Origin of the sequence: Enterobacter sp. AG326 (assembly GCF_004362415.1) — a bacterium.
Classification (GTDB): Bacteria; Pseudomonadota; Gammaproteobacteria; order Enterobacterales; family Enterobacteriaceae; genus Enterobacter; species Enterobacter asburiae.
This window is the reverse complement of the sequence record NZ_SNXG01000007.1, coordinates 1-179,562: the sequence shown is the minus strand read 5'-3', so window position 1 is coordinate 179,562 and position 179,562 is coordinate 1. Positions and strand designations below refer to the sequence as shown.

The window sequence follows — 179,562 nt, the reverse complement described above, 5'->3', positions numbered from 1 at the left end:
TGATAGGTCGGGTGTGTAAGCGCAGCGATGCGTTGAGCTAACCGATACTAATGAACCGTGAGGCTTAACCTTACAACGCCGAAGCTGTTTCGGCGGACGAGAGACAGACAATCAAATTTCAGCTTTGATACAGATTTAACAGAATTTGCCTGGCGGCTTTAGCGCGGTGGTCCCACCTGACCCCATGCCGAACTCAGAAGTGAAACGCCGTAGCGCCGATGGTAGTGTGGGGTCTCCCCATGTGAGAGTAGGGAACTGCCAGGCATCAAATAGAAGAACCCCGTACCGTAAGGTGCGGGGTTTTTTGCTTTGCGCGTCAGAAATCATGCCGAGTGGCTTTGTAGGCCCGGTAAGCGCAGCGCCACCGGGTAAGTCAAACCGCCCCATCCTCTCCTTGAAACTTTCTCACCTTCTGCTTGCAGACTCGACATTCAAACCATTTCTGGGTATCGTTAGCTGTCTGGATGTCTAAACGTTTATACGTATGCTGTGAGGATATAAAGTTATGCCGATTCGGGTGCAGGACGAGCTACCAGCCGTCAATTTCTTGCGTGAAGAAAACGTCTTCGTGATGACGGCTTCGCGTGCGACAGGTCAGGAAATTCGCCCGCTGAAGGTGCTTATTCTCAATCTGATGCCAAAAAAGATCGAAACAGAAAACCAGTTCCTGCGTCTTCTGTCTAACTCCCCGCTGCAGGTTGATATTCAGCTGCTGCGAATCGATGCTCGTGAGTCACGCAACACGCCTTCTGAGCATCTGAACAACTTCTACTGTAACTTCGATGACATTCAGGGTGAAAACTTCGACGGACTGATTGTGACCGGCGCGCCGCTTGGCCTGGTTGAATTTAACGATGTCGCCTACTGGCCGCAGATCAAACAGGTGCTAGAGTGGGCAAAAGATCACGTTACGTCCACATTGTTTGTCTGTTGGGCGGTACAAGCCGCGCTGAATATTCTTTATGGCATCCCCAAGCAAACCCGCACTGAAAAGCTCTCCGGCGTATACGAACACCACATTCTTCACCCACATGCGTTGCTGACGCGTGGTTTCGATGACTCCTTCCTGGCCCCGCATTCGCGCTACGCCGATTTCCCGGCCCAGTTGATTCGTGATTACACCGATCTGGAGATCCTGGCCGAAACGGAAGACGGGGATGCTTACCTGTTTGCCAGCAAGGATAAACGCATTGCTTTTGTGACCGGGCATCCTGAGTACGATCCGCATACCCTCGCGTCAGAGTATTTCCGCGATGTCGAAGCGGGTCTTAATCCGGATGTACCGTACAACTATTTCCCGAAAGACGATCCGCAGAACAAACCGAGAGCAACCTGGCGCAGCCACGGGAATTTGCTTTTCACTAACTGGCTCAACTATTACGTCTACCAGATCACGCCATACGATCTGCGCCACATGAATCCGACGCTGGAGTAATCTTCTGCACTAAACGATCCTAAAGCGTTTCAGCTATTCAAATTAGGCACCTTCGGGTGCCTTTTTTATTTCCGAAATGTCACTCACCGTTCGATCCAACTTTAATCTCAATGAAATCAATCAATTAATTACAATTAATAATTAAAATGGAAATTGTTTTTGATTTTAGAAAAAATATAGATAGTCTTAATTCTGCTGAGCGAAAACTACCCAACGATCTTTCGTTCGCATCGGGGGCGTGATTTTGGATCTTTGATGAGGAGCAGAGTAATGACTCAACAGGCAACGACGGTCGATGAACTGGCCTTTACCCAGCCGTATGGCGAGCAAGAACAGCAGGTTTTGACGGCGGAAGCGATAGAATTTCTGACTGAACTGGTGACTCGCTTTACGCCGCAGCGTAATAAGCTGCTGGCGGCACGCATTCATCAGCAGCAGGAAATTGACGATGGCAAGTTGCCTGGCTTCATTTCGGAAACCGCTTCCATTCGCCGTGGCGAGTGGAAAATCCGCGGCATCCCTGAAGATTTACAGGATCGTCGCGTTGAGATCACCGGTCCGGTAGAGCGCAAAATGGTGATCAACGCCATGAACGCCAACGTTAAAGTCTTTATGGCCGATTTTGAAGACTCACTGGCGCCGGACTGGCGTAAGGTCATCGAGGGGCAGATCAACCTGCGCGACGCCGTGAACGGCACCATCAGCTATACCAACGAAGCCGGCAAAATTTACCAGCTCAAACCGAACCCGGCGGTGCTGATCTGTCGCGTACGCGGCCTGCACCTGCCTGAAAAACATGTCACCTGGCGTGGGGAAGCCATTCCGGGCAGCCTGTTTGATTTCGCGCTCTATTTCTTCCACAACTACAAGAACCTGCTGGCAAAAGGCAGCGGCCCTTATTTCTATCTGCCAAAAACGCAGGCCTGGCAGGAAGCGGCCTGGTGGAGCGAAGTGTTCAGCTACGCGGAAGATCGTTTCAACCTGCCGCGCGGTACCATCAAGGCCACGCTGCTGATTGAAACGCTGCCAGCCGTGTTCCAGATGAATGAAATTCTGCACGCCCTGCGCGACCACATTGTCGGCCTGAACTGCGGACGCTGGGACTATATTTTCAGCTACATCAAAACCCTGAAAAACTACCCCGATCGCGTGCTGCCGGATCGCCAGGTCGTGACCATGGATAAACCGTTCCTGAGCGCCTACTCGCGTCTGCTGATCAAAACCTGCCACAAGCGCGGCGCCTTTGCGATGGGTGGCATGGCGGCATTTATCCCGAGCAAAGACGCAGAGCGCAACAATCAGGTGCTCAACAAGGTGAAAGCCGATAAAGAGCTTGAAGCCCGTAACGGTCACGACGGCACGTGGATTGCCCATCCCGGCCTGGCCGATACGGCAATGGAGGTCTTTAACCACGTTCTCGGCGACAACAAAAACCAGCTGTTTGTCACGCGCGAAGACGATGCCCCAACGGCTGAAGAACAGCTGCTGGCACCGTGCGCGGGCGAGCGAACGGAAGAGGGCATGCGTGCCAATATCCGCGTCGCGGTCCAGTACATCGAAGCGTGGATCTCCGGCAACGGCTGCGTACCTATCTACGGCCTGATGGAAGATGCCGCGACGGCGGAGATCTCACGTACCTCCATCTGGCAGTGGATCCACCATCAAAAAACGCTCAGCAACGGCAAACCCGTGACCAAATCTCTGTTCCGCCAGATGCTGGCAGAAGAGATGCGGGTGATCCAGGACGAGCTGGGCGAACACCGCTTCAGCAGCGGACGTTTTGACGACGCTGCGCGCCTGATGGAGCAAATCACCACATCAGATGACTTAATCGACTTCCTGACCCTGCCGGGCTACCGCTTCCTGGCGTAACTCACCACATAACAATATGGAGCATCTGCACATGAAAACCCGTACCCAACAAATCGAAGAGTTGAAGAAAGAGTGGACACAGCCTCGCTGGGAAGGCATCCGCCGTCCTTACAGCGCGGAAGAAGTGGTGAAATTACGCGGCTCGGTCAACCCGGAATGCACGCTGGCACAGAACGGTGCGGCGAAAATGTGGAAGCTGCTGCACGGCGGCTCTAAAAAAGGCTACATCAATAGCCTCGGCGCGCTGACCGGCGGTCAGGCGCTGCAGCAGGCGAAGGCCGGTATTGAAGCTATCTACCTCTCCGGCTGGCAGGTTGCGGCGGACGCAAACCTGGCGTCCAGCATGTATCCGGATCAGTCGCTCTATCCGGCTAACTCCGTGCCGTCGGTGGTGGATCGGATCAACAACACCTTCCGCCGTGCGGATCAGATCCAGTGGGCTGCCGGTATCGAACCTGGCGATCCGCGCTTTACTGACTACTTCCTGCCGATCGTCGCGGATGCGGAAGCGGGCTTCGGCGGCGTGCTGAACGCCTTCGAGCTGATGAAATCGATGATTGAGGCCGGTGCAGCGGCCGTTCACTTCGAAGACCAGCTGGCGTCAGTGAAAAAATGCGGACACATGGGCGGTAAGGTGCTCGTTCCGACTCAGGAAGCGATTCAGAAGCTGGTTGCCGCGCGTCTGGCTGCTGACGTGCTCGGCGTGCCGACGCTGGTCATTGCCCGTACCGATGCGGACGCGGCGGACCTGATTACCTCTGACTGCGACCCGTACGACAGCGAGTTCATCACCGGCGAGCGCACCAGCGAAGGTTTCTACCGTACCCATGCCGGCATTGAACAGGCGATCAGCCGCGGCCTGGCGTACGCGCCTTACGCGGACCTGGTCTGGTGTGAAACCTCCACGCCGGATCTGGCGCTGGCAAAACGCTTTGCCGACGCCATCCACGCGAAATACCCGGGCAAGCTGCTGGCCTACAACTGCTCGCCGTCATTCAACTGGCAGAAAAAGCTGGATGACAAAACGATCGCCAGCTTCCAGCAGCAGCTGTCCGATATGGGCTACAAATACCAGTTCATTACCCTGGCAGGCATCCACAGCATGTGGTTCAACATGTTCGACCTGGCGCACGCCTACGCGCAGGGTGAGGGCATGAAGCACTACGTTGAGAAGGTGCAGCAGCCGGAGTTTGCGGCGGGCAAAGACGGCTACACCTTCGTGTCTCACCAGCAGGAGGTGGGAACCGGCTACTTTGACAATGTGACCACGATTATTCAGGGCGGTACCTCCTCCGTCACCGCCTTAACGGGTTCAACGGAAGAAGCACAGTTCTAATCTTTTCCCCCTCTCCCCTCTCGGGGAGAGGGTTGGGGGTGAGGGGGAATATATGTCGCGTGGCCTGGAATTGCTGATTGCCCAAACTATTTTGCAGGGCTTCGATGCCCAGTATGGTCGTTTTCTTGAAGTGACATCCGGCGCGCAGCAGCGCTTCGAACATGCAGACTGGCATGCGGTTCAGCAGGCCATGAAGCAGCGTATCCATCTCTACGATCACCACGTGGGTCTGGTGGTGGAGCAGCTGCGCTGTATTACCGACGGTAAAAGTCCCGACGCGGATTTTTTACTGCGCGTGAAGGAGCACTACACCCATTTGTTACCCGACTACCCGCGCTTCGAGATTGCGGAGAGCTTTTTCAACTCCGTCTATTGCCGGTTATTTGACCACCGCTCACTATCTCCTGAGCGGTTATTTATCTTCAGCTCCCAGCCCGAGCGACGCTTTCGAACCATTCCCCGTCCGCTGGCGAAAGATTTCTTTCCCGATCGCGGATGGGAAAAGCTCCTGCACCGCGTGCTAACGGATCTGCCGCTGCGCCTGCCCTGGGAGAATAAAACCCGGGATATCGACTATATTCACACCCATCTCAACGAAACCTTCGGCGCGGAGGTGCTTAGCCATAGCCATTTGCAGGTGGCTAACGAGCTTTTCTACCGCAATAAAGCCGCCTGGCTGGTCGGCAAACTGGTTACGCCGACCGCCATTGTGCCGTTTCTGCTGCCCATTCACCGTACCGACGACGGGGAACTGTTTGTCGATACCTGCCTGACCACCGGCGCCGAGGCCAGCATCGTGTTTGGTTTCGCCCGCTCCTATTTCATGGTGTACGCCCCGCTGCCTGCCGCCCTGGTGGAGTGGCTGCGCGAGATCCTGCCGGGCAAAACCACCGCCGAGCTGTATATGGCCATTGGCTGTCAGAAGCACGCCAAGACGGAAAGCTACCGGGAGTACCTGCGCTATGTCACGACGGCCGACGAGCAGTTTATCGAAGCGCCAGGCATTCGCGGTATGGTGATGCTGGTGTTTACGCTGCCGGGTTTCGACCGGGTCTTTAAGGTGATTAAAGACAGATTCGCGCCGCAGAAAGAGATGACCGCCGCGCACGTTCGCGCCTGCTATCAGCTGGTCAAAGAGCACGATCGCGTCGGGCGCATGGCGGATACCCAGGAATTCGAAAACTTTGTGCTGGATAAACAGCAGATCGACCCGGCGCTCATGGCGCTGTTAATGCAGGAAGCGCCCGCAAAAATCACCGATCTGGGTGATAAAATCGTGATTAGCCATCTCTACATCGAGCGCCGCATGGTGCCGCTGAATATCTGGCTTGAGCAGTCTGAAGGCCAGGCGCTGCGGGATGCCATTGAAGAATACGGCAACGCGATTCGCCAGCTTGCCGCCGCCAATATTTTTCCGGGCGACATGCTGTTTAAAAACTTCGGCGTCACCCGTCACGGGCGGGTGGTGTTCTACGATTACGACGAAATTTGCTACATGACCGAAGTGAATTTCCGCGATATACCACAGCCCCGCTACCCGGAAGATGAGCTTTCCGGCGAGCCGTGGTACAGCGTCTCGCCGGGCGATGTGTTTCCGGAGGAGTTTCGCCACTGGCTGTGTGCCGACCCGCGCATCGGGCCGCTATTCGAAGAGATGCATGAGGATCTGTTCCGCGCCAGCTACTGGCGCGGACTGCAAACGCGGATCAAAAATGGGCATGTCGAAGATGTGTACGCTTACCGCCGCAAGCAGAGGTTTTGCATTAGGTTTGCACCCTCTCCCTGTGGGAGAGGGCCGGGGTGAGGGCATCAGGCCGCACTCAATCTCAACGAATCCCACCGTACGCCAGCGTCACCTCTTTCGCCGCCTTAATCACCAGCGCACCCAGTTCCGTCACGCGGTCATCGGTCATCCGCGAAATCGGACCGGAGATGGAGATCGCGGCAAACGGCTCGCGGTGCTCGTCAAAAATGCAGGCCGCGAGGCAGCGCAGGCCCAGGGCATGTTCTTCATCATCAAACGAATAGCCGCGCTTGCGGGTCAGGGCCAGATCTTCTTTCAGATGCACGGGCGACACCAGCGTGGCGTGGGTATAAGCGTGCAGCCCTTTACGGTGCAGCAGCCCCGTTACCTGCTCCTCGCTCAGCTGTGAGAGAAACGCTTTCCCCGCCCCGGAGGCGTGCATCGGCAGTTTGCCGCCAATCGGTGCGGACATACGCATCAGCTGCGTACACTGCACCTGGTCGATGATAATCGCCTGGTGGTCGCTCTGGTCCAGCACCGCCAGGTTTACGGTCTCGCCGGACTCCTCCATCAGCTTGCGCAGAATCGGGTGCACAATCGCCAGCAGGTTGCGGCTCTGCAGGAAGCTGCTGCCGACGATAAACGCATGCGCGCCCACCGCCCAGTGCCCCAGCTCGCCGACCTGGCGGACAAAGCCCAGCTGCTGCATGGTGGTTAGCAGGCGGTGCGTCGTGGAGTTCGGCAGTCCAGCCTGCTGGGCCAGCTCCGTCAGGGCCACGCTGCCGTGCGACTCGGCTATCCACTCCAGCAGCTTCAGACCGCGCGTGAGCGATTGAACCTGTCCGCCCTGTTGTGCGGCGGCGGTGGTGGCAGCAGGCTTTCTGCCGCGTTTAGCGGGAACGGTCGCGACCATGACGATCTCCTTTTTCTGTATCGTGGAAATCATTTTCGTTTTATTTGGTGAATTTGCAACCGTTATCCTGACTGATCGGAGGAGTGATGGTGAACATGTCTCATGTTACCGCTGTGCGCCTTTTCCACCCTGCGAGATTGTGCCAGTATGGAACGCAGCCTTTTGGCCTTGTTGAGCGTTGTCGGGAGCAAGTGTGAGCAGCAAAGTAGAGCAACTGCGTGCGCAGTTAAATGAACGAATTCTGGTGCTGGACGGCGGCATGGGCACCATGATCCAGGGGTATCGTCTGAGTGAAGACGATTTCCGCGGCGAACGCTTTGCCGACTGGCCCTGCGACCTGAAAGGGAACAACGACCTGCTGGTGCTCAGCAAACCGTCAGTCATTAAGGATATCCACAACGCCTACTTCGAAGCGGGTGCGGATATCGTTGAGACCAACACCTTTAACTCGACAACCATCGCCATGGCGGATTACCAGATGGAATCCCTGTCGGCAGAAATTAACCTGGAAGCTGCGAAGCTGGCGCGCGCCTGCGCCGACGAGTGGACGGCTCGCACGCCGGACAAGCCTCGCTACGTTGCCGGGGTGCTTGGCCCGACGAACCGCACCGCGTCGATTTCACCGGACGTCAACGACCCGGCGTTTCGTAATATCACCTTCGATCAGCTGGTTGCGGCCTACCGTGAATCGACCAGAGCGCTGGTGGAAGGCGGTTCCGATCTGATCCTTATTGAAACCGTATTCGACACCCTCAACGCCAAAGCCGCGATTTACGCGGTGAAAGAGGAGTTTGAGGCGCTGGGCGTTGACCTGCCGATCATGATTTCCGGCACCATCACCGACGCCTCCGGCCGTACCCTGTCCGGTCAGACAACCGAAGCGTTTTATAACTCCCTGCGTCACGCCGAAGCGCTCTCCTTTGGCCTGAACTGCGCGCTGGGGCCGGATGAACTGCGCCAGTACGTGCAGGAGCTTTCCCGTATCGCGGAATGTTACGTCACCGCCCACCCGAACGCCGGTCTGCCGAACGCGTTCGGTGAATACGATCTCGATGCCGACACCATGGCGGCGCAAATCCGCGAGTGGGCCGAGTCTGGATTCCTGAACATCGTCGGCGGCTGCTGCGGCACCACGCCGGAGCACATCGCTGCTATGAGCAACGCCGTGGCCGGACTGCCGCCGCGCAAGCTGCCCGAGCTTCCGGTTGCCTGTCGCCTTTCCGGTCTTGAGCCGTTGACCATCGGCGACGACAGCCTGTTTGTGAACGTGGGTGAGCGTACTAACGTCACCGGTTCCGCAAAGTTCAAGCGCCTGATCAAAGAAGAGAAATACAGCGAAGCGCTGGACGTTGCCCGCCAGCAGGTGGAAAGCGGCGCGCAGATTATCGATATCAACATGGACGAGGGGATGCTCGACGCCGAAGCGGCGATGGTGCGTTTCCTCAACCTGATCGCCGGCGAGCCGGACATCGCCCGCGTGCCGATCATGATCGACTCCTCCAAGTGGGAGGTCATCGAAAAAGGGCTGAAGTGCATCCAGGGTAAAGGCATCGTCAACTCTATCTCGATGAAAGAGGGCGTTGATATCTTTATCCACCACGCGAAGATGGTCCGCCGCTACGGTGCCGCCGTGGTGGTCATGGCCTTCGACGAGGTGGGTCAGGCCGATACCCGCGAGCGCAAAATTGAGATATGCCGCCGCGCGTACAAGATTTTGACCGAAGAGGTGGGCTTCCCGCCGGAAGACATTATCTTTGACCCGAATATCTTCGCCGTCGCGACCGGGATTGAAGAGCACAATAACTACGCCCAGGACTTTATCGGCGCATGTGAAGACATCAAGCGCGAGCTGCCGCACGCGCTGATCTCCGGCGGCGTGTCGAACGTGTCGTTCTCGTTCCGCGGCAACGACCCGGTGCGCGAAGCGATCCACGCCGTGTTCCTCTACTACGCCATCCGCAACGGCATGGACATGGGGATCGTTAACGCCGGCCAGCTGGCGATTTACGACGATCTCCCTGCCGAGCTGCGCGACGCCGTCGAGGACGTGATCCTTAACCGCCGCGACGACGCCACCGAGCGCATGCTGGACCTGGCGGAGAAATACCGCGGCAGCAAATCGGATGAGGCGGCAAACGTTCAGCAGGCCGAGTGGCGTTCCTGGGACGTGAAAAAGCGTCTGGAATACTCGCTGGTCAAAGGCATCACCGAATTTATCGAGCTCGATACCGAAGAGGCGCGCCAGCAGGCAGCCCGCCCGATTGAGGTGATCGAAGGCCCGCTGATGGACGGCATGAACGTGGTCGGCGATCTTTTCGGCGAGGGTAAAATGTTCCTGCCGCAGGTGGTGAAATCCGCCCGCGTGATGAAGCAGGCGGTGGCGTATCTGGAACCCTACATCGAAGCCAGCAAAGAGAAAGGCTCCAGCAACGGCAAGATGGTTATCGCCACCGTTAAGGGAGACGTGCACGACATCGGCAAGAACATCGTTGGCGTAGTGCTGCAGTGTAATAACTACGAAATTATCGACCTTGGCGTGATGGTCCCGGCGGACAAAATCCTCAAGACCGCGCGCGAGGTGAATGCCGACCTGATTGGCCTCTCCGGCCTGATTACGCCGTCGCTGGACGAAATGGTCAACGTGGCAAAAGAGATGGAGCGACAGGGCTTCACCATTCCGCTATTGATTGGCGGGGCGACCACCTCGAAAGCGCACACGGCGGTGAAAATCGAGCAGAACTACAGCGGCCCGACGGTTTACGTGCAAAACGCCTCGCGCACCGTGGGCGTGGTCTCCGCGCTGCTCTCCGACACCCAGCGCGACGATTTTGTGGCGCGCACCCGCAAAGAGTACGAAACCGTTCGCATCCAGCACGGCCGTAAGAAGCCGCGCACCCCGCCAGTTTCGCTTCAGGCGGCGCGCGACAACGATCTGGCTTTCGACTGGTTCAGCTACACGCCGCCGGTGGCGCACCGTCTGGGCGTGCAGGACGTGACGGCCAGCATCGAGACGCTGCGCAACTACATTGACTGGACGCCGTTCTTTATGACCTGGTCGCTGGCGGGCAAATATCCGCGCATCCTGGAAGATGAGGTGGTCGGCGAGGAGGCGAAGCGCCTGTTTAAAGACGCCAACGACATGCTCGACACGCTGAGCGCAGAGAAAACCCTCAACCCGCGCGGCGTGGTGGGCCTGTTCCCGGCGAACCGCGTGGGCGACGACATCGAAATCTACCGCGATGAAACCCGCACCCACGTGCTGGCGGTCAGCCGCCATCTGCGCCAGCAAACGGAGAAAGTGGGCTTTGCCAACTACTGCCTGGCCGATTTCGTCGCGCCGAAGCTGAGTGGTAAAGCCGACTATATCGGCGCCTTTGCGGTAACCGGCGGTCTCGAAGAAGACGCGCTGGCGGACGCGTTCGAAGCGCAGCACGATGATTACAATAAAATCATGGTGAAAGCGATTGCCGACCGCCTGGCGGAAGCTTTCGCCGAGTATCTGCACGAGCGCGTGCGCAAGGTGCACTGGGGCTACGCGGCGAATGAAAACCTCAGCAATGAGGATCTGATCCGCGAAAACTACCAGGGGATTCGCCCGGCGCCGGGCTATCCGGCCTGTCCGGAACACACCGAAAAAGGCACCATCTGGAAGCTGCTGGATGTGGAAGCCCATACCGGAATGAAGCTCACCGAGTCGTTCGCCATGTGGCCAGGCGCGTCAGTTTCCGGTTGGTACTTCAGCCATCCGGACAGCAAGTACTTTGCCGTGGCGCAGCTGCAGCGGGATCAGATTGAAGATTACGCCCTGCGCAAAGGGATGAGCGTGTCTGAAGTGGAGCGCTGGCTGGCGCCAAATCTCGGCTACGACGCCGACTAAAATCACTTTTCCTTACAACAAACAGGGCGCTCATTGGGCGCCCTGTCTCTTTCTTACGTTTAAACCCTTATACTGAACCTATGGAAAACGAATAACGATAAGGAGGAAAAACTTCCGTGCTGACGTTGTTACACCTGCTCTCTGCAGTCGCACTGCTCGTATGGGGCACCCATATCGTCCGTACCGGCGTGATGCGCGTATTTGGCGCGCGCTTACGTACCGTTCTCAGCAGCAGCGTTGAGAAGAAGCCGCTCGCCTTCTGCGCGGGCATTGGCGTAACGGCACTGGTTCAGAGCAGTAACGCCACGACCCTGCTTGTCACCTCCTTTGTGGCGCAGGATCTGGTCGCGCTCGCCCCGGCGCTGGTGATTGTGCTGGGTGCGGATGTAGGTACCGCGCTGATGGCGCGTATCCTGACCTTCGATCTCTCCTGGCTGTCGCCGCTGCTGATTTTTATCGGCGTTATCTTCTTCCTTGGCCGCAAGCAGACGCGCGCCGGACAGCTCGGGCGCGTAGGGATAGGCCTGGGGCTGATCCTGTTGGCGCTGGAGCTGATTGTGCAGGCGGTCACCCCAATCACCGAGGCCAACGGCGTGCAGGTCATCTTTGCCTCCCTGACCGGGGACATCATGCTTGACGCCCTCATTGGCGCGGTGTTTGCCATCGTCAGCTACTCCAGCCTGGCGGCGGTTCTTCTGACGGCGACCTTAACCGCCACAGGGGCGATCTCCTTCCCGGTGGCGCTGTGTCTGGTGATCGGGGCCAACCTTGGCTCCGGCCTGCTGGCGATGCTCAACAACAGCGCGGCCAACGCCGCCGCCCGCCGCGTGGCTCTCGGCAGCCTGCTGTTTAAGCTGGTGGGCAGCCTGATTATTCTGCCGTTCGTTCACCCGCTGGCGAACCTGATGGACAATCTCCCGCTGCCGAAGGCGGAGCTGGTGATCTACTTCCACGTGTTCTACAACCTGGTGCGCTGCCTGGCAATGGTGCCTTTTGCCGCGCCGATGGCCCGCTTCTGCGAACGCCTCATTCAGGACGAGCCGGAGCTGGATGCGCGCCTGAAGCCGAAGCACCTGGATACCTCCGCGCTGGATACCCCGGCGCTGGCGCTGGCGAATGCCGCGCGCGAGACGCTGCGCATGGGCGACGCAATGGAAACCATGCTCGAAGGCCTGCAAAAGGTGATGCACGGCGAGCCGCGTGAAGAGAAAGAACTGCGCAGACTGGCGGACGATATCAACGTGCTCTATACCGCCATTAAGCTTTACCTGGCGCGTATGCCGCAGGACGAGCTGGCGGAAGAGGAGTCCCGCCGCTGGGCGGAAATTATCGAGATGTCGCTTAACCTTGAGCAGGCCTCGGATATCGTTGAGCGTATGGGCAGCGAGATCGCCGACAAATCCCTTGCCGCGCGTCGTGCATTTTCAGGTGAAGGCCTGAAGGAGCTGGAAGCGCTGCACGAACAGCTGGTCAGCAACCTCAAGCTGGCGATGCTGGTCTTCTTCTCCAGCGACGTGCCGAGCGCGCGCCGCCTGCGTCGCAACAAGCATCGTTTCCGCATTCTGAACCGCCGCTACTCGCACGCCCACGTTGAGCGTCTGCACCAGCAGAACGTGCAGAGCATCGAGACCAGCTCCCTGCATCTGGGGCTGCTGGGGGATATGAAGCGTCTCAACTCGTTGTTCTGCGCGGTAGCGTACAGCGTGATGGAACAGCCGGATGAAGACGACGAGCGGGATGAGTATTAATCTCTGAAAGCGCCTCGCAAAACCGTTTTGCGGGGCGTGACACCTTATAAAGCGCAATTTACTCTTCAGACCTTACATTTTGAAGGGAATAGAAAATGCTCGTTTATTACGCTACACTTCGCCAATTCATGCGCATTCCGATGGGGGTTCTCATGCGCGCTACTCATGGCATCAAAAAATCAGTCAATGTGTCGTTAGCACCAGAAATCCTTGAAGAGGCGCGTCGGCTTAAACTTAATCTCTCTGCTGTACTCACGGCTGCGCTGCAGGAGCAGTTTCGAGCGCATCAGCGCGCAGAGTGGTTAGCAGAAAATAAAGCTTCTATTGAGGCCATTAACCAGTGGGTTGATGAAAACGGCTCCTTTAGTGATTCTCAGAGATCGTTCTGATGGAACAATATTTTGCTTATGAGAATGAGGGTAAGGGGAAAACTGCCTATCCCTGGCTAATCAATATGCAGCATCCCTTGGCCAATGTGATGAAGCATGTCCTGGTCGCACCAGCAGTTGAGCTTAGCCATCTGGGAGGCATTCAGCCGCCTGCGAAAGTGTGCCCTGTCGTTGAGATAGCGGGTAAGCCCTGCGTGGTCATGATGCACATGATGGCTGGCATATCGCCAAAAGAGTTAGGTGAGCGTGTTGCCGATCTTACGCAAAACCGGGCTTCATTGCGGGATGCACTCGATTTTTTGATCAACGGCTACTAACACTTTTTTGTCAGCCGCAAGGTAAGGTATATTTCGCCCTTCACAGGAGAAACTATGCTGCCAACTCAATCAACCCGATTAAACAAATACATTAGCGAGAGCGGGATCTGCTCACGTCGCGAGGCTGACCGTTACATTGAACAGGGTAACGTGTTTCTTAACGGCAAACGCGCCACCATCGGCGACCAGGTGGTCCCTGGCGATGTGGTTAAAGTGAATGGTCAGGTCATCGAACCGCGTGATGCTGAAGACCTGGTGTTTATCGCGTTGAACAAACCGGTTGGGATTGTCAGCACCACGGAAGACGGTGAGCGGGACAACATCGTTGATTTCGTGAACCACAGCAGCCGTATCTTCCCGATTGGCCGTCTGGATAAAGACTCACAGGGGCTGATTTTCCTCACCAACCACGGCGATCTGGTCAACAAAATTCTGCGTGCCGGTAATGACCACGAGAAAGAGTACATTGTGACGGTGAATAAGCCGGTCACGGACGAATTTATTCGCGGCATGGGCGCCGGGGTGCCGATCCTCGGTACCGTCACGAAAAAGTGTAAGGTGAAGAAAGAAGCGCCGTTCGCGTTCCGCATTACGCTGGTTCAGGGCCTGAACCGCCAAATCCGCCGTATGTGCGAGCACTTCGGTTATGAAGTGACGAAGCTGGAACGCACGCGCATCATGAACGTCAGCCTGTCCGGTATCCCGCTGGGCGAGTGGCGCGATTTAACGGATGACGAGCTGATTGAACTCTTCAAGCTTATCGAGAATTCCTCGTCCGAAGCGAAGCCGAAGGCCAAAGCAAAACCGAAAACTCAGGCGATTAAGCGCCCGGTGGTGAAGGCGCCGCAGGCGGAAGATAAGGGGCGAGGCAAGCCGGGTAATGGAAAACGCTTTACCCAGCCGGGGCGCAAAAAGAAAGGGCGCTGATTAGCGCCTTCCACGGGTAGACGTTGTGGCGGACCAGGAAAAGGTCGCCTCTGCATCCGGTTTATAAGCCTGCTCTTTTTTCAGCTTGCGGGCTTTTTTCGCCGCGGCGTCACGCTGCGCCATCAGCTTATCGATGTACTCTTTTTTCACCTGATTGGTTTCGGCGTTCGTCAGCGTGCGGCCATGGGCGATACGGGCGCGGTCGAGAAGCGTTTTCAGTTCGCGCTGCTCGGCTTCCGTCATGTCTTTCTGGGTCAAACGTGGTGTAGCCATTGCTGAAGCCTCCTGATAGAGAGGCTTCAGTGTAAAGCAAGCCGCGTAAATTAACCCTGCTTCACCGCATCTTTTTTCGTTTGTTCATCAATCGGTTTGCCGGACCAGTAGCCCGCCAGCAGCGAGCCGGAGAGGTTATGCCAGACGGAGAACAGCGCGCCAGGCAGTGCCGCCAGCGGGGAGAAGTAAATTTTACCGAGCGCCGCCGCCAGGCCGGAGTTCTGCATGCCTACCTCGATTGCCAGCGTGCGGCAGGTAGATTCGTCAAAACCGAACAGCTTCCCGCCCCAGTAGCCGCCCAGCAGGCCAATAGTGTTATGCAGCACCACGGCGATGATCACCACAAAGCCCACGGAGGCAATGTGCGATGCGGAACCCGCCACCACGGCGCTAATGATCGCCAGAATGCAGACCATCGAAAACGCGGGCAGGTACGGCTCAACGGCCTTCACCACGCGCGGGAAAAGATGGTGAATGACCAGCCCCAGCGCAATCGGGATCACCACAATCTGCAGAATGCTGAGCAGCATGCCCATCACGTCCACCTGAATATGCGCGTCCACGTACAGGCGGGTTAACAGCGGCGTGGCAACGACGCCAACCAGCGTGGAAACGGACGAGATCGTGACGGAGAGCGCCACGTCGCCTTTCGCCAGGTAGATCATGACGTTGGACGCCGTGCCGCTGGCCACGCTGCCTACCAGTACCATCCCGGCGGAGAGATCGGGCGGCATCTTAAAGGCCATCGCCAGCAGCCACGCCGCAAGCGGCATGACCAGGTAGTGCAGGAAGATCCCCGCTGCGACGGGCGCAGGGCGAGACAGCACGCGTTTAAAGTCGTCGATTTTCAGATGCACGCCCATACCGAACATGATCAGCATCAGCAGCGTGGCGACCCACGGACCAATGCCCGTGAAAGTGGCGGGGGTGTAATACGCGAGTACGGAGAGCAGCAGCGCCCATAACGGGAACAGCCGCGTAACGGCGGATAACATAGTGGATTCCTTGCAGTATTGTCGTGTTGTTTAGTTATGAAAAAGCCGGGTCTGTGCCCGGCTTATAGGTATTGTTTATCGTGCTAACGAATTTTATTCAAACAAATTCTGATGAAGTTTCTGCACGACCTGCTCAGCCTGATCGGCAGGCACCAGGAAGCAGAGGTTGTAGCTGGATGCGCCGTAGCAGATCATGCGGATGCTGAACGGGTCGAGCACGCCGAACACCTCTTTACCCACGCCGCAGGCGCGCGACAGCTTGTTGCCAATGATGGCAACCAGCGCCAGATCTTCTTCCACTTCCACGCGGCACAGCTCAGAAAGCTCAATCAGCAGAGACTGCGTCAGCAGCGTGTCGCCGGTGGAGGTAGAGCCGGTGGTGTCCAGCGTCAGCGCAATGCTCACTTCAGAGGTGGTGATCAGATCCACCGAGATATTGTGGCGCGCCAGAATGCCAAACACTTCCGCCAGGAATCCGCGGGAATGCAGCATATTGTGGCTGTGGAGCGTCACCAGCGTCTGGCGACGGCGCAGGGCCAGGGCGCGGAACAGCGGTGGGTTTTCGGTTTTCTTGCAGACCAGCGTCCCGCCCGCTTTCGGATCTTTGCTGGAACCCACGAAGACCGGAATATCGCTGCGTACGGCCGGCAGCAGCGTTGCCGGGTGCAGCACTTTCGCGCCGAAGGTGGCCATTTCCGCGGCTTCTTCAAAGGCGATCACATCAATACGTTTAGCCGCAGAAACGACGCGCGGGTCGGTGGTGTAAATGCCCGGAACGTCCGTCCAGATATCCACGCGCGTTGCATGCAGGGCTTCGCCCAACAGCGCGGCGGTGTAGTCGCTGCCGCCACGGCCAAGCGTGGTGGTGCGGCCTTTCGCTTCACTGCCGATAAAGCCCTGGGTAATCACGATACCGTCTGCCAGGCGTGGTGCCAGCTGCTGATTGGTCAGCTCCGCCAGCGCCTCAACGTCCGGCTCGGCACGCCCAAAGCGATCGCTGGTACGCATCACTTTACGCACGTCAAACCACTGCGCCTGAATGTTACGCTCGCGCATGATTTCCACAAACAGCAGGGTGGACATCAGTTCGCCGTGGCTGACCAGCTCGTCGGTCAGGGCGGTGGAGGTGGCCAGAGAGGCCGCTTCTGCCAGGGTGGTGATATTTTCCAGCAGACGTTCCACTTCCTCGCGGATAACGTTCGGGTTCTGCAGACGCTCAAGAATGTCGAACTGAATTTTGCGCAGTGCATCTAGCTTCACGAAACGTTCTGTCGCTTCCAGTCCTTCAGACAGAGAAACCAGCAGGTTCGTCACGCCGGCGGATGCTGAGAGCACCACCAGACGGGTATTCGGATCGGCCAGCACCACATCGGCGCTGCGGTTCATGGCATCGTAATCGGCCACACTGGTGCCGCCAAATTTGGCGACCACAAAACTCGTCATAACAACCTCGTGTCAGGGAATGAATAAGCGACCTTGGCACAAGAGTGAAACGAAAACAGGTGCAGGCGCAAAATACGGCCCTATAAATAAAATGCGGGGGAGGTCCTGTCAATGCTGGGATTATGCGGATTTTTTATGGGGGGGTACCCCTGAGAAACAGGACTTATAACAGGGCCATATTTTATGCTCCATTTTAGCCTGTTTTGGGCGACATTTCGCCGCCCCGGGAGGGCACTTCAGCAGCTATACTTTTCGGGTCTTTTCACCTGTGTTTGATGCAGGCCAGGGCAATGGCATAAAAACCATCACAATTTTTATTTGCAGGCGCTACAATCGACCGCAGTCACAATTCTCAAATCAGAAGAGTATTGCTAATGAAAAACATCAACCCAACGCAGACCGCTGCCTGGCAGGCACTCCAGAAACATTTTGATGAAATGAAAGACGTCACCATCGCGGATCTGTTCGCGAAAGATGCCGATCGTTTCGCTAAGTTCTCCGCGACCTTCGACGACCTGATGCTGGTGGATTTCTCCAAAAACCGCATTACCGAAGAGACGCTGGCAAAACTGCAGGATCTGGCAAAAGAAACCGAGCTTGCCGACGCCATCAAATCCATGTTCTCCGGTGAGAAAATTAACCGTACCGAAGACCGTGCCGTGCTTCACGTGGCCCTGCGTAACCGTAGCAATACGCCAATCATCGTTGACGGCAAAGACGTCATGCCGGAAGTGAACGCGGTGCTGGAAAAGATGAAAGCCTTCTCCGAAGCGATCATCTCCGGTAGCTGGAAAGGCTACACCGGCAAAGCGATCACCGACGTGGTTAACATCGGTATCGGCGGCTCTGACCTCGGTCCGTTCATGGTGACCGAAGCGCTGCGCCCGTACAAAAACCACCTCAATATGCACTTTGTGTCTAACGTCGATGGTACCCACATCGCCGAAGTGCTGAAGAACGTGAACCCGGAAACCACCCTGTTCCTGGTTGCCTCCAAAACCTTCACCACTCAGGAAACCATGACCAACGCCCACAGCGCGCGCGACTGGTTCCTGAAAACCGCGGGCGACAACAAGCACGTGGCGAAACACTTCGCGGCGCTGTCTACCAACGGTAAAGCCGTCAGCGAGTTCGGCATTGATACCGCGAACATGTTCGAGTTCTGGGACTGGGTTGGCGGCCGCTACTCCCTGTGGTCTGCGATCGGTCTGTCCATCATCCTGTCCGTGGGCTTCGACAACTTCGTTGAGCTGCTCTCCGGCGCGCACGCGATGGATAAACACTTCTCCACTACCGCACCAGAGAAAAACCTGCCGGTGCTGCTGGCGCTGATCGGTATCTGGTACAACAACTTCTTCGGCGCTGAAACCGAAGCGATCCTGCCTTACGACCAGTACATGCACCGCTTCGCAGCCTACTTCCAGCAGGGCAATATGGAATCCAACGGTAAATACGTTGACCGTAACGGCAACGCGGTGGATTACCAGACTGGCCCAATCATCTGGGGCGAGCCGGGCACCAACGGTCAGCATGCCTTCTACCAGCTGATCCACCAGGGCACCAAAATGGTACCGTGCGATTTCATCGCCCCGGCTATCACCCATAACCCGCTGTCCGATCACCATCCGAAGCTGCTGTCGAACTTCTTTGCGCAGACCGAAGCGCTGGCGTTCGGTAAATCCCGCGAAGTGGTTGAGCAGGAATACCGTGACCAGGGTAAAGATCCTGCAACTCTGGACCACGTTGTGCCGTTCAAAGTGTTCGAAGGCAACCGCCCAACCAACTCCATCCTGCTGCGCGAAATCACGCCGTTCAGCCTGGGCGCGCTGATTGCCCTGTACGAGCACAAGATCTTCACGCAGGGCGCCATCCTGAACATCTTCACCTTTGACCAGTGGGGCGTTGAACTGGGCAAACAGCTGGCAAACCGTATTCTGCCAGAGCTGGGTGATGATAAAGCGATTGCCAGCCATGACAGCTCCACAAATGGTTTGATCAACCGTTATAAAGCGTGGCGTGCGTAATTAAAACGTCATGAAAACGTGCCGGCTTAATGCCGGCATTTTTTTATCAGATAATTCCTGATGTCTGTTAGTTAACTCAAATTCTGAATCTGAGTTTAATCCGAAAAAGACGCTTAACCCGTTAATTGCTGCGGTTTATTTTAAGAAAATACGTAGTGGTCCATTAATATCATTATATTATAACTCATTGATTTGTATGAATTATATATTTATGTTATTTGTCTTTCATTTCCACTTTAACCATTAATCCGAAAACTCCATCCCTATTTCCCCTTACGGCAAACCCACGGCACTAGTTGTGTATACTCGATTCCGCCTGAAATTCTTTTCGGGCAAATCTCCATTCATTCATTGAAGGGAAATTGTTATGAAGAAAGTACTGTATGGCATTTTTGCCATATCTGCGCTTGCGGCGACATCTGTCTATGCAGCTCCGGTTCAGGTCGGGGAAGCGGCAGGTTCGGCTGCGACGTCTGCGTCTGCGGGTAGTTCTACCGCAGCCAGCGCCAGCACCGTAAGTTCAGCCGTGGGTGTCGCGCTGGCGGCAACCGGTGGCGGTGATGGCTCCAATACCGGAACCACGACCACCACGACAACCAGCACCCAGTAATAGCGGGTGTTTTAATCATAACCACACTTCGGTGTGGTTATTTCGCCCCTTCGGAGAAGAGTCGTGAAGCGACCTGCAATCATTCTGATTTGCCTGCTGCTGCAGGCGTGCTCGGCCACCACTAAAGGGCTGGGAAACTCACTGTGGGAAAGCATGTTCGGTACACCGGGCGTACATCTGACCGATGACGAACTTCAAAACATGCCCTATGCCAGTCAGTACATGCAGCTAAACGATGGCCCGCAGCTGTTTGTGGTGCTCGCTTTCGATGAAAACGGGCAGCAGAAATGGGTGACGCAGGATCAGGCCACCATCGTGACGCAGCATGGCCGTATCGTGAAAACCCTGTTGGGCGGCGACAACCTGCTGGAAGTGAATAATATCGCTGCCGATCCGCTGATCGAGCCGAACCAGATCGTCGACGGCGCAAGCTGGACGCGCACGATGGGCTGGACCGAACATAAGCAGGTGCGTTACGCCACGGCACGCTCGACCTTCCGCTGGGACGGCACGGACAGCGTGAAAGTCGGCAGCGACGAAACCCATGTTCGCGTGCTGGATGAAGAAGTCACCACCGACCAGGCCACCTGGCACAACCGCTTCTGGATCGACGAGGAAGGGCAGATCCGCCAGTCCCTGCAGTATCTCGGTGCCGGATTCTTCCCGGTGAAAACCACCCTGATCAAGGCGGCGAAATCATGAAAACGCTCATCCACGTTTCGCTTCTCGCCAGCCTTGCCGCGCCGCTGGCATGGTCCGCAGGGACGGTAAATGTCTACACGCCGGACAGTGAAAAACCCAAAACCTTAACCCACGCCGAGCATCTGATCGATCTCGTCGGACAGCCAAGGCTCGCCAACAGCTGGTGGCCGGGGGCTGTGATCGCTGAACGGCAGAAGACCGCTGAAGCGGAACAACAGCACAAGGCGCTCCTTGCCAGGCTGACGGGGTTAGCGGAGCAGGAAGATGGCGACGACGCGGCGGCCATTAACAGCGTACGCCAGCAGCTGCAGGCGCTGAAGGTGACGGGCCGTCAGAAAGTGAATCTTGATCCCGATGAAGTGCGCGTCACGGAAAAGGGCAACCCCACGCTTGAAGGGGAGTATACGCTCTGGCTGCCGGTGAAGCCGACGACGGTGACCGTGATGGGGCTTATCAGCAGCCCGGGTAAAAAGCCCTTCACGCCCGGTCGTGACGTGGCGAGCTACCTCGACGAGCAGAGCCTGCTGAGCGGTGCCGATAACAGCTACGCCTGGGTGGTTTACCCTGACGGGCACACACAAAAAGCCCCCGCCGCTTACTGGAATAAACGGCATATCGAACCTATGCCGGGCAGCATCATTTTTGTCGGTTTTGCCGACCATTTCTGGACGAAGGCGTATGACGGGCTTAACGCCGATATCCTTCACTCCCTGATTCAGCGGATACCGGAATAATGAAAAAAACCTATCTCTACAGCATGCTGGCGCTCTGCGTGAGTGCCGCCTGCCATGCAGAAACGTATCCGGCACCCATTGGCCCGTCTCAGTCAGACTTCGGCGGCGTCGGTTTACTGCAAACGCCCACCGCGCGTATGGCGCGCGAAGGGGAAATTAGCCTTAACTACCGTGATAACGACCAGTATCGCTACTACTCCGCCTCGGTACAGCTATTCCCGTGGCTTGAAACCACGCTGCGCTATACCGACGTGCGTACGAAACAATACAGCAGCGTTGAGGCGTTCTCCGGCGATCAGACCTACAAAGATAAAGCCTTCGACGTCAAGCTGCGCCTGTGGGAAGAGAGCTACTGGATGCCGCAGGTGTCCGTGGGGGCCAAAGATATCGGTGGTACCGGTCTGTTTGATGCGGAATACATCGTGGCCAGCAAAGCCTGGGGCCCGTTCGACTTCTCGCTCGGCCTGGGATGGGGCTATCTCGGCACCAGCGGTAACGTGAAAAACCCGTTTTGCTCCTACAGCGACAAATACTGCTATCGCGATAACAGCTACAAAAAAGCCGGTTCCATCAACGGGGATCAGATGTTCCACGGCCCGGCATCGCTGTTTGGCGGCGTAGAGTATCAAACGCCCTGGCAGCCATTACGCCTGAAGCTGGAATATGAAGGAAATGACTACTCGCACGACTTCGCCGGGAAGATTGAGCAGAAGAGCAAGTTTAACGTCGGCGCCATTTATCGCGTCACCGACTGGGCCGACGTTAACCTCAGCTACGAGCGCGGCAATACGGTGATGTTTGGCTTCACGCTGCGCACCAACTTTAACGACATGCGGCCGCACTACAATGATAACGCGCGCCCTGCATACCGGCCGGAGCCGCAGGATGCGATTCTGCAGCACTCCGTGGTGGCAAACCAGCTGACGCTGTTGAAATACAATGCCGGTCTGGCGGATCCGAAGATTCAGACCAAGGGCGACACGCTTTACGTCACCGGCGAGCAGGTGAAATACCGCGACTCGCGCGAAGGGATCGAACGCGCCAACCGGATCGTCATGAACGATCTGCCGGAGGGGATCCGCACGATCCGCGTGACGGAGAACCGTCTCAACCTGCCGCAGGTCACAACCGAAACGGACGTTGCCAGCCTCCAGCGCCATCTGGAAGGCGAGCCGCTCGGGCATGAAACCGAGCTGGTGCAAAAACGCATTGAGCCCGTGGTGCCAGACACCACCGAGCAGGGCTGGTATATCGATAAATCGCGCTTCGATTTCCATATCGATCCGGTGCTGAACCAGTCCGTCGGCGGGCCTGAAAACTTCTACATGTATCAGCTGGGCGTGATGGCGACAGCGGATCTGTGGGTCACCGACCACCTGCTGACCACCGGCAGCCTGTTCGGCAACATCGCTAACAACTACGACAAATTCAACTACACCAACCCGCCAAAAGACTCGACGCTGCCGCGCGTGCGTACCCGCGTGCGTGAATACGTGCAGAACGATGCCTACGTGAATAACCTGCAGGCCAACTACTTCCAGTACTTCGGCAACGGCTTCTACGGCCAGGTGTACGGCGGGTATCTGGAAACCATGTACGGCGGCGCGGGGGCGGAAGTGCTTTATCGTCCTGTCGACAGCAACTGGGCGTTCGGGGTGGATGCCAACTACGTCAAGCAGCGTGACTGGCGCAGCGCGCAGGACATGATGAAGTTCACCGACTACAGCGTCAAAACGGGCCATCTGACCGCCTACTGGACGCCGTCGTTTGCCCCTGACGTGCTGGTGAAAGCCAGCGTCGGCCAGTATCTGGCGGGCGATAAGGGCGGTACGCTGGATATCTCTAAACACTTCGACAGCGGCGTCGTGGTGGGCGGCTACGCCACCATCACCAACGTCTCGCCGGACGAATACGGGGAAGGGGACTTCACCAAAGGGGTCTACGTGTCGATTCCGCTGGATCTGTTCTCGTCAGGCCCAACCCGCAGCCGTGCGGCAGTGGGCTGGACGCCGCTGACGCGTGACGGGGGTCAGCAGCTTGGACGTAAGTTCCAGCTGTATGACATGACGAGCGATAAGAACATTAACTTCCGCTGATGCTTCACGCCGGGCGGCATTGCGTTTGCCCGGCCTGCTATTTTGTAGGCCCGGTAAGCGCAGCGCCACCGGGCGAATCACAAGCGGCGCAGTAGCCTCGCCGGGTTCCCGGCATAGACACCTTTCTCGACGATCGATTTTGTTACCACGCTCCCTGCACCAATCACCGCACCGTCGCAGATGGATACCGCCAGAATGGTCGCTCCACTGCCTATCGAAACATCATTCCCCACGGTAATATGGCCCCAGCTCTCTCGGTCGGCGTTCGGTTTCCCCTCCCGAAACATATCGTTGGCAAACATCACGCCATGGCCAACAAAGCAACGCTTACCAATAGTGACATACTCGCAGATGAAGGTGTGCGACTGGATTTTGCAGTCGTCACCGATGCGCGTATTGCCCTGGATTTCAACAAACGGGCCGACGAATACGCCGTTGCCCAGCACACAGTCGTAAAGGTTAGCAGGTTCATATACGATCACATTGTCGCCACAGGTCACGTTGCGAACCCCGGTTTGTTTACGCTCCATCGGTTTTCTTCCTACATAAAACATAATTAAAAAATATAGATCCCCGTCACATTTTTGCGTTATACAGGAACCTCGCCCTGGAGAATGAGGTGCTGTATGACATCCCTGACTCGCCCGCGCGTTGAGTTTATCTCAACTATCCTCCAGACCGTGCTGAACCTCGGTCTGTTGAGCCTTGGCCTGATACTGGTCGTCTTTCTCGGCAAAGAGACGGTGCATCTGGCGGATGTACTGTTCGCTCCTGAACAAACCAGCAAATATGCGCTGGTGGAAGGCCTGGTGGTCTACTTTCTCTACTTTGAATTTATTGCCCTGATTGTGAAGTACTTTCAGTCCGGCTTTCACTTCCCGCTGCGTTATTTTGTCTACATTGGGATCACCGCGATTGTGCGGCTGATCATCGTCGATCATAAATCTCCGCTCGACGTACTGATCTACTCGGCGGCGATCCTGCTGCTGGTGATCACCCTCTGGCTGTGCAACTCGAAGCGGCTGAAACGCGAATAAAAAAATGGCGGCCCGGAGGCCGCCTAACAACAGTCACAAGTTGGGTCAATACAATACGTCTAAAGTTGAGGGTTGCAGTGGCATAACAAAATGAAACTTAACCTTTCACACCGCCCGCCGTCAGGCCGTTGACCAGCCAGCGCTGAGCCAGCAGGAACACCACGGTAATCGGGATGGCAGAAAGTACGGCCGCCGCGGCAAAGTCGCCCCACAGGTAGTTTTGCGGGTTGAGGTATTGCTGCATACCCACGGCCAGGGTGTAGCTGTTCACATCACGCAGTAACAGTGAGGCAACCGGTACTTCGGTGATCGCAGCGATAAACGACAGAATAAACACCACCGCCAGGATAGGCACCGACAGCGGCAGCAGCACCAGGCGGAACGCCTGCCACGGGGTTGCGCCATCCAGCGCAGCCGCTTCTTCCAGCGAGCCGTCGATGGTTTCGAAATAGCCTTTAATGGTCCATACATGCAGTGCGATACCGCCAAGATAGGCGAAGATCACGCCGCCGTGGGTGTTCAGACCGATAAAGGGTACGTACTGGCCCAGACGGTCAAACAAGGCATATAACGCCACCAGCGACAGCACGGCCGGGAACATCTGGAAAATCAGCATCCCTTTCAGGAGCGTCGCTTTGCCCGGGAAACGCATACGGGCGAAGGCGTAGGCACAGGTGGTGGAAAGTGCCACGATACCAATGGCGGTAATGCCTGCAATTTTCACCGAGTTCCACAGCCACAGCAGCACCGGGAACGGCGGCGGCGTGACGCGGCCATCCGCATGTTCCACGCTGAAGCCCAGCGCGAGCTTCCAGTGTTCCCAGGAGATTTCGTCCGGGATCAGGCTCCCGGTGGCGAAGTTGCCCGAACGCAGGGAGATGGCGATAACCATCAGCAGCGGGAACATGATCGCCGCGATGAAAATCAGCAGGCCTAAGTGCGTCGCCAGGAGGCGCAGTTTCTGAGATTTGGGTTGTACCATTGCCATGATCGATGCCCTCCTTAGTCGAATTTCATACGTGTGGCTTTCAGGTTCACAATCGCCAGAGCGCCTACCAGCAGGAAGATCAGGGTGGCAATCGCCGCCGCCAGACCGAAGTCCTGACCGCCGCCGCCTTCGAAGGCGATACGGTAGGTGTAGCTCACGAGCAGGTCGGTATAGCCTGCTGGCGTCGTGGTGCCAAGGCGGTCCGGGCCGCCGTTGGTCAACAGCTGAATCAGCACGAAGTTGTTAAAGTTAAAGGCGAAGCTGGCAATCATCAGCGGCGTCAGCGGCTTAATGAGCAGCGGCAGCGTAATTTTAAAGAAGTTCTGGAACGGGCCCGCGCCGTCCATCGCCGAGGCTTCATACAGATCGTCCGGGATAGCCTTCAGCAGCCCCATGCACAGGATCATCATGTACGGATAACCGAGCCAGGTGTTCACGATGATAATCATCGAGCGGGCGGTGGTCGGGTCGCTGAACCAAGCCGGTTTGATACCGAACAGGGCGCTCAGCATCATGTTGATTTCACCGAAGCTCTGGTTAAACAGCCCTTTGAAAATCAGAATCGAGATAAACGACGGTACGGCATACGGCAGGATCAGCAGCACGCGGTAAATCGCTTTGCCTTTCAGGGATTCCCACTGGACCAGACAGGCCAGCACCATGCCCACGGCCACGGTCAGGATCACCGTCAGCACCGAGAAGACCACCGTCCAGACGAAGATGGCGAAGAACGGTTTCTGAATGCCTTCGTCGGTAAACACGCGGGTAAAGTTGTCCCAGCCGATGGTGACGGTATAGCCCGGGCTGAGCTTGTCATCACCCCATTTGCCGTCGGCAGTAATGGACTGATAGAAACCAATGTCGTTATTCGGACGATATTTCACGCCGCTCTGGTTGTTGGTCAGCGTGCCGTCGTTCGCCAGAGTGTACAGCGGCTGCGTGCCGGAGAACTGGCGCAGCGAGCTCATGGTCACTTTGCTTTCGTCTGGCAGCACGGCGGTGAGCTGGGTCAGCGCCTGACGGTTCTGGGTAATAACGCGCAGGTTGGCACGTTCACCTTCCGGCAGGGCCTGTGCCTCTTTTAAGGCCAGCTTCTGCTCGCCGCCAAATTTGAACGCGTCGGAGACATAGTATTTGCTGCTTGCTTCGTCAGTAAGCGCTAACTTCCACTCGTTACCGGCAGGATACAGGCCGAAGTTAAAGGTCTTGCCTGCCTGATAGGAGCGATCCATCAGAACCTGCTGCGCGCGCTCCTGCGCAAGCTGGTTGGTGCTGCTGTAGTTGGTAAACGCAATGGCGATGGTACAAATCAGCGGGAACAGGACAAACAGCCCCATCCCGGCCACGCCCGGGTAGACATAGCGCCAGGCGTAGGCTTTACGATTAGCGAAAATATACAGGCCAGCAGAGCTTAAAATCAGCGTCATGATGGCGAACAGATATTCCCCTTGTACGTACATTAAAACAACAAGGTAACCCACCAGCAGACACAGCAGACCTATCGCTGACCACTTCAGCGCGTCGCTTTGCCACCAGCGTTTCTTTTTAATGACATCCATGGGGTTTTTCCTCTACAACGTTTGATCTTTTCTCCCTCTCCTGGGGGAGAGGGCCGGGGTGAGGACGTGCGGATAGCGCCAACCCTCACCCTAACCCTCTCCCAAAGGGAGAGGGGACTACGTCATTACTTAGTAATACGACCCTGAGCATCTTTCAGCGCGGCATCGACAGTCTGACGACCGCTTGCAGCGTTGATGACCGCGGTACGCGTGGCGTACCAGAACGCGGCCATTTGTGGGATGTTCGGCATGATTTCGCCTTTCTGGGCGTTATCCATGGTGGCCGCGATACGTGGGTCTTTCGCCAGCTGATCCTGGAAAGATTTCAGCGCGACGGCGCCCAGCGGTTTGTCCTTGTTCACTTCATCCAGACCCTGATCGGTCAGCAGGTAGTTTTCCAGGAACTCTTTCGCCAGCTCTTTGTTCGGGCTGGCGGCGTTGATGCCCGCGCTCAGCACGCCAACGAACGGTTTAGACGGCTTGCCTTTGAAGGTTGGCAGCAGCGTCACGCCGTAGTTGATTTTGCTCTTGTCGATGTTGGTCCAGGCCCACGGACCGTTGATGGTCATCGCGGTTTCGCCTTTGTTGAACGCCGCTTCCGCGATGGAGTAGTCGGTATCCGCGTTCATGTGTTTGTTCTTGATCAGATCCACCAGGAAGGTCAGACCCGCTTTCGCGCCAGCGTTGTCCACGCCCACGTCTTTCACGTCATATTTGCCGTTTTCAAACTTGAACGCGTAACCGCCGTCGGCAGCAATCAGCGGCCAGGTGAAGTACGGCTCTTGCAGGTTGAACATCAGGGCGGATTTACCTTTCGCCTTCAGCTCTTTATCCAGTTTCGGGATCTCTTCCCAGGTTTTAGGTGGGTTCGGTACCAGGTCTTTGTTGTAAATCAGAGACAGGGCTTCAACCGCGATAGGGTAAGCGATCAGCTTGCCGTTATAGCGAACGGCGTCCCAGGTGAACGGGAACAGCTTGTCCTGGAAAGCTTTGTCTGGCGTCACTTCTGCCAGCAGGCCAGACTGCGCGTAACCCCCGAAACGGTCATGCGCCCAGAAGATGATGTCCGGGCCGTCGCCGGTTGCTGCAACCTGCGGGAACTTCTCTTCCAGCTTGTCCGGGTGTTCTACGGTAACTTTGATGCCGGTATCTTTTTCGAATTTTTTGCCCACTTCGGCCAGGCCGTTATAGCCCTTGTCGCCGTTAATCCAGATAACCAGCTTGCCTTCTTCAATTTTGGCGAGCGCTGGAGCGGAAACCATCATTGCTGCAAGGGCGGACAATGCGAAAACGCGTGCGCCAGTCTTGATATTCATATCTGCCATCCTTTTTGGTGATGTGCTCGTGGATACATAAGGTGGTTCAACGTGACTCAGTCTCCTTATTTGACATCCTCTTTCCATCCTCCCAACCCCTACGCCCCACCCCCCGTTTGTGTGATCTCCGTTGCATAAATTTAAGTTATGAGTGCTGGCGCACATAAAAACCCACCGAATTTTGCAGGCGGCTTCACGAATTTTGCCTCAGCCCTCCCGCGGCGGTCGCAGAGCCTGCTCCCTCATCCTCCCGCCTCCTCCCCCATAAAAAAGGCGGGGGGTGGAGGATTCGGGAAAGTAATGGATACCCCATAGTGAACTTATCTTGAATGTTTCTGTCGGTGACAGGTTGTAACGAAGGGAGAAGGGCATGGCGAGCGTACAGCTGCGTAATGTAACGAAAGCCTGGGGTGACGTTGTGGTGTCGAAAGACATCAATCTGGACATCAACGAAGGCGAATTCGTGGTGTTTGTTGGCCCATCAGGCTGTGGTAAATCTACTCTGCTGCGTATGATTGCCGGTCTTGAAACCATCACCAGCGGCGATCTGCTGATTGGTGATACCCGAATGAACGACATCCCGCCCGCCGAACGTGGCGTCGGTATGGTGTTCCAGTCTTATGCACTCTATCCACACCTTTCCGTTGCCGAAAACATGTCCTTTGGCCTGAAGCTGGCCGGCGCGAAGAAAGAAGTCATTAACCAGCGCGTGACGCAGGTGGCGGAAGTGTTACAGCTGGCCCACCTGCTGGAGCGTAAACCCAAAGCGCTTTCCGGTGGTCAGCGTCAGCGTGTGGCGATTGGCCGTACGCTGGTGGCCGAACCGCGCGTGTTCCTGCTCGATGAACCTCTCTCTAACCTGGATGCCGCCCTGCGCGTCCAGATGCGTATTGAAATCTCCCGTCTGCACAAGCGTCTTGGCCGCACGATGATTTACGTCACCCACGATCAGGTGGAAGCGATGACCCTCGCCGACAAAATCGTGGTGCTGGATGCCGGCCGCGTGGCGCAGGTGGGTAAACCGCTGGAGCTGTACCACTACCCGGCAGACCGCTTTGTTGCGGGCTTTATTGGCTCGCCAAAGATGAACTTCCTGCCCGTCAAAGTGACCGCGACAGCCATTGAACAGGTACAGGTGGAGCTGCCAAACCGCCAGCAGGTCTGGCTGCCGGTCGACAGCGCCAACGTACAGGTCGGGGCAAACATGTCCCTCGGTATTCGTCCTGAGCACCTGCTGCCGAGCCACATCGCTGATGTAACTCTGGAAGGTGACGTTCAGGTCGTCGAACAGCTTGGTCACGAAACACAGATTCATATCCAGATCCCCGCCATCCGTCAGAACCTGGTCTACCGCCAGAATGACGTGGTGTTGGTAGAAGAGGGTGCCACATTCGCTATCGGCTTGCCGCCAGAGCGTTGCCATCTGTTCCGTGAGGATGGCACTGCATGTCGTCGGCTGCACAAAGAGCCAGGCGTTTAAGCAATCCCAAAAGAAGACACGAAACCGACAGGTGAAGTGTTCAAAGAAAAGCAATGATCTCAGGAGATAGAATGATGATTACTCTGCGCAAACAAGTCCCTCTGGCAATCGCCATTGCGGCAGGCATCCTGTCTGCCCAGGCAGGCGCCGTGGACTTTAAAGGTTATGCTCGTTCCGGCATTGGCTGGACCGGGAGTGGCGGTGAGCAGCAATGCTTCCAGGCAACAGGTGCTCAAAGTAAATACCGTCTCGGTAACGAATGTGAGACCTATGCTGAACTGAAGCTGGGCCAGGAAGTGTGGAAAGAGGGCGATAAGAGCTTCTACTTCGACACCAACGTCGCGTATTCCGTTTCTCAGCAGAACGACTGGGAATCCACCAGCCCGGCCTTCCGTGAAGCTAACGTGCAGGGTAAAAACCTCATTGAAGCACTGCCAGGTTCCACCATCTGGGCCGGTAAGCGCTTCTATCAGCGTCATGACGTTCACATGATCGACTTCTACTACTGGGATATTTCAGGTCCTGGTGCGGGTATCGAAAACATCGACCTGGGCTTCGGTAAGCTCTCTCTGGCCGCAACCCGTTCTTCTGAAGCGGGCGGCTCAGCGACCTTCGCGGATCGTGACGCGCTGGGTAACCGTATTTATGACAACCTGGTACCGAACGATGTCTTCGACGTCCGTTTAGCACAGATGCAGGTCAACGAAGGCGGTACGCTGGAGTTCGGTGTTGATTATGGTCACACCAATATTCCTGATGATTACTACCTGCAGCCTGGCGCGTCTAAAGACGGCTGGATGTTCACTGCTGAACATACCCAGAGCATGCTGAAGGGCTTTAACAAATTTGTGCTGCAGTACGCAACTGACTCTATGACCTCCAACGGCAAGGGTCGTGCGGAAGGCGGTAGCATCAACAACAACGGTGACATGTGGCGTGTTCTGGACCACGGTGCGATCTCTCTGGGCGACTCCTGGGATCTGATGTACGTGGGTATGTACCAGGACATCAACCTGGATAACAACAACGGCACCAAATGGTGGACTGTCGGTGTTCGTCCTATGTACAAATGGACGCCAATCATGAGCACCCTGCTGGAAGTGGGCTACGACAACGTCAAGTCTCAGAAAACTGACGACACGAACAGCCAGTACAAAATTACCCTGGCACAGCAATGGCAGGCTGGCGACAGCATCTGGTCCCGTCCGGCTATCCGCGTCTTCGCAACCTACGCGAAATGGGATGAGAAATGGGGCTACGCGAACGGCGACTCCGGTGCAGGCTATGACTCTGGTATTGCTTACAGCGACACGTCCGCAAAAACCTTCAGCCGCGGCGACTCTGATGAGTGGACCTTCGGTGCCCAGATGGAAATCTGGTGGTAATTCGTTAGACCTGACGTAATGACCTAAAAAGAGGGGCGCAAGCCCCTCTATCCTTAGGGTGCTGCGCGCTATTGCCTGGCCACCGCAGTGCTCACGCTATCAGAGGTAATAACAATGAAAATGAAGAAAAGTCTCGTCGCGCTGTGCCTCTCTGCGGGGCTGATGGCCTGTGTTCCGGCGGTCTCCTTTGCGGACGTGAATTTCGTGCCACAAAATACCAGCGCTGCGCCGGCTATCCCGGCGGCGGCCCTCCAGCAGCTGACATGGACGCCAGTTGATCAATCCAAAACCCAGTCGACACAGCTTTCTACGGGCGGCCAGCAGCTGAACGTGCCGGGTATCACCGGGCCGGTTGCCGCCTACAGCGTGCCGGCTAACATTGGTGAGCTAACCCTGACGCTGACCAGCGAAGTGAACAAGCAAACCAGCGTTTTTGCACCGAACGTTCTGATTCTGGATCAGAATCTGACGCCGTCTGCTTTCTTCCCAAGCGAGTACTTTAGTTATCAGGAGCCTGGCGTCATGAGCGCCGACCGTCTGGAAGGCAAAATGCGCCTGACGCCAGCGTTGGGACAGCAGAAGATTTATGTTCTGGTTTTCACGACTGAAAAAGATCTACAGCAGACCACTAAGCTTATCGATCCGGCAAAAGCCTACGCCAAAGGAACGGGTAACTCTGTTCCGGATATCCCCGATCCGTTAGCGCGCCACGTCACCGACGGCCTGCTTAAACTGAAAGTCTCAACGAACAATGCGTCCAGCGTGCTGGTCGGCCCGCTGTTTGGCTCCTCCGGCACCGGCCCTGTCACTGTAGGTAACACTGCTGCTCCTGCCTATACCGCGCCAGCTGCTACGGCAGCCGCACCGGTGGCGACCGCCGCGCCAGCCCCGGCGAAGAAAGCCGAGCCGGTACTGAACGACACCGAAGAGTACTTCAACAACGCCATTAAGCAGGCGGTGAAGCGCGGCGATGTCGATAAAGCGCTAAAACTGCTTGATGAAGCCGAACGTTTAGGTTCAACCACTGCCCGTTCCACCTTTATCAGCAGTGTAAAAGGCAAGGGGTAACCGTTTCCCCACAGTGCTGATTTGTTAGTAGTTTGGTGCGCCTGAGTGGGCGCACTTTTTTTCGTAGCCGCCAGGCTGTTGCGCCCATGTTGCGATCGTGATCGTTAAATAACGTTTGGCCCCCCTCAATCCGTGTTTCTGCGATACAATGCCATTACGTTATGTATCGGAGAGTCTGGCATGTCACACCCTGCGCTAACGCAACTGCGTGCGCTGCGCTATTTCGACCAAATACCTGCGCTTGATCCGCAGCAACTGGACTGGCTGTTGCTGGAAGATTCCATGACGAAACGTTTTGAGCAACAGGGTAAAACGGTCACGGTGACCCTGATTCAGGAAGGGTTTGTCTCTGGCGATGAGATCGCCAGCGAGCTACCGCTGCTGCCGCAAGAGCCACGTTACTGGCTGCGCGAAATTTTACTCTGTGCTGACGGTGAGCCGTGGCTTGCCGGGCGGACGGTGGTGCCCGAGTCCACCCTTTCCGGGCCAGAACTGGCGCTGCAGCGTCTGGGGAAAACGCCGCTGGGGCGTTACCTTTTCACCTCGTCTGAGCTTACCCGGGATTTTATTGAGATTGGTCGTGATGCCGAACTCTGGGGGCGTCGTTCCCGCCTTCGCCTGAGCGGCAAGCCGTTAATTCTGACGGAGCTTTTTTTACCGGCATCACCGTTGTACTAAGAGGAAGAAAAAATGGAGTGGAGCCTGACGCAGAATAAGCTGTTGGCGTATCACCGCTTAATGCGTACCGATAAACCCATTGGCGCGTTACTGCTATTGTGGCCGACCCTGTGGGCGCTGTGGCTCGCCACGCCGGGCGTGCCGCCGCTGTGGATCCTGGCCGTGTTCGTTGCCGGCGTCTGGCTGATGCGCGCGGCGGGCTGCGTGGTGAATGACTATGCCGATCGTAAATTCGACGGTCATGTTAAGCGTACTGCTGGTCGTCCGTTACCCAGCGGGCAGGTCACCGGGAAAGAAGCCCGCGTGCTGTTCATTGTTCTGGTGCTGCTCTCTTTCCTGCTGGTGTTAACCCTCAACACCATGACCATTCTGCTTTCCGTTGCGGCGCTGGCGTTGGCCTGGGTGTATCCGTTTATGAAGCGCTATACCCACCTGCCTCAGGTGGTGCTGGGCGCGGCGTTTGGCTGGTCGATTCCGATGGCGTTTGCGGCGGTTAGTGAGTCCTTACCGCTCAGCTGCTGGCTGATGTTCCTGGCGAACATTCTCTGGGCCGTGGCGTATGACACGCAATACGCGATGGTAGATCGCGACGATGACCTGAAGATTGGCATCAAATCCACCGCCATCCTCTTTGGTCGTCAGGACAAGCTGATTATCGGTATCCTGCAGGTCGCGGTACTGGCGCTTATGGTCGCGATCGGTCGCCTGAACGGGCTGAACTGGGAGTTTTACTGGTCAGTACTGGTGGCGGGACTGCTGTTTGCGTACCAGCAAAAGCTGATTGCTAAGCGTGAGCGCGACGCATGCTTTAAAGCGTTTATGAACAACAACTACGTCGGTCTGGTGCTGTTTTTAGGCCTGGCGATGAGCTATTTCGTATAAAAAAAGCCGGGTGGCGGCTTCGCCTTACCCGGCCTACGATTTAGCAAGATATTGAGGCCCGGTAAGCGTTAGCGCCACCGGGCTTTTTTATCGGCGACGCAGCAGCCGGAGCGCGTTCGCCGTCACCAGCACCGTTGCCCCGGTATCCGCCAGCACCGCCAGCCACAGTCCGGTCATGCCGAGCAGGGTCGTCACGAGGAAAATCCCTTTCAGACCGAGCGCGATACCGATGTTCTGACGGATATTGGCCCGCGTCGCCCGCGCCAGGCTAATCATCTGCGCCAGCCCGGTCAGGCGGTTGTGCGTCAATGCCGCGTCGGCCGTTTCCAGCGCCACGTCGGTCCCGCTGCCCATCGCAATACCAATGGTGGACGCTTTCATCGCCGGGGCGTCGTTAATCCCGTCACCGACCATTGCCAGCGGCCCGCGAGCGTTCAGTTCCGTCACGGCGCTGACCTTATCCGCAGGCAACAATCCGGCTTTAAACTCCAGCCCCAGCTCACCGGCAATCGCTGCCGCCGCGCGAGGGTTATCACCGGTGAGAATAACGCCCTGTACGCCCAGCTTGTGCAGCGCCGCCACGGCTTCTTTTGCGTCATCGCGCAGGGTATCGCGCAGCGCCAGCATCCCTTTCGCGACGCCGTCCTGCAGGACGGTCACGACGGTTTGTCCGGTCTGTTCTAACGCCTCAACCTCTGGACTGGAAGACTTGCCTGCCGCGACAATCAGCACCTTTTTACCGTCAACGGTGGCCTCAATCCCTGACCCGACCAGCGCCCGCTGGGCGGTTGCCGGAGGGATGTTCAGCCCGCGCGACTGCGCTTCTCGCACAATCGCCTGCGCCAGCGGGTGAGTGGACCCCTGTTCAACGGCGGCGGCCAGCGTAAGCAGCTCATCTTCACTGGTTTCCTGCGGATATACGCCGGTCACCTGCGGCTTGCCGACGGTTAACGTACCGGTTTTATCGAAGGCGATATGCTGAACCTGGCTCAGCTGTTCCAGCGCCGCGCCGCCCTTAATCAGCGCGCCGCGACGTGCCGCTGCCGCCAGACCTGAGGTAATCGCCGCCGGGGTGGAAATCACCAGCGCGCACGGGCAGCCAATCAGCAGCAGCGTCAGCCCTTTATAAATCCAGCCCTCCCACGGCGCGCCAAAGAACAGCGGCGGGACGACGGTGACCAGCAGGGCAACCAGCATGATGGCAGGGGTATAAATACGGCTGAAGCGATCGATAAAGCGTTCGACCGGCGCGCGGCGCTCCTCTGCCTCTTCAATCAGCTTCAGGATACGGTCGATGGCGCTGTCGCCCGGCTCGGAAAGCACGGTGAGCTGCACCAGACGGTCGACGCTGGTGGCACCAGCAGGCACTTTTTCACCCGCGGCACGCTCTACCGGAATGGATTCCCCGGTCAGGGCGCTTTCATCAAAGCTCGCGGTGGTGGTAAGCAGCGCGCCGTCTGCGGGCAGACGGCCCCCTGCTGCCACTTCAATCACGTCTCCCGGGCGCAGCGTAGTGATGGCGACCGTTTCACGCGTGCCGTTTATCACGCGAGTGGCGGTTTCCGGCTTCAGCGCCATCAGCGCGCTGACCCCTTTACGCGCCCGGCTCGCCGCCCAGCCCTCAAGGCGTTCGCCGATTAAGAACAGCAGCAGCACCATCGCCGCTTCCGCCGTCGCGCCAATGAACAGCGCGCCGATTGCCGCCACGCTCATCAGCGTTTCGATGGCAAACCAGCTGCCGCTTTTCATCAGGCGCAGCGCCTGACGGGCAATCGGGAACAGGCCGACCAGCGTGGTGGCGATAAACGCCAGATTGCCGAACGGATGGTTAATCTGCTCCAGACCCCAGCTCAGGGCCATCATGATGATGAGGGTAATGAGCGGCAGGTTTTCTTTCAGTGAGGAGGCTTTTTCAACGGGCGCCGTTTCGCTGCGCAGGGTATAGCCCGCCTTGCTGACGGCGGCTTCAACCTGTTTGCTGACGTCGTTATCGGCGCTGACCAGCAGCTTTTCGGTGGCAAACAGCACCTGAACGTGGCTCACGCCCGGCACCTGCTTGACGGCGTTTTCCACCTTGCGGGCGCAGGCCGCGCAGTCCATGCCGTTGACGACCCAGCTGAAGCGGTTCCCGCTTTCAGGAAGGGGTTGAGTTGGCGTTTCGCACGCGCCTTCGCAGCAGCAGTCGTCTTTCGACGGAGCCGGGCTGAGCTTAAGTGCCGAGAATTGAGGTACTTTTTTAGGTATTTCTGGAGTCGACATGGCAGTCTCCGGCAATGATAATTTTCTCATTAACCGCAGCATACACTCTGGAGTCGACTCCAGAGTCAAGCGCTATTTAGATATACAGCGAACGCACAATCAGGAAATGCCCGGCAAAGTAACACGCGGAGGCAATCGCGTTATCCGCCCGGAAGCGGCGGCGATAGTGGCTGCCCAGCCAGACGACATTCCCGATCAGCAGCAGCGCGGCACCGAAGAACGCGGACATCGCCGGAGCGGTCGGACGGAAGAACCACAGCTCGCCCGCCAGCCACACCATCACCAGCGTCATGGCGATAAAGGTACAGACCGGCAAACGCATCTCTTCCAGACGCGACCAGATCACCGCAATCAGCAGCGCGCCAATCACCAGCAGCACCAGCGGCAGCGGCCAGAAGAAGGAGAGCGTCATCTGGCTGGCAAAGTAGATGGTATAGAGCAGATGCGACAGGAAGAACGCCCCAACGGCGTACAGCAGGCGCTGGCGCGGGAGCAGGGTTAAGGCATCGCCAATCAGGGATGCACACAGCCCGGCGAGCACCAGATAGCTGACGGCGTTGAACATCGGCGCTTGCCATGCCAGCAGCAGCAGGAGCAACAGCGTGACCGGTTTAAACAACCAGCGCTGCCAGGTGGGACCGCGATACGACGCATCGACATAAAGCCATGCGGAAAAACAGACAGCGATAAATGACCAAAGCATATTAACTCCCTGTATCTGTTAAGTCTGAATAATCAGTTTCTGATCCAGTGTAGTGACGCGGGCGGGCGTTTGGCAATGGCGGGGGAGGCAAGGTATCCTGAATTCCGCAAAATCTGATGGGATTGTCGAATGAGCAAGATGCCGCTTTTTTTCATTATCGTGGTGGCGATTATCGTCATTGCCGCCTCGTTCCGTTTCGTGCAGCAGCGCCGCGAGAAGGCGGATAACGATGCCGCGCCGCTGATGCAAAAGCGCGTGGAGGTGACCAACAAACGCGAGAAACCGCTCAACGACCGCCGCTCGCGCCAGCAGCAGGTGACACCTGCGGGCACAGCAATGCGCTATGAAGCGAGCTTTAGGCCGGAAACGGGCGGCCTGGAGATGACCTTCCGCCTGGAGGCGCAGCAGTACCATCAGCTGACGGTGGGGGAGAAAGGGACGTTGAGCTACAAAGGGACGCGGTTTGAGGGGTTCAGGACGGAATAATGCACGAACGGTCCCCTCTCCCTGTGGGAGAGGGTGAGGGCATCAGGCCGCCCCTTACTTCTTCACCTGCGCCTTAAACTTTTTCATCCACACCAGCAGTTCAAACACGCCGAAAATAAACACGCGCAGCTGCTGCCAGCCCGTCATCTGTGGGCCGTCTTTCGGCAGGCCGTTTTTCAGCATCACCATCTGCAGGGCGTGCATAAACGACGTGAAAATCAGCGCCACGTTAACGAAAATGTTCATCGGGCGCGGGAACGGGTGCACAAGATTTAAAATCAAAAATGCCCAGACGCCCAGCATCAGCAAACGTCCCAGGTTAATCAGTACCGGCATCGGAGCCTCCTTGTGCCTGACGGTGATAAAGACGGTAAGCGACCTGGCCGGCGACCTTTTCGCGGTGCAGATCCCAGTGAGTGGGAACCGGCGGCAGACCGTTTTCCACTTCGCTTTCAACGTAAATTAGCGCGTCATCCGCCAGCCAGCCGTTTTGCTCCAGCAGGGATAACGTCTCTTCCAGCAGCCCCTTGCGGAACGGCGGATCGACAAACACCACGTTATGCGGCGTGCCTTGCTGCGCAAGAAAACTCAGCGTGTTGGTGTTCACGACTTTGGCGTTGCTCGCCTTCAGCGTCGCCAGATTTTGCTGCAGCGTCTGCGCAACGCCGCGCTCCATCTCCAGCAGCGTGGCGCTGGCGGCATAGCGCGACAGCGCTTCAAGCCCGAGCGCGCCGCTTCCGGCGAAGCAGTCCAGGCAGTGGGCGTCTACCATTGACGGGGCCAGCCAGTTAAACAGCGTCTCGCGCACGCGATCGGTAGTAGGGCGTAAACCGGGGCTGTCCGGCACCGGTAATTTCCGGCCTCGCCACTGACCGCCGATAATACGAATTTGACCGGCCGGGGCGCGGTTGGGTTTCTTCATCTCAGGAAAGCTCTGTTAACAATTGGCCTGCGATTGCGGGCGGTGATGTCAATTAAGTAAAGTGTTAGACTATTTCATCATTTTTTTAGCTTCCATGTATATAGCGCCGCGAGGAGTGTAGTCGCAGATGGCAAAACAAAAAAAACGTGGCTTCTTTTCCTGGCTGGGCTTCGGTGAAAAAGAGCAAGAAACAGAACAGAAAACCGAAGAGCAACAAGCCGTTGAAGAGCAGTCACAGCCTGAAACGCCTGTAGAAACCGCCGCGGTTGTCGAAGCGGAAGAAACGGCGCACAGCAAAGAAGAGATTGAATCCTTTGCAGAAGAGGTGGTTGAGGTCACTGAACAGGTTCAGGAGAGCGAGAAGCCAGAACCGGTTGTCATCGACGCCGTTGCCGAAGCGCCGCAGGCCGTAATCGAGCACGAAGAGCTGCCGCTGCCGGAAGAGGTGAAAGCCGAAGAGGTGTCTGCCGAAGAGTGGCAGGCCGAAGCGGAAACAGTTGAAATCGTTGAGGCGGTGGAAGAAGAAGCGGCACTCGAGCCAGAGCTGACCGACGAAGAGCTGGAAGCCCAGGCGCTGGCGGCGGAAGCCGCGGAAGAGGCGGTCATCGTCGTGCCGGTGGAAGAACAGCCGGAAGAAGAGATCGTTCAGGAGCAGGAAAAACCGACCAAAGAAGGTTTCTTCGCGCGCCTGAAGCGCAGCCTGCTCAAAACCAAAGAAAACTTAGGATCCGGATTTATCAGTCTGTTCCGCGGCAAGAAGATCGACGACGATCTCTTTGAAGAGCTGGAAGAACAGCTGCTGATTGCGGACGTCGGCGTGGAAACCACCCGTAAGATCATCGCCAATCTGACCGAAGGGGCGAGCCGCAAACAGCTGCGCGACGCCGAAGCGCTGTACGGTCTGCTGAAAGACGAGATGGGTGAAATTCTCGCAAAAGTTGACGAACCGCTTAATATTGAAGGCAAAACGCCATTTGTTATTCTGATGGTTGGTGTGAACGGCGTGGGTAAAACCACCACCATCGGCAAGCTGGCGCGTCAGTTCGAGCAGCAGGGCAAATCGGTGATGCTGGCGGCGGGCGATACCTTCCGTGCGGCGGCGGTTGAGCAGCTGCAGGTTTGGGGCCAGCGCAACAACATTCCGGTGATTGCCCAGCATACCGGCGCTGACTCCGCGTCCGTGATCTTCGATGCCATCCAGGCGGCGAAGGCGCGCAACGTGGACGTGCTGATTGCCGATACCGCAGGGCGTTTGCAGAACAAATCGCACCTGATGGAAGAGTTGAAGAAAATCGTCCGCGTCATGAAGAAGCTGGACGAAGACGCGCCGCATGAAATTATGCTGACCATTGATGCCAGCACCGGACAGAACGCCATCAGCCAGGCGAAGCTGTTCAATGAAGCGGTAGGACTGACGGGGATCGCGCTGACCAAGCTGGACGGCACCGCGAAAGGCGGGGTGATCTTCTCCGTGGCCGATCAGTTCGGCATTCCTATCCGCTACATCGGTGTGGGCGAGCGTATTGAGGATTTGCGTCCGTTTAAGGCGGACGACTTTATTGAGGCATTATTTGCCCGAGAGGACTAACAATGATTCGCTTTGAACACGTCAGCAAGGCCTATCTCGGTGGGAGACAAGCGCTGCAGGGGGTGACATTCCACCTGCAGCCGGGCGAGATGGCATTCCTGACCGGCCATTCCGGCGCGGGGAAAAGTACCCTGCTCAAGCTTATCTGTGGGATCGAGCGGCCAAGCGCCGGGAAAATCTTTTTCGGCGGCCATGAGATCAGCCGCCTGAAAAACCGCGAAGTGCCGTTCCTGCGTCGTCAGATCGGCATGATTTTCCAGGATCACCACCTGCTGATGGATCGCACCGTTTTCGATAACGTGGCCATTCCGCTGATTATTGCCGGCGCCAGCTATGACGATATCCGCCGTCGCGTTTCTGCGGCGCTGGATAAGGTCGGGCTGCTGGACAAAGCGAAGAACTTCCCGATCCAGCTGTCCGGCGGTGAGCAGCAGCGCGTGGGCATCGCCCGTGCGGTGGTGAACAAGCCTGCCGTACTGCTGGCGGATGAACCAACCGGTAACCTGGACGATGCCCTGTCCGAAGGGATTTTGCGTCTGTTTGAGGAATTCAACCGCGTAGGGGTCACGGTATTGATGGCGACGCACGACATCGGGCTCATTTCCCGTCGTTCGTACCGCATGCTGACCCTGAGCGACGGGCATTTGCACGGAGGCCACGGTGAACAAGCGTGATGCAATGAACCAGATTCGGCAGTTCGGGAACCGGTTTGATCGTTTCCGTAAGCCGCAGGGCGGTGGTGACGGCAATCGTAATGCGCCGAAGCGCCAGAAGGCCGCGCCAAAACCGGCCTCCCGTAAAACCAACGTGTTTAACGAGCAGGTGCGCTACGCCTTCCACGGCGCGCTGCAGGACCTGAAAAGCAAACCGCTGGCGACGTTCCTGACGGTGATGGTGATCGCCATCTCCCTGACGCTGCCAAGCGTCTGCTACATGGTCTATAAAAACGTCAACCAGGCGGCTTCACAGTATTATCCGTCGCCGCAGATCACGGTCTATATGGATAAAGCGCTCGACGATAACGCCGCGGCGCAGGTGGTTGGGCAAATCCAGGCCGAGCAGGGCGTGGAGAAGGTCAACTATCTCTCACGTGAAGACGCGCTGGGCGAGTTCCGTAACTGGTCTGGCTTTGGCGGCGCGCTGGATATGCTCGAAGAAAACCCGCTGCCCGCCGTGGCGGTGGTGATCCCGAAGCTGGATTTCCAGGGGACCGATTCGCTTAACACCCTGCGCGATCGCATCACGCGCATTAAGGGCATTGATGAAGTGCGCATGGACGACAGCTGGTTTGCGCGCCTTGCTGCCTTGACCGGGCTGGTAGGACGCGTCGCGGCGATGATTGGCGTGCTGATGGTGGCGGCGGTCTTCCTCGTCATCGGTAACAGCGTGCGCCTGAGCATTTTCGCCCGTCGCGATACCATCAACGTGCAGAAACTGATTGGTGCGACGGATGGCTTCATCCTCCGACCGTTCCTTTACGGCGGCGCATTGCTCGGTTTTTCCGGCGCATTTCTTTCACTGATATTGTCAGAAATTTTGGTGATGCGGCTTTCTTCTGCCGTGACTGAAGTGGCGCAGGTTTTTGGAACGAAGTTTGATATCAGTGGCTTAGGGTTCGATGAGTGTCTGTTACTGCTGCTGGTTTGCTCGATGATTGGGTGGGTGGCTGCCTGGCTGGCAACCGTTCAACATTTACGTCACTTTACTCCCGACTAATAAAAGCGTGATATAATCTTTCCCTGCACCGAGATGTTCGCTCTGCAGGGAAAGCGTCCCTGTTGTCGCTCCCCCTGTTATCATTTCCATGTCACATTTTGTGCGTAATTTATTCACCGTTGCACCTGGAACTTGTGGATAAAATCACTGTCTGATAAAAGAGTGAATGCTAATCTCGTTGCTCAAACGCTTTGGCATGGTTGTTGCCTGACGGGGACGACCTGGACCAGAAGAAACATTGAGAGGAATGAATGACCAAAGAAATGCAAACTTTAGCTTTAGCCCCTGTTGGTAACCTGGAATCTTATATCCGGGCTGCGAACACCTGGCCGATGTTAACGGCCGAGGAAGAAAAGGAGCTTGCTGAAAAGCTGCATTACCAGGGCGATCTGGAAGCAGCTAAGACGCTGATCCTGTCTCACCTGCGCTTTGTTGTTCACGTTGCTCGTAACTATGCGGGCTATGGCCTGCCGCAGGCGGACTTGATTCAGGAAGGTAACATCGGCCTGATGAAGGCTGTGCGTCGCTTTAACCCGGAAGTGGGTGTGCGACTGGTCTCCTTCGCCGTGCACTGGATCAAAGCAGAAATTCATGAATACGTGCTGCGCAACTGGCGTATCGTGAAAGTCGCCACGACAAAAGCGCAGCGTAAACTGTTCTTCAACCTGCGTAAAGCCAAGCAGCGTCTGGGCTGGTTCAATCAGGATGAAGTGGAAATGGTGGCGCGCGAGCTGGGCGTAACCAGCAAAGACGTGCGTGAGATGGAATCCCGTATGGCCGCGCAGGACATGACCTTTGATATGTCCTCCGACGACGACGCATCTGACAGCCAGCCGATGGCGCCGGTTCTGTATCTGCAGGATAAAACCTCTAACTTTGCTGATGGCATCGAAGAGGATAACTGGGAAGATCAGGCTGCGAACAAGCTGACCCATGCGATGGAAGGCCTCGACGAGCGTAGCCAGGATATTATCCGCGCCCGCTGGCTGGACGAAGACAACAAGTCCACGCTGCAGGAGCTGGCCGACCGCTACGGCGTTTCTGCGGAACGTGTCCGTCAGCTTGAAAAGAACGCCATGAAAAAACTTCGCGCCGCTATCGAAGCGTAATTTTCGCGAAGTACACCGAGACCCCTGGATGAAAGTCCGGGGGTTTTGTTTTTTTAGCGCCCGCTCTGGCGAATTCCCTCCCCCTGGCAAACACTTACTGATGCGCTAAGCAGGCGACTTACTCAGGGGGACAGGGTGAAAAATAACGAACTGAACGACCGGCGTTTACAGGCGACGCCGCGCGGCATCGGCGTGATGTGTAACTTCTATGCCGATAAAGCTGAAAACGCCACCGTGTGGGACGTGGAAGGCAACGAGTACATCGACTTCGCCGCCGGGATCGCGGTGCTGAATACTGGCCATCGCCATCCAAAAGTCATTTCCGCCATTGAAAAACAGCTCCACGCGTTTACCCATACGGCGTACCAGATTGTGCCGTACGAAGGCTATGTGGCGCTTGCCGAGCGCATCAACCAGCGCGTGCCCGTTGACGGTCCCGCCAAGACAGCCTTCTTCTCTACGGGGGCAGAGGCGGTCGAAAACGCGGTCAAAATTGCCCGGGCGTACACCAAACGTCCTGGCCTTATCACCTTTGGCGGCGCGTTCCACGGCCGCACCTTTATGACCATGGCGCTGACCGGCAAAGTTGCGCCGTACAAGATCGGCTTTGGCCCATTCCCCGGTTCGGTGTATCACGCGCAGTATCCGAATGAACTGCACGGCGTTAGCACGGCGGAAGCGTTGAAAAGCCTGGAACGAATCTTTAAAGCGGATATCGCTCCCGATCAGGTCGCGGCCATTATTCTCGAACCGGTTCAGGGCGAGGGCGGTTTCAACATTGCGCCAGCTGATTTTATGCAGGCGCTGCGCGCCCTGTGCGACACCCACGGTATTTTGCTGATTGCCGACGAGGTGCAAAGCGGCTTTGCCCGTACCGGCAAGCTGTTCTCGATGGAACATCACTGCGTGAAGCCCGATCTGATCACCATGGCGAAAAGCCTGGCGGGCGGAATGCCGCTTTCTGCGGTTTCTGGCCGTGCGGAGGTGATGGACGCACCCGCGCCTGGCGGGCTGGGCGGTACCTACGCCGGAAACCCGCTGGCGATTGCGGCGGCGCATGCCGTGCTCGACGTGATTGATGAAGAGGATCTCTGCACGCGCTCGGCGCATCTTGGCCATCACCTGGTGGAAGTGCTGAACAAGGCGAAGGAACACTGCCCGTATATCGCTGACATTCGCGCGCAGGGCTCGATGGTGGCGGTGGAGTTTAACGACCCGCAAACGGGTCAGCCTTCGCCGGAATTTACCCGCCAGGTGCAGGAGCGCGCGTTGCAGGAAGGGCTGCTCCTTCTGAGCTGCGGCGTCTATGGCAACGTCATTCGCTTCCTCTATCCGCTGACTATCCCTGAAGCGCAGTTCCGTAAAGCGCTGGACATTATCTCCGCGTCGCTGACACGTTAAAGCCACATGCCCGGCGAAAATCCCTGCCGGGCTTATCATATATTCATTTCAAATTAGCTATTCCAAAATCATAAAAATCGGGTATGTTTTAGCAGAGTATGCTGAAAAAGCGCGGACAGCACACCTATAACTGACATAAAGCGCTGTACAACAACATCACAACAATCGTAATAACCATAATAATGGGGAATCTCAGGATGAACATGAAGGGTAAAGCGTTACTGGCAGGATGTATCGCGTTGGCATTCAGCACCATGGCACAGGCAGACATCAAGGTGGCTGTGGTTGGCGCAATGTCCGGTCCGGTAGCACAGTACGGCGACCAGGAATTTACCGGCGCTGAGCAGGCGGTTGCAGACATTAATGCTAAGGGCGGTATCAAAGGCGAAAAACTGCAGATCGTAAAATATGATGATGCCTGTGACCCGAAACAAGCGGTCGCGGTCGCGAACAAAGTGGTGAACGACGGGATCAAATACGTTATCGGTCACCTGTGCTCCTCCTCTACCCAGCCGGCGTCTGACATCTACGAAGACGAAGGTATTCTGATGATTACCCCGGCAGCGACCGCACCGGAGCTGACCGCGCGCGGCTACAAGCTGACCCTGCGCACCACCGGCCTGGACTCTGACCAGGGCCCAACCGCGGCGAAATACATCGTTGAAAAAGTGAAGCCGAAGCGCATTGCTATCGTTCATGATAAGCAGCAGTACGGTGAAGGTCTGGCGCGTTCAGTGCAGGACAACCTCAAGAAAGCGAATGCTGACGTGGTGTTCTTCGACGGGATCACCGCCGGTGAGAAAGACTTCTCCACCCTGGTAGCGCGTCTGAAGAAAGAGAATATTGATTTCGTTTACTACGGTGGCTACCACCCGGAAATGGGCCAGATCCTGCGCCAGGCGCGCGCTGCGGGCCTGAAAACCCAGTTTATGGGCCCGGAAGGCGTGGCGAACGTTTCCCTGTCTAACATTGCGGGTGAATCAGCCGAAGGCCTGCTGGTGACCAAACCGAAGAACTACGACCAGGTCCCTGCGAACAAACCTATCGTGGATGCCATCAAGGCGAAGAAACAGGATCCAAGCGGCGCGTTCGTCTGGACCACCTACGCGGCGCTGCAGTCGCTGCAGGCGGGCCTGAACCAGTCAGCCGATCCGGCTGAGATTGCCACCTGGCTGAAAGCGAATACCGTCGAGACCGTCATGGGACCACTCTCCTGGGACGCGAAGGGCGACCTGAAGGGCTTCGAGTTCGGCGTGTTTGACTGGCATGCGAACGGCACGGCGACCGACGCCAAATAATTTTCCCGTCGCCTTTCGCGCCGCAGGTGCGTTGGCTGCGTTATTCAACCCCGGTCACTTACTTATGTAAGCTCCCGGGGATTTCATAACTTGCCGCCTTCCTGCAACACGAAATGCTTGGGAAAATGCGGCAGATAATGTAGGCCGGGTAAGGCGCAGCCGCCACCCGGCTTTCTTTTAGCGCTTCTCCCACCCGCTCCCCTGCGCCGTAAACCCTAACGCCTGCATAAACGCCGCCATCACGCCGCGGTCTTCCACGCCCACGTCAGCCATCCACCATGAGGTCACGCTCGGGTTTTCGCGGATCACTTCTTCAATTAAATACTGTCCCACACCGCGACGACGGGTGACGTCACGCACGCGCAGCGAGTCCAGCGCCCCTTCTGTACCGCTCAGGGTTACGCGAACCGCAGCCAGCAGGCGCTCGTTAAAACGCGCGGCATAAATGCGGTGGGTCTCATCAACGCGCAGCGACGAAGGGGAATATTCCGGCCAGATCTTGCCCAGGTCGATATGATCCTGGTCGCTAAAGGTCACCAGACGCACGATAGTCAGTTTCATTAGCTACTTGTCCAAATCAGATTGAGTAGGGGCAGTGTACTCAATTTATTCACTCAGCGGCTTCCTCTTTTTATTCTCATTAACCAGGTGATTAGTTTTTTGGCAACGCGATGGGCAGTTTGAAAACACATGGATCGAAAAATAAGCAGAATTTTAACCTGAACGGTAGTGATTTATTCGGCGCTTTGTACCGTTATTTTATGCTGCAAACTGCACTTTTATTTGTTTATCTCTGCCTGATTTCAGAATATTATCTTTGCTTAATCGCCTGAAAAATAGAGATTTTAGTCTGGTTTTTGACAAAAACCTGCGCTAAACCATTAAAGGTACTGGTAAAAATAGCGTTGTTCATTAAAAGTACAGAATGCTTTTTAACCATAATAAAACAAAATATAAACACGACATCACGAATGGGGATTCAGAGATGAAAAGGAACGCGAAGACGTTAATCGCGGGGATGGTCGCACTGTCGATCTCGCATGCCGCTATGGCAGACGACATTAAGGTTGCGGTAGTGGGGGCGATGTCCGGCCCTGTTGCCCAGTGGGGTGACATGGAGTTCAACGGCGCGCGCCAGGCCATCAAAGACATCAACGCCAAGGGCGGCATCAAAGGCGACAAGCTGGTGGGCGTGGAATATGACGATGCCTGCGATCCTAAACAGGCCGTCGCGGTCGCCAACAAAATCGTCAACGACGGTATCCAGTATGTGATCGGCCACCTGTGCTCATCCTCCACGCAGCCGGCGTCTGATATCTACGAAGACGAAGGCATTCTGATGATCACCCCAGGCGCAACGAATCCTGAGCTGACCCAGCGCGGCTATCAGCACATCATGCGTACCGCCGGTCTGGACTCCTCGCAGGGTCCCACCGCCGCCAAATACATCCTCGACACCGTTAAGCCACAGCGCATTGCCATTATTCATGACAAACAGCAGTACGGCGAAGGCCTGGCGCGCTCCGTGCAGGACGGCCTGAAAAAAGGCGGCGCGAACATCGTCTTCTTCGACGGCATTACCGCCGGTGAGAAAGACTTCTCCGCGCTGATTGCCCGTCTGCAAAAAGAGAACATCGACTTCGTTTACTACGGCGGCTACTACCCGGAAATGGGCCAGATGCTGCGTCAGGCGCGCGCCACCGGTCTGAAAACCCAGTTTATGGGGCCAGAGGGCGTGGGCAATGCCTCCCTGTCAAACATCGCGGGGGATTCTGCCGAAGGCATGCTGGTGACGATGCCAAAACGCTATGACCAGGATCCGGCCAACAAGGCTATCGTGGATGCGCTCAAGGCGCAGAAGAAAGATCCGAGTGGTCCGTACGTCTGGATCACCTACGCGGCCGTACAGTCTCTGGCCACCGCGCTGGATCGCTCCGGCAGCAAAGAGCCGCTGGATCTGGTGAAAGATTTAAAAGCGCACGGGGCGAATACCGTGATTGGGCCGCTGAACTGGGATGAGAAAGGCGATCTGAAGGGATTTGAGTTTGGTGTCTTTAAGTGGCACGCCGACGGTTCATCCTCGGCCGCCAAATAATTATCCCACCGCCCGGCATGACGGGCGGGTATAAAAAGGTTTGCATATGTCCGAGCAGTTTCTCTATTTCCTGCAGCAGATGTTTAACGGCGTTACGCTGGGAAGCACCTACGCGCTGATCGCCATCGGCTATACGATGGTTTACGGCATTATCGGCATGATCAACTTCGCCCACGGCGAGGTATACATGATCGGTAGCTACGTCTCCTTTATGATTATCGCCGCCCTGATGATGATGGGCATCGACAGCAGCTGGCTGCTGGTCGCCGCCGGGTTTGTCGGCGCGATTGTGATAGCCAGCGCCTACGGCTGGAGCATTGAGCGCGTGGCCTACCGGCCGGTGCGCAGCTCCAAGCGTCTGATTGCGCTGATTTCCGCGATCGGGATGTCGATCTTCCTGCAAAACTACGTCAGCCTGACCGAAGGTTCGCGCGACGTGGCGCTGCCAAGCCTGTTTAACGGCCAGTGGATTGTGGGGGCCAGCGAAAACTTCGCGGCCTCTATCACCACTATGCAGCTGGTTATCTGGGTGGTGACATTTATTGCGATGCTCGCCCTGACGCTGTTCATCCGCTACTCGCGTATGGGACGCGCCTGCCGCGCCTGCGCGGAAGACCTGAAGATGGCGAGTCTTCTCGGCATCAACACCGACCGCGTAATTGCCTTGACCTTCGTGATTGGCGCCGCGATGGCTGCCGTCGCAGGTGTCCTGCTCGGCCAGTTCTACGGCGTGATCAACCCGTACATCGGCTTTATGGCCGGGATGAAAGCCTTCACCGCGGCGGTTCTGGGCGGTATCGGCAGTATTCCGGGCGCGATGATCGGTGGCCTGATCCTGGGCGTGGCGGAAGCGCTCTCCTCGGCGTACCTGAGCACGGAGTATAAAGACGTGGTGTCGTTTGCCCTGCTGATTCTGGTTCTGCTGGTGATGCCTACCGGTATTCTGGGCCGTCCGGAGGTAGAGAAAGTATGAAACCGATGCATTTTGCAATGGCGCTGCTCTCTGCCGCCATGTTCTTCGTGCTGGCCAGCGTCTTTATGGGCGTCCAGCTTGAGCTGAATGGCACCAAACTGGTTGTTGATACCGCAGCTGACATCCGCTGGCAGTGGGTATTTATCGGTACGGCCGTGGTGTTCCTGTTCCAGCTGCTGCGTCCGCTGTTCCAGAAAACGCTGAAAAACGTCTCCGGGCCGAAATTCGTCCTGCCGGCAATCGACGGTTCTACCGTTAAGCAGAAGCTGTTCCTCGTGGCGCTGCTGGTGGCCGCCGTGGCGTGGCCGTTTGTGGTGTCTCGCGGCACCGTGGATATCGCCACTCTGACCATGATCTACGTGATTCTCGGCCTCGGTCTGAACGTGGTCGTGGGGCTTTCGGGCCTGCTGGTGCTGGGCTACGGCGGCTTCTACGCCATCGGCGCCTATACCTTCGCGCTGCTGAACCACTATTACGGTCTCGGCTTCTGGACCTGCCTGCCGCTGGCGGGGCTGGTCTCTGCCGCTGCAGGCTTCCTGCTTGGCTTCCCGGTGCTGCGCCTGCGCGGCGATTACCTGGCGATTGTGACCTTAGGCTTCGGCGAAATCGTCCGTATCCTGCTGCTCAACAACACCGAAGTGACCGGCGGCCCGAACGGCATCAGCCAGATCCCGAAACCGACCTTCTTCGGCCTGGAATTCAGCCGTACCGCCCGCGAAGGCGGCTGGGATACCTTCAGCAACTTCTTCGGCGTGAAGTATGACCCGTCCGACCGCGTGATCTGGCTCTATCTGGTGGCGCTGCTGCTGGTGGTGATTACCCTGTTCGTGATCAACCGTCTGCTGCGCATGCCGCTGGGCCGCGCGTGGGAAGCGCTGCGTGAAGATGAGATCGCCTGCCGCTCCCTGGGCCTGAACCCGACCCGCATCAAGCTGACCGCGTTCACCATCAGCGCCGCGTTTGCTGGTTTCGCCGGAACGCTGTTTGCCGCTCGTCAGGGCTTCGTTAGCCCGGAATCGTTCACCTTTGCCGAATCCGCCTTTGTGCTGGCAATTGTGGTGCTCGGTGGGATGGGCTCGCAGTTTGCGGTTATCCTCGCGGCCATCCTGCTGGTGGTCTCGCGCGAGCTGATGCGCGACTTTAACGAATACAGCATGCTGATGCTGGGTGGTTTGATGGTGCTGATGATGATCTGGCGTCCGCAGGGTCTGCTGCCGATGACCCGTCCACAGCTGAAGCTGAAGAACGGGCAAGCGAAAGGAGAGCAGGCATGAGTCAGCCATTATTATCCGTTAACGGCCTGATGATGCGTTTTGGCGGCCTGCTGGCGGTCAACAACGTGAATCTGGATCTGCACAAGAAAGAGATTGTCTCCCTGATTGGCCCGAACGGCGCGGGGAAAACCACGGTCTTTAACTGCCTGACCGGCTTCTACAAGCCGACGGGCGGCACCATCATGCTGCGCGACCATCATCTGGAAGGGCTGCCGGGTCAGCAGATTGCCCGCATGGGCGTGGTGCGCACCTTCCAGCATGTGCGTCTGTTCCGCGAGATGACGGTGATTGAGAACCTGCTGGTGGCACAGCATCAGCAGCTGAAAACCGGGCTGTTCTCCGGCCTGCTGAAAACACCGGCCTTCCGCCGCGCGCAGGATGAAGCGCTTGATCGCGCCGCCACCTGGCTCGACCGAATTGGTCTGCTGCAGCACGCCAACCGTCAGGCAAGTAACCTGGCCTACGGCGATCAGCGTCGCCTGGAGATTGTGCGCTGCATGGTGACGCAGCCGGAAATCCTGATGCTCGACGAACCGGCGGCAGGGCTCAACCCGAAAGAGACCAAAGAGCTGGACGAGCTGATTGCCGAGCTGCGCGACCATCACGACACCACCATCCTGCTGATTGAGCACGACATGAAGCTGGTGATGGGCATTTCGGACCGTATCTACGTGGTAAACCAGGGCACGCCGCTGGCAAACGGCACGCCGGAAGAGATCCGCAACAACCCGGACGTGATCCGCGCATACCTGGGTGAGGCATAAGATGGAAAAAGCGATGTTAACGTTCGACAAGGTCAATGCGCACTACGGCAAGATCCAGGCGCTGCACGACGTCAGCCTGCATATCAATCAGGGGGAAATCGTCACCCTGATTGGCGCCAACGGCGCGGGCAAAACCACGCTGCTCGGCACCCTGTGCGGCGACCCGCGCGCCACCAGCGGGCGGATTGTGTTCGATGGTAAAGACATTACCGACTGGCAGACGGCCAGAATCATGCGCGAGGCGGTGGCGATTGTTCCGGAAGGGCGCCGCGTCTTCTCCCGCATGACGGTGGAAGAGAACCTGGCAATGGGCGGGTTCTTCGCCCACCGCGATGAATACCAGACCCGCATCAAGTGGGTGTACGAGCTTTTCCCGCGCCTGTGGGAGCGCCGCATCCAGCGTGCGGGCACCATGTCCGGCGGTGAGCAGCAGATGCTGGCGATAGGCCGCGCGCTGATGAGCCAGCCGCGCCTGCTGCTGCTGGACGAGCCGTCGCTCGGTCTGGCGCCGATCATCATTCAGCAGATTTTCGACACTATTGAGCAGCTACGCAAAGAGGGGATGACCATCTTCCTCGTCGAGCAGAACGCCAACCAGGCGCTGAAGCTCGCCGACCGCGGCTACGTGCTGGAGAACGGGCGGGTGGTGCTGGAGGATACCGGCGACGCGCTGCTGGCGAATGAAGCGGTGCGGAGCGCGTATCTGGGCGGATAGGTAAGAGCAAAAAGGCAACGCAAGTTGCCTTTTCTAGTGTTTTCTCCCTCTCCCTGTGGGAGAGGGTTGGGGTGAGGGCACCAGACGGCACCCAAACCACCCCCCAGCCCCCTTTCACACAACCATCATCCCCCTGACGCCTGGCTGTCACTTATCTGTAAACAAACAGTTATTTTTCTGTAATTCGAGCATGTCATGTTACCTCGCGAGCATAAAACGCGTGATATCGCGCATCCGGCACAATAAGAGAGATGACAATGACATCGTTACGACACACAGCTTTGGGTCTGGCACTGGGTCTGGCTTTTGCGACGAACGCAATGGCTGTGACCACCATTCCGTTCTGGCATTCCATGGAAGGGGAGTTGGGTAAAGAAGTTGACTCCCTGGCGCAGCGTTTCAACGACACCCATCCGGATTACAAAATTGTGCCGGTGTACAAAGGCAACTACGAGCAGAGCCTGAGCGCGGGCATCGCCGCCTTCCGTACCGGCAACGCGCCGGCCCTGTTACAGGTTTATGAAGTGGGTACCGCCACCATGATGGCCTCTAAAGCCATCAAACCGGTCTATGAAGTGTTCAAAGAAGCGGGCATCAACTTCGATGAGTCGCAGTTCGTGCCGACCGTAGCGGGTTACTACACCGATTCCAAAACCGGCCATCTGCTGTCCCAGCCGTTTAACAGCTCCACGCCGGTGCTCTACTACAACAAAGACGCCTTCAAAAAAGCCGGTTTAGACCCGGAGCAGCCGCCAAAAACCTGGCAGGACCTGGCGGAGTACACCGCGAAGCTGAAAGCGGCGGGGATGAAGTGCGGCTACGCCAGCGGCTGGCAGGGCTGGATCCAGATTGAAAACTTCAGCGCCTGGCACGGCCTGCCGGTGGCGACCAAAAACAACGGCTTCGACGGCACCGATGCGGTACTGGAGTTCAACAAGCCGGAGCAGGTGAAGCACATCGCGCTGCTTGCCGATCTGAACAAGAAGGGCGACTTCAGCTACTTCGGGCGTAAAGACGAATCCACCGAGAAGTTCTACAACGGCGACTGCGCCATTACCACCGCCTCGTCCGGCTCGCTGGCGGATATCCGTCACTACGCCAAATTCAACTACGGCGTGGGCATGATGCCGTACGACGCTGATGTGAAGGGCGCGCCGCAGAACGCCATTATCGGCGGGGCGAGCCTGTGGGTGATGCAGGGTAAAGACAAGGGCACCTACAAAGGCGTAGCCGAGTTCCTCGACTTCCTGGCGAAGCCGGAAAACGCTGCCGAATGGCACCAGAAGACCGGCTACCTGCCGATCACCAAAGCCGCGTACGATCTGACCCGCGAGCAGGGCTTCTACAGCAAGAACCCGGGCGCGGACATCGCGACGCGTCAGATGCTGAACAAGCCGCCGTTGCCGTTCACCAAGGGCCTGCGTCTGGGCAACATGCCGCAGATCCGCACCATCGTGGATGAAGAGCTGGAAAGCGTGTGGACCGGTAAGAAAACGCCACAGCAGGCGCTGGACTCTGCGGTAGAGCGCGGGAATCAGCTGCTGCGCCGCTTTGAGCAGTCGACCAAATCGTAAGTCAAACCTGCCCCTCACCCTAACCCTCTCCCCATAGGGGAGAGGGGACTGCGCGGAGCCGTCTTTTCTCCCTCGCCCCTTTGGGGAGAGGGCCGGGGTGAGGGGTGAATACCTACAGAGCAAACCTATGTCATCATCCCGTCCGGTGTTCCGTTCCCGCTGGCTGCCCTATCTTCTGGTCGCGCCGCAGCTGGTCATCACCGTTATCTTCTTTATCTGGCCTGCGGGCGAAGCGCTTTGGTACTCGGTACAAAGCGTCGACCCGTTCGGGCTCTCCAGCCAGTTTGTTGGCCTGGACAACTTTACCGCGCTGTTCCATGACAGCTACTACCTGGACTCCTTCTGGACGACGATGAAGTTCAGCGCGCTGGTGACCGTCAGCGGTCTGGTTGCCTCGCTGTTTTTCGCCGCGCTGGTGGACTACGTGGTGCGCGGCAGCCGTATTTATCAGACCCTGATGCTGCTGCCTTACGCCGTGGCTCCCGCCGTCGCCGCCGTGCTGTGGATCTTCCTGTTTAACCCGGGGCGCGGATTGATTACCCACTTCCTGGCCGAACTGGGCTACGACTGGAACCATGCCCAGAACAGCGGTCAGGCGATGTTCCTGGTGGTGTTCGCCTCGGTGTGGAAGCAGATCAGCTACAACTTCCTGTTCTTCTTTGCCGCGCTGCAGTCCATTCCGCGCTCGCTGGTGGAAGCCGCGGCAATTGACGGCGCAGGGCCCATTCGTCGTTTCTTCAGGCTGTCGCTGCCGCTGATCGCCCCGGTGAGTTTCTTCCTGCTGGTGGTTAACCTCGTGTACGCCTTCTTCGACACCTTCCCGGTGATCGACGCGGCGACCGCAGGCGGCCCGGTGCAGGCGACCACGACGCTTATCTATAAGATCTATCGCGAAGGCTTCGCCGGTCTGGATCTCTCGGCCTCTGCCGCGCAGTCCGTCGTGCTGATGTTCCTCGTCATCATCCTCACGGTGGTGCAGTTCCGCTATGTCGAAAGTAAGGTGCGCTACCAATGATTGAGAACCGTCGCGGGCTGACGATTTTCAGCCATACCATGCTGATTTTAGGGATTATCGTCATCCTCTTCCCGCTGTACGTGGCGTTTGTTGCCGCCACGCTGGACACCAAAGCGGTGTTCGACACGCCGATGACGCTGATCCCAGGCACACATCTTTTCGAGAACATGAAGACCATCTGGACCCAGGGCGTGGGTGCCAACAGCGCGCCGTTCTGGCTGATGATGCTCAACAGCTTCATCATGGCGTTTGGCATTACGGTCGGCAAAATTACGGTGTCGATGCTTTCTGCCTTCGCCATCGTCTGGTTCCGCTTTCCGCTGCGTAACCTCTTCTTCTGGATGATTTTTATCACCCTGATGCTGCCGGTGGAAGTACGTATCTTCCCGACGGTGGAGGTGATCGCCAACCTGAAGATGCTCGACAGCTATGCGGGCTTAACCCTGCCGCTGATGGCCTCGGCGACCGCCACCTTCCTGTTCCGCCAGTTCTTTATGACTCTGCCGGACGAGCTGATTGAAGCGGCGCGCATCGACGGTGCGTCGCCGATGCGCTTCTTCCGCGACATCGTGCTGCCGCTGTCGAAAACCAACCTTGCGGCGCTGTTTGTGATCACCTTTATCTACGGCTGGAACCAGTACCTGTGGCCGCTGCTGATTATTCAGGACGTCAACCTCGGCACCGCCGTGGCGGGTATCAAAGGCATGATCGCCACCGGCGAAGGCACCACCCTCTGGAACCAGGTGATGGCGGCGATGCTGCTCACCCTTATCCCACCCGTAGTCATTGTTTTAGCCATGCAGCGTGCGTTTGTCCGCGGCCTGGTCGATAGCGAGAAATAAGATGGCAGGTTTAAAACTTCAGGCAGTAACCAAAAGCTGGGACGGCAAAACCCAGGTGATTCAGCCGCTGACGCTCGACGTGGCGGACGGGGAATTTATCGTGATGGTTGGCCCGTCCGGCTGCGGCAAATCCACCCTGCTGCGCATGGTGGCGGGGCTGGAGCGCGTGACCTCCGGGGATATCTGGATTGACCGCCAGCGCGTCACCGAGATGGAGCCGAAAGACAGAGGCATTGCGATGGTGTTCCAGAACTACGCCCTCTATCCGCACATGAGCGTGGAAGAGAACATGGCCTGGGGGCTGAAAATCCGCGGCATGGGCAAAGGCCATATCGACGAGCGGGTGAAGGAGGCGGCGCGCATTCTCGAGCTGGACGGCCTGCTGAAGCGCCGCCCGCGCGAGCTTTCCGGCGGCCAGCGCCAGCGCGTGGCGATGGGGCGCGCCATCGTGCGCGATCCGGCGGTATTCCTGTTCGACGAGCCGCTGTCTAACCTCGACGCCAAACTGCGCGTACAGATGCGTCTTGAGCTGCAGCAGCTGCACCGTCGTCTGAAAACCACCTCTCTGTACGTGACCCACGATCAGGTCGAAGCCATGACCCTCGCCCAGCGCGTAATGGTGATGAACAAAGGCATCGCCGAGCAGATTGGCACCCCGGTGGAAGTGTACGAGAAACCGGCCACCCGCTTTGTGGCGAGCTTTATCGGCAGCCCGGCAATGAACCTGCTCGAAGGGCGTATCAGCAGCGCGGGCACGCATTTTGAGCTGGAAAGCGGGATGGCGTTGCCGATCAACTGGTACTATCGTGGCTACGCCGGGCGTAAGATGACGCTCGGTATCCGCCCGGAGCATATCGTTTTAACCTCTCAGGCGGACGGCGGCGTGCCGCTGGTGATGGACACGCTGGAGATGTTGGGTGCAGATAACCTGGCGCACGGGCGCTGGGGCGAACAAAAAATGGTGGTGCGCCTGGCGCATCAGGAGCGTCCGAAAGCAGGCAGCACGCTGTGGCTGCACCTGCCGGAAAACCATCTGCACCTGTTTGACGGTGAAACAGGACAACGAGTATGAGCAACTGGCCTTATCCCCACGTCGTCGCCCACCGGGGCGGCGGTAAGCTGGCGCCGGAGAACACCCTGGCGGCAATTGACGTCGGCGCGCGCTACGGTCACACGATGATCGAGTTCGACGCCAAGCTGTCGAAAGACGGCGAAATTTTCCTGCTGCATGACGATAATCTCGAACGCACCAGCAACGGCTGGGGCGTGGCGGGTGAACTGCCGTGGCGCGATCTGCTGAAGGTGGACGCAGGAAGCTGGTACAGCGGCGAATTCAAAGGCGAACCGCTGCCGCTGCTGGCGGAAGTGGCCGATCGCTGTCGCCAGCACGGCATGATGGCCAATATCGAAATCAAACCGACCACCGGCACCGGGCCGCTGACGGGCAAAGTCATTGCCCTGGCCGCGCGCGAGCTGTGGGAAGGGATGACCGCGCCGCTGCTGTCATCATTTGAAATCGATGCGTTGGAGGCCGCACAGGCGGCCGTACCGGAGCTACCGCGCGGGCTGCTGCTTGACGAGTGGCGCGAGGACTGGCGCGAGCTGACGGGACGCTTAGCGTGCGTCTCTATCCATCTCAACCACAGGCTGCTGGATGAGGCGCGGGTGAAGATGCTGAAGGACGCGGGTCTGCATATTCTGGTCTACACGGTTAACAAACCCCAGCGCGCAGCCGAACTGCTGCGCTGGGGCGTGGACAGCATCTGTACCGATGCAATCGACCTGATCGGCCCGAACTTTAGTTCTGCGGATTAAGCATACTGCCATTCGACTGCGGCGGCAGCATGTGCTGCTGTCCGCTGCCTGACGACGTCATTCCCCCTAACATCCCGCCGTTTTTATTCGGCAGCGGCTGCTCGCGCATCTGCCCCTGCTGCACGCGCTGGGTGTTGGCGTTCATCTGATTTTGCAGGCTTTGCTGCTGCATCTGGGTCTGCGTTTTAAGCTGCTGGTTAAGCATCCCTTTCTGCTGCTGTTGCTGGCTCATCATCTCCGTCTGCATGCGCTGCTGGCTCGGGATAACGTAACCCTGCTGGTTCGGGTTGTTCATGGTGTTAAGCGGCTGTGCGAGCGCGGCAAACGGGATCAGCGCCGTAAGAATCAATAAGCGTTTCATTGTCATTTCCTCCTTTTGAGGTCTCTCTTAAGTTTACCCTGATTTCACCATGACGATGATTTTTTAGGAGTTGTGAACCAGGCTTAAGCGGGGAATATGGACCCTATCACCTGGAGAACAATAATGATGAAACCAACGTTTTTGCGCTGGGTCGCCATCGCCGCGCTGATGGCAGGCGGTACATTTAGCGTGGCGGCCAACCCGCCAGCGGCGCCTCCGGTCTCTTACGGCGTGGAGGAAGATGTTTTTCATCCCGTGCGGGCAACCCATGGCATGGTGGCGTCAGTGGATGCGCTGGCAACAAAAGTGGGCGTCGATATTCTCAGGCAGGGCGGTAACGCGGTGGATGCAGCGGTCGCCGTCGGCTATGCGCTGGCGGTAACGCATCCGCAGGCGGGGAACCTGGGCGGCGGCGGCTTTATGATGCTGCGCACCAAAGACGGCAAAACGACGGCCATCGACTTCCGCGAGATGGCGCCTTCCCAGGCGTCCCGCGATATGTTCCTCGACGACCAGGGTAACCCTGACAGCAAAAAATCCCTGACCTCGCATCTCGCCACCGGCACGCCGGGCACCGTTGCGGGCTTCTCGCTGGCGCTGGTGAAATACGGCACGATGCCGCTGAACAAGGTGGTGCAGCCAGCCATCAAGCTGGCGCGCGACGGCTTTGTGGTAAACGATGCGCTGGCGGACGACCTCAAGACCTACGGCAGCGAAGTCATTCCGAATCACGAAAACAGCAAGGCCATCTTCTGGAAAGACGGTGAGCCGCTGAAGAAGGGCGACAGGCTGGTGCAGAAGAACCTCGCCAAAAGCCTGGAGCTGATTGCGGAGCACGGTCCGGACGCCTTCTACAAAGGGGCAATTGCCGACCAGATTGCCGAAGAGATGAAGAAGAACGGCGGGCTCATCACCAAAGCGGATCTGGCGGAATACAAGGCGGTGGAGCGCGAGCCGATTAGCGGCACCTATCGCGGATACGAGGTCTTCTCCATGCCGCCGCCGTCCTCCGGTGGGATCCACATCGTGCAGATCCTCAATATTCTTGAAAACTTCGACATGCACAAGTTCGGCTTCGGCAGCGCGGACGCCATGCAGGTGATGGCGGAAGCGGAAAAACGCGCCTACGCCGACCGGTCGGAATATCTCGGCGATCCGGACTTCGTGAAGGTGCCGTGGCAGGCGCTGACCAACAAGGCGTATGCCAAATCCATTGCCGATCAGATCGACATCAACAAGGCCAAACCGTCGAGCGAGATCCGTCCCGGCAAGCTGGCGCCGTACGAAAGCAACCAGACCACTCACTTCTCGGTGGTGGATAAAGACGGTAACGCGGTGGCGGTGACGTACACGCTCAACACCACCTTCGGCACCGGGATTGTGGCGGGCAACAGCGGCATTCTGCTGAACAACGAGATGGATGACTTCTCTGCCAAACCGGGCGTGCCGAACGTCTACGGGCTGGTGGGCGGCGATGCGAATGCGGTAGGGCCGAAGAAACGTCCGCTGTCGTCTATGTCGCCCACCATTGTCGTGAAAGACGGGAAAACCTGGCTGGTAACCGGCAGCCCTGGCGGCAGCCGTATTATCACTACCGTGCTGCAGATGGTGGTGAACAGCATCGACTTTGGCATGAACGTCGCCGAAGCGACCAACGCTCCGCGTTTCCACCACCAGTGGCTGCCGGACGAGCTGCGCGTGGAGAAGGGCTTTAGCCCGGACACCATTAAGCTGCTTGAACAGCGCGGGCAGAAGGTGGCGGTGAAGGAGGCGATGGGTAGCACCCAGAGTATTATGGTCGGGCCGGACGGGGCGCTGTTTGGCGCGTCGGACCCGCGGTCGGTGGATGATTTATCGGCGGGGTATTAATGGTTTGCCGGGTGGCGGCTTCGCCTTACCCGGTCTACGTTTTTCATTCCCTCTCCCTGTGGGAGAGGGTTAGGGTGAGGGCAACAAACTACTTCATTCGCGCCATATAATACGCATCTACATACTCGCCGTTGCGCAGGGCATAGCGTTTGCCGGTGCCTTCAATTTCGAACCCGTGTTTTTTGTACACCGCAATTGCCGGTTCGTTATCGACAAATACCGTCAGCTCAATGCGGTCAACGCGCAGCCAGTTATCGCACATATCAATCATGGTGCGCATAAGAGCGCTGGCAACGCCCCGGTTTTGCCACTGCGCGCCGACACAAATCCCAAAATCAGCCACATGGCTGCGGCGCGGGCGTTGCGCGACGACGATGCACAGATGGCCAGCTACATGACCGTTTATGCAGGCGACGAGCTGCTTGATGCCGGGCTGGTCGGATAGCCGTTCTTGCCACATTTGCTCAGAGGGATGAGGAACCTGTAGCGTGTTGTGGTACACCTCTGGCTGGGCGTGGATCTGACGAATGGCGTCATAATCTTTCGGTTCCGCATGGCGTATCACTATCTCACTCATTCCTTATTCCTCAGTCAGTTAAACGTCCCTTTCAACATCAATGACTTTAAAATTTGAGTCAACCGCTATTTTTTGCAAAAAGTATTGGACAAGTGCGAATGAGAATGATTATTATTGCTCTGCATTCAGGAAGACCGCTACGGGAACCTGAAAGCACGACATTGCTCACATTGCTTCCAGTATTACTTTAGCCAGCTTTTAGCTGGCTTTTTTTTTGTTATGGTTAGACTCAGTAACCTTCCAAAAGGACTGAGCCATGACACTACATTGCGCATTTATTGGATTTGGTAAAAGTACGACCCGCTACCACCTGCCGTATGTTCTCAACCGTAAAGACAGCTGGCACGTCGCGCACATCTTCCGCCGCCGCGCGAAGCCGGAAGAGCAATCCCCGCAGTATTCCCATATCCATTTCACCAGCGATCTTGATGAAGTACTTAACGACCCGCAGGTCAAACTGGTTGTCGTCTGCACCCACGCCGACAGCCATTTTGACTATGCGAAACGCGCGCTGGAAGCGGGCAAAAACGTGCTGGTGGAAAAACCGTTCACCCCGACCATCGCCGAAGCAAAAGAGCTGTTCGCGCTGGCGAAAAGCAAAGGCCTGACCGTTACGCCGTATCAGAACCGTCGCTTTGACAGCTGCTTCCTGACGGCGAAAAAGGCGATTGAAAGCGGCAGGCTGGGCGACATTGTGGAAATTGAAAGCCACTTCGATTACTACCGTCCGGTAGCGGAAACCCAACCCGGCCTGCCGCAGGACGGCTCGTTCTATGGCCTGGGCGTGCATACCATGGACCAGATCATCTCCCTGTTTGGCCGACCGGATCATGTCGCATACGACATCCGCAGCCTGCGTAATAAAGCCAACCCGGACGACACTTTTGAAGCGCAGCTGTTCTACGGCGACCTGAAAGCCATCGTCAAAACCAGCCATCTGGTGAAAATCGACTATCCGAAATTTATCGTTCACGGCACCCGCGGCTCGTTCATCAAGTACGGCATCGACCAGCAGGAGACCAGCCTGAAGGCCAACATCATGCCAGGTGAGCCGGGCTTTGCGGCGGATGATTCCTTGGGCGTGCTGGAGTACGTAAACGATGAGGGCGTGACGGTCAGGGAAGAGTTGAAGCCGGAAACCGGTGACTATGGCCGCGTCTACGATGCGCTGTATGAAACTCTCACAAACGGCGCGCCGAATTACGTCAAGGAAACTGACGTTCTGACCAACCTGGAAATCCTCGAACGGGCCTTCGAGCAGGCTTCTCCTGCCACGGTAACCCTCGCGAAATAAGCAAAAACGGCTCCTCTGCGCTTGTTCATAATTTTTGAACAGAGGAGTCAATTTTCACCCTCTATGATCCCAGGCGGTTTGCGTCCACACTTACTCCATCGAAACGAACTGAGGGTGAAAACAATGATCTACTTACGCAAAGCAAACGAACGTGGTCACGCGAATCATGGCTGGCTGGACTCATGGCATTCATTCTCGTTTGCCGACTACTACGACCCAAACTTCATGGGCTTCTCCGCGCTGCGCGTGATTAACGACGACGTGATTGATGCAGGCCAGGGCTTCGGTACCCACCCGCACAAAGACATGGAAATCCTGACCTATGTGCTGGAAGGGGCGGTTGAGCACCAGGACAGCATGGGCAACAAAGAGCAGGTTCCGGCGGGCGAGTTCCAGATTATGAGCGCGGGTACCGGGGTGCGTCACTCCGAGTACAACCCGAGCAAAACGGAAAAACTGCACCTGTATCAAATCTGGATCATTCCAGAAGAGACCGGCATCACGCCGCGCTACGAGCAGCGCCGCTTCGACGCAAAACAGGGCAAACAGCTGGTGCTGTCCCCGGATGCGCGTGAAGGTTCCCTGAAGGTGCATCAGGATATGGAGCTGTACCGCTGGGCGCTGGCGAAAGACGAACAGTCTGTCCATCAGATTGCCGCCAACCGCCGCGTCTGGATCCAGGTGGTGAAAGGAGAAGTGTCCATCAACGGCACCAAAGCGACAACCGCCGATGGCCTGGCCGTCTGGGATGAGCAGGCGCTCTCCGTGCATGCCGACAGCGAAAGTGAAATTCTGCTGTTTGACCTGCCGCCGGTGTAATAAATCATAAATAAATGCCCATCCTTCCCTTTGACAGGGGAAGGATGGGCTTTGTCCGTGATAAACTGAGCAAATCTCTCACTTCAAGATTTCTCAGGACGATGAAAAAGAAACGCCCCGTACTTCAGGATGTCGCCGATCGCGTCGGTGTGACCAAAATGACGGTCAGCCGTTTTTTACGTAACCCGGAGCAGGTTTCCGTGGCGTTACGTGGCAAGATTGCCGCTGCCCTTGATGAACTGGGTTATATCCCCAACCGCGCGCCCGATATTCTCTCCAATGCGACCAGCCGTGCGGTGGGCGTCCTGCTTCCTTCCCTGACCAACCAGGTTTTCGCCGAAGTTTTGCGCGGCATTGAAAGCGTCACTGATGCTTTTGGCTATCAGACCATGCTCGCCCACTACGGGTACAAGCCGGAGCTGGAAGAAGAACGTCTTGAATCGATGCTTTCCTGGAACATCGACGGCCTGATTTTAACCGAACGTACCCACACTGCCCGCACGCTCAAAATGATCGAAGTGGCCGGTATCCCGGTGGTGGAGCTGATGGACAGCCAGTCGCCGTGCCTCGATATCGCCGTGGGGTTCGATAACTTCGAAGCGGCGCGCCAGATGACGGCGGCCATCATTGCCCGTGGGCATCGTCATATCGCCTATCTGGGTGCGCGTCTTGATGAACGTACTATCATCAAACAGAAGGGATACGAGCAGGCGATGCTCGACGCGAACTTAACCCCCTACAGCGTGATGGTGGAGCAGTCCTCTTCCTATACGTCGGGTATTGAGCTGATGCGTCAGGCACGACGCGAGTATCCGCAACTGGACGGTATTTTCTGCACCAACGATGACCTTGCGGTCGGCGCGGCGTTTGAGTGCCAGCGTCTGGGGCTCAAGATCCCGGATGATATGGCAATTGCCGGTTTCCACGGCCACGACATCGGCCAGGTGATGGAGCCGCGTCTGGCGAGCGTCCTGACCCCGCGTGAACGTATGGGCCGCATTGGCGCAGAACGCCTGCTGGCGCGCATTCGTGGCGAGACGGTTACCCCAAAAATGTTAGATTTAGGTTTCACCTTGTCACCGGGTGGATCTATTTGAACTGACAAATTTGAAGTAGCTCACACTTATTCACTTCGCGCACGTTTGGATATTGCTTCTCTTTTGCCCCGGCAGGACAATGTTACCGATAACTGTTACCCGTAACAATTGACTGAGGGACACCCTTTGAGCACGACTAATCACGATCACCACGTCTACGTCCTGATGGGCGTTTCCGGTAGCGGGAAATCAGCCGTAGCCAGCGAAGTGGCGCATCAACTCCAGGCTGCGTTCCTTGATGGCGACTTCCTCCATCCGCGCAGCAACATCATGAAAATGGCCTCCGGCGAGCCGCTGAACGACGACGACCGCAAACCGTGGTTGCAGGCGCTGAATGACGCCGCGTTCGCTATGCAGCGTACCAACAAAGTCTCCCTGATCGTCTGCTCTGCGCTGAAAAAAACCTACCGCGACCTGCTGCGCGACGGTAACCCGAACCTCTCTTTTATCTATCTGAAAGGGGATTTCGAGGTGATTGAAAGCCGTCTGAAGGCGCGTAAAGGTCACTTCTTCAAAACTCAGATGCTGGTGACGCAGTTCGAAGCGCTGCAGGAGCCGGGTGAAGACGAGAAAGACGTCTTAGTGGTTGATATCGATCAGTCACTGGAGGGTGTTGTTGCCAGCACCATCGAGGTCATTAATAAAAGGCAGTAAGTTTTGAGTACATTAACGCTAGTTTTGACAGCAGTGGGTTCCGTATTGCTGCTGCTGTTTTTAGTGATGAAGGCGCGTATGCACGCTTTTGTTGCTTTGATGGTGGTTTCTATTGGTGCAGGTCTCTTTTCCGGTATGCCGCTCGACAAGATCGCCGCGACGATGGAAAAAGGGATGGGGGGCACGCTGGGCTTCCTGGCGATTGTGGTCGCCCTTGGCGCGATGTTTGGCAAGATTTTGCACGAGACGGGCGCGGTCGACCAGATTGCCGTCAAGATGCTGAAATCCTTTGGCCACAGCCGCGCGCACTACGCGATTGGCCTGGCTGGCCTGATTTGCGCGCTGCCGCTGTTCTTCGAAGTGGCCGTTGTGCTGCTGATAAGCGTCGCGTTCTCCATGGCGCGCCATACCGGCACTAACCTCGTGAAGCTGGTTATTCCGCTGTTTGCGGGCGTAGCGGCGGCCGCAGCGTTTCTGCTGCCGGGGCCTGCGCCGATGCTGCTGGCGTCTCAGATGCACGCTGACTTTGGCTGGATGATCCTGATTGGCCTGTGCGCGGCAATCCCGGGGATGATTATTGCCGGTCCGCTGTGGGGCAACTTCATCAGTCGTTACGTTGAGCTGCATATTCCGGACGACATCACCGAGCCGCACCTGGGCGAGGGCAAAATGCCGTCCTTCGGCTTCAGCCTGTCGCTGATCCTGCTCCCGCTGGTTCTCGTGGGTCTGAAAACCATCGCCGCGCGCTTTGTGCCGGTGGGCTCCAGCGCCTACGAATGGTTCGAGTTCATCGGCCACCCGTTCACGGCGATTCTGGTGGCCTGTCTGGTGGCGATTTACGGCCTGGCGATGCGGCAGGGAATGCCAAAAGACCGGGTGATGGAGATCTGCGGTGCCGCGCTGCAGCCCGCGGGTATTATCCTGCTGGTGATCGGCGCCGGTGGCGTGTTCAAGCAGGTGCTGGTGGATTCCGGCGTGGGCCCGGCTCTGGGCGAAGCGCTGACCGGGATGGGCCTGCCGATTGCGGTCACCTGCTTCGTACTGGCTGCGGCGGTGCGTATCATCCAGGGTTCCGCAACCGTGGCGTGCTTAACCGCCGTGGGTCTGGTGATGCCGGTGATTGAACAGCTGAACTACTCCGGTGCGCAGATGGCCGCGCTGTCTATCTGTATCGCGGGCGGTTCGATTGTGGTCTCTCACGTTAACGACGCGGGCTTCTGGCTGTTCGGGAAATTTACCGGCGCTACCGAAGCGCAAACCCTTAAAACCTGGACGCTGATGGAAACCATCCTCGGCACGACGGGTGCGATTGTCGGGATGATAGCCTTTACGTTGCTGAGCTGAATGCGGTGATTTAACAAGGCTCAAAAATAAGGCCCGGTAGCGTTAGCGCTTACCGGGCCTTTATATTATGCAGAACGCCAGGCCGGGTCAGGTGAAGCCACCACCCGGCTTTTTCACATCACTCGCCCTGCGTCGCGCTCTCAATCGTCAAACGCACATCCGAGGTGATCAGTTCTGCCAGCATCTGGTACACCTTCAGCGTCTCTTCCGGCTCGGCATCGCCCGTATCGCTGATGTAGCCTTCGTCACGCAGCGTCAGGACCAGAGAGCTGAAGACCGCTTTGTCGAAGAACTCCGGGGCGTTAATGCCGTGCAGAACGGACAGGCGCTGTGCCAGCGTCCGGCTCTCTTTCTCCAGCGTACCGCGGTTAATAGACGGGTTCGCACTCAGCAGCCAGAACGTAATGGCGTAGCGCTGCAGCGTTTCGCGCGCGCCGGCCGCCAGCAGTTGCAGGGTACGGGAACGCGACGGATTGATGTGCAGCTCGTCGTTTGAAACGGCGATCAGCCCCTGACGACGCAGCTCTTCCGTCAGTTTGTCCAGTTCGCCCGCCAGCTCATCCTTGCTCCAGCGCAGGAACAGTTCCGCTTTCAGCATCGGATAGAGCGTCTCAACGTGACGCAATAGCTCCTGACGCGAAATACTGCGGTGCTGGGTGATGATAGCCGCCATGAGCGACGGCAGCATCAGCATATGGGTGATATTGTTGCGGTAGTAGGTCATCAGCACTGCCTGCTCGCGCGGCAGAATGATGATGTCGCCGATCGTGTCCTTTTCGACTTCAAACTTGTTCATCTGCAGCGCGTGATCGATAAGCTCACTGGCGGTAGCAGAAGGCACGGTTGAATCAACGGAATACGGCACGTTGCGCATCATGTCCAGATAGCAATCCAGCTGCTCCGTGAGCTGTTCGCGGGTCAGCGAGCGCTGACGCGAAGCCAGAAGCGCCGTACAGCACAGGTTCATGGCGTTAGCCGCACCGGCGTTGTTAATGCGCACCATCAGCTCGGACGCGATGCCGTTGACCGTTGGCGTCAGCCAGGCCGGACGAATCGCTTCGATAGGATCGATGGACTCACGCCACTCGGGAACGTGATGGTTCAGATACGTCATCAGCGGCATCGGTTCGCCGAAGTTCACGTAGCCCTGACCGAGATTGCGTAGCTTGCTCAAGCCGCGCAGCATCTGCGGCAGGCTCTCTTTCTCTTTGGTCGCACCGCGCAGTTCTTTGGCGTACGTGCCCACTTCCATCACGTGCTCATAGCCAATGTAGATTGGCACCAGCGTGATTGGACGGGTTCCTCCGCGCAGCATCGCCTGAATGGTCATCGACAGCGTGCCGGTCTTCGGATCGAGCAGACGTCCGGTACGGGAACGACCGCCCTCCACGAAGTACTCAACGGAATAGCCGCGGCTGAACAGCTCGCCCAGATATTCGCGGAACACGGTGGAGTAGAGCTTGTTGCCCTTGAAGGTGCGACGGATAAAGAACGCGCCCAGACGGCGGAAAATCGGACCTGCTGGCCAGAAATTCAGGTTGATACCGGCAGCAATGTGCGGCGGTACCAGCCCCTGGTGATAGAGCACGTAGGAAAGAAGCAGGTAGTCCATGTGGCTGCGGTGGCAGGGAACATAGACAATCTCATGGCCATCGTGCGCCAGCTGGCGTACGCGCTCGGCGTTATGAACGTTGATGCCCTGGTAGAGACGGTTCCAGGTAAAGCCGAGAATACGATCGGACAGGCGAATCATCTCGTAAGAGAAGTTCGCTGCAATCTCTTCCATCAGCGCAATGGCGTTCTGCTGGGCTTTCTCATGCGATATTTTCTTGCTGCGCGCTTCGTCTTCAACGGCGCGAGCAATCGCTTTGGAGGCCAACAGCTTGCTGAACAGATCCTGACGCGCCGGGAGACGCGGCCCTACGGCAGCCAGGCGCTGGCGGGCGAAGTGCATACGCGCCACGCGCGCCAGTTTTTGCGCGATGATCTTGTCGGTACCGTGCTCGTCCGCCATTCGACGCAGCGAAACGGAAGGGGAGAAACGCACAAAGCTGTCGCGTCCCAGCCAGGAGACCGCGAAGAACTTCTGGATGCCGTTAAGCATGCGCAGCGGCGGATTCTCTTCACCTTTTTCACGGCCCGGACGACGACCAAACATCACCGATACCGGCACCATCTGTACATCCAGATCGGGGTTGCTGCGGTGCAGGTCGAGATAGTCGTGGAACAGCTTGATGGACTCTTCTTTTGGCGTGTAGTAGGTAAACACGCGCGGTCCACCGTGAATGAACACGTAGCGCGGCAGCAGCGTACCGTCAACTTCAAGCGGTTCAAGCGGGTCAGGTAAGTCATGCGCCAGACACTGGGCGCGAAGCGTCAGTAAGTCTGCCTTCGAGTTATAAGGCAAAACGTACATAATAGGACGCGAGGTATCGAGCCCCAATTCCAGCGCGGGTTCTGCTGGGATAGACTTGCTTTTTACCAGGATGCTTAATGGTAAATTAAGTAATTTGTAGTAAATTCGTGGCCAGCCGGACATAAACGATGTAAAGCCTCTGGTTAATAATGCAATTGCGGCGCAAGGATAACAGAAAGCGCGCAAAATTTCTGTTGTTACCCGTCATACTTCAGGCTGTAGCGAAACGCGCTACAGTTCCTGTTACTGACGCTTTTTTTCATAAAAGGTTCTTTTAATGGCCAATAATACCACTGGGTTAACGCGTATCATCAAAGCCGCCGGCTATTCATGGAAAGGTTTCCGTGCCGCGTGGATCAACGAAGCTGCCTTTCGCCAGGAGGGCGTCGCCGCAATCATCGCGGTGATCATCGCCTGTTTCCTTGATGTTGATGCAATTACCCGCGTACTTCTTATCGGTTCCGTACTTCTGGTGATGATAGTGGAAATTCTTAATAGCGCTATTGAGGCCGTTGTTGATCGCATTGGTTCAGATTTCCACGAGCTTTCTGGCCGCGCAAAAGACATGGGCTCTGCTGCCGTGTTGCTGGCGATTATCACTGCCGTTATCACCTGGGTCACGCTGCTTTGGTCACATTTCCGATGAGCCTCGAGGAATAATTAAGTCCCTGGTTTTTTGTGCAGTTTTTGGTTCCAAAATCGCCTTTGACTGTATATACTCACAGCATAACTGTATATACACCCAGGGGGCGGAATGAAAGCGTTAACGACCAGGCAGCAAGAGGTGTTTGATCTCATCCGGGATCATATCGGCCAGACGGGTATGCCACCCACGCGTGCGGAAATCGCGCAGCGTCTGGGCTTCCGTTCTCCGAATGCTGCTGAAGAACACCTGAAAGCGCTGGCGCGTAAAGGCGTGATTGAGATTGTTTCAGGCGCGTCACGCGGTATCCGCCTGCTGGTGGAAGAAGAGACGGGCATTCCGCTGATAGGCCGTGTTGCTGCTGGTGAGCCTTTACTGGCACAGCAGCATATTGAAGGCCACTACCAGGTCGATCCTGGCATGTTCAAACCGAGCGCTGATTTCCTGCTGCGCGTCAGCGGTATGTCGATGAAAGACATCGGTATTCTTGACGGCGATCTGCTTGCGGTGCACAAAACGCAGGATGTGCGTAACGGTCAGGTGGTTGTCGCGCGCATTGATGATGAAGTCACCGTCAAGCGTCTGAAAAAACAGGGGAACACCGTTCAGCTACTGCCTGAAAACAACGAGTTCTCCCCGATTGTGGTCGATCTCCGCGAACACAACTTCTCTATCGAAGGACTGGCGGTTGGGGTCATTCGCAACGGCGAATGGCTGTAACCTCTTCCTGACAGGCTATGGCGCCGCTGTAGCCTGCTTCATTCTCGACTCCCGGTATTTTTCATGTCACTGCTGACGGCATCCGATAAGGCATTGTGGCGTCTTGCTCTGCCGATGATTTTCTCCAATATTACCGTGCCCTTGCTGGGTCTGGTCGATACTGCCGTTATTGGTCACCTTGATTCGCCTGTTTATCTTGGCGGCGTGGCGATTGGCGCGACGGCAACCAGCTTCCTGTTTATGCTGCTGCTCTTTTTGCGCATGAGCACCACCGGGCTCACGGCCCAGGCTTATGGTGCAAAAGATCCGCTGCGTCTGGCGCGCGCGCTGGTCCAGCCGCTGATCCTTGCGCTCGGTGCGGGGGCGTTAATCGTTTTATTTCGTACGCCCCTGATCGACCTTGCGCTCCATGTTGTCGGCGGCAGCGAGGCGGTACTGGCTCAGGCGCGACGTTTCCTTGAAATCCGCTGGCTCAGCGCGCCCGCCTCGCTGGCAAACCTGGTTCTGCTGGGGTGGCTACTGGGCGTTCAGTACGCCCGTGCGCCAGTGATTTTGCTGGTGGTAGGCAACCTTCTTAACATTGTGCTGGATGTCTGGCTGGTAATGGGCCTGCATATGAACGTGCAGGGCGCGGCGCTGGCGACGGCGATTGCCGAGTACGGAACCTTTATTATTGGCCTGTGGATGGTCTGGCGCGTGCTGGCGATGCGCGGCATCTCCCTGGCGCTGCTCAAAACCGCATGGTGCGGCAATATCCGTAGGCTGCTGGCGCTCAATCGTGACATCATGCTGCGCTCGCTGCTGCTTCAGCTCTGCTTCGGCGCGCTGACGGTTTTCGGGGCGCGACTGGGGCCAGAAATCGTCGCGGTCAACGCGGTATTGATGACGTTACTGACCTTTACCGCCTACGCGCTGGACGGTTTTGCCTATGCGGTAGAAGCGCATTCCGGGCAGGCGTACGGCGCGCGCGAAAGCGGGCAGCTGCGGGACGTCTGGCGGGCAGCCTGCCGCCAGTCTGGGCTGGTGGCGCTGGCGTTCGGCCTGGTTTACGCCTGCTTTGGTGAGCAAATCGTCGCATTGCTTACGTCTATCCCTGCGCTGCGCGAGCTGGCGAGTCACTATCTCATCTGGCAAGTCATCTTACCGGTGGTCGGCGTCTGGTGTTATCTGCTGGACGGCATGTTTATTGGTGCGACTCGCGGAGCGGAAATGCGCAACAGCATGGCGGTCGCGGCGGCCGGGTTTGGTCTGACGCTGCTGACGCTTCCCTGGCTGGGTAATCACGGTTTGTGGCTGGCCCTGGCCGTTTTCCTCTCGCTGAGAGGGATATCGCTGGCTTTTATCTGGCACCGCCACTGGCAAAACGATACCTGGTTCCCTTCACGTCACGATATATCGTGACGGTTAAAGATTCCGAATATGAAATCAACTGCCGAATCCTTAACTACAATAATTATCACGTCCAGCAGAAAAGAACGTAACGGACGTTACGACCCGACGCTTAACTAAGAGGACACGATGATGAATAAAGACGAAATCGGCGGCAACTGGAAGCAGTTCAAAGGTAAAGCGAAAGAACAGTGGGGTAAGCTGACTGATGACGATATGACCGTCATTGAAGGTAAACGCGATCAGCTTGTCGGTAAAATTCAGGAACGTTACGGCTACGCGAAAGACCAGGCGGAAAAAGAAGTAGGCGACTGGGAAAAACACAACGACTACCGCTGGTAACCGGGCTATACCCGCAAGTACAAGGAAGTACACCCTGAGGGCGGCCATGAGCCGCCTTTTCTTTTGCCGTTAACGCGGTTTTTTCTTCACAAGAATAGAGTGGTCGTGCTGACACGCGTCCTGATGACGGCAGGCTTCCACTTCCACGCAGGCAGAGCACAGCCCGTGCGCTTCAATCACGTTATGACGCAGGGCAAAACCCATTTTCGCTGCCAGCGTATGCATAATATCTTCCACGCCCTCCGCGGCTTCTTCTTTCACCACGCCGCAGCGGTCACAGATAAACATCGCCGATGTGTGGGTGGGCTGATCGAACAGATGGCACAACACATAGCTGTTTGTGGACTCAACTTTGTGCACGAATCCTTGTTCCAGCAGGAAATCCAGGGCGCGATACACGGTCGGAGGTTTCGCCTGCGGCTCGCTTTCGCGGAGCAGGTCCAGCAGATCGTAGGCGCTGATGGCACCCTGCTGCAGGCTCATCAGACGTAAGACTTCAAGGCGCTGCGGAGTCAGGCGCACATTGCGTTGCGCACACAGCTTTTCGGCCTGCGCTAACAGCTCTTTTGTGGACTTATCCATTTAGCACCCCGAATGTTATAGGACGGAAAACCCTCACTTTATCATGTTCTGGTAAAAACGCCGAGATCCGCCAGTCTGTGCTATACCTGACCCATTGCAAAACGGGAAATAAACAATGAAAAAACCTGACTGTATTCGGCACTGGCGCGACGTTGAAGGCGCGGATGATTCGACCTATCCAGATAGCGATGAGCGTTTTTCTATCGGCGCCCCGTTGGCTCGCAAGCTTGGGCTCGGGCGCATTGGTATTCATCATGAGCGTTTACCGCCCGGGCGCAGAACGTCCTATCCGCATGCGGAAAGCGATGAAGAAGAGTTCATTTACGTGCTCGAAGGTCATCCAGAAGCGTGGGTTAATGGCTATTTATGGAAACTTGAACCGGGCGACAGCGTGGGGTTTCCTGCCGGAACCGGTATCTGCCACACCTTTATCAACAACACGGACGAAGAGGTGCGGTTACTGGTCGTTGGCGAGGCCAATAAGAAGCACAACCGCATCTACTATCCGCTCAACCCCGTGTATGCCGCTACCCGTGAGGATCGCTGGGTAGACCACCCGCCCCAGTTTTTTGGGCCGCATGATGGGGAACCTGGGAAAAAATAATTTCCTCTTCTATAAATATTGAGGGCCGTCACAAAATACAACAGGCCGTAAGGGAGTTTTACTTAGGGATAGAAATAGCGGGTCTTTTACTACTTATTCACAGCAATAGTTCGTTCCTGTTTGGGTGATAACAGACAGGGGTTATTTCATAACAGACTATAACGGGCATACTGTGAAAAAAAATTTTAAATTTTCGGTGGTTAGTATCGCTGTTTCCTTGTTTATGGCAAATCAGGCGGGAGCAGCCAATACCTGGACAGAATCACGGAGTGACGCAATGGGTGGTACCGGCGTTGCGGCTGGGAGCTATGGTAGCGGGGCGTTAATCAACCCCGCGTTGCTGGCAAAGGCAAAACCGGACGATGATGTGACGGTCATTTTGCCGTCCGTTGGGGTACAGGTGACGGATGAGGACAATCTTCAGGACGAGATAGATACCATCAACGACAAAATCAATCACTATAAAGATGTGGTTGACGACCTCACCCCAAGAGACATTATCACCAATCCGTTAGGTTCCATTAATCAGTTCCAGGGCGCGGCCAAAGATCTGGCCGATGAGCTGGACTATCTCAAGGGTAAAACCGCACGCGCGACGGCAGGTGCAGGGCTTGCCGTGAGTATCCCTAACGATGTGCTTTCCGTGGCCTTTATGGCGAAAGGCTATGCCCATGGCCGGGTGAGCTCGTCTATCGATCAGCAAGATATTGATTATCTGCGCGGTATTCAACAAAGCAAAGTGGTGGCTGCCGGTGTTGCCCTGGACGCTGCGCTGAACGGCACGGATCAGATCACTAAAAATCTCAACTCAACGGCGTCTGGCCGGGCAGCGATTGTGTCCGACTATGGTGTTGCCGTTGCCCGTCAGTTTGACCTCGGCGGCGTCCCGGTTTCCGTAGGGGTTACGCCAAAGCTGCAAAAAACCTGGGTCTATAACTACACCACGTCAATCTACGATTACGACAGTAACAAGTGGAACGACAGCCGCTACCGCACGGACGACACGGGCTTTAACGTCGATGCCGGTATTGCGGCTGATTTCGGCGAACACTGGACCGTTGGCGTGAGCGGCCAAAACCTGATGTCGCGCGATATCGACACCAAAGATATCCGTATCCGCAACGGCCGTACGGGAGAAGTGGTGAGCTATAAAGACACCTATCAGATCCGTCCGCTGGTGACCGCCGGCGCCGCCTGGCACAACGACCTGGTGACGCTGACCGCCGATGGCGATCTGACGGAAACCAAAGGCTTCAAGAGCGAAGATACGTCGCAGTACGTGGGCGTCGGTGCCGAGGTTACGCCGCTCAGCTGGCTGGCGGTACGTGCGGGTTATCGCGCGGACGTGAAGGGTAACGACAGCAATGTCTTTACCGGCGGTGTCGGCTTCGCGCCGTTCAGTACCGTTCATGTTGACCTGATGGGCCTGTACGGCGAGGACGAAACCTGGGGCGCCGGGGCTCAGCTGAGCATGACGTTCTAAAGTCCACCGGAGGCGCTGCGCCTCCGGCTTTTCTTTGTGCTATAGTAGCGCCCCTTTTCCACCAGATGCTTAAAACTTCGCCATGTCGTCAGAATTACAGACCGCTTTCCCTGCACACCGTTTCTCCATTGCGCCGATGCTCGATAGGACGGATAGTTCAGTAAAATAGGTGGGTTTTGTGTGTCACGGGGTTCTATTGGGAACCTGTTGTCGTAACTTTTCTATTCATATCTATTCATTGAGCATCATTTGCCCAGGTATTAAATTGACCGGATATGCCCACAGGTATTAAAATTACTTAAAACAACTGCGGTTGTTAGGTTTTAAAGTCACATTTGATGAAGGATAACTTGATGCTAACTATTAGATTCGATTCAGAAAAGGCTTTAGAGGCCATTCTGTACGTCGCCTCTAAAGCACCAATTCCTGACATCTACCATGTTGGTAAGATTTTGTATTATGCGGACCGGTTCCATCTGGAGGCGTTTGGTCGTCTCATCACTGGCGATCAGTATAACGCCATGAAAGATGGCCCGGTCGCCAGTAATACATACGACATCATTAAGATCGCCAGAGGTGACGGCCGCTACATTCCAAACGGATGTGATACTGACTCAGTACGTAAGGCATTCTGTATCGCAGGTATGAATGTGGTTCCTCGTCGTCAACCAGATGTAGATTTTCTGAGTGAGTCCGATTTAGAGTGTATCGACAAGTCAATCGAGATGCTCGGTGAAATGTCTTTCGAAGATATCAAAAACATGAGCCATGATGCTGCATGGGAATCTGCTGATAGAAATGGTGAGATGCCACTTGAATCCATCATCGGCCAGCTTCAAAATAGCGAAATGATTTTGGATTATCTTCATAACGGATATTGATACTTATGCTGGGTGATAGCTTTCCTCCTGAATTTATGGCTAGTTTTAGTCGAGAAAGAGGCATATCACCTGGCGATGTTTTGTATCTTCACTGCGAGTTTACTACCCCTCCCAAAGTGAAGTTTATGGTAGTGGTTTGCTGTGAGCCTCTTCTAGTTCTCTTGATAAACTCTGAAGTTAACCCATTCATCCAGAAAAATGCGTCATTGATGGCGTGTCAGGTTGCTGTTAACCAAAAAGATCATGATTTCCTTGACTGGGATTCCTTTGTGAATTGCATTCAGGCGCACGCAGCGTTCGATCTGGAAGTTATAAAAGAGCAAATATCCACAGATTATGGTGGGATTTTGAAGGGGCGAATTACTGACTCTTGCATGCAACAGGTTCGAAATGCAGTTAATGCTTCTAAAACTATGGTTACGCGTCACAAAAAAGCGATCCTATCTGCGCTTCAGGAATATGAATAAACCCGCTTTCGGCGGGTTTGTTATCTTTTCCATTTTAACTATTTTTCGGTTTATCTGTTCTAACTCTCTCCCACTCAACTCGTCCTTCTTCCCTTCTCTTGTCGATATACTCAGCAAGATCCTGAATATTGATACAGCGCTTTGCTTTCTGAGAGGTTCCTACGCGATAGGTTGGGATAGGCAACAGACACGCATTGGCTTTTGCCTCTGCTGTCGCCGGGCTCATGCCGAAATACTTCTGACATACCACTGAAAGTTCAATGTTTGGGGTGTTGAACTCAGCCATAAGAAAAAAAAGAGTATTCATGGATTCTCCATAGCCCGGCTGCACCCGGGCGTTTAGGTTATTCTTCAGTGCTGGTGGGCAGCAGGCGCTGCCAAATTGCTGACACATATTTTGCCTGGTGGCGGGCATCGGCTAGTGCATTGTGGGCTACGCCATCAAATGGCATATTGCGCTTGGGGTCGAAACCAACCTGTTTGCCAAGAAGCACCATGGTGCGTACGTCGCTGTCGTTCCAGAATTGCCACGGGCATGTATGGCCGGCGCGTTCGTAGGCTGAACGCAAAATCACGTTGTCGAAATTGGCACCATTGCCCCAGACTTTCAGGTTGCGCGGGTTGTCGGAGTTACGGCTGATAAACGAGCTCAACTCGGAGAGAGCAAAGGTAATGCTTCTCGTATCGTCGGTACAAATAGCAGCGCGAGCCTCCGCTGATTGCTTCAGCCACCACAGGATCGTGTCACCGTCAGGGGTAGCACCCTGATCCATGGCGCTGGCTAAGTTGACGGGCACATAGAACTCGGCGCCCAGCTCACCGCTTTTCGGGTCGAAAAACACAGCGCCGATCGCGACAATTGGCGCAGCAGGCTTATTGCCCATGGTTTCGAGGTCTATCATAAGGTGGTTCATTACATGTGCTCCAAATCTGATGGTTTAAAAGAATGCCAGTAACCCTCTTCACGGGTCTCTGTTCTGGTCTTGCCGCAGCCATTACACCCATAGTGGAAAATAATAGTTGGCTGCAGCCCGTTAAGGGATTGATATGGGTGAAGCTCTTTCTTGAACAAAACCCATTTGTGAAGCCTGAAAAGGCAGCGAATCTTCATCTACTTCCCCTCCACTTGGCCGCCAGCAGACGGATTGATGTCGCAGGGTAGAGGTAAACTGGCACCTCGTGCTTGAGCTTTGGATCACATCCAATGACTACTGCTGAAATAGACCACATCCAGTTATTTTCATCGTGATCGTTATCATGCATGTGTTCGGCGCATCTTTTAGTAACAAAACCAAATGGTTCCTGCTCCATGACAGCCAGTAACGCACGGGCCATCATTTCAGCCTCTTCAGCAGGAAGCACAACATTGTGCCCCGTGCTGTATTTGGCGCGCCATGATGCGATTGTCTGAAGGCGTTCTTTGTTAAGTTCGCTGGTGGTCATCACTCTTCTTCCTCTGGCAAGACCAGGATGGTGTCGTCCGGCACAGTGATGGTGAGCTGGACACTGTAACCACGCTCATGCATGGCGTAAGTGACGGGCCACGCTGGCAGCGGCGTATCTTCGGCAACCTGACTGATGCCGATGCTCCACAGCCCGGAGTCGAGGTAATAACCGACAACCTGCATTTCACCCTCGGCGGATTTGATGTGATAGATGCCTGGAGAGTTGTAGCAACCAATCTCCTCGCGGATCGCACCTCCGCATTCCAGCAGATCATCGCTGGCACCGTAGAAATGGAGGTGTTTAACTTTAATTTGTTCGTTCATTGCGATTTATCCCCGCGTAAAATTTCGTTCTCTGCCATAAGGGTGACGCGCTGATCCAGAGCTTCACTTAGGGCAACAAAGGTCACATCCAGTCTGGTGGCGACTTCACGCATTAACTGTGCCTCTGCTGGTGGAAGGTCTGACGCTGCTATGTGTGCCGCTGTGACCAATTCTTTTACTTTCATATGTTGTTGCATGCGCGCAGCTCCATCAGTTCGTTAAAGCGGGTCATGAACAGTCCGTAAGCCTGACCAGGGCGAAGAGGAATGACCTGGATAATATCGCTGGTGGGGATTCCTTTGAGGCACGGCCATTCGGTGCCGTCGTCAATCTCCAGATCGCGGCGTTCGGTCGCTAACATTGTGAGGTCTGCATACTTCACAACAGGCGACATTTCTGCCGGTAATCCAAAGACAGTACGAATCAGACCATCAACGCGGGCTTCAATACGGCGATAATCAGGAAGCAGGGCTTTAAGCGGTGCCGGTACATCCTGGCAATACGCTTCAGCTGCATCATGCATCAGGGCTTCAAATGCAAACTCAGGCGGTACAATTTGGCTCGCTAAGACAGAATGCTGGGCAACGCTGTAGAACTCTGGAAGATGGCCAGCAAAGCGACAAATGTTGGATAGAGCGTTTGCGATATCTTCAATATCAACGTCGGCGGCAGTTGGGTTAATGAAATTAAACTTTTTGCCGGAAAGTGTTTGTATATAACTCATAATCGAATCTTCTCCATTTTTTGCAGCTGCACCTGCGGCGATTTTTGGTTGTACGAATCCCTCGCCGGATGGCGATATTTAAAGGAATTACGCTTCACTAATAACCCCGTTGCCGGGGTTATTAAGGCTGAGCAATTACGCTTTAAAGTTACCGATGAAGGTTTCAACTGTGTCGCCGTCGAATTTCTCGATCAGCAGATCACGGAACTCATTGGCAATAGCTTCTTCCTGCGCTTCAAGCTGGACAATGCGCAGAACAAAACATGGTTCATCGTTTGTCAGTAAGCTGTTACGCAGGCTGAAACGGCGTTCACCAAGACCTTCATACGGTACGCATTTAAATTCAAACGCCACTGGCATAACGTCTTTGCTACTGGCTTCAACACTCTGCATGAGGGATTTTTTACCGCTGAAATCACCGTCTTCGTGATCCTGCTGCGTTGCCTGCTGGATAGTGATACGACGGACCGCCTGAGCAGCCTGGGAAATTTGCATGGCTCCGCCTTCCGCATCGAACGCCAAAAGGTAATCGCTCCAGTCTTCCAGCCATTCAGCGATCTGCTTCTGTTTCAGTCGCTGACCGTTGATCTGCAGAAGTGCACGGAACGGAGCGGTTTGTTTCAGGCTGATCGAAGCAATGTTGTCCGCATGACCAGGATTATCCAGCGTGCCGATATTGAAGATGGAACGGGCGGTCATATTGTCAGCATCGATAAAACAGCGAGCTTTCTCGGTTGCGCTGGCGTATCCCTTTGAGTAACGGACAAAGTCTTCAATGCTGGTTGTGCCCATGGCACCACGGAAGCGGAAGCGCTCCAAAGAGAAGCGCTCAAGGCTTTCGACATTTGTGCCGTCCGGAAGCAATGCAGTCGGGCAAGCCAGACCATGGATATCATTCAGATGATAGCCGGACAAAACCAGGTCTTTGACCTGCTGAAAGGTACCGCTGTCTAACTGAGGCATAAAAAATCCTTATTAACAAATGATTGAAGTGGTTACAGTGAATTGGTCGAGGCGGTTCACTGAGCCGCTTTAAGCTTTCCGTCAGTGCCACCGTTGATGCTGAACAGCTGACCCTGATCCTCCTGGAGGATGGTTAGCTTGCCGCCTTTATTGACCCACATCGGTGTTTCGGTGGTGTCTTCTTCGGAGGCTTTACCGCGCGGGGTCGGGGTGCTGTAGTTCAGCTTGTGCTTGATCTTGACGCGCTTCTCTTCAACGGAATTACCCATACGCTCAAAATCAAAGGTGAGGACTACTTTGCCTTTATTGCCGTTGTTCAGAACGCCGAGAGCGGTGGTGTTGAGCGCCGCTGCGATTTTGTTCATGAACACTCCGGCATCCAGCTCGCCCAGAAAGTCGGGCACTACGGTCATGCGGTCATTACTCATGGTTTTACCCTCATGAAAGGCGGCTGCAACCGCCAGTGAAACTACTCCATACACAACAGAGAAGGACACCTGCGCGATTATCATGGGTAGACAGGCCACTTTCCTCGCGCCCGGGTGGATTGGGTTATGAGCCCGTCACCCGGTAATGCCCTTGTCTGTTGTGTAAAAAGGGCAGTACCAGGGACTTCTAAGGTTGGTTCTGGTACCGCCAAGACTACACACAGCAATTCATATGTTGTGGCGGTGGTGCCTCCACCTGCCGGCCCGGCCAAAACCAGCGACGCTACACCTTAAGAAACGTATTCATTTCAAAGTTGAAATAAACTTATTGGCCTCGTCACGTGCGCAGAGCCGCATTACCACAACTGGAAGCGCACTCCGCCTCTTTGCTTACCTGTCATCCACAACCGATAGTTGATGGAGTGCGCTTTCATGTTGTGCGCCTGTCTTTTCACCACTTCAGGCTCGGTGGTACTCTGGTCGCTCTCACACAGCCAGAAGGAAACTTTCATGCGCGGAGTCGTCGTACATCATGAGCACCGCATTGGTTACATCGTTATCCGTGACCAAATCGGAGAATTCACGGTCGCTGAGCTGCTCGGTGGGTATGACGTCGAGAAGGGGCACGTCATATCCGGTGAACTCCACAATCTCGGTGGCGAAACTTTCACTAACGAGACTGAGGAAGAAGAAATTGAAGTGTTTGTTCAGGGCTACGGCATGTCTGAACAGCAATCAATTCTCATGATCCGAGGCACTCGTTAATCCACCGACGAAAAAGAGCACAGTGCTTTAACGTCGCGTTGCAGTATTCAACGGAGATCACCTGGCCTTGTATTAATTGAGGCTTAATCTCTTCGTTGATCTGCAACCCTCGTTTGGCTGCCAGCTCCAGACGCGCAATCTTTTCGAAAAGCGCTTCTAACTTCTTATCCATCGGACTTCTCCAGTACGGTATGCTTCACGCCTAAGTGTCTTCGGGCGGGGTGCTAAGGGGGGTGATTAGCCCTGATCCCTAACACTCCTGCTGGTATTCGGTATTCCTGGCTTGGGTATCGCCACCAGCTATAGGAATTTGACTACGAGTTGCGGTTAATCAGGCCGCGCCTCTGTTACCCCTCCCGAAGACACCTTCCAGCGAATCATCCCGGTCTTCATCTGCCCCGGGCGGCTACTTCGTGGGCATCCTGCCTGTTCGCTGTTTCTTGTTGGTACATTATGTACCTCAAGGGTACATTGTCAAGTATAAAAAAACCTGCCGAGGCAGGTTCATTAGGAAACCATTAAGGTTTTGTTCTGTATCTTCTTGGTTTTCCGGAAAATATAACGGTCCCTATTATTGAGCAGTTACCATTGATTTTGACGTAAGGCTCTGGCCAGTTCGGATTTAGAGCCTTAAGAAACTTTTGACCCCCATCTTCAATCAGACGCTTGAAAGTTGTCTCTCCCGACTCATGCATCAAAGCGATCACGTCGTCGCCATGAACGGCTGCAACTTCTGGATCAACAAAAATCATATCGCCTGGCCGATATTCAGAGATCATCGAATCGCCGATAACCCTGAGAATATATGTCATCGGGCCACAAGGAACAGGGCAAGGATAAGTTTCAGTACTATTCAAATCTACCTCAGCATAGCCAACTTCGGTCCATGCTCCTGCCTGCACCCAGGATATAACCGGAACCATAGTAATATTTCTATTAGTGTCGGAAACATCAGGATTTTTTGCAACATTAGTAGTTTGATGTTCCTTATCTAGCCATCCTTGCGGGAGATCGAAACATTTCTCGATATGCCGTGCCATTGCGTCACCAATATTTTTGGTAGCACCTTCTCCCATAAACCTACTCGTTTGGGTCGGTTCGCGATCAATCATGTTGGCGAAGTACGAATTTCCACCAACACCATCCCGCAATTTTCTAGCGTTTAAGCGCCGTATCTCTTGGATAGTTTTCATTCTGAAATTACACAACTTGTACCGTAAAGGTACAAGTACCTTGCTGGTTCATTTTATTCGTGTAATATGTACACAGGAGGTACATATTATGAAAGAGTATTGGGACTCTTTAACTAAAGAGCAGCAGTGCAAGTTGGCAGGTAGTGTTGGTTCTACTCCCGGCTACCTGCGTTTGGTGTTCAACGGGTACAAAAAAGCGGGTTTCTCATTGGCTAAGAAGTTGGAGTCAGCCACTGCTCGGGCTATCACCAAATCCGATCTTCGGCCGGATATTTATCCGAAACAGTAACAGGGTATTCCTGTTTTAGTACCACAGGAGTAAGGGGTTAACCGTGGGTATAGAACCTGAATGGAAAGTAGATAAGCAACCGTCCTGGCTGGTAGCCGCTATCAAAAAGACCATCACTGAGCTTCCTGGTGGATATGGCGAAGCGGCGGAATGGCTGGGAGTCACTGAAAACGCATTGTTCAATCGTCTGCGTACTGAAGGGGATCAAATTTTCCCACTTGGGTGGGCGATGGTGCTGCAGAGTGCTGGTGGATCGAACCATATCGCTGACGCAGTAGCACGGCATTCGCACGGTGTATTCGTGCCGCTGGCAGAAGTGGAAGAGATTGATAACGGTGATATTCACCAGCGGTTAATGGAATCCATTGAGTGGATCGGCAAGCACTCGCATTACATCCGTAAAGCGACGGCAGACGGCATCATCGATGCGACAGAACGAGCACAGATAGAGGAGAACAGTTACCAGGTTATGACGAAATGGCAAGAGCATTTGACGCTGCTTTTCCGTGTGTTTTGCGCACCAGAAAAGAGTGACGCCCGCGAGTGTGCAGCTCCGGGCGTCGTGGCAGATAAATCTATGTGTATGGAGAAATCCGCATGAGCAATTTAACAGCAATTCCTCGTTTACCGCAACTTCGGTCGTTTCCGCTCCCGGACGCGCCGTTGTTCAGGTATGAGCGAATGGTAGCAGGGCGCTGGGTTGCATGTAACCACAGTCGCGCGGCTCTCATTGTGGGGGTATTCAACCGGAGGGCTGCGGCATGGTACGGCAAATGAACCAAACAGGCGCGCCGGCGTCACTACCAGTTTTTAGCTCCAGCCCTATGACCATGGGAAGCCGTGAGATCGCCAGGCTGACAGAAAAGCGTCACTCAGATGTGATTCGCGACATTGAACGAATGTTTGAACAACTGGGAGAGGATGTAAGAGGGTATGCGCAAAACTTCGTACACCCCCAAAATGGACAAACTTACCGCGAGTATCGCTTAGACCGCGAGCATACCGAATGCCTCGTTGCAGGTTATAGCGCTCCTTTGCGTATGAAGATCATCCGTCGCCTGCGTGAGCTTGAGGGTGGGGCACCGTCAGTTCCTCAGACCCTGCCTGAAGCTCTCCGCCTGGCTGCTGATATGGCTGAACAAAATGCGCAGCTGGCGCATAAGGTACAGCAGGACGCGCCGAAGGTAGCTTTCGTCGAACACTATGTTGAAGCCGGTGGTGCCAAAAGCCTGCGCGAAACAGCGAAAATCCTGAACATGCCTGAAAAGGCAATGATCGACGCTCTCCTGCGAGACAAGGTGCTGTTCCGCCAGTCCGGCAATCTCCTGCCACATGCACTTCGCCAGCGCGAAGGACTATTCACTGTCAAAACGGGCACTTCTGACTTCGGCCATGCCTACACCCAGACACGTGTCACACCTCGTGGTGTTGAGTGGATCGCTCAGCGCTACGCCTCAGAGCTGATGGGAGGGTGATATGAGCAACAATCATCAAATTCTCGATCGGCTTTACCGCGATCACCACGGCATCATCGTCAACGTTATCAGATACGAGCCAGACAGCCAGCGCGTAATCTACCGCCGCCCTGGTTATGAGTGGGAGTGCGCGGCACCGTTGCTGATCTTCCGTTCCCGATTCAGGAGGATCGACAAGTGAGTGTGAAATTATCCTCCTACGTCTGGGATGGTTGTGCTGCCGCAGGAATGAAGCTGTCCAGCGTGGTTATTATGGCGCGCCTGGCTGATTTCAGCAGCGATGAGGGGGTGTGCTGGCCATCTATAGCGACAATTGCCCGCCAGATTGGAGCAGGGGAAAGTACTGTCAGGACGGCGATAGCGAAGCTTGAGAAAGAAGGCTGGCTAACACGCAAACAGCGTCGCCAGGGAAACCGCAATGCCTCGAACGTCTATCAACTGAATGTCGTGAAACTTCAGGCTGCTGCTCTTTCTCACCTGTCAGAATCTGACACCTCAAATTCTGACGCATCAGATTCTGACCCATCAAAATTTGAGGCGTCAAAATCCGGTAATCAGGGCGGGTTTGACCCGTCAGAATCTGGCGGGGATCCGTCAGTAAAATCAACTACTGATCCATCAGATAAAAAACCTTCTTGTCCGGTTGCGCCGCAACCCGACCCTGAGGTTGTGATCACCGATAACGCCATTCTGGTGTTAACCCACTTAAACCAGGTCAGTGGCTCTCGGTACCAGAAATCAAAGACCTCTCTGGAGAATATCCGAGCCCGGCTGCGGGAGGGGTATACCGTCAGTGACCTGAAGCTGGTTATTGACCTGAAGCATGAGCACTGGAACGGCAACGACGAGCAGTACCAGTACATGCGCCCTGAAACGCTGTTTGGCCCGAAAAAGTTTGAAGGCTACCTGCAAAGCGGGATCCGCTGGGACAAGAAAGGCCGCCCTCCGCGTGAAAGCTGGGGTGAGAAGAAACATGATCCGATGAAATTTGGTGGGCCGGACAAAGCCATACCTACTGGCTTCAGGGGAGCGAAACAATGAGCCTGAATACTGATAACAAATATTGCCGTGCATTGGCTGAACTCCGCGCAAAACCAGCGCACGAATTGAAAGAGGTTGGGGATCAGTGGCGTACACCAGATCTACTGTTTTGGGGCATCAATTCGATATTTGGCCCGTTGGTTCTGGATCTGTTCGCAGACGACAGCAATGCAAAATGCCCTGCTTGGTATACCGCCGAAGATAACGCGCTAACGCAGGATTGGTCTGAGCGTCTGGCAGAACTCGGTGGCGCCGCGTTTGCTAACCCGCCTTACAGCCGCTCTCAGTACCACGAAAAGCAGGCGATCACCGGGATGACCCACATCATGAATCACACGATGGCGATGCGTGATAAAGGTGGTCGTTACATATACCTCGTGAAGTCAGCAACAAGCGAAACATGGTGGCCGGAAGATGCCGATCACATCATGTTTATTCGTGGTCGTATTGGGTTTGATCTTCCTGTTTGGTTTGTTCCCGCTGACGAGAAACAACAGCCCACCAGCGCTTTTTTTGCCGGGGCTATCGCAGTCTTCGACAAAACGTGGCGCGGTGAAAGCTTCAGCTATATCAATCGCACCGAACTGGAAGAAAAAGGGCGGGCTGCATTGTCATTGGCTCAATTCGCCGCGGCAAAAATGGCCCTGCCGACATTGCCGGAAAAGGTGATGACTGCTCCAATTGAAACGCCTGAGGTTGAGTCGCGCATCTGGCCGCTTGAAGTTGGCCTGGTATTTAATCAGGTTGAAGGCGCAGATTCTCTGGAGTTAAACCAGCAGAACAAGCTTAAAGCGAACATCAATCAGCTCTGGCTTGAGCGTATGCCCACCAGCGAAATAATCACTGTCGCTGGTGGTCTGGTCAATAGCATGCAGGGGGCCGTCAATGCGTGAAATTATCGTTGATAACTTTGCTGGCGGCGGCGGTGCGAGTACCGGAATTGAGCTGGCGATCGGGCGTAGCGTGGATATCGCTATCAACCACGACGAAAACGCTATTGCGATGCATAAAACAAATCATCCGGACACGCTGCATTATTGCGAGTCAGTGTTTGACGTTGATCCAATCGCAGCCACCAGCGGTAAACCTGTCGGCCTGGCTTGGTTTAGCCCTGACTGCCGCCACTTCTCCAAAGCGAAGGGCGCGAAGCCGGTTAAGAAAGAAATTCGCGGGCTGGCGTGGATAGTCCTGCGCTGGGCGATGGCAGTTCGTCCCCGCGTCATGATGCTGGAGAACGTCGAAGAATTTAAGACATGGGGCCCGCTGCTGGATGAAGAATTACGCCCGGATCCTGAGCGTGCAGGTGAAACATTCGAGGCATTTGTCGGCATGCTGTCGACGGGGATCGCGGCGAATCACCCAGCACTGGCTGAGGTTTGTGAATTTCTTGCCATTGATCCGCACGGCCAGCAGGCGCAACAGCTGATCGCCGGGCTTGGCTATGAGGTCGATTATCGTGAGCTGCGCGCTTGTGACTACGGCGCGCCGACGATCAGAAAGCGTTTCTTCATGGTCATGCGCTGTGACGGCCGCCAGATTCATTGGCCTGATGCGACCCATGGTGATCCGAAATCACTGGAGGTAGAGAGCGGCAAGCTGGCGCCATGGCGAACTGCTGCGGAGTGCATTGACTGGAATATCCCGGCTCTGTCCATCTTTGACCGCAAAAAGCCATTGGCGGAAAATACGCTCAAACGCATCGCGCGTGGTATTGAGCGGTTTGTGCTGAACAATCCGACTCCGTTTATTGTGAAGTGCAATCACACCAGCAGTCGCACGGCATATGACTGTTTTCGTGGGCAGGATATTGATAGTCCGCTGCAGACTATTACCAAGACCCACGGATACGCTGTCGTTACCCCGTTTATTGCCGGTAATGGTGGTAGCGAATATCAGGCGAAACCTCGGGCGATAAATAAGCCAGCCCACACCGTGTTGAAAGAATCTCGCGCCTGCCTGGTGGCACCGATGATAGCCCGTCAGTTTGGGAACAGTACCGGACACGGTGCTGATGAACCCAATGGAACGGTAACCGCTAGCGGCGGTGGAAAGTCGCAGCTGGTGACAACCTTTCTGGCGAAGCACTTCGGCGGTAATTATGCGGGGCCAGGTGCCGCTATGGATGCACCAGCGCATACCGTAACGACCACTGATCACCATGCTGTTGTGACCTCGCATCTGGTTCACCTGCGTGGTACCTGCAAAGACGGTCGGAAAGTGGATCAGCCCATGCCTACAGTTACCGCCGGCGGCCAACATATCGGAGAGGTTCGCGCCTTTCTGATGAAGTACTACGGCAATGAAAAAAGCGGCGTATCACTGGATGAACCACTGGGTACTGTCACAACCAATGATCGTTTTGGGCTGGTAACGGTTGATGGTGCCGACTACCAGATTGTCGATATCGGCATGAGAATGTTACAGCCACATGAGCTTTATCGGGCTCAGGGATTCCCGGCAGGCTACATCATCGATCAGGATTATCGCGGCAAACGCTATGCAAAAGACAAGCAGGTTGCCCGTTGCGGTAATGCAGTACCTCCGCCTTTTGCTGAGGCGCTGGTGCGGGCAAATCTTCCTGAAATTTGCTCAGAGCAACAGCGGGAGGTGGCGTGAAGGCGTTACTCAAGCCGGACATCGCCCGCGGTCTGGGCGTTGTCTTACTGAAGCCAGGTAGTGAGCTGATGAGCCTCTTTCACCAGGGGCGTATTCTGATCGAGCCAGAGCCAAAATCAATGTCACACCTGCCTTCGGGCAGGGTGCCAGATGCGCGACAACCTCTGGCAGAAGATAAATCCCTCGAGTCTTTTTTTACTGATGAGCGCGTTATTAAAGCTGCTGGTGGCCCGGCGGCGCAGGAGGCGTGGCTATTGCACAGGTTTAAGCATTGCCAGTGGCCACACTCCGATTATCACCATGATGAACTGGTCACAATGCCGTATCAGCCTGGCGCGATTCTGCTGTGTTGGCATTGTGATAATGAGTTGCGGGATCAGTCTACAGAACGGCTGTCGGCACTGGCGCGTAAGAACGTCGTTGAGTGGGTTGTTGATTCGATATTGATGTCGCTACGGGCTGGTAAAGATCGTGAGCTGTCTATTGCAGAACTGTGCTGGTGGGCCGTGTATGCCGGCGTAGCAGATGCAATTCCGGAAGGTCTTGCCGCCAGAGCACTTAAGCTACCGTATGAGCCATTTCCTACCGTCTACAAAGAAAGCAGCATTATTGCCGCAGACAACAGGCCAACCGTTGCCCTGCAGGGGAGGCTCAAAACTGCAGGGGCATTTAAAAGATGCAGGCTGGAAGCAAAACAGCAGGAACAGCAGCCGCAGATATTAGCGCTGCGCGCGGATCCAGAGTCGCCTGAATCTTTTATGCTCCGGCCAAAGCGTCGGCGCTGGACCTGTGAGGACTACACCCGGTGGGTTAAAGCTCAGCCCTGCTCTGGTTGCAGAAGACCTGCTGACGATCCCCACCACATAATCGGGAATGGAATGGGCGGTACCGCCACCAAGGCCCACGATCTCTTCGTGTTCCCTCTGTGCAGAGAGTGTCACGACGAGCTTCATGCCGATGTAGCGGCGTTCGAGAAGAAGCACGGCACGCAGCTGGAGCTGCTGTTCCGTTTTCTGGATTGGGTGCTGGCAGTCGGCGTAATAGTAAATAAGTAAGTGTATGGAGTTGAGAATGACACCGCAGCAACGTCGTAAGTATCTTAATGCCTTTACCACAGTGGCGAACGCCACTCATAAGCGCTATCTGGGCAAGTCCGTATTGCTTACAGGCATCCAGGCTGGTTGGATCAAATCACTCCTTTGTGTATGGGGTGATGGGGTGCGTGGAGATACTGCACCATGTAAACCAACAGGGCATTCGTGCTGGAATGTCATCCGTGGCAAAAACTGGTCCGACAAAGCTCTTGAACGTTTCACTGCCGCGCTGAATCAGGCGAGAGAAGAGGGTTATCGTGGAGAGCAGGCTATGAAACGTGCCCGCTCAATTCTTTGGCCTGAACCGCAAGCCAGTTTAGTCGATGAGGCTATGAGCGCTGATGATGTCGAATTTGTAGAGGAGGCTGTGCTGCAGGCGTTCGAGTTGGCCGATCCCGTTTACTTGGTTGGATGCCAGTATTACACCACCCGCAAAAAAATGTCAGATATCTCCAGAGAGCTGCAGCGTTTAGCTCCATGGTTGACAGACAGAGAGGCCAGAGAGCGTGTGCGTTGGTGTCTTGAGATATTCCGGGCAAAGGTCTTTCTTTCTGTGCGCCGGGGCCTGGAGAAAGTTTCATAATGCCGCTAATTTTAGCAATTAGTGCTATTTTCCTTGTTAAACGTTGAAAACGCGTCAAGAAATTAGATAATCCATTCATGCTTGGCAGAGCTGCGCCGCGATGGCAGCGAGTCTAAGCGACAATTTGATTATAACGAGAGCCCCGCCAGTCGGGGCTTTTGCTTTCCGGCGATACGACAGGGGTATTCGCGAAGGTGCATAGCACCAGTACCCCTGTCATATGGTCGGTTGTCATAAGACCTTATTGTTGCAAGGGTAGTTTCGCTTAGGTATCATCGCGCTCCCGGCCCTTTAGCTCAGCGGTTAGAGCGTGCGACTCATAATCGCCCGGTCGTTGGTTCAAACCCAACAAGGGCCACCAAACCGCCATTAGCTCATCGGGAAGAGCAAGCAACCTCGCTGTTGTTTTTGTACGGGGTTCGAGGCCTCGATGGCGGACCAAGCGCTGTTAGCTCAGCAGGATAGAGCAATTGCCTTCTAAGCAATCGGTCACTGGTTCGACTCCAGTACAGCGTGCCATGCGGGCATCGTATAATGGCTATTACCTCAGCCTTCCAAGCTGATGATGCGGGTTCGATTCCCGCTGCCCGCTCCAGTTAAAGTTTTTCGGTCTGCGATGATGGGTTACCCGGAGTGACTGAAAAGCTCCCCATTTTGAATGGGCGCTGCTTTTTGCAAAATTGCTGTGTAAAAATACTGACCTTTGGGTTCAGCGCTCATCCAAAAGCATCTCGTCAAAATCCAATTAACCTCGGGTGGTTTGTTGGATGAGGTGCCTCTAATTCAAATAGCCTCGCTTCGGTGGGGCTTTTCATTTCTAAGGCTGCCATCTGGTGGCCTTTTTTGTTTCCTCCACACAGCACCCGCACACAGCGAGGTGAGAGACGATGAAAATGAACGATTCAGGGAACATCTTCACGCAGTTCTTCGCGTGGGTAGCAGCTCTTGCGTCTGCCATTGGATTTACCACTCAGGACCTGGTGTTCATGTTCTTTGGCGCAGCCGGCCTGCTTATATCGTTAGCCTCTTACCTAAGTGGGCGGGTGGATGCCCACCGCAGGCGGAGAGAGGACGAGAAGCGCACAAAAATGGTCAATGACTACCTGAAAGGCGTTGGTGACAAACCCCTTCACGAACGTCCTGCAGCTGCAAGCGTGGTCGTTGAGGCATTACAAAAGGAAGGTGAGTGATGGGAACCAGAGCAAAATTGAGTGCTGCTGTTCTGGGGCTGGTACTCGCTGGTGCGCCGGCATCCGTCATTCTCGATCAGTTTCTGAATGAGAAAGAGGGTAACAGCCTCACGGCGTATAAAGATGGCGGTGGTATCTGGACTATTTGCCGCGGCGCCACAATGGTTGATGGTAAACCGGTTGTGCAGGGCATGAAATTGACACAGGAAACGTGCAATCAGGTGAACGCCATCGAACGCAATAAGGCTCTGGCATGGGTTAACCGTAATATTACGGTACCGCTTACCGAACCGCAGAAAGCCGGGATCGCATCTTTCTGCCCGTACAACATCGGACCGGGGAAATGTTTCCCTTCTACTTTCTATAAGCGCATTAATGCTGGTGACCGGAAAGGGGCCTGTGAAGCTATCCGCTGGTGGATTAAAGACGGCGGCCGTGATTGCCGACTAACCAAAGGCCAGAAGAATGGCTGCTATGGGCAGGTCGAGCGGCGCGATCAAGAAAGTGCGCTGGCGTGCTGGGGGCTGGACCAATGAAAATTAATGCAGGTCTTATCGGCGTTGTCGTTATTGCTGGCCTTTCGGTCGCTCTCGTTAAGAGTTGCTCAAACGCCAGTGGCCTACAGAGCGATAATGACGTTCTGCGAAGTGACAACTCTTTGCAGGGGCAGGTGATCGCCACCCAGGCATTCAACTTTAATCGATTCAATCAGGTCGCAGAACAAGCCAATAGGCTTAACTCCCTGATCGACACCAGTACCGAAGAAACTGTAATCGAATACCGGGAGATTCTCCGCCGTGAAAAAACCTGTGATCTGCCTATTCCTGATGACATTGCTGGTGGGCTGCTCGAATACGCGCACCGTTTACGTTCCAGCGCAATGCACGCCGATACCGGCAGACCTGACGCAGCCGATGATCGTACCGCTGCCACCAGCTCAATAACGTACTGCCAGGCTGTGCTCTGGATTAAGCCGCTGCTGGCCGTTATTGAAAAGGGCAACAACAATTTCGCTGGGATTCGTCAAATCGAACAAGAGCGAAGATGAGAATTATCCCCGCTAGGGAATATTCATTCGAGATTGATTCTCATTTGAAAAGGTACTCCTGGCGATTCTGAACACCGAGGGGGCGCGGACACGCGGAAAACGGCTAGTTTTTTGCATTTTATGGGTTTCATCATCATCCGTTTAACCTCTTGATATTTCAGTCCTGAGCATTTGCAGGATGTCGAAATGACTATTTTTTGTTCATCATCATGGATAACGAACTGAAAAATTTCCGGCTGAATATCACTCAGCTGGCAGCCATTACCGATCTGCACCGCCAGACGGTCTCAGGCAAGCTGGCAAATGTGCAACCCGCACCTGGCAGCAATCCGAAACTCAAGCTTTATACCGTCACCGATATTTTGCGGAAGCTGCTGACAAGCACCACACCGTCCGAGCTGGTGGATGTCGACAAAATGCTTCCCCCGGATCGTAAAGCCTGGTTTCAGTCGGAGCGTGAACGGCTCAAGTTTCAGCAGGAAACAGGGGAACTTATCCCCGCGTCAGAAGTGACCAGAGAATTTTCCTCCATGGCAAAAGCGATGGTTCAGGTGCTGGAGACGTTACCCGACATTCTTGAACGAGATTGTGCAATGACGCCCTCTGCGGTTGTCAGGGTGCAGCAGGTTATTGACGATCTGCGCGATCAGATAGCCCTCAAAGTTGAGCAGGCCGACTCACCAGAACAGGAGGATATGCCAGAAGAGGAGTAAATCATGCGACAGGCCACGGCAGCGGAAGTCAGGCGTAACGCTTCCGCCATTCTCAGAGCCCCGCGCCGTATGCCTGTGGCTGAGGCGGTTCAAAAATTTATGCGCGTACCTATGGGAGCTGGTAACTCGGTACCTTGGGACCCTGCTGTCGCTCCCTATGTGATCGAGCCGATGAACTGCCTCGCGATGCGTGAATACGATGCGGTGGTGTTTGTTGGTCCGGCACGAACGGGGAAAACGATCGGCCTGGTGGATGGCTGGGTGGTCTACAACATTGTCTGTGACCCGTCCGATATGCTTGTCGTTCAGATGACCGAAGAGAAAGCCCGGGAACACTCAAAAAAGCGATTGGCGCGAACCTTCCGTGTCAGTCCTGAGGTGGCAAAACGCCTGAGCCCGTTGCGAAACGACAACAACGTGCATGATCGTACCTTTCTGGCGGGGAACTATCTCAAGATTGGCTGGCCTTCCATTAACATCATGTCCTCGTCAGATTTCAAATGTGTGGCGCTCACGGACTATGACCGCTTCCCTGAGGATATCGACGGCGAGGGTGACGGTTTTACCCTGGCTTCCAAACGTACCACGACCTTTATGTCCGCCGGGATGACGCTGGTGGAGTGTTCGCCAGGCCGGGACATTCGCGACAGTAAATGGCGCCGTAAATCTCCCCATGAAGCGCCGCCAACGACTGGTGCACTTTCTCTGTACAACCGTGGTGATCGCCGTCGGTGGTACTGGCCGTGCCCGCACTGTGGTGAATATTTTCAGCCGGCGATGGAGGCGATGACCGGCTACCGCGATGAGCCTGATCCGGTGAAAGCCAGCGAGTCGGCCCATCTGCTTTGCCCGCACTGCAGCAGCGTTATCACCGCAGATAAAAAGCGCGAGCTTAATGGGGTGGGCGTCTGGTTGCGTGAAGGTCAGAGTATTGACCGTGACGGCAATATTTCCGGGGAGCCACGCCGTTCGCGCATTGCGTCGTTCTGGATGGAAGGACCCGCAGCCGCGTATCAGACCTGGGCGCAGCTGGTGTACAAGCTGCTGACAGCTGAGCAGGAGTATGAGGCCACCGGCAGCGAAGAAACCCTCAAGGCGGTAATCAATACCGACTGGGGGCTACCGTATCTGCCGCGTTCGGCCAGCGAACAACGCCGCGCCGATGTGCTGATGCTGCGTGCGGAGGATTACGGTAAACGCCTGGTTCCGCCAAAAGTACGTTTCCTGCTGGCGGCAGTCGACGTTCAGGGCGGCAAAAAGCGGCGTTTCGTCGTGCAGATTATCGGTTATGGCGAAAACGGTGAGCGCTGGCTGGTGGATCGCTACAACATCCGCCAGTCGCTGCGCTGCAATGAGCATGGCGAGGCGGAGCCGATTCACCCCGGTGCGTATCCGGAGGACTGGCAGCTGCTGGTCTCCGATGTGCTGGAAAAAACGTATGCCCTTCAGTCTGATCCGACGCGGCGTATGTCGGTGCTGGCGATGGCCGTCGACAGCGGCGGTGAAGAAGGCGTAACGGACAACGCCTATAAATTCTGGCGACAGTGCCGCCGCGATGGCCTGGGTAAACGTGTTTACCTGGTCAAGGGCGACAGCACAAAGCGCCAGAAAATCATCACTAAAACCCATCCAAATAATACCGAACGCAGCGACCGTCGCGCCGATGCGCGCGGTGAGGTGCCGGTGTATCTGCTGCAGACCGACCTGCTCAAGGATCAGCTCAGCAATAACCTTGATCGTGAGACTCCCGGAGCAGGCTATATCCATTTTCCCGACTGGCTGGGGGAGTGGTTCTACGAGGAACTGACCTACGAAGAGCGCGGCGTGGATGGCAAATGGCGTAAGCCAGGCAAGGGCGCCAACGAAGCCTTTGACCTGTTCTGCTATGCCCACGCCGTCGCGGTTCTGCGCGGCTACGAAAAAATTCGCGACTGGGAAAAACCTCCTGCATGGGCTGAGCCGCAGGATCTCAACCCAAATATTCATGAAGGGGAACGCCCCCGGGAGATAACCGTGAAAAAAACAAAACCTGTTCAGTCGACTGTCCAGGCTGAACCTGAAAAGGGCGCCGGACTGTCCGGCAGCTGGCTGGGATCTTCCGGTAAGGGGGGCTGGCTGTGACGAAAGACGACATCTGGAGAACGCTGCTGATGGTGCGTCAGGCCTACCAGGATTCGCTGGACGGCAAGAGTATCTCCTTTACCGGCGTAAATGGTCGCGCCATTACCAACCACGACCCGAAAGCGCTGCGCGACGAGCTTGAATACTGGGAGCGTCGCTGGCGGGCGGTCAACAGCCGTGGTGGTTCGTACAAACTCGCTAACTTTCTGTAAGGCGTTCTATGGGCATTCTTGAAAGAACACTGGGGGCTATTTCCCCCGGGTGGGCAGCGGCGCGCGCACGGGACAGACTCCGGCTTAATGCGTATGAAGCGGCCAACCCGTCACGGCTGCACAAGGCCAAAAAGCAAAGCCAGTCTGCGGACACCTCGGTATTTGCAGCAGGCCAGTCCCTGCGGGAACAGGCCCGCTGGCTCGATGAAAACCATGACCTCGTGATCGGCCTGTTCGACAAAATGGAAGACCGGGTAATTGGCGCCCACGGCATCCATGTTGAGCCTCAGCCACTCGATCTGGAGGGTAATCTCCATTCCGATTTTGCCGGGCAGCTTTCGGCACTCTGGGCGGAATGGTCCGTGCGTCCGGAAGTGACCGGCATGTTTACCCGCCCGGAAGCCGAGCGCCTGCTGTTGCGTTCTGCGCTGCGTGACGGGGAAGTGTTCACGCAGCTGGTCAGGGGGAATGTGCCGGGCCTGCAGCATGCCACCTCCGTACCGTTCTCGCTGGAAATGCTGGAGGCGGATTTTGTGCCGTTCAACCTGAACAGCACCGCCGGCCAGCAGGTTCGCCAGGGCATCATCGTGAACGACTGGGGCCGCCCTGTCGGGTACCGGGTTTACAAATACCACCCGGCGAACATGACGCGGTTCAGCGCCGAACTCAAAACCGTCTCAGCTGACAACATGCTTCACCTGGCGCAACGCAAGCGACTGCACCAGTTGCGGGGTATCAGCCTGATCCACGGGGTCATTACCCGTCTGTCAGACATTAAGGATTATGAAGAGAGCGAGCGCGTGGCCGCCCGTATTGCCGCTGCGCTTGGGTTCTATATCAAGCGTGGCGATGCGCAGTCCCTTGGCGATGAAAGTGAGTTTTCAGCGCCCGGTGGTCAGCGTCACTACGATATCGCGCCGGGCATGATTTATGACGAACTCCGGCCCGGCGAAGACCTGGGCATGGTTGAGTCAAACCGCCCGAATGTTCATCTCTACGAATTCCGGAACGGGCAGATGCGAGCTGTGGCCGCCGGTACGCGCGGCAGCTATTCCAGCATTGCCCGGGACTATAACGGTACCTACAGCTCCCAGCGTCAGGAGCTGGTGGAGAGCTTCGAAGGGTACAACGTCCTGCAACAGTGGTTTGTCGGCCAGCACAGCCGGCCTGTTTACCGTGCATGGCTGGCGATGGCGTTGCTGAGCGGCGTTGAAGTCCCGCCGGATGTGGATCCGAATTCTCTCTATAACGCGCTTTATCTCGGGCCGGTGATGCCGTGGATTGATCCGGGCAAGGAGGCGAACGCCTGGAAAGCCATTGTGCGTGGCGGTGCCGGTACTGAAGCGGAATGGGCGCGGGCCAGGGGGAAAAATCCTCAGGAGGTTAAGCGCCAGCGACTGCGTGAAACTGAATTTAACCGTAAACACGGGCTGGTGTTTGATTCCGACGCCGCCAATGACAAAGGAGCGATGCCAGATGCAACGGCAAAACCAGACGATAAACGGCGTGAGCCGGACGATGATGATTAACCCCTGCGCCAGCCTGGCGGGTGTCGATGCGGCAAACGGCCAGTGCTGGTACGAAATCCGCGCGCTGGCTGCCGGACGGGTCGAAATTTTCCTTTATGACGTGATCGGCGGCTGGGGTATCACTGCCCAGCAGTTCGTCGCCGACTGTAAAGAGGCGGGGGTGTTTGAGGCCAGCGCGGTGGATTTGCATATCCACAGCCCCGGCGGCGATGTCATGCAGGGTTTTGCCATCTACAACACCCTGTCGCGGCTGAAAGCGAAGGTGGATATCTGGGTGGACGGCGTGGCGGCCAGCATGGCCTCGATGATTGTCTGCCTGCCCGGCGCCACGGTGCACATGCCGGAAAACGCCTGGATTATGGTCCACAAACCGTGGGGCGGTATCGCCGGGGATTCTGACGACATGCGCGATTACGCCGCCTGGCTTGATCGTAACGAAGCCCTGATGCTCAGCGCTTACATGAACAAAACCGGACTGGGGCAGGAAGAGCTGGAAGCGATGCTGAAAGCGGAGACCTGGCTTAACGGTGCCGAGGCGGTGGAAAAAGGTTTCGCCGACACGCTTGAACCTGAACTGCAGGCCGCGGCCTGTGTGAATGAAAATAAACTGAAGGATTACCAGAACATGCCAGAACAGATTAAATCCCTTTTTGCGCCGCGTGCCGAAGCCCCGGTGAATCAGCCACAGCAACCTGCGCCGGTACAGCAGCCCTCGCCGGTACAGGCAAACCTTAACCCGCCAGCACCACAACAGCCCGCGCCGCAGATGACAAACATAGATATCACCGCGCTGGCCCGGCAGCTGCAGCAGCAGATGCAGACGGCGAACGCGGAGCGCGTGAATTCCGTCTCAGCCGTGTTTGAGGCGTTCCCGGCTTTCGCGACGCTGAAGGCGGAATGTCTTGCCGACTTCACCTGCAACGCCGAAAAGGCCCGCGACAAACTGCTGCAGGCGCTGGCGGCGGGTACCACCCCGAGCGCCGGTCCGGGGGCCATTCACCTTTATGCCGGTAACGGCAATCTGGTCGGTGATTCCATTCGCTCTGCGGTAATGACCCGCGCGGGCTATGCGCAGGCCGAGAAGGATAACGCTTACAACGGTTACACCCTGCGCGAACTGGCGCGCGCCTCCCTGGTCGATCGCGGCATCGGTATCTCCGGCGCTGGCACGGCACAGGCGATGGTCGGGCTGGCGTTCACCCACAGCAGCAGCGATTTCGGCAATATCCTGATGGATGTGGCGCACAAGGCGGCGCTGATGGGCTGGGATGAGGCTACAGAGTCGTTCGAACAGTGGACCCGCAAGGGCACGCTGACCGATTTCAAAACCGCGCACCGCGTCGGCCTGGAATCACTGGCATCGCTTCGCAAGGTCCGCGCCGGGGCGGAATATAAATATGTCACCATCAAGGATCGCGGTGAGCCAATTGCCCTGGCGACCTACGGCGAACTTTTCAGCATTGACCGCCATACCATCATCAACGATGACCTGGACATGCTGACCCGTATCCCGCAGGCAATGGGGCTTGCTGCGCGTGCCACCGTGGGCGATCTGGTGTGGGCTGTTTTGACCAGCAACCCGAAAATGTCGGACGGTAAGCCGCTGTTCCACGCTGACCACGGCAACCTGGTCTCCGCCGACCTGAGTATCGAAGGCCTGGATACGGCGCGTAAGGCGATGTTGCTGCAAAAATCGGGCGATCGCCGTCTGAATATTCGCCCGGCCTACATGCTGACGCCAGTGGCTATCGAGTCCCGGGCTAACCAGCTGATCAAGTCTGCAAGCGTACCAGGCGCAGATGCGAACAGCGGTATCGTGAACCCGATCCAGAACTTTGTGACGGTGGCTTCTGAGGCCCGCCTGGACGACAGCAGCCCGACGGATTACTACCTGACCGCTGCACAGGGACGCGACACTATCGAAGTGGCCTATCTCGACGGCATCGACACCCCATATCTGGAGCAGCAGCAGGGCTTCACCGTTGACGGTGCCGCGTTCAAGGTGCGTATCGATGCAGGTGTGGCACCGCTTGACTGGCGCGGCATGGTTAAAGTCACCAAAAAATAACGACCTTCATCTGACGGTTTTTTATTACGGAGCGGCGCGTGCTGCTCCTTTTTTGTCTGGAGAGAAAAATGGCGAAAAATTATCAGCAGGACGGCAGCACCCTTGATTTTCAGAATACCGGTGCAACCGATATTCATTCGGGTGACGCCGTGCTTTCAGGGGCGCTGGTTGGCGTCGCTCACGATGACATCCCGGCAGGGCTGTGGGGCGTGCTGCACACCACGGGCGTGTTCGTTCTGCCAAAGGCAGCGGAAGCGGTCACTCTCGGCCAGAAGCTGTATCTGGCTGACGGTAAGCTGACAGCAGAAGCGGGGGAGGCGGCAGCACCGAACCCTCTTGCGGGCACGGCCTGGGCAGACTCGGCGGCTGATGTCGGAACTGTTCCGGTCCGGCTTGGCTACTGATGAACCGCTTTCGTCAACGCCTGTTAAAAGCGGATGCCCGGATTTCCCGGGCATTTGCCGAAGAGGTGCCTGCCGTCCTGTCTGTCGACGCTGAGTTGCGTCCTGTTACCGTGATTTTCGAGACGCCTGATGCCCCGGTTGATGTGCCCGGCGGGGGGCAAATTCAGGATCGCTCTCCGGCATTCAGCGCGATGACCGCCGATATCGCGGGGCTTGAGAAGCATCACGGCGTTGAGATCAACGGCACGGCTTATCGTGTGACGCACGTCGGGGCTGATGAAGATGGCCGCACCCGCGTCACGCTGGCGTATGGCGCACCGGGTAAGGTGCAGCCGGATATCAATAAGTGGAGCTGACATGGCGCGTGAGTCCAGACTGCGACGGGATTTGCCTGTCGATATCGATGTGGATGCCATCTGGCGGATAGCGGAGCACATCGGTGCCACCCATAAACAGTTTCGGGCGGCGTACTCTCGCGCCCTGAAACGTACCGCCGCCACCTTGCGTAAAAAAGCGATGGCAGACCTGAAAGACGGGCTGGCGCCACGCAGCCTGGATCTGGTGCGCCGGCGTCTGCTTTCCTTTCGTCTTGATCGCGCCTCTCAGTCACAACTGGATAATTTTCGTCTCTGGTTTGGTCTCAATGCCATCAAGGTAAAAGACCTGAAAGGCCGGATTAACGGGCGGGTCAGGCCTCACCATACCCGGCGGGATAAATCCACCGGGCGGTATATAAAGGCGCGACGCCAGGCAGAAAACGCGGGCTTTACCCCAAAGGGCAGCCTGCTTTCCCCGCGCACGTTTGAAAACGGGGAGGTGGCGCGCTCCCGCCGTGAAAACCGGCGGACGGTGGTTATTCGCGATCCGGATACCCGTCGTACCCGCGAGGCGGAAGTGGATATTTATGAGCCGATGCTGAACTACATCGAGGATAACGCCTTTGCGGAGGCGATGGAGATTTTCATGCATCACTTTGAAACCGATCTGCGCGGGCGTGTGAAAGCCCGTATATCTGTCTGAGGTAAACCATGGCTGAGCCATTGCTGCTGGGGCAGTATCACGATGCTGTCACCGGCGCGCTGAAAAAAATTGACTGGGTGCGCGACGCCGATGCCTATCCGGAAAAAAATGTCCCCCGATTTACCGGACTGACCACCCCGGCGGTCTATTTCTCCATTAACGGCTGGGAACAGGGCGGGGGCAACGAGGGGCAGCTCAACGTTAATCTGTCCTGCGATTTGTTCGTGGTGGTGGATGCAGCCGGGGCAGATGTCAGTCGCCCGGAAATTTTCCTGCGCACGGCGGCCGCAGATATCACGCAGTGGATTGACGGCCAGCAGTTCGGCCTGACCCATCTGGAGCCAGCCATCTTTATCGATGCAGCACGCGATGAGTTTGATCCGCGTATGGATGATTACCTGGTCTGGCGAATCTCCTTCACACAGTCAGCCGCCTTTGGTGCGGATCCGTTTGCACAGCTGAATGCCCCGCTGAAAGCGGCCTGGCTGGGCAAGGCACCGGATATCGGTCGGACACATGTGGATGACTATCAGCTGATTTACGAGGCAAAACCCGATGAGTGATATCGAGGGCGATTTACAGCGCCGTCTGGCAAATATTGTCAGGCGCGGGGTTATTCATTCCGTAAAGCATGACGGCATACCGAAATGCCGGGTGGACCTGGGCGACATCACCACCACCTGGCTACCGCTCTGCCAGGGCTTTTCGGGTGTTAACCGGGCTGACTCCAATCCGTATGCGGTCGGGGATGCGGTCACGGTACTGTCGGAGGCGGGCGAGCTGAATAATGGCCGGGTGTTTCCCGGCTGGAATACCGGCGCGCTGCCGGTACCGGAGGGCAGCGACAGCGAGCATATCACCCGATACGGCGACGGTACCGAGATCCGCTATGACCGTGCCGCGCATGCCCTGACCATTACCCTGGCGGAGGGCGGCACCTACAAAATCATCGGGAAAGGTACGCTGGACGGTCCGGTGGAAATTACTGAAACCCTCACCGTGCAGGGCGTGTCGCAATTCAATGCCGACGCGAACGTGGCCGGAAATATTGGTGCAACTCAGGAGATTTCGGACGGTACCGGGAAAATGAGCGCGATCCGCGAAACTTACAATGGCCATGACCATGAAGAAAATGGTGACGGCGGCGGTACCACGAATCCCCCCAATCAAAAAATGTGACCTGCCGCGGCAGGTTTTTTTATGCCTGGAGAAAATGAATGGCGAATTTACATGGTGTGGAAACGATCGAACTGACATCCGGTACGGTCGCGGTCACGACGATCCAGACGGCTATTATCGGTCTGGTGGGTACCGCGCCGGATGCCTCAGCCGGGACGCCGGCAGCGGGTACCGTCGGGACGCCTATTCTGGATAACGTTGTCGAATTTACCGCGACGAAGGCCGGCAGGGCGGGCAATGTCCTGCTGGCTGAGGCGGTAGCCGGGGTGCCTGATGCAGAAAATCCCGCCGCGGTGGAGACGACGGCTGTGTGGGACGCAACGGCTTTAACGCTGACCATCACGCTGGGCTGTGATGAATCCGGCAAGCTGACGGCAACGCCAGCAGAGGTGGTCACGGCCGTGAACGCGGTGGCGGATGTGAAAGTGACCGCGAAGGGTACCGGCAGCGGTATTGTCACGCCGTTCAGCCTGCAGCTCTCCGGTGGCGAGGATGAGCCGTTCCCTCTGAATACGCCGGTGGCAATTGTCGGTACCACGATGCTCTCCCGCCTGGGGGAGAAGGGCTCGCTGAAACCGGCGCTGACCGAAATCAACGATCAGCGAAATGCCCTGACGGTGGTGGTTCGTGTGTCGGAAGAAACCGACGAAGCGAAACAGCGTGCAGCGGTGCTTACCGGGATCGGCTCGCTGTCATCTGCAAAATCGGTGACGACGTACCAGCCCCGAATCGTCATTGCGCCGGGGTTCAGTGAGGATGACGCCGTGGGCAAGGCACTGGAAACCGTTGCCGGCAAACTACGCGCAGTGGCGTATGTAGACTGTGAATCCGGCGCCACCCTACAGGAAGTGGTTCAGCGTCGTCAGTCCTACGGCATGCGTACTGAGCTGCTGCGCCCGCGCGTTCAGGTCAGCAATGCCGACGGCCAGCTGGTCTACCGTCCGTATTCTGCCTTTGCGGCGGGACTGCGCGCCCGTATCGACTTTGAGAAGGGCTGGTGGTGGAGCAAATCCAACCAGGACATCAACAATATCCTCGGCGTGGAGCAGGTCGACGAGTTCATTCTCGGCGATGAAAACTGCGATGCGAACCTGCTCAACATGCAGAACGTGTCCACTATTATACGCCGTGCCGGGTTTAAGCACTGGGGTAACCGCCTGTGCGGAACCAATCCCCAGTGGCGCTTTGAATCGGTTCGCCGCACTGCAGACGTCATCGAGGACAGCATTCAGGAGACGATGCTGGAATACGTTGACCGCCCACTCGACCGGGAAAACGCCGACGACATCATCGGCACCATCAACGCCTATATGCGTCAGCTGATCGGCCTCGGTGCCATTTTCGGCGGTCGTGCCTGGCTGGATGAGGAGCTTAATACCGCTGAGAGCATGGCGGCTGGTGTGTTGTACATCAACTATGACTTTGGTCCGAAATCGCCGACTGAACTTATCAGCCTGCGCGTCCGGGTGAATAACAACTATGCGCTTGAGGAGATGCTGGCAGCATGAGCGAAAAAAACACGTTACGCGTCTGGACCTTCTTCCGGCAGGGGATCCGTATTCAGGGCGCACATGAATTTACGCCGCCGGCATTGTCCATTGTCAAAACCGATTTGCGCACCGGCGCACAGGACGCCCCCTCTCCCGTGGATGACGGCATGGAGGCGCTGACCTGCCAGCTGAAGTTTTACGGGGTGGACACGGACATGCTGACTGCCTTTGGTTTTGTCAGTGGCAGTCGCCCGCGTTTTACGGCCTATCAGGGCTATCTGGCGAACGGCACCGCGCTGGGCACCATCGAGGAGATCGAGGGCTTTGTGCAGACCGTCACGCCGGATGCGCGGGGCAAAGACAGCCTGTCCGAAAATGCCGTCACAGTGGACATCGCCGTGAGCTATTACCGCCAGACCAAAGACGGCCGCGAGCTCTTTGAAATTGATACGGAGCGCTTCTCGCGCCGGGTAAATGGCGTGGATGTGTTGTCCGGCCTGGCGGCGAAAGTCCGTCTCTGAGCCTGTCTTTATCCTGTAACGGCCTTCGGGCCGTTTTTACTTTACGGAGAGTGTTATGAGTTTTCCTGGTGAAACCCGCGTTATCAAACTGTATTCCCCTGTTTCCTTTGAGAACGGTGGCCTGCTCGAACAGGTGACGCTGCGCGAGCCGCTGGTGCGCGATCGCATTGCTTTTTCCAAGGATCGGGGCAGCGAAGAAGAAAAAGAAGCGCGCATGATTGCGCTGCTGTGCAATCTCAGTGAGCAGGATATCTGGCAGCTGACAGCGGCAGATTATGCGCAGCTGCTGGACGCATTTAATGTTTTTATGCTCCCGCCCGGGGAGCGACCGAAAGAAGCCTGATCCGGGCGATACGCTTTCTCGGGCGGCGCCTGCATTTTCCCATGACGGAATACCTGGATATGCCGTTCAGCGTGTTTTCTGATTTTCTCACCGACGAAGTGGAGGCGGTAAATCGTGGCCGGACTAAGCCAGAATCTTAAGGCCGTCATTACGTTTGGCGGCAATATCGACAGCTCATGGAATCGTTCAGCGAACGGCCTGCAAAAGAGCCTGAAGGACGTCGGGAAGCAGTCAGAAAAACTGACCAAAGACCAGGCGAAGCTGGCGGCGGAGATTAAAAAAGCAAAGCTTGCCGGGCAGAGCCTTGGCGATCTGAAACGGCGTTACAGCGATGTGTCCCGTGAAATCCGTAAAACGGAGTCCGAACAGCAGAAGCTGAACCAGCAGATGCAGAAGGCGCAGCGGCTGGCGTCATTTAAAGGGGCCGGTAAAGGCTTGTTTCGCCGCGGTCTGGGTATCGCCGGACAGCTGGGCGGCATGGTGGCACCGGGGCTGGCGATCGGCGGCGGTGGGGTGGTGGCTTCCGCGCTGGGCACCCTGATAGCACCGGCGGCTACCAATGCGGAGACGGCCCGACGTGCGGGCGTGGCGAAAAGTTATGGCGTGGACATCCCGACGTTTGATGCCTGGGACACCCTCGCAAAACAGTACGACATGAACGGCGAGAATATCGGCGATCTGTTTGAGGAGTATCTGCACAAGGCAGGGGAATACAAGCAGAACGGTAAGCAGGGCTCGCTGCAGGACGCGTTTGAGACGCTCGGGTTTAAGGCGGGGGATTTGGCCGGGCTCAGCGATATGGCACAGTTTGAAAAAATCGTTGAGCGCGCGCTCAGCCTGCAGGATGAGTCGAAAGCTTCATTTGCGCTGGATTCGCTGTTTGGCGGCGAGGCCAGCAAGCTCCTGATGCTGCTGAAGCAGTCCGGGAAGAGTTACCGCGACCTGATGGACGAGCAGCGCCGGTATAACCTCGTCACGAAAGAGGGGGCTGAAGGTGCAATGGAGGGCAACCGCGCTATTACCAACCTGCAGACCGTCTTCTCTTCTGCTGTGGCGGAAATCTCCGGTCAGCTCGGTAACGAACTGGCGCCGGATGTGCGCCGTCTGACGGACGATATGGCGGAGTGGTTTAAAGGCGGGGGGATCAAGCGCATCGTCAGTTTTCTGCGTAATGACCTCTACCCCGGCGTGCTGACGTTCGGGCAGGGGATCTTTTTCGTCGGAAAAGTGGCGTACGCGCTGGCGAAAAAACTGTCCTGGCTGCTGCCGGATGAGCGAAGCGATCAGCGGGACGTGCTCAAATCGCTGGCCATGACCGGCTCGGTCGATATCGCCCGCATGACGGCGCAGCGCAACGGCCAGGGAGAGTGGTTCGAACAGCAGCTTAAAGAAAAACCGGATCTGCCGGACGATGTGAAAAAATCCTACCGGGATACGCGGGGCTTTTTCCGTGATGACGAGGAGACATTTAACACCACCCTTGATAAATATCTCACCCCGGAGAACAGTGGCGCACTGTTCGGAACGGACGGGTTAATGAAGCCGGCACAGCCGCAGTCTGTCACGCCCGGTACCGGCCCTACGGCATGGGATCATTATCCCCGGACCCTGCTGTCGCCGTTACCGCCAGAAACATCGCCGCAGGTGGTACCGGACATTACGGAGCAGGATTCACTCCAGCAGGCTACCAGCACAGAGGCTGAAGGTCGCTGGGATATGTTGCTGCAGAAGCTGGATTCAGCAGATGCTCCCGCCGCACCCCGACAGCTGACAGACAATCGCCGCTTTGAATACCGGTTTGAAATTCATGGTGCACCCGGGCAGGACGAGCGGGCGATTGCTGATGAGGTCGAGGGTATGACGAAAAGCAGCCCTGCTTTTAATGGTAATAACAGCATGCTGGACGGAGGGCAAATCTGGTGAGTGAAATTATTCCTGTCTTTGAAGACTTCGGGCAGGCCAGTGCCAGCGCGGCGCGTGGTGCCCAGGCCGCCCGGGTGATGATGATGCTGGGCGATTTCGCCTTTTCCATCGATACCACGGCGTATAACCAGCTGACCCGTGAGGCCAGCTGGCGATGGAGCGAGCAGGAGCGCATCGGCAAACAGGACCTGCTGCAGTACACCGGCAAGCCTGGGCGAACCGTCCGGCTTGAGGGAGAATCGCATGCCTTCTTTCGTAAGGGGGTGGATGCCGTTAACGATCTCTACGATCTCGCCGACCAGAACAAGCCACAGCAGCTGGTCAGCGGTGAAGGGGATGTGCTGGGCTGGTGGGTGGTGATCGACTTCTCCGACACGACAAACCGTTTCCTGCCCGGTGGTGGCCACCGAAATAAAAACTGGACGATGACGCTGAAACATTATGCCGATGACATATCAAACCCGTGACGGTGATGTGCTTGATGCAGTCTGCGCAACGCATTACGGCACGGAAAACCTGTCTTTTATCGTGACGCAGGTACTTGAAGCGAATCCGGGGCTGGCTGATATCGGTGCGGTTTACCCGTCAGGTCTCTTTATTACCCTGCCGGATCTGGCTCCGCCGGTTCAGGATTCTGCTTTCAGCCTGTGGGATTAATATGACTGAACAGATAGTTAAACCGGAATATGCTCCCGCTTTCAGCGTCAGCGCCGAGGGGAAAGATATCACCCGCGCGCTGCAGCAAAGTCTGGCAGAGCTGACGCTGACCGATTATGGCGGTGCCACGACAAAGGCGGATGAGCTGAAAATCACGCTGCTGTCGGAAACGCTCCCTTTGCCGACAAAAGGGGCACGACTGCGCGTGGCGCTGGGGTTTAATGACCAGCTGGTGGATAAGGGCTGGTTTGTGGTGTCCGGCGTTGGCAGCAGCGGTCCGCCGCGGCGTATCGAGATTTATGCCACCGCCGCGCCCATGAACGCGCAAAAACAGCCCGGTGATGTGCTCAGCCAGAAAACACGCAGCTGGGATAACATTCGTCTGGCGGATCTGGTCAGGACCATCGCCACGGAAAACGGGCTGAAGTCAAAAGTAGCCGCGGAGCTCGCCGATATCCATATTGACCATGTTGACCAGGTGGCAGAATCGGATGCGAACCTGCTGACCCGGCTTGCCAGGACCTGGAATGCGGTCAGCAAACCTTCCGGCGGTTACTGGCTTTTTCTCCGGAAGGGCGCAACGGCTAACGCCTCAGGTGAGCAGACCGGGGAGCTGGTTATCACCCCGGAGGAAGTCTCAAACTGGTCATACAGTGAGGGTGAGCGGGGGAGTTCGACGGGGAAAGCCACCGGCAGCAGCGGTAAGTCATCGGGAAAAATCGGTGTGCGCTATTACGATGAAGCGGACGGGAAGACCAAAACCACCACTGTTGACCATGACGGCCCCTCGATGGCGAATCCCTATACCCAGCCCGCAAAGGCCACTGCTGACCAGCAGGCTAAATCGAAAAAAACGCAGGCCCGGCGCAATGAGCAGAAAATGACGGTGACGGGACCGTGCCGCCCGAAACATGTCCCGCTTACGGCAGAATCCGGCGTTTCCACGTCCGGCTTTGGCGAGCGGGAAGATCGTGCCTGGGTGGTGGAATCGCTGGTCTATTCCCTGACGCCTGCCGGCTTCAGCTACACGTACAACCTGGTGGTTGATATCCGCAAGCCTGCAAAATCCTCTAAAAAATCCGGCAGCAAGGATAAAACTGGCCCGGATTATTTCGGTTAACTCTCCGCCTCCTGGCGATCCTCATACGGAAAAACATTATGAACGGTGTAAACAGCCGGACCGGTAAACGCCTGTCCGGCAGCGATCATTTGCGCCAGTCCGTCAGCGACATCCTCTCCACCCCCGTCGGCAGCCGCGTGCTGGTTCGTGATTACGGCAGTGACCTGTTTTCGCTGGTGGACAACCCTCGCGACGATCTTACCCGGCTACGGATTATCGCGGCCACGGCCTCAGCGCTGGCGCGCTGGGAGCCCCGGTTGCGGGTCACGCGTGTGATGGTCACTTTCCCGGCCGATGAAACAGGGTGTGTCGTCGATATCGAGGGGATCAATAAAGAGAATAATCTTCCCGTCAGCACCGGAGGCATACAGATTTATGGCAAATAGTTACGACGTAATTAACCTGTCTGCGCTGGCGGTACCGGATGCCATTGTGGTACCGGATGCCGCCGATATTTTTACCCGCTGGCTGGCGCGTCTGCGGGAACTGGATCCGGAATTCGACGCTCTGGTCGAATCAGACCCGGCGTATAAACAGGGGGAAATCAACGCCTACCAGCTCACCCTGGCGTTTCAGCGTGTCAATGATGCGGTTCGCGCTGTTTTCCTTGCCAGCGCCAGAGGAGCCGATCTTGACCAGATTGGTGCGGGTTTTAATGTTTCCCGCTTGGTGATAAATCCCGGCGATCCGGATGCCGTGCCACCCGTCGAGCCTGTCTATGAAGACGATGAAGCTTTCCGTGAGCGTATCCAGCTTTCGTGGGCGCAGCTGAATACGGCAGGCGCGCGCAACGCATACCGCTTTCATGCCAAATCCGCGGATAACGATGTACTGGATGCGGATGCCTATGGTCCGGAAACGCACAACCGCCCGGGTGAAGTGGATGTCTATGTCCTGTCGCGAACCGGTAATGGTGAGGCCAGCCCCGGCCTGACGGAAAAGGTGATGAGCGAACTAAGCGCCGATGAGGTCAGGCCTCTGACTGATTATGTCAGTGTCAAAAGCGCCACCATTGTCAGCTATGCGGTAACAGCTGAACTGGACATACCCGACGGACCGGATGCGCAGACGGTGCTGGAGCATGCCATCAGCACGCTGACCAGCTACACCCTGCTTTCACATCGCATAAACGGCCTCGTGCCGCTTTCCGCGATTTACGCTGCACTCCAGCAGCCCGGCGTCTCCAGAGTCAGGCTGATAAGTCCGGTCGCAGATCTTGAAGTGGCCGCCGGGCAGGCTCCCTGGTGTAGTGCGATAAACGTCACCCGCAAAGGAGGCTCCGGTGGATAAATTTCGTTCCCTGCTACCACTCTCCGCCATTCAGCCTGAGCGGGCGCAGGAGCAGGCCAGCTCGGAGCAGATCACCGCACTGGATACGGCAATGGTGCGTAAGGTGAAAGACCCCGATACCTGCCCGGCGCACTTGCTGCCCTGGCTCGCATGGGAGTTTGCGGTTGATTCCTGGGAAGACGCCTGGACTGAGGCTGAAAAGCGTCAGGTGTTAAAAGATGCCGCCTATGTCCATCAGCATCGCGGTACTGCCGGCGCTGTAAGGCGGTCACTGAGCGCTGTCAGTCTCCCGACGACCGTGGTGGAGTGGTGGGAGGATCAGCCGCGTAAGGCTCCCTACACCTTCCGCGTTGAGGTTTACAGCCTTCAGGAGGTTGATGACGCGCTGTATCAGCGTATCCGGCGGCAAGTCGATAAAGCGAAGAACCTGAGGAGTCTGTTGACCTCCATTGACGTGATTGCCGACCTGGGCGCCAGGGGAACGTATTATACCGGCGGTGCTGTTACCGCCTGGATTGATGTCGATATTGAGGCAGGAGTTTAGCCATGGCTGAAAAGTATTACAGTATTCTGACCAACAGAGGGAAAGAGCTGGAGGCGCAGTCCTCTGCGACCGGGAAACCTGTCATTATTAAAGATTTCGTGGTGGGCGACGGTAACGGCCAGGCGGTTAAACCTGATCCGGCGTTAACCACTCTTGTCCATGAAGTTTATCGGGCGGCGATTTCAGCATTGCAGATCTCGCCGGACCAGGCGAATCAGTTTATTGCGCAACTGGTACTGCCTCCCGATGTGGGGGGCTTTGTTGTTCGTGAGGTCGGGCTGTTAACCGATGCCGGCGAACTGTATGCCGTGGCGAACTGCGCAGCAATTGAGAAGCCGGTAAGTGGTATCAGCGTCAAACTTCAGTTTCGCCTTGCCGTGTCAGAAACGGCGAATATCGAACTGAAGGTGGCAACCGGGGATGGTCTGTTCCTTCGCCAGGATGCAAACCTGCGTGATGTGAAGGACGCCGCTGAATCGCGGAAAAATATTGGGCTGAAAGGGGCCGCTGTTCTGGATGTCGGCACAGAGAAGAACACTGTCGCCGCCGGGGATGACCATCGTATCGTTAATGCCCTTCAGAAAGAAAATAATCTTTCTGATGTTCAGGATAAGGCGTTAGCCAGAGAACATTTAGAACTCAGGGCGGCGGCTGTCAGGGATGTTGCTGACAATGCAGCGGGTGCGCTCGTACCGGTTGGTTATAAAGGGAACTTTAGTTCCGACTCGAATCATGGTGCGATTGATTTTGCGACTTACCCTTTTGTTGTTGGCGAATCACTGTTTATAGATACCCGTGGATGTACCAACAACCCTCCGTTCCTGACGCAGGATTTTTATTATATCGATGTTGTGTGCGCCACCGGCCCCGCTCAGGGGGGAAGGGTAAACAGGCCGTTAGTCCAGTTCGTGAGTTACACCAATTCTAAGCTGATCCTCGCCATTCGTGAGGATGATGGTAACACTATCGGCTGGAGGTATTTCCGGGCGGTGCAATTTGATGCAGACAGCCAGAATGTTACCTTTCCTGGTGATGTAAGAGCGCGTAACGGTGCAATTGAATTAAGTCAAAACGCATTAATCATTCGGGGTTCTGGTAATAAACACCTCTGGTTTTTCAATACTTCCGGCGCAGAAATGGGGCTTGTTTACGCCTCAGACGATAAAGTCCTTCACTTACGGGCTGGTGAAGGACCGTCAGTTAATATTCAGTCGAACGGTAATGTTGTTGCCCCAAATTATCTTGAGGCCAAGGATGATATTCACTCAGGGAGGAATATTAGTAGTGTTGGGTTAATTCAGGCCGGGGCGGGGTTGTATGACACTCCGGGAGTACGTGTATATTCACCCAATAATCTACCGCCACAACAGGATTTAAGCCCTTATGCAAGACGTGACTCAATTACAAGTGTTGGGCTTGCGGGGAATAATTCTGCGTATCCTTACATGCGGCAGGAATCGACTAATGCACTGATTTATCTCGGACCGCGTAACTCTGGAGGCGCCTCACCAAACGCATTATGGCACAAAGATGAGTCTACGGGCATTATGGAAGTTGCTATGAGCAATCTCTATGTCGCAAAAAATGTAGGCACATATTTCGCTTTCCCTGTGTCATTCCCTACAGCTTGCGTATCAGTAGTTATTACTTACAATGGAGAGGGGCATGGTAGTGGGGATGACTCCACAATTTGTGTTACCTCATATTCAAATGCAGGTTGTACTATTCAGACTTACAACGCCTACGGTACATTTATGTTAGTAGCAAAAGGATATTGATATGTCTATTTATTATAGTGCCTCCCAAAACGGTTTTTATAATGACTTACTCAAGAATGAGTATAAAGTTGCAGGTACTTGGCCTGATGATGTATTCGAAATATCGGAGCGGTGGTATCAATATCTGATAAATGGGCAGGCTCGAGGCAAGGTTATTATAGCAAATGAATATGGTCAGCCAGTTTTATCAAATCCACCAGAATTAACGAAGGATCAAGTGGTTATTGAAGCAAAAAACAAAAAATCCGCATTGATGCTGGAGGTTAACGATTTATTGGCACCACTTCAAGATGCTGTCGACTTAGGACTTTCAACGAGCGAAGAAAATGCGCTTTTGCTTGAATGGAAAAAGTATAGAATTTTGCTAAACCGTGTTGAAACCAGCAACGCACCAAATATTGAATGGCCGGTCAAGCCCACATTGCGAACTTGACCTAAACCTTTAACCTTTCCCTTGATTTACTACTTTGCTAAAAATTGGAAGGAAAGTTCTTCTATACTTATGCTTAATCTTCGTCTTCAACGTTCTGCGTGACATAAGTAGATTCCATAATTCTTTTTTTTGCTTGTGAATAGCCTGAGCATCTTCAGGAATATTGATCGTTGAGTTTTTAGCCTGGTCAGATAGATGTACCGGATGGGGTACTACAGAATATACGTCAACTAATGACATATCTTCGAATAGCCCCCATTTATCTGCCACAATCCAAACAGGATTAAGACCTTTAAGTAAAGAATGAGCCGCTCTGTTATTTATTATATAGCTATGAGTTGTGGTTGCATGTAATGTTTTATGCAATGAATGCTTGCTCGTTAAGTTTTTTAACGGTTTTTTGAAAAATTTATTGGAGCGGCTTAATAATATAACAGATGGACGTTCAGCAGGGATGCTGATTTGTGCCAGAACGGTTTTAAATTCTTCATCCAAAATGACATCATCTTCGAGAATTAGCGCATCATTTATATTCTCTTCAATCATTTTATTATAGATTTTCTGATGACTTAATGCGCAACCGATTTCCCCGGGAAGAAAAGCATAATTCACTTTCGCAGTGACACTTTTTATCTCCTCTTCAGACATAAGTCTGCCGTCAACAGCTTCGATAAACTCAGCTTCAAGGCTCAGACTATGAAGCTGTGCTTCCATTTTCTGCCGTCTTTCTACTGATTTTTTAAGATTTACAATAAAAATTTTCATAAAAAACCTGTTGTTAAAAGCCTCTTTCGATGCTTATCGTTTTTCTCGTCCAATTACTTTATCTGCCGCGACGCGAGACAAGAAACCAGACCGACTGCCGTATTCTGGATGCGCGGCCACAAACTGATCGATACGACGGATCAGTAATGAGGGAAGTGTCACGTTGATTTTTTCCGCTTTTCCCATCAGGCGTGTTATATCCACGTCTACCAGTGCCCATACCACACCGGCATATTCAGGATCGGATAACCAGTTTTCTACTGTAGTAGCCTCAGGTACGCTTTCTCCGTCCTCAACCAGTAATTCAATGTGAGCTTCTATCGCCTCGCGCACGCTTTCAATCGCGTCCTGATAATCATCACCGCCAGAGAAGCAGCCAGGAATATCAGGTACGCGAACGCCGAAGGATGAATCGCCTTTATCAATAGCAACAGGGTACAACATGCAAACCTCCAGTAGGGGGGCTCAGAGCCCCGCCTGTTTTTTGATGCTTTTCAGTGTTGGTAACGGAATGTCTTTCTGTGGATGCTTTACCGTAACCAGCCCTTTTTTCGTTGGGTGTTTGAACTGGTGATGACTACCTTTAACTCTCACCAGATACCATCCGTCGGCTTCTATCATTGCTATTGCATTCCTGCTATCCATCCTCCGGCTCTCTGTGTTGTCTTGATGGGGTTATAATAACTCCTAAAGAAGGAGGCGTCAAGTGATATGGGGTTATAGGGGTTATGAATGCAGAAAGAAAACCGCCCGCAACATGAAAGAGCGGGCGGCGGTGGCTGGTGATCGTCCGATAGTGCGAGTATTGAATGGTTACCAGCCAGCGAGGATATTATCAGCGATCACTCAGCAGGTAACGTTCGGGAAACGTCTGCTTGCAATTTTGGTTGCAGTGGATATGGCATGGGCCGCTTCTTTGAAAAAGCGAGGCGAGGCAAGCTCCCATTGGCCGTCTTTATGAACGAAAAGCAAATAATCCGGGATGGTGTCTGGATCGCGTACAACAGCAAAGGTAAGCATATCACTGGATGCTTTTGGTAGCCGATTATCTGGAGGGAAATAAATACGAGCCCCCGAGATGATTATGTTGTCGATATCAGAAGAACCAGTCATCAGCAGACTCCCATGTTTCTTTTAGTACATTTTCAACCTTCTTCTTGGCGGAGTCCTTATCGACCGTCCGAAGAACCGACAGGCCATCGCTTCCGGCTGATTTAACGATAACCTCAACATCCTGGTATTCCTTGCTTAAGCGCCTTTCCATTTCAGCCTGCAGCGCAGCGGGAGCTTTGCTGGGAAGCTTAGAGAACTTCTCTTTTGCAATACTGATTTCGACACGCATAAAACCTCCTTTTACTGTTTGGATATACAGTTAATTTTTAACTGGTTATTTATACAGTGTCAAGGTTTTGCATGTCGGTGTAACACCCCAATTATTCCCCAGTTTTTCCCCGCTCAAATTTCAGACATAAAAAAACCAACCGTAAGAGGTTGGTTTAATTTAATATTTTTGGTCGGCACGAGAGGATTTGAACCTCCGACCCCCGACACCCCATGATAGCGCCGGTATCCACGTTATAATCGTGGAAAAAAAGTGGGGATCCAGATGAATATGAATTTATTACAGCTTTGCTATGAAGGCGAAGGTGGTGAAAGCTACATACGCAGTATCAATGAGAAAGGGCAGTTTTACGTATCTTTAGCTGATGTTTTGAAAACGCTTTCTATTGAAAACAGAAAGATGGATGGTAAGTCGCCAAAAAGCTTGCTTCCGGTAATTAAGGCAGTCATCCAAACACTGGATCCTGATGAAATCAAGAACATCCCTATGATAGAGAATGGTCAGGCTACGAGTGAAGCGTTCTTGACGGAACCTGGTCTCTATCGAGTCTTAGCTCAAGATACATCCTCCGCTGGCAAGAAATTCCAGCGATGGTTGTTCCATAAAGTACTACCCTCTATTCGTGAATTTGGACAATTTCCTCCTCCGCCGAAAAAAGAACAGTCTGAGATAAGTGCTTTTGCTACAAGTCTTCAACAGACAGTCAATGCTTTGGTAATGGAAATTGCAAAACGCGAGGAACTGGAAAGCAGAGTCAATGACGTTGAGCTCAAAGTTAACTCATTAGAGAGCTTGCGAGATCTGTCTCAATTTCGGAGTGTTCCACAGCGTTTAATGGAGTTGAGTCTTGAGGTAATGTCCATTGATGAGCTTTGGCATTGGTGTGAAAAATTACGCAGCGAAAGAGGGGCGGAAAAGATTAAATGCCCATCAGGGATCGGAGTAAACACTATGTATCCATTAGCGCTGGTGGATGAAGCCATCGCAATCTACCAGAAAAATGTTGAAGCAAGATCGAGAGGCTCAAACATATAAAAAAGCCCGCTTAAGCGGGCATTTTTAATCGCTCAGGAGCTACAACGGCTCCTTTACGTATCCTTTTTTGCCTCATCACCGTATGGCCGGTATCCTGGCGAGACTGCTAACTTCCTGTTTTTACTGGTGCTATCCTTGCACAGTCCAATCATGATTGGTGGGCTGGTCGGAGTTGAACCCGCAGCGCTGCATTTCGTTTAGTCGCTGCTTCTGGATTTCTGTAGTTGTTCAAGTCTAGCGTGCAGCGATTTAGGGAATAGCTCTGTATAAACCTGCCACAGAACATTCAATGATCTATGCCCCGTCACTTGGGCAACTTCCTCAATACTGAATCCGGCTTCAAAAAGTCGGCTCGCACCTTCCCGCCTCATATCGTGATAACGCAGATCCTCGATTCCAAGCGCGCTCCTTACCCTCTGAAAACCAGCAGTTACTGAGCCGCTAATGTAGGGGAAGATCAGCTCTGATTTGCGCGGCTGCCGCTGAACGATATCCCACGCCTCTCCGAGCAAAGCGACATTCATATGATTGCCTTCCTTCTTCCGTGGATCCTTCCTGTCCCTCACAAGCACAGATTTTTGCTTTTCGTCGATATCATCCCACCGCAGGCGGCAAACTTCGCCAATACGCATGCACGATAAAACTGAAAACATCAGAATGTCTACGAACGGGATTTTTGAGACTCTGTGTTCTGAACGTTGCTTTAATCCTTCGATCAGCATGTCCAGTTCTTCAGATGCTGGCCGGCGGCTACGGCGATTTGATTTCCCAATCAGCCCAAGTTTGAGAAGGTGAGGGCGGGCCTCTTTTGCCGGGTTGCTGGTATAGTTAATGCCATACACAGGCTTTGCACAATCCAGCACGCTTCCAAGGTAGCTGACATCATGACTCACGGTCGCCGGGCCCGCTCCTGCATTATTCCGCAGTCGGCAATGCTCTATCACATCATTTGCGGTCAGTGAAAGCAAGGGGATGGCTGCTATATCACAGTCGACGAGCATATTCAGGACGTAGCTTTTTGTTCTCCCGGATTTACCACCAGCGTTTGGATCGTTGATGTATTTTTGCAGCAGATCACGAACGGTGATTCCTGTTGCGTCGTCGGATGATGGGAGCCCATGAAGATCCAGTTCCTGCACGCGCTGATTTCCCCAGGTTTTTGCGTGCGCCTGCTTTGGAAATGTTTTGCTCTCTCTGTGTGTAACAACGCCTTTTTCTTTGATCAGGACGGTGCAACGATAGCGGGGAGTGCCGTCGGCTTTAAGTCGTTTCTCTATGTTATAATAGGCCATTCGCTCATCTCGTTATAACAGGTTCCCATGTGTATGGGAGCCTGAGTGGGAACCCAATGAGAGAAAAATATACGTAAATGTCAAAAAATGCACGGTAATCTTGAAATGATAAAAACCAACCAAACCAGCGCGGCATCTGATAATTCTGGCATTCACTGGAGTGGTCGGTTTAGCGTGGCTCCTATGCTCGACTGGACGGACAGACACTGCCGCTATTTCCTGCGCCAGCTCTCCCGCCATACGCTGCTGTACACCGAAATGGTGACCACGGGCGCAATCATTCACGGGAAGGGCGACTATCTGGCCTATAGCGAAGAAGAGCATCCGGTTGCCCTGCAGCTGGGCGGCAGCGATCCGGCCGCGCTGGCGCAGTGCGCGAAGCTGGCAGAAGAACGCGGCTACGACGAGATCAACCTGAACGTTGGCTGTCCGTCCGACCGCGTGCAAAACGGCATGTTTGGCGCCTGTCTGATGGGGAATGCGCAGCTGGTAGCGGACTGTATCAAGGCGATGCGCGATGTGGTCTCCATTCCGGTTACGGTCAAAACCCGTATCGGCATTGATGATCAGGACAGCTACGAATTCCTGTGCGACTTCATCAACACGGTATCCGGGAAAGGCGAGTGCGAGATGTTCATCATCCACGCGCGAAAAGCCTGGCTCTCCGGCCTCAGCCCGAAAGAGAACCGTGAGATCCCGCCGCTGGACTATCCGCGCGTGTATCAGCTGAAGCGTGACTTCCCGCACCTGACGATGTCCATCAACGGCGGCATCAAGTCGCTGGAAGAGGCCAAAGCGCATCTGGCGCATATGGATGGTGTGATGGTCGGCCGCGAGGCGTATCAGAACCCGGGCATTCTGGCGACGGTCGATCGCGAAATCTTTGGTGTCGAAGGCGCGGACACCGATCCGGTTGCCGTCGTGCGTGCGATGTACCCTTACATTGAGCGCGAGTTGAGCAATGGCACGTATCTCGGCCATATCACCCGCCATATGCTTGGCCTGTTCCAGGGGATTCCGGGCGCGCGTCAGTGGCGTCGCTACCTGAGCGAGAATGCGCATAAAGCCGGAGCCGATATTGAGGTGCTGGAACATGCGCTGCGACTGGTGGCAGACAAGCGATAACTTTCGCTAAAAGTTCGTCAAATTCACCACGCCCTGCGAACGTTCGCGGGGCGTTTTGCTTTAATAACAACAGGTTAATACTGGCATGATTCTTGTAATGCTTACTGCATTACTCGGGAACTCGTGGGGAGCACCATGCTAGAACTACTTTTTGTGATTGGCTTTTTTGTCATGCTGTTAGCGACAGGCGTTTCGCTGCTCGGCATTCTGGCGGCTATCGTGGTGGCGACGGTGGTCATGTTTATTGGTGGACTGTTTGCGCTGACGATCAAACTGTTGCCGTGGCTACTGCTGGCCATTGCGGTCGTGTGGGTGATTCGGGCGATTAAAGCGCCAAAAGTGCCAAGTTATCAGCGCAATAACCGCTTCCGTTACTAAGGTATTGAGGGGTTCGTCACATACTTGTAACTTTTCCGGCGGCAGGGCTTAGAACAGAATAGGATTTACTTATCGAATCTGTCACTATGACTGCCGCTAAAGAATTCATCGAGCTGTACCCTACATACAGCCGAACTAAAAAAAGAAAGGGCTTCCCACGGGAAGCCCAATTTCTTTTTGGGACTCAGGGAATCAACAGGCTCGACCCCTGCGTCGCCCGGCTCTCCAGCACCTCATGCGCGCGCTGCGCATCGGTCAGCGCGAATTTCTGCGCATCTGCTACATCCACTTTAATGACGCCGCTGGCGATCAGCGAGAACAGCTCGTTGCTGGCTTCCTCAAGCTCTTCCCGGTTGGTGATGTATCCTTGCAGGGAAGGGCGAGTCACATACAGCGAACCTTTCTGATTCAGAATACCGAGGTTAACGCCGGTTACCGCGCCTGACGCATTGCCGAAGCTGACCATCAGACCACGACGCTGCAGACAGTCCAGCGACGCTTCCCACGTGTCTTTCCCCACCGAGTCATACACCACGCGCACTTTTTTGCCGCTGGTGATCTCCTTCAGCCGCTCAACAATGCTCTCTTCACGGTAGTTAATCACCTGCCAGGCGCCCGCCTGGAGCGCGCGCTGCGCTTTTTGTGCATTTCCGACCGTGCCGATCAGCTTCGCGCCCAGTGCTTTTGCCCACTGACAGGCGATGAGCCCGACGCCACCCGCTGCGGCATGGAACAGGAACTGCTCGTCAGGTTTAATTTCATAGGTTTTGCGCAGCAGATAGTAAACCGTCAGACCTTTCAGGAACGAGGCCGCCGCCTGCTCAAAGGAAATGGCGTTAGGCAGCAGGGCGGCTTTATCCGCCGGAACGTTGTGGACGGAGCTGTAAGCGCCCAGCGCAGACTGCGCGTACACTACGCGATCGCCCTCTTTAATATGCTTTACCGCGCTGCCCACTTTGACGACGACACCGGCTGCCTCGGTGCCCAGGCCGCTCGGCATTGACGGAGGCGGGTAGAGACCGCCGCGAATATAGGTGTCGATGTAGTTAATGCCGATGGCTTTGTTTTCAACCTGTACTTCGTTTTCGCCAGGCGCGGCAGGTGTGAACTCCACCGCTTTCAGTACGTCTGGCCCACCGTGTTTCTGGAATTCAATGCGCGTTGCCATGCTCCCTCCGTAAGAAAAATATGGTAATCTTTCGACCCACTCTTTATCTCGGTAACTCCATTCACTATGGCAGGAAACAAACCCTTCAACAAACAGACTGAACCTCGCGAGCGTGATTTCCAGGTCGCAGGGTTAAAGGTCCCGCCGCACTCGATTGAAGCGGAACAGTCGGTGTTGGGCGGTTTAATGCTGGATAACGAGCGCTGGGACGACGTCGCCGAGCGCGTCGTGGCGGAAGATTTCTATACCCGCCCGCACCGCCACATCTTTACTGAAATGGCGCGCCTGCAGGAGTCGGGCAGTCCGATCGACCTGATCACGCTCGCGGAATCGCTGGAGCGTCTTGGTCAGCTCGACAGCTGCGGCGGGTTTGCCTATCTGGCGGAACTGTCAAAAAACACGCCTAGTGCGGCGAACATCAGCGCTTATGCTGATATCGTGCGCGAACGTGCCGTAGTCCGTGAGATGATCTCGGTGGCGAACGAGATCGCTGAGGCCGGTTTTGATCCGCAGGGGCGCACCAGCGAAGACCTGCTCGACCTGGCTGAATCCCGGGTCTTTAAAATCTCCGAAAGCCGCGCCAATAAAGACGAAGGCCCAAAAAACATCGCCGATGTCCTCGACGCCACCGTTGCCCGTATCGAACAGCTGTTCCAGCAGCCGCACGACGGTGTGACCGGGGTAAACACCGGCTATGACGATTTGAACAAGAAAACCGCCGGTCTGCAGCCGTCGGATTTGATTATCGTCGCCGCGCGTCCGTCGATGGGTAAAACTACCTTTGCGATGAACCTCGTCGAAAACGCGGCGATGTTGCAGGATAAGCCGGTGCTGATCTTCAGCCTTGAGATGCCCTCCGAGCAGATTATGATGCGTTCTCTGGCGTCGCTGTCGCGCGTGGATCAGACCCGCATTCGTACCGGTCAGCTCGATGATGAAGACTGGGCGCGCATCTCCGGCACCATGGGCATTCTGCTGGAAAAACGTAACATCTATATCGATGACTCCTCCGGCCTGACGCCGACGGAAGTGCGTTCCCGCGCGCGCCGTATCGCCCGTGAACACGGTGGCATCGGCCTCATCATGATCGACTACCTTCAGCTGATGCGCGTCCCGTCGCTTTCCGACAACCGTACGCTTGAAATTGCGGAGATTTCCCGCTCGCTCAAGGCGTTAGCCAAAGAGCTACACGTACCGGTAGTCGCGCTGTCTCAGCTGAACCGCTCTCTGGAACAACGTGCCGACAAGCGCCCGGTCAACTCCGACCTGCGTGAGTCCGGCTCCATCGAGCAGGATGCCGACTTAATCATGTTTATCTACCGTGATGAGGTTTATCACGAGAACAGCGACCTGAAAGGGATCGCCGAAATTATTATTGGTAAACAACGTAACGGCCCAATCGGGACGGTGCGTCTGACCTTTAACGGACAGTGGTCGCGTTTCGACAACTATGCCGGTCCTCAATATGATGATGAGTAATTTCTAAGGAATTCAAATGCAAGCGGCAACTGTTGTTATTAACCGCCGCGCTCTGCGACACAACCTGCAACGTCTGCGTGAACTGGCGCCCGCCAGCAAGCTCGTTGCAGTCGTGAAAGCGAACGCTTACGGACACGGTCTTCATGAGACCGCGCGAACGCTCCCCGATGCCGACGCCTTTGGCGTCGCCCGTCTTGAAGAAGCCCTCCGCCTGCGCGCGGGCGGCATTACTCAACCCATACTGCTCCTCGAAGGCTTTTTCGAAGCCAGCGATCTACCGACCATTGCTGACCAACATCTGCACACGGCGGTACATAACGAAGAACAGCTAACCGCACTCGAAACCGCCGAACTGAGCGAGCCGGTGACCGTCTGGATGAAGCTCGACACGGGCATGCACCGTCTGGGCGTGCGTCCGGAAAGCGCGGAAGCGTTTTATCAGCGTTTATGCCGGTGCAAAAACGTGCGTCAGCCGGTGAATATTGTCAGCCACTTCGCCCGTGCCGATGAGCCCGAGTGCGGTGCGACCGAGCGGCAGCTGGATATCTTTAACACCTTCTGCGAAGGCAAGCCGGGGATGCGCTCGATTGCGGCATCCGGCGGTATTCTGCTGTGGCCGCAGTCGCATTTCGACTGGGCGCGACCAGGCATTATTCTCTACGGCGTGTCGCCGCTGGAGAACAAACCCTGGGGGCCGGACTTTGGCTTCCAGCCGGTCATGTCGCTGGTCTCTAACCTGATTGCCGTGCGTGACCATAAAGCGGGCGAGCCGGTCGGCTACGGCGGTACTTGGACCAGCGAGCGTGATACCCGTCTCGGCGTGGTGGCGATGGGCTATGGTGACGGCTATCCGCGCGCCGCTCCGTCGGGCACGCCGGTTCTGGTCAACGGTCGCGAGGTGAAGATTGTTGGCCGCGTGGCGATGGACATGATTTGTGTCGATCTGGGCCCTGAAGCCCAGGATAAGCCCGGCGACGATGTCGTGATGTGGGGCGAAGGTCTGCCCGTCGAACGCATTGCTGAAATTACGAAAGTGAGTGCTTACGAACTTATCACGCGCCTGACGTCAAGGGTGGCGATGAAGTACATCGACTGAGACTCGCACATAGTCGTCCAACGGCATAAGCTGCCGTTGGACGCGTAACGCTTATTTCAACACGTTATAGATCGCCTGATTAGTCAAATAATCCGACGCGAGCCCTGACTCCGGACTGAAGCGCGAACCCTGGATGGACGAGAACCGTTTTCCAGTGCTGCCCAATGAGACATAGCGCTCCCCTCCATCGTTTTCCGAAATGGTGTACACCGTTTTTTGCATCTCGGCGAATAGCGGAGCGTTGCGCTGAATGGCCTGGTGCAATTCCAGCAGCTGCACTCCATCCAGATTGAGCTTTTTATCCAGCGTGACGCCCCATCTTTGCAGGCAAACTTCTGCAAAATGACGCACGATCGTGCCGGGCTCATGGACCACTTTATCCCCGCTATTCCCATTGGCCGAAGCATTCCCCACCAGCGTAGCGTGGCGACCAGACATGGGATAAATATGTACTTTTGTCGCGCTATCGGTCTGTGGAATGACGCACGAGAAACCTTTTGATCGCTCATGTCTGGCATAGAAAGCCACATACTCCTTAACGTTGCTGCCCAGAGTGACTTTGTCCGCCTGGAAATTACCCATACCCGGAACCGGATCGACCGCAAAAATATTCACCGGAATCGTCGTTAAAAGGGGATCGGCAAGCATTGCATTGGCAAGCATATGGCAGCTAATTCCGCCCCGGCTCCACCCAACAAGGTTCACCTGAGTGGGTAGGATCTGACCCTGGCGGAAGGTTTTGATGATTTGCTGCTGCAGCGCCTGCTGGGTCACTTTACGATCGCCATAGTCATATTTGCGCCACCAAAAGGAACCGGTAACCTCAACGTCCTGAATCGGCACGCCCGCCTTTTTAAGCTGCTCATAGTTTTCTTTTGTGAGCTTCTCACGCTGCCAGTCAACGTGGCCTTTGATAATATTGATCGCATGCTGAACATTCTCATTCCAGCCGCTGCCCAGAAGCTGGGCGCGAAGCTGAGAATATTCTCCGCTTTTGACCCAAAGCTCATCGCTTTGTAGATTGCCGCTCCCCGGGCCATCAAGAATGACCCATTCGGCGAACTCTTTACCCTTGTTATTGGCTGCCAGAGAAGAGATGAGCTCGCCGTTCCAGTAATTAGCATGAGACTCATCAAATTTATTAGATCCAGTACCACAGAAATACACTGTTAGTATTGTCATAAATGACCTCATTGAAATATTAATATGTAGGTGGATGGCACGCGTGCAGTTAAATAATATGTGTCAGCTATTTTTCGGGGAATATGCTATTAAGCCCAGGCTGTTTTTGATAATGATAAGATCGTTTTTAATTAAATATGGCTATGTCTAATGTGTAGTACTGCTTAACTTTTTGCTTTGGATATATGACGTTTGCCTTATGCCGAATGCTGTTTTTACAGTTTTGTAATAGCACGCATACTTAATTTCGGAATAAGTTGGTTGAATAACCTAAGAAAATAGATTTTACACGGGGTTATGCTACGATGAATATATTAATGATCGATGAATTACCGATCTTCATTCACGGTATGAAAACAGAGCTGGAACGCGTAATGCCGGAATGCACTGTTTTTGCAGCGAACAATTTTGAAGATGCACACGCAATTTTAACCTCTATGCCGGTCAGCATTATTTTGCTGGATGGTGAAATGAAGTGCCGTGATTTTATCACTAATTTGATGACAAACTGGCCTGGGCTACCGATCGTGGTGATGTTACGAAAAACGACGGATAAGATATTCAACTTCTACATCCGCCAAAGCATTAAGGGCATTTTTACCAAGGATCTCCCTGCCGAGAAAATCAGCCAGATACTTTGCATGGTTTCCTCGGGGGTAGTCTGTTTTCCGGAGCAAGCCGTGGTCCAGCGAGAACAAACCACTGGCGGGTTGCCGATCTACTCCCTGAGTCGTCGGCAGAAGGAAGTTCTTAAGCTGCTGGCGAATGGAGGAACAAATAAGCAGATCAGCCGGCAATTGAATATCAGTGCAGGTACGGTCAAAGTACATCTTGAATCCATCTTTCACCGATTACAGGTCAACAATCGGACACAGGCCGCAATGCTCTATTTTAAATATATGTCTAATTAGTCGATTTCCAGCAAAGCGAAGGGCTGCAGTCAAAATGCGTTAAGTGAAAAGCGCAACAGACAGACGTCTGTTGCGCTTTTTTTAACGGTAGTGAGATTTAAAATAATATATTACCACCACCAGCGTTCCGAAGTCCTGCAATAGCCAGAACGGAAAGCTGTCACTCAGTATATCAGCACCGGTAAGAATAAATTTCATGTTTAAGCTGCTCTCACCAAAAAAACCAAAAGCGAGGGCGGCTAAGCCGATTTTACACATTACCGGCAGGGCATGGACTCTTCGGCTATAGGCGGCAAACAAAATCAGCAGCGATGTTACCAGGTCGACGAAGATAATAAAGGGAAGCACCCAGCCATTCATTATGTTAAGCATTTATTCTCCATCGGGCTTGTTGTGGGTTAAATCAGGCGGAGAAAATGACTCATGCCTGACTTTACTTCTAATGACGCTTGCAACATCAAAAATATCGCGCTGTTCATGCCGGCGAAAAAAGTTTGCCAGCCAGACGATCAGGCCATTACTCATTGCCCCGAGGATATACCCTAAACCAAGCGTGATATCGGCCTGATTAAGATCTATCTTTAACCAGCGGGCGGCCAATCCACCTAATGCGACGGCCGCGCCCATGCTGATTCCACCAAAAATAATGCCTGCCATAAATCGGCTGTGCTGGTGCAATCGCTGCGGTTGCCAGAAAAACGAGATACTGACGCCGCCAAATAAACCTGAAAAAGCCAGCAAGGCTTCACTGATGAGGGTCGGGAGATAGATGTCAGTCATACGTTCATCCTCTGCAAGGATAAATCCCCCTGGAAAAGGGGATTTATTATCGTAACGGGCGCTTATTATTGGCAGGGATCCAGCTCAACAATATGCTGATACTTATCGGTCGTAATAAAGCGCTGTTGCCCTGACAGGCTGTAAATCAAACGCTTGGGAGAGCGATATCCCTTCACGACATCGACATCCGCGCTAAGCCAGGGCTGACTGGAAGGAAGAGCGCGATCGCTGTATTTATCGCCACCGATCCATTTTTGATTGGTGAGTTTCACTCCCCAAAGCGATTCGTTTTCACTACCCGACCAGCCGAGGCGTTTGGCCTCATCCGAGGTGATATAGCGGTCGGGCAGGCGTCCAAAGTTTTTTATATGACGAAGCGTTGTCGCCAGATCGGTCACGTTATTGACGGGCACCATACCCTGAGAAGATAAAAAGGCGTTGGCTTCCTTTATTTCCTCTTCGCAGGTTGGCATGGCGGCGGTTGCCTGTAACACGGTGAATAACGAAACAGACAGTACGGCCATTTTCACTATGGATAGGGGTTTCATTGTATTTTTCCTGTTGAATTAACTAAGAAATAGCTTCATTTCCGCTTCGCGGCGTCGGGTAAGCCCGGTCAAAACCTTACCACCTGCCTTATTCCAGCTTTTGAACTGCAGTGCGGCGCCCTGAATGTCACCTGCGTTGAATTTTTTGAGCAGCGTGGATTTCTTTAAATTGCCCACGCCAAGGTTGAAGGCGAACGAAACCAGCGCGTCGAATTGGTTCTGTGTCGAAGCGCTGTTCAGCAGTTTTTTCACGCCGTCCTCGGTGCGTTTCAGATCTTTGCGCAGCAGATCTTTGGCTTCACCGGTGGTAATTTTGGTGAGCTTTTCCATCTCCTCTTTGAGGATCAAATGGCCGTAGCCGATGGTCCATAAACCTACGGCATCGCGATAACGCTCCAGCCTCAGCCCTTCAAACTGGCAAATAAGCTGAATGCCCTTGTCACCTGTACGTTCTGGTTGTTTTTGCATTACGGAGTCTCCTCTGCTTTCGGACGGGGAATCACCTTGTTGGTGTATTCGTCAATCAAACGCATGACGCTTTCCGGTGGCTCAAGTGCGGTAAATTGCATCTCAACATCGACGTGGCGGCTGTCACGCCCGCCTTTGTTATCGCTGGAAGGCGAAAGGCTGACGTGAAAGCGGCCAAATTCGTTTTCACCGGACTGGCGGGAAGGCGCCTGCATGCCTTCCGTGCGGATCGTCAGGTTGACCTTCATCTTTTCCAGCATCAGCCCGCGCGGCGTCGAAAGCGCGACTAAGGGCAGGTCAAAGTAGTGCTTTTCATCCAGCGCCAGCTGTACCGTGCGTGGAATTAACGAACCGTCTTCTGCGGGTTCGAAAAAGGGATCCAGCGCCTTCATATACTGCTGAGCAATCAGTTCGTTGGCCGCAGTGGCCGCGTACTGCATCCCACGCGTGATATCTTCAAGCGAGATCGGCACGCCGGGAATATCGGCTGGAGGCGATGGAGGCGTGTTTTCCTGTACCGGTGGCGTGCCTTCATCCTCTTTGCCCGCCCTGTTTTCCGGCTCTTCATCCTTGCCGCCGCGCAGCCATTTTTTAAAAGACATATTTCGCTCCTGGAAAAAGGGCTACCCGGGTAGCCCCTGCGTTACGGAATCGCACGTATGTCGCGGCGTGGATGATTATTGCGCGGCGACAGGCTTGGTTTTGGCGTTGGTCAGGTAATCAATCACGCGCTGCAGAGCTTCAGGTGGTTCCTGGCGTTTAATCTGGGTATGAATGGAATATTTCGCACGTGTATCGGTCGAACGGGTCTGCTCCGATTTATGGGAGACCTTGCCGGTCATTTTCGCTTTGAAAACGCCCCAGCCGATGGACGCTTCCACGGAAGCCTCCGCTTCGGTGCTGCTGGAACTGGCTTCGCTCTGGCTCACTTCCAGCTCGAAGTCGATGGTGCCGTCCTCGATGCAGATGATGGGGTGGGTGACAGCCGCCAGGAGTGGAATACTCATCTTGCGGGTCACGCTGCCTTTATTGACCCCCTGTTCGTCTACCACGGTTTCGTCGTAGTCAAACTCGATCGCGACAGCTTTGCCGTCTTTAATACAGACGGAGAGCAGGAAGTCGGTATAGGCCTTGCTCGCCTGGACCTGTGCTTTGATCATCGCCTGCAGCGGACCGCCGATCATATGCTCCAACGGCAGGGCGTTAATAACTGAACCAATAAATTGTGAATCCATGATTTGAACTCCTTGAATCAGTGAATGCGCGGTTGCGCAGGAGCTACATTACGGAAAGCGAGAAGGGGAAAATATTGGGTAAATGGCATGGCGAGAGGACGCAAAAAACCTATGCCGATCGCAGGATAATCTTAAGGGGTGGTGTTGAGTGATTTTCCGGTTTATTGTTGAAATCCCTGCCTCATCGAATTCCGGAGAACCATCGCGTGTTTCAGAAAGTTGACGCCTATGCCGGCGACCCTATCCTCTCCTTAATGGAGCGTTTCAAAGAAGATCCTCGTAGCGACAAAGTGAACCTTAGCATCGGTTTGTATTACAACCACGAGGGTTTTATTCCTCAGCTGCAGGCCGTTGCCGAAGCTGAAGCGCGTCTGAACGCTGTTCCACACGGTGCTTCACTTTATCTGCCGATGGAAGGGTTAAATGCCTATCGCAGCACTATTGCGCCGCTGCTGTTTGGTGCCGATCACGCGGTGCTCGCGCAAAAGCGCGTGGCGACCATCCAGACGCTGGGCGGCTCGGGTGCGCTGAAAGTGGGTGCAGACTTCCTGAAAAAATACTTCCCGGATTCAGGCGTGTGGGTCAGTGACCCGACGTGGGAAAACCACGTTGCGATCTTCGAGGGCGCGGGCTTCAAAGTAGCGACCTATCCGTGGTTCGACAGCGAAACGAACGGCGTGCGCGTTGAAGCGCTGCTGGAAAAACTGAACACGCTGCCGGCGCGCAGCATTGTGCTGCTGCACCCATGCTGCCATAACCCGACCGGGGCGGATCTCACCAATGCCCAGTGGGATGCGGTGATTGAGGTACTGAAGGCCCGCGACCTGATTCCGTTCCTCGACATTGCCTACCAGGGCTTTGGCGCAGGCATGGAAGAAGATGCTTACGCCATCCGCGCCGTGGCCAGCGCAGGGTTGCCAGCGCTGGTCAGCAACTCCTTCTCTAAAATCTTCTCCCTGTACGGTGAACGCGTTGGCGGTCTGTCTGTGGTCTGTGAAGACGCCGAAGCGGCGGGTCGCGTGCTCGGCCAGCTGAAGGCGACGGTGCGCCGCATTTACTCCAGCCCGCCGAACTTTGGTGCGCAGGTGGTGGCGACGGTTCTCGGCGACGAACAGCTGAAAGCGTCCTGGCTTGCCGAAGTAGAAGCGATGCGTAAGCGCATCCTGGCCATGCGTCAGGAGCTGGTTAATGTGCTGAAAGAGGCGGTGCCGGGACATAACTTCGACTATCTGCTCAAGCAGCGCGGGATGTTCAGCTATACCGGACTGAGTGCGGCGCAGGTCGATCGCCTGCGCGAAGAGTTCGGCGTTTACCTGATCGCCAGCGGCCGTATGTGCGTGGCGGGCCTGAATGCCAGCAACGTCCATCGCGTGGCGCAGGCTTTTACTGCTGTGATGTAAGTACTTACTATTCACTTCCCTCTCTCCCTGTGGGAGAGGGCTGGGGTGAGGGCATCATGCCGCACAAAAACGTTGCCCGGCGCTTTGTGATCGTCTTCTTTTTATTCAGCTTCATAAGCAAAAACTCCTTCCCTTCACCTCCCGCTGGGGTTATGGTCGGATAGTTTTTTGACCATCTACTCAAATTAAAACGATAACAAACTGAATATTCAGGGGAAAATATGCGCAAGATCACACTGGCGCTCAGCGCCGCCTGCTTATTGTTCTCGCTTAATAGCGCCGTCGTCGCGCGAGCTTCTGCCCCGACGCCGCTTTATACCGGCACCACCGCCGCCATTCTCGCCGAGCAGGCGCCCATTCACTGGGTTTCCGTGGCCCAAATCGAAAACAGCCTGATGGGCCGTGCGCCAATGGCCGTGGGTTTTGACATTGACGATACAGTGCTGTTCTCAAGCCCCGGTTTCTGGCGCGGGAAGAAAACGTATTCACCCGACAGCGAAGCGTATCTGAAGAACCCGGAATTCTGGGAAAAAATGAATAACGGCTGGGACGAATTCAGCATCCCGAAAGAGGTTGCCCGTGCGCTTATTGCCATGCACGTGAAGCGCGGTGACAGCATCTACTTTGTCACCGGCCGCAGTCAGACCAAAACCGAAACCGTCTCTAAAACGCTGCAGGATGATTTCCAGATCCCGGCGACCAGCATGAATCCGGTAATTTTTGCCGGTGACAAAGAAGGGCAAAACACCAAAACCCAGTGGCTGGAAAAGAAAAATATCAAAGTATTCTACGGCGATTCGGATAACGACATAACCGCCGCGCATGACGTGGGAGCCAGAGGGATCAGGGTGTTACGTGCCTCTAACTCGACCTATCGACCGCTGCCGATGGCCGGAAAGTTTGGCGAAGAGGTGATCGTCAACTCGGAGTATTAAGTACCCGGCAGCGGGTTTGACTCTTTTTTAATCAAATCTCGCTGCTGCGGGTTTTACCTTTCGTCTTCTTGCTGCACACTTAGAAAGATTCATCTTTCATCACGGAGCAGCACATGTGGTACCAACAGACCCTGACCTTAAGCGCTAAACCACGCGGATTTCACCTGGTGACGGATGAAGTCATCGGTCAACTCCGCGACCTGTCGCGGGTGAAAACGGGTTTGCTGCATCTGCTGCTTCAGCACACGTCCGCCTCTCTCACGCTTAATGAAAATTGCGATCCCACCGTCCGGTCCGACATGGAGCACCATTTTCTGAAGAGCGTCCCGGACAACGCGCCTTATGAGCATGACTATGAGGGGGCGGACGACATGCCTTCGCATATTAAATCCTCCCTGCTGGGCGTATCGTTGATGCTGCCGGTTCACAACGGGCGGCTGCTGTTGGGAACGTGGCAGGGGATCTGGCTGGGAGAGCATCGCATTCACGGTGGTTCGCGTAAAATTATCGCCACGCTACAAGGGGAATAAAGATGACAATTTCGGAGATACTTCAGTACTGCATGAGCAAGCCCGGCGCGGAGCAGAGCGTCCACAGCGACTGGAAAGCCACGCAGATTAAGGTGGGTGATGTGTTGTTTGCGATGGTGAAAGAGGTGGAAGGCCGCCCGGCGGCGTCGCTGAAAACCAGCCCTGAACTGGCGGATTTGCTACGTCAACAGCATGATGACGTGAGGCCGAGCAAGCACCTCAATAAGGCGCACTGGAGCACCGTCTATCTGGATGGGTCGATTCCAGGCTCGCAGATTTACTACCTGGTGGACGCGTCCTATCAGCAGGCGGTTGAGCTGCTGCCGGAAACCACCCGACAGCAACTCTCCGTGTGACAATTACAGCAACGGTTTAAGGAAGCGCGCGGTGTGCGAGGCTTCGCACTCTGCAACGGTCTCTGGCGTACCGGAGACGAGAATTTCACCTCCGCCGCTGCCGCCTTCCGGGCCGAGATCGACAATCCAGTCCGCGGTTTTAATCACGTCCAGGTTATGTTCGATGACCACGATAGTGTTGCCCTGATCGCGCAGCTGATGCAGAACCTCGAGCAGCTGCTGGATGTCGGCAAAGTGCAGGCCCGTAGTCGGCTCGTCCAGAATGTAGAGCGTCTGACCGGTGCCGCGTTTTGACAGCTCACGCGCCAGCTTCACGCGCTGCGCTTCACCGCCGGACAGCGTGGTTGCGGACTGACCCAGACGAATGTAGGTCAGGCCTACGTCCATCAGCGTCTGCAGCTTACGCGCCAGCGCAGGGACGGCGTCAAAGAACTCGCGCGCCTCTTCGATGGTCATGTCCAGCACTTCGTGGATGGTCTTGCCTTTGTACTTAATCTCCAGCGTTTCGCGGTTATAGCGCTTGCCTTTGCACTGGTCGCACGGCACGTAGATATCCGGCAGGAAGTGCATCTCAACCTTGATCACACCGTCGCCCTGGCACGCTTCGCAGCGGCCGCCGCGTACGTTAAAGCTGAAACGTCCTGGCGTATAGCCGCGGGAGCGCGCTTCCGGCACGCCGGCAAACAGTTCACGTACGGGCGTAAAGACGCCGGTATAGGTCGCCGGGTTAGAGCGCGGGGTACGGCCAATCGGGCTCTGGTCAATGTCGATAACCTTATCGAAATGCTCCAGACCCTGGATATCGCGGTACGGCGCAGGCTCGGCCAGCGTCGCGCCGTTCAGCGCCGTCTGCGCAATCGGGAACAGCGTATCGTTGATTAGCGTCGATTTACCGGAACCGGACACGCCGGTGATACAGGTAAACAGACCAACCGGCAGCGTCAGGGTGACGTCTTTCAGGTTGTTGCCGCGCGCGCCGGTCAGCTTCAGCACTTTTTCCGGATCTGCCGCTACGCGCTGTTTCGGCACTGCAATCTTGCGCTTGCCGCTCATGAACTGGCCGGTCAGCGATTCGGGTACCGCCATAATGTCCTTCAGCGTCCCTTCCGCGACCACCTGGCCGCCGTGTACGCCAGCGCCTGGGCCAATGTCGATGACGTGGTCGGCCGCGCGGATCGCATCTTCATCGTGCTCGACCACAATTACCGTGTTGCCGAGGTTGCGCAGGTGAACCAGCGTCCCGAGCAGACGCTCGTTGTCGCGCTGGTGCAGGCCGATGGACGGCTCATCCAGCACGTACATCACGCCTACCAGACCTGCACCAATCTGGCTCGCCAGACGGATACGCTGGGCTTCACCGCCGGAGAGCGTTTCCGCCGAGCGGGAAAGCGTCAGGTAGTTCAGGCCGACGTTCACCAGGAACTTGAGGCGATCGCCGATCTCTTTCAGCACTTTTTCGGCAATTTTCGCGCGCTGGCCGGAGAGCTTCAGGTTGTTGAAGAAGTCCATCGCGTGGCCGATGCTCATGTCTGAGATGGTCGGCAGCGCGGTGTTTTCCACAAACACGTGGCGCGCTTCGCGACGCAGGCGCGTGCCTTCACAGGTGGCGCAGGAGCGGTTGCTGATGAACTTCGCCAGCTCCTCGCGCACCGCGCTGGATTCGGTCTCTTTGTAGCGGCGCTCCATGTTGTGCAGCACCCCTTCGAACGGGTGGCGACGCACGGAGGTATCGCCGCGATCGTTCATGTACTTGAACTCGATGTTCTCTTTGCCGGAACCGAAAAGGATCACTTTGTGCACGTTCGGGCTCAGGCTCGCCCACGGGGCTTCGACGTCGAACTTGTAGTGCTCTGCCAGCGATTTCAGCATCTGGAAGTAGTAGAAGTTACGCTTGTCCCAGCCGCGAATGGCCCCGCCCGCCAGCGACAGTTCCGGATTCTGAATCACGCGGTCCGGGTCGAAATACTGCTGGACGCCCAGGCCGTCACACGTCGGACACGCGCCCGCCGGGTTGTTGAATGAGAACAGGCGCGGTTCCAGCTCGCGCATGCTGTAGCCGCAAATCGGGCAGGCAAAGTTGGCGGAGAAGAGCAGCTCTTCCGCTTTTGGGTCGTCCATGTCGGAGACCACGGCCGTGCCGCCAGAGAGTTCCAGCGCCGTTTCAAAAGATTCCGCCAGACGCGTGGCGAGATCGTCGCGCACCTTAAAGCGGTCAATCACCACCTCGATGGTGTGCTTCTTCTGCAGCTCCAGCTTTGGCGGATCGGACAGGTCACACACCTCGCCGTCGATACGGGCGCGGATATAGCCCTGGCTTGCCAGGTTTTCCAGCGTTTTGGTGTGTTCACCTTTTCGCTCTTTGATGATCGGCGCCAGCAGCATCAGGCGTTTGCCTTCCGGCTGCGACAGCACGTTATCCACCATCTGGCTGACGGTCTGGGCCGCCAGCGGGACGTCGTGGTCCGGGCAGCGCGGCTCGCCCACGCGGGCATACAGCAGACGAAGGTAGTCATGAATTTCGGTAATGGTACCGACCGTTGAGCGCGGGTTATGCGAGGTGGACTTCTGCTCAATAGAGATAGCAGGGGACAACCCTTCAATGTGGTCGACATCCGGTTTTTCCATCAGCGACAGGAACTGACGCGCGTACGCAGAGAGCGATTCAACGTAACGACGCTGTCCTTCGGCATACAAAGTGTCGAAAGCCAGTGAGGATTTGCCAGACCCCGAAAGCCCGGTCACGACAATGAGTTTGTCGCGAGGGATTATGAGGTTGATATTCTTGAGATTGTGGGTGCGGGCGCCCCGAACTTCGATCTTATCCATTCACCTTTCCCGGTTGGAACACGGATTGCCTGATTTGTTTGAAGGACAAACGGCTGTCAGAAACGGCTAATTATGACACAATTTGACCTGTTTGAATATACAGTATTGGAATGCATTTTCTGATTGGCTGTGTAACAATGTGGAGTTGCGGGAGAACTCTGGAACGTGCTACGCAACTATCAAAGTGCAGCATGGAAATGGTACACTCGCGCGTTTACACTATTAAGAAACGTATTCAGGAGACACGAACATGGCCAGCAGAGGCGTAAACAAGGTGATTCTCGTCGGTAATCTGGGCCAGGACCCGGAAGTACGCTACATGCCGAGTGGTGGCGCAGTTGCCAACATTACGCTGGCTACTTCCGAATCCTGGCGTGATAAAGCGACCGGTGAGATGAAAGAGCAGACCGAATGGCACCGTGTAGTGCTGTTTGGCAAACTGGCCGAAGTGGCCGGTGAGTATCTGCGTAAAGGTTCTCAGGTCTATATCGAAGGCCAGCTGCGTACCCGCAAATGGACCGATCAGGCCGGCGCTGAGAAGTACACCACAGAAGTCGTGGTCAACGTGGGCGGCACCATGCAGATGCTGGGTGGCCGTCAGGGCGGTGGTGCACCGGCAGGTGGCGGCCAGAGCCAGCAGCAGGGCGGTTGGGGTCAGCCTCAGCAGCCGCAGGGCGGCAACCAGTTCAGCGGCGGCGCACAGTCTCGTCCGCAGCAGCAGTCTGCTCCGGCGCCGTCTAACGAACCGCCAATGGATTTCGACGACGACATTCCGTTCTGATTTCCGCGTGCTGAAAACAAAAAACCCAGACTATCGTCTGGGTTTTTTTATTCCGTCAGGGATCAGGTAATCACCATCGGCCAGTCTGGCGGCGTGTGGCTCATCGCCTCAACCATCACCACTTTAATATTTTCCCAGACGGCGGCGATATCCAGCAGGGTGATGCCAAGCAGACCCGTTGCAAACCAGCAGGCCGCACCCAGCCCCAGGAGGGTGCTGATGACAGCAAGACCCGCATAGTCAGATTTACGAAACTGAATATTCAGCGTGCTGGCTAAAAACATCAGTACCGCACTCAACAAAGGCCAGCGCAGGAGAACCATGCTGGTAGTAATGGTTGCCATAAAACCCATCCTCTACAAAACAGACGAACTGAATGAAACGGTGTTTCTCGTTACAAAATATGTGTGAACTATATCACATTTGTTGATTTATTCGCCAGTATCTGAGCGATCAAAAAAGAGGATTTTATTCCTCAGAAAAGGCGATTGTGCGGGTTGGTTCGGCCTTCAGTGCATGAGGAGGTGGGCACACAGCGCGCCGGAAACGCCCATCGGGCAGGTGGAGAAGCCGCAAATTCGGTTTTTATAAGAGGGACGTTATTCTCACCCAATCCTGAAAATATTGTGGTGAAGGCTGACTATTTATAAATCAACGAACACAATGCCTCCGAGCAAATAGCATAAAACGTCCTGATGAAGTTGTACTTTTTTCATGCTGTCAGACGTTTGGCTTAATCAACGATCGTCTGTTGTGTTATCTTCCCGTCAGCCCAAACGGGCTGGATAATTATTTTCCTTAATTGAAACGGAACGAATACTTACAGTTTAACTTACGGGAAAATATTATCGGCATAACGAAATTTAAGATTTTTAATACTAAAAGTCAGTTGCTAACTTCGCATGATTCATGCAACGTAATCACCTGTTTAACAAAGCATCCGGCCTTCATTACTACAGGCGTACAACATGCAGGGATATAGGGCGGGAAATGAATCGTAGCGCGCGGCGCAAAATGCTCAGGGTGGTAGGGATCATCATGGTAGTTATGCTGCCGGTGATGCTTGCGCTATGGTTTGCCCAGCTACGAGCCGTTTCTGAAACAAGCGCCCAGCTACGCACATTTGCTGAACTGGCTTTAGACAAAACAGAGCTGGTTATTCAACAGGTTGAGCTGGCCAGGGACGAGGCTGTAAAATATCAGGGTGAGCTTTGCACGCCGGGACACCGTCAATATATGCTGAACGTTGTTCGTGGCCGCCTGTTTGTCGCCGATTTAATTTACGCTGAAGGTCAGAATTTTCTTTGTTCGACCGTTTTTACACCGGATCACCCCTACGCCATTCCTGTCGCTAATTACACGCGTAAACCTGACGTCGCTATCTATTATTATCGCGATACCCCATTTTATACTGGCTATAAAATGACATATATGCAGCGCGGAAATTATGTGGTGGTCGTTAACCCGCTTTCATACAGCGAAGTCATGTCCGCGGATCATTCTCTCTCCTGGGGTGTGTACGACACGGTAACCAATGCTTTCTTTTCCGTCAGCCAGAAAGCCAATGTTTCTTTATTAAATTCGATGATTCGGGATAAGGAATCGGTATTTCAAAAAGATAACCGCTTTTATACGATCGTAACATCTCCCAAAAGACCGATTGCGGCCATTGTCTCGACATCAAATAAACGCTTTTATGAAACGCTTTATCACCAGGCGACGTTGACGCTGCCGCTGGGCATGATCTGCAGCATTATTATTTTGCTGGTATGGTCGCGTACCCATCGTGAGCTCAATTCGCCGGGGCGCTTATTGCACCGGGCGCTGAACAAACGACAGCTTTGCGTTCACTATCAGCCGATTATTGATATTAAGAATAACCAGTGTGTGGGCGCGGAGGCGCTGTTACGCTGGCCTGGCTTTAACGGCCAGGTGATGAGCCCGGCAGAGTTTATTCCGCTGGCGGAAAATGAGGGGATGAGCGAGCGGATTACGGACTATGTCGTTGAGGAGGTGTTCAACGATCTGGGTCATTTCCTGGCCGAGCATCCGCATCTCTATATTTCGATTAACCTGTCGGCCACGGATTTCCACTCCTCGCGGCTGATCGCCATGATTTCCGACAAGGCCCGCCACTACGCCGTCCGTGCGCAGCAAATCAAAATAGAAGTGACGGAACGCGGTTTTATCGATGTGCCAAAAACCACGCCGGTGATTCAGGCTTTCCGTCAGGCGGGTTATGAAGTCGCGATCGATGATTTCGGTACCGGCTACTCGAACCTGCACAACCTCTACTCGCTGAACGTGGATATTCTGAAAATCGATAAATCGTTTATCGATACCTTAACGACCAACAGTACCAGCCACCTGATCGCCGAGCATATTATCGAGATGGCGCAAAGCCTGCGGCTGAAAACCATTGCGGAAGGGGTGGAGACGGCAGAGCAGGTGAGCTGGCTGTTGAAGCGCGGCGTCCAGTTTTGTCAGGGATGGCACTTCGCGAAAGCGATGCCGCCCCAGGAATTTATGACCTGGCAGCAGCAGCCTTTGCACTGACGGCGATTAATTCAACTGGTGGCGATAGTCGCTCGGCGTGCGGTCAAACTCGCGGCGAAACACACGGGAAAAGGTTTGTTGCGACACATAGCCAAGGTCCATCGCGATATCAAAAATGGGCCGCTGCGTTGAGCGTAGCGCCTGCGCCGCCAGCAGCAGTCTGCGCTGGCGAATGTACTCGCCCAGCGTCTGATGCATGACCGTGCGGAACATTCTCTGTAAATACCATTTCGAATAGCCCGACTTTTTAGCGACCACATCAATGTTCAACGGTTGGTCGATATGTTCATCAATCCATTCAATAAGCGTCTGAATAATCTGCTGATGCGACATAAGGTTGCCCCTCTGTAGATACAACTATCTCGGTTAATTCGTCGTTTTCTCTGCGGGCGAGTATAATTCCTCAAGTTAACTTGAGGTAAAGAGGTTTTATGGAAAAGAGATTGCCGCGATTTAAAGCGCTTTTAACTCCCGGTGAAGTGGCGAAGCGAAGCGGCGTTGCGGTATCGGCGCTCCACTTCTATGAAAGCAAAGGGTTAATTAAAAGCATCCGCAACGGCGGCAACCAGCGCCGCTATACCCGAGACGTGCTCCGCTACGTGGCGATTATCAAAATTGCGCAACGAATCGGAATTCCCCTGGCCACGATCGGCGAGGCGTTTGGCGTGCTGCCGGAAGGGCATACGCTGAGCCCGAAAGAGTGGAAAGAGCTGTCGTCCCAGTGGCGTGAAGAGCTGGACCGGCGTATTCATACGCTGGTCGTCCTGCGTGATGAGCTGGATGGCTGTATCGGCTGCGGCTGCCTGTCGCGTAGCGATTGTCCATTGCGTAACCCTGGCGACAGGCTGGGCGAGCAGGGGACGGGGGCGCGGTTGCTGGAAGAGGATTGAGTTTGTGCGGCCGGTAAAAAGCATTATAAAGAACTAAAGCGCCACATAAGGGCGCTTTAGTTTTTCCCGGTCTTTGTCTTTCACTCTATCCCGCTGGTTCACGGGAGGGTTTCCCCCGACGTCAGCACCCCTCAGTGTCGAGCTGGTTGGGGAGGTTCCGGATTGTGCTGACACTTTAATTCTATGCAAGACCCGTTTTTTCGCCAGCCTCATCGACCGTTTTTTCGACGAATTTTTTTCGCGGTGTTGTTCAATTTTCTATAGTTAAAAAGTATGAATAACAGGAGAAAACCATGCTCACGGTACACCACCTTAACCAGTCGCGCTCGCACCGCGCGATCTGGGCGCTGGAAGAACTCGGCCTGCCTTATGAGATCGTTCACTACCAGCGCGAAAAGAACATGCTGGCACCGGAGGCTCTCAAAAAGGTGCATCCGTTGGGCAAATCGCCGGTCATCGAAGATAACGGGCTGATTCTTGCGGAGTCTGGCGCCATTCTGGAATATCTACAGGAAACGTACGATGCCGAGTCGCGGCTTAAGCCTTTGGATCCGGCGCATAAGGTGCAATACCGCTTCTGGCTGCATTACGCCGAAGGATCGCTGATGCCGTTGCTGTTAATGAAGCTGGTCTTCAACAGCCTCGGCAAGCCGCCGGTGCCGTTTGGTATCAGAACCCTGGGCAAAGCGCTGGGGCAGGGGGTGCAGAAAGCGTATCTCAACCGTCAGCTGGAGACCCATGCGCGCTTTATTGAGTCACATCTTGCCGAAAATAGCTGGTTTGCCGGGGATTCGCTCAGCATGGCCGATATCCAGATGAGCTTCCCGATCTTTGCGCTGCTGGCGCGCGGCGGTATCGCTAATCTGCCGCATATTCAGGCATGGAAGACAAAAGTTGAGAACAGCCCTGGCTGGCAAAGAACCCTGGAGCAAGGGGGACCGTTATCTATTCCCGGTGAGGACTGAAATGTAAACAAATTGCGCATAGACGATAACGTTTGCGCATCCTCTGTTTATTTCTTCAGCGACATAAGTGAATTTTAGCGAAAAACGAGAAAGTTCAGTTGAAAAGGGCGGGGATTACGCTAGATAATCGTTTGCCTTAATTTGACCACCCGTTTGTAAGCGCGGAGCTAAACGTTTGCTTTTTTTGTGACGCCCTTTCGTCACAAACGCAACACAAGGATTTGACGTTCAGCTGGCAGTGGCGTCTCCACCTCGCTTACGGACTTCCTAAAAAACTCTCAGGGGATGTTTTCTATGTCTACGCCATCTGCGCGTACTGGCGGTTCACTTGACGCCATGTTTAAAATTTCGGCTCGCGGCAGCACCGTGCGCCAGGAGATTGTTGCCGGTTTGACAACGTTTCTGGCGATGGTTTATTCCGTCATCGTTGTGCCGGGCATGCTGGGCAAAGCAGGCTTCCCGCCAGCGGCCGTCTTTGTGGCGACCTGCCTCGTAGCCGGCGTGGGCTCCATCGTGATGGGCCTGTGGGCGAACCTGCCGCTGGCGATTGGTTGCGCCATCTCTCTGACCGCGTTTACCGCGTTCAGCCTGGTGCTGGGTCAGCACATCAGCGTACCGGTTGCGCTGGGTGCCGTGTTCCTGATGGGTGTGCTGTTTACTGTGATTTCGGCGACCGGCATCCGTAGCTGGATCTTGCGCAACCTGCCGCAGGGCGTGGCACACGGTACCGGCATCGGTATCGGCCTGTTCCTGCTGCTGATCGCCGCCAACGGCGTTGGTCTGGTCATCAAGAACCCGCTGGACGGTCTGCCGGTAGCGCTGGGCCACTTCGCCAGCTTCCCGGTGATTATGTCGCTGATCGGTCTGGCGGTGATTATCGGTCTGGAAAAACTGAAGGTCCCGGGCGGTATTCTGCTGACCATTATCGGTGTTTCCGTTGTCGGCCTGATTTTCGATCCAACCGTGCACTTCTCCGGTATCTTCGCCATGCCGTCGCTGAGCGATGACAAAGGCAACTCCCTGATTGGCAGCCTGGATATCGTTGGCGCGCTGAACCCGGTGATCCTGCCAAGCGTGCTGGCGCTGGTGATGACCGCCGTGTTTGACGCGACAGGTACCATTCGTGCGGTGGCCGGTCAGGCGAACCTGCTGGATAAAGACGGTCAGATTATTGATGGCGGCAAAGCGCTGACCACTGACTCCCTGAGCAGCGTCTTCTCCGGCCTGGTGGGCGCGGCGCCTGCGGCGGTGTACATCGAATCCGCAGCGGGTACGGCGGCAGGCGGTAAAACCGGCCTGACGGCGATCACCGTCGGCGTGCTGTTCATGCTGATCCTGTTCCTCTCTCCGCTCTCCTATCTGGTTCCGGCGTATGCGACCGCGCCAGCGCTGATGTACGTTGGCCTGCTGATGCTGAGCAACGTGGCGAAAATAGACTTTGCAGATTTCGTGGACGCGATGTCTGGCCTGATTACCGCGGTCTTCATCGTGCTGACCTGTAACATCGTGACCGGCATTATGATCGGCTTCGCGTCGCTGGTGATTGGTCGTCTGGTTTCCGGTGAATGGCGCAAGCTGAACGTTGGCACCGTGATTATCGCCGTTGCGCTGGTGGCATTCTACGCGGGCGGCTGGGCAATCTAAGTTGTCCTTTGATGCGAAAACGGGTGGCTCAGGCCGCCCGTTTTTATTTTCAGGACTCATCCTGTTGCCTTTTGCGTTACTCTGGGGAAGATAGAATAAAAGGCACGACGCCTTCCGGAGTACATAAGCAACACAGCAAACAGGGAACGCATGGAAATCTTCTTCACAATACTCATCATGACCCTTGTGGTCTCGCTATCCGGGGTGGTTACACGCGTACTGCCCTTTCAGGTCCCCCTGCCATTAATGCAAATTGCCATCGGCGCGCTGCTGGCGTGGCCGACGTTTGGCCTGCACGTGGAATTTGACCCCGAACTGTTCCTCGTGCTGTTTATCCCGCCGCTGCTGTTTGCCGATGGCTGGAAAACGCCCACGCGCGAATTCCTTGAGCACGGGCGCGAGATCTTCGGCCTGGCGCTGGCGCTGGTGGTGGTCACCGTCGTCGGGATTGGTTTTCTGATCTACTGGGCGGTACCGGGTATTCCATTAATACCGGCTTTTGCGCTGGCCGCCGTGCTGTCGCCAACCGATGCCGTGGCGCTGTCCGGCATTGTGGGTGAAGGCCGTATTCCGAAGAAAATCATGGGGATTTTACAGGGTGAGGCGCTGATGAACGACGCCTCCGGCCTGGTTGCCCTGAAGTTTGCCGTGGCCGTTGCGATGGGCACGATGGTCTTTACCGTCGGCGGCGCAACCCTGGAATTCTTTAAGGTAGCGATTGGCGGTATTCTCGCAGGCTTCGTGGTGAGCTGGCTGTACGGCCGCTCATTGCGCTTCCTCAGCCGCTGGGGCGGCGATGAGCCCGCTACGCAGATCGTACTGCTGTTCCTGCTGCCGTTTGCCTCTTATCTGATTGCCGAACATATCGGCGTGTCGGGCATTCTGGCGGCGGTGGCGGCAGGGATGACCATCACCCGCTCCGGCGTAATGCGCCGCGCGCCGCTGGCCATGCGCCTGCGTGCTAACAGCACCTGGGCCATGCTGGAATTTGTCTTTAACGGCATGGTGTTCCTGCTGTTGGGCCTGCAGCTGCCGGGCATTATGGAATCCTCGCTGGTGGCGGCCGAAGCCGACCCGAACGTTGAGGTCTGGATGCTGTTTACCGACATCGTGCTGATCTACCTGGCGCTGATGCTGGTGCGTTTCGGCTGGCTGTGGACGATGAAGAGATTCAGCGTGCGCTTCCTGAAGAAAAAGCCGATGGAGTTCGGCTCGTGGACAACGCGTGAGCTGCTGATCGCCTCTTTTGCGGGCGTACGCGGGGCGATCACTTTGGCTGGTGTGCTCTCCATTCCGCTGCTGCTGCCTACGGGCGACGTCTTCCCGGCGCGCTACGAGCTGGTCTTCCTGGCGGCGGGCGTGATTCTGTTCTCACTGTTTGTCGGCGTGATTATGCTGCCGATTTTACTCCAGCATATTGATGCCGGTGATTCGACCCAGCAGCATAAAGAAGAACGTATTGCCCGGGCGGCGACTGCCGAAGTGGCAATTGTCGCGATTCAGAAAATGGAAGAGCGTCTGGCCGCGGATGCGGAAGAGAACATCGACAATCAGCTGCTGACGGAAGTCAGTTCCCGCGTGATTGGTAACCTGCGCCGCCGCGCTGACGGGCGCAACGACGTGGAAAGTTCGCTGCAGGAGGAGAACCTGGAGCGCCGGTTCCGCCTGGCGGCGCTGCGCTCCGAGCGTGCCGAGCTGTACCATCTGCGCGCCACGCGGCAGATCAGCAACGAAACGCTGCAAAAGCTGCTGCACGATCTGGACCTGCTGGAAGCGCTGTTGATAGAGAATCAGTAGCGCTGTTTTGCCGGGTGGCGGCTTCGCCTTACCCGGCCTACGTGCTCGATCGGTTCCCTCTCCCTGTGGGAGAGGGTTAGGGTGAGGGCACCCAAAACCCCTCACAACACTGCAGCCACGCTTGCGCGCTCTGCGATAAATACACCCCTTCGCGCCAGATCATCCCCAGCTGCCAGTGCAGGTCGCTCTCAAGCGGGATCCAGCGCAGCGTGTTTTTATCCAGACGCTCGCAGATAGGCTGCGGCAGAATGGCAATCCCCACGCCGGCCTGCACCATCGCCGCCAGGAAATCCCACTGTCCGCTGCGCACCGCTATGCGCGGCTTGACGTTATGCTGGTTAAACAGCGTCATCAGCTGGCGGCTGAGAGCGAAGTCTTCGTTGTAGATCAGCAGAGGGTGCTCGCCGAGCAGTTCAGGTCTCACCGAGTCTCGCTTCAGCCAGTCGCCGGAGCGGGGAACCAGCACGCACAGCGGGTGGCTAAAGAGCGGAAGCGTCGCCAGACCGCTCTCTTCCTCAACGGGAAGGGCGGTCATTGCCACGTCGAGCTCGCCGTTGGTGACGGCCTGCTGGACGGTTAACCCACCAAACTCCGAAATCTTCAGCTCAACGCCGGGATAACGCTGGCGAAACAGGCCGATCGGCCCGGCCATCATCATCCCCACCATTGGCGGAATGCCGAGGCGAAGCACACCTTTCTTCAGATGATTGATATCGCCCAGCTCTGCTTCCAGCTGGCGAAACTCCGCCAGAATCGCCAGCCCGCGTTCGAACACCACGCGTCCGGTGTCGGTCAGCAACAGCTTGCGCCCGTCGCGGATCAGCAGGGTACAGTTCAGTTCATCTTCGAGGTTTTTCAGCATCTTGCTGATAGTAGGCTGGGTAACAAACAACTTCTCCGCTGCGCGGGTAAAACTTTGCTGACGAACCACTTCGACAAAATAGCGCAGCGTTCTTATGTCCATGATTATTCCTCGAAACTATACCTTTGATGATTTTAATTCATTTCAGTCCATACCGTGCGCTCTCTATACTGGCGCCTCGTCTCATTTTTGAGGAAAACCCCCATGGCCGTGGCGTTAAGCCGTGTTACGCCTGCCGTTGTGCAACGACTCCAGGTCCCGGTGCAGGTACTGCTCTACGCGGGACTGTTTGTTTTCGCGGAATATCTTGTCGGCTGGCTGCATCTGCCGCTGCCCGCCAATCTTGTCGGGATGCTGCTGATGCTGACGCTTATTCTGTGCCGCGTGATCCCCCTTAACTGGGTGCGCGCCGGGGCGCGCTGGCTGCTGGCGGAGATGCTGCTGTTCTTTGTTCCGGCGGTGGTGGCGGTGGTGAACTATGCGCAGCTGCTGATGGTGGACGGCTGGCGAATCTTTGCGGTTATCGCGCTGAGTACGCTGATGGTGCTGGGGGCGACCGCCTGGGTGGTGGATAAAGTGTATCGCTTTGAAATCAGCAGGCATAAACATGACTAACTTTCAGGTTAGCGTGCTGTGCCTGGTTGCCACGCTAATTATCTACTTTGCCAACAAGCGGCTCTATCGCCGCTTTCACGCGCTACCGCTGATGCCGCTGGTCTTCACGCCGATCCTGCTGGTGCTGATGCTGGTCTTCGGCCATATCTCCTGGCAAAACTACATTGGCGAATCCCACTGGCTGCTGTGGCTGCTCGGCCCGGCGACCATCGCTTTTGCCGTCCCCGTTTACGACAATCTCGCCATTATCAAACGCCACTGGATGTCGCTCAGCGCAGGCGTGATCACCGCCACGGTGGTGGCGGTGTGCAGCTCCGTCTGGCTGGCGCGGCTGTTTACGCTGCCCGATGAAATTCAGCGCAGCCTGGCCGTGCGTTCGGTGACCACGCCGTTTGCGCTGGCGGCCGCTAAACCGCTCGGCGGGCAGCCGGATCTGGTGGCGCTGTTTGTTGTCGTGACGGGTGTGTTTGGTATGGCGGTCGGCGATATGTTGTTCCTGCGCTTGTCGATCCGTGAAGGGATGGCGAAAGGCGCGGGGTTTGGCGCGGCGTCGCACGGGGCGGGCACGGCACGTTCGTATGAGCTGGGCCAGCAGGAGGGCGTTGTCGCAAGCCTGGTGATGATGCTTTCGGGCGTGGTAATGGTGCTGATTGCGCCGCTGGTGGCGTGGGTGATGTTTTAAGCTCCCCGGCCAGAATGACCGGGGAGAAAGGCTTAGTGCGCGCGGCCCTGCTCGACGCCGAGACCGGTTTGTGAGCGGATGAACTGGGCGCGGAATTTCTCACGCTCCAGGTTACCCTCCGGCGAATTGTCGGTGGCCGAGAAGAACCAGATGCCGATAAACGCCACGGCGATAGAGAACAGCGCCGGGTATTCATACGGGAAGATGGCGCTTGCGTGACCGAGGATCTGCACCCAGATGGTTGGGCCCAGAACCATCAGGATCACCGCCGTCAGCAGCCCCAGCCAGCCGCCAATCATCGCGCCGCGCGTGGTCAGTTTCGACCAGTACATGGAGAGCAGGATGATCGGGAAGTTACAGCTTGCCGCAATCGAGAAGGCCAGCCCCACCATAAAGGCGATGTTCTGCTTCTCGAACAGAATGCCTAACAGAATCGCCACCACGCCCAGCACCAGCACGGTGATTTTCGAGACCTTCAGCTCGTCGCGCTCGCTCGCGCCTTTGCGGATAACGTTGGCGTAGAGGTCATGCGACACCGCAGACGCGCCGGCCAGCGTCAGCCCTGCAACTACCGCAAGAATCGTGGCGAAGGCCACGGCGGAGATAAAGCCGAGGAACAGGTTACCGCCCACCGCGTCAGCCAGGTGCACCGCCGCCATGTTGTTACCGCCAATCAGCGCGCCCGCCGCGTCTTTAAACGCCGGGTTCGCCCCCACCAGCATGATCGCGCCAAAGCCGATGATAAAGGTGAGGATATAGAAGTAACCCATGAAACCGGTGGCGTAGAAGACGCTCTTGCGCGCTTCACGCGCATCGCTCACGGTAAAGAAGCGCATCAGGATATGCGGCAGGCCAGCGGTGCCGAACATCAGTCCGAGACCGAGCGAGAGCGCGGATATCGGGTCTTTCACCAGCCCGCCCGGGCTCATGATCGCTTCCCCTTTCGGGTGGACCGCCATCGCTTCGGTAAACAGGTTATTGAAGCTGAAGCCGACGTGTTTCATCACCATAAAGGCCATAAAGCTGGCGCCGAACAGCAGCAGGACGGCTTTGATGATCTGCACCCAGGTGGTTGCCAGCATGCCGCCGAACAGGACGTACATCACCATCAGCACGCCAACCAGCACCACCGCGATGTGGTAGTTCAGGCCGAACAGCAGTTGGATCAATTTACCCGCGCCGACCATCTGCGCAATCAGGTACAGCGCCACCACCACCAGCGAGCCGCAGGCAGAGAGGGTGCGAATCGGCCCCTGCTTCAGGCGATAGGATGCCACGTCAGCGAAGGTATAGCGGCCCAGGTTACGCAGGCGCTCGGCAATCAGGAACAGGATGATCGGCCAGCCGACGAGGAAGCCGAGGGAGTAAATCAGGCCGTCATAGCCGGAGGTGTACACCAGCGCGGAGATCCCGAGGAACGAGGCGGCGGACATAAAGTCACCCGCGATCGCCAGCCCGTTCTGAAAGCCGGTAATGTTGCCGCCAGCGGTGTAGTAATCGTTACGGGAGCGTACGCGTTTCGACGCCCAGTAGGTGATGTACAGCGTCAGCAGGACGAAAATCAGGAACATCACAATGGCCTGCCAGTTGGTTGGCTGGCGCTGGACCTCGCCGGTAATGGCATCCGCCGCGTGGGCGGCAAAGGGAAGTGTGGCGGCGAGCGCCGTCAGAACTCGCTTCATGATGCTTTTACCTCGCGCAGGACTTCTCTGTTAAGACGATCGAACTCACCGTTCGCGCGCCAGACGTAGACGCCGGTCAGCAAGAATGAAATCACAATCACGCCAATGCCAATCGGAATACCGCGCGTCACGCTGGTCCCCTCGTGCAGCGGGGTGCCCAGCCAGTGCGGAGCAAAGGCGATCAGCAGAATAAAGCCGACGTAGATAACCAGCATGATGATGGAAAGGATGAAGGCAAACCGTTGCCGCTTATCGACGAGCTCCCTGTAGTGCGCACTATTCTCTATCTGCTGACAAATATCGTTATTCATCACAGAGTCTCCAAAGGTAAGGTAGGTTTGTTTTTAGTCCCCTCTCCCTTTTGGGGAGAGGGTTAGGGTGAGGGGAGGAAGGTGCGGTCTGATGCCCTCACCCCAGCCCTCTCCCACAGGGAGAGGGAGAAAACACTAGGAAGGCATCGCGATGGCCTGCTTCTCTTCGAGCAGTTTTTCCACCACGCCAGGATCCGCGAGCGTTGAGGTATCACCGAGGTTGCTGGTGTCTCCAGCCGCGATTTTGCGCAAGATACGACGCATAATTTTGCCGGAACGGGTTTTGGGCAGCGAGTCGGTCCAGTGCAGCACGTCCGGCGTCGCCAGAGGGCCAATCTCTTTACGCACCCAGTTGCGCACCTCAGCGTAGAGCTCAGGCGACGGCTCTTCGCCGTGGTTCAGGGTGACATAGGCGTAAATCGCCTGGCCTTTGATGTTGTGCGGAATACCGACCACGGCGGCTTCGGCAATCTTCGGATGCGACACCAGCGCCGATTCAATCTCAGCGGTGCCCAGACGGTGGCCGGAGACGTTCAGCACGTCGTCCACGCGCCCGGTTATCCAGTAATAGCCATCTTCGTCACGACGCGCGCCGTCGCCGCTGAAGTACATGTTTTTAAAGGTCGAGAAGTAGGTCTGCTCGAAGCGATCGTGATCGCCGAACAGGGTACGCGCCTGACCCGGCCAGGAGTCTGTGATCACCAGGTTGCCTTCGGTGGCGCCTTCCAGCGGGTTGCCTTCGTTATCCACCAGCGCAGGCTGCACGCCGAAGAACGGACGGGTTGCGGAACCGGCCTTCAGCTGCGTGGCGCCCGGCATCGGAGTGATCATGAAACCGCCGGTTTCGGTCTGCCACCAGGTGTCCATCACCGGGCATTTCTCGTTACCGATTTTCTTCCAGTACCACTCCCAGGCTTCCGGGTTGATTGGCTCACCCACGGAACCGAGGATGCGCAATGAAGAGCGGTCAGTGCCTTCGATGGCTTTATCGCCTTCCGCCATTAATGCGCGGATCGCCGTTGGCGCGGTGTAGAGAATGTTGACCTGGTGTTTGTCGACCACCTGACACATACGCGCCGGGGTCGGCCAGTTTGGTACGCCCTCAAACATCAGCGTGGTTGCGCCACAGGCCAGCGGGCCGTACAGCAGATAGCTGTGTCCGGTAACCCAGCCCACGTCGGCGGTACACCAGTAGATGTCGCCCGGATGGTAGTCGAAGACGTATTTGAAGGTGGTGGCCGCATAGACCAGATAGCCGCCGGTGGTGTGCAGCACGCCTTTCGGCTTACCGGTGGAGCCGGAGGTATAAAGAATGAACAGCGGATCTTCTGCGTTCATCTCTTCCGGTTGATGCTGGTCGCTCGCGTTCTCAATCAGGTCGCTCCACCACAGGTCGCGCCCCTCGTTCCAGTCGATTTTGCCGCCGGTACGCTTAAGGACGATAACGTTACTGACCGTTTTGACGTTCGGGTTTTTCAGCGCTTCGTCGACGTTTTTCTTCAGTGGGATACCGCGCCCGGCGCGCACGCCTTCATCGGCGGTGATCACCAGTTTTGAACTGGAATCGACAATACGGCCCGCAACCGCCTCTGGCGAGAACCCGCCGAAAATCACCGAGTGGATCGCGCCGATACGCGCGCAGGCCAGCATGGCCACCGCCGCTTCCGGCACCATCGGCATATAGATAGCGACTACATCGCCTTTTTTAATGCCCTTTTCCAGCAGGACGTTGGCGAAGCGGCACACGTCGCGGTGCAGCTCTTTGTACGTAATATGTTTGCTTTGCGAGGCATCATCGCCTTCCCAAATGATGGCCGTCTCGTTCCCGCGCTCGGTAAGGTGACGATCGAGGCAGTTCGCCGCCAGGTTCAGGGTGCCATCTTCATACCATTTAATGGAGACATTGCCGGGTGCAAAGGAGGTGTTCTTCACCTTCTGATAAGGTTTGATCCAGTCAAGGATATGGCCCTGCTCGCCCCAGAAGGTGTCCGGGGCGGTGATAGATTGCTGATATTTCTCGTGGTACTGCTCCGGGGTGATCAGGCAACGGTCCGCAATATTTGCGGGAATGTCGTGTTTATGTATTTGGCTCATGGCTTTTTTTCTCCTTGTAAGATGTTAATAATATGTCGCAAAAACGTTAATTGTAGGGGCTTTACAAGCTTTGTTTATTATTTGGGCTACAGATCACGCATTGTTTGAAGAGTATGAAAATTGAGCGAATGAAACTTTGAAGGAAAATAATTGATGCTGACGATTATTCACATTTATGTTTAAAAAAGCGTTTTTATAACAAAAGGTTATTTATAAGAATTAGAACAAACTCCCGTCATCGTCGCTTTTATGAGTGAAACGCGTCGTTCTTTAAGGCTTGCGCAACAGGTCGCGCAAATGATACTCATACGCCGCGTTAAAAAATCCCATAAACCAACGCAACACAATTCATACCCTTTCAGTATGTCTCCCTGTTCATGCAGTTTGAGTGAATAAGGCGCTTCATTGAGGAAGTCAGTTTCTATGAAAAACGTTAAAGTCAGCCTTGCCTGGCAGATCTTAATCGCCCTTGTGCTGGGCATCTTGCTGGGCAGTTACCTCCACTATCATAGCGACAGCCGCGAATGGCTGATTGCGAACCTGCTCTCTCCGGCAGGGGATATCTTTATTCATCTGATCAAGATGATCGTGGTACCGATTGTGATCTCGACGCTGGTGGTCGGTATTGCGGGCGTCGGCGATGCGAAACAGTTAGGCCGTATTGGCGCGAAAACCATTATCTATTTCGAAGTGATCACTACGGTTGCGATTATCCTCGGTATCACGCTGGCGAACGTGTTCCAGCCGGGTTCCGGGATCGATATGTCGCAGCTGGCCACGGTGGATATTTCGAAATACCAAAGTACGACCGCTGATGTGCAGAGCCATGCGCATGGCCTGATGGGCACTATTCTGTCGCTGGTGCCGACCAACATCGTGGCGTCGATGGCGAAGGGCGAGATGCTGCCTATCATCTTCTTCTCGGTGCTGTTTGGTCTGGGACTCTCTTCACTGCCAGCGACGCATCGCGAACCGCTGGTGACCGTGTTCCGCTCTATCTCCGAAACCATGTTTAAAGTGACCCACATGGTGATGCGTTACGCGCCGGTAGGGGTGTTTGCGCTTATCGCGGTGACCGTGGCGAACTTCGGTTTTGCCTCCCTGTGGCCGCTGGCGAAGCTGGTGCTCCTGGTGCACTTCGCCATTCTGTTCTTCGCGCTGGTGGTGCTGGGGATCGTGGCGCGTCTGTGCGGGCTGAGCATCTGGATCCTGATTCGCATCCTGAAAGATGAGCTGATTCTGGCGTACTCCACGGCAAGTTCTGAGAGCGTGCTGCCGCGCATCATTGAGAAGATGGAAGCCTACGGCGCGCCTGCCTCTATTACCAGCTTCGTGGTACCGACCGGCTACTCCTTTAACCTGGACGGTTCGACGCTGTACCAGAGCATCGCCGCTATCTTTATTGCGCAACTGTACGGCATTGACCTGTCGCTGTGGCAGGAGATCGTACTGGTGCTGACACTGATGGTGACGTCCAAAGGTATTGCAGGCGTTCCGGGCGTCTCCTTCGTGGTGCTGCTGGCAACGCTTGGCAGCGTCGGTATTCCGCTGGAAGGTCTGGCGTTTATCGCCGGTGTCGACCGTATCCTCGACATGGCGCGTACCGCGCTGAACGTGGTGGGGAATGCTCTGGCGGTGCTGGTTATCGCCAAGTGGGAACACAAATTCGATCGTAAAAAAGCGCTGGCGTATGAACGCGAGGTGCTGGGTCGTTTTGATAAGACGGCCGACCAGTAACATCCTAAGCCCGGTGGCGCTGCGCTTACCGGGCCTGCGGGTTTTGTAGGCCGGGTAAGGCGAAGCCGCCACCCGGCACTTTACTCCCCGCTTAACGCATCAAACTCTTCGCATCCCGTATCAAACCCTTCCGTACAGCTCAGGTTCAACCAGTAGAGCGCTTTCTGTTTATTGGGCGTGATAAAGCCTTTCTCTCCCTGCCTGAACAACATCCCTGCCCAGTACTCGGCGTAGCCCGTGCGTGAAAGTGCCGAGCTCCGCTTGAACCACGAGGCGGCCTGCACGTCGTCCTGGGCCACTTCAACGCCGTTGGCATAAATCAGCCCCAGCAGCAGTTGTGCATCAACCGCGGAGTCGTTGTCGATATCCTCAGTCGCCGTTTGCAGCAGTTTGATGGCCTGAGGATAGTCAGTTTTACCTGCCTGAGTATTGACCAGCACGCGCGCCAGCATGATCGCGCCGCGTTTGCTGCCCGCTATGGTTGCCTGCTGCGCCAGTGCCTTAGCTTGCGCATAATTTCCCTGGGTAAAGAGGATTTGAGAGAGCAGCCCCATGGCGTCGACATCGCCACCTTTAGCGGCTTTCTCGGCCCACAGCGCGGCCTGCTTGCTGTCACCGGAGCTAAAGTATGTATCGGCCAAATAATACTGGGCACGGGCGTCACCCGCTTCAGCCTGTTCTTTGTACTGACTGCCAATCTCGTCGGCACGGACAAGCGATGTAAAAAGTAACAACAACAGAAAAATATGTTTCATGGGTTCTTATCATCGGGGTACACGCCGCGCAGTATAATCGCGGCGACAGAAGAAAAAAATGGGTGCATTAAGACCTCAGCATCCTGCAAGCCGGGCGGAACCGTGGTTCCGCCCGTAGAGGTTAGCCTGCGTTACAGGCTAATTTTGCCGCCACCTCCTGATGTTCACCCTTTATTGAAAACTCGCATAACTTACCTCGAGTAATAAAGGTAAAGATCACTATCGTCAGGCAAATAATAAAGACGATGCCTAACGCAGTTTTTAATGGCGTCATGCCTTTTACTCCTTGTCAAAAAAAGAATAAGAGGCTACTCTCAACTTGTTCGGAGTTGAGGGAGTAGCCTCGGGTAAATGAAAATTTCCCGGGGCTTTCTACTTTCTGTCCCTCAACAATGCTCAAGACAGAAAGTCTTAAGCACCCGCCGCACATCTTATCCCTCTGAATTAAAATGCAAAGATGTAATTCTTTTTCGCGAAAATTACATTATTTCTGCGAGCCGCTTTCCAGAATAATAATTCATATATTTGATGAGTTAATCGGAAATAAAAAGGGAGTGAATATCTCACTCCCTTTATTCACTTATGAATTAACGGCTTCAGCCCATTGCGCTTTCGCGCAGTCGGGCTTTCAGCTTGTTATATTCGTCGATGACATACTGTTCCGCAGCGTGCTGATCCGCAATTGGCTCCACGCGTACGGCGCAGTATTTATACTCCGGCGTTTTGGTTATCGGACTTAAGTTCTCCGTGACCAGCTCGTTACAGGCGCCAATCCACCACTGGTAGGTCATATATACCGCCCCTTTGTTCGGACGATCGCTGACCTGCGCACGGGTAATGATCCGGCCTTTGCGCGAGTTCACCCACACCAGCGCTTCATCCTCAATGCCGAGGCGCTCTGCGTCGGCGGTATTGATTTGCGCGTAGCCCGGTTCGTCCGCCAGTGCCGCCAGCGCGGCGCAGTTGCCGGTCATCGAGCGACAGGAGTAGTGGCCCACTTCACGCACGGTGGAGAGCACCATCGGATACTCATCGGTGAGTTTATCGATCGGCGCGACCCAGTCGCAGGTGAAGAACTGCGCCAGTCCGTTCGGGGTGTCGAACTTCTCTTTAAAGAGGTATGACGTCCCCTGGTCGGCTTCTGACTCATCCCGACACGGCCACTGGATGTATCCCAGCTCACCCATTTTTTCATAGGTTGCACCGTAGAAGTCCGGACATAGATTGCGCAGCTCGTCCCAGATCTCCTGAGTGTTGTTGTAGTGCATCGGGTAGCCCATGCGGGTGGCGATTTCGCTGATGATCTGCCAGTCGGTTTTAAGATCCCACTTCGGCTCGACCGCCTTAAAGAAGCGCTGGAAGCCGCGGTCCGCCGCCGTGTAGACGCCTTCATGCTCGCCCCAGGAGGTTGACGGTAAAATCACATCCGCCGCCGCCGCGGTTTTGGTCATGAAGATATCCTGGACAATCACCAGCTCCAGATCCTCAAACCCTTTGCGCACCGCAGACAGCTCGGCGTCGGTCTGGAGCGGATCTTCACCCATGATGTAGGCCGCACGCACTTCGCCGTGCGCCGCGCGGTGCGGCAGCTCGCTGATGCGATATCCGGTGTGTTCCGGCAGGCTTTCCACGCCCCAGGCCTTCGCGAATTTCTCGCGGTTTTCCGGGAACTTCACGTACTGGTAGCCCGGGTAGGTGTCCGGCAGCGCGCCCATATCGCAGGCGCCCTGAACGTTATTCTGACCACGTACCGGGTTGACGCCGACGTGCGCTTTACCCAGATTGCCGGTCAGCATCGCGAGGCTTGTCAGAGAACGCACGGTTTCCACGCCCTGATAGAACTGGGTCACGCCCATTCCCCACAGGATGGCGGCGGTTTTCGCCTCGGCATACATCCGTGCCGCCTGGCGGATCTCCTGCGCGCTGACGCCGGTGATTGTTTCCACCGACTCTGGCGTATAGCCTTCGACAATTTTCCGGTACTCTTCAAAGCCTTCCGTACGGGTCGCGACAAACGCCTGGTCGTACAGGTTCTCCTCAATAATGACGTGCCCCATTGCGTTCAACAGCGCGATGTTCGAGCCGTTTTTCAACGCGATGTGCATATCCGCAATGCGCGCGGTTTCAATTTTGCGCGGATCGCAGACGATGATTTTCGCCCCGTTCTGCTTAGCGCGAATAACGTGGTTCGCGACGATAGGGTGAGAATCCGCCGGGTTATAGCCAAAGATGAAGACGAGATCGGTGTTATCTATCTCGTTGATGGCATTACTCATTGCGCCGTTACCGACCGACTGGTGCAGACCTGCAACCGATGGGCCGTGTCAGACGCGAGCGCAGCAGTCGACGTTATTGGTTCCAATAACGGCGCGCGCGAATTTTTGCATCACATAGTTGGTTTCATTCCCCGTCCCGCGTGAGGAGCCGGTGGTCTGAATCGCATCCGGGCCATATTTGGCCTTGATGGCGCTCAGACGCGTGGCGACGTAATCCAGCGCCTCGCTCCAGGAGACGGCTTCCAGCTTGCCGCCGCGCTCGCGGCGGATCATAGGGGTTTTCAGGCGCGGGGTGAGGATTTGGGTATCGTTAATAAAATCCCAGCCGTAGTAACCTTTCAGGCATAGCGTGCCCTGGTTGGTTTTCCCCTGTGCGGCCTCCGCCCGGACGATTTTGCCGTTATCGACCACCAGGTGGATCTTGCAACCTGAGGCACAATAAGGGCAAACCGTGACGACTTTTTTCATCAGTCTGCTCCAGTTAATCGAATCATTCGCACCCACTATGCAGCTTCTATGCCATGTTTTTTGTATGGGTATACCCTGACTTTACGGTCCCTTCGCGGTGAAAACCCTGACAAAAAGCAGCCAATCGTCAAAATTGACGTGTCGACAGGGCAGCGGATGTGACATGGGTTGAATTTCCGTCACTGAAAAAACCATTTGACTGGAGCCGACGGCAGAATGGTTCAGACTTAACATAATCCCCTGACGGAAGCATACGATGAAACCGGCGATTCTGGTGGTAGATGACGATACGGCAGTCTGCGAACTGCTTCAGGACGTGCTAAGCGAGCACGTCTTTAGCGTGCTTGTCTGCCATAACGGCCAGGATGCACTGCGGCAGGTACAGCAGGAGCCAAATATCGCGCTGGTGCTGCTGGATATGATGCTGCCGGATATCAATGGCTTACAGGTTTTGCTGCAGCTGCAAAAGCAGCGCCCGGCGCTACCGGTTGTGATGTTAACCGGGCTGGGGAGTGAGTCAGACGTGGTGGTGGGGCTGGAGATGGGGGCCGACGATTATATCGGCAAACCGTTCAACCCGCGCGTGGTGGTCGCCCGCGTTAAAGCAGTATTGCGCCGTACGGGCGTGCTGGCTGCGGAAGTCCCCGCAGCGCCCGTAGCGGGCATTGCTTTTAACGGATGGACGCTCGATACCACCCGCTGTGAGCTGAGCGATCCGCAGCGTAACCCTGTCCCCTTAACCCAGGGCGAGTACGGCCTGCTGCTGGCGCTCACGCAAAATGCCCGTCGGGTGCTGAGTCGTGACCGGCTGCTTGAGCTGACCCACAGCGAAAGCGCGGACGTGTTCGACCGCACGATTGATGTGCTGATCATGCGCCTGCGCCGGAAGATCGAGGCTAATCCGCATCAGCCTGCGCTCATCAAAACCATCCGTGGGCTGGGTTACGTGTTTGCCACCGATGTTTCCCATAGCGAGAAAGCGGCCTAAGTATTCTCTTTGATAAACAGCTGCAGCTCGGCCAGCGTTTTCGCGCCGTCAATCGCGTTGGCGGCCAGCAGGCTGGCTCGCGCGCAGGCGTGTGCAAGATAAATGCTCTCCGTGAGCGGGAGCGATTCGTGGCAGCCGTATAAAAACCCCGCGCAAAACGCATCGCCCGCGCCGACGCTGCCGACAATGTCTTTTTGCTCCAGGAGCCATGAGGGGATCCAGCGACCTTGCTCACCCGGCGCTTCGCCCCATGCGCCTTCCGGACAGTGGATCACCACCCGCTGACGCACGCCTGCCGCCAGCAGCTGCGTCGCGGCATCGGCGATATGGGCGATATTCAGCACATCGTCGCCGTCGCGCATCTCGAGCCCGCTAAACTCCCCGGCTTCCAGCTCGTTAATCACCAGATAATCAAGGTGGCGCAGGGCTGGAAGCACCAGCGGCTGGTAGCGCGGGTCGCCCTTGCGGGACACCAGATCGAGCGACGTTTCATACCCCTGGTCGCGCATCTGCGCCAGCAGGCGCGCGCTGCGGGTACCAAACTCGTCATCGGGCATATCCAGGCTGTCGAGCAGCAGCAGGTAGCCGAGATGGAAGATCTTCATCGATCCGTCTAAGCGATCGAAGGCGGGAAGATCCAGCAGGCGGTTGGCGCCCGGCGAGTGGAAGAAGGTGCGCTGTCCGCTGGGATCGGTCATCACCTGCGACATGGAGGTCGGGGCAAAGGTGGTGCGCTGAACCCGCTGGCGGTTGACGTGGTACTGGTCAAGCATTGCCAGAATGTAATCCCCGTCGCCGTCTTCACCAATCAGCCCCACTGCCTGCAGCGGCAGGCCAACGTGCATTTTTGCCAGCGTCAGCAGCACGTTGAGCGGCGCGCCGCCGGTTGAGCGTTCGCTGTGGGTAATTTCCGCCAGCCAGCCGCGCTCCGGCCACTGCACGATCTGGTGGACGTGATCCACCAGCATGTTGCCTGCGGCGATGATGCCTTTGCGTTCCATTATGCCTGCCCCGCGCTGCCGAAGATGCGCATCTGTTCGGCGACCGTATCGGTAATCGCCTCTTCTATCCCCAGCAGCAGCTCGGCAAACTCATCGTACAGCGGCTGACGGTTCGCCATGCGCTGCTCCACGGCGGCGAGTGCGGCCTGCGACATGCCGGTGTAGAAGTTGATTTTATGAATGCCGAGCTCGATGGCGCGGCGGAAGTCGGCATCGCTAATCCCGGAGCCGCCGTGTAAAACCAGCGGCAGCCCCGTCTGCTGGCGAATGGCGTCCAGGCGTGGGAAATCGAGTTTCGGCTCGCCCTTGTATTTACCGTGCGCGTTACCGATGGCAACCGCCAGCGCGTCAATACCGGTTGAATCGACAAATTCGCGCGCCAGCTGCGGGTCGGTAAAGAACGCTTCATCCGCATGCCCGTACAGCGCGCCGCCTTCATCGCCACCGACCGCGCCCAGCTCTGCTTCCACCGACACGCCGACCGCGTGGCACATCTTCACCACCTCCCGCGTCTGGCGAATGTTCTCCTCATAGCTCAGCGTAGAGCCGTCGAACATCACCGAGCTGAACCCTAAGCGCAGGGCGCGCACCACCGCCTCGAAATGCAGGCCGTGGTCGAGATTGAGCACCACGGGAATATCGTGGCGGGCGGCCTCGAACTTCACCGCTTCGACAAGCGAATCCAGGGAGACGTACTTAAAATGCACTTCGGCGATGTTGATGATAAACGGCGAGCGTTCCTGCTTCGCGGCGGCGAACAGCGCGCGCAGGAAGTGGGAGTCGAGCACGTTAAACGCGCCCAGCGCGTAGCGATGCGCCCTGGCGTGCTCCAGACCGTCGGCAAGAGAGATCAATGGCATCATTTACTCCTTATATCCGGAACAGGTTGTACTCGTTGCACAGCACCAGCAGCGCCGGTTCGTCTTCTTCGATGTTGTTATAGCGGGCAACGGGCTGCAAAAAGTGGTTATCGTGCTCGTCGTCGTTTACCGATGACACCTCCCCAACCAGCACGTCGCCGAAGCCGCGTTCTCCCCAGAAGCTGTGGTACAGACCGGGTGTCAGACAGATGCTTTCCCCTGGCATGAGGCGCAGCTGGCTGCCGGGCGCGTGGGTCTGACGGCAGCCGTCGACGGTGACCGTCACGTCGGTGTTTTCCGTTTCTTCATGCGCCCCGGCATTCCATAACTCAATAATCAGATTCCCGCCGCCCCGGTTGATGATGTCTTCCCGTTTGTGCCAGTGAAAATGCAACGGCGTCACCTGGCCGTCGCGCACGTGCATAATTTTTTCGGCATAGCACTTTTCATAAGGCACGCCGTTGGGCGAGCCGTTGCGTAGCGTAAACAGCGTCAGGCCCTCAGCGGCAAAGCTGTTGCCGCCGAACGCCGTCACGTCCCAGCCGAGCTTGAGGTCGAATACCTCCTGCCATGCGGTCTGGTCAAGCTGCTGCCATTTTGTGGGCGGGAAGCTGGCAAACGGCGGGAGATGCACGTCGTGCATGGAAAAGAACTGTCGCGTGTGGCCGAGAATTTCATTGATGTCGGAGCGTTTCATGGGGACTCCTTGAAAACAGTTCCCTCTCCCTGCGGGAGAGGGAAAAGGATCATTTAACCGTCCAGCCCTTATACGTGCCGACGTTCTTTTTATCGATCATCGTCACCGGGATCAGCACCGGCGCTTTCGGCGCAGGTTTGCCCTGTAGAATGTCATAGCCGATCTCCACCGCTTTTGCCGCCATCACCTGCGGATCCTGCGCCGGGGTCGCGACAAACAGCGAGTTTTCCCGCTTCAGCGCTTCTTCACCGTCCGGGCTGCCATCCACGCCGACGATAAAGAACTCGTTGCGCTGAGCCTGTTTCGCGGCCAGATCGGCGCCGATCGCGGTCGGATCGTTAATCGCAAACACGCCGTCGATCTTCGGATTGGCCGCCAGCAGGGAGGTCATGACTTCCAGACCGCCTTCACGACTGCCTTTGGCGTTTTGGTTATCCGAGAGTACCTTGATATCCGGATGTTTTTTGAATTCCGTCTGGCAGCCTTCCACGCGGTTTTGCACCGCAGAGACCGGTGGTCCGTTAATGATCACCACGTTGCCTTTGCCTTTCAGGCGATCGGTAATGTACTTACAGGCCATTTCGCCCGCCTGGGTGTTATCGGAGGTGATGGTCGCATCCGCCCCTTCCGCCGCCACGTCAACCGCAACGACCACGATCCCGGCGTCCTTCGCGCGCTTCACCGCCGGGCCGATCCCTTTGGAATCCGCAGCGTTGAGGATGATCATGTCCACCTTCGCGGCGATGAAGTTATCGATCTGCGCCACCTGCTGGCCCAGATCGTAACCGCTGGAGACCAGCGTCACCTTGACGTTATCGCCAGCCAGCTTGCGCGCTTCCAGCTCGGCACCTTTGGTGATCTGCACGAAGAACGGGTTGGCCAGGTCGCCCACCGTCACGCCGATGGACTTCAGATCTTTTGCCTGCGCAAACGGCGTTGCGGCAAGCAGCGCGCCAGCACAGAGCGCGGTCACTAACGGTTTCAAACGCATATAGTATTCCTCGAAGCTGTAGGGTTTTGTTGTTATGCACTTTGATGGTGTCGGGTACGGTATTTGTCGATCAGCACCGCTATGATGATCACCGCCCCTTTGATCACCAGCTGCCAGAAGTAGGAGACGCCCATCAGCGTCATGCCGTTGTTGAGGGTGGCGATGATCAGCGCGCCAACCAGCGTGCCGGTGATCGTGCCGATCCCGCCGACGAAGCTGGTGCCGCCGAGGATCACCGCCGCAATCGCATCCAGCTCGTAGCCCGTGCCGAGGTTACCGTTGGCGCTGTAGAGGCGCGAGGCGCTCATCACGCCGCCAAGCCCGGAGAGCAGGCCGCTCATACCATAGACAAACAGCAGCACCAGCCAGACCTTAATGCCGGTCAGTCGCGCCGCCTGCATGTTGCCGCCCACCGCGTAGATGTGGACGCCGAGCGTGGTGCGGCGCAGGATGAACCAGCACACCGCAATCACCGCAAGGGCAATGACAACCAGCCACGGAATCGGGCCGAGGTAGTTATTGCCGATCCACTCGAAGCTGATGTTGGAGTTAATGACCGTCGTGCCGTCCGCCAGCAGATACGCCGCGCCGCGCAGCGCCGTATAGGTGCCGAGCGTCACGATAAAAGGCGGCAGCCCGGCAAAGGCCACCAGCGCGCCGTTGAACAGGCCCAGCACCATGCCGAGCATCAGTGCGGCCGGAATGGAGAGCATCGCAAATTCAGGGATAAGCGAGACCACCATCGCCGCTACCGCCGTAGTGCCGAGAATCGAGCCCACGGAGAGGTCAATCCCGCCGGTTAAAATGATGAAGGTCATTCCCGCCGCCAGCACAATGTTGATCGACGCCTGACGGGTAATGTTGAGCAGGTTGCTCTCGGTGAAGAAGTTTGGGGCGATAAAGCCAAATACCGCCACAATCAGGATAAGAATCGGCAGGATGCCGACCGTTTGCATCAGATCGCTCATCAGCAATTTTTTGGCGGAGGCGGATTTCGCCACCTGCTGCGGATGGGTTGGAGTTGTCATGATTGCACCGCCTGATGATGAGTGTCGTTCACGCCGGTTGCCAGCGTCATAATGTTTTCCTGAGAGATGTCGCGTCCGTGAAGTTCACCCGCAATACTGCCTTCCCGCATCACGTATACCCGGTCGCTCATGCCTACCACTTCCGGCAGCTCGCTGGAGATCATTAAAATCGCCACCCCTTTGCGCGCCATCTGGTTCATGATGCGGTAGATCTCGCTTTTCGCGCCGACGTCCACGCCGCGCGTGGGTTCGTCCAGGATCAGAATGCGCGGGCCGATGGCCACCCAGCGGGAGATCAGCAGCTTTTGCTGATTGCCGCCTGACAGCCCGCCCGCGCGCACCTGCGAATGGGGCACGCGGATGTTGAGCAATGCAATCGCGTCATCGGAAATCGACTGCGCTTTTTTGCGGTTTAACATACCGAAGGTCGCGTCGCGCTCCAGCGTCGCCATGGTGATGTTCTCCTGCGCCGCCAGCTCCAGAAACAGCCCCTGCTCCTTGCGGTTTTCGGTGAGAAAACCGATGCCGTTTTCGATGGCCGCACGCGGGGAGTGGATCACCACCGGCTCGCCGTCGACCTCAATCATGCCGCCGGTGGCTTTACGCACGCCGAAGATGAGCTGCGCCAGTTCGGAGCGCCCGGCCCCGACCAGGCCCGCCAGCCCGACGATTTCGCCGGAACGTACCTGCAGGCTGCAGGGCTGTACTTTTTTACCGTCGGTGAGGTGGTGGACGTTGAGACGCGGGCTGCCGAGGGGAATATCACGCTCTTTGTTGAACAGGTCGCTTAACGGGCGGCCCACCATCATGCGCACCAGCTCGGAGGCGTTTAGCTTGTCGCGCGTCAGGCTGCCGACGTACTGACCGTCGCGCAGAACGCTGACGCGATCAGAAAGTTCATACACTTCCGCCATGCGGTGGCTGATATAGATGATCGCCATCCCTTCATCGCGCAGGCGCAAAATCAGTTCGAACAGGCGGTGGGTTTCCCGCGAGGAGAGGGCGGCGGTGGGTTCATCCATCACCAGAATGCGGCTGTTGCGGTGCAGCGCGCGGGCGATTTCCACCTGCTGCTGCTCGGCGATGGTCAGCTTCATCACCAGGTCGGTAGCATTGAACTGTGCGCCGAGGCGCTCAATCACCGCCTGCGCCTGGGCGGCCATCTCTTTGCGCTGCACCATCCCGCCGCGCGACAGCTCGCTGCCAAGAAAGATATTTTCGGCAACGGTCAGGTTGGGCGCGAGCTGCATCTCCTGATAAATCAGGGTAATGCCTGCGGCCAGCGCATCTTTCGGCCCTTTAATGTGAAACGGCTGACCGTCGATCAGGATCTCACCGCTGGTGGCGGTATAGGCTCCCGCGAGGATTTTCATCAGCGTGCTTTTTCCCGCGCCGTTTTCGCCCATCAGCGCGTAGATCTCTCCGGGGAAGACCGTCAAATCCACACCCTTGAGCGCGTGGAAACTGCCAAACGTTTTGGCAATGCTGCGCATCTCTAATACCGGGGTTCTGCTCATGGCGGATCTCCTGCAAATGCCGATATCTGCACTTCATCACAGGTGCGTAAATGCAAAATGTCAGAAGCTGTTCATATTTGTCATAGTTATGAATAGCTAATCGCCGTCACATTTCTCTTTTCCCTCTCCCCGTGGGAGAGGGCCAGGGTGAGGGCACCAAACCGCAGAGGAGCCCAAACCCATGCCATCACGCCCCCCCTTTTTCGCCAGCGCCCGAGGCCGCCTGCTGATTTTTAATCTGCTGGTGGTCGCCGTGACGCTAATGGTGAGCGGCGTGGCGGTGCTCGGCTTTCGTCACGCCAGCCAGATCCAGGAGCAGGTTCAGCAGCAAACGCTGGACGATATGACCGGAAGCATGAACCTGGCCCGCGATACCGCCAACGTGGCGACGGCGGCGGTGCGGCTTTCACAGGTCGTCGGGGCGCTGGAGTACAAAGGCGAAGCCGAGCGCCTGAAGCAGACGCAAATGGCGCTGCGCCGCTCGCTGGAACAGCTTGCGGATGCGCCGCTGGCGCAGCAGGAGCCGGCGCTGGTGGCGCGCATTATTCAACGAAGCAATGAGCTACAGCAGAGCGTGACGGAGATGCTTGAGCGCGGCCAGCGCCGCCATCTGGAGCGTAACGCGCTGCTGAGCTCGCTGTACCAAAGCCAGAGCTACCTGCGTCATCTGCAGGACATCAACCGCCGCTATGGCAGCAAAGTACCGGATGCGCAGCAGCTGATGGAGATGGACCGGCTGATCGCCGCCGCCATCGACACCCCTTCGCCGCGCGCGACCGTTCAGCAGCTGGACGCCGTGGCCGCAGCGCTGCCCCGGAGTGCCGTACAGCCGGTCGTGAAGGGGGTTCTGCCAGATTTTAATGCCGAGTTAAGCAAGCTCGCCCCGCTGTCGAAGCAGCTGGAAGAGAGCGATCTGGCGATAAGCTGGTATATGTTCCACATCAAGGCGCTGGTGGCGATCCTCAACAGCGACATTAATCAGTACGTCGGGCAGGTGGCGCAGGCCTCCCGGCTTCGCACGGCCCAGAGCCATCACGAGCTGCAGTCCATCAGCGTGTTTATCAGCTTCTTCGCCGTGCTGGCGCTGATCATCACCGGGTGCGCCTGCTGGTATATCTACCGCAATCTGGCCTCTAACCTGACGGCGATTTCCCGGGCGATGTCGCGCCTTGCTCACGGCGAGCAGGATGTCTCCGTTCCCGCCCTCCAGCGGCGCGATGAGCTGGGCGAGCTGGCGCGCGCGTTTAACGTTTTTGCCCGCAATACCGCCTCGCTTGAGCACACCACGCGCCTGCTGAAAGAGAAAACCACGCAGATGGAGATCGACCGCGTAGAGCGTCAGGGGCTGGAAGAGGCGCTGCTGCACAGCCAGAAGATGAAGGCGGTCGGACAGCTGACCGGCGGGCTGGCGCATGATTTTAACAACCTGCTGGCGGTGATCATCGGCAGCCTTGAACTCACCGACCCCGAATCGAAAGACGCGCCACGCATTACCCGGGCGCTGAAGGCGGCCGAGCGTGGTGCCTTACTGACGCAGCGCCTGCTGGCGTTTTCCCGCAAGCAGTCCCTGACGCCGCATGCGGTAGAGATGCTGCCGCTGCTGGAGAACCTCCGGGAACTGATGCGCCACTCCCTGCCTGCCACCCTGACTCTGGAGATTGAAGCGCAAACCCCGGCCTGGCCCGCCTGGATTGACGTCAGCCAGCTGGAAAACGCCATCATCAACCTGGTGATGAACGCGCGCGATGCGATGGAAGGGCAAAGTGGGGTGATTAAAATCCGGACCTGGAATCAGCGCGTCACCCGCAGCGACGGGCGCAGGCAGGATATGGTGGCGCTGGAGGTGATTGACCGCGGCAGCGGCATGTCGCAGGAGGTGAAATCCCGGGTCTTTGAACCGTTCTTCACCACCAAGCAGACCGGAAGCGGAAGCGGGCTGGGCCTGTCGATGGTCTACGGCTTTGTCCGTCAGTCCGGCGGTCGCGTGGAAATTGAAAGCGCGCCGGGGCAGGGAACGACCGTCCGGCTTCATCTCCCGCGCTCCGTGCTGCCCGCCGCGGCGGACGATGAAGCGCTGTCAGCCACCGCCTCCGTCGATAGCGAGCGGCTGGTCCTGGTGCTGGAAGATGAAGCCGATGTTCGGCAAACCCTGTGCGAGCAGCTGCATCAGCTCGGCTACCTGACGCTGGAAGCGGACAACGGCGAGCAGGCGCTGAATATGCTGGAGGTTTCACCGGATATTGGCATGTTTATCAGCGACCTGATGCTGCCCGGCAGCCTCAGCGGCGCCGAGGTGATTAACCATGTGCGCAGCCATTACCCCCAGCTTCCTGTGCTGCTGATCAGCGGTCAGGATTTACGGCCCGCGCATAACCCTCAGCTGCCGGACGTCCAGCTACTGCGCAAGCCGTTTACGCGGGTGCAGCTGGCGCAGGCGCTGCGCAAGGTCATTGTAATTTGAGATTCCTCCGCTACCTCAGTGCTCCGCCGTTCATTATCGTAAAGCCAGTTCACCTGCGAGTCTGGCCTTATGAAACGTTACTCAACTGCTCTGTTATTTGGTCTGCTGTCACTCAGCAGCCAGCTGGCTCATGCCGATATTGTTGATGATGCTATTGGCAACATTCAGCAGGCGATCAACGATGCCTATAACCCCAGCAGCAGCCGCAGCAATGACGACGACGATCGTTATGACCGCAGCCGTCAAATCGACAGTCGCCAGTACGACGATCGCCGTCGGCAGCTTGAAGACAGACGTCGCCGTCTCGACGAGCGTCAGCGTCAGTTGGATGACGATCGCCGTCGGTTAGAAGAAGATGAGCGCAGGTTAGAGGACGATTACGATCGAGGTTAAGTGCGGCCTGTTGCCCTCACCCCAACCCTCTCCCACGGGAGAGGGAGAAAACCTAATCCAGCACCAGCACCATCCCGTCATAGCCCGCTTCTATGCCCTGCGGCAGCGGATTATCCATCATCCAAACGTCAAACTGATGGCTGATATGCGTCAGGATCACCTGCGGGCAGCCAATTATCTCGTTTAACGCAATCACGGTATTTAAGTCGCAATGGTTTCGCGGCGTTTCCTCGCGTGGCTCATGGCTGCAGTCGATAATTATTGCCTGCGGCTGGTTGTTGAGCAGGAACTTCACCGTTTTCTCCGGCAGTCCGGCGGTGTCGGAGAGCCAGGCCACGCGGCTGTGGGCCGATTCCAGCAAATACCCGAAGGTCAGTTTTGAATGGTTGAGCGGCAGCGGCGTAACCCGCATTCCCTGAAGTTCAAACATCACAAACGGTTCGACCGTGTGGCTAAAATCCAGAATCCCCGGGTGTTTAAACAGGTCGTCGCAGCCCGCTTCGTCCGGCGGACCGTAAACCGGAATCGTCGCCCCAACGCCCCAGCGCAGGGGGAAGAGACCCTGAACGTGATCCATATGGTAATGGGTGAGCAAAAACTGCTGGAAGCTGCCCGCCGGCCAGTCGTCCATCAGGTGCGGAATGCCCGCGTCCAGCAGCGTCACCGCATCGTTGAATTTGACCACCGCGCTGCAGGGGCGACGGCGATAGTTGTCCTGCAGGCGCGCCCGGCGGCAGGCCGCGCAGTCGCAGCCAAAGACCGGCACCAGCTGGGCGCCACCGGTTCCCGTCAACGTGATGGTCAGACTCATAACGCACCTCTACAGCGGTTTGGTGAATCGGAAATGGCTCTGCGTGTATCCTTCACGAACGTAAAAACGGTGCGCGTCTGTGCGCTTCACGCTGGTGGAAAGTTCTGTCAGCTCCGCGCCGGCCTGTCGTGCCACCTCTTCCGCCCAGGCCAGCAGCTGGCTGCCCACCTTTAACCCGCGCGCCTGCGGCATCACCACCAGCTCCTGGATCTCGCCGATCCAGCGCGCGTGATGGAGGTGAAACTGCATGTGCAGACCGATCATGCCGATGACCTGTCCCTCTCTCTCCGCAAGCTGGTAGCGCATGTTGCGATCCTGCAGATTGGCAAGAAACCCGGCGTGGAACGCCTGATGGTCGAACTCTGCCTGCTTCAGTTCGCAGATCAGGGCATAGACAATCTGCGCATCGTCGGCGGTAGCGGGGCGAAGCTGGCAGTCAGGCATGCTGTTTCTCCTTCTGACGGATAAGCGATAAAAAGGTATCGACTGACTGTAGCAAACTTCCGTCGTTATTGAGGATGTGGCAGTCGGACGGGGCATAGCGGGCCGCACGCTCAAGCCGCTGATCGATCTCACGTGCTGATTCACGCCCCCGACTCTGCAACCGGCTGCGCAGGACGTCCGGCGAAACCTGCAGGCAGACCGGCAGCAGGGCCGCCTCATAGCGGGCGCGCGCTTGTGGCAGATGCGCGCGCGAGCCGTTAACCAGCACGTCAAAACCCGCGTGCAGCCAGAGGTCGATCTCAATGCCGACACCGTAATAAAAGCCGTTGGCGTGCCAGCTCAGCGCCAGCAGGTTTTGCCCGGCGCGGGTAAAAAACTCCTGCTCGCTCAGGGCGATATGGTTTTCACTTCCGGCGTTGGCCGCGCGGGTTATGTACCTGTGCGCTACCAAAAGCCGCGCGTGTTCCTGCTGCCGCAGCGCCGACAGCAGGCTATCCTTACCGGAGCCTGACGGCCCCATCAGCCAGATGAGCCTTCCCATCAGAACACCCTTTTTCCCTGACGCCAGACGTGGTCGATATGAACGTGCTCGCCCTTGCGGTGGGCGAGTACCAGGTCCGCGCGTTTACCCTCGGCGATTTCCCCGCGATCCTGAAGGTTAAGCGCGGTGGCCGGGTTTTTCGTCACCAGACGAATCGCCTGCTGCAGCGTAAAGCTGTTGCTCTCATCGTCGGCAACCCGAAACGCCGCATCCAGCAGGCTGGCGGGGTAGTAGTCGGACGAGAGAATATCCAGCAGGCCGAGCGAGGCAAGCCTGCTTGCCGCGACGTTACCGGAGTGCGAGCCGCCGCGCACGATGTTCGGTGCGCCCATCAGCACGTTCATGCCGTGCCTGCGTGAGGCTTCAGCCGCTTCAAACGTGGTGGGAAATTCGGCGATCACGCTGCCAAGCTGGTGGGATTCGCGCACGTGATCGTGCGTGGCGTCGTCATGGCTGGCCAGCGCAATATTACGGTCCCGGCACATCGCGGCAATCCTGAGACGGTTTGGCTGCGACCACTGCGCCGCAAGCGCCAGCTGCTCTTCCTCGTAGCGCGCCATCTCTGTGTCGCTGAGAGAATATTTGCCCTGATAATATTCGCGATACTTTTCAATGTTGGCGAACTGGCGCTGCCCCGGCGAGTGGTCCATCAGGGAGACCAGCGAGACCGGCTCGCGCCCGACCAGCTTTTCAAACAGCGGCAGGGTGGTGTGGTGCGGCAGCTCGCAGCGCAGGTGCAGACGGTGCTCGGCGCGGTTGAGGCCGCGTTTTTGCGTCTCCTCCACGGCGTTGATCATTTTCTCGAGATTCTCCAGGCGGTCGCCGCCGTCGCGCACGTCGCCAATCGCCACCGCGTCAAGCACGGTGGTAATGCCGCTGGCGACCATCAGCGCGTCGTGGCTGCTCATCGCCGAATGGGCGGGCCAGTCCACCTTCGGGCGCGGGGTGAAGAATTTGTCCAGATTATCGGTATGCAGCTCAATCAGCCCCGGCAGCAGCCAGCCGCCTTCGCCGTCCATCGCTTCAGGGGCACGGCTCTGGGTTTCGGCAAAGGCGCGAATAACGCCTTCATGGACTTCAACCGAGCCATCAACGACTTCATTTTCCAGCACCAGCCTGACGTTATTGATAATCATGCGTTTGTCCCCATCGGGTGCAATCTGTCCGCCACGCGGCTGCGTACGGTTTCGTCGTGGAAGATCCCGACGATCGCCGCGCCGCGCGCTTTGGCCTGCTCGATCAGCTCCACCACGGCGGCGCTGTTTTTATCGTCGAGCGAGGCGGTGGGTTCATCCAGAAGTAAAATCGGGTAGTCGACAATAAAGCCGCGGGCAATATTGACGCGCTGCTGCTCGCCGCCGGAAAAGGTCGACGGGGCGAGATGCCACAGGCGCTCCGGCACGTTGAGGCGCGTCAGCAGGCTGGCGGCTTTGGCGGCGCAGGTTTCACGCGGCACGCCGAGATCCAGCAGCGGCTGCATCACCACGTCCAGGGCGGAGATCCGCGGGATCACCCGCAGAAACTGGCTGACCCAGCCGATCGTCGTGCGGCGCACTTCCAGCACCTTACGCGCGGGGGCCTGCACCAGATCGACCCATTCATCGTTGTGGCGAATGTGAATGTGGCCTTCGTCCGGCAGGTAGTTGGCGTACAGGGAGCGCAGCAGGGTGGATTTTCCGCTGCCGGAATGGCCGTGCAGCACCACGCATTCGCCGCTGCTGACCTCTAGCGAGGCATTTTGCAGCACCGGCAGGCGCACGCCGTTTTGCTGGTGGAGCACAAAGGTCTTACTTACGTTTTGTACGTGGATCATGTTGGCCTCTTAATTCTGTAATACCGAGGACACCAGCAGCTGGGTGTACGGATGGTGCGGATCGTCGAGCACCCGGTCGGTTAACCCACTTTCCACCACCTGGCCCTGCTTCATTACCAGCAGGCGGTCCGCCAGCAGGCGCGCAACGCCCAGATCGTGGGTGACAATCACCACCGCAAGGTTCAGCTCCACCACCAGGCCGCGCAGCAGGTCGAGCAGGCGCGCCTGCACGGAGACGTCCAGCCCGCCGGTGGGTTCATCCATAAACACCAGCTTCGGGTGGGTGACCAGGTTGCGGGCAATCTGCAGGCGCTGCTGCATCCCGCCGGAGAAGGTTGTCGGCAGGTCGTCGATGCGCGAGGCGGGGATTTCCACCTCTTCCAGCCAGTGCTGGGCGGTGGCGCGGATGTTGCCGTAGTGGCGCGCGCCGGTGGCCATCAGGCGTTCGCCGATGTTGCCCCCGGCGGAGACCTGACGGCGCAGGCCGTCCATCGGGTGCTGATGCACCACGCCCCACTCGGTGCGCAGCAGGCGACGGCGCCCGGCCTCGCTCATGCCGTAAAGGGATTGGCCCTCATACAGAATGTCGCCGTTCTGCGGCGTCAGGCGCGCGGAGATGGACTTCAGCAGGGTGGTTTTGCCGGAGCCGGACTCGCCGACGATCCCCAGAACCTCGCCCGGCCACAGCTCGAACGACACGTCGCTAAAGCCTTTGCCCGGCGCATAAAGGTGAGTCAGGTTATTAACCGAAAGCAGCGGTTTCATTGGCCGTTCGCCTCGCTCTGTTGGCGGCAGTAATCGGTGTCGGAGCAGACAAACATCCGTTTGCCCGTGTCGTCCAGCACCACTTCGTCCAGATAGCTGTGTTTGGATCCGCAGATGGCGCACGGCTCGTCCCACTCCTGCACCGTAAACGGGTGATCGTCGAAATCCAGGCTTTCCACGCGGGTGTAAGGCGGGACGGCGTAGATGCGCTTTTCGCGCCCGGCGCCGAACAGCTGCAGGGCGGGCATCATGTCCATCTTCGGGTTATCGAATTTCGGGATCGGCGACGGGTCCATCACGTAGCGCCCGTTCACCTTCACCGGGTAGGCGTAGGTGGTGGCGATATGGCCGAAGCGGGCGATGTCTTCATAGAGTTTGACCTGCATGACGCCGTACTCTTCCAGCGCGTGCATGGTGCGGGTTTCCGTTTCGCGCGGCTCGATAAAGCGCAGCGGCTCCGGGATCGGCACCTGGAAAATCAAAATCTGATCTTCAGCCAGCGGGGTTTCCGGGATGCGGTGACGGGTCTGGATCAGCGTCGCGTCTTCGGTTTTTTCGGTGGTATTAACGCCGGTGACGCGCTGGAAGAAGCTGCGGATCGACACGGCGTTGGTGGTGTCGTCGGCGCCCTGATCGATGACCTTCAGCACGTCCGACTCGCCGATCACGCTGGCGGTGATCTGAATACCGCCCGTGCCCCAGCCGTAGGGCATCGGCATTTCGCGGCCGCCGAACGGCACCTGATAGCCCGGAATGGCCACCGCTTTAAGTATCGCGCGGCGGATCATGCGTTTGGTTTGCTCATCCAGATAGGCAAAGTTGTAGCCGCTTAAGTTAGCCATTGGCGCGCTCCCGTTGCAGGCGTTTCAGCAGTTCCAGTTCGGCCTGGAAATCGACGTAGTGCGGCAGCTTGAGGTGCGAGACAAAACCGGCGGCCTCAACGTTATCCGCGTGGGCCAGCACGAACTCTTCGTCCTGCGCCGGGCCTGCAACGTGCTCGCCGTAGTCCGGCGCCTGCAGGGCGCGGTCGACCAGCGCCATTGCCATGGCCTTGCGCTCGCCGAGGCCGAATACCAGCCCGTAGCCGCGGGTAAAGTGCGGGTCTTCGTCTTCCGGGGCGACGAAACCGTTCACCATTTCACACTCGGTCATCAGCAGTTCGCCGACGTTTACGGCAAATCCCAGCTCTTCCGGTACGATCTGGACGTCGATGTAGCCGCTGCGAATTTCGGCTGCAAACGGGTGGTTGCGCCCGTAGCCGCGCTGGGTGGAGTAGGCCAGCGCCAGCAGGTAGCCTTCGTCGCCGCGCATCAGCTGCTGCAGGCGGGACGAGCGCGAGCACGGGTAAACCGGCGGCGTGCGGGTGATGTCATCCGGCTGCGCGCCTGAGTCTTCCTCCGCCTTCGCCAGGCCCTGTTTTGCCAGCATGCTGAAGACGTGCGGAGACGGTTCTTGTTCGGCGTCGGAGGTGCTCAGCTGTGGCGCTTCGCCGTTCGCCAGCAGGGTAAAATCCAGCAGGCGATGGGTGTAGTCGTAGGTCGGGCCAAGCAGCTGGCCGCCGGGGATGTCTTTATAAACGGCAGAAATGCGGCGCTCCAGGCGCATCTCCGCCGTGTTCACCGGCTCGCTGACCGCCAGTTTGGCAAGCGTGGTGCGGTAGGCGCGCAGCAGGAAGATGGCTTCCACGTTATCGCCGCTGGCCTGCTTCAGGGCCAGCGCCGCCAGCTCGCGGTCGGCGATGCCGCCCTCGGTCATCACGCGGTCGACGGCGAGGTTTAGCTGCTGTTCAATCTGGGCGACGCTCAGCTCGGGAAGCCGTTCATCGCCCCGTCGTCTGTGCGCCTGTAGCGCATGGGCGGCGGCGATGGCCTTCTCGCCCCCTTTGACGGCAACGTACATCAGCACACCTCCACGTGGGTGGTCCGCGGAATTGCCAGCAGGCGCTCGCCGCAGGTCAGGATCAGGTCAATGCCCAGCGGGAACGGGTGCGGGCGTTCGGTCAGCTCGTGAATGATGCACTCCGGCAGCTGCGGCGCGACCATGCGCTCGTCGGCGATGCCTGCCCCCGTGAGGCGCAGCATGCGGCCGCCGCTCAGGCTGGAGACCTGCAGGATCAGCGTGGCGCTGGTCTCCGGGGCGACGGCGCTGCCTTCGCTCAGGGCATTTAATTGTTCATGGCTGATTTGCTCGTCGGCCACGGCAAAAACCGCCTGCTGGGGCTGATCGACCAGCGGGGCGCTGGTGTGAAAACGCAGGTTCTGGCTGGCGATATCGTTCGACAGCGCGCCCGAGAGCCACACCGGAGTGTCGTTATCGGCAAGCGTCAGCAGCACGCTGGTGGTCGCCAGGTTCAGCGGCAGCCAGCCCTGGGAGAGCTGGTGCAGCGAGACGATCACGCCCGGCTCGCTCATCGCCTTCAGCAGGCGACGAAAACTGTGTTGGGCATCCTGGACGGCCAGGGTAAAAGCAGGTTGAAGCGTCATGCGTTGTCTCCGCGAACGAGCGTAAAGAAGTCGACCCGGCTGGTATTCACTTCGGCCTGACGTGCGGCAATGCGCGCGGCGCGGTCGGCTTCCAGCGGGGCAATAAGGGTTTCCATTAACGTCTGGAAATAGGGTTGTTCCTGTAAAAGCGCGTCGATTACCGCGCAGCGCTCGGCGTGCGCTTTGTCGCGCCCCAGCACGTAGCTGTAGCCCAGCATGCCGCTGTTCAGGCGGATCGCAGCGCGGGTGAGGGTGGCGTCTCCGGCGAAAAAGCGCTCGCCGGTGCCGCCCATGCGCGCCTGGATCTGGACGAGGCCGATCTCCGGGGCGCGAAGGGTGTCGTAGTCTGGCGTCAGGCTGAGCGCGTTCATGCGGGCAGCCAGCGCAGCTGGCTGGCTGTGGGCCAGCACGCGCATCCAGCGCTGTCGGGTGGCGGTGTCGAAGTGCATTCAGTGCTCCATGGTGAATTCGATCATGTCGGCGCGGGTCAGGCTGACGGAGTATTCCGTCGCGTTGATCTCGCCGTCACGGTGGTTGAGGGTGCGCACGCAGAGCAGCGGGGCCATATTGGGAATTTCGAGCACCTTGCTCTCTTTCGCCTGCGCGCGACGGGCGCTGATGCGCGTCTGGGTGCGCTTGAGCGCAATGCCTGTCGCATCCTGAAGAAAATCATGCAGCGAGCCGCTGGAGAAATGCTGGAGCACGGGCCAGAGGGCGAGGTCCGCAAAGTAGTGGTCTATCTGGCATACCGCCACGCCGTTAACGCGACGCAGGGTACGCAGGTGAATGACGTCGTCGCCCTCCTGAATGCCCAGCGCGTCCGCCACGTGGCTGGAGGCCGGACGCAGCACCGAGAGCAGCTTTTCGCTAGTCGGATGGCTGCCCTGATCCAGCAGGTTCTGGCTAAAGCGCGCCTGGGCGTTCAGCGGGTAGTCGAACGGGCGCATCAGCACCAGCACGCCCACGCCCTGACGGCGCTGGACCCAGCCGCGCTCGACCAGCTGGTCAATGGCGCGACGCAGGGTGTGGCGGTTCACCTCATAGCGGTCGGCAAGCTGCTGCTCGGCGGGCAGGTAGTCCCCGCAGCGGTAGTGCGTGCGCAGCTCCACTTCGAGCTTTGCCGCAATCTCTTGCCAGCGGGTAGGGTAACTGGTCGGATGTCTGGATAAGTGCATAGAAAACAAAGCCTCGCTTCTCAGATGAAGTGCTTACGCAAACGTTGAGAGAGGAAATCCAGCAGGCTGACGGTGACGATGATGAGCACCATCAGGGCGCAGGTTTGCTGGAACTGGAAACCGCGAATCGCTTCCCACAGGGTGACGCCAATCCCGCCTGCGCCCACCATGCCGACCACCGTCGCGGAGCGGACGTTGGACTCAAAGCGGTAGAGGGAGTAGGAGATCAGCAGCGGCATCACCTGTGGCAGGACGCCGTAAAGGATCTCTTCTATTTTGTTGGCGCCCGTTGCGCGGATGCCTTCCACAGGCCCGGGCTCAATGGCTTCGACCGCTTCAGAAAGCAGCTTGGAGAGCACGCCGGTGGTGTGGATGAACAGTGCCATCACGCCGGCGAACGGACCCAGGCCAACGGCGACCACGAACAGCATCGCAAAGACCATTTCATTGATGGCGCGGCAGGCGTCCATCAGGCGACGCATCGGCTGGTATATCCACCACGGCACGATGTTTTCGGCGCTCATCAGGCCAAACGGAATGGAGAGAACGACGGCAAGGGCGGTGCCCCAGACGGCGATTTGCAGGGTGACCGCCATTTCGCTGAGATAGTCCTGCCACTGGCTGAAGTCCGGCGGGAAGAAGTCGGCGGCGAAGGTCGCCATGTTGCCCGCGTCTTTGAAGAGCAGCAGCGGATCCATTTCCGCGCCCTTCCAGGAGATAACCAGCACCGCCAGCAGAATGGCCCAGCTTATGAGCGAGAACCAGCTGCGCTTTGGCGGTGGGAGGGTGATGGTTTGCATGTTGGCTCCTTTGGGTTTAGTCCCCTCTCCCTTGAGGGAGAGGGTTAGGGTGAGGGGAAATGTGCGCGCTGATGCCCTCACCCCGCCCCTCTCCCACGGGGAGAGGGAGAAAGGCACTACTGCACCGCTTTATTCACGCTCGTCATCGCACCGAGCGCGGCGGTCAGGCGGTCGAGGTCTTCCAGCTGGGCCTGAATGGTGGCCACTTTGCTGGTCTTCTCCTCGTCCTTCAGCCCTTTGTTGTCCTTCACGCCCTGCATCTCTTTAAACAGCGCCAGCTGGCGAATCGGGACCAGCTGCAGGTCGCTTGACGGGCGGAACGGTGCCCAGCCCAGACGCGCCAGGACCGCTTTCTCTTCCGGCGTTTTGCCATAGGTCATAAAGAAGTCGTACACCTTGTCCTTGGTGCTCTCGGAGAGATTTTTACGCCAGACGATCGGGTCGCCCGGGATCAGCGGCGATTTCCAGATAACCTTGATCTCTTTCAGCTTGTCCGGCGCGGAGGTCTTGAGCTTGTCGAGGTTCTCGGTGTTGTTGGTAGCAACGTCCACCTGCTTGTTGGCCACGGCCAGGGCGTTGGTTTCGTGGCTGGCGTTCACCGTGCGTTTGAAGTCGCTGGCGGAGGCGTTGTTTTTGGCGAAGACGTAGTAGCCAGGGACAAGGTAGCCGGAGGTCGAGTTCGGGTCGCCGTTGCCGAAGGTCAGCTCTTTGCGTTTGGCGAGCATGTCGTTGAGGTTGTTGATCGGGCTGTCTTTGTTCACGATCAGCACGCTCCAGTAGCCCGGGGAGCCATCTGCCGCGACGGTCTGGGCAAACACCTGGCCGTTCGCGCGGTCCACCGCTTCCATGGCGGAGAGGTTGCCGTACCAGGCGATGTCCACTTTATTAAAGCGCATCCCCTGGATGATGCCCGCGTAGTCCGGGGCGAAGAAGGCGTTCACTTTGATTCCCAGCTTGGTTTCCATATCTTTCAGGAACGGTTCCCACTGAGGCTTCAGGTTCTGCTGTGATTCCGTCGAAATAATGCCGAAGTTCAGCGCTTTTTCCTGCTCTTCCGCATACGCCGGGCTTAACAGGGTGCTGAGGCTGAACATGCTGGTAAAGGCCAGCGCGGCAACGGCTTTGTAGCTCATGTACTTTCCTCGGATCGGGTTTAATTAAGCAGCCTGCGCGTTCTCTTCGACGCGGTTAATGCTGCGGTAGAGATGGTCAAAACGTTCGTTATCAAACTGATGGCTCGCGCCATCAAAGAAAACGTGTCCCTGACGCAGGGCGACAATGCGTTCGCAGTAGCGCAGGGCGTAATCCACCTGATGCAGCGTGACCACCACGGTGATGCCGTCGTTCTGGTTAATGTCGCGCAGGGTTTCCATCACGATGCGGGCGGACTCCGGGTCCAGCGAGGCAATGGGTTCGTCAGCGAGAATGATTTGCGCTTTTTGCATCAGGGCGCGGGCAATCGCCACGCGCTGCTGTTGTCCACCGGACAGGGTGGAGACGCGCTGATGGGCAAAATGCGCCATGCCGACGCGGGTCAGCGCCTGTAAGGCTTCCTGCTTCTGCGAAGGGGAGAACCAGCGCAGACAGGTGCGCCAGAACGGGGTACTGCCGAGCGCGCCAATCAGCACGTTCTCCAGCACCGTCAGACGGTTCACCAGGTTGAACTGCTGGAAGATGTAGCCCGTCTGGGCGCGGCTCTTGCGGATATCGCTGGCGAGACGCCCCGCGCGCTGCACGGTATTGCCCAGCAGCTCGACGTGGCTTTCCGGCGTTTTATCGCAGGTGATAAGACCGCTTAAATGACGCAGAAGGGTGGATTTACCGGAACCGGATGGCCCCAGCAGCGCCACCATTTCGCCCTGCTGGACGGTCAGATCAACGGCATGCAGAGCCTTATTGTGATTGAAGGTCTTGCTCAGTTTCTCGACGCGGATGACGGTTTGCATGTGCTGGGCCTCACGATAAATGTGGCCTCATGCTGGCGCATCAATGTGACATTTGGGTTAAGTCTGGGTTGCGGGAGTTTGAAGAGTTGAGCGGAGTTTGATGACAGGCGGAGGCAGACGGCCCTCCGCCAGAAGATTAGTGCTGCTGCTTAACGACGTTAATCATCCACGGCACGCCGTATTTATCGGTGACTTTACCGAAACCGTGCGCCCAGAAGGTTTCCTGCCAGGCCATTTCGATATTCCCGCCCGCGGCGAGGTTGTCAAACCAGCGCTTGCCTTCATTAACGTCCTGGGTATCGAGTACCAGCGTGAAACCCGCGTACTGCGCGTTGCTGCCCGGCGGCATCCCGTCGCTCATCATGATATCGCTGCCCGCAATGCGAACGTTGGAGTGAGCGATAGCCGAATCCGGAAATTGCATACCGGACGGACAGCCTTCATCGCTGTTATCGCTTTTTGGCATTTCGCCGAAGGTGATTTTATAGAGAAGCTCTGCGCCGACGGCTTGCTGGTAGAAAGAAGTGGCTTCTGCACAGTTGCCGGCGAACGAGATGTAGGGACTTAACGGCATAATCTTTACCTCACGTAAGAAAAGCTCGTTAAGTGTAGTTCCCGAAAGCCCGGTAAGCGAAGCGCCACCGGGCGGGTAAATCAGTTCTTTTTCACGAACTCTGATTTCAGCTTCATCGGACCGAAGCCGTCAATTTTGCAGTCGATATTATGATCGCCTTCAACCAGACGGATATTCTTCACTTTGGTGCCGATCTTCAGCATGGAAGAACTGCCTTTCACTTTCAGGTCTTTAATCACGGTTACGCTGTCGCCGTCCGCCAGCAGATTGCCGTTCGCATCTTTGACGACAAGTGCATCAGCATCGTGTGATGGTTCGGCATCATTCCATTCGTGAGCGCATTCCGGGCAGATGAACATGCCATTATCTTCATAGGTGTATTCAGAATTGCATTTTGGGCAATGTGGGAGTGACATATCGGTATCCTCAAAAAAGTGTAAACGCGCTGGAAAGTGCCAGCTAAATGACGGCAGCGTGCCGAAAAAGGCGGCAAGTATAGCGCAAATCCACACGGTTGTCGGTGATATTGTGAATTAAAAAAATGCAAAAAGCGTATCGGGAGTGACACTTCCTGTCAGTCAGTTAAGCGATGCTTACGTCATTAACACGGTGGAAAAGAATGGGTGCTAAATATATCGAATATTTTATTGTGGCAAATTGCTACGCTCCGCCATTTCGGATAAGGTGAAGCGACACATTGTTATTTATCTCCTGACTTCGCTGCCATCCATATCTTTTGGCAGGGGCGTATTACCTCTCTTTTTAGGTGGGTAAATAATGATGATATATCCTGAAGTTTCTTAAAATTGGGCTACGCTTTTTTCCTTTGGCCGTCAGGCCAGGAGGGGAGCTATACACGCCATGCAAGGATAGCGAATTATTTCTGATTATCATCAATCAGTTATATTTCGGCGAACATGTTTCCACACGTGATCATATAAGCCTGAACAACATAATTAATACCAGTGGCTTAATAAAAGTAATAAATTTGCGTTAAGGAAAGGCTTTTATCATGCACACACAGACCATTTTTGAATTAAGCCAGGAAGCTGAGCGTTTGTTACAGCTCGCCCTGCAAAATCTTGATACGTTGAAATCAATGCCGACTGCGATGCTGGAGAGCACAGCGGCTGCCATTACGGGTGAAAAGAACAACGTTTTACCTTTGCATTTTAGTGCGCGCGGTGTCGAAGCGCAGCAGGCGATGCTGAATAATGAATTACGGAAAATAACCCGGCTGGAAATGGTCCTCGCTATTGTTGGCACCATGAAAGCGGGGAAATCGACCACCATTAATGCGATTGTGGGTACCGAAGTGTTGCCGAACCGCAATCGTCCGATGACGGCGCTACCTACCCTGATTCGCCATACGCCGGGTCAGAAGGATCCGGTGCTGCATTTCTCACATGCCTCGCCGATTGATGAATTGATTCAACTGCTTCAGAAAAAGCTATGCGATTACGATCGCGGGAAGCTGGCCCAGCGTCTGGAAATTGATAAAGACATGAATACGCTGCTGGAGCGCATTGAAAAAGGAGAAGCTTTTGAGAAGCATCACCTGGGCGCGCAGCCGATATTTCATTGTCTGAAAAGCCTCAACGATCTGGTGAGACTTTCCCAGGCGCTAGGCGTGGAGTTTCCCTTCTCTGAATATGCCGCCATCGAACATATTCCGGTGATTGAAGTGGAGTTCGTGCATCTTGCGGGTCTGGATGCTCACCTCGGACAGCTGACGCTGCTCGATACGCCCGGGCCGAATGAGGCCGGACAGCCGCATCTGCAAAAAATGCTCAGCGAACAGTTGTCCCGCGCGTCGGCGGTGCTGGCCGTGATGGATTATACCCAGCTTAAATCCATCTCTGATGAAGAAGTCCGCCAGGCCATTTCCGCGGCGGGAAAATCCGTGCCGCTGTATGCCCTGGTCAATAAATTCGATCAGAAAGATCGCAATAGCGATGATGAAGAGCAGATCCGGGCGATGATCTCCGGCACCTTAATGAAAGGCAATATTTCGCCTGGCCAGATCTACCCCGTTTCGTCCATGTGGGCCTATCTGGCAAACCGCGCTCGCTACGAGATGAGTACCCACGGACAGCTACCGGATCATCAGGAGCAACCCTGGGTGCAGGATTTTGCCGAAGCGGCGCTTGGGCGGCGCTGGCGTACGGCGGACCTGGACGATATCGATCATATTCGTCATTCTGCCGATTTGCTCTGGGAAGATTCGCTTTTCGAACAACCGATACGCAAGCTGATTTACGCCGCCTATGCCAATGCCTCGCTTTACGCGCTGCGTTCGGCCTCGCATAAGCTGCTCAACTACGCACAAAATGCCCGGGAGTACCTCGACTTCCGCTATCAGGGGCTGACGGTTGCCTTTGAGGCGCTGGAACTGAATATCGCACGTCTGGAAGAGGATATGGCGCTTCTCCAGACGCGCCAGAGCGTGGTGAGCGATGAGGTGAAACATGAAGTTGAGGAGGCGCTGAACGCTACCGCGGACTTTATGGGCGCCCAAAAAACCGCGCTTAACCAGGCGATTGGCGAGGTGTTCAGCGCTCAGCATATTCTTGATTTGGCTGGCATCGATCGGCAGAACCCTCACGGTGACGAGCCGCACGAGCTGAAGCAGCTGGTTCTGGACGATGAAGGGAAGGCGCAGATCGCGCTGAGTAAAATCCGCTCCTCCTGCGAACGGGTGATGCTGGATGCACAGACGAAAATCTGCCGGGAGCTGGCGTTACGCTTCGACCAGCTTGAATCTACGCTGGCGCGTTCCCTGAACGAAGCCATGCGCCCCATCGAAACGCGTATTAAAGAGCATCTGAGCCATGCGGGTTTTCGGGCGCGAATCAGTTTCCCGGCGTTTCAGGCTCACCAGCTTAACTTCAACACGCGGGCGCTTTTTAATGATGCAATAGCGCAGGATGACAGCCAGGCAGGCCCGTCATCAGGCGGGAGCAGTATGCGAGAAACGGTCTCTCGCTGGCTCAATAACCCGGGCTGGGGCTGGGATGAGTATGTGGAAACGCGCACGCGATATGTTATCGATATTGCGCAGCTACATGACAAATTTAAGCAACATATTGAGCTGTTTTGTGAACAAATACGTAAAGCTTTGTCCGCGCAGGTCGATGTCTCTGTTACGGCAGGAATGGCGACGTTCTTTGCAGAATTTTCGCTGTGCCTGACCGGGTTACAGGAAAGCTTGCGTGATAGCCTCGCAGTGCGTCAACAGAATGAGCATTCAACCCGAGCGCTCTGCCAGCTGTTGAAGCAAAGTATTACGACTGCGACGTGGATACAGGAAGATACCCGACTGTTACGCGATGATATTCAAACTCTATTCGCGGCAGAGCAACCATGACAACACCACTACTGGACGGCCCCGGGCGAACGCTGGAGTGTATTAATCCAAAATTTATGGTCGATCTGGTTCAGGGTGTGGACGCAGCGCGTCATCCTCACCTGGGACCACAACAGCTTCAGTTTCGTGAGCGTTTGACTCAGGAAATCATGACGCATACCCGGCTACGCCCCTGGGCGATGGCGGGTATGCTCAATGAAAATGCAGCGCTGCGCCTGGGGCTGGCGGAAAAACTGGCCGGTATGCTTGACCCGGGTCACCTCGCGCTGACGCTGATGGCAGAGAAACTGATTGCTTTGCGCCAGCAGACTCACCCGCGCGCCCAGCAGTCCCCGGGGCTGATGCAGCAGTACGCTGAACTCGCTTCTCATTTTACCCAACGCGCCGCCTATAAAGAGAAGGCACTAACCCAGCGCGGGCTGACGGTGCAGGCGGGCGAGCACAGCGAGCAGATTTTTACCCGCTGGCGGGCCGGGCATTATGATGGCTGGTCGCTGGCCGGGCGCTGTTTTATCGTCCTGGAAGAGCTGCGCTGGGGGGCATTTGGTGACGCATGCCGCCTCGCGAATGAAGATGTGGCGGCAATGCTTAAGGATAACCTGCGCAGCATGGCGGCTAACTATCTGGCACAGGGCATCAATGCGTCCCCCACGACCCGCCATTTCTATCACCAGTGGCTGACAACGCCGGCCTCTCCGGGTTTAATCGATCATAAAGACATGCTGGGCTGGCTGGGGGACTGGTGTCAGGCGGATCAACATCCGGTGAGCTGGTCAGTCACGCAAAACTGGCAGACCGTCGCGCTGGGTATGCCAAGGCTCTGTTCGGCAAAACGGCTGGTGGACGCGATGGTGGAAGAGATTTTTGGGTAAACCCCTTATCGCTCACCCTCTCCCCGTTGGGAGAGGGAATGGTGCGGTGTGTTAATGATTCATTTCTATCGGCTTCGGTTCAGGCAGGGTCTCTTGCATATTCCCGTAGCGTTTCGCATACAGCGCCGTGATGATGGGGACCAGAATCGCGGTGACAATTACGCTCGCGGCAACCAGTGCCGTCGCTGAAGCGGCGACCGGTTCGAAGGCCGGGTTAATTTGGGCGATAATCACCGGGTTTGCTACAGCAGCCCCCGCGGCTGAAGAGGCGGCGACGCCGGCCGTGCCGTTTCCTCCTCCGATTACGCGGTCGGCAATAATCAGCGGAATACCGGTGATGACGATCACGGCGACACCCAGCACAATGCCCAGCAGGCCGGTGTCGAGAATGACCTTCAGGTTGATGGTGTTCCCCAGTGCGAAACCGAAGAATGGGATCAGCACCGGCGTGGCTTTGCTGAAGAAATCACGCAGATCGTGGTCGAGATTGCCAAGGGCGAAACCGACCAGGAAGGGCAGGATCGCGCCGACAAAGTGGTGGGGTTCAAACGAGGCCAGGCCAGCAGACCCCAGGATCAGCATCGTCATCAATGGGCCGGACTCCAGAGACATCAACACAAATGCGCCGGACTCTTCTTTCGTTCCGTACTGGTTCATCAGGCTTGCGTACAATCCGCCGTTGGTCATATCCATTGCCGAGACAATCGCCAGGACCGATAAACCCGCAAAGAACCCGGTCTGAATTCCATTCTCCGGAATGAACATCGCGCATATCATTGCCACCACCCAGGCTACCGCTATTTTGGTGATCACCAGCGTTCCGGATTTCCGTAATACTGTCCCCGTTGCCCGCAAATTAATGGATGCGCCGATACAAAAAAACCAGACGGCAAGAATGGGAACCGTGCCTGTTATCATGCCTTTTGTGAAACCACCGAAATAGGCTCCGGTATCGGGAGCAAGAGTATTCAGGATGGCGCCCAGCACCAGCGGAACCAGCATCATGCCGCCGGGTATACGTTCTATCGTGGCTTTAATCTTCATAGACAAACCTCACATCGGATCCCGCAGGACGGGTGATAGGTGTTAGAAATTAGTCAATAAATTCAATTGATTGCTCGTATTGCTTGCGGTCTTTTTTCGATAATCCTGCAACATAATTAAATGTGTGCTCCCGATTAACCTCATTCAGAAACACATAAAACGCTGAATTCGGATTTATGATGCGATCATTGGAATATTGATTCAATGAAAATAAAACATCGTTTTAGTTATCTTTATCACATATTCAATGTAAAATTTGAGGCCGGTTCCTGTTGATGAAAATTTATGTAAACCTGATGTGAATTAACGTGGTTTGTTTTTCCGTTAAGAAAGAAATAATGACGCGCGGGAGGATGTTCTTTAGGCGGGGTAAGGATGTGCTTATTGGCACTCCTTGACAAAAATTGGACTGAGTTGACGAGACGCGAAAATATGTGTGAAGTTGATCACAAATATAAACGCTGGTAGGGTAAAAAGGTCATTAACTGCCCAGGCAGGCGTCAACAGGTTCGGTTGTATCGACGTAAAACGTCAATGTAAGTAAACCTGCTACGCTTGAATAAGGCGATTCGCATGGAGCGGATCCCATGGTTCACAGAACGCTAACTGGACTGTGAAACAGACAGGGCCGAGTCAACGAGGATAGCTATGCTGAGAAGGAAAAAGATTAAACCCATCACGCTTCGCGACGTCACCATTATTGATGACGCAAAGCTGCGTAAAGCCATTACCGCAGCCTCGCTCGGTAATGCGATGGAATGGTTCGATTTTGGTGTCTACGGCTTTGTGGCCTATGCGTTAGGTAAAGTGTTTTTCCCCGGGGCCGATCCCAGCCTGCAGATGATTGCCGCACTGGGTACGTTCTCCGTTCCCTTCCTGATTCGCCCGCTGGGCGGTCTGTTCTTCGGTATGCTCGGCGATAAATATGGTCGTCAGAAGATCCTGGCCATCACCATCGTCATTATGTCGATCAGTACATTCTGTATCGGTCTTATACCTTCTTACGCCACCATCGGCATTTGGGCACCCATTCTCCTGCTGATTTGTAAGATGGCGCAGGGCTTCTCCGTCGGCGGTGAATATACCGGTGCCTCGATCTTCGTTGCCGAGTATTCCCCGGACCGTAAGCGCGGATTTATGGGGAGCTGGCTGGACTTCGGCTCGATTGCCGGGTTTGTCATGGGCGCAGGCGTAGTCGTGCTGATTTCAACCGTGGTGGGTGAAGATAACTTCCTCGACTGGGGCTGGCGTGTCCCGTTCTTCCTGGCACTGCCGCTGGGGATAATTGGTCTTTACCTGCGTCATGCGCTTGAGGAGACGCCTGCTTTCCAGCAGCACGTCGAAAAACTGGAACAGGGTGACCGCGAAGGGCTGCAGGATGGTCCGAAGGTGTCGTTCAAAGAGATTGCCACTAAGCACTGGCGCAGCCTGCTGACCTGTATTGGTCTGGTGATTTCGACCAACGTGACCTACTACATGCTGTTGACCTACATGCCGAGCTATCTGTCGCATAACCTGCACTACTCGGAAGATCACGGTGTGCTGATTATTATCGCCATCATGGTGGGTATGCTGTTTGTGCAGCCGATTATGGGCCTGTTGAGTGACCGTTTTGGTCGTCGACCGTTCATTATCTTGGGAAGCGTTGCGCTGTTTGCTCTGGCCATTCCGGCATTCATACTGATTAATAGCGATGTGCTGGGGCTGATTTTTGCCGGTCTGCTGATGCTGGCGGTGATCCTTAACTGCTTTATCGGGGTGATGGCCTCAACGTTGCCCGCGATGTTCCCGACGCATATTCGCTACAGCGCGCTGGCCGCTGCCTTTAATATCTCGGTGCTGATTGCCGGTCTGACCCCGACGCTTGCCGCCTCGCTGGTCGAGAGCACGCAGAACCTGATGATGCCGGCTTATTACCTGATGGTGATTGCGGTGATTGGTTTGATTACCGGCCTTACCATGAAGGAGACGGCTAATCGCCCTCTGAAAGGCGCAACGCCTGCGGCGTCTGACATCCAGGAAGCGAAAGAGATCCTGCGCGAGCACTACGATAACGTAGAGCAGAAGATTGAGGATATTGACGCAGAGATTTAAGAGCTGCAGAAAAAACGCTCCCGACTGGTGGACCAGCATCCACGCATCAACGAGTAATAAACAAACCCGCCAACGGCGGGTTTTCTTTTATTAGCATCCGGCAGCGATGTAGTCACCATTGGCGCTGACGGGGATCACCGTCAGAAACAGCACCGTCGCGAACAGGATCAGGACTACCCCTCCGGCTATTTTGACTGCCGGTACGAGCCATTTCAATGAGGCGCTTTCTCCGAACCAGCTCACCGTGCGCTCGCGGGCGTAGCGTACTGCCAGTGAAAGCCCCACGATAGAAAGCGCGGTTCCCAAAGACATGGTCATGACCGCGGCTACTCCCCAGGTGACAATGCCCAGCGCGTTCGAAAACATCAGAATCATGATCGCCCCGCTGCACGGGCGTGCGCCAATCGCCAGAATCACGCCCAGACGGGTTTTCCAGTCGCCCTGCGTCAGGTCTGTACCTACGCCGTGATGGCCGCAGCCACAGTGTTCATCGTGCTGATGAAGCGGCTTGATGGCGGAGATAGACATCCTGCGTGGACGCAGGCTCTTCAGCGCCTGATAAATGACAAAAGCACCGAATGCGCCAATAAGCACTGCGCTTATCTTCTCCACGTACCAGCGGCTGGTACTAATATCCCCGGAGGCGAGGTTAAACCCTACCGCCAGAATAAAGACAAACAGAATGGCGCTGACGCCCTGCATCAGGCTACCCAGAAAGGGGACGACCCGGGCGGCCAGCTCGCTTTCCTTATTGGTGGTCAGATAGGTCGTCACGATGAATTTTCCGTGTCCGGGTCCGATGGCGTGAAGGACACCATAAAGGAAAGCCCCCGTTAACAGCCATAATCCGCCGCTGTACTGGTGGTTATTAAGCTGCAGCAGATACATCACCAGATAGCGGTGCAGCGTAATTTGCGTGGCGAGACACCACTGGATAAAGGCGTTCCAGTGCGCATGCAGGGTAAAAACGGCAAAGAGGAGTGCCAGCAGCATCACTCCTGCAGTAGGGAGACGCCAGTCGCGGGCGAGGCGTTGTGTGGTCATGAGGGTGGGCCTGCATAGAGGAGAATATTTGCCGCTAGTATAGTTGATCTTCTCGCTCAATTCGTGGGATCGCATCGCGATCCGCTCATGATTGTGGATAACTTTGTGCATAAAAGGGTATAAGGCGGCGTTTTGCTGTGGAATGCAGCAGTCAGTCATTTTTCTGTCATTTAGCGGTTGCGGCCTGCTGAGAACTCCCTATAATGCGCCTCCATCGACACGGCGGATGTGAATCACTTCACAGACAACCCGGTCGGTTGAAGAGAAAAAATCCTGAAATAACGGGTTGACTCTGAAAGAGGAAAGCGTAATATACGCCACCTCGCAACGGTGAGCGAAAGCCGCGTTGCACTGCTCTTTAACAATTTATCAGACAATCTGTGTGGGCACTCAAAGTGACATGGATTCTTAACGTCGCAAGACGAAAAATGAATACCAAGTCTCT

Annotated in this window: 185 protein-coding genes, 3 tRNA genes, 1 rRNA gene and 1 pseudogene; 115 read left to right on the top strand and 75 right to left on the bottom strand. The window is 56.1% G+C overall.

What is annotated here, in order from left to right:
• The first annotated feature begins 148 nt into the window (after window positions 1-148).
• The 5 genes from rrf to aceK all read left to right on the top strand — a co-directional run bounded on the left by rrf (window position 149) and on the right by aceK (window position 6,447).
• Window positions 149-264: ribosomal RNA gene (rrf, locus tag DFO52_RS19180) — 5S ribosomal RNA — on the top strand.
• Between the two features lie 241 nt (window positions 265-505).
• Window positions 506-1,435 (top strand): homoserine O-succinyltransferase, encoded by a 930-nt coding sequence (metA, locus tag DFO52_RS19175; protein WP_024906663.1) that lies wholly within the window; start codon window positions 506-508, stop codon window positions 1,433-1,435.
• 270 nt (window positions 1,436-1,705) lie between these two features.
• Window positions 1,706-3,307, top strand: a complete 1,602-nt coding sequence (aceB, locus tag DFO52_RS19170) for a malate synthase A (protein ID WP_133550995.1) — start codon at window positions 1,706-1,708, stop codon at window positions 3,305-3,307.
• A 31-nt stretch (window positions 3,308-3,338) separates the two neighbouring features.
• On the top strand, window positions 3,339-4,643 hold the full coding sequence (gene aceA, locus DFO52_RS19165) for an isocitrate lyase (protein ID WP_029742132.1): 1,305 nt from the start codon (window positions 3,339-3,341) through the stop codon (window positions 4,641-4,643).
• Window positions 4,644-4,695: 52 nt separating this feature from the next.
• The gene (gene aceK / locus DFO52_RS19160; protein WP_133550994.1) at window positions 4,696-6,447 is read left to right on the top strand and encodes a bifunctional isocitrate dehydrogenase kinase/phosphatase; all 1,752 of its coding nucleotides are present in this window, start codon (window positions 4,696-4,698) and stop codon (window positions 6,445-6,447) included.
• A gap of 22 nt (window positions 6,448-6,469) precedes the next feature.
• Here the strand turns inward: aceK and iclR are convergent, their stop codons facing one another.
• A complete protein-coding gene (iclR, locus tag DFO52_RS19155; RefSeq protein WP_038417708.1) occupies window positions 6,470-7,300 on the bottom strand; it encodes a glyoxylate bypass operon transcriptional repressor IclR in 831 nt (276 codons plus the stop codon).
• 193 nt (window positions 7,301-7,493) lie between these two features.
• Between iclR and metH the strand changes: the two genes are divergently transcribed.
• The 5 genes from metH to rluF all read left to right on the top strand — a co-directional run bounded on the left by metH (window position 7,494) and on the right by rluF (window position 14,558).
• A complete protein-coding gene (metH, locus tag DFO52_RS19150; RefSeq protein WP_133550993.1) occupies window positions 7,494-11,177 on the top strand; it encodes a methionine synthase in 3,684 nt (1,227 codons plus the stop codon).
• Between the two features lie 116 nt (window positions 11,178-11,293).
• A complete protein-coding gene (locus DFO52_RS19145) occupies window positions 11,294-12,925 on the top strand; it encodes a Na/Pi cotransporter family protein (RefSeq protein WP_023309990.1) in 1,632 nt (543 codons plus the stop codon).
• Between the two features lie 95 nt (window positions 12,926-13,020).
• Window positions 13,021-13,314: a type II toxin-antitoxin system CcdA family antitoxin gene (locus DFO52_RS19140; RefSeq protein WP_032662656.1), complete on the top strand. Its 294-nt coding sequence runs from the start codon at window positions 13,021-13,023 to the stop codon at window positions 13,312-13,314.
• Window positions 13,314-13,631, top strand: coding sequence for a CcdB family protein (locus tag DFO52_RS19135; RefSeq protein ID WP_133550992.1), 318 nt, complete (start codon window positions 13,314-13,316; stop codon window positions 13,629-13,631). Before DFO52_RS19140 ends, DFO52_RS19135 begins: the two co-directional genes overlap by 1 nt.
• Window positions 13,632-13,685: 54 nt before the next feature.
• Complete coding sequence (gene rluF / locus DFO52_RS19130) at window positions 13,686-14,558, top strand: 23S rRNA pseudouridine(2604) synthase RluF (protein ID WP_023309993.1); 873 nt, start codon at window positions 13,686-13,688, stop codon at window positions 14,556-14,558.
• On the opposite strand, the gene DFO52_RS19125 is transcribed toward rluF, so the two are convergent.
• From DFO52_RS19125 to lysC, 3 genes are all read right to left on the bottom strand, one after another.
• A complete protein-coding gene (locus DFO52_RS19125) occupies window positions 14,559-14,831 on the bottom strand; it encodes a DUF3811 domain-containing protein (protein WP_023309994.1) in 273 nt (90 codons plus the stop codon).
• 50 nt (window positions 14,832-14,881) lie between these two features.
• The gene (gene panS / locus DFO52_RS19120; protein WP_029740629.1) at window positions 14,882-15,826 is read right to left on the bottom strand and encodes a ketopantoate/pantoate/pantothenate transporter PanS; all 945 of its coding nucleotides are present in this window, start codon (window positions 15,824-15,826) and stop codon (window positions 14,882-14,884) included.
• Between the two features lie 93 nt (window positions 15,827-15,919).
• The gene (lysC, locus tag DFO52_RS19115; protein ID WP_023334126.1) at window positions 15,920-17,269 is read right to left on the bottom strand and encodes a lysine-sensitive aspartokinase 3; all 1,350 of its coding nucleotides are present in this window, start codon (window positions 17,267-17,269) and stop codon (window positions 15,920-15,922) included.
• Window positions 17,270-17,643: 374 nt separating this feature from the next.
• Between lysC and pgi the strand changes: the two genes are divergently transcribed.
• The 5 genes from pgi (at window position 17,644) to DFO52_RS19090 (ending at window position 23,435) form a co-directional block, all read left to right on the top strand.
• A complete protein-coding gene (gene pgi / locus DFO52_RS19110) occupies window positions 17,644-19,293 on the top strand; it encodes a glucose-6-phosphate isomerase (RefSeq protein ID WP_121426211.1) in 1,650 nt (549 codons plus the stop codon).
• Window positions 19,294-19,660: 367 nt separating this feature from the next.
• On the top strand, window positions 19,661-19,903 hold the full coding sequence (gene yjbE, locus DFO52_RS19105; protein ID WP_008503423.1) for an exopolysaccharide production protein YjbE: 243 nt from the start codon (window positions 19,661-19,663) through the stop codon (window positions 19,901-19,903).
• A gap of 63 nt (window positions 19,904-19,966) precedes the next feature.
• Window positions 19,967-20,605 carry a YjbF family lipoprotein gene (locus tag DFO52_RS19100; RefSeq protein WP_133550991.1) on the top strand — a complete coding sequence of 213 codons (639 nt, stop codon included), beginning with the start codon at window positions 19,967-19,969 and terminating at the stop codon, window positions 20,603-20,605.
• Complete coding sequence (locus DFO52_RS19095) at window positions 20,602-21,339, top strand: capsule biosynthesis GfcC D2 domain-containing protein (RefSeq protein ID WP_133550990.1); 738 nt, start codon at window positions 20,602-20,604, stop codon at window positions 21,337-21,339. The genes DFO52_RS19100 and DFO52_RS19095 overlap by 4 nt, the downstream gene beginning before the upstream one ends.
• The gene (locus DFO52_RS19090) at window positions 21,339-23,435 is read left to right on the top strand and encodes a YjbH domain-containing protein (protein WP_133550989.1); all 2,097 of its coding nucleotides are present in this window, start codon (window positions 21,339-21,341) and stop codon (window positions 23,433-23,435) included. Before DFO52_RS19095 ends, DFO52_RS19090 begins: the two co-directional genes overlap by 1 nt.
• A 77-nt stretch (window positions 23,436-23,512) precedes the next feature.
• On the opposite strand, the gene DFO52_RS19085 is transcribed toward DFO52_RS19090, so the two are convergent.
• Entirely contained in the window at window positions 23,513-23,965 is a 453-nt protein-coding gene (locus tag DFO52_RS19085) for an acyltransferase (protein WP_047646913.1), read from the bottom strand.
• Window positions 23,966-24,061: 96 nt separating this feature from the next.
• On the opposite strand from DFO52_RS19085, the gene psiE reads away from it, so the two are divergent.
• Entirely contained in the window at window positions 24,062-24,472 is a 411-nt protein-coding gene (psiE, locus tag DFO52_RS19080; protein WP_000202963.1) for a phosphate-starvation-inducible protein PsiE, read from the top strand.
• A 97-nt stretch (window positions 24,473-24,569) separates the two neighbouring features.
• Here the strand turns inward: psiE and malG are convergent, their stop codons facing one another.
• The 3 genes from malG to malE form a co-directional block, all read right to left on the bottom strand.
• On the bottom strand, window positions 24,570-25,460 hold the full coding sequence (gene malG / locus DFO52_RS19075) for a maltose ABC transporter permease MalG (RefSeq protein ID WP_023310002.1): 891 nt from the start codon (window positions 25,458-25,460) through the stop codon (window positions 24,570-24,572).
• A 14-nt stretch (window positions 25,461-25,474) separates the two neighbouring features.
• Window positions 25,475-27,019 (bottom strand): maltose ABC transporter permease MalF, encoded by a 1,545-nt coding sequence (gene malF / locus DFO52_RS19070; protein ID WP_133550988.1) that lies wholly within the window; start codon window positions 27,017-27,019, stop codon window positions 25,475-25,477.
• A 125-nt stretch (window positions 27,020-27,144) separates the two neighbouring features.
• Window positions 27,145-28,335 (bottom strand): maltose/maltodextrin ABC transporter substrate-binding protein MalE, encoded by a 1,191-nt coding sequence (gene malE, locus DFO52_RS19065; protein WP_032662640.1) that lies wholly within the window; start codon window positions 28,333-28,335, stop codon window positions 27,145-27,147.
• A 370-nt stretch (window positions 28,336-28,705) separates the two neighbouring features.
• Between malE and malK the strand changes: the two genes are divergently transcribed.
• The 5 genes from malK to ubiA all read left to right on the top strand — a co-directional run bounded on the left by malK (window position 28,706) and on the right by ubiA (window position 33,828).
• On the top strand, window positions 28,706-29,815 hold the full coding sequence (gene malK, locus DFO52_RS19060; protein WP_023310005.1) for a maltose/maltodextrin ABC transporter ATP-binding protein MalK: 1,110 nt from the start codon (window positions 28,706-28,708) through the stop codon (window positions 29,813-29,815).
• A 71-nt stretch (window positions 29,816-29,886) separates the two neighbouring features.
• Window positions 29,887-31,200 (top strand): maltoporin, encoded by a 1,314-nt coding sequence (locus DFO52_RS19055; protein WP_029740620.1) that lies wholly within the window; start codon window positions 29,887-29,889, stop codon window positions 31,198-31,200.
• Window positions 31,201-31,314: 114 nt separating this feature from the next.
• Window positions 31,315-32,268 carry a maltose operon protein MalM gene (gene malM, locus DFO52_RS19050; RefSeq protein ID WP_023334135.1) on the top strand — a complete coding sequence of 318 codons (954 nt, stop codon included), beginning with the start codon at window positions 31,315-31,317 and terminating at the stop codon, window positions 32,266-32,268.
• A gap of 180 nt (window positions 32,269-32,448) precedes the next feature.
• Entirely contained in the window at window positions 32,449-32,946 is a 498-nt protein-coding gene (gene ubiC, locus DFO52_RS19045) for a chorismate lyase (protein WP_023334136.1), read from the top strand.
• Window positions 32,947-32,958: 12 nt separating this feature from the next.
• Complete coding sequence (ubiA, locus tag DFO52_RS19040; RefSeq protein WP_133550987.1) at window positions 32,959-33,828, top strand: 4-hydroxybenzoate octaprenyltransferase; 870 nt, start codon at window positions 32,959-32,961, stop codon at window positions 33,826-33,828.
• A gap of 87 nt (window positions 33,829-33,915) precedes the next feature.
• Here the strand turns inward: ubiA and zntA are convergent, their stop codons facing one another.
• Together zntA and DFO52_RS19030 are read right to left on the bottom strand one after the other, a co-directional pair.
• A complete protein-coding gene (gene zntA / locus DFO52_RS19035) occupies window positions 33,916-36,087 on the bottom strand; it encodes a Zn(II)/Cd(II)/Pb(II) translocating P-type ATPase ZntA (RefSeq protein ID WP_133550986.1) in 2,172 nt (723 codons plus the stop codon).
• A 76-nt stretch (window positions 36,088-36,163) separates the two neighbouring features.
• A complete protein-coding gene (locus tag DFO52_RS19030) occupies window positions 36,164-36,790 on the bottom strand; it encodes a lysoplasmalogenase (protein ID WP_029741976.1) in 627 nt (208 codons plus the stop codon).
• A 129-nt stretch (window positions 36,791-36,919) separates the two neighbouring features.
• Here DFO52_RS19030 and DFO52_RS19025 point away from each other — a divergent pair, with 129 nt between their 5' ends.
• Window positions 36,920-37,276 carry a DUF2500 domain-containing protein gene (locus DFO52_RS19025; protein WP_133550985.1) on the top strand — a complete coding sequence of 119 codons (357 nt, stop codon included), beginning with the start codon at window positions 36,920-36,922 and terminating at the stop codon, window positions 37,274-37,276.
• Window positions 37,277-37,330: 54 nt separating this feature from the next.
• Here DFO52_RS19025 and DFO52_RS19020 read toward each other — a convergent pair whose 3' ends face one another.
• A complete protein-coding gene (locus DFO52_RS19020; protein WP_010436509.1) occupies window positions 37,331-37,612 on the bottom strand; it encodes a DUF1145 family protein in 282 nt (93 codons plus the stop codon).
• Entirely contained in the window at window positions 37,596-38,198 is a 603-nt protein-coding gene (gene rsmD, locus DFO52_RS19015; protein WP_029741819.1) for a 16S rRNA (guanine(966)-N(2))-methyltransferase, read from the bottom strand. The genes DFO52_RS19020 and rsmD overlap by 17 nt, the downstream gene beginning before the upstream one ends.
• Window positions 38,199-38,325: 127 nt before the next feature.
• Between rsmD and ftsY the strand changes: the two genes are divergently transcribed.
• The 6 genes from ftsY to livJ all read left to right on the top strand — a co-directional run bounded on the left by ftsY (window position 38,326) and on the right by livJ (window position 45,310).
• Window positions 38,326-39,786: a signal recognition particle-docking protein FtsY gene (ftsY, locus tag DFO52_RS19010; RefSeq protein WP_133550984.1), complete on the top strand. Its 1,461-nt coding sequence runs from the start codon at window positions 38,326-38,328 to the stop codon at window positions 39,784-39,786.
• 2 nt (window positions 39,787-39,788) lie between these two features.
• Window positions 39,789-40,460, top strand: coding sequence for a cell division ATP-binding protein FtsE (ftsE, locus tag DFO52_RS19005; protein ID WP_023310016.1), 672 nt, complete (start codon window positions 39,789-39,791; stop codon window positions 40,458-40,460).
• Window positions 40,447-41,502, top strand: a complete 1,056-nt coding sequence (gene ftsX / locus DFO52_RS19000; RefSeq protein WP_029741817.1) for a permease-like cell division protein FtsX — start codon at window positions 40,447-40,449, stop codon at window positions 41,500-41,502. Before ftsE ends, ftsX begins: the two co-directional genes overlap by 14 nt.
• A 251-nt stretch (window positions 41,503-41,753) precedes the next feature.
• The gene (rpoH, locus tag DFO52_RS18995) at window positions 41,754-42,611 is read left to right on the top strand and encodes an RNA polymerase sigma factor RpoH (protein ID WP_023334143.1); all 858 of its coding nucleotides are present in this window, start codon (window positions 41,754-41,756) and stop codon (window positions 42,609-42,611) included.
• Window positions 42,612-42,746: 135 nt separating this feature from the next.
• Window positions 42,747-44,012, top strand: a complete 1,266-nt coding sequence (locus DFO52_RS18990; RefSeq protein WP_133550983.1) for a 4-aminobutyrate--2-oxoglutarate transaminase — start codon at window positions 42,747-42,749, stop codon at window positions 44,010-44,012.
• 197 nt (window positions 44,013-44,209) lie between these two features.
• Window positions 44,210-45,310 (top strand): branched chain amino acid ABC transporter substrate-binding protein LivJ, encoded by a 1,101-nt coding sequence (gene livJ, locus DFO52_RS18985; RefSeq protein ID WP_072163886.1) that lies wholly within the window; start codon window positions 44,210-44,212, stop codon window positions 45,308-45,310.
• 177 nt (window positions 45,311-45,487) lie between these two features.
• Here livJ and panM read toward each other — a convergent pair whose 3' ends face one another.
• Window positions 45,488-45,871 carry an aspartate 1-decarboxylase autocleavage activator PanM gene (gene panM, locus DFO52_RS18980; protein WP_133550982.1) on the bottom strand — a complete coding sequence of 128 codons (384 nt, stop codon included), beginning with the start codon at window positions 45,869-45,871 and terminating at the stop codon, window positions 45,488-45,490.
• 424 nt (window positions 45,872-46,295) lie between these two features.
• Here panM and livK point away from each other — a divergent pair, with 424 nt between their 5' ends.
• From livK to ugpQ, 10 genes are all read left to right on the top strand, one after another.
• On the top strand, window positions 46,296-47,405 hold the full coding sequence (gene livK, locus DFO52_RS18970; protein ID WP_029741814.1) for a high-affinity branched-chain amino acid ABC transporter substrate-binding protein LivK: 1,110 nt from the start codon (window positions 46,296-46,298) through the stop codon (window positions 47,403-47,405).
• Between the two features lie 46 nt (window positions 47,406-47,451).
• A complete protein-coding gene (gene livH / locus DFO52_RS18965; RefSeq protein ID WP_008500099.1) occupies window positions 47,452-48,378 on the top strand; it encodes a high-affinity branched-chain amino acid ABC transporter permease LivH in 927 nt (308 codons plus the stop codon).
• Window positions 48,375-49,652, top strand: a complete 1,278-nt coding sequence (livM, locus tag DFO52_RS18960) for a branched chain amino acid ABC transporter permease LivM (protein WP_023310023.1) — start codon at window positions 48,375-48,377, stop codon at window positions 49,650-49,652. Before livH ends, livM begins: the two co-directional genes overlap by 4 nt.
• A complete protein-coding gene (gene livG, locus DFO52_RS18955; RefSeq protein WP_133550981.1) occupies window positions 49,649-50,416 on the top strand; it encodes a high-affinity branched-chain amino acid ABC transporter ATP-binding protein LivG in 768 nt (255 codons plus the stop codon). Before livM ends, livG begins: the two co-directional genes overlap by 4 nt.
• Window position 50,417: 1 nt before the next feature.
• Window positions 50,418-51,131 (top strand): high-affinity branched-chain amino acid ABC transporter ATP-binding protein LivF, encoded by a 714-nt coding sequence (gene livF / locus DFO52_RS18950; RefSeq protein ID WP_008500102.1) that lies wholly within the window; start codon window positions 50,418-50,420, stop codon window positions 51,129-51,131.
• Window positions 51,132-51,388: 257 nt separating this feature from the next.
• Complete coding sequence (ugpB, locus tag DFO52_RS18945) at window positions 51,389-52,705, top strand: sn-glycerol-3-phosphate ABC transporter substrate-binding protein UgpB (RefSeq protein ID WP_023310025.1); 1,317 nt, start codon at window positions 51,389-51,391, stop codon at window positions 52,703-52,705.
• Window positions 52,706-52,832: 127 nt separating this feature from the next.
• On the top strand, window positions 52,833-53,720 hold the full coding sequence (gene ugpA / locus DFO52_RS18940) for a sn-glycerol-3-phosphate ABC transporter permease UgpA (protein ID WP_023310026.1): 888 nt from the start codon (window positions 52,833-52,835) through the stop codon (window positions 53,718-53,720).
• Complete coding sequence (ugpE, locus tag DFO52_RS18935) at window positions 53,717-54,562, top strand: sn-glycerol-3-phosphate ABC transporter permease UgpE (RefSeq protein ID WP_013099125.1); 846 nt, start codon at window positions 53,717-53,719, stop codon at window positions 54,560-54,562. Before ugpA ends, ugpE begins: the two co-directional genes overlap by 4 nt.
• Window position 54,563: 1 nt before the next feature.
• Window positions 54,564-55,634 carry a sn-glycerol-3-phosphate import ATP-binding protein UgpC gene (locus DFO52_RS18930; protein WP_029742187.1) on the top strand — a complete coding sequence of 357 codons (1,071 nt, stop codon included), beginning with the start codon at window positions 54,564-54,566 and terminating at the stop codon, window positions 55,632-55,634.
• Window positions 55,631-56,377: a glycerophosphodiester phosphodiesterase gene (gene ugpQ / locus DFO52_RS18925; RefSeq protein WP_133550980.1), complete on the top strand. Its 747-nt coding sequence runs from the start codon at window positions 55,631-55,633 to the stop codon at window positions 56,375-56,377. The genes DFO52_RS18930 and ugpQ overlap by 4 nt, the downstream gene beginning before the upstream one ends.
• Here ugpQ and DFO52_RS18920 read toward each other — a convergent pair.
• Window positions 56,361-56,738, bottom strand: coding sequence for a DUF2756 family protein (locus DFO52_RS18920; RefSeq protein ID WP_029742185.1), 378 nt, complete (start codon window positions 56,736-56,738; stop codon window positions 56,361-56,363). The genes ugpQ and DFO52_RS18920 overlap by 17 nt on opposite strands.
• Window positions 56,739-56,861: 123 nt before the next feature.
• Here DFO52_RS18920 and ggt point away from each other — a divergent pair, with 123 nt between their 5' ends.
• Window positions 56,862-58,607, top strand: a complete 1,746-nt coding sequence (ggt, locus tag DFO52_RS18915) for a gamma-glutamyltransferase (RefSeq protein ID WP_208110477.1) — start codon at window positions 56,862-56,864, stop codon at window positions 58,605-58,607.
• Between the two features lie 88 nt (window positions 58,608-58,695).
• Here the strand turns inward: ggt and yhhY are convergent, their stop codons facing one another.
• Window positions 58,696-59,184: an N-acetyltransferase gene (gene yhhY / locus DFO52_RS18910; RefSeq protein ID WP_059347299.1), complete on the bottom strand. Its 489-nt coding sequence runs from the start codon at window positions 59,182-59,184 to the stop codon at window positions 58,696-58,698.
• A gap of 256 nt (window positions 59,185-59,440) precedes the next feature.
• Between yhhY and DFO52_RS18905 the strand changes: the two genes are divergently transcribed.
• The 5 genes from DFO52_RS18905 to gntU all read left to right on the top strand — a co-directional run bounded on the left by DFO52_RS18905 (window position 59,441) and on the right by gntU (window position 64,392).
• Window positions 59,441-60,478, top strand: coding sequence for an oxidoreductase (locus DFO52_RS18905; RefSeq protein WP_133550979.1), 1,038 nt, complete (start codon window positions 59,441-59,443; stop codon window positions 60,476-60,478).
• A gap of 123 nt (window positions 60,479-60,601) precedes the next feature.
• Window positions 60,602-61,297: a pirin family protein gene (locus DFO52_RS18900; protein WP_003861565.1), complete on the top strand. Its 696-nt coding sequence runs from the start codon at window positions 60,602-60,604 to the stop codon at window positions 61,295-61,297.
• 101 nt (window positions 61,298-61,398) lie between these two features.
• The gene (gene gntR, locus DFO52_RS18895) at window positions 61,399-62,394 is read left to right on the top strand and encodes a gluconate operon transcriptional repressor GntR (RefSeq protein ID WP_021242747.1); all 996 of its coding nucleotides are present in this window, start codon (window positions 61,399-61,401) and stop codon (window positions 62,392-62,394) included.
• 126 nt (window positions 62,395-62,520) lie between these two features.
• Window positions 62,521-63,048, top strand: coding sequence for a gluconokinase (gene gntK, locus DFO52_RS18890; RefSeq protein WP_008503362.1), 528 nt, complete (start codon window positions 62,521-62,523; stop codon window positions 63,046-63,048).
• A 3-nt stretch (window positions 63,049-63,051) separates the two neighbouring features.
• Entirely contained in the window at window positions 63,052-64,392 is a 1,341-nt protein-coding gene (gntU, locus tag DFO52_RS18885; protein WP_010436459.1) for a gluconate transporter, read from the top strand.
• 118 nt (window positions 64,393-64,510) lie between these two features.
• Here gntU and plsB read toward each other — a convergent pair whose 3' ends face one another.
• Window positions 64,511-66,931 (bottom strand): glycerol-3-phosphate 1-O-acyltransferase PlsB, encoded by a 2,421-nt coding sequence (plsB, locus tag DFO52_RS18880; protein ID WP_133550978.1) that lies wholly within the window; start codon window positions 66,929-66,931, stop codon window positions 64,511-64,513.
• 154 nt (window positions 66,932-67,085) lie between these two features.
• On the opposite strand from plsB, the gene DFO52_RS18875 reads away from it, so the two are divergent.
• The 4 genes from DFO52_RS18875 to DFO52_RS18860 all read left to right on the top strand — a co-directional run bounded on the left by DFO52_RS18875 (window position 67,086) and on the right by DFO52_RS18860 (window position 69,902).
• Complete coding sequence (locus DFO52_RS18875) at window positions 67,086-67,454, top strand: diacylglycerol kinase (protein ID WP_023334158.1); 369 nt, start codon at window positions 67,086-67,088, stop codon at window positions 67,452-67,454.
• A 108-nt stretch (window positions 67,455-67,562) separates the two neighbouring features.
• On the top strand, window positions 67,563-68,171 hold the full coding sequence (lexA, locus tag DFO52_RS18870; RefSeq protein WP_023310039.1) for a transcriptional repressor LexA: 609 nt from the start codon (window positions 67,563-67,565) through the stop codon (window positions 68,169-68,171).
• 63 nt (window positions 68,172-68,234) lie between these two features.
• On the top strand, window positions 68,235-69,572 hold the full coding sequence (dinF, locus tag DFO52_RS18865) for an MATE family efflux transporter DinF (RefSeq protein ID WP_133550977.1): 1,338 nt from the start codon (window positions 68,235-68,237) through the stop codon (window positions 69,570-69,572).
• Between the two features lie 120 nt (window positions 69,573-69,692).
• Window positions 69,693-69,902 carry a CsbD family protein gene (locus tag DFO52_RS18860; protein ID WP_133551000.1) on the top strand — a complete coding sequence of 70 codons (210 nt, stop codon included), beginning with the start codon at window positions 69,693-69,695 and terminating at the stop codon, window positions 69,900-69,902.
• 69 nt (window positions 69,903-69,971) lie between these two features.
• On the opposite strand, the gene zur is transcribed toward DFO52_RS18860, so the two are convergent.
• Window positions 69,972-70,484 carry a zinc uptake transcriptional repressor Zur gene (gene zur, locus DFO52_RS18855; RefSeq protein ID WP_008503369.1) on the bottom strand — a complete coding sequence of 171 codons (513 nt, stop codon included), beginning with the start codon at window positions 70,482-70,484 and terminating at the stop codon, window positions 69,972-69,974.
• 115 nt (window positions 70,485-70,599) lie between these two features.
• On the opposite strand from zur, the gene DFO52_RS18850 reads away from it, so the two are divergent.
• The 4 genes from DFO52_RS18850 (at window position 70,600) to DFO52_RS18835 (ending at window position 73,919) form a co-directional block, all read left to right on the top strand.
• Entirely contained in the window at window positions 70,600-71,088 is a 489-nt protein-coding gene (locus DFO52_RS18850; RefSeq protein ID WP_133550976.1) for a cupin domain-containing protein, read from the top strand.
• 172 nt (window positions 71,089-71,260) lie between these two features.
• Window positions 71,261-72,571 carry a conjugal transfer protein TraF gene (locus DFO52_RS18845; RefSeq protein ID WP_047646892.1) on the top strand — a complete coding sequence of 437 codons (1,311 nt, stop codon included), beginning with the start codon at window positions 71,261-71,263 and terminating at the stop codon, window positions 72,569-72,571.
• Window positions 72,572-72,924: 353 nt separating this feature from the next.
• On the top strand, window positions 72,925-73,452 hold the full coding sequence (locus tag DFO52_RS18840; RefSeq protein WP_227760428.1) for a Panacea domain-containing protein: 528 nt from the start codon (window positions 72,925-72,927) through the stop codon (window positions 73,450-73,452).
• A 5-nt stretch (window positions 73,453-73,457) separates the two neighbouring features.
• Complete coding sequence (locus tag DFO52_RS18835; RefSeq protein ID WP_133550974.1) at window positions 73,458-73,919, top strand: hypothetical protein; 462 nt, start codon at window positions 73,458-73,460, stop codon at window positions 73,917-73,919.
• A gap of 34 nt (window positions 73,920-73,953) precedes the next feature.
• Here the strand turns inward: DFO52_RS18835 and DFO52_RS18830 are convergent, their stop codons facing one another.
• The 8 genes from DFO52_RS18830 to DFO52_RS18795 all read right to left on the bottom strand — a co-directional run bounded on the left by DFO52_RS18830 (window position 73,954) and on the right by DFO52_RS18795 (window position 77,803).
• Entirely contained in the window at window positions 73,954-74,226 is a 273-nt protein-coding gene (locus DFO52_RS18830) for a pyocin activator PrtN family protein (RefSeq protein ID WP_032620635.1), read from the bottom strand.
• 37 nt (window positions 74,227-74,263) lie between these two features.
• Window positions 74,264-74,833 carry a 3'-5' exonuclease gene (locus DFO52_RS18825; RefSeq protein WP_133550973.1) on the bottom strand — a complete coding sequence of 190 codons (570 nt, stop codon included), beginning with the start codon at window positions 74,831-74,833 and terminating at the stop codon, window positions 74,264-74,266.
• 193 nt (window positions 74,834-75,026) lie between these two features.
• The gene (locus tag DFO52_RS18820; RefSeq protein ID WP_133550972.1) at window positions 75,027-75,362 is read right to left on the bottom strand and encodes a hypothetical protein; all 336 of its coding nucleotides are present in this window, start codon (window positions 75,360-75,362) and stop codon (window positions 75,027-75,029) included.
• Complete coding sequence (locus DFO52_RS18815) at window positions 75,362-75,688, bottom strand: hypothetical protein (RefSeq protein WP_133550971.1); 327 nt, start codon at window positions 75,686-75,688, stop codon at window positions 75,362-75,364. The genes DFO52_RS18820 and DFO52_RS18815 overlap by 1 nt, the downstream gene beginning before the upstream one ends.
• The gene (locus DFO52_RS18810) at window positions 75,685-75,885 is read right to left on the bottom strand and encodes a hypothetical protein (protein WP_133550970.1); all 201 of its coding nucleotides are present in this window, start codon (window positions 75,883-75,885) and stop codon (window positions 75,685-75,687) included. The genes DFO52_RS18815 and DFO52_RS18810 overlap by 4 nt, the downstream gene beginning before the upstream one ends.
• A complete protein-coding gene (locus tag DFO52_RS18805; protein ID WP_133550969.1) occupies window positions 75,870-76,412 on the bottom strand; it encodes an HD family hydrolase in 543 nt (180 codons plus the stop codon). The genes DFO52_RS18810 and DFO52_RS18805 overlap by 16 nt, the downstream gene beginning before the upstream one ends.
• Before the next feature lie 135 nt (window positions 76,413-76,547).
• Window positions 76,548-77,375: a DUF2303 family protein gene (locus tag DFO52_RS18800; RefSeq protein WP_059446196.1), complete on the bottom strand. Its 828-nt coding sequence runs from the start codon at window positions 77,373-77,375 to the stop codon at window positions 76,548-76,550.
• Window positions 77,376-77,431: 56 nt separating this feature from the next.
• A complete protein-coding gene (locus DFO52_RS18795; RefSeq protein ID WP_032634314.1) occupies window positions 77,432-77,803 on the bottom strand; it encodes a hypothetical protein in 372 nt (123 codons plus the stop codon).
• Window positions 77,804-78,313: 510 nt separating this feature from the next.
• Here DFO52_RS18795 and DFO52_RS18790 point away from each other — a divergent pair.
• Entirely contained in the window at window positions 78,314-78,568 is a 255-nt protein-coding gene (locus DFO52_RS18790) for a hypothetical protein (RefSeq protein ID WP_133550968.1), read from the top strand.
• Here the strand turns inward: DFO52_RS18790 and DFO52_RS18785 are convergent.
• Window positions 78,546-78,740 (bottom strand): hypothetical protein, encoded by a 195-nt coding sequence (locus DFO52_RS18785; RefSeq protein ID WP_133550967.1) that lies wholly within the window; start codon window positions 78,738-78,740, stop codon window positions 78,546-78,548. The two genes, DFO52_RS18790 and DFO52_RS18785, sit on opposite strands and share 23 nt — an antisense overlap.
• Window positions 78,741-79,086: 346 nt before the next feature.
• The gene (locus tag DFO52_RS18775) at window positions 79,087-79,761 is read right to left on the bottom strand and encodes a LexA family transcriptional regulator (RefSeq protein WP_133550966.1); all 675 of its coding nucleotides are present in this window, start codon (window positions 79,759-79,761) and stop codon (window positions 79,087-79,089) included.
• An 88-nt stretch (window positions 79,762-79,849) separates the two neighbouring features.
• On the opposite strand from DFO52_RS18775, the gene DFO52_RS18770 reads away from it, so the two are divergent.
• The 37 genes from DFO52_RS18770 to DFO52_RS18590 all read left to right on the top strand — a co-directional run bounded on the left by DFO52_RS18770 (window position 79,850) and on the right by DFO52_RS18590 (window position 108,442).
• Complete coding sequence (locus DFO52_RS18770; protein WP_133550965.1) at window positions 79,850-80,050, top strand: YdaS family helix-turn-helix protein; 201 nt, start codon at window positions 79,850-79,852, stop codon at window positions 80,048-80,050.
• A 43-nt stretch (window positions 80,051-80,093) separates the two neighbouring features.
• Complete coding sequence (locus DFO52_RS18765) at window positions 80,094-80,651, top strand: YmfL family putative regulatory protein (RefSeq protein ID WP_063928736.1); 558 nt, start codon at window positions 80,094-80,096, stop codon at window positions 80,649-80,651.
• Window positions 80,652-80,823: 172 nt separating this feature from the next.
• Entirely contained in the window at window positions 80,824-81,525 is a 702-nt protein-coding gene (locus tag DFO52_RS18760; protein WP_206689408.1) for a phage regulatory protein/antirepressor Ant, read from the top strand.
• A gap of 1 nt (window position 81,526) precedes the next feature.
• Window positions 81,527-81,706 carry a DUF4222 domain-containing protein gene (locus DFO52_RS18755; protein WP_133550964.1) on the top strand — a complete coding sequence of 60 codons (180 nt, stop codon included), beginning with the start codon at window positions 81,527-81,529 and terminating at the stop codon, window positions 81,704-81,706.
• Entirely contained in the window at window positions 81,703-82,566 is an 864-nt protein-coding gene (locus DFO52_RS18750; RefSeq protein WP_133550963.1) for a conserved phage C-terminal domain-containing protein, read from the top strand. Before DFO52_RS18755 ends, DFO52_RS18750 begins: the two co-directional genes overlap by 4 nt.
• Window positions 82,563-83,459, top strand: a complete 897-nt coding sequence (locus DFO52_RS18745; protein WP_133550962.1) for a phage N-6-adenine-methyltransferase — start codon at window positions 82,563-82,565, stop codon at window positions 83,457-83,459. The genes DFO52_RS18750 and DFO52_RS18745 overlap by 4 nt, the downstream gene beginning before the upstream one ends.
• On the top strand, window positions 83,452-85,182 hold the full coding sequence (locus DFO52_RS18740; RefSeq protein ID WP_133550961.1) for a DNA cytosine methyltransferase: 1,731 nt from the start codon (window positions 83,452-83,454) through the stop codon (window positions 85,180-85,182). Before DFO52_RS18745 ends, DFO52_RS18740 begins: the two co-directional genes overlap by 8 nt.
• On the top strand, window positions 85,179-86,237 hold the full coding sequence (locus DFO52_RS18735; RefSeq protein WP_133550960.1) for a DUF968 domain-containing protein: 1,059 nt from the start codon (window positions 85,179-85,181) through the stop codon (window positions 86,235-86,237). The genes DFO52_RS18740 and DFO52_RS18735 overlap by 4 nt, the downstream gene beginning before the upstream one ends.
• Before the next feature lie 16 nt (window positions 86,238-86,253).
• Window positions 86,254-86,859 carry a hypothetical protein gene (locus DFO52_RS18730; RefSeq protein WP_133550959.1) on the top strand — a complete coding sequence of 202 codons (606 nt, stop codon included), beginning with the start codon at window positions 86,254-86,256 and terminating at the stop codon, window positions 86,857-86,859.
• Window positions 86,860-87,144: 285 nt separating this feature from the next.
• Window positions 87,145-87,220: transfer RNA gene (locus DFO52_RS18725), tRNA-Ile, on the top strand.
• An 81-nt stretch (window positions 87,221-87,301) separates the two neighbouring features.
• Window positions 87,302-87,378: transfer RNA gene (locus DFO52_RS18720), tRNA-Arg, on the top strand.
• Window position 87,379: 1 nt separating this feature from the next.
• Window positions 87,380-87,454, top strand: a tRNA-Gly gene (locus tag DFO52_RS18715).
• Window positions 87,455-87,746: 292 nt separating this feature from the next.
• Window positions 87,747-88,049 carry a hypothetical protein gene (locus tag DFO52_RS18710; protein WP_063448863.1) on the top strand — a complete coding sequence of 101 codons (303 nt, stop codon included), beginning with the start codon at window positions 87,747-87,749 and terminating at the stop codon, window positions 88,047-88,049.
• On the top strand, window positions 88,049-88,585 hold the full coding sequence (locus DFO52_RS18705) for a lysozyme (protein ID WP_133550958.1): 537 nt from the start codon (window positions 88,049-88,051) through the stop codon (window positions 88,583-88,585). Before DFO52_RS18710 ends, DFO52_RS18705 begins: the two co-directional genes overlap by 1 nt.
• Window positions 88,582-89,097, top strand: coding sequence for a hypothetical protein (locus tag DFO52_RS18700; protein ID WP_133550957.1), 516 nt, complete (start codon window positions 88,582-88,584; stop codon window positions 89,095-89,097). Before DFO52_RS18705 ends, DFO52_RS18700 begins: the two co-directional genes overlap by 4 nt.
• 209 nt (window positions 89,098-89,306) lie before the next feature.
• Window positions 89,307-89,810, top strand: coding sequence for a DUF1441 family protein (locus DFO52_RS18695; protein ID WP_133550998.1), 504 nt, complete (start codon window positions 89,307-89,309; stop codon window positions 89,808-89,810).
• 3 nt (window positions 89,811-89,813) lie between these two features.
• Window positions 89,814-91,931, top strand: coding sequence for a phage terminase large subunit family protein (locus DFO52_RS18690; protein ID WP_133550956.1), 2,118 nt, complete (start codon window positions 89,814-89,816; stop codon window positions 91,929-91,931).
• On the top strand, window positions 91,928-92,143 hold the full coding sequence (locus DFO52_RS18685) for a hypothetical protein (protein WP_048221188.1): 216 nt from the start codon (window positions 91,928-91,930) through the stop codon (window positions 92,141-92,143). The genes DFO52_RS18690 and DFO52_RS18685 overlap by 4 nt, the downstream gene beginning before the upstream one ends.
• 8 nt (window positions 92,144-92,151) lie before the next feature.
• Window positions 92,152-93,672 (top strand): phage portal protein, encoded by a 1,521-nt coding sequence (locus DFO52_RS18680; RefSeq protein WP_133550955.1) that lies wholly within the window; start codon window positions 92,152-92,154, stop codon window positions 93,670-93,672.
• A complete protein-coding gene (locus tag DFO52_RS18675) occupies window positions 93,665-95,740 on the top strand; it encodes a ClpP-like prohead protease/major capsid protein fusion protein (protein WP_133550997.1) in 2,076 nt (691 codons plus the stop codon). The genes DFO52_RS18680 and DFO52_RS18675 overlap by 8 nt, the downstream gene beginning before the upstream one ends.
• A gap of 68 nt (window positions 95,741-95,808) precedes the next feature.
• Complete coding sequence (locus DFO52_RS18670) at window positions 95,809-96,144, top strand: capsid cement protein (RefSeq protein ID WP_133550954.1); 336 nt, start codon at window positions 95,809-95,811, stop codon at window positions 96,142-96,144.
• Window positions 96,144-96,500: a hypothetical protein gene (locus tag DFO52_RS18665; RefSeq protein WP_133550953.1), complete on the top strand. Its 357-nt coding sequence runs from the start codon at window positions 96,144-96,146 to the stop codon at window positions 96,498-96,500. The genes DFO52_RS18670 and DFO52_RS18665 overlap by 1 nt, the downstream gene beginning before the upstream one ends.
• A gap of 1 nt (window position 96,501) precedes the next feature.
• Window positions 96,502-97,164, top strand: coding sequence for a hypothetical protein (locus DFO52_RS18660; RefSeq protein ID WP_023299864.1), 663 nt, complete (start codon window positions 96,502-96,504; stop codon window positions 97,162-97,164).
• A gap of 8 nt (window positions 97,165-97,172) precedes the next feature.
• Window positions 97,173-97,727, top strand: a complete 555-nt coding sequence (locus DFO52_RS18655; RefSeq protein WP_133550952.1) for a hypothetical protein — start codon at window positions 97,173-97,175, stop codon at window positions 97,725-97,727.
• The gene (locus tag DFO52_RS18650) at window positions 97,720-98,343 is read left to right on the top strand and encodes a phage baseplate assembly protein V (protein ID WP_133550951.1); all 624 of its coding nucleotides are present in this window, start codon (window positions 97,720-97,722) and stop codon (window positions 98,341-98,343) included. Before DFO52_RS18655 ends, DFO52_RS18650 begins: the two co-directional genes overlap by 8 nt.
• Before the next feature lie 38 nt (window positions 98,344-98,381).
• Window positions 98,382-99,851 (top strand): phage tail sheath C-terminal domain-containing protein, encoded by a 1,470-nt coding sequence (locus tag DFO52_RS18645; RefSeq protein ID WP_133550950.1) that lies wholly within the window; start codon window positions 98,382-98,384, stop codon window positions 99,849-99,851.
• Entirely contained in the window at window positions 99,848-100,354 is a 507-nt protein-coding gene (locus tag DFO52_RS18640; protein WP_023311220.1) for a phage major tail tube protein, read from the top strand. Before DFO52_RS18645 ends, DFO52_RS18640 begins: the two co-directional genes overlap by 4 nt.
• A 55-nt stretch (window positions 100,355-100,409) precedes the next feature.
• On the top strand, window positions 100,410-100,697 hold the full coding sequence (locus tag DFO52_RS18635; protein ID WP_023311221.1) for a phage tail assembly protein: 288 nt from the start codon (window positions 100,410-100,412) through the stop codon (window positions 100,695-100,697).
• Window positions 100,698-100,811: 114 nt separating this feature from the next.
• The gene (locus DFO52_RS18630; RefSeq protein WP_133550949.1) at window positions 100,812-102,620 is read left to right on the top strand and encodes a hypothetical protein; all 1,809 of its coding nucleotides are present in this window, start codon (window positions 100,812-100,814) and stop codon (window positions 102,618-102,620) included.
• Window positions 102,617-103,087, top strand: a complete 471-nt coding sequence (locus DFO52_RS18625; RefSeq protein ID WP_133550948.1) for a phage tail protein — start codon at window positions 102,617-102,619, stop codon at window positions 103,085-103,087. Before DFO52_RS18630 ends, DFO52_RS18625 begins: the two co-directional genes overlap by 4 nt.
• Window positions 103,062-103,277, top strand: a complete 216-nt coding sequence (locus DFO52_RS18620) for a tail protein X (RefSeq protein WP_023311224.1) — start codon at window positions 103,062-103,064, stop codon at window positions 103,275-103,277. The genes DFO52_RS18625 and DFO52_RS18620 overlap by 26 nt, the downstream gene beginning before the upstream one ends.
• 1 nt (window position 103,278) lies before the next feature.
• On the top strand, window positions 103,279-104,397 hold the full coding sequence (locus tag DFO52_RS18615; RefSeq protein WP_133550947.1) for a contractile injection system protein, VgrG/Pvc8 family: 1,119 nt from the start codon (window positions 103,279-103,281) through the stop codon (window positions 104,395-104,397).
• A 38-nt stretch (window positions 104,398-104,435) separates the two neighbouring features.
• Entirely contained in the window at window positions 104,436-104,783 is a 348-nt protein-coding gene (locus tag DFO52_RS18610) for a GPW/gp25 family protein (protein ID WP_133550946.1), read from the top strand.
• Complete coding sequence (locus DFO52_RS18605) at window positions 104,773-105,687, top strand: baseplate J/gp47 family protein (protein WP_133550945.1); 915 nt, start codon at window positions 104,773-104,775, stop codon at window positions 105,685-105,687. Before DFO52_RS18610 ends, DFO52_RS18605 begins: the two co-directional genes overlap by 11 nt.
• A complete protein-coding gene (locus DFO52_RS18600) occupies window positions 105,680-106,231 on the top strand; it encodes a phage tail protein I (protein ID WP_133550944.1) in 552 nt (183 codons plus the stop codon). Before DFO52_RS18605 ends, DFO52_RS18600 begins: the two co-directional genes overlap by 8 nt.
• 2 nt (window positions 106,232-106,233) lie before the next feature.
• Window positions 106,234-108,009, top strand: a complete 1,776-nt coding sequence (locus DFO52_RS18595) for a phage tail protein (protein WP_133550943.1) — start codon at window positions 106,234-106,236, stop codon at window positions 108,007-108,009.
• A 1-nt stretch (window position 108,010) separates the two neighbouring features.
• Complete coding sequence (locus DFO52_RS18590; RefSeq protein WP_133550942.1) at window positions 108,011-108,442, top strand: tail fiber assembly protein; 432 nt, start codon at window positions 108,011-108,013, stop codon at window positions 108,440-108,442.
• 9 nt (window positions 108,443-108,451) lie between these two features.
• Here the strand turns inward: DFO52_RS18590 and DFO52_RS18585 are convergent, their stop codons facing one another.
• From DFO52_RS18585 to DFO52_RS18565, 5 genes are all read right to left on the bottom strand, one after another.
• Window positions 108,452-109,207, bottom strand: coding sequence for a glycosyltransferase family 25 protein (locus DFO52_RS18585; protein WP_133550941.1), 756 nt, complete (start codon window positions 109,205-109,207; stop codon window positions 108,452-108,454).
• Between the two features lie 33 nt (window positions 109,208-109,240).
• On the bottom strand, window positions 109,241-109,651 hold the full coding sequence (locus DFO52_RS18580; protein WP_133550940.1) for a type II toxin-antitoxin system HicB family antitoxin: 411 nt from the start codon (window positions 109,649-109,651) through the stop codon (window positions 109,241-109,243).
• 21 nt (window positions 109,652-109,672) lie between these two features.
• Window positions 109,673-109,852: a type II toxin-antitoxin system HicA family toxin gene (locus DFO52_RS18575; protein ID WP_012906750.1), complete on the bottom strand. Its 180-nt coding sequence runs from the start codon at window positions 109,850-109,852 to the stop codon at window positions 109,673-109,675.
• A gap of 201 nt (window positions 109,853-110,053) precedes the next feature.
• Window positions 110,054-110,320 carry a hypothetical protein gene (locus DFO52_RS18570; RefSeq protein WP_133550939.1) on the bottom strand — a complete coding sequence of 89 codons (267 nt, stop codon included), beginning with the start codon at window positions 110,318-110,320 and terminating at the stop codon, window positions 110,054-110,056.
• On the bottom strand, window positions 110,304-110,549 hold the full coding sequence (locus DFO52_RS18565; protein WP_133550938.1) for a DinI-like family protein: 246 nt from the start codon (window positions 110,547-110,549) through the stop codon (window positions 110,304-110,306). The genes DFO52_RS18570 and DFO52_RS18565 overlap by 17 nt, the downstream gene beginning before the upstream one ends.
• A 264-nt stretch (window positions 110,550-110,813) precedes the next feature.
• Here DFO52_RS18565 and DFO52_RS18560 point away from each other — a divergent pair, with 264 nt between their 5' ends.
• Window positions 110,814-111,584, top strand: a complete 771-nt coding sequence (locus tag DFO52_RS18560; RefSeq protein WP_032634139.1) for a BRO family protein — start codon at window positions 110,814-110,816, stop codon at window positions 111,582-111,584.
• A 197-nt stretch (window positions 111,585-111,781) separates the two neighbouring features.
• On the opposite strand, the gene DFO52_RS18550 is transcribed toward DFO52_RS18560, so the two are convergent.
• The gene (locus DFO52_RS18550) at window positions 111,782-112,876 is read right to left on the bottom strand and encodes a site-specific integrase (RefSeq protein WP_045339409.1); all 1,095 of its coding nucleotides are present in this window, start codon (window positions 112,874-112,876) and stop codon (window positions 111,782-111,784) included.
• A gap of 87 nt (window positions 112,877-112,963) precedes the next feature.
• Between DFO52_RS18550 and dusA the strand changes: the two genes are divergently transcribed.
• Together dusA and pspG are read left to right on the top strand one after the other, a co-directional pair.
• Complete coding sequence (dusA, locus tag DFO52_RS18545; RefSeq protein ID WP_133550937.1) at window positions 112,964-114,001, top strand: tRNA dihydrouridine(20/20a) synthase DusA; 1,038 nt, start codon at window positions 112,964-112,966, stop codon at window positions 113,999-114,001.
• A gap of 135 nt (window positions 114,002-114,136) precedes the next feature.
• A complete protein-coding gene (pspG, locus tag DFO52_RS18540) occupies window positions 114,137-114,379 on the top strand; it encodes an envelope stress response protein PspG (RefSeq protein WP_023310044.1) in 243 nt (80 codons plus the stop codon).
• 184 nt (window positions 114,380-114,563) lie between these two features.
• On the opposite strand, the gene DFO52_RS18535 is transcribed toward pspG, so the two are convergent.
• Window positions 114,564-115,547 (bottom strand): quinone oxidoreductase, encoded by a 984-nt coding sequence (locus DFO52_RS18535; RefSeq protein WP_039264131.1) that lies wholly within the window; start codon window positions 115,545-115,547, stop codon window positions 114,564-114,566.
• A gap of 66 nt (window positions 115,548-115,613) precedes the next feature.
• On the opposite strand from DFO52_RS18535, the gene dnaB reads away from it, so the two are divergent.
• Together dnaB and alr are read left to right on the top strand one after the other, a co-directional pair.
• Window positions 115,614-117,026, top strand: coding sequence for a replicative DNA helicase (gene dnaB, locus DFO52_RS18530; RefSeq protein WP_133550936.1), 1,413 nt, complete (start codon window positions 115,614-115,616; stop codon window positions 117,024-117,026).
• Between the two features lie 16 nt (window positions 117,027-117,042).
• A complete protein-coding gene (alr, locus tag DFO52_RS18525; protein WP_133550935.1) occupies window positions 117,043-118,122 on the top strand; it encodes an alanine racemase in 1,080 nt (359 codons plus the stop codon).
• Window positions 118,123-118,173: 51 nt separating this feature from the next.
• On the opposite strand, the gene DFO52_RS18520 is transcribed toward alr, so the two are convergent.
• Window positions 118,174-119,304, bottom strand: coding sequence for a hypothetical protein (locus DFO52_RS18520; RefSeq protein WP_121932732.1), 1,131 nt, complete (start codon window positions 119,302-119,304; stop codon window positions 118,174-118,176).
• Window positions 119,305-119,621: 317 nt separating this feature from the next.
• Here DFO52_RS18520 and DFO52_RS23330 point away from each other — a divergent pair, with 317 nt between their 5' ends.
• On the top strand, window positions 119,622-120,215 hold the full coding sequence (locus DFO52_RS23330) for a response regulator transcription factor (RefSeq protein WP_243737949.1): 594 nt from the start codon (window positions 119,622-119,624) through the stop codon (window positions 120,213-120,215).
• Between the two features lie 81 nt (window positions 120,216-120,296).
• Here DFO52_RS23330 and DFO52_RS18510 read toward each other — a convergent pair whose 3' ends face one another.
• From DFO52_RS18510 to DFO52_RS18485, 6 genes are all read right to left on the bottom strand, one after another.
• Window positions 120,297-120,587 carry a hypothetical protein gene (locus DFO52_RS18510; protein WP_029740221.1) on the bottom strand — a complete coding sequence of 97 codons (291 nt, stop codon included), beginning with the start codon at window positions 120,585-120,587 and terminating at the stop codon, window positions 120,297-120,299.
• Window positions 120,588-120,995 (bottom strand): hypothetical protein, encoded by a 408-nt coding sequence (locus DFO52_RS18505; RefSeq protein ID WP_029740220.1) that lies wholly within the window; start codon window positions 120,993-120,995, stop codon window positions 120,588-120,590.
• Window positions 120,996-121,060: 65 nt separating this feature from the next.
• The gene (locus DFO52_RS18500; RefSeq protein WP_059347294.1) at window positions 121,061-121,543 is read right to left on the bottom strand and encodes a ribonuclease domain-containing protein; all 483 of its coding nucleotides are present in this window, start codon (window positions 121,541-121,543) and stop codon (window positions 121,061-121,063) included.
• 18 nt (window positions 121,544-121,561) lie between these two features.
• Window positions 121,562-122,011, bottom strand: a complete 450-nt coding sequence (locus DFO52_RS18495; protein ID WP_045888341.1) for a lysozyme — start codon at window positions 122,009-122,011, stop codon at window positions 121,562-121,564.
• Window positions 122,011-122,613 (bottom strand): DUF2589 domain-containing protein, encoded by a 603-nt coding sequence (locus tag DFO52_RS18490; protein WP_029740217.1) that lies wholly within the window; start codon window positions 122,611-122,613, stop codon window positions 122,011-122,013. Before DFO52_RS18490 ends, DFO52_RS18495 begins: the two co-directional genes overlap by 1 nt.
• Window positions 122,614-122,688: 75 nt before the next feature.
• Window positions 122,689-123,246 (bottom strand): DUF2589 domain-containing protein, encoded by a 558-nt coding sequence (locus tag DFO52_RS18485; RefSeq protein ID WP_029740216.1) that lies wholly within the window; start codon window positions 123,244-123,246, stop codon window positions 122,689-122,691.
• 206 nt (window positions 123,247-123,452) lie between these two features.
• Between DFO52_RS18485 and tyrB the strand changes: the two genes are divergently transcribed.
• The 4 genes from tyrB to DFO52_RS18465 all read left to right on the top strand — a co-directional run bounded on the left by tyrB (window position 123,453) and on the right by DFO52_RS18465 (window position 126,467).
• Entirely contained in the window at window positions 123,453-124,646 is a 1,194-nt protein-coding gene (tyrB, locus tag DFO52_RS18480; protein WP_133550934.1) for an aromatic amino acid transaminase, read from the top strand.
• 221 nt (window positions 124,647-124,867) lie between these two features.
• A complete protein-coding gene (aphA, locus tag DFO52_RS18475) occupies window positions 124,868-125,581 on the top strand; it encodes an acid phosphatase AphA (protein ID WP_059347291.1) in 714 nt (237 codons plus the stop codon).
• A gap of 113 nt (window positions 125,582-125,694) precedes the next feature.
• Window positions 125,695-126,111, top strand: a complete 417-nt coding sequence (locus DFO52_RS18470) for a secondary thiamine-phosphate synthase enzyme YjbQ (protein WP_023310052.1) — start codon at window positions 125,695-125,697, stop codon at window positions 126,109-126,111.
• A gap of 2 nt (window positions 126,112-126,113) precedes the next feature.
• Window positions 126,114-126,467, top strand: a complete 354-nt coding sequence (locus tag DFO52_RS18465; RefSeq protein ID WP_023310053.1) for an MmcQ/YjbR family DNA-binding protein — start codon at window positions 126,114-126,116, stop codon at window positions 126,465-126,467.
• Window positions 126,468-126,470: 3 nt separating this feature from the next.
• Here DFO52_RS18465 and uvrA read toward each other — a convergent pair whose 3' ends face one another.
• Window positions 126,471-129,293: an excinuclease ABC subunit UvrA gene (uvrA, locus tag DFO52_RS18460; protein ID WP_133550933.1), complete on the bottom strand. Its 2,823-nt coding sequence runs from the start codon at window positions 129,291-129,293 to the stop codon at window positions 126,471-126,473.
• A 250-nt stretch (window positions 129,294-129,543) separates the two neighbouring features.
• Between uvrA and ssb1 the strand changes: the two genes are divergently transcribed.
• A complete protein-coding gene (gene ssb1 / locus DFO52_RS18450) occupies window positions 129,544-130,074 on the top strand; it encodes a single-stranded DNA-binding protein SSB1 (protein WP_029740211.1) in 531 nt (176 codons plus the stop codon).
• 62 nt (window positions 130,075-130,136) lie between these two features.
• Here the strand turns inward: ssb1 and DFO52_RS18445 are convergent, their stop codons facing one another.
• Window positions 130,137-130,418: a YjcB family protein gene (locus DFO52_RS18445; protein WP_008503385.1), complete on the bottom strand. Its 282-nt coding sequence runs from the start codon at window positions 130,416-130,418 to the stop codon at window positions 130,137-130,139.
• 646 nt (window positions 130,419-131,064) lie between these two features.
• Here DFO52_RS18445 and DFO52_RS18440 point away from each other — a divergent pair.
• A complete protein-coding gene (locus DFO52_RS18440) occupies window positions 131,065-132,630 on the top strand; it encodes an EAL domain-containing protein (protein ID WP_029740210.1) in 1,566 nt (521 codons plus the stop codon).
• A 6-nt stretch (window positions 132,631-132,636) separates the two neighbouring features.
• Here the strand turns inward: DFO52_RS18440 and soxS are convergent, their stop codons facing one another.
• Window positions 132,637-132,963, bottom strand: a complete 327-nt coding sequence (gene soxS, locus DFO52_RS18435) for a superoxide response transcriptional regulator SoxS (RefSeq protein WP_013095071.1) — start codon at window positions 132,961-132,963, stop codon at window positions 132,637-132,639.
• 98 nt (window positions 132,964-133,061) lie between these two features.
• Between soxS and soxR the strand changes: the two genes are divergently transcribed.
• The 4 genes from soxR (at window position 133,062) to DFO52_RS18415 (ending at window position 137,926) form a co-directional block, all read left to right on the top strand.
• The gene (gene soxR / locus DFO52_RS18430; protein WP_133550932.1) at window positions 133,062-133,520 is read left to right on the top strand and encodes a redox-sensitive transcriptional activator SoxR; all 459 of its coding nucleotides are present in this window, start codon (window positions 133,062-133,064) and stop codon (window positions 133,518-133,520) included.
• Between the two features lie 293 nt (window positions 133,521-133,813).
• A complete protein-coding gene (locus DFO52_RS18425) occupies window positions 133,814-134,485 on the top strand; it encodes a glutathione S-transferase (protein ID WP_047646882.1) in 672 nt (223 codons plus the stop codon).
• A gap of 294 nt (window positions 134,486-134,779) precedes the next feature.
• On the top strand, window positions 134,780-136,129 hold the full coding sequence (ghxP, locus tag DFO52_RS18420) for a guanine/hypoxanthine transporter GhxP (RefSeq protein ID WP_047646881.1): 1,350 nt from the start codon (window positions 134,780-134,782) through the stop codon (window positions 136,127-136,129).
• 150 nt (window positions 136,130-136,279) lie between these two features.
• A complete protein-coding gene (locus DFO52_RS18415) occupies window positions 136,280-137,926 on the top strand; it encodes a Na+/H+ antiporter (protein WP_029740207.1) in 1,647 nt (548 codons plus the stop codon).
• A 76-nt stretch (window positions 137,927-138,002) separates the two neighbouring features.
• Here DFO52_RS18415 and DFO52_RS18410 read toward each other — a convergent pair whose 3' ends face one another.
• On the bottom strand, window positions 138,003-138,890 hold the full coding sequence (locus DFO52_RS18410) for a LysR family transcriptional regulator (RefSeq protein ID WP_047646879.1): 888 nt from the start codon (window positions 138,888-138,890) through the stop codon (window positions 138,003-138,005).
• Between the two features lie 102 nt (window positions 138,891-138,992).
• On the opposite strand from DFO52_RS18410, the gene DFO52_RS18405 reads away from it, so the two are divergent.
• Both DFO52_RS18405 and DFO52_RS18400 read left to right on the top strand, forming a co-directional pair.
• Window positions 138,993-139,403 carry a CidA/LrgA family protein gene (locus DFO52_RS18405; RefSeq protein ID WP_021242769.1) on the top strand — a complete coding sequence of 137 codons (411 nt, stop codon included), beginning with the start codon at window positions 138,993-138,995 and terminating at the stop codon, window positions 139,401-139,403.
• Window positions 139,396-140,085: an LrgB family protein gene (locus DFO52_RS18400; protein WP_133550931.1), complete on the top strand. Its 690-nt coding sequence runs from the start codon at window positions 139,396-139,398 to the stop codon at window positions 140,083-140,085. Before DFO52_RS18405 ends, DFO52_RS18400 begins: the two co-directional genes overlap by 8 nt.
• Before the next feature lie 32 nt (window positions 140,086-140,117).
• Here the strand turns inward: DFO52_RS18400 and actP are convergent, their stop codons facing one another.
• From actP to acs, 3 genes are all read right to left on the bottom strand, one after another.
• Window positions 140,118-141,767 (bottom strand): cation/acetate symporter ActP, encoded by a 1,650-nt coding sequence (gene actP, locus DFO52_RS18395; protein ID WP_133550930.1) that lies wholly within the window; start codon window positions 141,765-141,767, stop codon window positions 140,118-140,120.
• Window positions 141,764-142,078 carry a DUF485 domain-containing protein gene (locus DFO52_RS18390; protein WP_063144972.1) on the bottom strand — a complete coding sequence of 105 codons (315 nt, stop codon included), beginning with the start codon at window positions 142,076-142,078 and terminating at the stop codon, window positions 141,764-141,766. The genes actP and DFO52_RS18390 overlap by 4 nt, the downstream gene beginning before the upstream one ends.
• Before the next feature lie 135 nt (window positions 142,079-142,213).
• On the bottom strand, window positions 142,214-144,172 hold the full coding sequence (gene acs / locus DFO52_RS18385; protein WP_133550929.1) for an acetate--CoA ligase: 1,959 nt from the start codon (window positions 144,170-144,172) through the stop codon (window positions 142,214-142,216).
• A gap of 423 nt (window positions 144,173-144,595) precedes the next feature.
• Between acs and gltP the strand changes: the two genes are divergently transcribed.
• Window positions 144,596-145,909, top strand: coding sequence for a glutamate/aspartate:proton symporter GltP (gene gltP, locus DFO52_RS18380; protein WP_023310067.1), 1,314 nt, complete (start codon window positions 144,596-144,598; stop codon window positions 145,907-145,909).
• 80 nt (window positions 145,910-145,989) lie between these two features.
• Here the strand turns inward: gltP and DFO52_RS18375 are convergent, their stop codons facing one another.
• The 3 genes from DFO52_RS18375 to fdhF form a co-directional block, all read right to left on the bottom strand.
• Complete coding sequence (locus DFO52_RS18375; RefSeq protein ID WP_133550928.1) at window positions 145,990-146,664, bottom strand: tetratricopeptide repeat protein; 675 nt, start codon at window positions 146,662-146,664, stop codon at window positions 145,990-145,992.
• Window positions 146,665-146,785: 121 nt separating this feature from the next.
• Window positions 146,786-146,938, bottom strand: coding sequence for a Hok/Gef family protein (locus DFO52_RS18370; protein ID WP_032644722.1), 153 nt, complete (start codon window positions 146,936-146,938; stop codon window positions 146,786-146,788).
• Between the two features lie 322 nt (window positions 146,939-147,260).
• The gene (gene fdhF / locus DFO52_RS18365) at window positions 147,261-149,408 is read right to left on the bottom strand and encodes a formate dehydrogenase subunit alpha (RefSeq protein ID WP_133550927.1); all 2,148 of its coding nucleotides are present in this window, start codon (window positions 149,406-149,408) and stop codon (window positions 147,261-147,263) included.
• 256 nt (window positions 149,409-149,664) lie between these two features.
• On the opposite strand from fdhF, the gene DFO52_RS18360 reads away from it, so the two are divergent.
• Entirely contained in the window at window positions 149,665-150,396 is a 732-nt protein-coding gene (locus tag DFO52_RS18360) for a response regulator transcription factor (protein ID WP_032662562.1), read from the top strand.
• Here the strand turns inward: DFO52_RS18360 and DFO52_RS18355 are convergent.
• From DFO52_RS18355 to DFO52_RS18330, 6 genes are read right to left on the bottom strand one after another with little or no spacing between them, the layout of a single operon-like run.
• Window positions 150,393-151,397: a carbohydrate kinase family protein gene (locus DFO52_RS18355; protein ID WP_133550926.1), complete on the bottom strand. Its 1,005-nt coding sequence runs from the start codon at window positions 151,395-151,397 to the stop codon at window positions 150,393-150,395. The genes DFO52_RS18360 and DFO52_RS18355 overlap by 4 nt on opposite strands.
• Complete coding sequence (locus DFO52_RS18350; protein ID WP_023310075.1) at window positions 151,397-152,257, bottom strand: ketose 1,6-bisphosphate aldolase; 861 nt, start codon at window positions 152,255-152,257, stop codon at window positions 151,397-151,399. Before DFO52_RS18350 ends, DFO52_RS18355 begins: the two co-directional genes overlap by 1 nt.
• 10 nt (window positions 152,258-152,267) lie before the next feature.
• The gene (locus tag DFO52_RS18345; protein WP_133550925.1) at window positions 152,268-152,954 is read right to left on the bottom strand and encodes a D-lyxose/D-mannose family sugar isomerase; all 687 of its coding nucleotides are present in this window, start codon (window positions 152,952-152,954) and stop codon (window positions 152,268-152,270) included.
• Window positions 152,955-153,003: 49 nt separating this feature from the next.
• Window positions 153,004-153,945 (bottom strand): ABC transporter substrate-binding protein, encoded by a 942-nt coding sequence (locus DFO52_RS18340; protein ID WP_021242935.1) that lies wholly within the window; start codon window positions 153,943-153,945, stop codon window positions 153,004-153,006.
• 32 nt (window positions 153,946-153,977) lie between these two features.
• Complete coding sequence (locus DFO52_RS18335; protein WP_096150957.1) at window positions 153,978-154,973, bottom strand: COG4158 family protein; 996 nt, start codon at window positions 154,971-154,973, stop codon at window positions 153,978-153,980.
• A complete protein-coding gene (locus DFO52_RS18330) occupies window positions 154,970-156,490 on the bottom strand; it encodes a sugar ABC transporter ATP-binding protein (protein ID WP_133550924.1) in 1,521 nt (506 codons plus the stop codon). The genes DFO52_RS18335 and DFO52_RS18330 overlap by 4 nt, the downstream gene beginning before the upstream one ends.
• Window positions 156,491-156,671: 181 nt before the next feature.
• Between DFO52_RS18330 and DFO52_RS18325 the strand changes: the two genes are divergently transcribed.
• Both DFO52_RS18325 and yjdP read left to right on the top strand, forming a co-directional pair.
• Entirely contained in the window at window positions 156,672-158,951 is a 2,280-nt protein-coding gene (locus DFO52_RS18325; protein WP_133550923.1) for an ATP-binding protein, read from the top strand.
• Between the two features lie 69 nt (window positions 158,952-159,020).
• Window positions 159,021-159,344 carry a DDRRRQL repeat protein YjdP gene (yjdP, locus tag DFO52_RS18320; protein ID WP_133550922.1) on the top strand — a complete coding sequence of 108 codons (324 nt, stop codon included), beginning with the start codon at window positions 159,021-159,023 and terminating at the stop codon, window positions 159,342-159,344.
• A gap of 52 nt (window positions 159,345-159,396) precedes the next feature.
• Here yjdP and phnP read toward each other — a convergent pair whose 3' ends face one another.
• From phnP to DFO52_RS18240, 16 genes are all read right to left on the bottom strand, one after another.
• Complete coding sequence (gene phnP, locus DFO52_RS18315; RefSeq protein WP_133550921.1) at window positions 159,397-160,155, bottom strand: phosphonate metabolism protein PhnP; 759 nt, start codon at window positions 160,153-160,155, stop codon at window positions 159,397-159,399.
• A 9-nt stretch (window positions 160,156-160,164) separates the two neighbouring features.
• On the bottom strand, window positions 160,165-160,599 hold the full coding sequence (gene phnO, locus DFO52_RS18310) for an aminoalkylphosphonate N-acetyltransferase (RefSeq protein WP_023310082.1): 435 nt from the start codon (window positions 160,597-160,599) through the stop codon (window positions 160,165-160,167).
• Entirely contained in the window at window positions 160,592-161,143 is a 552-nt protein-coding gene (gene phnN, locus DFO52_RS18305; RefSeq protein WP_133550920.1) for a ribose 1,5-bisphosphokinase, read from the bottom strand. The genes phnO and phnN overlap by 8 nt, the downstream gene beginning before the upstream one ends.
• Window positions 161,140-162,276, bottom strand: coding sequence for an alpha-D-ribose 1-methylphosphonate 5-triphosphate diphosphatase (gene phnM, locus DFO52_RS18300; protein WP_133550919.1), 1,137 nt, complete (start codon window positions 162,274-162,276; stop codon window positions 161,140-161,142). The genes phnN and phnM overlap by 4 nt, the downstream gene beginning before the upstream one ends.
• Window positions 162,273-162,953, bottom strand: a complete 681-nt coding sequence (gene phnL, locus DFO52_RS18295) for a phosphonate C-P lyase system protein PhnL (RefSeq protein WP_133550918.1) — start codon at window positions 162,951-162,953, stop codon at window positions 162,273-162,275. The genes phnM and phnL overlap by 4 nt, the downstream gene beginning before the upstream one ends.
• Window positions 162,954-162,962: 9 nt before the next feature.
• Window positions 162,963-163,718 carry a phosphonate C-P lyase system protein PhnK gene (phnK, locus tag DFO52_RS18290; protein WP_029740230.1) on the bottom strand — a complete coding sequence of 252 codons (756 nt, stop codon included), beginning with the start codon at window positions 163,716-163,718 and terminating at the stop codon, window positions 162,963-162,965.
• Complete coding sequence (phnJ, locus tag DFO52_RS18285; RefSeq protein WP_133550917.1) at window positions 163,715-164,560, bottom strand: alpha-D-ribose 1-methylphosphonate 5-phosphate C-P-lyase PhnJ; 846 nt, start codon at window positions 164,558-164,560, stop codon at window positions 163,715-163,717. The genes phnK and phnJ overlap by 4 nt, the downstream gene beginning before the upstream one ends.
• Window positions 164,553-165,617, bottom strand: coding sequence for a carbon-phosphorus lyase complex subunit PhnI (locus tag DFO52_RS18280; protein ID WP_133550916.1), 1,065 nt, complete (start codon window positions 165,615-165,617; stop codon window positions 164,553-164,555). The genes phnJ and DFO52_RS18280 overlap by 8 nt, the downstream gene beginning before the upstream one ends.
• Window positions 165,617-166,201 (bottom strand): phosphonate C-P lyase system protein PhnH, encoded by a 585-nt coding sequence (gene phnH / locus DFO52_RS18275; protein ID WP_032662532.1) that lies wholly within the window; start codon window positions 166,199-166,201, stop codon window positions 165,617-165,619. Before phnH ends, DFO52_RS18280 begins: the two co-directional genes overlap by 1 nt.
• A complete protein-coding gene (gene phnG / locus DFO52_RS18270; RefSeq protein WP_133550915.1) occupies window positions 166,198-166,650 on the bottom strand; it encodes a phosphonate C-P lyase system protein PhnG in 453 nt (150 codons plus the stop codon). Before phnG ends, phnH begins: the two co-directional genes overlap by 4 nt.
• Entirely contained in the window at window positions 166,651-167,376 is a 726-nt protein-coding gene (phnF, locus tag DFO52_RS18265; protein ID WP_023310091.1) for a phosphonate metabolism transcriptional regulator PhnF, read from the bottom strand.
• A 20-nt stretch (window positions 167,377-167,396) separates the two neighbouring features.
• Entirely contained in the window at window positions 167,397-168,176 is a 780-nt protein-coding gene (gene phnE, locus DFO52_RS18260) for a phosphonate ABC transporter, permease protein PhnE (protein ID WP_023310092.1), read from the bottom strand.
• 116 nt (window positions 168,177-168,292) lie between these two features.
• Window positions 168,293-169,309: a phosphonate ABC transporter substrate-binding protein gene (phnD, locus tag DFO52_RS18255; RefSeq protein ID WP_063144949.1), complete on the bottom strand. Its 1,017-nt coding sequence runs from the start codon at window positions 169,307-169,309 to the stop codon at window positions 168,293-168,295.
• A 24-nt stretch (window positions 169,310-169,333) separates the two neighbouring features.
• Complete coding sequence (gene phnC / locus DFO52_RS18250) at window positions 169,334-170,122, bottom strand: phosphonate ABC transporter ATP-binding protein (protein WP_023334215.1); 789 nt, start codon at window positions 170,120-170,122, stop codon at window positions 169,334-169,336.
• Window positions 170,123-170,258: 136 nt separating this feature from the next.
• Complete coding sequence (gene yjdN / locus DFO52_RS18245) at window positions 170,259-170,696, bottom strand: VOC family metalloprotein YjdN (RefSeq protein WP_029740238.1); 438 nt, start codon at window positions 170,694-170,696, stop codon at window positions 170,259-170,261.
• An 80-nt stretch (window positions 170,697-170,776) separates the two neighbouring features.
• Window positions 170,777-171,112, bottom strand: coding sequence for a zinc ribbon domain-containing protein YjdM (locus DFO52_RS18240; RefSeq protein WP_023310096.1), 336 nt, complete (start codon window positions 171,110-171,112; stop codon window positions 170,777-170,779).
• Between the two features lie 596 nt (window positions 171,113-171,708).
• Here DFO52_RS18240 and crfC point away from each other — a divergent pair.
• Window positions 171,709-174,063, top strand: a complete 2,355-nt coding sequence (gene crfC, locus DFO52_RS18235; RefSeq protein ID WP_133550914.1) for a clamp-binding protein CrfC — start codon at window positions 171,709-171,711, stop codon at window positions 174,061-174,063.
• On the top strand, window positions 174,060-174,935 hold the full coding sequence (locus DFO52_RS18230; RefSeq protein WP_054829827.1) for a diguanylate cyclase regulator RdcB family protein: 876 nt from the start codon (window positions 174,060-174,062) through the stop codon (window positions 174,933-174,935). The genes crfC and DFO52_RS18230 overlap by 4 nt, the downstream gene beginning before the upstream one ends.
• 51 nt (window positions 174,936-174,986) lie before the next feature.
• On the opposite strand, the gene kdgT is transcribed toward DFO52_RS18230, so the two are convergent.
• Complete coding sequence (kdgT, locus tag DFO52_RS18225; RefSeq protein ID WP_133550913.1) at window positions 174,987-175,979, bottom strand: 2-keto-3-deoxygluconate transporter; 993 nt, start codon at window positions 175,977-175,979, stop codon at window positions 174,987-174,989.
• 648 nt (window positions 175,980-176,627) lie between these two features.
• On the opposite strand from kdgT, the pseudogene proP reads away from it, so the two are divergent.
• Window positions 176,628-178,130: pseudogene (gene proP, locus DFO52_RS18220) on the top strand (glycine betaine/L-proline transporter ProP).
• A gap of 33 nt (window positions 178,131-178,163) precedes the next feature.
• Here the strand turns inward: proP and DFO52_RS18210 are convergent.
• Window positions 178,164-179,117, bottom strand: a complete 954-nt coding sequence (locus DFO52_RS18210) for a nickel/cobalt transporter (RefSeq protein WP_133550911.1) — start codon at window positions 179,115-179,117, stop codon at window positions 178,164-178,166.
• Window positions 179,118-179,562 lie beyond the last annotated feature (445 nt).

Bases quoted from the DNA above. Each gene is read 5' to 3' on its own strand.
- phnD (WP_063144949.1), bottom strand. From the start codon at position 169,309: ATGAGCTACAAAGCCGTTGCCGCGCTGGCCTTTACCAGCATGTTCAGC.
- yjdN (WP_029740238.1), bottom strand. From the start codon at position 170,696: ATGCCGTTAAGTCCCTACATCTCGTTCGCCGGCAACTGTGCAGAAGCC.
- DFO52_RS18390 (WP_063144972.1), bottom strand. From the start codon at position 142,078: ATGAATAACGATATTTGTCAGCAGATAGAGAATAGTGCGCACTACAGG.
- DFO52_RS18795 (WP_032634314.1), bottom strand. From the start codon at position 77,803: ATGAGTAATGACCGCATGACCGTAGTGCCCGACTTTCTGGGCGAGCTG.
- aceA (WP_029742132.1), top strand. From the start codon at position 3,339: ATGAAAACCCGTACCCAACAAATCGAAGAGTTGAAGAAAGAGTGGACA.
- dnaB (WP_133550936.1), top strand. From the start codon at position 115,614: ATGGCAGGAAACAAACCCTTCAACAAACAGACTGAACCTCGCGAGCGT.
- actP (WP_133550930.1), bottom strand. From the start codon at position 141,767: ATGAAGCGAGTTCTGACGGCGCTCGCCGCCACACTTCCCTTTGCCGCC.
- ggt (WP_208110477.1), top strand. From the start codon at position 56,862: ATGATGAAACCAACGTTTTTGCGCTGGGTCGCCATCGCCGCGCTGATG.
- rpoH (WP_023334143.1), top strand. From the start codon at position 41,754: ATGACCAAAGAAATGCAAACTTTAGCTTTAGCCCCTGTTGGTAACCTG.
- DFO52_RS18400 (WP_133550931.1), top strand. From the start codon at position 139,396: ATGACTAACTTTCAGGTTAGCGTGCTGTGCCTGGTTGCCACGCTAATT.
- DFO52_RS18850 (WP_133550976.1), top strand. From the start codon at position 70,600: ATGAAAAAACCTGACTGTATTCGGCACTGGCGCGACGTTGAAGGCGCG.
- DFO52_RS18700 (WP_133550957.1), top strand. From the start codon at position 88,582: ATGAAAATTAATGCAGGTCTTATCGGCGTTGTCGTTATTGCTGGCCTT.
- DFO52_RS18820 (WP_133550972.1), bottom strand. From the start codon at position 75,362: ATGACCACCAGCGAACTTAACAAAGAACGCCTTCAGACAATCGCATCA.
- psiE (WP_000202963.1), top strand. From the start codon at position 24,062: ATGACATCCCTGACTCGCCCGCGCGTTGAGTTTATCTCAACTATCCTC.
- zntA (WP_133550986.1), bottom strand. From the start codon at position 36,087: ATGTCGACTCCAGAAATACCTAAAAAAGTACCTCAATTCTCGGCACTT.
- DFO52_RS18695 (WP_133550998.1), top strand. From the start codon at position 89,307: ATGGATAACGAACTGAAAAATTTCCGGCTGAATATCACTCAGCTGGCA.
- malM (WP_023334135.1), top strand. From the start codon at position 31,315: ATGAAAATGAAGAAAAGTCTCGTCGCGCTGTGCCTCTCTGCGGGGCTG.
- yhhY (WP_059347299.1), bottom strand. From the start codon at position 59,184: ATGAGTGAGATAGTGATACGCCATGCGGAACCGAAAGATTATGACGCC.
- DFO52_RS18425 (WP_047646882.1), top strand. From the start codon at position 133,814: ATGCTCACGGTACACCACCTTAACCAGTCGCGCTCGCACCGCGCGATC.
- phnH (WP_032662532.1), bottom strand. From the start codon at position 166,201: ATGACGCTTCAACCTGCTTTTACCCTGGCCGTCCAGGATGCCCAACAC.
- DFO52_RS18755 (WP_133550964.1), top strand. From the start codon at position 81,527: ATGAGCAACAATCATCAAATTCTCGATCGGCTTTACCGCGATCACCAC.
- DFO52_RS18860 (WP_133551000.1), top strand. From the start codon at position 69,693: ATGAATAAAGACGAAATCGGCGGCAACTGGAAGCAGTTCAAAGGTAAA.
- DFO52_RS18900 (WP_003861565.1), top strand. From the start codon at position 60,602: ATGATCTACTTACGCAAAGCAAACGAACGTGGTCACGCGAATCATGGC.
- DFO52_RS18920 (WP_029742185.1), bottom strand. From the start codon at position 56,738: ATGAAACGCTTATTGATTCTTACGGCGCTGATCCCGTTTGCCGCGCTC.
- kdgT (WP_133550913.1), bottom strand. From the start codon at position 175,979: ATGAAGATTAAAGCCACGATAGAACGTATACCCGGCGGCATGATGCTG.
- dinF (WP_133550977.1), top strand. From the start codon at position 68,235: ATGTCACTGCTGACGGCATCCGATAAGGCATTGTGGCGTCTTGCTCTG.
- livH (WP_008500099.1), top strand. From the start codon at position 47,452: ATGTCCGAGCAGTTTCTCTATTTCCTGCAGCAGATGTTTAACGGCGTT.
- uvrA (WP_133550933.1), bottom strand. From the start codon at position 129,293: ATGGATAAGATCGAAGTTCGGGGCGCCCGCACCCACAATCTCAAGAAT.
- DFO52_RS18585 (WP_133550941.1), bottom strand. From the start codon at position 109,207: ATGAAAATTTTTATTGTAAATCTTAAAAAATCAGTAGAAAGACGGCAG.
- DFO52_RS18240 (WP_023310096.1), bottom strand. From the start codon at position 171,112: ATGTCACTCCCACATTGCCCAAAATGCAATTCTGAATACACCTATGAA.
- DFO52_RS18640 (WP_023311220.1), top strand. From the start codon at position 99,848: ATGAGCGAAAAAAACACGTTACGCGTCTGGACCTTCTTCCGGCAGGGG.
- DFO52_RS18770 (WP_133550965.1), top strand. From the start codon at position 79,850: ATGAAAGAGTATTGGGACTCTTTAACTAAAGAGCAGCAGTGCAAGTTG.
- DFO52_RS18675 (WP_133550997.1), top strand. From the start codon at position 93,665: ATGATTAACCCCTGCGCCAGCCTGGCGGGTGTCGATGCGGCAAACGGC.
- DFO52_RS18930 (WP_029742187.1), top strand. From the start codon at position 54,564: ATGGCAGGTTTAAAACTTCAGGCAGTAACCAAAAGCTGGGACGGCAAA.
- DFO52_RS19095 (WP_133550990.1), top strand. From the start codon at position 20,602: ATGAAAACGCTCATCCACGTTTCGCTTCTCGCCAGCCTTGCCGCGCCG.
- malG (WP_023310002.1), bottom strand. From the start codon at position 25,460: ATGGCAATGGTACAACCCAAATCTCAGAAACTGCGCCTCCTGGCGACG.
- rluF (WP_023309993.1), top strand. From the start codon at position 13,686: ATGCTGCCAACTCAATCAACCCGATTAAACAAATACATTAGCGAGAGC.
- aceK (WP_133550994.1), top strand. From the start codon at position 4,696: ATGTCGCGTGGCCTGGAATTGCTGATTGCCCAAACTATTTTGCAGGGC.
- DFO52_RS18810 (WP_133550970.1), bottom strand. From the start codon at position 75,885: ATGCAACAACATATGAAAGTAAAAGAATTGGTCACAGCGGCACACATA.
- DFO52_RS18800 (WP_059446196.1), bottom strand. From the start codon at position 77,375: ATGCCTCAGTTAGACAGCGGTACCTTTCAGCAGGTCAAAGACCTGGTT.
- ubiC (WP_023334136.1), top strand. From the start codon at position 32,449: ATGTCACACCCTGCGCTAACGCAACTGCGTGCGCTGCGCTATTTCGAC.
- DFO52_RS18375 (WP_133550928.1), bottom strand. From the start codon at position 146,664: ATGAAACATATTTTTCTGTTGTTGTTACTTTTTACATCGCTTGTCCGT.
- DFO52_RS18410 (WP_047646879.1), bottom strand. From the start codon at position 138,890: ATGGACATAAGAACGCTGCGCTATTTTGTCGAAGTGGTTCGTCAGCAA.
- livK (WP_029741814.1), top strand. From the start codon at position 46,296: ATGAAAAGGAACGCGAAGACGTTAATCGCGGGGATGGTCGCACTGTCG.
- aphA (WP_059347291.1), top strand. From the start codon at position 124,868: ATGCGCAAGATCACACTGGCGCTCAGCGCCGCCTGCTTATTGTTCTCG.
- DFO52_RS18905 (WP_133550979.1), top strand. From the start codon at position 59,441: ATGACACTACATTGCGCATTTATTGGATTTGGTAAAAGTACGACCCGC.
- DFO52_RS18505 (WP_029740220.1), bottom strand. From the start codon at position 120,995: ATGACTGACATCTATCTCCCGACCCTCATCAGTGAAGCCTTGCTGGCT.
- DFO52_RS19025 (WP_133550985.1), top strand. From the start codon at position 36,920: ATGAGCAAGATGCCGCTTTTTTTCATTATCGTGGTGGCGATTATCGTC.
- malF (WP_133550988.1), bottom strand. From the start codon at position 27,019: ATGGATGTCATTAAAAAGAAACGCTGGTGGCAAAGCGACGCGCTGAAG.
- DFO52_RS18775 (WP_133550966.1), bottom strand. From the start codon at position 79,761: ATGAAAACTATCCAAGAGATACGGCGCTTAAACGCTAGAAAATTGCGG.
- phnM (WP_133550919.1), bottom strand. From the start codon at position 162,276: ATGATTATCAATAACGTCAGGCTGGTGCTGGAAAATGAAGTCGTTGAT.
- DFO52_RS18680 (WP_133550955.1), top strand. From the start codon at position 92,152: ATGGGCATTCTTGAAAGAACACTGGGGGCTATTTCCCCCGGGTGGGCA.
- DFO52_RS18830 (WP_032620635.1), bottom strand. From the start codon at position 74,226: ATGAATACTCTTTTTTTTCTTATGGCTGAGTTCAACACCCCAAACATT.
- DFO52_RS19055 (WP_029740620.1), top strand. From the start codon at position 29,887: ATGATGATTACTCTGCGCAAACAAGTCCCTCTGGCAATCGCCATTGCG.
- dusA (WP_133550937.1), top strand. From the start codon at position 112,964: ATGCACGGTAATCTTGAAATGATAAAAACCAACCAAACCAGCGCGGCA.
- pspG (WP_023310044.1), top strand. From the start codon at position 114,137: ATGCTAGAACTACTTTTTGTGATTGGCTTTTTTGTCATGCTGTTAGCG.
- DFO52_RS18330 (WP_133550924.1), bottom strand. From the start codon at position 156,490: ATGAGCAGAACCCCGGTATTAGAGATGCGCAGCATTGCCAAAACGTTT.
- alr (WP_133550935.1), top strand. From the start codon at position 117,043: ATGCAAGCGGCAACTGTTGTTATTAACCGCCGCGCTCTGCGACACAAC.
- phnK (WP_029740230.1), bottom strand. From the start codon at position 163,718: ATGAAACCGCTGCTTTCGGTTAATAACCTGACTCACCTTTATGCGCCG.
- yjdP (WP_133550922.1), top strand. From the start codon at position 159,021: ATGAAACGTTACTCAACTGCTCTGTTATTTGGTCTGCTGTCACTCAGC.
- DFO52_RS18355 (WP_133550926.1), bottom strand. From the start codon at position 151,397: ATGGAACGCAAAGGCATCATCGCCGCAGGCAACATGCTGGTGGATCAC.
- phnP (WP_133550921.1), bottom strand. From the start codon at position 160,155: ATGAGTCTGACCATCACGTTGACGGGAACCGGTGGCGCCCAGCTGGTG.
- phnE (WP_023310092.1), bottom strand. From the start codon at position 168,176: ATGCAAACCATCACCCTCCCACCGCCAAAGCGCAGCTGGTTCTCGCTC.
- DFO52_RS18690 (WP_133550956.1), top strand. From the start codon at position 89,814: ATGCGACAGGCCACGGCAGCGGAAGTCAGGCGTAACGCTTCCGCCATT.
- DFO52_RS18760 (WP_206689408.1), top strand. From the start codon at position 80,824: ATGAACCAAACAGGCGCGCCGGCGTCACTACCAGTTTTTAGCTCCAGC.
- DFO52_RS18570 (WP_133550939.1), bottom strand. From the start codon at position 110,320: ATGACTGGTTCTTCTGATATCGACAACATAATCATCTCGGGGGCTCGT.
- DFO52_RS18500 (WP_059347294.1), bottom strand. From the start codon at position 121,543: ATGAAACCCCTATCCATAGTGAAAATGGCCGTACTGTCTGTTTCGTTA.
- DFO52_RS18645 (WP_133550950.1), top strand. From the start codon at position 98,382: ATGGCGAATTTACATGGTGTGGAAACGATCGAACTGACATCCGGTACG.
- livF (WP_008500102.1), top strand. From the start codon at position 50,418: ATGGAAAAAGCGATGTTAACGTTCGACAAGGTCAATGCGCACTACGGC.
- DFO52_RS18875 (WP_023334158.1), top strand. From the start codon at position 67,086: ATGGCCAATAATACCACTGGGTTAACGCGTATCATCAAAGCCGCCGGC.
- DFO52_RS18210 (WP_133550911.1), bottom strand. From the start codon at position 179,117: ATGACCACACAACGCCTCGCCCGCGACTGGCGTCTCCCTACTGCAGGA.
- DFO52_RS18495 (WP_045888341.1), bottom strand. From the start codon at position 122,011: ATGCAAAAACAACCAGAACGTACAGGTGACAAGGGCATTCAGCTTATT.
- DFO52_RS18840 (WP_227760428.1), top strand. From the start codon at position 72,925: ATGCTAACTATTAGATTCGATTCAGAAAAGGCTTTAGAGGCCATTCTG.
- ghxP (WP_047646881.1), top strand. From the start codon at position 134,780: ATGTCTACGCCATCTGCGCGTACTGGCGGTTCACTTGACGCCATGTTT.
- malK (WP_023310005.1), top strand. From the start codon at position 28,706: ATGGCGAGCGTACAGCTGCGTAATGTAACGAAAGCCTGGGGTGACGTT.
- DFO52_RS18560 (WP_032634139.1), top strand. From the start codon at position 110,814: ATGAATATGAATTTATTACAGCTTTGCTATGAAGGCGAAGGTGGTGAA.
- DFO52_RS18805 (WP_133550969.1), bottom strand. From the start codon at position 76,412: ATGAGTTATATACAAACACTTTCCGGCAAAAAGTTTAATTTCATTAAC.
- DFO52_RS18520 (WP_121932732.1), bottom strand. From the start codon at position 119,304: ATGACAATACTAACAGTGTATTTCTGTGGTACTGGATCTAATAAATTT.
- livJ (WP_072163886.1), top strand. From the start codon at position 44,210: ATGAACATGAAGGGTAAAGCGTTACTGGCAGGATGTATCGCGTTGGCA.
- DFO52_RS18565 (WP_133550938.1), bottom strand. From the start codon at position 110,549: ATGCGTGTCGAAATCAGTATTGCAAAAGAGAAGTTCTCTAAGCTTCCC.
- DFO52_RS19125 (WP_023309994.1), bottom strand. From the start codon at position 14,831: ATGGCTACACCACGTTTGACCCAGAAAGACATGACGGAAGCCGAGCAG.
- DFO52_RS19030 (WP_029741976.1), bottom strand. From the start codon at position 36,790: ATGCTTTGGTCATTTATCGCTGTCTGTTTTTCCGCATGGCTTTATGTC.
- ubiA (WP_133550987.1), top strand. From the start codon at position 32,959: ATGGAGTGGAGCCTGACGCAGAATAAGCTGTTGGCGTATCACCGCTTA.
- DFO52_RS19135 (WP_133550992.1), top strand. From the start codon at position 13,314: ATGGAACAATATTTTGCTTATGAGAATGAGGGTAAGGGGAAAACTGCC.
- soxS (WP_013095071.1), bottom strand. From the start codon at position 132,963: ATGTCGCATCAGCAGATTATTCAGACGCTTATTGAATGGATTGATGAA.
- metA (WP_024906663.1), top strand. From the start codon at position 506: ATGCCGATTCGGGTGCAGGACGAGCTACCAGCCGTCAATTTCTTGCGT.
- soxR (WP_133550932.1), top strand. From the start codon at position 133,062: ATGGAAAAGAGATTGCCGCGATTTAAAGCGCTTTTAACTCCCGGTGAA.
- gltP (WP_023310067.1), top strand. From the start codon at position 144,596: ATGAAAAACGTTAAAGTCAGCCTTGCCTGGCAGATCTTAATCGCCCTT.
- DFO52_RS19020 (WP_010436509.1), bottom strand. From the start codon at position 37,612: ATGCCGGTACTGATTAACCTGGGACGTTTGCTGATGCTGGGCGTCTGG.
- ssb1 (WP_029740211.1), top strand. From the start codon at position 129,544: ATGGCCAGCAGAGGCGTAAACAAGGTGATTCTCGTCGGTAATCTGGGC.
- DFO52_RS18610 (WP_133550946.1), top strand. From the start codon at position 104,436: ATGAACGGTGTAAACAGCCGGACCGGTAAACGCCTGTCCGGCAGCGAT.
- zur (WP_008503369.1), bottom strand. From the start codon at position 70,484: ATGGATAAGTCCACAAAAGAGCTGTTAGCGCAGGCCGAAAAGCTGTGT.
- DFO52_RS18665 (WP_133550953.1), top strand. From the start codon at position 96,144: ATGAACCGCTTTCGTCAACGCCTGTTAAAAGCGGATGCCCGGATTTCC.
- phnL (WP_133550918.1), bottom strand. From the start codon at position 162,953: ATGATCCACGTACAAAACGTAAGTAAGACCTTTGTGCTCCACCAGCAA.
- DFO52_RS18440 (WP_029740210.1), top strand. From the start codon at position 131,065: ATGAATCGTAGCGCGCGGCGCAAAATGCTCAGGGTGGTAGGGATCATC.
- DFO52_RS18445 (WP_008503385.1), bottom strand. From the start codon at position 130,418: ATGGCAACCATTACTACCAGCATGGTTCTCCTGCGCTGGCCTTTGTTG.
- DFO52_RS18595 (WP_133550943.1), top strand. From the start codon at position 106,234: ATGGCTGAAAAGTATTACAGTATTCTGACCAACAGAGGGAAAGAGCTG.
- DFO52_RS18490 (WP_029740217.1), bottom strand. From the start codon at position 122,613: ATGTCTTTTAAAAAATGGCTGCGCGGCGGCAAGGATGAAGAGCCGGAA.
- DFO52_RS18835 (WP_133550974.1), top strand. From the start codon at position 73,458: ATGCTGGGTGATAGCTTTCCTCCTGAATTTATGGCTAGTTTTAGTCGA.
- aceB (WP_133550995.1), top strand. From the start codon at position 1,706: ATGACTCAACAGGCAACGACGGTCGATGAACTGGCCTTTACCCAGCCG.
- phnF (WP_023310091.1), bottom strand. From the start codon at position 167,376: ATGCACTTATCCAGACATCCGACCAGTTACCCTACCCGCTGGCAAGAG.
- ugpB (WP_023310025.1), top strand. From the start codon at position 51,389: ATGACATCGTTACGACACACAGCTTTGGGTCTGGCACTGGGTCTGGCT.
- DFO52_RS18705 (WP_133550958.1), top strand. From the start codon at position 88,049: ATGGGAACCAGAGCAAAATTGAGTGCTGCTGTTCTGGGGCTGGTACTC.
- DFO52_RS18465 (WP_023310053.1), top strand. From the start codon at position 126,114: ATGACAATTTCGGAGATACTTCAGTACTGCATGAGCAAGCCCGGCGCG.
- DFO52_RS18485 (WP_029740216.1), bottom strand. From the start codon at position 123,246: ATGGATTCACAATTTATTGGTTCAGTTATTAACGCCCTGCCGTTGGAG.
- DFO52_RS18740 (WP_133550961.1), top strand. From the start codon at position 83,452: ATGCGTGAAATTATCGTTGATAACTTTGCTGGCGGCGGCGGTGCGAGT.
- livM (WP_023310023.1), top strand. From the start codon at position 48,375: ATGAAACCGATGCATTTTGCAATGGCGCTGCTCTCTGCCGCCATGTTC.
- DFO52_RS18620 (WP_023311224.1), top strand. From the start codon at position 103,062: ATGCCGATGACATATCAAACCCGTGACGGTGATGTGCTTGATGCAGTC.
- ugpQ (WP_133550980.1), top strand. From the start codon at position 55,631: ATGAGCAACTGGCCTTATCCCCACGTCGTCGCCCACCGGGGCGGCGGT.
- panS (WP_029740629.1), bottom strand. From the start codon at position 15,826: ATGTTATCCGCCGTTACGCGGCTGTTCCCGTTATGGGCGCTGCTGCTC.
- lysC (WP_023334126.1), bottom strand. From the start codon at position 17,269: ATGACGAGTTTTGTGGTCGCCAAATTTGGCGGCACCAGTGTGGCCGAT.
- DFO52_RS18470 (WP_023310052.1), top strand. From the start codon at position 125,695: ATGTGGTACCAACAGACCCTGACCTTAAGCGCTAAACCACGCGGATTT.
- DFO52_RS18340 (WP_021242935.1), bottom strand. From the start codon at position 153,945: ATGCGTTTGAAACCGTTAGTGACCGCGCTCTGTGCTGGCGCGCTGCTT.
- DFO52_RS18230 (WP_054829827.1), top strand. From the start codon at position 174,060: ATGACAACACCACTACTGGACGGCCCCGGGCGAACGCTGGAGTGTATT.
- malE (WP_032662640.1), bottom strand. From the start codon at position 28,335: ATGAATATCAAGACTGGCGCACGCGTTTTCGCATTGTCCGCCCTTGCA.
- DFO52_RS18655 (WP_133550952.1), top strand. From the start codon at position 97,173: ATGGCTGAGCCATTGCTGCTGGGGCAGTATCACGATGCTGTCACCGGC.
- DFO52_RS18730 (WP_133550959.1), top strand. From the start codon at position 86,254: ATGACACCGCAGCAACGTCGTAAGTATCTTAATGCCTTTACCACAGTG.
- rsmD (WP_029741819.1), bottom strand. From the start codon at position 38,198: ATGAAGAAACCCAACCGCGCCCCGGCCGGTCAAATTCGTATTATCGGC.
- phnJ (WP_133550917.1), bottom strand. From the start codon at position 164,560: ATGGCTAACTTAAGCGGCTACAACTTTGCCTATCTGGATGAGCAAACC.
- DFO52_RS18550 (WP_045339409.1), bottom strand. From the start codon at position 112,876: ATGGCCTATTATAACATAGAGAAACGACTTAAAGCCGACGGCACTCCC.
- crfC (WP_133550914.1), top strand. From the start codon at position 171,709: ATGCACACACAGACCATTTTTGAATTAAGCCAGGAAGCTGAGCGTTTG.
- DFO52_RS23330 (WP_243737949.1), top strand. From the start codon at position 119,622: ATGATCGATGAATTACCGATCTTCATTCACGGTATGAAAACAGAGCTG.
- DFO52_RS18635 (WP_023311221.1), top strand. From the start codon at position 100,410: ATGAGTTTTCCTGGTGAAACCCGCGTTATCAAACTGTATTCCCCTGTT.
- DFO52_RS18405 (WP_021242769.1), top strand. From the start codon at position 138,993: ATGGCCGTGGCGTTAAGCCGTGTTACGCCTGCCGTTGTGCAACGACTC.
- DFO52_RS19140 (WP_032662656.1), top strand. From the start codon at position 13,021: ATGCTCGTTTATTACGCTACACTTCGCCAATTCATGCGCATTCCGATG.
- DFO52_RS18605 (WP_133550945.1), top strand. From the start codon at position 104,773: ATGGCAAATAGTTACGACGTAATTAACCTGTCTGCGCTGGCGGTACCG.
- DFO52_RS18415 (WP_029740207.1), top strand. From the start codon at position 136,280: ATGGAAATCTTCTTCACAATACTCATCATGACCCTTGTGGTCTCGCTA.
- DFO52_RS19090 (WP_133550989.1), top strand. From the start codon at position 21,339: ATGAAAAAAACCTATCTCTACAGCATGCTGGCGCTCTGCGTGAGTGCC.
- ugpA (WP_023310026.1), top strand. From the start codon at position 52,833: ATGTCATCATCCCGTCCGGTGTTCCGTTCCCGCTGGCTGCCCTATCTT.
- DFO52_RS18785 (WP_133550967.1), bottom strand. From the start codon at position 78,740: ATGGATAAGAAGTTAGAAGCGCTTTTCGAAAAGATTGCGCGTCTGGAG.
- yjbE (WP_008503423.1), top strand. From the start codon at position 19,661: ATGAAGAAAGTACTGTATGGCATTTTTGCCATATCTGCGCTTGCGGCG.
- DFO52_RS18660 (WP_023299864.1), top strand. From the start codon at position 96,502: ATGGCGCGTGAGTCCAGACTGCGACGGGATTTGCCTGTCGATATCGAT.
- DFO52_RS18370 (WP_032644722.1), bottom strand. From the start codon at position 146,938: ATGACGCCATTAAAAACTGCGTTAGGCATCGTCTTTATTATTTGCCTG.
- ftsY (WP_133550984.1), top strand. From the start codon at position 38,326: ATGGCAAAACAAAAAAAACGTGGCTTCTTTTCCTGGCTGGGCTTCGGT.
- phnO (WP_023310082.1), bottom strand. From the start codon at position 160,599: ATGCCTGACTGCCAGCTTCGCCCCGCTACCGCCGACGATGCGCAGATT.
- DFO52_RS18825 (WP_133550973.1), bottom strand. From the start codon at position 74,833: ATGAACCACCTTATGATAGACCTCGAAACCATGGGCAATAAGCCTGCT.
- DFO52_RS18670 (WP_133550954.1), top strand. From the start codon at position 95,809: ATGGCGAAAAATTATCAGCAGGACGGCAGCACCCTTGATTTTCAGAAT.
- DFO52_RS18510 (WP_029740221.1), bottom strand. From the start codon at position 120,587: ATGCTTAACATAATGAATGGCTGGGTGCTTCCCTTTATTATCTTCGTC.
- DFO52_RS18650 (WP_133550951.1), top strand. From the start codon at position 97,720: ATGAGTGATATCGAGGGCGATTTACAGCGCCGTCTGGCAAATATTGTC.
- DFO52_RS18350 (WP_023310075.1), bottom strand. From the start codon at position 152,257: ATGCCATTGATCTCTCTTGCCGACGGTCTGGAGCACGCCAGGGCGCAT.
- DFO52_RS19085 (WP_047646913.1), bottom strand. From the start codon at position 23,965: ATGGAGCGTAAACAAACCGGGGTTCGCAACGTGACCTGTGGCGACAAT.
- lexA (WP_023310039.1), top strand. From the start codon at position 67,563: ATGAAAGCGTTAACGACCAGGCAGCAAGAGGTGTTTGATCTCATCCGG.
- ftsE (WP_023310016.1), top strand. From the start codon at position 39,789: ATGATTCGCTTTGAACACGTCAGCAAGGCCTATCTCGGTGGGAGACAA.
- iclR (WP_038417708.1), bottom strand. From the start codon at position 7,300: ATGGTCGCGACCGTTCCCGCTAAACGCGGCAGAAAGCCTGCTGCCACC.
- DFO52_RS18745 (WP_133550962.1), top strand. From the start codon at position 82,563: ATGAGCCTGAATACTGATAACAAATATTGCCGTGCATTGGCTGAACTC.
- DFO52_RS18790 (WP_133550968.1), top strand. From the start codon at position 78,314: ATGCGCGGAGTCGTCGTACATCATGAGCACCGCATTGGTTACATCGTT.
- gntR (WP_021242747.1), top strand. From the start codon at position 61,399: ATGAAAAAGAAACGCCCCGTACTTCAGGATGTCGCCGATCGCGTCGGT.
- DFO52_RS18325 (WP_133550923.1), top strand. From the start codon at position 156,672: ATGCCATCACGCCCCCCCTTTTTCGCCAGCGCCCGAGGCCGCCTGCTG.
- ugpE (WP_013099125.1), top strand. From the start codon at position 53,717: ATGATTGAGAACCGTCGCGGGCTGACGATTTTCAGCCATACCATGCTG.
- DFO52_RS18710 (WP_063448863.1), top strand. From the start codon at position 87,747: ATGAAAATGAACGATTCAGGGAACATCTTCACGCAGTTCTTCGCGTGG.
- phnC (WP_023334215.1), bottom strand. From the start codon at position 170,122: ATGCAAACCGTCATCCGCGTCGAGAAACTGAGCAAGACCTTCAATCAC.
- DFO52_RS18345 (WP_133550925.1), bottom strand. From the start codon at position 152,954: ATGAAACGCTCCGACATCAATGAAATTCTCGGCCACACGCGACAGTTC.
- panM (WP_133550982.1), bottom strand. From the start codon at position 45,871: ATGAAACTGACTATCGTGCGTCTGGTGACCTTTAGCGACCAGGATCAT.
- DFO52_RS18280 (WP_133550916.1), bottom strand. From the start codon at position 165,617: ATGTACGTTGCCGTCAAAGGGGGCGAGAAGGCCATCGCCGCCGCCCAT.
- phnG (WP_133550915.1), bottom strand. From the start codon at position 166,650: ATGCACTTCGACACCGCCACCCGACAGCGCTGGATGCGCGTGCTGGCC.
- livG (WP_133550981.1), top strand. From the start codon at position 49,649: ATGAGTCAGCCATTATTATCCGTTAACGGCCTGATGATGCGTTTTGGC.
- DFO52_RS18575 (WP_012906750.1), bottom strand. From the start codon at position 109,852: ATGGATAGCAGGAATGCAATAGCAATGATAGAAGCCGACGGATGGTAT.
- DFO52_RS18580 (WP_133550940.1), bottom strand. From the start codon at position 109,651: ATGTTGTACCCTGTTGCTATTGATAAAGGCGATTCATCCTTCGGCGTT.
- DFO52_RS18815 (WP_133550971.1), bottom strand. From the start codon at position 75,688: ATGAACGAACAAATTAAAGTTAAACACCTCCATTTCTACGGTGCCAGC.
- DFO52_RS18360 (WP_032662562.1), top strand. From the start codon at position 149,665: ATGAAACCGGCGATTCTGGTGGTAGATGACGATACGGCAGTCTGCGAA.
- DFO52_RS18335 (WP_096150957.1), bottom strand. From the start codon at position 154,973: ATGACAACTCCAACCCATCCGCAGCAGGTGGCGAAATCCGCCTCCGCC.
- DFO52_RS18535 (WP_039264131.1), bottom strand. From the start codon at position 115,547: ATGGCAACGCGCATTGAATTCCAGAAACACGGTGGGCCAGACGTACTG.
- acs (WP_133550929.1), bottom strand. From the start codon at position 144,172: ATGAGCCAAATACATAAACACGACATTCCCGCAAATATTGCGGACCGT.
- plsB (WP_133550978.1), bottom strand. From the start codon at position 66,931: ATGTCCGGCTGGCCACGAATTTACTACAAATTACTTAATTTACCATTA.
- pgi (WP_121426211.1), top strand. From the start codon at position 17,644: ATGAAAAACATCAACCCAACGCAGACCGCTGCCTGGCAGGCACTCCAG.
- DFO52_RS18615 (WP_133550947.1), top strand. From the start codon at position 103,279: ATGACTGAACAGATAGTTAAACCGGAATATGCTCCCGCTTTCAGCGTC.
- DFO52_RS18590 (WP_133550942.1), top strand. From the start codon at position 108,011: ATGTCTATTTATTATAGTGCCTCCCAAAACGGTTTTTATAATGACTTA.